The sequence below is a fragment of the Serratia bockelmannii genome, assembly GCF_008011855.1.
In the GTDB taxonomy this organism is placed as follows: Bacteria; Pseudomonadota; Gammaproteobacteria; order Enterobacterales; family Enterobacteriaceae; genus Serratia; species Serratia bockelmannii.
Map to the genome: position 1 here is coordinate 55386 of NZ_VOUX01000001.1, position 222150 is coordinate 277535.

A 222150-nucleotide genomic window follows, 5' to 3' on the forward strand; every position below is an offset into this window, starting at 1 on the left:
TCCGCGCATTGCGCTGCCGGGCTACGAGCCGGATCCGACCATCAAGGCCGAGCCGATCATCAACGGCCGCCAGGGCGGCGGACGCGGCGCGCCGCGCGGCAACGGCGGTGGCCAGCGTTCCGGTAACGGCGGCGGTCAGCGCAGCGGTAACGCGAACGGCGGCCAGCGTGAAAACCGTGGCAACGGTAACGGTAACGCTCGCCCGCAGGGGGACGGTCAACGCCGTTCCGGCGCGCCGGCCTCGCGTCGTCCACGTAGTCGCAAACCGGCCGAATAAGCCTGATTGCTCAAAGAGTAAGCCGCCGATACGGGCGGCTTTTTTTTTGCCTGGCGGAACGGCATTTTCGTACTAGGCTGGACGGTGGCTAACCCTACATTCCAGGAGACGGAGATGAAATTGAAGTGCGCAATTCTCGATGATTACCAGCAGGTGGCGCTCAAGATGGCGGACTGGTCGGCGCTGGCCGATCGGGTGGAGGTGTCCGCCATCAGCGCGCACTTTACCGATGAGACGGAGCTGGCGGTGCATCTGCAGGAGTGCGACATTCTGGTCATCATGCGCGAACGCACGCCGATGACTGCCTCGCTGCTGGCGCGGCTACCGAAGCTGAAGCTGCTGATCACCTCCGGCATGCGCAACGCTTCTATCGATTTGGCCGCCGCCGCCGAGCGCGGCGTGGTGGTATGCGGCACCAGCAGCGGATCGGCGGCGCCGATGGAGCTGACCTGGGCGCTGCTGCTCGGGTTGGCGAAGCATATCGTGCCGGAAAGCGTCGGGCTGCAAAACAACGGTCCGTGGCAACGGGATCTCGGCGTCACCCTGCAGGGCAAGACGCTGGGGTTGCTGGGGTTGGGCAAGATCGGCGGCCAAATGGCCAAGGTGGCACAGGCGTTCGGCATGCGGGTGCTGGCCTGGAGCCAGAACCTGACGGCGGAACGGGCGGCGCAGGAGGGCGCTTTGCTGGCGCCGTCCAAGCGGGCGCTGTTTGAGCAGAGCGATTTTGTCTCCATTCACTTGGTGCTGAGCGATCGCAGCCGCGGGTTGGTGGGGCGCGACGAATTGATGGCGATGAAGCCCACTGCTTACCTGATCAACACCGCGCGCGCGGGGATCGTCGATCGGGTGGCGCTGGTGGACGTGCTGCAACAGCGGAAGATTGCCGGCGCCGGGCTGGACGTGTTCGAGACGGAGCCGCTGCCGGCCGACGATGCATTCCGTCAATTGCCCAACGTGCTGGCGACGCCGCATGTGGGTTACGTGGCGGACGACAACTATCGCGCCTACTTCACCGAGGCGGTCGAGGACATAGCGGCGTTTCTCGCCGGTCAACCGATCCGTCGGCTGGGCTGATGGCGTTTTTAATGCCCGCAGAGGCTTGTCTGGCGCGGGCATTCACCCGTATCATTGCGGGTCTTTTTTTAGCTGGGATTGGTCATGCGCGTATTATTGGCTCCGATGGAGGGCGTTCTCGACTCTTTGGTGCGTGAGTTGCTCACCGAAGTGAACGACTACGATCTGTGCATCACCGAATTTTTGCGCGTGGTCGATCAGCTGCTGCCGGCCAAGTCGTTCTACCGGCTGTGCCCGGAGCTGCGTCACGCCAGCCGCACGCCGTCGGGCACGCAGGTGCGGGTACAGCTGCTGGGGCAGTACCCACAGTGGCTGGCGGAGAACGCCGCGCGTGCGGTAGAGCTGGGCTCTTACGGCGTCGATCTCAACTGCGGCTGCCCGTCCAAGCTGGTGAACGGCAGCGGCGGCGGGGCGACGCTGCTCAAAGATCCGGAATTGATCTACCAGGGCGCCAAGGCGATGCGCGCGGCGGTGCCGGCCCATCTGCCGGTCACGGTGAAGGTGCGTCTGGGCTGGGATTCCTCCAGTCGCAGCTTTGAAATCGCCGATGCGGTGCAGCAGGCGGGCGCCAGCGAACTGACGGTGCACGGCCGCACCAAAGAGGACGGTTACAAGGCGGATCGCATCAACTGGGCGGCGATCGGTGAGATCCGTCAGCGGCTGAGCATCCCGGTTGTCGCCAACGGCGAGATCTGGGATTACCAGAGCGCGCAGGATTGCCTGCAGGCGACCGGCTGCGACGCCATCATGCTGGGGCGCGGCGCGCTCAACGTGCCGAACCTGAGCCGGGTGGTGAAGTATAACGAACCGCGTATGCCCTGGCCGCAGGTGGTTGAGCTGCTGCAAAAATACGTCCATCTGGAAAAGCAGGGCGACACCGGCCTGTATCACGTGGCGCGCATCAAACAGTGGCTGGGCTATTTGCGTAAAGAATATGACGAAGCTACCGAACTGTTCAGCGAAATACGCGCGCTGACGACGTCAGGGGATATTGCGCGTGTCATCTGCCGCAGCTAAAAATAAACCCGCGCTCGGCGGGTTTATTTAAATATGTATTATCAGGCGGCTTTATCAAGACGATTTAATTCTATCTCGATATCCTGAATGGTTTTTTCCAGCCCTTCCAGGCAGGCGCCCTGTTTATTCAACAGGTCGTTAATGGCTTCGGCGAACGCCTTATTTTTGCATTCCCCCTGATCGAAGGCCAGCCAGTGTGCGGAGAGCGTCTCGGTATTCGCCTGCGCATAGTGGCGCATTTCCTTCAGCTGGGAAGCGACGTTGCGTAAATTATCCAGCTGCGCCTGTGCGTTTGCATTGTTGCTCATGAATTTCTCCTTGAGTTGGCCGTTAAATAATTTCGACTGCGGGATTAAGCTTACCCTATCCAAATAAAAATATCACCCTCGGTGGCCTTGTTGGTTATTTTTTAATGAATGCGGATGTATTTATTTCTCGGCTGAACAAGGACTTGGGCGGAATTGTAAAAATAGATAAATACGGTTTTTTTTGGCAGTTATTTTCGGTCATTCCATACGGAATGACCGTTATTCTAACGCTTAAGGGTGATGCTTATTATGCCGCGTCCGCCAGCATAAACATGCCGTAGGGATGAATTTCCAGATAATAGTGCTCGCCGACGTTCGGCTGCAGGCGGGTGGCGTTAACCTGCAGCAAAATCTGCTGCCCGTGCCATGCCACCGTCACCTCATACTGCGGCCCCATGTAGGCGACATGTTGGATCACGCAGCGCTGGCTTTCATCGCCATGCTCACTCAACGTGATCGCCTCCGGTCGCACGCCCACCGTGCCGGCGCCTTCGGCGGCAAAGTGCGCGGGGCGCGGCAGGCGGTAGCCGCTGATATCGACATGATCGGCACTGAAGCCGGCCGGGAACAGGTTGGCGTCCCCCATAAAGCTCGCCATAAAGCGCGACGCCGGCTGCCGATAGAGATCCTGCGGCGAGCCCATCTGCATGATATGGCCCTTGTTCATCACCAGCACGGTGTCGGAGACCGCGAAAGCCTCGCTCTGATCGTGGGTAACGTACAGCGAAGTGATATCAAACTGCTTTTGCAGCTCGCGGATCTTTTCGCGCATGCTGCGGCGCAGGTTGGCGTCGAGATTGCTCAACGGCTCGTCGAACAGCAGCACTTTCGGCTTGAGGATCAGCGCGCGCGCCAGCGCCACGCGCTGCTGTTGGCCGCCGGAGATCTGATCGACATAGCGATCGTCGAACCCCGCCAGATCCACCATCGCCAGAGCTTCCTGCACGCGCGCTTTCACTTCGGCGCGCGGAATGCCGAGCATCTTCAGCCCATAGCCGACGTTCTCCCCCAGCGACATATGCGGGAACAGGGCATAAGACTGAAACACCATGCAGATGTCACGCTGCTGGATGGAACGATGGGTAACGTCTTCACCATCAATGAATATCTGCCCGTCGCTCGGTTTCTCCAGCCCGGCCACCAGGCGCAAAATGGTGGTCTTGCCGCAGCCGGAAGGGCCGAGCAGCGTCACCATTTGCCCCCGTGGGATGGTGAGCGTGATGTTATCGATTACCGTGTTGCTGCCGAACCGTTTGGAGACGTTACGCAGTTCAACGAAATTTTTCTGGCTCATCATGGGCTCCATTACGCCTGGTTTTTGGCTTTTGAACGGGAGATGCGTGCCTCACCGATCAGCCAGTCAAAGAGGAAAATAATCGCCAGCATCACCACGATCAGAATTGAACCGTAGGCGATCGCCACCCCGTATTCGCCGTCTTCCACGCGGTTGAGGATGTAGGCGGTGGCCACGCGGGTATCGGGGGTGACCAGGAAGACGATGGCGCTGACGGTAGTGATGGCGCGCACGAAGCTGTAGATCAGCGCCGACAGGATCGCCGGGCGCAGCAGCGGCAGCAGGATGTGCGTGATGGTGCGCAGCGAGCCGGCGCGCAGGCTGAGCGAGGCTTCGTCCAGCGATTTGTCTATCTGGCCCAGCCCGGCGATCCCGGCGCGAATGCCTACCGGCACGTTGCGCATCACCATCGAGATAATCACGATGGCGGCCGTCCCGGTGAGGTACACCGGCGCGCTGTTGAAGGCGAGAATGTAAGAGACGCCCGCCACGGTGCCCGGCACCGCAAAGCACAGCATGGTGGTGAATTCGATGGTCTTTTTGCCCTTGAACTGCTGACGCACCACGATCCAGGCGATCAGCAGACCGAACGCGGCGGTGATCGGCGCGGCGATCCCGGCGTACAGCAGCGTGTCGAGCAGCGAAGGCCACGCGCCGTCGCTCATGCCCTGGCCGAACAGCTTGATGAAGTTATCCAGCGTCAGCGTGTAATCCACCCCCCAGTTGACGGTGAAGCTGCCGTAGAAAATGCTGCCGTAGAGCAGGGCGTTAAAGGCTACCCACACCGCCAGCAACGCGATCACGCCCCACACCAGCGTGACCGGCAGCGGCTGTACGTCGCCGCGGTAGGATTTGCCTGACACGGTGACGTAGGAACGCTTGCCGATCCACAGGTACTGGATGCAGAACACCAGCAGCGAGAACAGCAGCAGGAAGGCGCCGAGAGTGCTGGCGGCCTGATAGTCGAGCTGCGAGCCGGTGATGTAGAAATAGATTTGCGTTGCCAGCACGTCGAAGTTGCCGCCGAGCACCAGCGGGTTGCTGAAGTCGGCCAGCGATTGCACCACCACGATCAGAAACGCGTTGGCCAGCGCCGGTTTCAGCAGCGGCACGAACACGCCGTTAAAGGTTTGCCAACGGCTGGCGCGCAGGGTGTAGGAGGCCTCTTCCAGCGAAGGATGAATGGTCTTGATCGCGCCGTCGAGGATCATGAACGCCATCGGCGTGAACGCCAGCACCTGCGCCAGCCAGATGCCGGTAAAACCGTACAGCCAGTTGGTGTTGGTCAGGCCGAACCAGGCCACCATCCACTCGGTGACGTAGCCGGAACGCCCCATCATCAGCGTGACGCCCAGGCCGACGACGAACGGCGGCGTGACGATGGGCAGGATGGAGAAGATGCGGCCGATAATGGCGCTGCGCTTGGCGATGCGGGTGGTGTAAATCGCCAGCACCAGGCCGAAGAAGGTGCAGCCGGCGCCCACCGCGATCGACAGGGCGATGGAGTTGAGGATCACCTGAACGATATGCGCCTGCGACAGCACGTTCATAAACGCCAGCGGTGCGAATGCACCCGTCTGGTCGGTGAACATCGGAATGAAAATCGCGATGCTCGGCCAGACGATGAAGACGCCGATCAGCGCTACGATGGTGACCAGCGCACCGATAACGAAACGGTCGCCGCCCAGCCAGTCGAGGCGGGTCAGCGCTAGCGTCATGATGGCGCCCAGCGCGGTCAATTGCACCAGGGTGGCGTAGCCTAAGCCGCGTCCCGCCACCGTGGCGCTGACGACGATAAAGGCCATGCACAGCAGCGCCCAGCCGGCATCGAACGCGTGGCGGCGCCGCTGCTCACGGCCCGCCGCAGCGTAAGGACGCAGCAGCAGCAGGCTCGGCAGCAGGCACCAAAGCCAGCTGATATTGCGGTGTGACCAGCCGTAGGCCGCGAGGATTTCATCGCTGGTGGATTCCAGCAGGCCGTAATCCAGGCTCCAGCTCGGCAGCAGGGCGAACGCCAGCCAGCCAAGCAAAACCCAAAGGAATATCGCATCTCGTTTTTTCACGAGATGGAGTGCATGTGTATGTGACATAAGTTTCCCGGATGTTCAGGCCGGGTAAGGCGTGAAGCTTACCCGGCAACAGGCGCAGAATGTGGGTTTATTTACCCATCTTGACTTCGCTGACCCATTTATTGATCAGCGCCTTGCGGACCTCGGTCGAGCCGTACTTGTCCATGTCGTAGTTGATCAGTTTCAGATCGTCGAGCTTCAGCGAGTTCGGCGAGGTATCGGCGGTGGTGTTGGTCAGGATCTGATAGGATTTGCCTTTCTTCCACGCCAGCTCCTGCGCCTCTTTCGACAGCACCCAGTCCACGAACAGTTTGGCGTTATCGAGGTTGCGCGCGCCTTTGAGGATGCTGACGCCGCCGATTTCGTAGCCGGTGCCTTCACACGGCGAGATCAGCTCAAGCGGCGCGCCCTGTTCTTTTTCGAGCGAGTAGTCATGCAGGAAACCGATGCCGATCGCCGTTTCACCGCGGGCGGCGTTGCGCGCCGGGGCAATGCCGGACTTGGTGTACTGCGAAACGTTGGCGTTCAGCTGCTTGAGGTAATCGAACGCCTGATCGTCTCCCCACAGTTGGGCAAAGGTCGCCAGCGCGGTGTAGGCGGTGCCGGAACTTTGCGGATCGGCGATTTGAATCTCGCCTTTGTATTCCGGTTTGGTCAGGTCTTTCCAGCACTTGGGCACCGGCAGGTTTTTCTCTTTCAGGCGCTGGGTATTGACGCCAAAGCCGAGAATGCCGACGTAGACCGCCGAGGAGTAGTTGCCTTTCAGCTTGGCTGGATCGCGGAATTGCGTCATGACTTGTTCGAGGTTGGGCGATTTGTACGGTTGCAGCAGCCCCATTTCACCGGCCTGGGATTGCGGATCGAGCGTGCCGCCGTACCAGACGTCCGCCTGCGGGTTCTTCTTCTCGGCGTCCACTTTCGCCAGCGTGCTGCCGGAACCGTTGCGGATAAACGCGGTTTTCACGTCATATTTCTCGCCGAAGGCTTTGGTTTCCGCTTCGCACATTTCATTGGTGGCGCTGCAGTAAACCACCAGGCGGCCCTTGGCGTGCGCGGCGCCGCTCAGCGTGGCCAACGCGATGCCGGATGCTATCAGGGTAGTGACCCACGTTTTTTTCATTGTTTTATCCTTCTCTCGGTAGAGGTGGTAACGCTCGCCATCAGCAGCGGCATCAGCAATAAACCCATAAGAACGGCGGCGATCGACAGCAAACTGAACATGCCTGACCAGCCATAGCCTTCGATAACCCGCGACAGCGGCCAGCCCGCCAGCGCCGCCCCCAGATAGGCGAACAGGCCGAGAAAGCCGGTGATGGAGCCCGCGGCGCCTTTGTGCCCGCATTCCACGGCGGCGAGGCCAATCAGCATCTGTGGGCCGAAGACAAAGAAGCCCACCGCGAAAAAACAGCCCGCCAGCAGCGCGTAGTGATGCACCGGCGCCAGCCACAGCGCGGCGACGGAAACCATCAGCCCGAGCGTGAACAGCAAAATCATCGGCGCGCGCTGCCCGCCGAACAGCACATCCGAACCCCAGCCGGCGAACAGCGCACCGAGCAGGCCGCCTATTTCGAACAGCATCACCGTGGCGTTGGCGCTGAGCAGGTTGACGCCGTGGCTTTCCGTCAGCCAGAGATTGCCCCAGTCGTTCAACGCGATGCGGATCAGGTAGACCAGCACGTAAGAGACGCCGAGCAGCCAGATCATCGGGTTCTTCAGCATCGTGGTGCGCAACATCTGCCACAGCCCCATCGGCGGGCTTTGCTGTTCCTGGCGCAGCTCCAGCGGATCGTAGCGCCACTGGCCGACCGACGGCAGGCCTTCTTCCTGCGGCGTGCCTGTCAGCTGCCGCGTGAGCCAGATGCCCAGCACCATGCTGACGGCCCCCGGGATCAACATCGCCGCCTGCCAGCCCCAGCGCTGGGCGGCGAAGGCGCTGATCAACGGCACGATCGCGCCGCCGAGGTTGATCGACATATTCCAGCAGCCCCACCAGAAGCCGCGCTCATTGCGCGAATACCAGTGGGTCAGCAGCCGCGCGCAGGGCGGCCAGCCCCAGCCCTGAAAGAAGCCGTTCAGCGCCCAGACCGCCAGCAGCAGCGTCAGCGATTCGCCGAAGGCGAACGCCACGTTCAGCAAACCGGTGGCGAACAGGCCGATCCCCATAAACCCGCGCTGCCCATGGCCGTCGTGCCACAATCCGGCGGCGAATTTCGACAGGCCGTAGCTCAGATAAAACAGCGAGCCGAGCAGGCCGATGTCCCCTTTATCCAGCCCCAAATCCGTTTGCAGCGCCGGCAGCACGTAATTCACGCTTTTGCGCGTCAGGTAAAAGGCGGCGTACCCGATGACCATATACAGCAGCAGTCGCGGACGCAGCGCGCGGTAACGATGATCGATTTCAGATGCCGAGCGTGCTTGCATAGCCGCCTCCCTGGTGCTGACTATAAGAAGGTGAAAGGGAAAGGGGATGAGAGAAAGTCCGGAGTGGCTAAGACTTTTTCCTAGTTAGTCGGCGGTTTGTTGCAAATTTGTGGGCAGGTTAACAATTACCCGGGTGCCGCGCTGCGTTTCCAGCGTCAGTTCGCCGCCGAGTGCGCTGACCCGTTCGCGCATCCCCTGAATGCCGAAGCCAGGCACCTTGTCCGCACGGATGCCGATGCCGTTGTCCCGCACCTCGAGGTGCAAAAGCTCACCCTGTTGATACAAGACGATGGCGACTTCGCTGGCTTCGGCGTGTTTGCACACGTTGTTGAGTAGCTCTTGCAGCAGCCGGTAGAGGGTGAAGCGCACCGTCTCGCCGGCGGGCGTGTCGATGAGTCGGTAGTCGAAACGGCAGCGGATGCCCCGTTCGCTAAAGGCGAATTCGCTCAGCAGGTGGTGAAGCGCGTCTTTGAACGTCAGCTCGTCCAGCGCGGGCGGGCGAAGCTGGCGCAGCAGCTGGCGCGTGGAGTGATGAATGCGCCGGGCGAGATCGGCTATCTGGTTCGCGGCGGCCTGGGTTTGCGCCGGATCGCGCGCCCGTTTGACCAGCTGCGACTGGATTTGAATCGCGGTGATGTTCTGGCCGATTTCATCGTGCAGCTCGCGCGCCAGGTTTTTCCGCGTGTCTTCTTCGGTGTGGATCAGTTTTTCGGTCAGCGCCCGCCGCGCCGCCAGCTCTTCTTCCAGGCGTCGGCGATAATGGTGCAGGTTTTGCGCCAGGTGTTGCTGGCGGCTGATGGCGATGCCCAGGCCGATGCCGAGCAGCGCCTGCGTCGCCAGAAAGATTTCCAGCTCGACCAGATTGCCGAACCCCACGCCGACCTGCCGGGCGAGGGTGATCATCATGCTGCCGAGCAGGCCGGACAACACGCCGCCTTGCCAACCGAATTTCCACGCCATCACCACGTTCGGCAAAAACACCACGATCAGCAGCAGGCGTTCGATTTCCGGCGACAGCACCATCTGGGTGCCGATGCCGATAACGAAAAACAGGCTGCACCAGATGATTAAGGAGGCGCGCAGCGGCGGGTTGGTGGTGTCCAGCCCCAGCAGGTGGTAACGGTGCTGCTGGCGCAGAAATTCAAAGATCAGGTAGACGAACGGGGTCAGCAAGACGCCGCCGGTAAACGACGCCAGGCCGAGCAACATCGCCGGGCTGTGCGCGAAAGGCGAAAGCAGAGCGGTATTGAGCAGCGAGGCGGCGGTCACGGTAGCCAGCAGCAGCGTCAGCCGCTGCCAGTAGAGCGGAAAACGGCGCCAGAATCGCTGCGCGAGCGCGGCCGGGAGCAGGGTGATGAACGGCGCGGCCAGCAGGCTGTAGCCGCTCAGCAGGCGTTCGCCGTGCAGCCAGAACAGCAGCAGCACCGGCGGTATTATCAGAGCGGGCCAATAGCGGCGCGCCAGCAAGATCAGCAGCGCGAGATAGACGCCGTGAGACAGAAACAGCGCTGCCTGATTGCCGTTGTGGGTCAGATAGAAGCCGAGCGTCCACAGCATCAGCCAGCCACTGCCCCAGGCCAACAGGATAAACAGCGAGATAACCCAAGGGCGGAAGCAGGGTGACATCAATGCCCCGCCAGCAGCTGATGATCGAGGGCGAAATGCACCAGCTCAATGGTGCTGTTGCACTGCAGCTTGCCCAGGACGTTGGCGCGATGTACGTGTACCGTTTTATGGCTGAGATCGAGCTTGAAAGCGATCTCCTTTACGCTGTCGCCTCTGACCAGCAGATCGAATATTTCACGCTCGCGCGGGGTCAGCACTTCCAGCGCCGTGGCCGGCTGCTCGCCGCCGCGCAGCGCCCGCAGCGCGTCGGCGCACAGGTAATGGCCGCCCATCTCGACGGAGCGCACCGCCTGCACCAGTTCTTCCGGCCCGCAGCGTTTGGTCAGATAGCCGCTGGCGCCGGCGTCCAGCGCGCTCTGCACGAAGGTGGGGGAGTCATAGATGCTGAGGATGATTGCGCGGAACTGCGGCTTCTGCGCCCGCAGGCGTTTCAACAGGCTCAGGCCGTTTTCATCCGGCATGGCGATGTCCATCACCGCGACGCTGACGTCGTCGCGCAGCAATGCCGGCCAGGCCGCCGCCGCGCTGCTGTATTGCCCCACCACGTCGATATCGTCCTCGAGGCTGAGCAATTGCGCAAAGCCGGAGCGCACCACTACATGGTCATCCACCAGTATCACACGGATCATTTTCGCACTCTGTTGCCGAATCATGACCCTATGATGCCTGCCGCCGCGGTGCTGGCAATCAGCCAAGCGCGGTTATGCAATCGATGTAACAGAATCGTAATAAAAGGGTGCCACCGGCGTCGTCAACGATCCAAATCGATGGCGAAATGCTGCCACAGCGCGGCGCGGCGTTCCTCTTCCGAATGCAGCGTCGTTTCGTGGCGCTGGTGATCTTCGGTCACGATCAGCTTCATGTCGCTGAGGGTCACCCGGCCGTGCTCCGTCGGCCGTGAGCACACCAGGCGTTGGGTGAAATGCGACTGCGGCGAAGTGCTGTGGAAGTGGCACATCTCGTCGAACTCAGGCAATTCACGCGGCTGAACGGTAAAGCGATACAGGGTTTTGGCATGCGAGCGTTGGTCGCCGTTGCGGCGCTCCAGCAGGTAATACTCACCTTCCTGCTCCAGGTGGAAGGTGCCGCTGGCCTGCGGTTGCGGCTCGGCGGCGACGATTTTGAGCGGCGTCAGGAAGGAATCGCCGAAACCGACATCCACCAGCCAGGCCTGGCCCGCCAGATCCACCCGCAGCGCCAGATGGTCGTAGGGCGGGCCGAAATGGCCGTCGCGCGCGCGGATCTCGCCGGAGATGAAGCTCACCTTGAAACCGATCTCCCGCAGCAGCAGGGCAAACAGCGTGTTCAGCTCATAACAGAAACCGCCGCGGTTACGCTCGACCACCTTGCTGAACAGTGCCTCCGGCGTCAGCTGAATACCCTGATGATAAATAATGCTCAGGTTCTCGAACGGTACGCTCAGCATGTGGCGATGGTGCAGCTGTTGCAACGTGGGGAGGTCAGGGCGGGCGCCGCCGGTAAAGCCGATATGCTGCAGGTAGCGTTGGGTATCCACAGGGTGTCTCGCATGAGAAAAAGTAGGCATAAAATAGCGGGCTTTGCGGCGTTTGTGAGCGCATTACGTGCTGCGTTGTCACTGCTGCCGCAAACTGTCACTTGCCGGCGCTAGCCTGTTCCCCTGAGTTCAACGTTGCAGGAGAACCGCTATGCAAGATTTCAAACATCGGGTGGCGCTGGTGACCGGCGCGTCCACCGGCATTGGCGAAGCGATCGCCGGCGAGCTGTTTCGGCGCGGCGCCACGGTGGTGATGACCGGCCGCCACGCAGTGCCTCTCGCCGCCGCCGCCGCGCGGCTCGATCCCGACGGCCGACGGGTGATGACGTTGCGGATGGACGTGCGCGATGCGCCGTCGGTGCGGCAGGGTATTGAAGAGATCGTGCGGCGCTGCGGCGCGCTGCATCTACTGGTCAACAACGCCGGGATCACCGGCCCGCACGAGGTGGATATCGATCGGTACGCGGTCGACGATTGGCACGAGGTGATCGCCACCTGCCTGAGCGGCACGTTTTTCGGCATGAAGTACGGCCTGCCGGCGATCGTCGCCGGCGGCGGCGGGGCGGTGGTGAACCTCTCTTCCGCCAACGGCGTGGTGGGCATTGCCGGGATCGCACCTTATACCGCCGCCAAGCATGGCGTGCTGGGCCTGACACGCTCGGCGGCGCTGGAATTCGCCACGCGCGGCGTGCGCGTTAATGCCGTCGGGCCGGGCTATGTGGATACGCCAGCGATGGGGAAACTGCCAGCGTCGGCGCGGGCGCAGATGGCCGCTTCGCACCCGATGGGGAGGATGGCGACGCGGGAAGAGGTGGCGAAAACGGTGGCTTTCCTGCTTTCGGACGACAGCAGTTTCACCACCGGCGCGTTTTACAGCATCGACGGCGGTTATACCGCGCGCTGAGCCAGCGCCTGCAGCCAACGGAGAAACGCCGCTGCGCCGGGTTTTTCCAGCGTGCGCGGCGGGTAAACTACGTAGTAGGGTTTGCTGAGCCGCAGCGCCGGTTCGGCCAGGGTGACCAGCTGGCCTTCCGCCAGTTCACGGGCGATCAGCCGCCGCTGGCCGAGCAGCACCCCGCGCCCTTGCACGGCGGCGTCGATGGCCAGCGAGGTCAGGTTATAGGTTAGCCCGCGCCGCGGCGGCGGCGGCCGATCGGCGGCGGTGAACCACTCGTGCCAGCCCGGCAAAAACTGGCTCTCCTTGCCCCAGTCGACGTGGATCAGCGGCAGCTGCGTCCAGTCGCCGCACTCGCGCAGCGCCGGGCTGCACACCGGCTGCACCCAATCCTGAAACAGCTGCACCTTTTCCAGCAGCGGGTAATCCTGATCGCCGAAGCACAGGGCGAAATCCGCCGCCGAATGGGCGAAATCGACCGCCGCATGGGTGGCGTGCAGCCGCAAATCGCCGTCGGGGCACTGCGCCAGCCAGTCGCCCAGCGCCGGATTCAGCCATTTAGACGCCAGCGCCGGCAGGGCGAACACCGTCAGCGCCTGTTTGCCGCGCTGGCGTTCGACGTGCTGCTGCGCCACGCGCAGCGTTTCGAACGCCTCCTGCACGTAGGCCAGGTAGTCCGCGCCCTGTTCGGTCAGCGTGACGCCGCTTTTGGCGCGAATGAACAGCGTGATGCCCAGATGCTGTTCGAGCTGGCGGATTTGCTGGCTGACGGCGGCGGCGGTCAGCGCCAGCACATCCGCCGCAAGGGCCAGGCTGCCGGTGCGAGCGGCGGTTTCGAACGCCAGAATGGCGCTCAGCTTGGGCAGGCGAGCACGGGACGGTGGCGGCATGGGCAGGACTATCGCTAAGAATTCGTTAGCTTATCCATAACGTATTTTTGTTATGGCGGCAATGCGCCATTCGCTACAGTGAGAAGCATCCGGCTATCGCACACGAGGGGAACGTCATGCCGCAACTTGCCGATATTATCGATCTGTCCGTCCATCCCATCGACGACGCCGCATTCCGCGCCCGTTGCAGGCAAACGCTGGCGCGCGCCGGCGCGCTGGTGCTGCCGGGATTTCTGCGCCCCGCCGCGCTGGCGACGGTAAGGCTGGAAGGTGCCGAACAGCACCACGCGGCGTTTTACGCCAGCAGCAAACACAACGTGTATCTACGGCCGCAGGACGACGCGCTGCCGGCCGACCATGCGCGCAACCGGCTGGTGGTGTCATCCAAGGGCTGCATTACCGACGAGGATATCCCATCGCAGTCGCCGCTGCGTGCGCTGTACGATGCTCCGGCGTTTCGCGAGTTTCTCTGCGCGGTGTTGGATGAGGCGCAGCTGTATCCCTACGCCGATCGGCTGTCGTCGATCAACCTGCATTACGCCCACACCGGTCAGGAGCTGGGCTGGCATTTTGACAACTCCTCGTTCGCCATCACGCTGCTGATCCAGAAACCGCAGGGGGGCGGCCGTTTCGAATACGTGGAGAACCTGCGCGACGCCGACCGCGGCGAGATGAACTATGCCGGGGTCACGCAGGTGCTGGACGGTGAGCGGGCGGTCAAACAGCTGGCGATGGAGGAGGGGGATTTAGTGCTGTTTCGCGGGCGCAACGCCATGCACCGGGTGACGCCGACCGAAGGCGACACCACGCGCATGCTGGTGGTGCTGGCCTACAATGCGCAGCCGGATGTCATGCTGTCGGAAAGCGCCAGAATGACGTTTTACGGCCGGTTATAGCGGATAAAAAAACCGCCCCGGAGGGCGGTTTGTCGATTCAGTGCGGGTTCTGCTCTTCGTGAGCCTGCTGCTCCCGCTTCACTTCCTGCGCGCGCTTGCGCAGGCCGAACCAGCCCAGCGTCAGCAGCACCGCCAGCACCGGAATGGTGGCGATGGTCCAGGTGCCGTTCGGATAATCGAACGCCATCATCACCACGACGACCAGCAGGAACGCCAGCGTCAGCCAGGAGGTGAACGGCGCGCCCGGCATTCTGAACGATACCGGCTGCGCACGGCCTTCGCGCACGGCTTTGCGCAGGCGCATCTGGCAAACGATGATAAACGCCCAGGAGGCGATGATGCCCAGCGAAGCGATGTTTAGCACGATCTCGAAAACCCGCGACGGCACCAGGTAGTTGAGCACCACGCCGATCACGTAGATGCCGCAGGTAACCAGGATGCCGGCGTAAGGCACCTGCTGGCTGCTCATTTTAGCCATCAGCTTCGGCGCGGAGCCGCCCATCGCCAGTGAACGTAGGATGCGGCCGGTGGAATAGAGGCCGGAGTTGAGGCTGGACAGCGCGGCGGTCAACACCACGATGTTCATGATGGTGCCGATGTAAGGCACGCCCAGCTTGCTGAAGAAGGTCACGAACGGGCTTTGGCCGGCCTGATAGGCGTTCCACGGCAGCAGCAGCACTAGCAGCACCACGGAGCCGACGTAGAACAGACCGATACGCCAGATCACGCTGTTGATCGCTTTGGGCATCATTTTAGCCGGATCTTTACACTCGCCGGCGGCGGTGCCGATAAGCTCGATGCCGGCGAAGGCGAAGATCACCCCTTGCACCAGCACCAGCGCCGGCAGCAGGCCGTGCGGGAACATGCCGCCGTTTTCGGTGATCAGGTGCATGCCGGTGGTGTGGCCGGCGACCGGGGTGCCGGTGCCGAGGAAGACGACGCCAACAATCAGGAACAGCGCGATAGCGACGACCTTGATCAGCGCGAACCAGAACTCCATCTCGGCGAACCACTTCACGCCGATCATGTTCATGGTGGCGACGATGCCGAGCGCGCCGAGGGCAAACAGCCACTGCGGCACGTCGGCAAAGGTGCCCCAGTAGTGCATATATAGCGCCACCGCGGTGATGTCGACGATGCCGGTCATCGCCCAGTTGAGGAAATACATCCAGCCGGCGACGTAAGAGGCTTTCTCACCGAGAAACTCGCGGGCGTAAGAAACGAAGCTGCCGCTGGAAGGGCGATGCAGCACCAGTTCGCCCAGCGCGCGCAGGATGAAGAAAGAGAAAATCCCGCACACCAGGTAGACCAGCGCCAGCGCAGGCCCGGCCAACTCGAGACGGCCGCCGGTACCGAGGAACAAGCCGGTACCGATGGAGCCACCGATGGCGATCATTTGGATTTGCCGGTTGCCCATGCTTTTGTGATAACCGGATTCATGAGAGTCTAGCCAGCGTCTTCTGGCGGCGTGTTTGTCATCCGCCGACTTTTTTTGTGAGTGCATTATCCGTCCTGTTTACCTGTCTATGATGAACTCCGCTCTGAGCTGCAGAGCAAACGATTGCCATTAACAATCGTAATGAGAATGAGGTCGTGGCATCATTCCGCTGTTTATTGTGTATACAGCCGCCATTAAATAACGGCGTGGCATGCTACCGTTTCCCGATAAATGTGGCAAAAAAACCTGCGTACAAAGTGTGAACAATGGTGTGTATTTTTTAAACTGAAAACAAAAGCGCATATTATTCAGTAAGATGAGTCTCATTATCAACACGGAAATATCGAACGATAAAAGTGATTGAAATCACAGAATAATAATTACCGTGCAAATTAAAGGGATTTGGAGGTTATTTTGCGTGAGGGGAGAAGGCGGGCGGAAAATAAAGCGATGGCGCCTGCGCGGCAATGAGCGTGCGCAGGCGAATCGGACGAGGAGCAGGCTTAGGCGGATTCACCGGCCGGCAGAGCCGAAGCCGGCAGGCCGAACAGCTTGTCGAACGCCCAGTTAAACAGGAAGGTGTAGCAAGGAATGATGACGATCAGCGCCATATCCAGCAGCAGCGCCTGCCACAGCGTGATGCCCATCCACCAGGCGATCAGCGGGATCAGATACACCACCAGCGTCAGCTGAAAGCCGACGGCGTGCAAAATGCGGCGTTTGAGCGTGCGGGTGCGCGACACCTGGCGGCTTTCCCACCACTCGAATAAATAGTTGTAAATAAAGTTCCAGCTTACCGCGATGGTGGTGATCACCACCGCCAGCGGCCCGGTGCTGCTTGGCGCATGGCCCGACAGCAGCGCCAGCCCCAGCGCCGAGATCGCCATGCCGATGATTTCATAAGCGGTGACATACACCAGTTTGCGTTTGACGCCTTGCATCGTTTTCTCCCGATCTGTTTTTAGTTGCCTCTGTGGCGACGGCGGCTAAGATAACGTCAATCACATTGATAGAAAAAGTCAGGAGCTGTCAGTTTTTCTGACAGGTTGAGCGATGAATTTTTCCAGCGACAACATCGAACTGTTTTTGGCGGTGCTCGACCGCGGCTCATTTTCCGCCGCCGCCCGCGCGTTGCGGCGCGTACCGTCTGCGGTCAGCATGGGCATCGCCAACATGGAGGCGGAGCTCGGTTTCGCCTTGTTCGACCGTTCTCACCGTGAACCGACGCCGACCGCGCTGGCGTTGGCCCTGGCGCCGCACGCCCGCCTGATCGCCGGGCAGCTCAAGCAGCTGCAGGTGCACGCCATCGAGCTATCCCAGGGGCTGGAGAGCCGGCTTTCGATCGGCGTGGCGTCGGATATTAACGGCGCCGGCCTGCTGGCGGCGGTGAAAACGCTGTCGCAGCGTTATCCGCTGCTGAACATTGAAGTGCTCAGCGCGCCGCAGGACGACGTGCTGCACATGCTGCATCAGGAGCGCATCGGCGTTTGTCTGGCGTTCGGCGGGCTGAACGTCAACAGCGCGGAACAGTTTCACTTCGTCGGCGCGGAATCGCTGGTGGCGATGCTGTCGCCGCAGCATCCGGCGCTGGACGGCGCGGCGGGTGAGCTGTTTCTCGAAGATCTGGTCAACGTGCGGCAGATCATGGTGGCCAGCCGCGATCTGCCGATCGGCGATCTGCGTCCGCAGGTGGCGGAGGCGTATTGGCGCACCGACAGCCTACCGATGGCGCTGAACATGGTGGAGGCGGGGCTGGGGTGGGGAAATTTCCCGCTGTCGCTGGCCAAGCCGCTGCTGGCGCAGGGGCGGCTGGTGCGGCTGAAATTCAAAAATACCAAGAACGAACTGCGCTTGCCGATGCATTTGATCTGGCTGAAGAACCGCCCGTTGGACAAGGCGGCGCGCGAGCTGGTCGAGCTGATGCGCACGGCGCCGCAGGAAAGCTGACGCCCGCTGCGTTTGCTTACTCCGGGTGGCGTTTACGCCACCAGAAACGCACCAGCAGGATGGCGGCGATCGCCAGCGCGACAAACAGCAGGCCGGAGAGTTTTTTGTCGAAGCCGGTAACGAAGCGTTCGATCGCCTGGCCACCAAAATAACCGAGCATGACGAAGATCGTCGCCCATAAAATAGCGCCGAGGATATTGAGCGGTACGAAGCGCGACGGCGGCAGGCGGCTGGCGCCGATCAGCACCGGGCCGATGATGCGGAAACCGTACATAAAGCGCACCCCGATAACGAACAGCATCGGGTGGCGAGCGATCAGCCTTCTGGCGCGCGCGATGCGCTTTTCCTGTCCCTTGAGCCGCGAGATGACGCGGCCTTCAAACCGGCGGCCGGCGAAGTACAGCAACTGGTCTCCCGTCATGCCGCCCAGCGCCACCACCGCGATCACCCACGGCCAGTGCAGCAGCCCTTCGTGGGCGGCGATGCCGCCCAGCAGCGTGATGGTCTCCCCTTCCGCCAGGCAGCCGATAAACAACGCCCAGTAACCGTAGTCCGTAATGTAGTGGGCCAAATCGGTCATTCCTTACTCCTTATGTGGCTGACGCATAAGGGCAAGTATACGCCCGATCGCTAGCCTTGGGCGATTTGGGCCACCAACGCTCTGCGCCGCGCCAGGCTTTCCGCCATTTGTGCCTGTACCTTGGCGTAAATGTGCGGCGGGGCCAGTTTCGGCGTGCCGCCCTCGAACGGCGGGGCCGGGGCGTATTCCAGATAAAGTTGGATCGTCTGAGCGGTGTCTTCGCCGTGCAGTTCGGCGATCAGCGCCAGCGCGAAATCGATGCCGGCGGTGACGCCGCCGCCGCTGATTACGTTGCCGTCGCGTTCTACGCGAGCAGCGCTGGGTATGGCGCCGAACAGCTTCAGGCTATCGCGCATAGACCAGTGGCAGGCGGCGCGTTTACCCAGCAATAGCCCGGCGGCGGCTAGGATCAGCGAACCGGTACACACCGAGGTCAGGTAGCGAGCATCGGTGCCCAGCCGACGGATTTGCCGCATGAATGCTTCATCCTGTAATGCCTGGGTGCAGCCGCTGCCGCCCGGCACGCACAGCACGTCGCAGCGCGCGATCTCCGGCAGCGGGCGCAGCTGAGTGAAGTGCAAGCCTTCCGATTCGACATCCGCGCCGTCTACCGAAGCGACGATGATTTCCGCGCCCGGCATGCGGCGCAGAAACTGCAGCGGGCCGGTGAAGTCGAGTTGGGTGACGCCTTGATAGATGGGAAATACAATCACGAGTGGTTCAGACATGACATTCGCCTCATTTTTATCGTTGGACCTGGGCCATAATAGCCGCCCTGTTTTTGGCTGATATGACAGATAACCCTCAAAAAGCGCCATCATGAAAACGATCGGTTTTGTGGTTTTTCCCGGTTTTAACCTGCTGGACTTTGCCGGCCCGCTGGCGGCGTTCGATAACGTCAGCCAGTTTACCGATCCGCCGGCTTACCGCTGCGTGGCGATTTCGCCGCAGGGCGGGATGGTCGCCAGCTCGGCCGGGGTGGAGATCGCCACGCAGCCGTGCGGCGACGAGCGTTTCGATACGCTGGTGGTGGCCGGCGGCAGCGGCAACGTGATGGCGGTGCAGTCGCCGGCGCTGGTGGCGTTCCTGACGACCCACAGCCGGCGCGCGCGGCGCATCGCCAGCGTGTGCACCGGCGCGTTTATTCTGGCAGCCTGCGGTTTACTGGACGGCAGGCGCGCTACCACCCACTGGTATCACGCGGCGCGATTGCAGCAGAGCTATCCGCGTATCCGCGTCGACAGCAACCGCATTTTCATTCGTGACGGCGATATCTGGACGTCAGCCGGCATCAGCGCCGGTATCGATCTGGCGTTGGCGCTGATCGAGGACGATCTGGGCGCCACGATGGCGGCGGGCGTGGCACGGCAGCTGGTGGTCTACCACCGGCGCCCCGGTGGGCAGTCGCAATACTCGCTGCTGCTGGCGTTGAATCCGTCGTCGGATCGCATGCGCGCCGCGCTGTCGTACGCGCGCGAACACTTACATCTGCCGCTGTCGGTGGCGGATCTGGCCGACGCCGCCTGCCTGAGCGAGCGGCAGTTCGGTCGGCTGTTCCGTGCCGAAACCGGGCAGACGCCGGCCAAGGTCATCGAGCAGCTGCGGGTGGAGGCGGCCAGGGTGCGCATCGAAGAGAGCGCCGAGCCGCTGGAGGCGATCGCCCGCTTGGTGGGGTTCAGCGATCCGGAGCGCATGAGGCGGGCGTTTATCCGCGTATTTGGCCTGTCGCCGCAGGCGATCCGCCGGCTCGGCCGCGCGGGATAATTTTTTTGCCACGCCTGGCGGCGGGGCACACCAGAGGAGCAACGGATGTATCAGGATTTTGAGAGCGAATTGAGCTGGGCGACGCGCCATATGCCGCGCACCCGGGCGGCGGTGGCAGCGTTGCCGGACCTGCACGGGGTGCGGCTGGCGTGCAATATGCACCTGGATCTGAAAATGGCGCCGCTGGTGGCCGGCCTGCTGGACAAGGGCGCGGCGATCTTCCTGACCACCTGTAATCCCACCACGGTACAGAACGACGTAGTGGCCTGGCTGGAACGGCGCGGCGCGCAGGCTTACGCCTGGCGTGACATGAGCGTCGGCGAATGGTCGGAATCTTTCGACCGCGCGCTGGCCTGGCAGCCGACCCATCTGTGCGAAATGGGGGCGGATCTGACCACCCGTCTGCACCAGTCGCCGAGCGGCCCACAGATCGTCGCCGGGTTGGAGGCCACCGGATCGGGCATCAGCCGGTTAAACGGCGTGGCGCCGCGCTACCCGATCTTCAACTGGGACGATCTGCCGGTGAAAGAGGGGTTGCACAATCGGCATATGGTTGGGCTGACCGCCTGGCATACCTTCTTCCAGACCACCCATTTGACGCTGCACGAGAAGCGCGTGCTGGTGATCGGTTACGGCCTGGTCGGGCAGGGGACGGCAGCGGCGGCCAGGGCCTACGGCGGCCAGGTGATGGTGGCGGAAATCGATCCGGCGCGCGCGCTGCAGGCGCGTTATGACGGCTGGCAGGTGGTGGATCTGGCGAGCGCGATCGCGCAGGCGGACGTGATCGCCACCGCGACCGGCGCGAAAAACGTGCTCTCGGCGCAGCATCTGCAACAGGCGCAGGACGGCGTGTTTATCCTCAACGTCGGCCACGTGGCGGAAGAGATCGACGTCGGCTTCCTCAAGGGCTTGCCGCACCACGAGCCGATGCCTTATGTGAACGCTTACCAACTGAATGAAAAGACGGTCTATTTGCTGGCCAATGGCTCGATGTTCAACCTGACCGCCGGCTATGGCGACAGCCTCAACGCCTTCGACGTGACGCTGGCGGTGATGGCGGCCGGCATCGGCCATATCGTCGGCGCCGGGGCGCGGCAAACGCCGGGGCTGTACCTGCTGCCTCAGTCGGCCTGGCAGCCGGCGCTGTAACTTTTTCTACGCGGGCGTTCATCCCAGAGCGCCCGCGGGCTGCGTCGTTTTTCGGCCGACAGAATTTGTCACAAATCCGCCATACAATCCCAGTGCCAAGCGCTGAACCCTCACATATAATTCGCTGAGTTCAAGCCCCCATTTCAGAGTAATGCCTGTGAAAATACGTGTTTTGGTTCTGACCCTGCTCGCTTTGCAGGCGGGCGCAGGCTTTGCGCCGCGCGCGCTGGCCAGCGACAACGCCGCCGCCGTACACGCCACCCAGCCGGAGCTGGCCTCCGGCAGCGCGATGGTTGTCGATATGCAAACCCATAAGGTGATGTACGCGCGCAACCCGGATGAAGTGGTGCCGATCGCCTCGATCACCAAGCTGATGACCGCCATGGTCACGCTGGACGCGCACCTGCCGCTCGACGAGATGCTGTCAGTGGACATCCACCAGACGCCGGAGATGAAAGGGGTGTATTCGCGGGTACGGCTGAACAGCGAAATCAGCCGCAAGGACATGCTGCTGCTCGCGCTGATGTCGTCGGAAAACCGCGCGGCCGCCAGCCTGGCGCACCACTATCCAGGGGGCTACAACGCCTTCATCAAAGCGATGAACGCCAAGGCCAGGGCGCTCGGCATGACCAATACCCATTATGTGGAACCGACCGGGCTCTCTATTCATAACGTGTCGACGGCGCGCGATCTGACCAAGCTGCTGATCGCCACCAAACAATACCCGTTGATCGGCCAGCTCAGCACCACCACCGAGCGCATGGCCAGCTTCAAAGACCCGAACTACACGCTGCCGTTCCGCAACACCAACCACCTGGTGTACAACCCGAAATGGAACATCCAGCTGACCAAGACCGGCTTCACCAACCAGGCGGGCCACTGCCTGGCGATGCGCACCATGATCGGTAACCGCTCGGTGTCGCTGGTGGTGCTGGACGCCTTCGGCAAATATACCCACTTCGCCGACGCCAACCGGCTGCGCAGCTGGATCGAAACCGGCAAGGTGACGCCGATCCCGGCCGCCGCCCGCGACTATCGTCGCCAAAAAGACGCCAGCTTGGCGAAAAACGCCACCGAATGACCCGCCTGGCGGCCTGCTCATTTGCAGCAGGCCGCTATCGGCCCTCGGGCCGCCTGATGACAAATCCCCGCTCGCGATCGCCGTCGAAACCTGCTTTGAGATAAAGCTGGTGCGCGCCGGTGCGTTGCTGCCCCGACAGCAGCATCACCTTGTAACAGCCCTTGCGCCAGGCCAGCTGCAGCGCGTATTCGATCATCGCGAGCGCCACGCCGTGGCCGCGATAGGGCTCCGCCGTCACCACATGCTCAATAACACCGAACGGCTGCGCCTGGTGTGCCAGCCCCGGGATCAGCGCCAGCATGCAGGTGGCGATCGGTTGTTCCTCGTCCGCTGCCACCACCAGACGGATCGCCGGATCGTCCAGCAGACGTTGCAGGGTGCGGCGCGCATCGTCGGCGCGCAGCGGCGCGTCCTGCGGGCGCAGCTCGCGATATAAGGCTAACAGGCCGTTGAGATCGTCCGGCTGCGCCAGGCGATGAATGATGCTCATGGTTGCTCCTTTCCGCCGCTTCAACGGTAATCCGCTATCCTCCATTAATACCACAACGATTGCCGGAGGGGATGTTATGAGTCAGGTTTCGACCTTTGTCATGTTCCAGGGAGAGGCGCAGCGGGCGATCGATCTCTACAGCCAGGTGTTCGAGCGTTTTCGGCTCATGCAGGTACAGCATTACGACCCGACGCCGGACGGCCGGCGATTGATCAAGCATGCTGCCATCGATTTCGATCGGCAGAACCTGGTGTTTATCGATAGCCCGATCAGCCATGACTTTAGCTTTACCCCGGCGGTGTCGCTGTTCATCAACCTGCCTAACGAAGAAGCGTTGGAGCGGGCGTTCCACCGGCTGGCGGAGGGCGGCAAGGTGCTGATGCCGCTCGATGACTACGGCTTCAGCGCCCGTTTCGGCTGGCTCAACGATCGTTTCGGCCTTTCCTGGCAGCTCAATGTGCCGGCGGGCGATCTGCCCTGACGCTAAGGGAGAATGTGCAAAAGAATGGTAATTACTGCTGTTATTTCATATTGTTATCACCATTTTGGCGAGGAGCTTTGCCGTAGGAAATACCGACAACATCATGGAAAGGTGCGCTTTGATTGATTTTGACCGCTATGTTGAGCAAGCGAAGTCTTACGGCGAGTGGCCGGGCGGGCATGTGGAGATGTCGTCCGGTCGCGTTGAGGGATTGAGCTATCGCCTGTATCGGCAAACTGCCGCGAGTGCAGACGTGATGGTGGTGTATCACGGCGGCGGGGTTAACAGCGCTGCCGGGTATGACGTCCTTGCGCGCCAGCTGGCCGCCGAGCCGACGCTCGCGGTGTGTCTGGTCGATATTCGCGGACATGGCGATTCCAGGGGAGAGCGGGGGACGGTTGAGCGGCCTGAGCGTATTTGGCGCGATGTCGATATCATCCTGGCAGAAATGCGCTGCCGGTTTCCGCTGGCGCGCAGACACCTGCTTGGCCATTCGAGCGGCGCCGGCATGTTGCTCAACTACTTGACCCGTTACCCTGGCGAACAGCAGGCGGACAGCCTGATCATGCTGGCGCCCGAGCTGGGTCCATTTTCCGGGATGGCCCGCGATCTGGCGGCGGAGGCCCGTTTTGCTCAGGTGCGACAATGGCCGTTTGTCGCCAATGCGCTCAGCGGCGGGCGCTGGTTTGGGCAATCCCGGGCGGTCAGCCTGAATTTTCCCCCGGCTGTGCTGGCCGCCGCCCCCGATTTTGTCTGCCAATACAGCGTCAATATGGCTAACGCGTTGACGCCACGCATCCCGGCAAAGCAACTGGCGGCGCTGCGATTGCCGACCTTGCTGCTGGCGGCAGCGCAGGATGAGCTGTTCAATGCGCAAGCGATGCAGCGCTTCGTCGAACAGCATGGCAGTGCGCATGTTGCCTTTGGCTTGCTTGAGGGCAGTACGCATTTATCGTGCGTTTTTGAGGCCCACGGTCATGTCCTGCGCTATCTCGCGGGCGTATTCGCTATCGCATCCGATTGAGACGTATGCGCGTAGCTGTTTGTTTATTAATCACTTCTTCTCCACCGCTAACTGGACGGAGGAGTGGTGATTAAGATCACGAAATTAGTTAATAAATCTTTATGGATTTGATTGCATAATGTTAACATCCTGCCGCTTTCATTAGGCTTGCTAATGATATTCTTATTGTCAAGGAATGCTCAGGATGGATTACCAAAACGTCTTTCAATTGACGGATCAGGAAAGAAACGAGTTATTTTCGGCATTAGATAAAATTGCTTACGATCCCGCCGGCGGTGATGCGTATATTCACGCTATACGTTCGGCCATGATCACCCACTTACCCCACAGATTAAGCGCTGCATTAAGCCAGCAAAAGGCGTCAATCAAACCACGGCCTTATCTTATTTTAAAAAATGTGCCGGTGGATAAAGAAGTGTTCTTTTCCCCTTGTCCGAACCAATATACGCCTTCGGCCAAATCAGGGAATATCAGTGAAAACCTGTTGGTCGGCATCTCTTCGCTAATTGGTGAACCCTATTCGATGTATTTCGAAGGGAAAGAACTGATTAATAATCTGATCCCCAAACGCGAAGCCAAAAAAGAATATACCGGTCTGGGGTTCGATGTTGAATTGGATTTCCATATTGAAAATGCGGCCCTGAAACACCTGGAGCAGTTCAACGTCTCGCCGATGGGGTTGCTGTTAGCCGGCGTGCGCCGCGATCCGCACAGCCCGATGACGCGTATCTCCGATTCGCGTTTGGCTATCGCTCAACTGAGCCACGAGGACGTCGAAACGCTGGCCAGCCCGCTGTACAGCATCAAGCTGCCATACCGTTGGCGCCAGTCCACGCAGGCCGGGCGCGAAGAAACCGCGCTGGTGCCGCTTATTTCGCAAAACCATGTTCTGCCGGATGTGAGCGCCGTTTTCTATCCCGGCATGATTGCCGCCAGCACGCCGCGAGCGGAAGCCGCGCTGGAGCGTTTCTACGGGCTGGTGAAAGAAAATGCCATCGGCATCGATATTTGCCCGGGCGATTTGGTGTATATCGATAACCGTTTTGCGCTGCATTCACGCGATAAATTCACGCCATCTTTCGATGAAAGAGATACGCCGTTGCGCTGGGTGCAACGCGTCTTCATTTCGGCAAGCTTGTGGAATCACCGCAACCTCAATCAGGTTGAAGAGCGCATTTTCTCGATTTAAGGTTATTATTCATGCTGAACGTTTTTCTTTCTATATTGCCGATTTTTTTGTTAATCGTTCTGGGCTATTTGTCAAAGCTCTATGTTAAAGACGTTGCCGTATTTTGGGGCTTTTCAGACAAATTCGTTTATTACCTGTTTTTTCCGGCGCTGTTGATATTGGATATCAGCGAGGCGGATTTTAGCGGCGCGGACAGCTTTTATCCCGTTGTGGCGACCATAGTTTCCACGCTGGCCATCGCGTTGATTATTTTCGTTGGCAAATTGTTTTTCAATACGTCGGCCGATCTGTTTACCTCCATTTTTCAGGGCGGAGTCAGATATAACTCTTATGTATTCATCGCGCTGTCGCAATCGCTGTTCGGCAGCGAGGGGGTGGCGCTGTCCGGTTTCTTCGTGGCCTATATGATCATTCTGACCAACATCATGAGCGTGTTGGTGATGAACCATTACGGCACCGGCAGCAAGAAAAGCCTGAGCGGCGCGCTGCTGGCGCTGACGAAAAACCCGCTGATCATCGGCGCGTTGTTCGGGGTGCTGATGAACCTGTGCAACCTGCACATCACCGGCGCGCTTAAACAGCTGTTCGTATATCTCTCCAACGCCGCCACGCCGCTGAGCCTGATGTCGGTCGGCGCAGGGTTGATCGTCAGCATGCATATTCGCAAGCTGGTTTCCATCTCTTATGCGACCGTGCTGAAACTGGTGGCCATGCCGCTGATTACCATTGCGCTGGTGCACTATTTCGGCGCCACCGGCGTGCCGGCCAGCATCGCCATTCTCTACTCCGCCGTGCCTTGTGCCGGCAACGCCTATATCCTGGCGCGGCAAATGGGGGGCGATCATGAAGCGATGGCCTCCATCATCACCTGGACGACGCTGCTGTCGGTGATTACCGTCACCTTCATCCTGGGCAGCGTAGCGCTTTAACGCCGGCGCCGGGCGGCAATCGCCCGCCCGGCATTTTCCGAGATCCTCCCATATCCTTTCATGATGCTTTACCGCTATGCTAAACATAGAATGGCCCGTGAATATGAAAAGGATGAATCATTTTGGCAGGAAGTAGCTTACTTACCCTCATCGACGACATTGCCTCGTTGCTGGACGATGTCTCGTTAATGAGCAAGATGGCGGCGAAAAAAACCGCCGGGGTGCTGGGGGACGATCTGGCGCTCAACGCGCAGCAGGTCACCGGCGTTAAAGCCGACCGCGAGCTGCCGGTGGTGTGGAGCGTCGCCAAAGGCTCGCTGATCAACAAGGCGATCCTGGTGCCGCTGGCGCTGCTGATCAGCGCCTTCGCGCCCTGGGCGATTACGCCGCTGCTGATGGTGGGCGGCGCCTATCTGTGTTACGAAGGGTTCGAAAAGGTGTTTCACAGCCTGAGCCACGGCAAGGCGGCGCAGGAGGAAAAATCGGACGGGCCCGGCGCCAATGAGGACGCCGCGGCTTATGAGAAGCGCAAGGTGAAGGGGGCAATACGCACCGACTTCGTGCTGTCCGCCGAGATTATCGCCATTACCTTGGGCACCGTCGCCGGCGCCACCTTTAGCCAGCAGGTGATCGTCTTGTGCGGCATCGCCGTTGTGATGACGCTCGGCGTGTACGGCATCGTCGCCGGCATCGTTCGGCTGGACGATCTGGGGCTGTATCTGAGCCGCAAACGCAGCGCAGTGGCGCGCTCCCTCGGCGGCGGCATCGTGCGCGCCGCGCCTTATCTGATGAAAACGCTGTCGATCGTCGGCACTGTTGCCATGTTTATGGTCGGCGGCGGCATCCTGACCCACGGCCTGCCGCCGGTGCATCACCTGTTCGAAGACTGGGCCTCGTACACCACCGTGGTGCCGACGTTTGGCCATCTTTTGCAGGGTGTGGTTCCGGCACTGCTGAACGTGGCATTCGGGCTGGTGGCCGGCGGCGTGGTGCTGGCGGTGGTGTCGGCGCTGGGCGCGGTACGCACGCGTTTCAAGGCATGATGAAAAGTCTCGCCCCGGAAGGGGCGGGACGTATGAGACGGATTAAAAGATCAGTTTGAGAACGCCGGTAATCGTCAACAAACCCACGATGAAGATGATGGCGACAATCCACAGAATAATTTTCATTCACTTCTCCCTTACCGGTTAGATGGCGTGCGCGATTGGCGCTAACTCAATGAAATCCCTCTTCACTATAGACGCTAACTTCCTATCGTGCGTCGCCATGCATTCAAGGATGCCGATTGTCGCCGTCACCCAGCGCGCGCTGCATAATCTGCGTGTCACGCCATTCCCCCAGTTTGAACCCCACGGCCTTTAACGTTCCGGCGCTGGTAAAGCCGAGCGACTGGTGTAGCGCCAGCGAGCCGTGGTTGGCGGCGGAATCGCCGACGATCGCCAGCATCTGGCGCCAGGGGCCTTGCTCGCAGCGGGCGATCAGCGCGCTCAGCAGCGCCTTGCCGACGCCTTTCCCCTGTTGCCCTTCGGCGATATACACCGAGTCTTCTACGGTAAAGCGATAGGCCGGCCGGGGGCGATATGCCGTGGCATAGCAGTAGCCCATAACACGGCCTTCGCTTTTCGCCACCAGCCAGGGCAACCCGGCTTCCCGCACCTTGCCTAGCCGCAGCTGCATTTCCGCCAAGGTCGGCGGCTGTTCTTCAAACGAGGCGGCACCGTACAGCACGTGGTGAGTGTAAATTTGCAGCACGGCGGCCATATCGTCCGGCGTGGCATCGAGGAGGCTGAGTACGGGAGCGGAGAGCGTCATGGTAATGCCTGTTTACCTTGGAAATCAGCGGATAAACGCCATTATGCGCGCCGCTCGCCGCCGGGATAAATCGGGTTTTCTTATGGTGAGATAAGAAAATCCTATGAGCTATTCAGCCGCGCATCAGCCGGGCCACGGCCTGGCGCAGATAGGCCAGCAACGGCGGAGTCAGCCAGGTGCCCTCGGTCAGCGAGGGTTCCCGTTCCATCGCTTCACGGATCTTCATCTGCGTCGCCGGGTTGGTGCCGGCATAGGATTGGAACAGCGCCAGCCAATCGGCCGCCAATCGCACCGCCTCCGGCGAATCGGCAGGTATGCCGTCGTTCATTGCTTGATGGAATTGAGCGATCAGAGCCGGCCACTCCTGCAGGCGGGTGAAATAGTGTTGACGCACATAGGCGTACTCTTCCACCGACAGGTATTTTTGATAGACAGCCAGCTTGGTTTCGGCAAAGGCGCGGGTGATGTAGTCCGTCATCGTCGGTGTAATGCCGGTCTGTTCGCGCATCGACGGTTCGTCGGCGTGCATGGCGTTCAGCCGGGTGAGAAAGGCCGGGTTGCCGGCGGTGTCGCGTTCCAGCATCAGCATCCAGCGGCGTGCCATCGCCTGAGCCTGTGGCGCCTGAGGTTCGATGCCTTCCGCCATCAGTTGTCCCACGCTGCTCACCAATGCAGCCCATTCCTGATTGCGGGTGGGATCAGCTTGGTAGAATGGTAGTTGCATCAGCTCATCGGCGGTAAAGTATTTATCGTACATGGTCATTAACTCCAACGTAGTCAGCCAGTCGTTCAGTTCCGGTTCGTGCCCGGCGGAAAGTTGGGCATGCATGTGCTGCAGCCGGCCGCGCAATGCGGCGATCTGTGCCAACTGCTGCTCCAACATGGCGATCTGCTGCTCAATCACCGCCGGAAGCGCTGGCCCTGAACGCGCGAGAATTGCCCCGACTTCCGCCAGCGAAACGCCCATCCGGCGCAGCGCCTGGATGTGGTGCAAGCGGGTGATGTCAGCCCGGTTGTATAAACGATAACCGGCGTCGGAACGCGCAGAAGGGACCAGCAAACCAATGCTGTCATAGTGATGCAGTGTGCGAACGGTAATGCCGGAACGGCGCGCCAGTTCGCCGACTTTCAATAACATATGTAGCTCCTCCCTTGTGCGTGCCGGGATACTAAAGCCTGACGCCACGTAAGGGTCAAGAGCGGGAAGAAAAGATGACGTTTTAAAAATCGGTAGGCGCCAGAGAGGCAAAAGCCCAGCTGGATGGCTGGGCTTCGCAGGTCCCTGAAAGGGAGGGTATAGCATAAGGGCCTTTATCGGCTACGGCGACAATTTCACCTGATTTGTCTGTTTTGTCAACAACAGCGTACTGGTCAGAACAGCATATTTTTGGCATTGATCGACTTAATGACGGCGCGTTGTATGTCAGCAACAAGCTCGCGCGACAGACACTGGGTAAGAAAGTCTCTCTCTTTACGGGCTCTGTTCAGCCGTTGGCGGCTGACTTGCTGCACCAGATCGCCCTTTGCCCAGCGCGTTTGCGGATGAAAGAATCTCATATCTTCGATGAGTTCACGTGTGATTTCGATGTGCAATCCCAGTTCGATCTTGTTCGAATCTCTGGTGGTCGACAGCGGTACGATAATGCAGGCGTTGCCGTTAATTTTGCCGTTTAACACAACAACTAAACGGTTCTTCACCATTTCCGGTGGAATGTGGCCATCATAAAAGCCGGCTTCATGCGGTTGGCAGACTGATAGGGGATAGTTGCCATAGTTGCACTCGAGAATTTCCCCGACCTTGGGGGCAAATTTGATCGGCATCGATACACTGCTTTGTTGTGAACAATCCGTGTTATGGAGGAATGAGCATGCGGGCGTTTTGCTTTTAGAGAAAGGTGTGGCGTAAGGAAACGGGGAATGAAAGTGAAATATTGCGGATTCGTGCGCAGAATCCGCCTTGATGGTGGCCGAATTTACCAGCCTTTCACCGCGCCGCCGTTGAAGATTTTCTCGGCGGCTTTGGCGACTTCGTCCGACTCATAGGCCTTGATGAAGTTCTGTACGTTTGGCGCGTCCTTGTTGTCTTCGCGGGTGACGATGATGTTGGTGTACGGCGAGTCCTTATCCTCGATGAAGATGCCGTTTTTGGTCGGCGACAGGCCGGTCTGGTTGATGTAGGTGGTGCTGATGACGGCGACGGTGACTTTCGGATCGTCTAACACGTGCGGCAGCTGCGCACCTTCCAGCTCCATGATCTGGTAATGATGCGGGTTGGCGCTGATATCCAGCGCGGTGGGCAGCAACCCTTTGCCAGGCTTCAGGCTAATCAGCCCGGTTTTTTCCAGCAGCAGCAGGGCGCGCCCCAGGTTGGTCGGATCGAGCGGGATGGCGATCACCGCGCCGTCCGGCAGCTCTTTCAGCGATTTTATCTTTTTGGAGTAGCCGGCCATCGGGAACACGAAGGTATTGCCGACCGCCACCAGCTTATAGCCGTGATCTTTGTTTTGCTGTTCGAGGAACGGGCGGTGCTGAAACACGTTGGCGTCCAGTTCGCCTTTGTCGGTGGCGTCGTTCGGCAGCAGCGAACCGCTGAAGCCGACCAGCTCGACCTCCAGCCCGTATTTCTCTTTCGCCACCTGCCTGGCGACTTCCGCCACGTCCTGTTCCGCGCCGTTGATGACGCCGACTTTGATATGGTTTTGGTCGGTTTTTTGATCGCAGCCCTGAAGCGCCAATACAGCGGCGAAGGCCGCCGCCAGAGGGGTGATACGCCAGCGTAAGGTCATCGAAGTCTCCCTGAAAAGAACAATAAAATCAGTTGGTTTTTGTCCTTACAGCTAAGCCTGAACCGCCGGTGAAGTCAAACGCTCGTTCAGCATAAACGGCTATAGCTTATAGCCGTTATGCGGCGGTGATTATCGGCTGAGCGAACGCAGCACCACGATGCCCGGCGTAGCCATCACGTAATCCATAAAGGGTGAGTCGACGACCTGCATGTTGGCCTTGCGCGAGGAGGCGTTGCGCAGCACCGGGCCATGGTCGGTCATCACGAAGATGCCGGTGTGGGTCACGTCCAGCCCGGCGAGGTTGGTGTAAATACCGATGTAGTCGCCGGTGCGCAGCTGGGCCAGCACCTTGTCGTCGACGTTGTCGCTGGGAATGTAGGTGACGCTGCGCTGCACGTTGGGCAAGCCGGGCAGGTAGCTGCTGCCGTCCGCCTTTTGATTGAGGTTTTTCACGAGGGTGACGGCGTGCGGGCTGAGCTGGGCGGTGATGTCTTCGGCCACTTTTTTCGGCCGCTGCGCCCAGTCGGTGAAGAAGTGTTTGCGCTGCGGGAAGGCTATGTTGCCGTCGACGTAGCGAATGTCTACCAGGCGCTGAACGAACTCGGCTTCGCTGCGGGCGGTGCTGAGCGCTTCCACATAATCGATGTAGGTGAAGCAATCCAGTCCGCGGAAGTCGATCACCAGCTGCTCGGGCGTGTTCTGCGAACCGATCAGACGGTTGGCGAGATACGGCGTGCCGAGAAACTCGCGCGAAATCAAATCGACGGTGCGACCATGCGGCTGCGCGGCGGGCCAACCGGCGTGCAGCGCGAGGATCTCACGTAGCTTGCTGCGGGTGCTGGCGTCCATCTCCGGCTGCACGCCCGGCGGCGAAACGGTGACGTCGGTCGGCGGCGTCGCGGGGGAGACGGCGGTGGAGCGTTCGGCGCATCCGCTCATAGCGATAGCTAACATCAGTAAAACAGCCTTGTTCTTGTTCATACGGCCCTCCATGGGTGTCGCTGGCTTATCAGAGTAAGTGATAACAGTTCTCATCCGATGGTAGGGGTTAAAAAGTAAACATCACCTCAATGGCAATCGATAAATCAGTAACCGATTTCGCTATTGAACGGCAAATACCAGAACAGCGCGATTTCGTGATCGGCGATCTCCGGTTCGGCGCGGTACAGCAAACGGTCGATGCCGCCGAGGATAAACCCGTAATGCTGGTAACAGCGGCAGGCCGCCAGATTGTTGTTCTGCGTTTCGAGCATCATACCTGAGGTTTCCTGCTGCCGCGCCCACCGTTTGGCGCAGTCCAGCAGTGCCCCGGCGATGCCCTGACGGCGCGCATGAGCGCTGACGGCGATCTCGTCGATCAGGGTGTAACCGTTCCAGTTTTTGCTCAGCGTGATATGGCCAACGGCGTCGTTCTGACGATACGCCAGGAAGGTCACGCTGTCTTCGTTGGCGAACGGCGCCAAGGGATAGCGTTTGCGAAATGGCGCCACCGGGCGGGTTGGCCAGCTGTCGACCGGGCTGTCGAACTGCGGCAGAGCGTAACAGGCGATGGTGAAGCTGAAATCGCCGCGCGTCAGATAATCGTCGGGCAGCGCCTCAATGGCCGCGATGCGGATGGCCGGGTTCATTACGGCAGCTCCCGCAGCAGACGCGCCGGGTTGCCGGCGTAGATCCCCTTGCGGGTGATGTCGCGGGTCACCACCGCCCCGGCGCCGATCACCGCGTCGTTGCAGATCTCTACCGCCAGGATCGTGGCGCCGGAGCCGATGGACACCCGATCGCCGATGCGCGTGCGCCCCCAACTGGCCGGATCGGCGTTGGGCGCGCCCTCTTTGAACAGATCGTTGGCGAAGGTGACGCCGTGGCCGACAAAGCACGCTTCGCCGAGGGTGACGTATTCGCAGATAAAGCTGTGCGACTGAATTTTACTGCGTGCGCCGATGCTGACGTGGCGCTGGATCTCGACGAACGGGCCGACGAAGACATCGTCGCCGAGCCGGCAGCCGTAAAGATTGCAGGGCTCGACAACGGTAACGTTGCGCCCGGCGTCGACGTCGACGATCCCCGCCTGACGGGTGGTGATTACGGATGACATGACCTTCCTCGCAGCCTGGTTTTTATGGTGGGAGTATAAGACAAAGCGCTGGGGCGTTGCGCTTTCCGCACGTTTTTTCGCCGAAAGACTATAATTAGTACAGGGGAGAGAGCCCCGTGGCCGCAATCCTCGCACGGGTAGCAGTCCGTCGGAGGTGTGAAATTCGTTCGCCGATCGCGGCCTACGGCGAGATAGGAGGTGTCTCATGGTCAGTCATGTTTGGGGACTTCTGGCGCATCCCAGCGCCGAGTTCGAACAGATCAAAAGCGAGAATGAAAGCGTCTCGCACCTATACACCCATCACGTGTTGCTCTTGGCAGCCATCCCGGTGGTCTGCGCCTTTATCGGCACCACCCAGTTGGGCTGGCTCTCCGGCGAGGGACATGCCATCAGGCTCGACATGTTTACCGCGTTTTATACCGCCGTGGCGTTCTACCTGCTGATGCTGGCGGGCGTAGCGGCCATGGGGAAAGTCATTCACTGGATGGCGCGGCGTTATGAATCGCGCCCCAGCCTGCACCGCTGCATGGTGTTCGCCGGCTACGTGGCGACCCCGATGTTCCTCAGCGGGGTAGTGGCGCTCTATCCGGTCGTCTGGCTGTGTCTGTTTGTCGGCATTATCGGCCTGTGCTATTCGGGCTATCTGCTGAATCTGGGGATCCCGCACTTCCTGAATATCGACAGTAAGGAAGGGTTCATCTTCTCCAGCTCGACCTTCGCCATCGGCATTCTGTTGCTCGAGCTGCTGCTTGGGGTGACGGTGCTGCTGTGGGGGTACGGTTCCTGGTTGTTCTGAGTTAACGGCTGTTGTTGCCCCCGCGCCGGTGGAACGGCGCGGGGGCTTTTGCTTTTATGCGCGGCGGAAAACCAGCATCACGCCGAGCACGATGCCCGCCATGCCCAGCAGGCTCAGCGCGGCTAGCGCGTGGCCGAGCAGCAGGTAATCCAGCAGGGCGGTCACCGCCGGGATCAGGTAGAACAGGCTGGTCACCTGCACCAGATTGCCGCGCTGGATAAGGCGATACAGCAAGAACGTCGCCAGCACCGAGATCACCACCGCCATCCACAGCAGCGGCAGCACGAACGCCGGCCGCCATTCGACCCGCAGCGGCTCAAACGGCAGTGCCAGCGTACACATCAATAATCCGACGGCATACTGCAGCGGCAAGACCGCCAGCGGCTGCTGCGTCATGCCTTTTTGCAGCAGGGTGCCGGCGGTCATGCAGCCCAGCGCGATAAAGGCGAACAGCATGCCGCTCAGCGAGAAGTGGGCCACCATCAGGCTTTGGTACACCACCAGCGTCAGCCCGACCATCGCCAGCGCCAGGCCGAGTGCCCGCAGCCCGGTGCAACGCCGCTCGGTGATGAACTGGGTGAGGATCGGCTGTACGCCGAGCAGCGTCGCCAGCACGCCGGGCGTAATACCTTGTTCCAGCGCCAGCAGATAGCAGATTTGATAGCTGCCGATCATCAGCACGCCGATCAGCACGACGCGCCAGCGGGTGCCGGGGGCGGGGAGACACTGGCGCTGCCACAGGCCGATGACCAACAGCACCGCCAGCGCGATGGCGCAGCGGAAGAACAGAAAAGCGAAGGCGGAGGCGTGCTCCAACCCCCAACGGGAGAAGATCGCGCCGCTGCTCCAAAGCAGGACGAACAGCGTAGCCAGGCCGGCATTGGCCCAGAGAGAAGGTAATCGCATATCAATTTCACCTGTCGTGAAAATTACAGGCTCCGGCGCGCGCGGCGGTCTACGCCTGAACGCAACAGATCAATAAGCCGGAGGTAAAAGTCGGTGTGGCTTAGCGCACAACCACAATGCGTGGCGGGTAAGCGGCAACCGCTGAAACGACAGAGGAAACGGCGGGTGGGGCAGAGGAAGCACACAGCAAAACGACGGCCGGAGCGGTCGTAAGAGTCGGATCTGTGCTGTGCGCCAACGGAGTCATAGGGGTTCCTGCAAACCGGGAATAAAACTTATCTCTTCAAACATAACCAAGTTCAGAGGGGCGTGCAATCGGAAATCACAATGGTTTAAATGATAATGTAAATCATTATCATTAATTAAAAGGTATGCTATGTTGCTTTTGCCGCGCAGTGTTGAAGCAGGGGGGCGCGGCTTGCTCCCAGTCTCGCGGCACGCAGCGCGTGCGGCAAAAGAGGTTGCGATTCGCTTTTGCAGAAGGCGCGGAATCGTGGTAAAAATATTGATATGTTATAATATAACAATTAATGCATAATGAATTCAGTTCACGACATCCTCCGCGTTGATGGAGTTAGCCTGACCGGCCACGGCGGGGCATTGATACTCGACAACATCCATTTCGCGCTCCGTTCCAGTGAAAAGCTGGCGGTGATCGGCCCTAACGGCAGCGGCAAGTCCAGCCTGTTGCGCGCCCTGATCGGCGAAACGCGGCCGGACAGCGGCGGCATTTACTGGCGAGGGCGCGCCTTGTCCGAGTGGCCGGCGGCGGAACGTGCCAGAAGCATCGCCTTTCTGGCACAAAACGATCTGCCGGATTTGCGGCTGTCGGTTGAGGACTACGTGGCGTTGGGCCGTTTACCGCATGGCGAACGCTCTGCGACGGGAAAGCGCATTGTTGACGAGGCCATCGGGGAAACCGGGCTGGCGCCGCTCAGGCACCGCCCGTTGGGGCGGCTCTCGGGCGGTCAGCGTCAGCGTGCTGCACTGGCCCGGGCGTTGGCGCAGTCTCCCGATCTGTTGTTGCTGGATGAACCGACCAATCACCTCGATCCGCCCGGGCGCTCGGCGCTGCTGTCGTTAGTGAAAAATAAAGACATTGCCGTGATTGCAGTGCTGCACGATTTGCCCGTGGCAGAGGCGTTTGCCGATCGGATCCTGGTGCTCAACGAAAGCCGCCAGGTAGCCTGTGGTACGCCCGAGGCGGTGTTGCAGACCCCGGTGATTTTGCCGGTGTTCGGCATGAACAGTTTCAAGGTGGCGCACCCCGTCAGCGGGAAAACGCTGCGTATTTTTGACGTTCCCCATTGCGCTTGATAAACCAGAGAGAAACATGAACACACGCGTATTCCCCCTGCTCCTGCTGCTGGCCGGCGGGGCGGCGGCGGCCGAAAAATTTCCCGTCACCGTAGAAAGCTGCGGTACGCCGGTCACCTTCAACCAGGCGCCGCAACGCGCCGTCATCAACGACATCAATATGGCCGAGATGGCCTTTGCGCTCCATTTGCAGGATCGCATTGTCGGGCTGACCGGCATCACCGGCTGGTACAAACTGACGCCCGACTTCAAGGCCGCGATGGGCGCCATTCCCGAACTGGCGCCGAAATACCCTGCTCTGGAAACGCTGCTGGCAGCGCAGCCGGACTTTTTCTTCGCCGGCTGGAATTACGGCATGAAGATAGGCGGCGACGTCACGCCGGAGAAGCTCGCCCCGTTCGGCATCAAAACGCTGGTGCTGAGCGAGAGCTGCGTACAGGCTGGCGGGCGGCCGCAGAAGGCCGATATGAACCTGCTGTATGACGATGAGCTGAAGCTCGGCAAGATTTTCGGCAAGCAGCAAGAGGCCACCGCGTTGGTTGCGGGCTGGCAGCGCCGGTTGGCTGCGCTTCCCGCCAGGCCGGCGGGCCAGCCGCCGCTCAAGGTGTTCGTCTATGACTCGGGGGAGGAGAAGCCTTTCACCAGCGGCAGATACGCTATGCCGACGGCGATCGTCGAAGCGGCGGGCGGCCACAACGTGATGGACGGTTTGCCGGCGAGCTGGACGACGGCGTCCTGGGAGGCGGTGGCGGCGGCCGAGCCTGACTTCATTATTCTGCTGGATTACCAGACCGGGTCAGGCGCCGATGCGCTGCGGCGCTTCCTCGAGTCTCACCCGTTGATGAAATTGACGCCTGCCGTACGGCACCACCGCTATCTGAAACTGCAGTATGCGGAGCTGACGCCGGGGCCGGCCAACATCGGCGCGGTGGAAAAGCTGGCGCGGGCGCTGTACGCGCCGGAGGCTGAATGAACTCGCCGACCCGGCGATTTATGCTGCTCGCGCCGTTGGCGCTGTCGGTATTGTGCGGGTTAATGATCTGGAGCCTGCAGCTGGGCAGCGTCGCGCTGTCATGGCGGCAGACGATGGCGGCATTGGGGCTTTCATCGGCGACCCTCTCCGGCATGCTGGATACCATCGTCGTGCAACTGCGGGTGCCTAGAGCCTTACTGGCGGCGTTGACCGGCGCCGGGCTGGCGATGACCGGTGCGCTGCTGCAGACCACCACCCGCAATGAGCTGGCCGATCCTTTTTTGTTTGGGCTCTCCTCCGGCGCCTCCGCCGGCGCGGTGCTGGTCATCACGCGCTTTGGCGATGCGCTGGGCGCGCTGACGTTGCCGCTGTCCGCTTTCGCCGGCGGCGTTTTGTCCGCGATGGCGGTGATGATCCTGTTTCGCGTCAGCCGGGTCAGGCGCGCCGAGCAGCTGATCGTCTGCGGTCTGGCGGTCTCGTTTTTGTTCAGCGCGCTCACCAGCTACCTGGTGTTTTCCGGCGATCAGCGGGCGGCCGGTTCGGTGTTGTTCTGGTCGCTGGGCGGGCTGGGGTTGGCGCGTTGGGATAATCTGTTCATTCCGCTGGCGAGTTTTGTGCTGCTGGCCGGGTTTACGGCGCTGCGTTGGCGGGCGCTGGACGCGCTGCTGGCGGGCGAGCAAACCGCCCATTCGATGGGGGTCAATGTGGCGCGCCTGCGCACCGAGACCTTTCTGTGCTGCGCATTGTCTACGGCGTTTCTCGTTTCGCTGACGGGCGTGATTGGGTTTGTCGGGCTGATGGTGCCTTATCTGGCCCGGCGCCTGGTGGGCGTGCGCCATCGCTTGTCCGTGCCGATGTGCGGCCTGCTGGGGGCGATGCTGCTGACCGGCGGCGACATGCTCAGCCGCAGCCTGATCCCCCATCAGGAGCTGCCCATCGGCATCATTACGGCGGGGCTGGGGGGCGCGTTCATCGTCTCCTTGCTGCTGCGCGCGGAGCGGTGAACGCCGCCCTGTCTCAATAGAGTTCCAGGTGCAGGCGCTGCTGCTCAATCAGCGTCTGCCACAGGTTTTCCGCCCCGCAGGCTTGCTCCAGCGCCGTCGCCACGGCATGTTCCAGATACTGACGATTGCCGCACAGGTAGACATGCGCGCCCCGCTGCAGCAGGCCGCTGACGACATCGGCGCGATCGTCGATGGCGTGTTGCACGTAATACTTGTCGGCGGCGTCGCGCGAGAATGCCGTGATGAGCCGTGTGAGTACGCCCGTCGCGTTCAGCGTGACCAACTCCTCGCCATACAGGAAGTCTTCATCGCGCCTTTTCTCACCGAAGATCAGGACGGTTTCACGCCGTTCGCCCTGGGCGGCCATTTCGCGCAGTAAGCCAATCAACGGTGCGATGCCGGTACCGGTACCGATAAGCAGCACCGGTAAGGCGGTGTCGCGCGGCAGGTAAAAGCCGGGGTTGGCGCGGCAGAAAAGGCGGAAAGGACCGGGATGCTTGAGCAGCCAGCCGGTTGCCGTGCCGCGCCGCGTGCGGCCGCCGCGTTCATAACGCACGTCGCGAACGCACAGATCGAGGCTCTCTTCCCGCGTTGCCGAAGCGATGGAGTAGGCGCGCGGTAGGCAAACGGGCAGTAGCGCCAACAGGTTCTCCAGCGTGATCGCGTGCGGCGGGCAAAAATCGTGCAGCACGTCCAGCAGATCGGCGCCGTACAGATAACTCTCCAGGGCTTTGCGCTGACGGATCTTCAGCAGGCCTTTGAGCTCTTCGCTGTCGGCCAACTGCGCCAGTTCGCGCAGCGTCGTTTTGCTGAGCTGGCGCAGCTCCCGGCGCCGTAGCGCGTCGACGGCCTCCGGCCTGCCGAGCCAGTCTGCCAGCCGGGACAATAATCCTTCGTCGTTCTCCGGCAACAGATAGACGGTATCTCCCGCCCGGTAAACGATGCCGCTGCCGGCGATATTCAGCCTCAGATGCCAGGCTTGCGGCGTGCGAGCGCTGAGCGGCCGTCGTTCGAGGAGGGCGGCGCTGAACGCATGGTCTTCACCGTAGGCGGTCACGCGCAGATGCAAGTCGCGACCCGCCTGGGCATCGCCGGCCAGCACCTTACCCAGCGTCGTCAGCCAGGTGGTGAAGAACGGTTCGAAGTTAACGTCGGCGTCGACGCGATTGACGATGGCGCGGGCGCCGTATTGCGTCAGGCGCGCATCCAGCGCCTGCGTGAAGCCGCAGAAATGCGGGTACGCGGTGTCGCCGAGACCAAAGATGGCGTAGCGCAACCGGAGGGGATCCGGCCATTGCGCCAGCGCGTCGGAAAAACGCTCGGCGTTGGCGGGCGGTTCGCCGTCGCCAAATGAGCTCGAGACGATCAACAGGATGTCACGCTCGCCCACATCGGCGGGCTGGATGGCGTTGAGTTCTTTAACCATGGGGCGGTAGGGTTGCAGGCTGCTTTGCTCGCCCAGGCGCATCGCCAGCGCCCGGGCGTTGCCCGACTCCGAACCGTAACCAATCAGGATGCGTTCGATGAGGTCGGCCATAGCGGTTACTTGTCGTAGTGGTTGTCGAACTGTTCTTTGGCGAATTCCACCGATTCGAAGTCGGTCATCAGATCGTTGATCACGCGGCGGATGCTGATATAGGCCTCGATATTGCCCTGGGCGTCATACAGCGGCTGCACCGTGGTGTCGACCACGTACAGCACGCCGCCCTTGCCGACGTTCGGAATGATGCCGGTCCAGATACCGCCCGCCTTGATGGTGTCCCACATCGCTTTGTAAACGGCTTTCGGCACGGAAGGGTGGCGCACGATGCTGTGGGGCTGGCCCACCAGCTCTTCCCGGGAAAAGCCGGTCAGCTGACAGAACAGGTCATTGACGTAGGTGATGGTGCCCTGCAGATCGGTGGTGGAGATCACCATCACTTTATCGAGCGCGGCCAGCAGCTGGGCTGAATCGAGGGTTTGACTCATGGTAGGTTCCTTCTCATTAACTTCGCGGTGAATGCCACGGCGGATGTCATGTATCCGTCATGACAGCTTTGTAATTGATTCTCATTTGCGATGATAGGGTGAATGGTAATCGGGAATTTTATAAGTTGCAATAAAAATACATCTTTAAAGGCGCAGAAAGATCGCGATGAGGCAGGTAGGGCAGAGGAGGCCCGCGCCGGGTGCGGCGGCGGGCCGATCGTGCGGCGTTTAGCGGGGGTCTTCGGCCCAGCCTTTGCGTTTGCTGGTTTTGCCGATGCCGGGGTTGAAGCTGTTGGTTGGATCGGCGGTGCGGTAGAACGTTTGCAGATCCGGTTTGGCGTGGTACAGGTGGCCAACGTTATGCTCCGCCGGGTACTCGGCGCCGCGCCGGTTGAGGATCTCGAGCATCTTTTCTTTCAGCGCATGGCTGTCCACGCCTTTTTTCACCACGTAGTCCTGATGGAAGACGTGGCACATAAAGTGGCCGTAATACAGCTTATGCACCAGCTGGCTGTCGATTTCCGGCGGCAGCGTTTCAAACCAGTCGGTGTCGTTGCGGCGCAGGGCGATATCCAGCGCCAGAATATCCTCCACCTTGTCGGCGTGCACCGCGTGGTAGCGCACGGCGGCACCGGCGGCGGCGAAGCGGTGCAGGAAGGCCTTTTTGCCTTCGTCAGGCGTGCAGGCGAAGAAGGCGCCTTCGGCCTGGGCGAAATAGTCGGTCAGATAGCGCTGAGCTTCGTCTACGCCGGGGCCGGCCATCTTCAGCAGCAGGTGGTGTTCGAAACGTTCGCGGTATTCCTTCATGCGCTTCGGCAGGTGGCTCGGTGCCAGATGGCTCAGGCCCTGCATCAGCCGATCGGTCAGGTTGTGCGGCAGCAGCGGCAGCTTGTTGAGGCTGGCATCCATGCGGCCTTTCAGGGTGAAGAAGCGCGGCATCTGATCGGTGCCGAGCTTGTCGATCATCATGAAGGTGTCTTTGCCGTACACCTCGGCGATGTCGAAGATATCGCGGTGCATGTATTCACCGGCCACCGGCAGGTTTTCGAATTTGCTCAGCATGTGGCGGCGCAGTTCGGTCAGCACCGCGGTGTCGTTGGTGCCGATATAGAACACCTGCTCTTTGCCTTCTTTCTCGAAGGTGTCGAGCCGCACCGCGAACACCGCCAGCTTGCCGGCGCAGCCGGAAGCTTCGTACAGGCGGCGTTTGTCGGCGTTGAAGCGGGAAGGGGTGTCGGCATCGACGTCGCGCACCCGGCTGGCGTATTCGTTATCCGAGGCGCGCAACTCGCCGTACTCGACGTCTGTCGGGCGATAGTCGCCTTTTTCTAACCGGGTGAGGATCTCTTCCGGCGTGTCGCCAAGCCGGATGCCCAGATGGTTCACCAGGCGCAGCTGGCCGTCTTCCCCTAACTGGGCGTACAGCGCCATTTCGGTATAGGCCGGGCCGCGTTTCACCAGCGAGCCGCCGGAGTTGTTGCATACGCCGCCGATCACCGAGGCGCCGATGCAGGAGGAGCCGATCACCGAATGCGGTTCGCGGCCGTAGGGTTTGAGCAATTTCTCGAGGTGGTGCAGAGTGCTGCCGGGGAAGCCGACCACCTGCTTGCCGTTGTCCAGCACCTGAATATGATCGAGGCGCAGAGTGCTGACGATGACGATGTCGCGGTCATAGTCGTTGCCGCTGGGGGTTGACCCTTCGGTCAGGCCGGTATTGGCGGCCTGCATAATGACGATTTTGTCGGCAGCCACGCAGGCCTGCAAAATGCGCCACAGCTGCAGCAGGCTAGTGGGAAACACCACCGCCAGCGCCTGGCCTTCGCCGGAGCGGAACCCCTTGCGATACCGCTCGGTGTTGCGATCGCCGGTCAACAGCTGCGGGCCGCCGACGATGTCTTTGAGCTGATTGATAAACGTCTGATTGCCTGACTGCATGCTGCCTGTCTCCCTGTCATCTCCGTCGCTTTAACCGCGGCGCCGGAGTGCCGCACATAAGCTAAGAGGTTATCAAGTGAATAACTTATTAAGCCATTAGCTTATTTGGCTAATGGCTTGCGGGTTTAGTAGCGCTCGGCGTAGCCGGCGCGGCGCTCTTCGTCGCGCAGCGTCAGAATCTCCACGCCGTCGGCGGTGACCGCCACGGTATGTTCCCACTGCGCCGACAGTTTTTTGTCGCGCGTCACCACCGTCCAGCCGTCCTTCTTCTGCTTGATGCGGCGGTCGCCCTGGTTGATCATCGGCTCGATGGTGAACACCATGCCCTCTTGCAGCACCAGACCGCTGCCGGGTTGACCGTAGTGCAATACCGCCGGCTCTTCGTGCATGTCGCGGCCGATGCCGTGGCCGCAATACTCCCGCACGATGCTGTAGCCGGCCTGCTCGGCATGCCGCTGGATGGCGTGGCCGATATCACCCAGGGTGGCGCCCGGTTTCACCGCGCGAATGCCCTGCCACATCGATTCATAGACGTTGTTCACCAGCCGTTTGGCCAGCGGCGTCACCTGGCCGATGCAGTACATCTTGCTGGAGTCGGCGATGTAGCCGCCGTTTTCCAGCGTGATATCTACGTTGACAATCATACCGGAACGCAGGATTTTGCTGGCCGACGGCACCCCGTGGCACACCACATCGTCGATTGAGGTGTTGAGCACATAGGGGAAATCATACTGCCCCTTGCTGGCCGGGCGCGATTTCAGTTCTTCGACGATAAACGCCTCGGCGCGGTCGTTGATCTCCATGGTGGAGATGCCTTCGACGATGACCTCATCGAGCATAGCAAACACTTTGGCCAGCAGGGCGCCGGAATGGCGCATTTTGGCAATCTCTTCCGGCGTTTTAATCACAATCTCTTTCACCCGACAATCTCCTTCAGCGTCAGCGCGTTATCTTTCATCATTTTTTTTACCAGTTGCGGGTAAGTCAGTTCCGGATGGAACTCCGCCAGCATGCCAATCTTGATCCAGTACTCGGCCTGCGCGTTGATCGAACGCGTCATGGTCAGGCTGGCGAGGCGCAGATCGTCATGCAGCGCGTCCGAAATTTTTACGATGCCCATCGGCGTCTCCATAAGTAAACAATATATGAAGTGTATACGTTTAGGATGGTCGCGATGTGGCATTCCGTGGCGTAAGAAGATTCTGGCAACAACGATTGCCGCCGCCAGGCAATGCGTTTATTGTGATGAACGACTTTTTTGCCATGATTTTTTCAGAAGGATTTAAGGCGTGACTAAACTACGTGTTGGGGTGATTTTTGGCGGTAAATCGGCGGAGCATGAGGTGTCGCTGCAGTCGGCCAAAAACATTGTGGATGCAATCGACAAAGAGAAGTTTGACGTCACGCTGCTGGGGATCGACAAACAGGGGCAGTGGCACATCAACGACGCCTCCAACTACCTGCTCAACGCCGAGAACCCGGCGCTGATCGCGCTGAACCGCTCGAACAAGAACGTGGCGCTGATCCCGGGCCAGGAAAAACAGCAGCTGATCGAAGCGGGCAGCGCCGGTGCGCTGGGCCAGCTCGACGTCATTTTCCCGATCGTACACGGCACGCTGGGGGAAGACGGCTCGCTGCAGGGGCTGCTGCGCATGGCCAATATGCCGTTCGTCGGCGCCGGCGTGCTCGGCTCGGCGGTCAGCATGGATAAAGACGTGACCAAGCGCCTGCTGCGCGACGCCGGGCTGGCGGTGGCGCCTTTCGTCACCCTGACCCGCGCCAACCGCGCCGGGTTCACGTTTGAGCAACTGAGCGAGCGCCTAGGCCTGCCGCTGTTCGTCAAGCCGGCCAACCAGGGCTCGTCGGTCGGGGTCAGCAAGGTGGAAAACCGCGCCGAGTTTGACGCGGCGGTGGCACTGGCCTTCAGCTTCGATCACAAAGTGCTGGTGGAGTCGGCGATCGTCGGCCGCGAGATCGAGTGCGCGGTGCTGGGGAACGACGATCCGCAGGCCAGCGTGTGTGGCGAGATCGTGCTGAGCGACGCTTTCTACTCCTACGACACCAAATACATCAATGAGCAGGGTGCTCAGGTGGTGGTGCCGGCGGCGATCGCGCCGGAAGTGAGCGACCACATCCGTGAGGTGGCGCTGAAGGCGTTCCGCGCGCTGGAGTGCTTCGGGCTGGCGCGGGTGGATGTGTTCCTGACGCCGGATAACCAGGTGGTAATCAACGAGATCAACACGCTGCCGGGCTTCACCAACATCAGCATGTATCCCAAGCTGTGGGCCGCGAGTGGCGTCAGCTACCAGGCGCTGATCACGCGCCTGATCGAATTGGCGCTGGAGCGCCACCAGCAGGATCGCGCGCTGAACAGTTCGGTGTTCGATCGCTAAACGCGGCAGGGGGCGGCGGTACCGCCCCCGTCCATCACTTCACCGTCACGTCGATATCGCCGAAATACTTCTTCGACAGCGCCGTCACCGTGCCTTGCTGTTTCACTTTGGCGATGGCGGCATCCAGTTTCTTCTTCAGCGCCTCATCCCCTTTACGCAGGCCGAAGGCAATGCCTTCACCGAGGATCTTGTCGTCGCGCACCGCCTCGCCGACGAAGGCGAAGCCCTTGCCGTCCGGCTGCGACAGGAAGCCGCTTTGCCCCGACGGTGCCATCACCAGCGTAGCGTCGAGCCGACCGGCCGCCAGGTCAAGGTAAACCTGATTCTGATCCTGATAAGACACCACGTCCACGCCCGCCGGCGCCCAATGGGTTTTGGCGTAAATCTCCTGAATCGAGCCTTGCAGCACGCCCACGTGTTTGCCCGCCAGCGCTTTGGCGTCCGGCAGCAGGCCGCTGTCGGCCTTGGCGATCAGGCGGTTCGGCACCTGATAGATGGCGTCGGTAAAGGCGATCGCCTGGCGCCGCTGTTCGGTCACGTTCATCGCCGAGTTGATGGCGTCGAACTTGCGCGCCTGCAGCGCCGGGATCAGGCTGTCGAACGAGGTTTCCACCCAGCTGCATTGCAACTGCGCGGCGGCGCACACCGCGTCGCCCAGCTCGATGTCGAACCCTTCCAGTTTGCCGCTGGCGGATTTGGATTCGAACGGCGGATACAGCGCTTCCAGGCCGAAACGCAGGCTGTTTTCCGCCGCCAGAGAAGAGCCGGCGGCCAGCAGGCATCCGGCGGCGAACAGCGTTTTCAAAGCTTTCATAGGCAGTGCCCCTTTCCCATGGTCGGACAAAAAATTACACCTGGCTCAGGCGGCGCGCGCCTTCCAGCAGGGTCTCGTTATCTTTGGAAAAACTCAGCCGAATAAGGCCGGTATCGGTGCCGTCGCTGTAGAACGCCGACAGCGGGATCGTCGCCACCTTCGCTTCGCGGATCAAGCGCACGGCGAAATCATTGTCGCTTTCGTGGCTGAAGCCGCTAAAGCGGGCCAGCATGAAGAAGCTGCCGCTGCTGGGCAGCAGCTCAAAGCGCGAATCCTGCAGGGCGCTGGCCAGCAGATCGCGCTTTTGTTGGTAAAACGCCGCCAGCCCCAGGTAGCTCTGCGGATTGGCGAGCGCGGCGGCGAAGGCGTGCTGCATCGGCGTATCGGCGGAGAACACCATGAACTGGTGCACCTTGCGGATCTCGTCCATCAACGCCGCCGGCGCCAGGCAATAGCCAACGCGCCAGCCGGTGACGTGGTAGGTTTTGCCGAACGACGAGACGATCACGCTGCGTTCGGCCAGCTGCGGATAGCGCGCCATGCTGTGGTGAATATCGCCGTCGAACACCACATGCTCGTAGACCTCGTCGGACAAGATCACGATATCGGTGTCGCGGGTCAGGGCGGTCAGGCGGTCGATATCCTGCGCGTCGAACACCGCGCCGGTCGGGTTGTGCGGCGTGTTGACGATGATCATGCGCGTTTTGCCGTTGATGGCGGCGGCCACTTCGTCCCAGTCGACGCGAAAGTCCTGCAGCGACAGTTTGATCGCCACCGGCGTGGCGCCCTGCAGGCGCACGATCGGCGCATAGCTGTCGAACGCCGGTTCGAAATAGATCACCTCGTCGCCGGGATGCACCAGCGCGCTGATCGCCGAGTACAGCCCTTCGCTGGCGCTGGCGATCACCGTGATTTCTTCGTCGGCGTCATAGCGCGCGCCATACAATCGTTCAGCTTTTTCCGCCAGAGCAGCACGTAATGCCGCCACGCCGCTCATCGGCGCGTATTGGTTATGACCTGCGCGCATGGCTTGTGCCGTTGCCTCGATCAGCTGCGGGTCTCCGGCGAAATTGGGCGCGCCCTGCGACAGGTTGAGGGCCTGATGTTCGGCGCTGAGTTGGCCAATGACGGTGAAGATGGTGGTGCCGACGTCCGGCAGCTTCGAGCGGGGTGAGCAGGCGCTCTGCATGATGGGCTCCAGGCAAACAGGGAAGTGTTGAACGATTAAGCATCAGCCGGCGTAGGCGGACAAGGGAAAGTTTGTCATACTTGCCATGCACTACGATCATACCTAATCGAGGCACGCTATGCCGATATCCCTGCCGTCGCTCGACGTGTTGAAAACCTTTGTGGTGGTGGCGCAACGCCTCAACTTTACCCATGCCGCCCGGCAGCTGCACCTGACGCAGGGGGCGGTCAGCCGGCAAATTCTCGGGCTGGAACAGCGTCTGGGCTATCCGCTGTTCAGCCGTCAGGCGCGCGGTTTGGCGCTGACGCCGCAGGGCGCGCAGCTGCTGGCGCCGGTGCAGCAAGCGCTGGGGCAGTTGGATGAAGCCCTGACGCGGGCCGCCGCCCCGCCAGGGGCGCTGCGCATCAAATGCCCGACCTGCGCCATGCGTTGGGTGCTGCCGCGCATTATTCGCCTGCAAAATGAACGGCCGGACATGCATATCGAGCTGACCGCTTCGGTGTCGCACGGCCTGGATTTCAGTACCGAGCAGTTTGACGCCGCGGTGGTATTCGGCCGGCCGCCGGGTAAAAAGCTGACCGCGCACCTGCTGTTCGATGAAATCCTCACGCCGGTCTGCACGCCGACATTTTTGCCGCCGACGCCTCGGCTGACGGACTTGACGGACAAAACCCTGCTGCACCCGACGCGCGATCGGCGCGACTGGCTGCGCTGGCTGAAGGCAGCGGGCGCCGATGCGTTGCCGTCCGGCAAGGCCCAGCATTTTGATACCCTCGATCTGGCGATGAGCGCCGCGCTGCAGGGGTTTGGCATCGCCATCGGCGATCTGTGCCTGCTGGAGGAGGATATTCAGGCGCAGCGTATCGTGACGCCGTTCCCGCTCTGCGTCAGCAGCGGCGCGGCCTATTATTTGGTCTATCCTGAACGCACGGTGGCGCCGCCGACGTTAACCGCGCTGGTCGATTTTCTGGCGGCGGAGGCCGCCGACAGCCGCGCCCGGCTACAGAATTACCTGCCGATGACCTGTAATGCTTTGTAAACATTAGCGATGCGAATTCCCTTGGCGATGAAACAGAGTGTGGCAAACTGTTTCTTCACTCCGATTAAACCCCGCGGCTTTAGCGGCGGAAACACGCCTGAGATAAAACAAGATGAAATGGCTTTGTGTGGTGAGTATGTTGTCCGGTCTGGCCCTCAGTCCGGCTTTTGCGCAGGAAACGCCGATAACGCAGGGCATTCACGCCCAGCAGCGCGACGCCTTCGTGTCCAATTTGATGAAGCAGATGACGCTGGAAGAGAAGATTGGCCAGCTGCGGCTGATCAGCGTCGGGCCGGATAACCCGAAAGAAGCGATCCGCGAGGGGATCCGCAAAGGGCAGATCGGCGCCATCTTCAATACCGTCACCCGGCCGGATATCCGGGTGATGCAAGATCAGGCGATGCAGCTCAGCCGCCTGAAAATCCCGTTGTTCTTTGCCTATGACGTGGTGCACGGCCAGCGCACCGTGTTCCCGATCAGCCTGGGACTGGCGGCCAGCTTCGATCTGGAAGCCATCGCGCTCAGCGCCAGGGTCGCGGCGCAAGAGGCCAGCGATGACGGCCTGAACATGACCTTCGCGCCGATGGTCGATATCACCCGCGATCCGCGCTGGGGCCGGGTCTCCGAAGGCTTCGGCGAAGACACCTGGCTGGTCTCGAAAATCGCCAAGGTGATGGTTGACGGTTTCCAGAACGGCGATCCGGCCAAACCCGGTTCGGTGATGGCCAGCGTCAAGCACTTTGCATTGTACGGCGCCGTCGAAGGCGGACGCGATTACAACACCGTCGACATGAGCCCGCTGCGCATGCATCAGGACTATCTGCCGCCTTACAAAGCGGCGGTGGACGCCGGCAGCGGCGGGGTGATGGTGTCGCTCAACGCGATCAACGGCGTGCCGGCCACCGCCAACCCGTGGCTGCTGAAAGATCTGCTGCGCGAGCAGTGGGGCTTTAAAGGCATCACCATCAGCGACCACGGCGCGATTAAGGAACTGATTAAGCACGGCGTGGCCGCCGACGCGCGCGACGCGGTGCGCCTGGCGATCACCTCCGGCGTCGACATGAGCATGAGCGACGAGTTCTACGACAAATACCTGCCGGGCTTGGTGAAAGACGGACTGGTGTCTGAAAGCGATATCGACCGCGCCTGCCGCGACGTGCTGAACACCAAATACGACATGGGGCTGTTCACCAATCCTTACGTGCATCTGGGCCCGGCGGGTTCCGATCCGCAGGACACCAACGCCGAAAGCCGCCTGCACCGCGCCGAAGCGCGGGTGGTGGCGCGCAAGACGATGGTGCTGCTGAAGAACGATAAGCAGACGCTGCCGCTGAGCAAGCAGGCGACCATCGCGCTGGTCGGGCCGATGGCCGACAGCCAGCGTGACGTGATGGGCAGTTGGTCGGCCGCCGGGGTGGTCAAGCAGTCGGTCACCCTGCGTGAGGGGCTGGAGCGGGCGGTGGGCGACAAGGCGCGCATTCTGTACGCCAAGGGCGCCAACGTCACGCAGGATAAAGGCATCATCGACTATTTGAACGAGTATGAGCCGGCGGTGGCGTTCGATACCCGTTCGCCGCAGCAAATGATCGACGAAGCGGTACAGGCGGCGAACAAGGCCGACGTGGTGGTGGCGGTGGTGGGGGAATCGCAGGGTATGGCGCACGAGGCCTCCAGCCGCGCCGACATCACGATCCCGCAGAGCCAGCGCGATCTGATTGCCGCGCTGAAAGCCTCCGGCAAGCCGCTGGTGCTGGTGCTGATGAACGGCCGGCCGCTGGCGCTGAGCTGGGAGAGCGAGCAGGCGGACGCGATGCTGGAAACCTGGTACAGCGGCACCGAGGGCGGCAACGCGGTGGCGGACGTGCTGTTCGGCGATTACAACCCGTCGGGCAAGCTGCCGATGACCTTCCCGCGCTCGGTCGGCCAGATCCCAATGTACTACAACCACCTGAACACCGGCCGGCCGTTCGGCAAGGAGAATCCGGGCAAGTACACCTCGCGCTACTTCGATTCGCCGAACGGCCCGCTGTATCCGTTCGGCTACGGCCTGAGCTACACCACCTTCAGCCTGTCGGACCTGAAATTGTCCAGCCCGACGATGGCGCGCAACGGCAAGTTAACCGCCAGCGTCACGCTGAAGAATACCGGCAAGTACGACGGCGCCACGGTGGTGCAGCTGTATCTGCAGGACGTGACCGCCTCGGTCAGCCGCCCGGTGAAAGAGCTGCGCAACTTCAAGAAAGTGACGCTGAAGGCCGGTCAGTCGCAGCAGGTTGAGCTGCCGATTAGCGAAGACGATCTGAAGTTCTACAACGCCAGCCTGAAATGGGGGGCGGAGCCGGGCAAATTCAACGTGTTCGTCGGCCTGGATTCCGACAACGTGCAGGCGCAAAGTTTTACGCTGAAGTAACCTTTTCCCCCTCTTTCACTGCGGTGGGAGAGGGGGCATCCATCCCTTTCCGCTAACGTCACCGGAGCTTGCCTCATGAAACGCTATCTGGACTGCAGCGCCAGCGATCTGGCCGATATCGGCAAAGCCGATCTGCTCTATGCCATCCGCGCCAGCGAAGGGCGCATCTTGGTCAGCGAAACCATCGCGGTCACTCAGCCGCTGCTCAATAACGTCACCAACGCCGAGCTGGCGGCCAGCCAGGGCGCCGACCTGCTGCTGTTGAACCTGTTCGACGTCGATCGTCCGCATATCGCGGGCCTGCCCGCCGACGTGCCGCCGCAGGAGGCGCTGCGCACGCTGCAGCGCCTGACCGGGCGGGTGATCGGGGTGAACCTGGAGGCCGTCGATCCGGCTTTCGCCACCGAACATAACGACTTCTGGCAGATGACGGCGGGCCGCGCCGCCACCGCCGAGAATGCCCGCAAGCTGTATCAGCTCGGCGCGCGCCTGCTGGTGCTGACCGGCAACCCGAACAACGGCGTCAGCAATCAGGCGATCGCCGCCGCGCTGAAAGCGATTCGCGATGAAGTGGGCGACGAGATGGTGCTGGTGACCGGCAAGATGCACGGCGCCGGCATTGTGCGCGAAAGCGGCAGCCAGCTGATCGGCGAGCAGGACATCGCGCTGTTTGTGGAAAACGGTGCCGACATCGTGCTGTTGCCGGCGCCGGGCACCATTCCCGGCATGTCGCAGGAAAAAGTGGCGGCGCTGATCGCCTATGCCCAGCGGCAGGGAGCGCTGGCGATGACGGCGATCGGCACCTCGCAAGAGGGGGCCGACGTGCAGACCGTGCGGCAGATTGCGCTGATGAGCAAAATGGCCGGCGCGGACCTGCACCATATCGGCGATACCGGCTATCTGGGGCTGGCGCTGCCGGAAAACATCTTCGCCTACAGCGTGGCGATTCGCGGCGTGCGCCATACCTACAGCCGCATGGCGCGTTCGGTGAACCGCTAAGCCTGGGTTTTTTGCGCCGTCACGATGCTGTAGTAGCCGAGCGACGGCAGTAATTGAGCAGGCCCGACGCCGACGTCGAGCAGTTGGTCGGCGATATCCAGCGCCGAGCGAGGGGGGGGCAGCGCGGCCAAACGCTGGCCGATCCCACGCTCAGGCTGGGTATGGCGTGGGTAAAACGCCGCATTCTGTCGGCGTCGAGCGTATGCGCTTCGAACAGCTCCTCCTCGTCGTAGGTCGGCGAGGTATTTTTTCTGATGGCGTTTTCCAGGTTTTTCAGCGAGAAAATCTCCCTGTTTTCAATCATCAAATCCCAAAAATAACCGAAGTAATGTGGGTTGTTTTTTAACAAAAAGGTTTCCGCTTCCGGCTAGAGAGAGAATGTATCGCCGTCTCTGGCGATCAATTTCAATGCCAATAGCGCCATGGCCAACGTTTCCGCTGGGCGTCTTTCCAGATTGGCCTGAGTGCATATATTGGCCAGGCTGCGGGGGGCTGAGCAATAAACTCAAAGATGCCCAAGCGGTGCGCAATAAGCACCGCCGGATAAAGATATAAATTCATCGTGATATCGAGAAGGGTTTTATCGTCGCATTGCGGCGGCCGGACGGAAGGGTTCATGCGAATCCCCTTTCACTATGGCATGGCGCGTCTTAACAGGCTATGCCACGCCGGGGGGGATTGGCAAAGTGCGGAACGTGATTGACCGCGGGCCAACGATTTCGTTACGAATAATTCCATAATGAGACTATTTTAAATTTGAATTGAGCGCGGTCAATGTCGAACGTAAAAAACTGACGCTGGGAGGAGGTAATAACCCCACCATGCGTTTTTATTTTATTAGGCGCTAACTTAACCACAGTTATTAACGCGTTAGTGTTGTGTTAATCTAGGGCGCCGTTATATCTTACCGGCATTCACATTTTTTTTGTGAATAATTAAAAATTAACTACTTCATTATTAAAACGAGATAACAATGAAAAAGAGCATTCTGACCGGCATGATTGCCGCGACTCTGGGCCTGTTTAACACCGCCAATGCCGAAGGGATGGATCCTGCCGCGTTGAAGAACGTCTATGACATCACGCGTAATACCGCCGGGCTGATGTCCTACTGCGTCGATAAAGGTTTCCTGAAAGCGGAGAGTATCGACAACGCCAAGAAAATGGTGGCCTACGTGGCGGCTATTCCGGGCGGCGTTGATACCCGCGATGGCGACAAGCGTGAAGCGATGGGCCGTGAAGGCAATGTGCTGAACGACGACGGCAAAGTGGTCGCGTTGGAGAAGGAAGCGCCGCAGGGGCTGCAGGCGTGGTGTCAGCAGGCTGACGAAGGGATCCGCCAGGGCCTGACGTCTATCGGCCAATAAGCGCTTTTCACGCGCTCGTTCTGGTTTTCAGGATCTGCCGGCGTTCCGGCGGATCCGCTTCTTTCCCATCGTTATCTCCTCGTTTTTCTTCCTGCATACATGGCATAGGGTTTGATCTCGCTGATTGTTTCGCCATGCCCATCGCTATATTATTAGATATATAACGATAATCAACCGGTCACTGCCATGTTTAACTTTCTCCCGCGCCTGATGCTGGCGCTCGCGTTGTTCTCTACCGCCGCCCTGGCGGATCGCCAGGTCACCGATCAGCTCAACCGTCAGGTCACGCTGCCCGATCACATTACCCGTGCCGTGGTGCTGCAACACCAGACGCTGAACCTATTGGTGCAGCTTGATGCGATGCCGCAGGTGGTCGGCGTGCTTAGCAGTTGGAAAAAGCAGCTGGGGCCAAACTACCTGCGGCTGGCACCGACGCTGGCAACCCTGCCGATGCCGGGCGATCTGACTTCGGTGAATATTGAAAGCCTGCTCGGCCTGCATCCACAGGTGGTGTTTGTGGCCAACTATGCGCCGCCGGAAATGATTGCACAGATCGAACGGGTGGGCATTCCGGTGGTGGCTATCTCGCTGCGCCGCGAGGCGGCCGATCAGGCGGGCAAAATGAACCCTCAACTGAGCGATGAAGATCGGGCCTATACGCTGGGGCTGCAGGACGGTATTCGGCTGATTGGCGAGGTGATGGAGCGTCAGCCTCAGGCCGAAGCGCTGATTAAGGACGTCACTCAGCAGCGTGCCCTGGTCGCCGAACGGCTGGGCACGCTGCCGGACGATCGGCGGGTGCGGGTGTATATGGCCAACCCCGATCTCACCACCTACGGTGCCGGCAAATATACCGGGTTGATGATGCGGCACGCGGGTGCGCTCAACGTGGCGGCGAAAGAGATCCAGGGGTTTAAACAGGTCTCTATCGAGGATGTCCTGAAGTGGGATCCGGCGGTGATTTTCGTGCAAGAACGCTACCCGGACGTGGTGAAACAGATCCTGACGTCACCGCAGTGGCAGCCGATTGACGCGGTGAAGAATAAGCGGGTCTACCTGATGCCGGAGTACGCCAAGGCCTGGGGATATCCGATGCCGGAGGCGATGGCGTTGGGTGAGTTGTGGATGGCGAAAAAACTTTACCCGCAGCGTTTTGCCGATATCCATCTGCAGCAGCGGGTCGATACTTACTATCAACGCTATTACCGCGCCACCTGTTGCCAGAGCGGGCAATGAAGCTGGGTTGGCTGGCGCTGCTGACGCTGTGCTGCGCGCTGTTTTCGCTCGGCGTTGGCCGCTTTCAGGTGCCGATTACGCACAGCCTGATGATTTTGCTGGAGCCATTCACCGGGCAGCATTATGCCGGCATCGATGCTGTCCAACGCCAGGTGATCCTGGGGGTGCGCTTGCCGCGGGTGCTGTTGGCGATGGGCGCCGGCGCGGCGCTGGCCATGTGTGGCGCGGCTTTGCAAGGCGTCTTTCGCAATCCGCTGGTCGATCCGCATATTATCGGCGTGTCTTCCGGCGCGGCCTTTGGCGGTACGCTGGCTATCCTGCTCAGCCTGCCGTTGGCGGCGCTGCTGCTGTCGGCTTTTGTTTTCGGCATGGCGGCACTGCTGTTGATTTTCACCCTCACCAGCGTCATTGCACGGCGCAATATTCTCTCGTTGGTACTGGCGGGGGTGATCCTCAGCGGTTTTTTCTCCGCCTGCGTTAGCCTGATGCAATATCTGGCGGATACCGAAGAGAAGCTGCCGAGCATCGTGTTTTGGCTGCTCGGCAGCTTTGCCACCGCCGATCGGCAAAAGCTGCTGATGCTGTTTTTACCTTTACTGTTGGCCGGCGGTCTGCTGCTGGCGCTGCGCTGGCGCATCAATCTGCTGTCGTTAGGCGATGAAGATGCCGGTGCGCTCGGCATCAACGTTGAGCGTACCCGCTGGCTGATACTGACGCTGTGTACCGCCATCGTGGCCGCTCAGGTGGCGGTCAGCGGCAGCATCGGGTGGGTCGGCTTGGTGATCCCGCACGTCGCAAGACGACTGGTGGGGCCGGATCACCGGCGCCTGTTGCCGGCTTCGCTTTGCCTGGGCGCCCTGTACATGCTGTTGATCGACGATTTGGCGCGCACGTTGAGCAGCAGCGAAATCCCGCTGGGCATTTTGACTGCGCTGATTGGCGCGCCATTGTTCGCACTGCTGCTGCGCCGCGCGCAAGTGAGAGGCTGGCATGACTGACACGTTATTGGCCGCCAAGGGCGTGAGTTTTGCCTGGCCTGGCGGGCCCCCGCTGTTCCAACACCTGGAGATTCAGCTGCGGCGCGGTGAAGTGCTGGCGGTATTGGGCCCGAATGGGCGCGGTAAAAGCACGCTGCTGCAGCTGCTGTTAGGCAGCCTGACGCCGCAATCCGGCGAGATTGAGCGCCGCGGCGAGATAGGCTTTGTCCCGCAGCACTTTTCGCCGCCGTTTGCCTATCGGGTGCTGGATATCGTGTTGATGGGGCGAGCACGCCATGTTGGCCTGTTCCGTTCCCCGTCAGCCAAGGATCATCGGCTGGCCAGAGAAGCGTTGCAGTCGTTGGATTTACAGCACCTGGCAGAGCGTGAGTTTGGCAGCCTATCCGGCGGCCAACGCCAGTTGGTGATGATCGCCCGCGCATTGGCGATGCGCTGCGAGGTGTTGATTCTGGATGAACCGACTTCGGCGCTGGATCTGCATTACCAGGATCGGGTATTGAGCCTGATGGCGCGCCTGGCGCGGGAACAGCAGTTGGCGGTGGTGTTCTCCACGCATCAGCCCAACCATGCACATGCGGTGGCGGATCGGGCTTTGCTGCTGGGCAAGGAAGGGCGCAGCCAGCTCGGTGCCTGCCGCGAGGTGTTAACGGCACATTCCCTGTCACCCTTATTCGGCCTGGCGATCGAACGGGTGCCGCTGACGGTGGCGGGCCGCCGCTACGCGACGCTGGTGCCGCTGTATCGCAGCCAATTGGAGCGACATGATGAGTGATATCCTGCTGTTTGCCGCCGGCAGCCTGCGGCTGGCGTTTACGCCGCTGCTGTCGGCATTTCAGCGCGACACCGGGCAAAAGGTTTCGGCGGAATTCGGCCCGGCGGGGTTGTTGCGCCAACGGATAGAGAACGGCGAGCGGCCACAGCTGTTCGCCTCGGCCAACATGGCGCACCCGCAAAGGTTGGCGGATCTCGGGATGGCGGGGGCGGTGCAGGTTTTTGCGCGCAATCGGCTCTGCGTGACGGTTCGCAACGTGCCGGCATTAACTGAGCGTCCGCTTCCTGAGGTATTGTGCGATCCGCGCTGGCGGCTGGCCACTTCGACACCGGGAGCGGATCCTTCCGGCGATTATGCGCTGCAGCTTTTTGAACGCTGCGAGCAATACTGGCCGGGGCAGGGGGAAGCGCTACGACGGCGGGCGTTACCGTTAGTCGGCGGGATAGATTCTGCCCCGGTGCCGGCAGGCCGACTGGCGGCGGAATATCTGATAGCCGGCGGGCAGGCAGATATTTTTCTCGGCTACGGCAGCTATGCGCCGGCGTTGGCGGCCTACCCGGCGTTGGCGGTGCGGCCGCTGGCGCCACCGTTGGATATCGAGGCGGATTATGGTTTATGCCTGTTGGATGACGGTGCGCAGCGGTTGGCCGCATTTATCTTGAGCGAACAAGGGCAGGGCATACTGAGCCGACACGGATTTATGCGGCGTACGGAATGACTCGCCGGGCCTGGCGGCCCGGAGAATCTTACCAGAACAGCGGCGTGGTGTTTTCAGCCAGAAATGCCAGCAGCGTTTCGTTGACCGCCGCCGGGTTTTCCTTGTTGCTGATATGCCCGGCGTTGGGGATCAGCACATGTTGGCAGCCGAGAAGATCCGCCATGCGCTGGCCCTCTGCCGGTGGGCGCGGCTTATCCTGTGCGCCGGTAATGACGATGCTGGCGGCGGAGATGTGTTCCAGCAGCGCCAGCTTGTCGGGGCGGCCAAAGATCATCCGGCCCAGCGGTACGATGCTCTCGCGCAGGCGATCGGCAGGCAGGTTCTGGAGCTGACACAACAGCGATTGCAATAAGGCATCGGGGACATCATCGGAATAAAACAGCGACGCGACATGTTCCAGCAGGGGCGACGTGATGGCGCCGGCCTGTTCAACGGCCGCCAGCATGCCCATATAACGCTGCCGCGCTTCTGGGGTTTCGTCGCCCAGGTAGCTGTCCAGCAACGCCAGCACTTTCACCCGCTCCGGCGCCAACGCCGCCAGTTCGGCGCCCCACATGCCGCCGACGGACAGGCCGACGATGCCGAACTCTTCAATATCCAAATGATCCATCAGCGCCAAATGATCGGCGGCGATATCCGACAGGCTGTTTCGCCCGGGCGGCAGCGCCGGTGAATCGCCGTGGCCCCAGAGATCCGGCACGATCAGGCGGTAGCGTTTAGCCAGCGCTTCGAACTGCGGCGCCCACATATTCAGATCGAACAGATAGCTGTGGCCCAACAGCAATGGAAAGCCTGAACCTACGTCGAGATAATGCAGGGATTTGCCCATTGTTGGCATCTTATCGGTTCCTTATATAAAAAGAGTCCCGGCTGCTTATATCACACTCATATTCAACCCACGGTATTAATTTACCTTAAATTACTCAGGTGGAAGCTTATTTTTAATTATCCATTGCTAACAAGACGTCAATGAAAGGTGACATTAAGGATAATATTCTGGTCGACGCCAGAGCCTTGGTTTATGCTGGCGCCCCTTTCGAGATGGAATAGATAAACAGGGTGTTGCGATGAAAAGACTTTTCAGACTATTAATTATTTTGCTTGTCATTTTGCTGCTGGCGGCGGTGCTGTGGTGGTTCTTCGGGCGTGGTAATCCGAATGCGCTGTGGCAAATCGTCAGCCAACAGTGCGTGCCCAATCAGCAGCAGAACAACGATCCGGCGCCCTGCTTAAAGGTAGATTTAACCGAAGGTTATGTGTTGTTTAAGGACAGCAAAGGCCCCTATCACGACCTGGTGATGCCAACCGAAAAGGTCAGCGGCATCGAGAGCCCGGCATTGCAGACGGAGCACGCGCCGCCTTATTTCGCCCAGGCGTGGAATAACCGGGAACATATATCCAGCGAGTTGGGTAAACCGCTAAAAGATGCGTGGCTTTCTCTGGCGGTCAATTCGGAATATGGTCGCTCTCAGAATCAGCTGCATATTCACGTTGCCTGCCTGCGTCAGGATGTCTATAACGCGCTGGGGCAGCAGGCGGAGCAATTAGATCAACAGTGGCGCCCGCTGGCGGTGAAATTGGTCGGCCACCACTATCTGGCCAGAAAATTGGCGGGCACCGATTTAACTCAGGAAGATCCTTTCCGTTTACTGCACAACTATGTGGTCGAGCAGGGCGACAGCATCGGCAATTATGGCCTGGCGCTGGCGGTCAGCCCACAGGGCGAGATGCTGCTGTTGGCGAACCGTTTGAAGCTGACCGATCTCAACCTGGGCTCGGCCGGTGAAATTCAGGACTACCGGTGCGAGGTGGCGGGGAACTGAATTTTTCTTATCGCTCCCCGTCGTGGGGGAGTGTATGCCGTGCGATACGAACTAACCAAATGTATTAACTCGTTTTTACTTTATTTTCCCTCATCTGCTTGATCCTGTTCTCATGTTCGATCTACTATTTGTTTGCACAAGCAAATAAATAATCGAGAGCAATCCGATATGCCACAACCACGTAAACTCCCTGCTGCGCTGGGCATCCATCTGGATGTGACCAATCGCCTGTGGCGCACGGCGATGGACCAGTCGGTGAAAATGACCAATCTGACGCGTCCGCACTGGCTGGCGTTAAGTGCGATTGCCGACTTGGGGGAGGGCTGCACATTGAAAGACGTTTCGCAGCATTTGAACGCCGAAGTCTCGACGATGTCGCGCGCGCTGCTGTTTCTGGAAAAAAATCGGCTTATCGCTCGCGATGCTCTGTCCGAAGATAAGCGCGCCAAAGGCGTGAGAATGACCGAGGCCGGGCAGGAGATGCTGGCGCAGTTGGATCATTCCAGCCAACAGGCGCGGCAAAAGCTGCTTAGCGGTATTTCGGCCGACGATCTGGAGGCTTTTTACCGCGTATTGTTTGGCATCAAACATAACGCGATAGCGATGCTCGAACAGGACAATCTGTTGCCGGACGAGTTTGCGCTGTTGGCGGAGGAGCGAGCGGGGGCGATGAAGCCGGAAGGTGAAGCGTGAACGGCCGCTGGCGGAGAGCACAACAGCGGTGCGTTATCGCGTTGGGGATCTTCTCCTGCTCGGTCTTCGCCAGCCAGAATGACCAACAGGTCATCGCACGGGGAAAATATCTGGCTACCGCCGCAGATTGCGCGGCTTGTCACCGCGGCAGCGCCCAACAGGACGCCCCCTATGTCGGCGGTTATGCCATCGCTTCGCCGATGGGCGACATCATCGCCAGTAATATCACGCCCGCCAAAGGAACCGGCATTGGCGACTACAGTGAACCGGAGTTTCGCCGCGCCTTAACGCAGGGCATTCGGCGGGACGGTCAACCCTTGTATCCCGCCATGCCCTATACCGCTTATCAGGGGTTGAGCGATGACGATCTGCACGCGTTGTATCGCTATTTTATGGCCGGGGTCGCACCGGTCGATCGTGCGGTGCCTGAGACCCAACTGAGGTTCCCTTTTTCCTGGCGTTATGCGATCCACGGCTGGAACTGGCTGTTTCTGAAAAAAACGCCCGTCGATGCAGACGAGAAGAAGGCGCGTGGTCGCTATCTGGTGGATGTGTTGGGGCATTGCTCGGCGTGTCACAGCCCACGTAATGGGATGATGGCTGAACGCGACGATCGCTACCTAGCGGGCGGGGAGGCAGGCGGTTGGATCGCGCCGAATATCACCTCGGATCCCGTGAGCGGCATCGGCGGCTGGAGCCGGGAAGAATTGGTGCAGTATCTGCGAACCGGGCGCAATGACAAAGCCCAGGCGGCCGGCGGCATGGCGGAGGCGGTGGAGCATAGCCTGCGTTTCCTGAGTGACGATGATCTCGACGCTATCGCCGATTGGCTTAAACAAACGCCGCCGATCGTCACCGTACAAGGAACGAAAGCGGCCTATCACTATCAGGGAGGCGGCCAAGGCGACCCTGCTGGGCAGGCGCTGTATGCCGCTGCCTGCGCCAGCTGCCATCGCCTGGGCGGCGAGGGGGCTTACGACGGCCATTTCCCTTCTTTGACGCACAACTCCACCGTAGGCAGCGAGCAGGCCAATAACCTGATCATGGTGATGCTGCATGGCGTGCAGCGCCAGGGGGAGACGCTGCAGACCTGGATGCCGGGGTTCGCCGATAGCCTGGATGACCGGCAACTGGCCGAGTTGGGCAATTACGTATTGCAGCAATTCGGCAATCCGGCGGTCAGGATAACGCCGGAGCAAGTGGCTCTGCAGCGGGCGGGCGGTGAAAAACCGTTGTTGATTGCGTCATTGCCTTATGTGTTCTGGGGCGGCGTATTGCTGGTATTGATCGTCATTGGGGCGTGGGTGAAACGTCGGGTGAAGCATTGATCCAAGAGAGGATGGCATGAAGTTCAATTTGAACGGCCAGGCGGTCGAATTTAACGGCGAGCCGGATACGCCGCTGCTGTGGGTGATCCGAGAACATTTTAAGTTAACCGGCACCAAGTTCGGCTGCGGTATTGGCGCCTGTGGCGCCTGTACGGTACATGTCGACGGTAAGGCAGTGCGTTCATGTTGCTATCCGCTGCAATTGGTGCGCGATCGGCAGGTGACCACCATCGAAGGACTGTCCCTCGATCGCCGTCATCCGGTGCAGCAGGCCTGGATTGCGGAGGATGTGCCGCAGTGCGGCTACTGCCAATCAGGCATGATCATGGCGGTCAGCGCGCTGCTGGCGGAACACCCGAGGCCGGACGATCGGCAGATAGATACGGGCCTGACCAATCTGTGCCGCTGCGCCACCTACCACCGGATCCGTGCGGCGGTGCACCGCGCCGCGGACAAGGGAGGATCTTGAGTATGGCGATCACCCGCAGAACCTTGATAAAAGGCAGCGCGTTGGCAGTGGCCGCCATGCTGCTGCCGATATCGACGCGCAGCCTGGCGGCCGTGGTTTCACAGGACATGGCGCCACCGGACGGTCAGCATGAATTGAACGATTGGATCTGGATCGATCGCGATGGGCGCATCGTTATCGGCGTGTCGCAATGTGAGGTCGGGCAGGGGATTTACACCGGCCTGGCCGAAGTGGTGGCGGCGGAGATGGATGCCGATTGGGCGCAGGTGACGGTGAAATTCGTCACCGGCCGTGACGCTTACCGTCAGGTTGCCGGGGGTGAGGCTTTCGCACAGTTTGTCGCCGCCTCAACCTCCATGACCAAATTTTATCAGCGTGCCCGGCTGGCCGGCGCACAGGCGAGAGATTTTTTTCTGCGGGCCGGCGCAAAACATTTCGCGCTTTCACCGGCGCAGTGCCGCACGGAGAAAGGCTGGGTGCTTGAGAAAGGCGGACAGCGCAAGGTCGCCTACTGCGATCTGGTGCGCTATGCCGCCGAGCTGCCGTTGGATCCGCAGCCTGGTTTAAAGAGTGAGGCGCAAGAGCGAGAGAGTGTCATTGGCAAGCCGCTGTTGCGGGTCGATACGCCGGAGAAAGTGGACGGCAGTGCGATTTACGGTATCGATATCGACTTGCCGGAGATGCTGATCGGCGTCCCCTGGATGGTGCCCGATCTCAGCGGAAAGCTGGTCGCCGTGCGCAATGAACGGCAGATTCGGGCCATGCCGGGCGTGGTGGATCTGGTGCTGACCCGGCAGTGGTCGATGAACAACATGGTCGGATTGGATCACGATATGTCGCTCAATACGGTGATCGTGGTGGCGGCGAGCTACTGGCAGGCCAAAAAGGCGGCGGATTTGCTGGAGGTCGACTGGCTGCCGGGCACAGGAAAAGCGCTGACCGATAGCGCGATTGCGGCGGAGAATCTGGCGATGCTGGATGGCGATACACTGGTGCCGGCGGTCGATCGCGGCGAGGCGTCGGCGTTGATTCGTGGCGCTGAACAAGGTTCACGCTTGCATGAGGCGCGTTACAGCGCACCTTATGTGGCGCACGCCACCCTGGAGCCTTGCAATGCCACCAGCCATTACGGCGAGGGCCGTATCAAAACCTGGGGCCCTTTCCAGGGCCAGGACATGGTACGCAACGTTCTGGCGAAAATGTTCGGGCTGAAGCCGACGGATGTGGTGGTGAATACGACCTATCTGGGGGGCAGCTTTGGGCGCAAATATCTGCCGGATGCCGTGATGCATGCTACCGCCGCCTCCCGGGTGGTGGGGAAACCGGTCAAAGTGATCTATCCGCGCGAGATCGACATGCGGCATGAATACTATCGTCCGGCCTGTATCAGCCATTATCGGGCGCTGTTGGATGAAAACGACTATCCGCAGGCGCTGTGGGCGCGCTATGCCGGGCAGTCTCTCTTCTGGCAAATGCGGCGCGAAACGGTCAACGAGGCCGGGGGATGGGATGAAAGTATGGTGGAGTGCGTTTACAGCACGCCGTATCGCATCCCACACCTGAAGGTGGAGGCCGGCATCGTCGATCAGCCGATCTCCCTGAGCTATCTGCGCGGTGTCGGCAGCGTCGCCAGCCTGTTCTTTTTGGAAAGCTTTATCAGCGAACTCAGCCATAAGGCCAACCGGGACGAATATTCGTATCGGCGGCATCTGTTGCAGGACAGCCCGGAAGCGTTGCGCGTCCTGGACGCCACCGCGGCGGCGGCCGGTTGGCAGCATGAACCGCCGTCGGGCGTTTATCGCGGTATGGCGTGCAATATTTGGGTCGGCCGCAATAACGCTTTCACCACCTACGTCGGTTTGGTGGTTGAAATCGCCATCCAGGGGGGGCGACTACGGGTGCTGCGCGCGGTATGTGCGATTGACTGTGGCAAGGTGATAAACCCGAACCTGGTGCGTGCCAACGTAGAGGGCGGCATCGGCTTTGCGCTGACCACCTGTCTGCACAGCGAGCTGCATTTTGAACGGGGCGGCGTGGTGGAAGGGAATTTCGATCGCTATCCGCTGCTCGCGATCGCCGAAATGCCCAAGGTGGAGGTCGTGGTGCTCGATAGCGCGCGTGCACCGCAGGGATGCGGGGAAGTATCGACTGCGGTGGTCGCCCCGGCGATAGCCAGCGCGCTGCATAAGGCCACCGGCAAAACCTATCGTACTATGCCGTTCCCACGCGAGTTCTCGTCGGTGTAACGGCAGCCGCCGGTTTGGCCAGCCGGCGGGCCGTGCGGTCAGAGCTTTTTCAGCAGTTCCAGCAGTTGCGCTTCGCTTTTCTCCGCCAATCCGTCGATCGCCAGTTTGATGATGTCGGAACGGGTGATGCGCACGATGCCGTTGCGCGCCGCCTGCACGATCACTTCATCGATAGCCTCAATGTGGTTGTCCGTCAGGCTGACGGAGATCGCCTTATAGGTGCGCTTGCGGCCGGCCGGTTTGGCTTCTGGCGCGGGCGCCGCGACCGGCAGCGTGTGCGAGGTGGCGCTGTTGATGAATTCGTCTTCCGACATGCGGTGGGTGGGGGTGCGTTTTTTCACAGGATCACCTCTTTCACCAGGCATTCAATTTCGCTCTGCGCCTTTTCGTTGTTCGCCTCGTGCACGGTGATGGCTTCACCCCAGGCGTCACGGTAAATCTTGCGGTCGCACAGGCGGTTGCTCACCAGGGTGAACTCCGGGTATTCGCTCAGCACCTGCGCCGCTTCGTTGGCTTCATTAATGAAGATATTGGTCGGGCACATGTTCAATACGATGTAGCCTTTGACCTTCTCGTTGTATTCCTGCGCGGTGGAGAACATCTCCGACAGATAGCCAATGGTGTCGAGATCCATCTGCGAAGGGCGCAGCGGCGAGAGGAACAGATCGGCGGCCAGCAGGCCGGAGCGCAGTTCGGCGCTGTCGCGGCCGGCGGTGTCGACGATCACGTAGTCGTAATGGCGATCGAGCTCCAGCAGCGTTTCCTTGATTTTACCCGACGCGGCCACCACCGGAATGTGCGGCAGCCCCTCGACGTTCTGACGGTCGTTGTACCAGGTCATGATCGATTTCTGGTCGTCGGCATCGACGATGATCGCCGTCTTGCCTTGCTTAAGAATCAGATACCCGGCGATGTTCACCGCTTTCGTCGACTTGCCGACGCCGCCTTTTTGCGAGCCAATCAGGACAATCATGCTGCCATCTCTCAAGTTATTAAGCTGATAACTTATTAAGTTAATGTGCTTATTAGGTTGATAATCAAACAGGTTAACAAGAACAACTCGCGAACAATATGCACCAACTGCGGCGGCTTGCCAAGCCAGTATGTTGTTAACTGCGCAGCTTATTTTGCGGTGAATCGGCCGGGTGGGTAAGTAGGAATTCTCTGGGAAGTGGCGGAACGGAAGAGAGTTTTTGTTAATTTAACAGCTTAATAAGTTAGTGACCCATTAAGCTGTTGCCGACATTATTTCTTCATCATCGCCTTCAGGTTGGCGAACGGGTTGTGGGTGGCGACGCCGATATCTTTCTGAGCGTCTTCACCGGCCACCACCGTTGAACCGTATTGATCGGCCTCGGTGTATTTCGAGTGCTCGTGGTCGTGACAATACAGGCACAGCATTTCCCAGTTGCTGCCGTCTTCGGGGTTGTTGCTGTGATCGTGATCGATATGGTGCACCGTCAGTTCGCGCAGGTTGGAATAGACGAATTCGCGTGAGCAGCGCCCGCACACCCAGGGGAACAGTTTCAGCGCTTTTTCGCGGTAGCCGGTTTCCAGCTTCGCATAGTTTTTGGGGATATAGGCCATGGTGGTTGTCCGTCGTGAATCACTATGCGGCAAATAATACCACACTGCGTGCGGCTACAACGTGCGGCTCATCTTGCCGTTGTCAAACGTCTCCACCGCCCAGTCGATAAACGCCCGCAGCTTGCCGCTGAGGTGGCGATTGGACGGGTAGACCACGTACATTTGCTCCGGCGGCGGCTGCCAATCGTGCAGCAGACTGACCAGCTCGCCGCTGTCGAGGTGCGGCTGCGCCATAAACCGATAGATCTGGATGATGCCCAATCCGGCCAGGCTCGCCGCCAGCAGCGCGTTGCCTTCATTGATGCTGACCGGGGAGCGCTGTTGAATGGCGATCTCTTTGCCGTGTTCGGCATAGCGCTGCGGGTGGATGCGGTCGTTAAGCGGGTGGCGATAGTGCACCATCGGAAAACCCTGTTCCAGATCGCACGGGTGGCGCGGCTTACCGTGAAGCGCCAGGTAGGCTGGGGTGGCGCAGCTGACCCAGTCCAAATCGAACAGGCGCCGGGCGATCAGGCTGGAGTCGGCCAACGGACCGCTGCGGATCACGCAGTCGGTGCTGTCGCTGATCAGATCGATCACGCGGTCGCCGACGCTCAGATCGATCTGTATCTGCGGATAGCGTGCCAGAAAGTCGGGCAGTGCCGGCAGCAGTAAGCGACGTGCGGTGCCACCGCCGGTGTCGATACGCAGCACGCCCTGCGGAGAGCTTTGCGATTCGGTCAGGCAGCCTTCCATCTGCTCCAAATCCGCCAGCCATTTCACCGTATTCTGGTAATAGCATTCACCTTCGCGGGTGACCGACACGCTGCGGGTGGTGCGCTGGAACAGCTTGGTCTGCAGGTGATCCTCCAGATTCTGGATCAGCTTGGTGACCGTCGCTTTCGGCATGCCCAGCGACTCGGCGGCGCGGGTAAAGCCGCCGGTTTCCACCACGCGGTTAAATACCCGGATAGCGAGCAAATGATGGTCCATAGGTTCTCAACGCCATGCCCCGGCGACGGCCGGGGCATGTTTCTGCAGATAGATAATGATTAACACTGTTTAGCGCCAATCGCGCCGGAGCGCAAGCTGAGGCCGAATACCAGCGTGGCGGAAAGGATCAGCGCACCGCCAAACAGCATGGCGCTGCTGACGCCCTGCCAGTCCACCACCTCGCCGCCCAGCAGGGCGCCGGAAGCCAGCGCGATCTGGATGACGCACACCAACAGCGCCTGGCCGGCTTCCGGCGCCTGCGGCACGGCGGCGAACATCCAGTTGGTGGCGCAGACCGGCACGGCGCCAAAGGCCAGCCCCCATACCAGCACCATCAGCGTGGCGCCGGCGAGGCCGCTGAGCAGCGGCGAAACGATTAAAATGCCCGCCAGCATGGCGGCGATCAGTATGAAGGTGGCGCGCAGGCTGTATTCCCCCAGACGCTCGCCGAGGAAGGTGCCCAGCAGGCCGATGGCGCCATAGGCCAACAGCTGCAGTGAGATAGCCGATGGGCTGAGGACGAACACCTGCTGCAGCAGGGGCCGCAGGTAGGTGTAGGCGGCGAAGTGGCCGATGAACAACAGCACGATGGCGATCAGGCCGATGCGCGCCATCGGCAGGCGCAGCGGCAGTACCAGATCGCGCGGTGTGACCGGCCGGGACGGTGGTACCGAGGTCAGCAAACGCAGCTGCGCCAACAGCACGCCGACCGCCAATGCCGCACCGCCGAAGAAGGCGGCGCGCCAGCCGAACAGATCGCCGATCAGCGCCCCGGCCGGCACGCCGCACACCGCGCCGACCGAGATGCCGCTGAGGATCAGCGCGGTGGCGCGGCCCTGGCTGGCTTCCGGCACCAGATGGCGGCCGTAGTTGGCGGCGAACGACCAGAAACCGCCGACGCAGATGCCCAGCAGCACGCGGCCCAGCAGCATCATCGGGAAGTTGACGGCCAGCGCCGCCACCAGGTTGGACACCATCAGCAGCAGCGACAGCCCCAGCATCAGTAAACGCCGATCCAGACGGCCGGAAATCAGGCTCAATGCGGGAGCGGCCACCGCCGCCACGATGCCGGGCATGGTGACCATCAGCCCGGCGGTGCCGGTGCTGACGCCAAGTGAAGGGGCGATGTTGGTCAGCAGGCCGATCGGCAAGAACTCGGTGGTGACCATGACAAAACAGGCGACCGTCAGCGAAAAGATCGCCGGCCACGGGGATAATGCAGAGTTATCTTTATTATTCAGCATAATGCCGCTCGTCTCAGGTGAATGCGCAGGCCGCGCTCGGGGCGCGGCGTGATCAAAGTCACAATCTACGGCAGGCCGAAGGCGCAGATAAATCCATCTGCGGTGGTTACACTGTTTCTGAAGGGAAACAATCGCGGCGGCGAGTGAAAACGCGGCTCGCGCCGCGCCTAAGAGAAAGGAATAAAACGGCATAAGGTTATGACCGAATGCCGCGTGGCGCTTATAGCCCCGGCGCTTTCCACAGCGAGGTGGTCAGGCCGTTGTCCACCAGCGTCAGCTGATCGGCGTAGACCCGCCGCCAGGTTTCTTTCTGTTCCTGATACAGCGCGTGGTGGGTCATGTCCGGCTGATGCTCGCGCTCCCAGCGCACCAATCGCTCGCCGGTTTCGGCCAGCGACTCGTATAACCCGGCGCCGACGCCGGCGGCGATCGCGCAGCCCAGCGCGGTGGCCTCTTTCACCACCGGTACCCGCACCGTCAGCCCGGTGACGTCGCTGAGGATCTGACTCCACAGTTTGCCCTTGGCACCGCCGCCGGCGAACACCAGCGAGCGTGCCTGCACGCCGGAGAAGGCGGCGATCTGCTCCAGATTGCAGGCGGAGACGATGGCGGCATTCTCCTCCAGCGCGCGGAACAGCGTCTGTTTGTTGCAGCGCTCCGGATCGATAGACATGTTGATGAACGACGGCGCCGCGTGATACCAGGTTTTGAAATGCATGGCGTCGGAAAAGATGGGCATCACGCCGTAGGCGCCCGGCGGCACTCTGGCCGCCATCTCTTCCAGCAGGCTATAGGCATCGACGCCCAGCCGCTCCGCCAGCAGTTTCTCTTCGGCGCAGAACGCGTCGCGGAACCAGCGCATGGTCAGGCCGGTAAAGAAGCTGATGGATTCTGCCTGCGCCATGCCGGGAATGACGTGAGGGTTGATGCGGATGTTCATCTCCGGATCGATGGCCGGCTCCGGCAGGTTGACGATTTGCTGCCAGAAGGTGCCGCCGAGCACCGCCGTCTGCCCGGCGCGCACGATGCCAAGCCCCAGGCTGCCGAGCTGCACGTCGCCGCCGCCCATCACCACCGGGGTGCCGCGCAGCAGCCCGCTTTCCTGCGCCGCCTGTTCGGTGACGCACCCCAGCACGCTGCCGGTCTCTTTCACCGGCGACAGAATATCGGCGCGCAGCCCGGCCATATCGAGCAGCGCCGGCCGCCAGTCACGGCTGCTCAGATCCAGCATGCCGGTGGTGCCGGCGTTGGAAGGATCGACCGCCAGCTCGCCGCTCAGCATGTTGGCCAGCCAGTCGCTGATCATGGTCAGCGTCGCCGCCTGGCGATAGATGTCCGGGCGGTGGTGCGCCAGCCATAGCAGGCGCGGCATGGCGCTCAGCGCCAGCGTCTGGCCGGAGTATTGATACACCTCGCGTTCGAAGCCGTGGTTGTGCAGCTCTTTCAGTTCACTGACCTCATGGCTGGCGCGCGCATCGACGTTGGCACAGGCCCAGATCGGCACGCCGTTGCGATCGTACAGAACGATGCCTTCGCGCATCGAGCAGCAGGCCACCGCGCGGATCGCCTGAGCGCTCAATCCAGCGCGTTGCATTGCCTGGCGGATGCACTGGCAGGCCAGCTGCCAGTTGCGGGTGAGGTCAAACTCCATTGAGCCGGGTACGCCCGGCACCGCCAGGTGTTGCCACTCCGCCTGGCCGTGCGCGATCTGGTTACCCGCCAAATCGAAGATCACGGCGCGAATGCTGCCTGTTCCTGCATCCAGCGCCATCAAGTAGTTATCCATAGCCTATGCTCTCAGGGGGAGGAGTGTTAACTATAGATGCCGCCGTCTTCCCTCGCCGGGGGTGGGGTGGGCATCGCCGGTGCGATTTGTGAGCCAGGCGGCAAAATTGCCGTTGCGGCAGGGCAATCGACGGGAATGAACCTATGGTTGGAAAGCGCCATGCTACGGCGCGCCGTTCAAACAAGGAGCTGTCATGCACGTCACATTGGTAGAGATCAACGTTAAACAGGACAAAATCGACGAATTTATCGACGTTTTCCGCGCCAATCATCTGGGGGCGATCGAAGAGCCGGGCAACCTGCGCTTCGACGTGCTGCAGGATGAGCATATTCCGACGCGGTTTTACATCTACGAAGCCTATCGCGACGAGCAGGCGGTGGCGGCGCACAAGCAGACCCCGCACTACCTGCAGTGCGTAGAGAAGCTGGAGGCGCTGATGACCGGCCCGCGCAAGAAAACCACCTTTATCGGTCTGATGCCGGAATAAGCGCCGGCGTTTGCCGGTGTCCATGTCCCCGGTTTGGTTGTAATCTGCAAGGTAAAGCGAATTTTCAATGGGATAAGCGGGGCGAGGATGACATTGCGCGATCGGCTGTTGGCGCTGTTGGTGGTGGTGATCTGGGGTGTGAATTTCGTCGTCATCAAGTTCGGTTTACAGGGCATGCCCCCGTTTCTGCTGGCTGGGATGCGCTTTTTGCTGGTGGCGTTGCCGGCGATCTTCTTTATTCCGCGCCCGACGATCCCGTGGAAATGGCTGTTGCTGTACGGCATGACCATGAGCTTCGCGCAGTTCGCGTTTTTGTTCGTCGCCATCAAGGTGGGCATGCCGGCGGGGCTGGCCTCGCTGGTGCTGCAGGCGCAGGTGTTCTTCACCCTGCTGTTGGGTGTCGTCCTGATGGGCGAAAAGCTGCGCGTCAACCATTTCGTCGGCATTGCTATCGCCAGCGGCGGCATGCTGGTGCTGGCGCAGGCCAGCCTGCATAAGCCGGGCAGCGGCGCGGTCCCCCTGGCGGGCCTGCTGCTGACCCTGGCGGCGGCGTTTTCCTGGGCGCTGGGCAACCTGACCAACAAGAAGATCCTGGCCGGTTTCCCGCAGCGCAACATTTTGTCGCTGGTGGTGTGGAGCGCGCCGATCCCGGTCGTGCCGTTCCTGGTCTGCAGCTGGCTGTTCGACGGCCCGCAGGTGGTGCTCGCCAGCCTGAGCCATGTGCAGGTCGGCACCTGGCTGGCGATTGCCTATCTGGCGTTCGCCGCCACGCTGTTCGGTTATTCTGTGTGGGGTAGCCTGCTGGGGCGCTACGAAACCTGGCGCGTCGCGCCGTTGACGCTGCTGGTACCGTTGGTCGGGCTGTTCGCCGCCTGGCTGCTGCTGGACGAAGCGCTGTCGCCGGCGCAGTTCGGCGGCGCATTGCTGGTGCTGGCCGGCATGGCGGTCAACACCTTTGGGCTGCCGCGCCGCCGGGCCGTCGCCGTGCGCTAAATTGAACAGGGCAATTCTGTTCAATACGTTGTCGGCGCGGCCCGGCACTCTGGCACCTGTGAATATTTTCTCAGGTGCCCATCATGAATATCTACATTTCCATGGCCGCGTTTGCGCTGGCGGCCTCCATCACCCCCGGCCCGGTCAACATCGTCGCATTGAGCGCCGGGGCGCAATTCGGCTTTGGCGCGACCCAGCGTCACGTATTCGGCGCCACGCTGGGGTTTACCCTGTTGCTGTTACTGCTGGGATTGGGCATGCATCAGCTGCTGATCCTGTGGCCTGCGCTGACCCGCTTGATTCAATGGGCCGGCGTGGCCTTCCTGCTGTTTATGGCCTATCGGCTGGCGTTTGACGACGGCAGATTGGGCAACGGCGCGACGCAGGCGCCTTCCTGTTGGTACGGCGCACTGATGCAATGGCTGAATCCCAAGGCATGGTTGGCGTCGGTGGCCAGCCTCGGCGCTTTTGTCGGCGACGGCGACATCCGGCTGCTGTGGCAGTTCGCCGGGCTCTACTTCGTGATTTGCTATGTCTCGGTGGCCTGCTGGGCCTATGTCGGCGCGATGCTGCGCGGCCTCCTCAGGCAGGCGCGCAACGTGCGGCGTTTCAACCGCGCGATGGCGCTGCTGTTGGCGGTCAGCGCCTGCTATCTGCTGGCGGAAGGTTTTTGATATTGGCCGGGCGTGGCGGCCAGCAGCTGTTTGAAGGTGCGTTGAAAGTGCGCCTGATCGGCAAAGCCGCTTTCGCTGGCGGCCGCGGCGATCGGCAGGCCGCTTTTCAATAGCCGATGGCCGTGCTGCACGCGGCGATTGACCAGATAAGCGTGCGGCGTCATGCCGTAACGCTGGCGGAAGGCGCGGATCAGGTAAGAGGGCGAGAGCGCGGCGGCGCGGCAAATATCGTCCAGCGTCAGCGGCCGGGTGCAGTGCGCGTCGATAAACGCCGCCGCCGCTTCCAGCCGGGCATGCGGCGGTGTCTCCGGCTGGCGGCCGCTGCCCAGCCCGAGCTGCAGGGCGCTGAAATACTCCACCATGGCGATCTGTTTTTCCAGCGCGCTGCACAGCGGATCCGTCAGCAGCGCATAAAGCCGATTCAGGCCGTGGAACAGCACCGGATCGCGGCTGTGCGGCTGGCTGAAGGGAACAAAACGCTCGCCTTCGCCCCCGAGCAGCTCCTGCTGCAGCGCGCCGATCCAGGCGAGATCGAGATAGAACATGATGTATGACCAACGGCGGTCGGCGATCGGATTACAGGCATGCGCCTGCTGCGGGTTGATGACAACCAGATCGCCGGCGCTAACCTGCATGCGCCGCTCGCCGTTGACATAGGTGCTGACGCCGCCGGTGATGGCACCGATGGAAAAGAATTCGTGGCTGTGCAGGCTGTAACACGCCTGGCGGCCATCCGCGATGGCGCGGGCTTCGACGAACGGCAACTGCGGATCGCGCCAGAACTGCGGCGTTTTTTCACTCATACGCTTTCCTTTTCACTGCGGTGGCATCACAGTGTTATAGCCTGAAAGCGACGAGAGGGGGAATGGCGGATGATGATTTTTAACGTGTTCGGCCGTCTGCTGGGCGTGAAGCGCATCGGGGATGAGTGGCGGCTGTTCCGCGTGACGCTGCCGGAGCGCAAGTATGCCCCCAGCCACGATATCGTGCTGCCGGCCGATCTGCGCGAAGAGGAGATCGCCGGCTATCTGGGGGATATTTATCACGAGGCCGCGACGCCGCAGCGGCCGGACGTGTTTCGCGTCGAATAGCGCGGCGCGTTACTCTTCCGCGTTGCGCGCCATGATGCGGCGCTGGTGTTCCTCGCTGGCGGCCTGGATCTCTTCCAGCACCGAGCCGACATCGGCGCGCTTCTGGATTTCGCTGAACCGGCCGCTGAGGGCGCTGTCCGGCGTCAGATTGCCTTCCTGATACAGCGCCCAAATCTCTTTGGCGTATTGGCTGTCGCGCAGTTCCGGCGCGAATTGGCCATAATATTCCGCCAAATTGTTGATATCGCGCTCGAACATGCTTTTGGCGTGATTGTTGGCGGCGGCGTCCACCACCTGCGGCAGATCGATGATCACCGGCCCGTCTTTATCCATCAGCACGTTGAATTCCGACAGGTCGCCGTGCACCAGCCCGGCGCACAGCATGCGCACCGCGTAATTCATCATCAGGGCGTGATCGGCGCGCGCCTGTTCCGGCGTCAGGATGACATCGCTCAGGCGCGGCGCCACCAGACCTTCTTCGTCGGTAATCAGCTCCATCAGCAGCACGCCGTCCAGGCAGATATCCGGCTGCGGCACCCGCACCCCGGCCTTGGCCAGCAGATACAGCGCGTCCACTTCGGTGTTTTGCCAGGCTTCTTCCTGCTGCTGGCGGCCGAATTTGGAGCCTTTGCTCATGGCGCGCGCGTCGCGGCTGTTGCGCACCTTGCGCCCTTCCTGATAGTGAACCGCCTGCTTGAAGTTGCGCTTCTCGGCCTCTTTGTACACTTTGGCGCAGCGGATCTCATCGCCGCAGCGCACGATAAACACGTCGGCTTCTTTGCCGCTTTTCAACCGGCGGATGACGTCGTCGATTAACCCGTCATCCACCAGCGGCTGGAGTCGTTTTGGAATTTTCATGCAGCCTTGTACCCTATTTAGGCTCCGGTGTGAATGGCTTGCGCAGTTGATAGCGTAAGTTAGACCCGAAAGGCAAACATTAGTTTTGCCGCCGCGGCATCATTGCGCGGCGGCGGGCGTTCACAGGCTGCCTGCCGGCACCCAGACGCTGACGCTGCCGGCGTTAACCGGGAAATGGGCGCTGCCCTGGTCGTCGGTGGTGATTTCCTCCTGGCGATTACCGAGGAAATCGCGCCAGGCGGTGTGCGCCAAATCGGCGCCCAGCGCGATCGTCTTGCCGCTCTCGCCGCCGTTGGTCAGCACCACCACGCAGCCGGGGGCCTCGGCGGTGCCGGCGCGGCTGAAGGCCACGCAGTGGCTGTCGTCGAAGTAGTCGGTTTGCGGGCCGTTGGCGAAGCGCTGGCGGGCGGCGATCAGCTTCTCCAGCTCCGGGATCGCCGGCATGTCGATCTGGTATTCGCCGCCGTCGCGCCCCTTGTCGCGGTAGCTGGCGCCATACAGGTCGGGGTAAAACACGCAGGGCACGCCCTGTTCGCGCAGCAGGATCAGCGCATAGGCCAGCGGTTTGAACCAGGGTTCCACCGGCGCTTCCAGCGATTGCAGCGGCTGGGTATCGTGGTTGGCGACCAGCGTCACCGCGTGGGCCGGATCGGCGGCGGTCAGGGTATCGGTGAAGATCTGCGCCATGTCGAAGCCGTCGCCCTGTTTTGACGCCTGATGAAACTTCAGGTGCAGCGCCACGTCGAACAGCATCACCTTGCCGTCCACCAACTCGATATATTGTTGCAGCGCGCCGAGATCGTGCGACCAGTATTCGGCAACGATAAACAGGTCGCGCTGCGCGCTGCCGCGCACGTGATCCGCCCACTCTTTGAAGAACCAGGCGGGAATGTGTTTGGCGGCGTCGAGGCGGAAGCCGTCGCACGGCAGCGTGTCCAGCAGCCAGCGCGCCCAGTATTTGAGTTCCTCCGTCACCGCGGCGTTGCGGAACTCCACGTCGGCGCCCATCAGGTAGTCGTAGTTGCCTTTCTCGTCGTCGACCTGATCGTTCCAGCCGTCGTCGCCGTAGTCGTTGGCGATTTTAAACACCCCTTTGTCGTCCGGCTGCTCAACATAGTCGACGCCGCTGAAGCATTTGTAATCCCAGATAAACTCGGAATGCACGCCCTGGCGACCGGGAAAGGTGAAGCGGGTGTAGGCCAGCGCGTCGAAGCCCTGGTCGTCGATATCGTTGCGGTTGTTGGCGTCCACCTTGAATACGTGTACCCGTTCTTTTTCGTCCGCGCCGAGCTTGTGGTTGAACACCACGTCGTAGATCACCCCCACGCCGTGTTCGCGCAGCGTAGTGGCGGCATGTTCCAGCGCCGCCTTGTCGCCGTATTTGGTGGCCACGCTGCCTTTCTGGTCAAATTCGCCCAAATCGAACAGATCGTAGGTGTCGTAGCCGACGGAGTAGCCGCCGGAAGCGCCCTTGCAGGCGGGGGGTAGCCACAGATCGGTGATGCCCAGTTCGGCAAGGTGCGGGGCGCGCTCGGCGGCCTCCTGCCACAGTTTGCCGCCGTCGGGGTAGTACCAGTGGAAGAATTGCAGCAGGGTGGTTTTTTTCGTCATGAGCCAGCGTCCCGGTTAGCCAGAAGGAAAGGAGCAGTTAAAGCATGGGCTACTTTTGGCAAAAGGGACAATGGCGTAGGGGAGCGCGCGAAGGCAGGCGTAAATATGTAACCGATATTGACGGGATAGCGATTAAGTTGCTGCTATCAAGTTTTCACGTTTTAGTTTTTATTAACTATTTTTCAAATAGATATTTGCTTTATTTTTTGTTATGTCAAATTTTGATGTTTTTACTCTCATTTTCATTGGTTTTTTATTTTAATTTTAAATATTAATTTGTATTTAAGTTTTTAAAATAATCAATTAAATGGTTTTAAATTCTGGTTAATGAAATGTTTTGACATATTCAGATGCCCCGTTGGTTATTCATTCGCAATTGTTTATGCGTTATCGTTATGTTCTAAATTAGGTAACACTATCAACCAATAATCCATCCAACGCAGCGTGAAGGTGGAAGGACAGGGGAGCATAACGCCGTGAACATCAGGGATTTCAGAGCATTGGCGCGCAGTTTGGTCAGAGAATTCGGCATGTTGAACAAGCAGAGCAACGGCTCGCGCTTTTCGCCGCTGCAGATCCATCTGATGATCGAAGTCAGCGAGCAGCCGCTGGGCGTCACCGAGCTGGCGGCCCGGCTTTGCATCGACAAGGCCAGCGCCAGCCGGGCGCTGCGCAGCCTGGTGGCCGCCGGCGTGATAGAAACGGTGGATCATCCGGATGACAAGCGGCACAACCTGCATCGGCTGAGTAAACAGGGCGGCAAGGCGCTGGCCGGCATCGAGAGCGACGCCGACGGTTTTATGCAGGCGGCGCTGGCGCAGTTGGACGACGATGAGCTGGCGAGCACCACTGCGGCGATGAAAAAGATGACCGCGGCGCTGCGCAGCGCGCGCAAACAGCGCGACGCCAACCTGCGGGTGCGGCCGATCGCCGCGCGCGACGATGCGGCGATGGCGGCGATCATTCGCGACGTGTTTCGCGAGTACGGCATGGACAAGATGGAAGGGGTCAGCCTGCACGATCCGGATCTCGATCGGCTGACCGGCCTGTATCACGACAACGGCGGCCGCTACTGGGTGCTGGAGCGGGACGGGCAGGTGGTGGGGGGCGTCGGCATGGCGCCGCTGGCGGGCGAAGAGCCCGGCTATTGCGAGCTGCAGAAGCTATTTTTCAAGCCCGGCGCGCGCGGGCTGGGCATGGCGCGCTATATGGTGGTGCAGGCGATGAAGGCGGCGCGGGCGGCAGGGTATCGCTATTGCTATCTGGAAACCACCGAACAGTTGAAAGAGGCGATTGGGCTGTATTACGCGCTGGGTTTCACGCTGTTGACGGAACGGCGCGGCAATACCGGCCACCACGGCTGCAATGTGTGCATGCTGAAAAATCTGCAGAACGACGATATGTGAGCGGTTTCAAGGTTAACGCCCGCGCCTTGTGTCACCCTGTTAACCGTTTGATAACAATCACAACGTTTTATCAGGGAGGAAACTATGTTGGGGGATCCCATGGCGCTGTCCGCGCTGGTCACGCTGGTGGTCATCGCGCTATGGGCCAGCGCCCGCTTGCCGGAGTATTTGGTCGCGCTGCTGTTCTTTGCAGCGGTGATGGTATTGCAGCTGGCGCCCGCTGCGGTGACCTTTTCCGGTTTCGCGTCCTCCGCATTCTGGCTGGTGCTCAGCGGTTTCGTGTTGGGCAGCGCCATCCGCAGCACCGGCTTGGCGGATCGCCTGGCCAACCGCCTCTTGCCGCATCTGGCCGGTTCCTGGCCGCGCCTGGTGGGCGGCGTGGTGGCGATAAGCTACGCGTTGGCGTTTGTCATGCCCTCGAACATGGGGCGGATTACGCTGCTGATGCCGATCGTCATGGCGTTGGCCGATCGCGCCGGTCTGGCGGAAGGCTCGCGCGGCCGCATCGGTTTGGCGCTGGCGGTGGGGTTCGGCACCTTCCAGCTCTCCGCCAGCATTTTGCCGGCCAACGTGCCCAACCTGGTGATGAGCGGCGCGGCGGAAAGCGCCTACGGCAGCCACTTCGCCTATCTCTCTTATCTGCTGTTGCATGCCCCGGTGCTCGGGGTGGCCAAAGGCGCATTGTTGACGTTGTGCATCTGCGGCCTGTTCCGGGCGCGGCCGCAACCGGTGGTGGCCGAGGCGGGGCAAACGCCGCTCAGTGCCGCCGAGTGGCGACTGATCGCGCTGTTGGGCATGACGGTGTTGCTGTGGATGACCGACAGCTGGCACGGCATCGCCCCGGCCTGGATAGGGTTGGCAGCGGCCTGCGTCTGCCTGCTGCCGCGCATCGGTTTTCTCAACGGCGAACAGTTCGCCGCCGGCGTTAACGTGCGCACCTGCATTTACGTGGCGGGGATCCTGGGGCTGACCGCATTGGTCAGCCACTCGGGGCTCGGCGATCGGCTGGGCGGCGCGCTGCTGGCGATGATGCCGGATCTGCATGGCAAACCGTTCGCTGCGTTCGGTTCGCTGGTGGGGATCACCGCGTTGCTGAATTTCGTGGTGACCGCCAACGGCGTGCCGGCGCTGTTTACCCCGCTGGCGCAGGCGTTGTCCGCGGGCAGCGGCCTGCCGCTGCTGACGGTGCTGATGACCCAGGTGATCGGTTATGCCACCCCGCTGTTGCCGTATCAGGCCTCGCCGATCGTGGTGGCGATGGGGATGGGCAAAGTGCCGGCGCGCGAAGGGCTAAAGCTGTGCCTGCTGTTGGCCGTGCTCAGCTTCGCACTGCTGGTGCCGTTGGACTATCTGTGGTTCAGGCTGCTGGGGTGGATCCCGTAAACAGCCCCGCGCCGCCGGCAAAGCAGTCTTCGTCCAGCGTCAGGGTGGCGATTTTATGCACCGGCCCGCGCATGCTGACCTGAAAATCGCCGCTGAAGGCGATCTGCAGTTCGCCGCCCGGCATCCGCACGCTAACCCGATCGCCGACTCGTCCCAACTTGCGCATCACGCTGGCGGCGGCGCAGCTGCTGCTGCCGGAGGCAAGGGTAAAGCCGGCGCCGCGCTCCCAGATGCCGATGCGCAGCGTCTGGCGATCGACCACTTCCACCAGTTGTACATTGGTGCGTTTCGGGAACAGCGGATGGCGCTCAATCTGCGGTCCGAGCCGATGCACCTGCGCCAGATCCAGTTTTTCCACCGGCACCACGCAGTGCGGGTTGCCCATCGACACCAGCGAAACGCTTAACGTCTCCTCCCTCAGGGGCAGCGGATAGTTCAGCGCCTCCGGCAGATCGATCAAGGCCGGCAGCGCCGCCGGGCTGAAATTGGCGCGCCCCATCTCCACGGTTATCTGATGCGCGTCTTCCGCCACCTGGCAACGCACGTCGCCGCCGGCGGTGTGCACCAGAAACGGCTGATGCCCTACGCGCTCGCTGTCAAACAGATAGCGCGCGTAGATACGCAGGCCGTTGCCGCTTTTCTCCGCTTCGGAGCCGTCCGGGTTGATGATGCGCAGGGTGGGATTGACGGCGTCACCGCTGTCGATCAGCAGGCCGTCGGAACCGATGCCGTAATGCGGGTGGCACAACAGGCGGATCTGTTCCTGGCTCAGACGATCGGCGACCGAACGGTGACAGACCAGGTAGTCGTTGCCCAGGCCGTGATATTTGTGAAACAGCAGGGGAGTCATGGCGTTGCTCGGCTCAGCAAGAAAAGGTGGCTACAGCTTACAACAGAACGTTGGCGTCAAAACAAACAAAAGGCGGCCTGAGCCGCCCTTTTGCACGATTGCCTATCTGGCCATTAATTGTAGATGATCGCGGTGCCGTGCAGTTTGTTGTCACCGGTGGTGGCGATGATCTGGAAGGATTTGGCGCCCGCCGCGTCGGCTTTGGCCGCCAGTTTGTTTTCCAGGCTGCTCAGGTCGGACGCACCGCTGACGGTGACGACGCCGGCTTTTTGCAGGTCGGCGGGTTGTGCGTTAACCAGATCGGCGGCGAAGCTGCCGAAGGAGACGGAAGCCAGTGCGATGGCTGCGATGGTCATTTTCAGGTTTTTCATGGTCTTATTTCCTATCTTTGTTCTTTACGATGTTTGTTTTGTAAGGTCGTTAAATTGATTAACGATCGATAATTTAATGTTAGATGCCGGTTTGACGGATTGCAAGTATTTTTTTAATGCTCGTTAATTAATTTTTTTACGCCCTGGCGTTGTGAGCAAAAGGACAGGCAATCAGTTGGCTTAATGCTTTGTTATTGATAGATTTCTGCGGTACCATGCAGCTGGTTGTTACCGCCGGCGCCGATGATGCGGAAGGATTTTGCACCGGCCTGATCGGCTTTGGCGGCCAGGCTGTTTTCCAGCGAGGTCAGATCGGATGCGCCGCTGACGGTGATAACGCCCACTTTCTGCTGGTCTGCCGGTTGGTTCTGGACTAAATCGGCGGCGAAGCTGCCGAAGGAAACGCTGGCCAGAGTGAGAGCTGCTAAGGTTAATTTTAAGTTTTTCATGATGTTAATTCCTTTCCGATAACGGTCAATAGAGGGTTTTAATCTGCTTCGTTAAATTATCTTAACGATCGATAACTAAATGCTAATCGGTTCTCGACGAGCGCGCAATATTTTTTTATAATGATCGTTAAGTTATTTGTGCTAAGCCTGCCGTGGAGCGGGATAGGAGAGGAACGATGAGCATCAATGAAGCGGTCTGCGGCAAGAAAAGCCGTGGCAGACCAAAACAATTTGATCGCGACCGGGCGCTGGAAAGCGCGCTCGATCTGTTCTGGCGGCACGGTTATGAAGCCACCTCGCTGGCCGATCTGGTGGAAGTGACCGGCGCCAAGGCGCCGACGCTGTATGCGGAATTCGGCAACAAAGAGGGGATGTTCCGCGCGGCGGTGGAACGCTATCTGCAAAAATACACCACCTGCACCAACCAGCTGTTGGAACAGGATGTGCCGGTGGCCGAGATCGTCGAGGCCTACGTGCGCTCTTCCGTCGAAGTGTTTACCGACCCCGATACGCCGTCAGGCTGTTTTATGGTGTGCGCCTCCGCGGCACTGTCGTCCGCTTCCGACGACGTCGCCCAGATGCTGCGCAAAAAACATCATGCCCAGGAAGCGGCGCTGAAAGTCTGCTTCGATCGCAAGGTGCAGCAGGGCGAATTGTTGGCGAAAACCGATACCGCGCTGCTGGCGAAATACGTCATTTGCACCATTGAAGGCATGTCGGTGCAGGCGCGAGAAGGGGCAAGCCGGAGCGAGCTGTTGCGGTTGCTGGAGGCGCTGATGCTGGTGTGGCCGCGGCTCAGCCAGATTGGCAATAAGGTGTAACAACAGGCCCGGTTTTCACCGGGCCGTATAACCTACTACTGATTGACCGGGATCACCGCGCCCTGGTATTTCTCGCGGATAAAGTCCTGAATCGGCTTGGAGTGCAGCACCTTCACCAGCGCCACGATCTCCGGCTTGTTCACGTCGGCTTTGTGCACGGTGATGATGTTGGCGTACGGGTTGTTTTCGCCGCTTTCGACCGCGATCGGATCCTTGGTCGGATTCAGCCCGGCGTCGATGGCGTAGTTGGCGTTGATCACCACGGCGTCACCTTCGTTGTTGTTGTACATCTGCGGCAGCAGCGCGCCTTCAACGTTCGCCTGGAACTTCAGGTGTTTCGGGTTTTCCACCACGTCGGCGATGCGCGCGTCCACCTTGCTCACCCCTGGCTTCAGCTTGATCACGCCTTGCTGTTCAAAGATTGACAGAATGCGGCCTTCTTCCGCCACCGCGTCGCGCATGATGATTTTGCCGTTTTCCGGCAGATCTTTCAGGCTCTTGTACTTCTTCGAGTAGATGCCGATAGGCTCAATATGGATCGCGCCGGCGCTGACGAAGTCGTAGCTCTTGTCGTCGGCGTGGTCTTTCAGCACCGAGTTCAGGTAAGGCACGTGCTGGAAGTAGTTGGCGTCGATGTCGTGGCTGGCCAAGGCGGTGTTCGGCAGAATGTAATCCTGGAAGCGCTTGATCTGCAGATCGATGCCTTCCTTCGCCAGTATCGGTTTGGCCTGTTCGAGGATCTCGGCGTGCGGCACGTTGGAGGCGCCGACCACCAGCTTGGTCGCCGCGGCGGCGCCGTAAGAGGCGAGGGTGGCGACAGAGGCGAAAGCCAACATCAGTAAGTGCTTTTTCATCATCGTTTTCCTTGGTTAATTAACGTTTATCGAGCGTTCTTGTCAGGGTGTCGCCAATGAACTGAATGACGAAAACGATCAGCAGAATCGTCAGCGTCGCCACCAGCGTCACGTCACTGTGGTTGCGTTGGAAGCCTTCCAGATAGGCCAGGTTGCCCAGGCCACCGGCGCCGATCACCCCGGCCATCGCGGTGTAGCTCACCAGCGCGATCAGGGTGACGGTGATGCCGGAAACCAGCGCCGGGGAACTCTCCGGCAGCAATACGCGGAAAATCAGGGTGCGGTTTTTGGCGCCCATCGACCGCGCCGCTTCGATTACCCCTTTGTCGACCTCGCGCAGCGCGATCTCCACCAACCGGGCGTAGAACGGCGCCGCGCCAACGATCAGCGCCGGCAGGGCAGCGTCCGCGCCGAGAATGGTGCCGATCAGCGATTTGGTGAACGGGATCAGCAGCACGATCAGAATGATGAACGGAATGGAGCGGAAGACGTTGACCAGTACGGAGATCAGCGAGTAGACAGCCCGGTTCTGCAGCAGCTGGCCCTTCGAGGTTAAAAACAGCAGCACGCCGAGCACGATGCCCAGCACCAGCGTGGCCAAACCGGCGATGCCGGTCATGTACAGCGTTTCCCAGGTGGCGTCCCACAGTTGGTCCAGACGCAGGTGGGGGAACAGGGATTCAATCATGTTGGATAACCTCGACGGCGATATCTCTTTCGTGCAGCAGGCTGAGCATGTCGGCGACTTGTTGTTCGTTGCCTTCGGCGTGAATGTACAGTTCGCCGAACGAACCGTTGAGGGTGTGGCTGATCTTGCCGTGCAGAATGTTGACGGTCAGGGCGTAGCGCCGGATCACTTCGGAGATCACCGCCTGATGGGTTTGCACACCAACGAAGGTCAGCTTGAAAATCGCTCCCGGCAGATGAGCGGTGAGCCGCGGATTGAAGCTCTCTTCCGTGTCCGCATACTGCGACACCTGTTTGACGAACTGCCGGGTGATCGGCTGCTGTGGCCGGGTGAACACGTCAAGCACCGGGCCTTCTTCGACGATGCGGCCGTTTTCCATCACCGCCACGCGGTGGCAGATTTTGCGCACCACGTGCATCTCGTGGGTGATCAGCACGATGGTCAATTTCAGCTGGCGATTGATGTCCAGCAGCAGGTCGAGAATGGCGTCGGTGGTTTGCGGATCGAGCGCCGAGGTGGCCTCGTCGCACAGCAGCACGCTCGGGTTATTGGCCAGCGCGCGGGCGATGCCGACGCGCTGTTTCTGGCCGCCGCTGAGCTGCGACGGATAGGCGTTTTCGCGCCCCTGCAGGCCGACCAGCGCGATCAGTTCCGCCACGCGCGGCGCAATCTGCGCCTTGGGCACGCCGGCGATCTGCATGGAAAAAGCGATATTCTGGCTGACGGTGCGCGACCACAGCAGGTTGAAGTGCTGGAACACCATGCTGATTTTCAGGCGTGCCTGGCGCAGATGGCTCCCTTTGGCGCGGGCAATATCGAAACCGCCCACGTCAATGCGGCCGCTGGTGGGCGTTTCCAGGCCGTTGAGCAGGCGGATCAGCGTGCTTTTCCCGGCGCCGCTGTAGCCGATGATGCCGTAAATTTGCCCGGCCTCTATCGCCAGACTGACGTCGTCAACTGCCACGACGCGGCCCTGTGCGCTGTCAAAAGTTTTGCAAACGTTCGAAAGAACGATCATAACGAAGCGGATCCTTATCGATACATCACAGCATTCCGTCCGGAGCGCGTTGCGCCGGACAGGGATCGTTCGGCTTTTCAGCGGGGCACAACCCGGCGGGAAGTGGCGGACGGAACCTCTGTTGCGGGTGAATACCGGGCAATCCTACCGAGGGTTGATAGTGACAGGAAGAATGTAAAATCTATTACTTATTCTGATTTGATATATTAAACGGCGGGCGCCATGGGGGGAGAAAACCGGCCGCTGGGCGGCCGGTGGAGGGCTAGCGTTTTTCCAGCTTCATGTGCAGCAGCGGGAACGGGTTGCCCTGGCCGTCGAGCGGCGAGCGGCCGGTGATGACAAAACCGTAGTGGCGGTAGAAGCCGCTGGCCTGCGGATTTTGCTCGTTCACGTCCAGCTGCAGCTCATCGTGCAGCGTTTCCGCGTGGGTCAGCAGCGCTTTGCCCACCCCTTTGCCGCGCTGATCGGCGTCGATAAACAGCATCTCCACCTTGTTGCCGTTCAGACCGATAAAGCCGCAGGGATGCCCCGGCCGCTCTTCGGCCACCCAAACGTTGACCGCCGGCAGGTAGTCGTTCAGCACCAGCGGGAACAGCTGTGCGATGTTGTCTTCGGTTAAAAAGTGGTGAGTGGCGCGCACCGAACGCAGCCAGATATCTGCCAATTGCGCGTTGTCTTCCGCCGCGCGTGCTCTGATGGTAATCATCGAACTCTCTGCTATCTAAGTTGAAGGAAAAGAAACTAGATAGAGGTTTTGTGGGGTTAGTGCCGAATTAACGTGGGTTAACGCCCTGCAAAGCGCCTCTGCAGTGGATCGAATAGGCCCGCCTGGTTGCAAGCGGTATAACAACTGTAATTCAGTAAGTTAATGCTTTCAACCGCCGCAGGGCGCAATGAGGCGCTCGCCGCGTGATACACTGGCCGCTGAATGAGCAAGAGGGCGGCAGGATGGAAGCGGTACGCGCAGCGATAGAAAAACAGGTGCTCAGCCTGACCGGGTTGGCGCTCGGCGGCGTCGATTTTGAGAATCCGCCCGGCGATCCGGGGCTGTTCGGCCCGCAGTCGGTCATCTGGCAGGTACACCGCGATTTCACCCCAATGCTGTGCGGCGGCGTCAGCGCCTTGCTGTTGCAAATGCTGCACCCGTTGGCGCTGGCCGGCGTATGGGATCACTCCAACTTCCGCGACGATATGATTGGCCGCCTGCGCCGCACCAGCCAGTTCGTGTCGGTTACCACCTTCGGCCCGACCGCCGAGGCGGAGCGGCTGATCGCCAAAGTCAAAGCCATCCACCTGCGGGTGACCGGCGTCGGCAGCGACGGCACGCCCTATGCCGCCAGCGATCCGGCGCTGCTGACCTGGGTGCACGTGGCGGAGAGCAGCCGTTTTCTGGCCAGCCACCTGCGCTACCGCAACCCGCATCTTTCCCGCGATTTGCAGGATCAATACTACCGCGAAGCGGCGCGCGTGGCCGCCGCGCTGGGGGCGACAGCTATCCCTCAGTCCTGCGCGGAGGTAGACGACTATCTGCAGGCGATGCGGCCGCAGCTGGTCTGTGACGAACGCACCCAAGAGGTGGCGCGCATTCTGCTGAAGGCGCCGGCGCCGAGCGCGTTGGCGCGCCCGCTCGGCGGGGTGGTGATGCAGGCGGGCATCGATCTGTTGCCCGATTGGGCGCAGCGGCAGTTCGGCTTTCATCCGGGCGCGTTGCGGCGGCGGTTGGTGCGAACGGGGGCTGCAGGCCTCGGCAAAGTGCTGGGCGCGTCGATGCGCAACGGTTCCTATCAGCGCGCGGTGCGGCGCATCACTCAGCCGTCATGAGCCGCAGCCGCTATAATTAACCTTTGTTTATCTTCGTTTACGGCCGTTTTTGAGACTTTTACGGGTGATCCGGCCAGTAATGCGTTTTACACTTGAGGGCAAAGCCACATTCCATTTTTTGCGCGCAGCCGATTCTGCCGCGCCCTGACCCTATTGAGGTGATATGAACGAGTCATACGTACTTGCTGAAGTCAGCAATGAGAACCAGACGCTGGTCGCGGTGGTTCAGCAAGATCACCGGGCAGCCTATTTTTACATCTATCCCGCCGAAGCCTACAGCGATCGCTATCAGGTGCGCGCCTGCTGGCTGCGCAATCTGGCCGCCGCGCCGCTGCAGGAAGACCGCGCCGCGCTGGAGCAGGGGCAACCGCCGATGCTGGCGGCGGAATTTTGCCGCAACCTGGAAGGGGAAGCGCCGCTGAACCCGGAAGGGCTGATGGTGGTGTGGAGCGAAAGCGACGACGGCGCGGCCCTGTGGTATTACGGCCAACTGCTGGCGGTGATCCCCGGCTGGAGCCTGTATATCGACCATTCGGTGTGCTATTCGGCCAGCTGCATCAAGGAGAGCCCGTTGGCCTATCCACTCGGTTCGGCCTCGACCAACACGCAATATGCGCAGGCGGAAAGCACCCGCCAGTTTTGGCGCAGCTGGCAGCGTGAAGAGGGCAATCCGTGGCCGAAGATGCAGCGCGATTTTCAGGCGCGCTATGAGCAGCATTTCGGCCCTTCGGTAAAATACTACGCCATCGATCAGGGCAAGTGGCCGCCGATGGCCATCACTCAGCACGAGCGCGACGGCATCTATTACTTCCTCACCATGGGCGTCAGCATTCGGCCGATGCCGTGGGTGGAGATCCTGTTCAACGATGAGGCTTCGCGCTATCGCCGCATGGAGATGGCGATCGCCATCGACAGCCAATACATGACCGAAGACAACGCGGTGCAGATGGCCAGCGCGCTGGCCGGTTTCGCGCACGCGCCTTGGGCGCGGCTGACCTGGATCGGCGAAGGGCATACGCTGGAGTCGGACGTGGCGCCGCTGGGCTACGAGGGCTATATTTTATCGTCGTCCTTCTACCCGCATAGCGCGCACCTGGCTCTGCCGCAGCAGTACGGCGATCCGGTGAACCTGTTTTGGGCCAGCCCGGTGTTTACCGCCGAGCGCCAGCTGGCGCACGCCACGCCGAACGGCGGGCACGATCTGGTGAACCGGTTGCGTGAGCAGGGCGTCGATCATATTTTCCGCCCGCGCCAGCCGGTGTGCTGACGCGGCTTAATCTTCGGGAGCCGCCATGACCACCGCGCTGTTGATTATCGATGTGCAGGAAGGATTGTTTACGCCGCCGCCGGCGGATGCCGCGGGCACCGTTGCGCGCATCAACCAACTGAGCGAGCGCGCCCGCCGGGCGGGCGTGCCGGTTGTCGTCATTCAGCACCATACGCCGGACGACGAACTGCCGCACGGCAGCGCCGCCTGGCAAGTGCTTGCGGCGCTGAAGGTGGCGCCAGGCGACCATCGGGTGGATAAAACCACGCCGGACTCGTTCCTGCGCACTTCGCTTGGCGCGTTGCTGATCGCCAACGGCGTATCGCAGTTGGTGGTTTGCGGTTACTCCACGCCGTTTTGCATCGATACCACGGTGCGCAGCGCCGCGGCGCACGGCTATCCGGTGACGCTGGCGGCGGATGCCCACACCTGCCACGACAAATCCTATGCCGACGGCCTGCTGATCCGTACCCACCATAACGAGACGCTGTCGAATATCGACAGCTTCGGCGTGCCGATCCGCGCCGTGCCCGCAGCGGACATCGTGTTCTGAGAACGGAAAACGGGGGCCAGCGCCCCCGTTCGTTATTTCAGGCCCGCCCGCCGCGCCGCCACCTTGGCCAGCGCCGCCCAGTCCAGATCCGCATCCCCTTGCGCCATCGCGTCGAGGAAGTTGTCCTTCAGCACTCCGGCGAACGGCATCGGCGTATGGCTGTCGGCGCCGGCGGCCAGCGCCAGCCCGACGTCCTTCAGCCCCAGCGCCAGCCGGAATCCGGCGGGTGAATATTTCTCGGCGGCGATCAGCGCACCATAGCCCTGGTAAGCCGGGGCGGCGAAGACGGTGCTGCTCAGCATCTGCAGGTAGTCGGCGCCGGAAACGCCGTAGTTGCGCACCAGCGCGCTGCCTTCCGCCATCGCTTCAATGGCGCTGGCCAGCGTAAAGTTGGTGGCGATTTTGACCACGTTGGCCTGCGCCGGGTCGGCGCCGAAGTGCCAGGTTTTCTGGCCGAGGGCATCGAACAGCGGTTGCGCTTGCTTCAGCCGTTCGCTATCGCCGGCTGCCAGAATATTCAGCTTGCCGGCGGCGGCCACGTCGATCCGCCCCAGCACCGGTGCGGCGAGATAGCCGATGCCGTGTTCCGCATGCAGCGTCGTCAGGCGTTTGGCTAGCTCGACCGAGATGGTCGCCATATTGATATGCAGCGCGCCCGGTTTCATCCGCTGCAGCAATCCGCTGTCCACCACCACCTGTTGCGTGGCGGCATCGTCGGCCAGCATGGTGATCAGCACGTCGGCATCGGCCAACTGCTCCGGCCGTTCGGCCTGCCGTGCGCCGGCGCTCACCAGCGGCTGCGCCGCCTGCGGCGAGCGGTTCCATACCGTCAACGCGAAGCCCGCCTGCACCAGGTTAGTTGCCATGGCGCTGCCCATCCCACCCAGTCCGGCAAATCCGATCTTCATCATGCGCTCCTTTTTCAGGTTGAAGGTTTTACCCTAGCGCGCCGGGCCAGGAACGCAAATGCCGGAGTGTAACGCCGTCTTACGCGCCGGCGGCGGGCTATTGACGCATTGCCGCTGCGGGTATACCTTGATGGCATGAATATATCGATGCACTCCACCCACAATCAGTCATGGTGGCGCCTCTTCTGAGGCGGCACGAGTATTCACATCTCTTTTTAATGCCGCCGGTTTGGCGGCATTATCTTTTGTGGCGTTGATCCGGCGGTCTACAGACCTTCAGGAGCACTGTCATGAGCTACACCATTCTTACCGGCGATCGCGCTACCGGCCCACTGCATTTAGGTCACTTTGTCGGCTCGCTGCGCCAACGCGTCGAACTGCAGCACCAGCATAACCAAACGGTGATGGTGGCGGATCTGCAGGGCCTGACCGACAACGGCAACAACCCGCAAAAAATCAGCGCCAACGTGCTCAATGTCGTGGCCGACTATCTGGCGGTCGGCATCGATCCGCACAAGACCACGATCTGCCTGCAGTCGGCGCTGCCGGCGTTGGCCGAGCTGACGATGTACTACCTCAATCTGGTCAGCGTGGCGCGGCTGGAACGCAACCCGACGGTGAAAAACGAAATCGCCGAGAAGGATTTCGCCCGCAGCCTGCCGGCCGGTTTTCTGATCTATCCGGTCAGCCAGGCGGCGGACATCACCGCCTTCGGCGCCACCCACGTGCCGGTCGGCGAGGATCAGCTGCCGATGCTGGAGCAAACCAACGAGATCGTGCGGCGCTTCAACCACATCGTTGGCCAACCGATATTAACGGAGTGTCAGCCGCTGTTGAGCAACGTCGGGCGTCTGCCGGGGCTGGACGGGCAGGGCAAGATGTCGAAATCGCGCGGCAACGCCATCCCGCTTGGCGCCGGCGCCGACGAGGTTCACAAGGCGGTGATGAGCATGTTCACCGATCCTGGCCATCTCAACGTCAGCGATCCCGGCCGGGTGGAGGGCAACATGGTGTTCACCTATCTGGACGCCTTCTGCGAAGACGCCGCACTGGTGGCGGAGCTGAAGGCGCACTATCGGCGCGGCGGGTTGGGGGACGTGAAAATCAAACGGCTGCTGGAGGATTGCCTGCAGAGCCTGCTCGAGCCGATCCGCACCCGCCGCGCCGAATTCATTGCCGATAAAGGCGAGCTAACGCGTATCCTGCAGCACGGCACCCGCCGCGCGCATCAGGTCAGCCAGCAGACGCTGCAGCAGGTCAAGATGGCGCTGGGGCTGGACTTCTTTAGCCTGGAATGATGCGCACGCCGGGGCGGCACGCGTCACGCCCCGGCCATAAAACGATCATCCCACTGTCATAAACTTATCCGTTAATAGGTGCCCATAATGATTAGCCACTGAAACCAGAGAAATCATATGGCTCAGGCACTGTTAAAATTGGCACAGCACGACTTTCCAGGGCAGCACGCCGCCGCATCTCGCAAAGTATTATCGGTAAAGGGACTCGGCAAGGCCTATAAAGCGCAGCAGCGCGTGCTGGATGACATCAATTTCGATCTGCACGCCGGCGAGTTCGTGGCGGTGATCGGCCGCTCCGGCGCAGGCAAGTCCACGCTGCTGCATACCCTCAACGGCACCATTCCTTCCAGCTGCGGCGAGATGCTGCACTTCGAAGACGATGGCGTGGCGCAGGATATCGCCCAGCTTGCCGGCCGCCAGATGCGCCAATGGCGCGCGCGCTGCGGCATGATCTTCCAGGACTTCTGCCTGGTGCCGCGGCTGGACGTGATGACCAACGTGTTGCTGGGGCGCCTGAGCCACACCTCCACCCTGAAATCCTTCTTCAAACTGTTCGATGACGCCGACCGCGCTCGCGCCATCGAGCTGTTGCAGTGGCTCAACATGCTGCCGCACGCGCTGCAGCGCGCCGAGCACCTCTCCGGCGGCCAGATGCAGCGCGTCGCCATCTGCCGCGCGCTGATGCAAAACCCGCAAATCCTGCTGGCTGATGAGCCGGTCGCGTCGCTCGATCCGAAAAACACCCGCCGCATCATGGACGCGCTGCAGAAAATCAGCGAAGACGGCATCGCGGTGATGGTGAACCTGCACTCGGTCGAACTGGTGAAAGAGTATTGCTCGCGGGTGATCGGTATCGCCCACGGGAAGATCGTGTTTGACGGGCATCCTTCGCAACTGAACGAACGGATCCTGCACCAGCTGTATGGCGAAGAAGCCAATCAGATCCATTGAAGCACTTTTGACCTTTACCCTTTACCTTTACACACAAGGCACACCTAATGAAAAAAGTATTGAGTCTGACCACCCTGATGGCCGGCGCGATGATGGTATTTAATGCTGCCGCAGCGGATGCGCCGAAAGAGCTGAACCTGGGCATTCTCGGCGGCCAGAACGCCACCCAGCAGATCGGCGATAACCAGTGCGTGAAGCAGTTCCTGGACAAGGAACTGAATGTCGATACCAAGCTGCGCAACTCGTCCGACTATTCCGGTGTGATCCAGGGCCTGCTGGGCGGCAAGATTGACCTGGTGCTGAGCATGTCGCCGTCATCGTTCGCTTCGGTCTACATCAAGGATCCGAAAGCGGTGGACATCGTCGGCATCGCGGTCGACGACGTCGACCAGTCGCGCGGCTACCACTCGGTGGTGGTGGTGAAGGCCGGCAGCCCGTACCAGAAACTGGAAGATCTGAAGGGCAAGGCCATCGGCTTCGCCGATCCGGATTCCACCTCCGGCTTCCTGATCCCGAATCAGGCGTTTAAAAAGCTGTTCGGCGGCACGGTCGACAACAAATACAACAACACCTTCTCCAGCGTCACCTTCTCCGGCGGCCACGAGCAGGATATCCTTGGCGTGCTGAACGGCCAGTTCGAAGGCGCGGTGACCTGGGCGTCGATGATCGGCGACTACAACACCGGCTACACCAGCGGCGCGTTCACCCGCATGATCCGCATGGATCACCCGGACCTGATGAAACAGATCCGCATCATCTGGCAGTCGCCGCTGATCCCGAACGGCCCGATCCTGGTGAGCAACTCGCTGCCGGCCGACTTCAAAGCCAAAGTGGTCACCGCCATCAAGAAGCTGGATAAAGACGATCACCAGTGCTTTATCAAAGCGATGGGCGGCAAACAGCACATCGGCGACACCACCCTGGCGGAATACCAGACCATCATCGATATGAAGCGCGAGCTGACCAAAGGCGACCGTTAATTCCCGGCTGCCTCGGCCGTCCGAATGAAGGGGGTCAGCGTGCTGAACCCCTTGTTCCATCAAGATGGAAGACCTGCTTTGAATACCGATTTCGCACACTATTACCAACGGATCCGCAGCAAGCAAAAACGCGAAGCGCTGCTGTGGTCGCTCGGGCTGGTGGTGCTGTACCTGGGCGCCGGCAACCTCGCCGAGTTCAACCTGCACACCGTCTGGGTGTCTATTCCGCACTTCTTCGACTACCTGGCCGAAACCGTGCCGACGCTGCACTGGCACCTGCTGTTCGCCGATGGGCGCACCGAAGGTTCGCTGGCCTATTGGGGTTACCGCCTGAACATCCAGCTGCCGCTGATCTGGGAGACCCTGCAGCTGGCGCTGGCGGCGACCATTTTTTCGGTGCTGGTGGCGACCGTGCTGGCGTTTCTGGCGGCCGGCAATACCTATACCCCGGCCTCGGTGCGGCTGGCAATCCGCACGCTGGTGGCGTTCTTGCGCACCATGCCGGAGCTGGCGTGGGCGGTGATGTTCGTGATGGCGTTCGGCATCGGCGCCATTCCCGGCTTCCTGGCGCTGGCGCTGCACACCATCGGCAGCCTGACCAAGCTGTTCTACGAATCGATCGAAACCGCCTCCAACAAGCCGGTGCGCGGGCTGGCGGCCTGCGGCGCCACGCCGCTGCAGCGCATGCGCTTTGGCCTGTGGCCGCAGGTGAAGCCGGTGTTTCTCTCCTACAGCTTCATGCGGCTGGAGATCAACTTTCGTCAGTCGACCATTTTGGGGCTGGTGGGCGCGGGCGGCATCGGCCAGGAGCTGATGACCAACATTAAACTCGACCGTTACGATCAGGTCAGCATGACGCTGCTGCTGATCATCGTGGTGGTTTCCGTGCTCGACTACGTGTCGGGCGAGCTGCGCAAGCGCGTGGTGGAGGGGGCAAAATGATAGCGGGCACTCCGGCATCGGCGGAAACGCTGCGCCAGTTGAAACAGCAGCATCCGGCGATCTTCGCGCAGCAGGGGCGCTACCTGCGCACCGTCGGCCTGATCGCGCTGGCGATCGTGCTGTACTATGTGTTCTTCTTCCTGGTCTTCGGCATTAGCTGGCCGCAGTTTATCAACGGCTGCCAGCAGCTGGGGCGCTATTTCCTGCGCATGTTCGTCTGGCACGACTTCGCCAATTGGCCGTTCATGTACTACTTCCAGCAGATCGGCATCACCATCGCCATTGTGTTCGCCGGCACCATCACCGCGTCGTTGATCGCGCTGCCGCTGTCGTTCTTCGCCGCGCGCAACGTGATGTCGACGCCGCTGCTGCGGCCGATCTCCGTGCTGGTGCGCCGCTTGCTGGACGTGCTGCGCGGCATCGACATGGCGATCTGGGGGCTGATCTTCGTGCGCGCCGTCGGCATGGGGCCGCTGGCCGGGGTGTTGGCTATCGTGATGCAGGACGTCGGGCTGCTGGGCAAACTGTACGCCGAAGGCCATGAGGCGGTGGACAAGTCCCCCAGCCGCGGCCTGACGGCGGTGGGCGCCAACGGGTTGCAGAAGCACCGCTACGGCATCTTCACCCAGTCGTTCCCCACCTTCCTGGCGCTCAGCCTGTACCAGATCGAGTCCAACACCCGCTCAGCGGCGGTGCTGGGCTTCGTCGGCGCCGGCGGCATCGGCCTGGTGTATGCGGAGAATATGCGGCTGTGGAACTGGGACGTGGTGATGTTCATCACCCTGATCCTGGTGGTGGTGGTGATGATCATGGACAAGGTCTCGTCGATGCTGCGCAACAAGTACATCATCGGCGAAGACATCCCGCTGTATCAGCAAAAAAGCCAAATCGATTGAGAAACCCCTTGCCGATCCCTATACTGCCGCACATTCAAGGTGTGCGGCCATACCCGTCATACTTGGAGCTGCCTCTTTGTTGGCTGCATTTGCGCGCCCCGGTCACATAGTTAACTATGCGCCGGTGGCTTACAAATTTGCCGCCGCGATGCAACTCCAATTATTTTGGGTATGGGGCATTTTTTTACAATGCGCACGTCCCCGTTAGACAAGTAAAGGCAATGCAATCCCATGATGAACAACGACGTGCTGCGCAGCGTGCGCTATATGCTGAGCATTAACAACGCCAAAATGGTCGAGATTATCAAACTGGACGATTTCGAGGTGGCGGTGTCGGCGATGGACGCTTACGTGATCAAAGAAGGCGAGCCGGGCTACGAAAAGTGCCCGGACGAAGTGATGGCGCACTTCCTCAACGGCCTGGTGTTCTTCAAGCGCGGTAAGGACGACAAGTTCCCGGCGCCGGCGGTTGAGCTGCCGATCACCAATAACCTGGTGCTGAAAAAGCTGCGCGTGGCGTTCGAGCTGAAAGACACCGACATGCACCAGATCTTCACCGCGGTGGACTTCCGCATCTCCAAGCCGGAGCTGAGTGCGCTGTTCCGCAAAGAGGGTACCAAGAACTACCGCCCGTGCGGCGATCAGATGCTGCGCTACTTCCTCAAAGGGCTGGCGCAGCGCGTTCGCGGCGAGTAACGCGCAGCGTTCACCGAACATCAGGCGCAATCGCAAGGTTGCGCCTTTTTTATTGCCGCTCTCCCGCCCGCCGTTGTTGTACTGGCCCTCAGCCACCCGTCATCGATGGAGGGCGTGCCGCCCGTCCGTTTACTTTTCTAGGGTTCGTTCAATGTCGATTGAAACGTAAAATCCAGAGGAGTAATTCAATGGCTCAAATGTCAAAAGAAGATCCACAGTTCAACACAAAAAATGCCGCCGCTCAGGTCAATGACGGCGGCGAATTCGCTGAATATACCCCTGAACAGTTCGGCGCCGTAGGCGATGGCCTGGCTGACGATCGAGATGCCGTCAGCGCCATGTTCGCTAAAGTGGCGATTGACGCCGCTAACTCGATGAAAAAACGCCAGGTCAGAATGGCGAATGTCTATCGGTTGACGTTGGGTTCGGCTTGGCAGCCTCTACAGATCCCCAGCAACTGCCATATTTATGGCGGTGGTGAAATTCACCTGGATGACGATACGCCTCAAATCAATATTTTTAATACCGTGGAACAGTCGAATTTCATCGTGGAAGATCTGAGGATCACGAGAAAGGTGACTCAGAAAGATGCAGATCCTATTTGGTGGTATGCCACTCGCGCGTGTACCGGCATGGCTTTCACCCGTTGTGAAAACTTCACCGTGAGAAATTGCGTCATCAGCATGCATACCGATGCTTTGGGCCTTTCTGACTGTACGTCAGTTACCCTTGAGAACAATTTACTTAAAGATCTGGGTGAAGAACCTATCGCCGTTCGTGGCGGACGCCATATTACAATCCAGAATAACGAACTGACGAATCATCAGGGTGACGGGATCTTGCTGAAAACGGGCGTGAACCGAGATGCTTATGACATCTTGATTGTGAACAATCATATTCATGATGGACATAAACCCGCTAAACCCGCTGGGGCCGGGCATACGCAAAGAGGGGGCGGGGTGACATTGAATAATGAAGTGACCGGCACGCCTCATTCATTCACTAACCTGACCGTTGCCAATAACCATATTGTTAATACCAGCTATGGCATCTCGCTGGGTGGAATCAGTGACATTAATATCTCTAATAACTACATCAAAACGATCGAAAGGTTCGGCATTCAGATCGACTATTCCTTAGTGAATAACCCCACCAAAATCCCTACGAATAATTCACGAATTATCGGGAATCACGTTGAAGATACCGTTGAGAATGGCATCGATTATCACGGCAATAACGATATTTCTGTCGCGGAGTCTGTTATCGCAGATAACTTTTTAAATTACTGTGGTACCTCCACGACGTCGGCCTTCAATGGCATTGCCGCAACGGAGGCGACCCTTTCAGGCAATATTATCAATAACTGTAAGGTCGCTCTGTTCGCCAATAGCTGCGTGATGACCGGTAACAAGATAACCAACTCCGGGTGGGCCAGCAGCCAGGTATGGATCAAGCTCTATGGCGACCGTACGGTGTTTTCCGGCAACCGGGTAACGGACTCTGATTTTGGCTATATCCGCTTTTTGAATGGGAAAAACGCCATTATTGAAGGGAATGTGATTAAGCTTGCTTCTCCCGCTCGGGCGCTGGAGTTAGGCGGGGCATTTGACGAAACGACTCTCATTGGCAAGAACGTCTGGGATTGCGCTTTTAAACCGATTCTCTCTACGATTGCAGGGGTAACGGGCAATCAACTCATTCAGTATTCCTTCCCGAATGAAGGCGTGCCCCACATTACCCCTCAGATGTTCGGCGCGAAGGGCGATTGGAATGATACAGCTGGCGTTGGTACGGATGATACGCAGGCGTTTAAACAGGCTATCGCTTATGCGATTAGCCAAGGCTGCAAGAAGCTCTATGTTCCTGCCGGTAACTATTACATTACAGATACCTTAAATTTAGGAGGAGAAAACTACACCGGAGATAAAGGCATTGCGATAGAGGGCGAAAATTGGATTAGTACGAAATTCTTCTTTAAGCCGACGTCTAATGATCATGCGTGTTTTGAGTCGAAAGGCGGTTCCGGGATCCATACCAACAGATATATCAGCGATGTGACGATTACGCCGGCCAAGGGCGCGTTATATACGGGCACCGGCTATCGGATCAATGGTTCCTGTTTCATGCGGCATGAAAGATTGCTGATTATGAAGTTTTTTGTGAACTTACATCTGTTGAACGGCTATGCCGGTGCGTTTACCGAGTTCGTCAGTTTTCACTCTTGCCGGTTCCACCGTGGCTTGTCGAACATCTTGATGGAAAGCAATGGCGGGGATAGCTCCTTCCACGGCGTGGGGTTCCATGAAATTCAATGTCAGATCAAGGTCTCCGGCAATCCGGGCGATGGTGGCACAAATACGGATGCCGGCGTGGGGCTGGAGTTGAGAGGAAACGCCAACAGCGTAACGTGGTACAACGGTTTCTGCTATATCCACCTGTTCGGCGGCGTCGGCGCTACGGCGATCAAACTCACCCGAACCAACACCGATAACATCCTGGGGCAGTTTACTTGCGAAGGTGAAACCATTCTTCAGAGTGATGGAAGCACCTTTGAATGTCGGGGCGGTTTCTATAACGTGGGTAATACCACTTACAATGTGGCTGCAGAACCGGTAAACGGCATCGCGGCGGCATTTGTGTTTGATAACATGCTGAGCAATACGACAAGATTCGCCAACGCGGCAATCGCCGATATGGCTCCTAGGCAACTTCCGTGGTCCTTGGCGGACAGGGCCAGCCATGGCGCTTATCCGGCCATTTTCCATGGTATCAAGGACGGCTCCGATAACCTGTTCTATGCCGCCAAAGGAGGGAGTACCAGCTACCATTACTTTGGCGGCATTTCTCCAGGCAATAACCTTCAGGGGTTTGAACCGGGCGTCAGGTTGGCTCAGGACGGGGCTTCTTTAATTAGTTTTTCACCTAAGTTTACGCTTGGCGCTAATAACAATACGACCAGCAGCGGCGTATCCATCTCCCCGGCGGATTTTTCGCCGCAGAAGGATATCGCGACCGCCTTAGGACAACCCTCATTTAAATGGAGCGGGTTGTACACCAAGCAGTTAACGGTTGCGGATAATGGCATCTATCCGGCCGGTAACGGCGCTTATCCTATTGGTGGGCCGAATAACCAATTCTCCTCCGGCCACATAAAAGTGTTGAATATTTATGATTCAGCGAACGTGAACGGAGATCCTGTAGGTGTCAGAGTTGCTGTCCCCGCTTCGGCCGTTGCGCCCGGTAAAATAGGCCAATGGTCGGCAGACTCCACGTTCTTTTATATTTGCACGGCGGCCAATACCTGGAGAAGGGTAGCGCTCACCACATGGTAGGTACTGAGCTTGCGGCTGGCGGTTGACCTATCCCCATCGGCCTGCGGGGCGGCGAGTGTCGTCGCCCCGGTTTTTCCTCTGCGTCATCCCGCCATTGCACTCTTTTTGTTCTCCCGCTGCGCGCCGCTGGTGCAGCCCGTTTGCCGCCGCCGTCATAAGTTTTAATTATAATTCATTGAAATCATGAGATTAAAAATTGGCACGCCGGTTGCTCTGTTGAATCCCATCTTGTGTACCAGATGGAATTCAGTCGATGAGCGAACCTGTTGTAGCGTGTGGTTTTACCCTCAGTGAATGGCAACACCATTACCAAACCCGTCCGGCGGGCGAGCGCCTTACCTGCGTCAGTGCGACGATCGAAACGCTGGTCGCTGGGCTGAACCCAGACGATAACGCCTGGCTGTATCTCGCTACGCCGGCGCAGCGCGAGCAGCAGTATCGGCAGCTGGCACAGAGGCTCGAGGCGGTCGCCGGCGATCTCAGCCGCCTGCCGCTGTTCGGCGTGCCCTTCGCCATCAAAGACAATATCGACGTCGGCGGCTGGCCAACCAGCGCCGCCTGCCCGGCGTTCACCTATCAGGCCGCGGCGGACGCCACCGTGGTCGCCCACCTGCGCGCCGCCGGGGCGATCGCCCTCGGTAAAACCAACCTCGACCAGTTCGCTACCGGGTTGGTGGGCACTCGCTCACCTTATGGCGCGGTGGTCAACAGCTTCGACAGCCGCTACGTCAGCGGCGGTTCCAGCTCCGGCTCCGCCTCGGTGGTGGCGCGCGGCCTGGTGCCGTTCGCGCTCGGCACCGACACCGCCGGTTCGGGGCGCGTGCCCGCCGGGTTCAACAACATCGTCGGGCTGAAGCCGACCAAGGGGCGGTTGTCCAACCGGGGCGTGGTGCCGGCCTGCCGGTTGAACGATACGGTGTCGGTCTTCGCGCTGACGGTGGCCGATGCCGCGCTGGTGGCGGAACTGGCGAGCGGCTTTGACGCGGCAGACCCGTATTCCCGCCCCGATCCGCATACCGCGCCGGCGGATATCCCCGCCGCGCCGCGTTTCGCCGTTCCCGCCCAGCTGGAGTTTTTCGGCGACGTTCAGGCCGAGCGGGCGTTTCACCGAGCGCTGGCGCAGCTGCAGGCGGGCGGCGCCACGCTGGAATCCCTCGATTTCGCGCCGTTTCGCACTCTGGCGGAACAGCTGTATTACGGCCCCTGGGTGGCGGAGCGCACGGTAGCCATTGAGCAGGTGCTGGAAGCGAGCCCGCAGGCCATCGATCCGGTGGTGCGCGGTATCGTCGGCAACGGCCTCGGCTACAGCGCCTGCGACGCCTACAAGGCGGAATACCTGCGCGCCGAGCTGGCGCGGCAAATCGCCCAGCGGCTGGCGCCGTTCGACGCGCTGGTGGTGCCGACCGCGCCCACTATCCGCACCCTGGCGGAGATGGCGCAGGAGCCAGTGCTCTTCAATTCGCAATTCGGCACTTACACCAATTTCACCAACCTGGCCGATCTGAGCGCGCTGGCGCTGCCGGGGCCGCTGCGCGAAGACGGCCTGCCGGCGGGCATCACCCTGATCGCGCCCGCCTGGCATGACCGGGCGTTGGCGGCGTTTGGCGTGCGCTGGCAACGGCAAAGCGCCTTGCCGCTCGGCGCTATCGGCCGGGCATTGCCGCCGCAGCCTGTGCCTGCGCCGTCCACAGGGCACGTGCGTCTGGCGGTAGTGGGCGCTCACCTTAGCGGCATGCCGCTCAACGTCCAGCTGACACAGCGCGACGCGGTGCAGGTGGAGCAAACCGCTACCGCCCCCTGCTATCGCCTGTATGCGCTGGCCGATACCGAGCCGCCGAAGCCGGGGCTGGCGCGCGCGGCGCAGGGGGCGGCGATCCGCGTTGAGCTGTGGGACATCCCGCTGGCCCGTTTCGGCGAGTTTGTGGCGGAAATTCCGGCGCCATTGGGCATCGGCACGCTGCTGCTGGCGGACGGCCGGCGGGTGAAGGGGTTTATCTGCGAAGCCTGGGCGCTGGAAGACGCGACGGATATCACTGAGTTTGGCGGCTGGCGCGACTATCTCGCCAGCGTTAAGGGGGCATGAACATGTTTACTACCGTACTGATCGCTAACCGCGGCGAAATCGCCTGCCGCGCCATTCGCACCCTGAAACGCCTGGGCGTAACCAGCGTGGCGGTCTATTCCGACGCCGACCGCAATGCGCCGCACGTCGCCGAGGCCGACAGGGCGGTGGCGCTTGGCGGCGACAAGGCCGCCGACAGTTACCTGCGCATCGACAAGATCCTCGCGGCGGCCGCGGCCACCGGAGCGCAGGCGATCTACCCCGGCTACGGCTTTTTGTCCGAGAGCGCCGAGTTTGCCGACGCCTGCGAGGCGGCGGGCATCGCCTTTATCGGCCCGACGGCGGCGCAGATGCGCGAGTTCGGCCTCAAGCACCGGGCGCGCGAGCTGGCGGCGTTGGCCGGGGTGCCGATGACGCCGGGAACCGGCTTGCTGGAGAGCGTTGAGCAGGCGGTCGCCGCCGCTGCGCGCATCGGCTACCCGGTGATGCTGAAAAGCACCGCCGGCGGTGGCGGCATCGGTCTGACGCGCTGTGACGACGAGGCGGCGCTGCGCGACGCGTACGACAGCGTCAAACGGCTGGGAGAGCAGTTCTTCCGCGACGCCGGCACCTTTATCGAACGCTTCGTCGATCGGGCGCGCCACGTCGAGGTGCAGATTTTCGGCGACGGCCAGGGGCGGGTGGCGGCGCTCGGCGAGCGCGACTGTTCGCTGCAGCGGCGCAACCAAAAGGTGGTGGAGGAAACCCCGGCGCCGCATCTGCCGGCGGCGACCCGCCAGGCGCTGCACCGGGCGGCGGTGGCGCTGGGCGAGTCGGTGAATTACCGCAGCGCCGGCACCGTAGAATTTATCTATGACGCCGCGCGCGACGAGTTTTATTTCCTGGAAGTGAACACCCGCTTACAGGTCGAGCACCCGGTCACCGAAATGGTCACTGGCCTGGATCTGATCGCATGCATGCTGCAGGTGGCGGCGGGCGACGCGCTGGATTGGGCGGCGTTGCAGCGCGCGCCGCAGGGCGCGGCGATCGAGGTGCGCCTCTACGCCGAAGATCCGCTGAAAAACTTCCAGCCCAGCCCCGGCGTGCTGACCGAGGTGCATTTCCCTGACGACGTGCGCCTCGACGGGTGGGTGGCGACCGGCAGCGAAGTGTCGGCGTTTTACGACCCGATGATCGCCAAGCTGATCGTGCACGGCGCCGATCGGGCGCAGGCGCTGGAAAAATTGCGCGTGGCGCTGGCGGCGACCCGTTTGCACGGCATCGCCACCAACCTCGATTATCTGCGGCAGGTGATCGCCACGCCGCAATTTCAGCGCGGCGACGTCTGGACGCGCCTGCTGGACGATGTGCGTTTCCAGCCGCACTGCCTCGAAGTGCTGCAACCCGGCACCTACAGCAGCGTGCAGGATTATCCCGGCCGCCTCGGCTATTGGGACATCGGCGTGCCGCCGTCCGGCCCGATGGACGACTTCGCGTTTCGGCTGGCCAACCGCATCGTCGGCAACCACCCGGCGGCCGCCGGGTTGGAGTTTACCCTGCAGGGGCCGACGCTGCGCTTTCACTGCGACGCCACCATCGCGCTGACGGGCGCGAGCTGCCCGGCCGATCTGAACGGTGAAGCGGTTGCGTATTGGCGGCCGATCGCGGTGCGGGCCGGGCAGGTATTGACGCTGGGGCGCGCCACGCAAGGCTGCCGCACCTATCTGGCGGTACGTAACGGCTTTGACGTGCCGGTGTATCTCGGCAGCCGCTCCACCTTCGCGCTGGGCCAGTTCGGCGGCCACGCCGGGCGCACCTTGCGGGTGGCGGACATGTTGGCGATCGCCCAACCGGCGCTGGCGGCCAGCACTACGCCGGCACCGATCGCCGCGCCGCAGGCGATGGACGACAGCCTGATCCCGCACTACGGCGACCAGTGGCACATCGGCGTGCTGTACGGGCCGCACGGCGCGCCGGACTTTTTCACCGCTGAATCGATAGAGGCCTTTTTCGCCACCGACTGGCAGGTGCATTACAACTCCAACCGCCTCGGGGTGCGCCTGGCGGGGCCGAAGCCCGAGTGGGCGCGGGAGGACGGCGGCGAGGCCGGTTTGCATCCTTCCAACGTGCACGATTGCGAGTACGCCATCGGCGCCATCAACTTCACCGGCGACTTCCCGGTGATCCTAACCCGCGACGGGCCGAGCCTTGGCGGCTTCGTCTGCCCGGTGACCATCGCCAAGGCCGAACTGTGGAAAGTGGGGCAGGTGAAGCCGGGCGACCGCATCCGTTTCCATCCGATCGGCTTCCGGCAGGCGCAGTCGCTGGAGCAGGCGCAGCTCGGCAGCATCGAAGCGCTGGCGGCGGTGAAGGCCATCACCCTGCCGCCGCCGGATCTGGCCCCGGCGGAGACCGTTTCCGCCGCGGTGCTGGCGGCGCTGCCGGCGGCGGAAGGGCGCCCGGCGGTGGCGTATCGCCAGGCGGGGGACGGCTACATCCTGATGGAGTACGGCGACAACGTGCTCGATCTGGCGCTGCGGCTGCGCATACATCTGCTGATGCAGTCGCTGCGGCAGGAGGCGATCCCGGGTGTGGCTGAGCTGGCGCCGGGCGTGCGTTCGCTGCAGATCCGCTACGACAGCCGGCTGATAAGCCAGGCCGACCTGTTGCAGCGTCTGCTGGCGCGCGAACGGGCGCTGGGGGACGTCAGCCGCCTGAAGGTGCCGACGCGCACCGTCTGGCTGCCGATGGCGTTCGAGGATTCGGCCACTCTGGGGGCGGTGGATCGTTATCAGCAGACGGTGCGCGCCTCGGCGCCCTGGCTGCCGAACAACGTCGATTTCATTCAGCGCATCAACGGTTTGAGCCAACGCGAGCAGGTGCGCGACATTCTGTTCGACGCCAGCTACCTGATCCTCGGGCTGGGAGACGTCTACCTCGGCGCGCCCTGCGCGGTGCCGCTCGATCCGCGCCATCGCCTGCTGAGCTCCAAATATAACCCGGCGCGCACCCACACCGCCGAAGGGACGGTCGGCATCGGCGGCATGTACATGTGCATCTACGGCATGGATTCGCCGGGCGGTTACCAGCTGGTGGGGCGCACGCTGCCGATCTGGGACAAGTTTCTCAAAAACCCGCAGTTCACCGCCGGTGAGCCCTGGCTGCTGCGCTTCTTCGATCAGGTGCGCTTCTACCCGGTCAGCGAGCAAGAGCTGGACGAGCAGCGCGAAGCGTTCCGTGAAGGGCGCATGCAGGTGCGCATCGAAGAGAGCGAGTTCGACTTCGCCGCCTACACCCGTTTCCTGGCCGACAACGCCGAGGCGATCGCCGACTTCCAGCATCGCCAGCAGCAGGCGTTCAGCGCCGAAGTGGCGCGCTGGCGCAGCGATGACGACGAGGCCGAGGCGCAGCTGTTGCCGCCGGAGGAAGAAGACGCCATCGACGGCGATTTGGTCAGCGCCGATCTGAACGGCAGCGTGTGGAAGATCCTGGTGGAACCGGGGCAGGCGGTGGCGGCCGGGCAGCCGCTGATCGTGGTCGAGGCGATGAAAATGGAGCTGGCGGTCACCGCGCCGCGCGCCGGGGTCGTTAAACGCATCAGCTGCCGGCAGGGGCGGCCGGTCGGGCCGGGCGACGCCCTGCTGTGGCTGGAAAAAGCGGTCTGAACGGAGGAGCGATGATGCAAATCACCAACGGAGAGCACAAGGCGCGCCCGGAGGGGCTGGCGGAGCGCATTTATCTGCAGCTCAAGGCCGACATCTTCGAGTTTCGCCTGCTACCGGGCGATCGCTTCAGCGAAAGCGACGTGGCGCAGCGCATGGCGGCCAGCCGCACGCCGGTGCGCCAGGCGCTGTTTCGACTCGAGCGTGAAGGCTATGTCGAGGTGCTGTTTCGCAGCGGCTGGCAGGTGCGGTCGTTCGACTTCGCCTACTTCGAAGAGCTGTACGACCTGCGCATCGTGCTGGAGCAAGAGGCGGTGAAACGGCTGTGCGAACGCCCGGCCGGGGAAACGCCGGACGCGCTGGCGGCACTGAGCCGTTTTTGGACCGAAGCGCCGCGCCTGGCGGACGGCAAGGCGGTGTCGCAGCACGATGAGCAGTTTCATCAGGCGTTGGTGGCCGCGGCGGGCAACGGCGAAATGGCGCGCATCCACCGCGAGCTGACCGAAAAGATCCGCATCATTCGCCGGCTGGATTTCACCCAGCAGGCGCGGGTGGACGCCACCTACCGCGAGCACGCCGCCATTTTGCAGGCGATCCTGCAGCGGCAAAGCGAGGAGGCGCAAACGCTGCTCGGCGAGCACATCGCCGTCAGCAAGGCAGAAGTGCGAAAAATAACGCTGCACATGTTGCACCAGGCGCGGGCTCAGCCGCCCGCGCGCTCGGCGTAACGATTTTGATTTCACACACATCAGGAGTTTGAACTATGCAACGTCGTCGTTTTATCAAAGCTTTTGCGCTGTCCGCCGCCGCTGTCGGCCTGGGCCTGGCCTGGAGCGCGCAGGCCGCCGATACCATCAAGGTCGGCATTCTGAGTTCGCTCTCCGGCACCATGGCGATTTCCGAGACGCCGCTGAAGGATGTGGCGCTGATGACCATCGACGAGATCAACGCCAAAGGTGGGGTGCTCGGCAAAAAGCTGGAGCCGGTGGTGGTAGATCCGGCCTCCAACTGGCCGCTGTTCGCCGAAAAGGCGCGCCAGCTGCTGAGCCAGGACAAGGTGGCGGCGGTGTTCGGCTGCTGGACTTCGGTGTCGCGCAAGTCGGTGCTGCCGGTGTTTGAGGAGCTGAACGGACTGTTGTTCTATCCGGTGCAATACGAAGGCGAAGAGATGTCGCCGAACGTGTTCTACACCGGCGCGGCGCCGAACCAGCAGGCGATCCCGGCGGTGGAATACCTGCTGAGCGAGGACGGCGGCGGCGCCAAGCGCTTCTTCCTGTTGGGCACCGATTACGTCTATCCGCGCACCACCAACAAGATCCTGCGTGCCTTCCTGCACAGCAAAGGCGTGCAGGACAAGGATATCGAAGAGGTCTATACGCCGTTCGGCTACAGCGATTACCAGACCATCGTCGCCAACATCAAGAAATTCGCCGCCGGCGGCAATACCGCGGTGATCTCCACCATCAACGGCGATTCCAACGTGCCGTTCTACAAAGAACTCGCCAACCAGGGCGTCAAGGCCACGGACGTGCCGGTGATCGCCTTCTCGGTCGGCGAGGAGGAGCTGCGCGGCATCGACACCAAACCGCTGGTGGGCAACCTGGCGGCCTGGAACTACTTCGAATCGCTGGATAACCCGACCAACAAACAGTTTGTCAGCCAGTGGAAAGCTTACGCCAAGGCGCACAATCTGCCGAATTACGCCACCGCGGTGACCAACGATCCGATGGAAGCCACCTACGTCGGCCTCCACATGTGGGCGCAGGCGGTGGAAAAGGCCGGCACCACCGACGTCGATAAGGTGCGCGCGGCGATGGCCGGGCAAACCTTCGCCGCGCCGTCGGGCTTCACGCTGACCATGGACAAGACCAATCACCACCTGCACAAGCCGGTGATGATCGGCGAGATCGAGGGCAACGGCCAGTTCAACGTGGTGTGGCAGACCGAGGCACCGGTGCGCGCGCAGCCGTGGAGTCCGTATATCGCCGGCAACGACAAAAAGCCGGATTACCCGGTGAAAGGCGGCAAGTAACGTCACTCAGCGCCGGCGCGGCTCGACGCGCGCCGGCCCAACAGAAGAGGCAGCTGATGCAATCTCCGTTTTTATCCTCTCTGCGCGCCGGGCTGTGGCTGTTGTGCGCCTGGCCCCTGCTGGCGCAGGCCGGGCCTGCCGATGAGTTCGCGGCGGCCAATCGCGCGCAGCAGGCCAAACTGCTGCAGGCGTGGGCGGCCGAGCCGGACGCCGCGCGCCTGCCGCTGCTGCAGGGGCTGCAGCAGGAAAACGTGGCGATCGACGAGGCGAAGCGCGCCTTTATACGCCAGGGCGACCGCTATCTGCCGCTTGAAGGTGAGGCGGCCCCGGTTGGCGAGCCGAAGAAGGTGTGGCTGAACAACCGGCTGCGCATTCTGATCGCCAACGCGCTGTCGGCGCAGCGGTTGGTCAGCGCGGACGCGGCGGTGCGGCTGCAGGCGGCGACCGCGCTGCAGCGTGAGGCGCAGGGCGAGCAGTTGCCGCTGTTGACCCGGCGGCTGGCGCAGGAGAAAGACCCGCAGGTACGCGACGCGCTGAGCATTGCGCTGGCGAACCTGCAATTGGCCGACGCCAGCCCGCAGGTGCGCTTCAATGCGGTGCGGCTGCTGGGGGAATCGGGCGAGCCGGAAACCCGCGCGCGGCTGCAGGCGTTGACCGACGCGGCCAATGAGCCGGACGCCGCGGTGCGCGCCGAGGCGCAGCGCAGCCTGCAGCGCGTGCAGCACCGCCTGATGATCGGCGATCTGCTCGGCCAGGCGTTCAGCGGCCTGTCGCTCGGCTCGATCCTGCTGTTGGCGGCGCTCGGCCTGGCGATCACCTACGGCCTGCTCGGCGTCATCAATATGGCGCACGGCGAAATGCTGATGCTCGGCGCCTATTCCGCCTATCTGGTGCAGGGGCTGTTTCAGCAATTTGCGCCGCAGTGGCTGGCGCTCTACCCGCTGGCGGCGCTGCCGGTGGCGTTCGCCATTACCGCCGGGATCGGCATGGCGCTTGAGCGCACGGTGATCCGCCACCTGTACGGCCGGCCGCTGGAAACCCTGCTGGCCACCTGGGGCATCAGCCTGGTGCTGATCCAACTGGTGCGGGTGCTGTTCGGCGCGCAGAACGTCGAGGTTGCCAACCCGGCGTGGCTGTCGGGCGGCGTGCAGCTGTTGCCGAACCTGGTGTTGCCGTGGAACCGCATCGCGGTGATCGCGTTCGTGCTGCTGGTGCTGGCGTTGACCTGGCTGCTGCTGAACAAGACGCGGCTCGGCATGAACGTGCGCGCGGTGACGCAAAACCGCGCGATGGCGGCCTGCTGCGGCGTGCCCACCGGGCGGGTGGACATGCTGGCCTTCGGGTTGGGATCCGGCATCGCCGGGCTTGGCGGGGTGGCGCTGTCGCAGTTGGGCAACGTCGGGCCGGAGCTGGGGCAAGGTTACATTATCGACTCGTTCCTGGTGGTGGTGCTCGGCGGCGTCGGCCAGCTGGCGGGGACGGTGGCGGCGGCCTTCGGCCTCGGCATCGTCAACAAGATCCTCGAGCCGCAGATCGGCGCCGTGTTGGGCAAGATCCTGATCCTGGTGCTGATCGTTCTGTTTATTCAAAAGCGTCCGCAGGGGCTGTTCGCCCTCAAGGGCAGGGTGATTGACTGATGAGCCAACCATTGACCGTAACCGGCGTGCAGAAAGCGCCCCGGCTGGCGTTGAGCATCGGCGGGCTGGCGTTGCTGGCGCTGCTGGTCATGCCGTTCATGACGTTGTTGCCGGCGGATCATCCGCTGGCGGTGTCCACCTATACCCTGACGCTGGCGGGCAAGATCCTGTGCTACGCGGTGGTGGCGGTGGCGCTCGATCTGGTGTGGGGCTATGCCGGGCTGCTGTCGCTCGGCCACGGGCTGTTCTTCGCGCTCGGCGGCTACGCCATGGGCATGTACCTGATGCGGCAGGCGGCGGGCGACGGGCTGCCGGCGTTTATGGCGTTCCTCTCCTGGAACGAGCTGCCGTGGTTCTGGAGCGGCACCCAGCATTTCGCCTGGGCGCTGTGCCTGATCGTGCTGGTGCCGGGCCTGTTGGCTTTCCTGTTCGGCTACTTCGCCTTTCGCTCGAAAATCAAAGGGGTGTATTTCTCGATCATGACCCAGGCGCTGACCTATGCCGGCATGCTGCTGTTCTTTCGCAACGAAACCGGCTTCGGCGGCAATAACGGCTTTACCGGTTTCACCACGCTGCTCGGCTTTCCCATCACCGCCGCCGGCACGCGGGTGGCGCTGTTCCTGGCGACGGTGCTGCTGCTGGCCGCCAGCCTGGCCATCGGCTTTGCGCTGGCGCGCAGCAAGTTCGGCCGGGTGCTGACCGCGGTGCGCGATGCGGAAAACCGCCTGACCTTCTGCGGCTACGATCCGAAGGGCTTCAAGCTGTTCGTCTGGACGCTGTCGGCGGTGCTGTGCGGGCTGGCCGGCGCGCTCTATGTGCCGCAGGTCGGCATCATCAACCCCGGCGAAATGTCGCCGACCAACTCGATCGAGGCCGCCATTTGGGTCGCCCTCGGCGGGCGCGGCACCCTGGTGGGGCCGTTGCTCGGCGCCGGCATCGTCAACGGCGCCAAGAGCTGGTTCACCATGGCCATTCCCGAATACTGGCAGTTTTTCCTCGGCCTGATGTTTATCGTCGTCACGTTGTTTCTGCCCAAAGGGGTGATTGGCCTGCTGCGTCGGAGGAAATCCTCATGAAGGTGATGCAAGTGACCGACGAACTGTTTACCCATCCGCTGCCGGCGGACAAATACCGGCAGCAAACCGATCCGGTGCTGCAGCTCGATAACGTCAACGTCAGCTTCGACGGTTTTCGCGCGCTGACCGATCTGTCGCTGCGCATTGGCGTCGGCGAACTGCGCTGCGTGATCGGCCCCAACGGCGCCGGCAAGACCACGCTGATGGATGTGATCACCGGCAAAACCCGGCCGGACAGCGGCAGGGTGTTTTACGACCAGACCGTCGATCTGACCCGGCTGGCGCCGATGCAGATCGCCCACGCCGGCATCGGCCGCAAGTTTCAAAAACCGACGGTGTTCGAGGCGCTGACGGTGTTCGAAAATCTGGAGATCGCCCAGAAAACCCGCAAGTCGGTATGGGCCTGCCTGCGCGCCCGTTTAAGCAGCGAACAGCGCGACCGCATCGACGAGATGCTGAAGACCCTGCGGCTGGGGCATGAGCGCCACCGGCCCGCCGGGTTGCTGTCCCACGGGCAGAAACAGTTTCTCGAGATCGGCATGCTGCTGGTGCAGGAACCGCACCTGCTGTTGCTCGACGAGCCGGCGGCCGGCATGACCGACGCTGAAACCGACTACACCGCTGAACTGTTCCGCGAGCTGGCGGGCAAGCATTCGCTGATGGTGGTGGAGCACGACATGGGGTTTGTGGAAACCATTGCCGATCGCGTGACGGTGCTGCATCAGGGACAGGTGCTGGCGGAAGGATCGCTGGCGCAGGTGCAGGCCGATGAACGGGTGATTGAGGTATATCTGGGGCGCTGAGGAGGCGTAATCATGCTGCAGGTAGAGGAATTGAATCAGTATTACGGCGGCAGCCATATTCTGCGCGGCCTGTCGTTCGAGGCGCGCATCGGCGAGGTGACCTGCCTGCTGGGGCGCAATGGCGTGGGCAAGACCACGCTGCTGAAATGCCTGATGGGGCTGATCCCGGCGCGCAGCGGCAGCGTCCGTTGGCGGGGCGAAACCATCACCGGTAAAAAGCCGCATCAGCGGGTGCAGGCGGGCATCGCCTATGTGCCGCAGGGGCGGGAGATTTTTCCGCGCCTGACGGTGGAGGAAAATCTGCTGATGGGGCTGGCGCGTTTTTCCGGCGCCGACGCGCGCGCGGTGCCGGATCCGATCTATGAACTGTTTCCGGTGCTGCGGCAAATGAAGGATCGGCGCGGCGGCGATCTTTCCGGCGGGCAGCAACAGCAGCTGGCGATCGGCCGGGCGCTGGCCTGCCGACCGCAGCTGTTGATCCTCGACGAACCGACGGAAGGGATCCAACCTTCGGTGATCAAGGAGATCGGCGCGGTGATCAAACAGCTGGCGGCGCGGGGCGATATGGCGATCCTGCTGGTGGAGCAGTTCTATGACTTCGCCGCCGACCTGGCGGACAGCTATCTGGTGATGTCGCGCGGCAGCATCGTGCAGCGCGGCGCCGGCAGCGCTATGGAACAGGACGGCGTCCGCGCGCTGGTGGCTATTTAACGTTGGGTCAGCTGAAAAAGGATTGGCTGAGCGGACCGCGGGAATGATGCAGCGCTCTGATGATATTCACCTCCCGCCTGTGCTGTCGAAAATAAATCAGGTGGTTGGCGACGGGCAATACCCATAGGCCGGGGCCGATTGCATCGATGTTTTTGCCGAGTTGGTGGTGGCTAAGGTTATCGAAAGCCTGATGCAGGCGGCGCAGATAATCTTCGGCCACCTGCAAGCCAAAGTGCGCCAACCCGTAAAAATAGATCTCTTCCATATCGTCCAACGCTTTTGGACGAACGGTTACTCTCCTGCGCATCCTTTTGCTTTGCTCCGTATTCTTTCCATGAACACATCACGATCCCATTCGACGGCTTCGCCGCTGTTCTCTCCTTCGGCGATCAAGCGCCTAAGCTCTTCCAGTTTTGAGGCGGCGGTACGTTCGCGCAAAGTGCGCACGGATTCGCGGATGACTTCGCTGGGCGTGCGGTAATCGCCGCTGGCCACCAGGTCTTCGACGAAGCTACGCAGTTCGTCACCCAGATCTACCGTTAGTGTTCTGCCCATTGTTCCTCCTCACTTTCGGCTATGCTGCGTCATTGTAAGATTAGTTCTTACATTGTGCACGTCAAACTATCAGGATCTCAATAGCGGTCCCGTCATGAGGACGGGAGCCACCCGTTTATTCATTAAGGATAACCATGAACGAAATCACTGTGTCACGCCTCGGTTGCATCGTCCTGTCTCTGTTTCCGGCTCTGTGGGGGCTGTTCAGCCTGTTGAACAATACGGCGGATTTCGCCGGCACCGCGCGCAATGCGGTGGGGCCGCTGCTTGCCATGCAGGATACTTATCAAACGCCGGGGCTGATGTGGCGCGCGATCCGCGCCGACTGGGCCTGCATGTTGGGGTTGGCGGTCATCACCACGCTGGAAACGCTGGCCGGCCTATTCGCGGCCGCGGGCGTGGTGCTGATGATCGGGCGATTGAAAGGCCCTTACGCCGCCTTCGCCAAGGGCAAAGCCTGGGCGATGCTGGGGGCGCTTTGCGCAATTGCGGTGTGGGGCGTCGGTTTTATGGTGGTCGCCGGCGACTGGTTTATGGCCTGGCAGGCCAAGAAGGATCCGCTGGCGGTGCAGCTGGGGGCGCTGATCTACCTGGCGCCCAATGCGTTTGCCTTGCTGTTCCTGATGCTGCAGCGGGAGCCGCGCTAAACGACGGCGGAGCGGGGCGCGGTTACAGCGCCTTGCTCATATACCAGATGCCTATCGAGCCCTGGGCGCTGGTGTAGCAGGTCTCGCCACAAATGCTCAATCCCTGGCGCTGATAAAAGCGTTGGGCGCCGGTGTTGCGTTGCAGCACCTCCAGCCACAGCGTCTTTTGCCGGCGCTCGATGGCCCGCTGTTGCACCTGTTCGAACAGGCGCTGGCCATAGCCATTGCCGGCATGGCCCGGCAGGAAATAGATTTTCTGCAGCTCTGCGCCACGGGTTTGCGTTGGCGCCAGCAGGCTGTCGACGTTGAGCCGCGCATAGCCGACGAGGGCGTCATTCTCATAGGCCAACAGCCAGCACACGTCGGGATCGCGCAGCGTCTGTTCCAGCGCGGAGACGGAAAAATCCTCGGCCAAAAAGGCCTCCAGCTCGTGCGGGTAGTGCCACAGCTCACCGAAGTGGGCGCGGTAGGTGCGGATGCCGATATCGCGCACTTGCGTTAAATCTTCCAGCAATGCCTGACGAACGGTGAACATCAGTGCCCCTTTGAGTAAGAAAAATTACAGCCGTTGTTCCAGATGCCGGTGAGGCACCATCGCCTGATGCAGAATGGCGAGAACGGTGATGCCGGCAGGGCGGTTGCGGTAGTAGATCCTATGGCTGGCGTAAGGAAAACTGCGTATCTCTTCGCCCAGATCGTGGAAGTGAGCTTTACCCGCTTCCGGCATATCTGCCAAATGATGCATGACCTCTCTCAACTGCTCAAGATAGCGGCGAGATTGCGCTTGGCCCCAGTGCTCGATGGTGAAATGACGAATAGCCAGCAGATCTTGTTGGGCCTGCGGGGTGAGGCGAAACGCGGGCATCTCAGTCTGTTTCATCGGTGAGCAGACGGTTGAAGAAGGCATCGCCGTCTACCGCCTTACCGGCGTCTTCCTCGGCGGTAGCCTGCGCGATTTTTTGCTGCAGTGCGCTTAATTTGAGATCTTCCAGCGCCTGGTAATCTTCTACAGACATGACGACGGCGACCGGTTTGCCGTTGCGATTGATTTGCACCGGTTCACGCTGCGCCTTGAGCAGCAAATCGCCGAATTGGGTTTTGGCCTCGTTCGCGGTGAGTGCGTACATTCAATCGCTCCAGTTAATTAAATCGTTCGATTTAACCATTATACGGCGCGATGAAAAAATCACCAATGCTATTCCGGCGGGCAGGTTTCGTTGGACAGATGCCGCGGCGTTTCACGGCGAAAACCCAGGCCGATGATGCGGCCGAACAGGCGCGGCAGCCAGCGGCTGTTGCCGACGCGGGCGATCAAGCGCGAGCCGCCCGCCGCGCGGCGTTCGCCCGGCTTGCGCTGGCTCATTTTGATCTGCAAAAACTGGATGGCGCGAGTGGGGAATTCGCGCCGGCGCTGCACGCTCAGCAGATGCTTCAGCTGCAGCCGATGCTGGCGCAGCGGCGGGATCAGGGCGTTGGCGGCGGCCACCGCGTCCTGAATCGCCAGGTTGACGCCCACACCGCCGATCGGCGACATGGCGTGCGCGGCGTCGCCGATGCACAGCACCCCCGGTTTGGCCCAGCGATCCAGACGATCGATGCGAATGCTCAGCAGTTTGACCTGATCCCACTCGACGATCTCCTGCAGGCGATCGTCCTGGAATGGCGCCACCTCGGCGAGGTGCAGCAAAAATTTCTCCAGGCCGCTGCGGCGGATCGCGTCGAAGCTGCCTTTGTCGATCGAGTAGCCGCACTGCCAGTAGTCGCCGCGATCGATCATGATGAAGTTTTGCTTCGGCCCGGTGTGGCCCATCGACCAGGCCGGATCGCCCGGCTGCTTGCTGAGCTTCATCCACACTACGTCGCGCGGCGCGCCGAAGGATCGGCTGCTGAGCGCCGCCTGTTCGCGCACCACCGAGTTGCGGCCGTCGGTGCCGACCACCAACTGGCTGCGCACGCGGATCGGGCCTTCCGGCGTGTCGGCCAGCACGCCGCACACCTGGCCGCTGTCGTACAGCAACTGGTGAACCTGCGTTGAGGTCAGCAGCCTGAAGTTGGGGAAGGCTGCGGCCTGCTGGGCCAAAAAGTTGAGGAACTCCCACTGCGGCATAAAGGCGATAAATTTGCAGCGCGTCGGCAGGCGGGTGAAATCCGCCAGCTTGATGTCGCGCCCGGCGACTTCGGCGTGCAGAGACTCCGCACGCTGGTGCGGCAACGTCAGCAGTTCGTCGAGCAGGCCCAGTTGGTGCATGACTTCCAGCGTCGATGGGTGAATGGTGTCACCGCGAAAATCGCGCAGGAAATCGGCGTGCTTCTCCAGCACCGTCACGTCGATCCCCGCCCGCGCCAGCAGATAGCCGAGCATCAGCCCGGCGGGGCCGCCCCCCACGATGCAGCAGGTGGTGGCGTAAGGTGTGATCGGTGATGACGACATGGCGGTTGACCCCGGAGAGCGGCCCGCATCCCGCGAGCCGCAAGTGAATGTTTAATGTTGATAATGATTATCAATATCAAGTTTGACTGTCAACCCGCGGCGCAGTGTGGTCAAAGGGGGCGGACAGATGGCCGACGCGGAACAGTTGGCCGTTTTGCGGCCCTGCCTGCGGGGGTTCACGCCAGACATCCAGCCGCACTAACCGCCACTCGGCGGGATCGAACGCCACGATGGAGGCCAGCGCACCGGGCGCCACCTGCTGTTGGCGCCGCAGCGCAGGCAGATCGCTGTAGGGGGCGATAACCTGCTCCTGACAGGTCGCCCAGGCGGCCTCGGCCAAATGAGGGCGATCGAAATGCGTCAGCCACGGCAGCCAGTGATTGACGCGCGGCCAGCCGAACGCCTGACTGAGGCCCCTGAAACCTTCGCCGGTCAGGAAGTCGCTCATGCCGGCGCTGCTGTTCCACAGGTAGAAGGGGGCGTAGAGATTCTCGGCGCTGCCTTCGCTGCGCTGTGCGTACAAATAGGCTTTGACGATCAGCTGCGGGCAGGCGTCGAGCCGATGGCCGACATCGGCGATGCGGCGGCGGACGATCGCCATGTCGTAATCGGCGGGCAGGGTGAAACGGTATTGCATCGCGAGCATAAGGATTCTCCGGAAAGACATTGACCCGGAGAGCGTGACACGCCATCTTTATCAGTAAAATCGGTATTATTTTGATTGATGGTTCAAAAAATCAGGACGGTCAGCATGGGGCGAATAACGTTCGATCTCGAGGATTTGCGCAGCTTCGTCACCGGCGTCGAGCTGGGCAGCTTCGCCAAGGCGGCTGAACGGCTGGGGCGTTCGACGTCGGCGGTCAGCGCCCACCTGAAAAAGCTGGAACAGCAGGTCGGCGCGCCGATCCTGCGCAAGGCTGGGCGCGGCATGGTGATGACCGAGGCGGGGGAAACCCTGCTCGGCTACGCGCGCCGTCTGCTGGAGCTCAATGACGAAGCCGCCGCCGCGGTGCGCGGGTTGGATCTGCAGGGCACGGTGCGGCTGGGGTTGCAGGAGGATTTCGGCGAGACGTTTCTGCCGCAGGTGTTGGGCAGCTTCGCGCGCGCCAATCCGAAGGTGCGCATCGAGGCGCGCATCGCCCGCAATGCCGAGCTGATCGACTGGGTGCTGAAAGGCCAGCTGGACCTGTCGCTGGCGTGGGATGGCGGTTTGAGCACGCCGTTTCATCAGGCGCTGGGGCAGCGGCAGCTGCACTGGATCGCCTCGCCCGGCTTCGCGCTGGCGCCGTGGCGAGAAGGGGATGAGCCCTTGCCGTTGGTGATGTTCGACGCGCCCTGTCTGATGCGCAGCGCGGCGACGCAGGCGCTGGATCGCGCCGGTATTCCCTGGCGCATCGCCTTTACCAGCCGCAGCCTGAATGGCGTTTGGGCGGCGGTGAGCGCCGGGTTGGGCGTCACGGTGCGCACGGCGGCGGGCTTACCGCCCGGCCTGTCACCGCTGGCCCCCGATCTGCTGCCCGCTCTTGGCCAACTCGGCGTGGTGCTGCACCGCGCCGAGGATCAGCCTTCGGCCGCCGTGCAGCGGCTGGCGCAGATCGTGGTCGAGCGGATCGAAACCTAATCTTGGGCGATTGGCTGCTTGCCGCTCAGCTGGCCCCATTCGCTCCAGGCACCGTCGTACAGCTTGACCTGCGGCGCGCCGAGCGACAACAAGCCAAACGCCAGCACCGCCGCCGTCACGCCGGAGCCGCAGCTGGTGATGATCGGGCCGTTGATGTCCACCCCCTTGTCGCTGAAGGTTTGGCGCAGTGCCTCCAGCGATTTGAAACGGCCGTTCTCCAGCAGCTCGCCGTACGGAATGTTGATGCTGCCCGGAATGTGGCCGCGGTGCAGGCCGGGACGCGGCTCCGGCGCTTCGGCATGGAAACGCGGCGCGGCGCGCGCGTCGAGAATTTGCACCGGCGTGCCTAGCGCCTGTTCCACTTGCCGCATATCCACCACCGCGTCGGCGTTGAACCGGGCGTTGAACGTCTGCGGGGCAGGCTGCGCCGGGCCGGTTGCCAGCGCTTGCCCCAGCGCGGTCCAGCCGTTCAGCCCTTCGTCCAGTACGTAAACATGCTCGGCGCCGAAATTGCGGAAGGTCCACCAGCCGCGCGGTGCGGAGAACTGGTTGCCCTCGTCGTAAATCACCAGGGTATCGCGCTCGCTGATGCCCAGTTTGCCCACCGCCGCGCCAAACTCCGCCGCCGTCGGCAGCATGTGCGGCAGCGCGGTGTTTTTGTCCGCCACGTCGTCGATGTCGAAATAGACCGCGCCGGGGATATGGCCGCGTTCGAACTCGGCAAGCATGTCCTTTTTCGGCGTTAGCCCCACCGGCGACATCCGAACGTCGATCACCACCAGATTTTCATCGTTGATATGTTGCGCAAGCCATTGGGGAGTCACCAGAAACGGAGAGTTCATCGTTGTTGTTCACCTGTTGTGAAAACGGATTTTCACTATACACCAGGCCGCGCGGGGATGAAGTATGATGTTCGGTCAAAGGCGATGGGCCGGGAGCGGAGAAATCATGACGGACGAGGCGTTTGGCGGGGCCAAGATCGCGCTGCTGTGCGACGATCGCTTGCTGGTTTACCAACGGGACGACAAGCCGGGCATTCCATGGCCCGGTCAATGGGATCTGCCTGGCGGCGGGCGGGAAAACGGCGAAACGCCGCTGCAGTGCGTGCAGCGGGAAACGCAGGAAGAGTTCGGCGTGACGATCGCGGAATGTCAGGTTGTCTGGCGGCGGCGCTACGATGGCGTTCTGCCCGGCTCCCCGCCGACCTGGTTTATGGCCGGCGAGATCGCCCCGGCGCAGATCGCCGCCATTCGCTTTGGCGACGAAGGCCAGCGCTGGCGGATGATGCCGGTGGCGCAGTTTATTGAGCATCCGCAGGGCATCGAGCATCTGCGCCGCCGGGTGGCGGCGTATTGGCGGCGGCGCGGTTGATGACGGTATTTCAGCGCGTCGCCAGTTGATTGATCTGCGGCGGCTCCAGGATGCGCAAGGCGGTTTCCCGGCGCGCCACTGCCAGCATCGCCAGCCCGATTCGTTCGGTGCTGCTCACCTGCGAGGGAAACAGCCGCAATGCGCCGAGCCACAGCGGTTTGAACAGCCGATAAATCAGATCGTATGTACGGACTTTGGAGCGAATGCCGTGCAGCGGCACAATGGCGCCGGGGCGGAACATCACCGCGTGGAACGGCAGCGCCAGCAGCGCGTTTTCGGTGGCGCCCTTGACCCTGGCCCACATGCTGCGGCCGCGTTCGCTGCTGTCGGTGCCGACGCCGGAAACGTAGATGAAGACCATCGTCGGGTTCAGCGTCGCCAACGGGCGAGCCGCGGCCAGCGTCAGGTCGTAAGTTACCGAGCGATACTCGGCTTCGCTCAGGCCGGCGGACGAAATCCCCAGACAGAAGAAACAGGCGTCGTAGCCGGCGAGCTGCGGCTCCAGCGCCGACAGGTCACGCAGGTCACGCAGGTCGGGCAGGGAGAGCTGGCGCAGTTTGGCGTGGCTCTGCGCCAACGGGCGCCGGCCGATGCTGAGCACTTCGCTGACCCGCGGATCGCGCAGGCATTCTCGCAGCACGCCCTGGCCCACCATGCCGCTGGCGCCGAAGATAATCACTTTCATGCTCTGTCCTCCCGATGGTCGGCTGCACGCTGAGTGCGCCAGCGGCTGGGCGTCAGCGCTTCCCACTGAATAAAGGCGCGGCTGAACGAATTCAGCTCTTCGAATCCCAGCACAAAGGCAATTTCCCCAGGCTCAAGATCGGTATCCGCCAACAAGCGGCAGGCGGTGCGGTGGCGGGTTTTGTCCAGCAACTGCTGGTAGCTGTAGCCGTGCCGTTGCAGACGGCGCTGCAGCGTGCGCGGGCTGAGATAGAGCTCCGCGGCCACGCTGTTGACGCTGGGGCGCTGGCCGCGCATGCTGCGGCCGAGGATCGTCATCACCTGTGTGGGCAAGTCTTGCTCGGCGCGCGCTTCGGCCAACTCGGCCTCCAGCTCCGGCAGCAGCAGCGCCAACATGTCCTGGTCGTGGGTGATGAGCGGCTGCTGCATCAGCGCACGGTCAAATACCAGCACGTCCAGCGGCGCGTCGAATCGCACCGGGCAGCCGAAGTGGCGCAGCAGCGGTGAGTGGGGATCGCGACGGCGGGTCACCTCAAGCGCCTTGGGCTGCAGCGGTAAACCGGTGCCACGGCGGCACAGGGTGGTGATAGAGGCGAACATGGTGTCTATCAGCAATTCCGGCGTATGGTCCTCGATCATCGTCCAACGCGTATGCAGCCGAACGCTGTCGCCATCTTCCTCCAGCATCAGTTCTTCCGGGCACACCAACCGTTTGTAGCGCGCGACTTTACGCAGGGCCTCGCCCATCGTGGCGGAGTGCAGTGCGGCGACTGACGCGATATCGTAATGCTCCGGCGCGACGTCGCCGCCCAGCCGCAGACCAAAGGCGGGATCGTCGCTCAGTTGGGCGAGGGCGCGCCAGACGGCGAAGAACTGGTGGGTGGTCAACCGCACTTTTACGCGCCGCTCGCTGAGCAGCCCGGCGGGCAAGCCGGCTAACTGACCGACCCGTTCGAGATCGACGCCTTGCGCCGCGAGGCGCACCGCCAACGCGTTGGAAACCGGAATTTGATCGCTGCTCATGGTTGTTGCCTGCCAGTGGTAAGAGAAGGCCTTACTCTAAAACAGCCCGTCCGTGCGCCGATAATCCGATCGCGTCAAGATTTAATCCGATTGCGCCAAACTGTCGGTTGGCATCAGCGCCTGGATGGTGGCGCCGACCCGTTGTACCGCCTGTTCGATCTCCGTCGTCAGCGTCGGCGCATAGTTGATGCGCAGACAGTTGCGGTACTTGCCGGCGGCGGAAAAAATGCTGCCGACGGCGATTTGTACGCCTTGCTGCTCGAGATGGCGGTTTAGCCGCAGGGTATCGAACGCTTCGTCCAATTCGATCCACAGCATAAAACCGCCGCGCGGCCGGCTGACGCGGGTGCCGACCGGGAAGTGTTTCAGGATAAGATCGGTCATGCGATCGCGGTTCTGCTGGTAGCGGGCGCGCATGCGCCGCAGGTGCTGCAGATAGTGCCCGCTGCGGATAAATTCGGCGATCGCCAGCTGCGGCTGGGTGGCGGTGGCGCCGGAGCCGATGAACTTCATGTGTAGCACCCGCTCCAGATAGCGGCCGGGCGCGATCCAGCCCACGCGCAGCCCCGGCGCCAGCGTTTTGGAAAACGAGCTACACAGCAGCACGCGGCCGTCGTCGTCGAACGACTTGATGGTGCGCGGCCGCGGGTAGTGATAGGCGATGTCGCCGTAAACGTCATCCTCGATGATCGCCGCATCGTGGCGTTGCGCCAGCGTCAGCAGCCGCTGTTTATGGGCGTCGGGCATGATGTAGCCCAGCGGGTTGTTGCAGTTGGGCGTCAGCAGAATGGCCTTGATCGGCCACTGTTCAAGGGCCATCTCCAGCGCCGCCAGGCTGACGCCGGTCAGCGGATCGGTGGGGATTTCCAGCGCTTTGATGCCCAATCCCTTCAGCGTTTGCATGGTGCCGTGGAAGCAGGGGGAATCGACCGCCACGATGTCGCCGGGTTGGCAAACGGCGCGCAGCCCGGCGGAGATCGCTTCCTGGCAACCGGTGGTGATCAGCAACTGATCGGCACCGATATGGCAGCCGGAATCCAGCAGCAGACGAGCGACCTGTTCACGCAGCGCGGTCACGCCCTGAATGCTGTCGTAATAAAGGCTGCGCAGGTCGCCGTGGCGGGCGGCGTTGCGCAGGGCGACAATCAGCGGTTTCATCGTCGGCTCGGCGACGTCCGGCATGCCGCGCCCCAGTTGGATCAGGCCTTCGCGCGGCCGGCTGCGCACCAGCTCCAGCACCTGCTCCCATTGCGAAATGTCCACCGGCCGCTGCACCGGCGCCGTCATAGCGGGCAGCTCGGCCTGAGCGCGCCGCGTATGCACGAAGTAGCCCGACTTCGGCCGCGCTTCCACCAGGCGCTGTTCCTCGAGCAGCCGGTAGGCTTGCTGCACCGTGCTGATGCTGACGCCGTGCTCCTGGCTCAATGCGCGCACCGAAGGCAGGCGATGGCCGGCCGGATACAACCCTTGCTGAATGCGTTGGCTGAGAATGGCGGCCAGCGTGGCGTAGCGTGTCATACAGAGGCCTCTCATCGGCGGTAAGAATTAAAAAACCGGTACAGATGCTTTCAAAGTAAACCATTCAGTGGGTTTTTTGGTGCAGCTGTATGAAAAAAATAGCGCCAGCGTGAATCTGTATTGTTTTTCTCTCGGCGAGCATGATGACTGCAACGCGAAAACATCAGGGAGAATAACAAGATGGCTCTGTTTACTGGCGCGCCGCGGCGGCGCTCATTCGGTGGGTCACGCTGGCGTCTGTATCTGCAACGCTACAGGACGCGAAAAGAATTATTATTGCTGGACGATGCGCGGCTGATCGATATTGGTTTGTCGCGTGCAGAAGCGCTGCGTGAAGGATGTAAACCTTTCTGGAAAGAATAGATAAGAGGAAAACCGATGCTGAGAGTCTTGGGCAAGGCTTCATCAATCAACGTGCGCAAAGTGTTATGGACCTGTCAGGAGCTGGGGCTGACGCTGGAACGGGAAGACTGGGGCAGCGGCTTTCGCTCCACGCAGGAGCCGGCGTTTCTGGCGCTGAATCCCAACGGCCTGGTGCCGGTGCTGATTGACGGCGAGCGGGTGCTGTGGGAGTCGAACACCATTTGCCGCTATCTGGTGGGGCGGGAAGGGCGCCGCGATCTGCTGCCGCAGGAACCCGGCGCGCGCGCGGCGGTGGAGATGTGGATGGACTGGCAGGCCACCGATCTGAACGGCGCCTGGCGCTATGTGTTCATGTCGCGCGTGCGCGGGCATGCGGATTACCAAGATGCCGCCAGCCTGGCCGCCGCCGAACGCGAGTGGAATCGGCTGATGGGGCTGCTGGACAGGCATTTGGCGCAGCACGGCCCTTATGCCGCCGGCGCTACCTTCACGCTGGCGGACGTGGTGCTGGGGCTGTCGCTGAACCGCTGGCTGATGACGCCGTTCGAGCGGCCGAATTATGCGGCGCTGGCGGCCTATCAGCAGCGCCTGATGCAACGCCCTGGCTACGTGCAACACGGTGCCAACGGTTTGCCGTAATATGAAATAAATGGTTCATTTTATCCCGTCCGGATACGACCAGCCGCGTCCGGGCTTTCCTCATTGCATCATCCCGTCAACGTTTCATGAACGGCATCACGAATATGAACTTTATTTTCCCGCGTGCTTGTTATTGAAATTTATATTCCATATAAACCCGTTATCAATCGGCGCGTTTCATTGAGCCGCGCCTGGTTCTACACAGAATTTCGGTCACGGGAGAAAATGATGAAACAGGTACGCGTTGGGTTAATTGGCACCGGCTATATCGGGCGTTGTCACGCTATCGCTTATGCGCAGGCCCCCACGGTATTTCCCCTTAAAGGGGATCTGGTGCTGGAGATGCTGGCGGAGGTGACGCCCGAGCTGGCGGCGCAGCGCGCGGCCGAGTTCGGCTTTGCGCGTTCGACCGGCGACTGGCGGCAGCTGGTGGCCGATCCGGCGATCGACGTGGTAGACATCTGCGCCCCTAATTTCTTGCACAAAGAGATGGCGCTGGAGGCGATCCGCCACGGCAAGCACGTATATTCGGAAAAACCGCTGGCGCTGGACGCCGCCGACGCGGCGGAGATGGTGCAGGCCGCCCGCGCCAAGGGCGTGAAAACGCTGGTCGGTTTCAACTACATGAAGAACCCGACCAGCCAGCTGGCGCGCGAGATCATCGCCAACGGCGAAATCGGCGAGGTGGTGCATTTTTACGGCACCCACAATGAGGATTACCTGGCCGACCCGCGCACGCCGATCGACTGGCACTGCCGCCGCGCCAGCGCCGGGCTGGGCGCGTTGGGGGATCTGGCGGCGCACATCGTCAATATGGCGCACTACCTGGTGGGCGATATCGTGGCGGTCTCTGGCGATATGCAGACCGTGATCAAGCAGCGCCCGGACCCGCAAGACCCGGCGCGCCTGCTGCCGGTGGAAAACGAAGATCAGGCCAGTGCACTGCTGCGTTTCGCCGGCGGGGCGATGGGCACGATCGAAACGTCGCGCATCGCCTGCGGGCGCAAGATGGGGCTGACCTATGTGGTCACCGGCACTAAAGGCACGCTGAGCTATACCCAGGAACGGATGGCGGAGCTGAAGCTGTATCGGCATGATGAACCGGCGGAGCGGCAGGGGTTCAAGACGTTGCTGGTGGGGCCGAAGCACCCGGACTATGCGGCGTTTTGCATCAGCGCCGGGCACGGCATTGGTTTTAACGATCAGAAAACGGTGGAGATCCGCGATCTGGTCAACGGCATCGCCGCGGGCGATCGCATGTGGCCGGACTTTGAAGAAGGCTGGAAGGTGTCTTGCGTGCTGGATGCGATAGCCACCTCCGCCGAGCAGCGGCGCTGGCTGGAGATCAACCGCGATTGACAATAAAATGGCGCTCTCCGTGGACAGCGCCATTAATTTGCTACTTTACTAACTTAGTATCTTATTAAGCTAGTTGCGTAATAAGTTGCTGGGCTGGCAACTTAGAACGAGAAGCACGAACAGCCGAACGCGCCCCAGAAGGCATTCTCGTCCGACACCGGGATGCTGGAGCGGCGCGCAATGTCATGCTGATGCGCGTGTACGCCGCACGGGCCGCAGCATTGGTGCGCCTGGCTCACTACCCCGACGCGGGCCGCCGCCGACGGCGGCGCGGAGCGGTAGTGGCCCGGCACTTGAGTGACCGGTGACCACTCCGGCAGCACCGGCAGCGGCGGTGGCGCCAGCGGCGAGAAGCTGCCAGCGGCGTAGACCACTTTGCCATCCACCACCGTCATCACCGACTCGATGCCTTTGATCTGCTCTTCCGGCACGCTGAAATAGTCCTGCGACAGCACCGCCATATCCGCCAACTGACCGACCTTGATCTGGCCTTTCTTGCCCTGTTCGGTGGAGAACCAGGCGCTCCCTTGCGTCCACAGCATCAGCGCCGTTTCGCGATCCAGACGGGCGCTGTCGTCGTACATCGCCATGCCGCCGACGGTGCGGCCGGAGACCAGCCAGTACAGCGCCGTCCACGGGTTGTAGCTGGCGACGCGGGTGGCGTCGGTGCCCAGCCCGACCGGCAGCTCAGCCGCCAGCATTTTCGCTACCGGCGGCGTATGTTTGGTGGCTTCGATGCCGTAGCGATCGGCGAAATATTCGCCCTGGAACGCCATGCGATGCTGCACCGCAATGCCGCCGCCCAGCGCCTTGACGCGCTCAATATTGCGTTCGGTAATGGTTTCGGCGTGGTCGAACAGCCAGTGCAGGCCGTTGAATGGAATATCGCGGTTCACCTTCTCGAACACGTCCAGCATGCGGCTGATGGATTCGTCATAGGTGGCGTGCAGGCGGAACGGCCAGCGGTGCTCGACCAAATGGCGCACCACTCGCTCCAGCTCGTCTTCGGTGCCCGGCGGCAGATCCGGGCGCGGCTGCAGGAAGTCTTCGAAGTCGGCGGCGGAAAACACCAGCATCTCGCCGGCGCCGTTGTGGCGATAGAAATCGGTGCCCTGGCCTGGCTTGAGCATATCAGTCCACAGCTCGAAGTCTTCCAGTTCCTGCTTCGGCCGTTGGGTGAACAGGTTATAGGCGATACGGATGGTCAGCTGCTTTTTCTCGTGCAGCTCGGCGATCACCTGATAATCCTCCGGGTAGTTCTGGAAACCGCCGCCGGCGTCGATGGCGCTGGTGAGGCCGAGGCGGTTCAGCTCACGCATGAACTGTCGGGTGGAGTTGACCTGCTGTTCCAGCGGCAGCTTCGGCCCTTTCGCCAGCGTGGCGTACAGGATCATGGCGTTGGGTTTGGCGATCAGCATGCCGGTCGGGTTGCCGTTGGCGTCGCGCTGGATCTCGCCGCCCGGTGGGTTCGGCGTGTCTTTGGTGTAGCCGACCACCTTCAGCGCCGCGCGGTTGAGCAGCGCGCGATCGTAGAGATGCAGAATAAATACCGGCGTGTCCGGCGCCGCCTGGTTGATTTCGTCCAGCGTTGGCATGCGGCGTTCGGCAAACTGGAATTCGGTCCAGCCGCCGACCACCCGTACCCATTGCGGGCTCGGCGTGCGCAGCGCCTGCTCTTTTAACATGCGCAGCGCGTCGGCCAGCGAAGGCACGCCTTCCCAGCGCAGCTCCAGGTTGTAGTTCAGGCCGCCGCGGATCAGGTGCAGGTGCGAGTCGTTCAGGCCCGGAATGGCGGTGTGGCCATGCAGGTCGATCACCTGGGTTTCCGGCCCGGCGTGCTGCATGACTTCGCCTTCGCTGCCGACCGCCAGAAACTTGCCGTCGCGGATGGCGACCGCCTGTGCGGTAGGATTTTGGCGATCGACGGTGTGAAACTTGCCGTTGGTGATGATCAATGAAGCGTGGTGGTTCATAACATTCTCCCGGCGAACCGCCTAGCGGCGGGTCAGCCATTGATGAAAAACGCGAGTCACGATGGGCATCCACAGGTACACCACCAGGGCGACCACGGTGGCGTCATTGAGAAAATGGCCGAGCAGCGTGCCGTCCAGCTGCGGCAGCGCCAGCCCCCAAAACCAGGGCACCAGATTGGTGGAAGGGAAGATCACCAGCAGGGTGATGATGAACTGCTTCCACTGGGGCGGCTGGCGCACGTTGGGGTTGGGTGGGGTAAACCAGAACTCCGCGCCGGGGCGGATCTCGATATGGTCGTTCTCCAGCAACAGCGGAGTGACTTCTTCGATGTATTGCTTGCGCAGCGGCGAGTTGAGCCAGCGGTAGAGATTGTCGACATTGTCGAAGCGGACCAGCACCGTATAGGCCTGTTCGCTGTCGGATGGGCGGATGACGTTGACGCCCAGATGGCCGGTGAAGCCCGCGGCGTCCGGCATGATGCGGTTCAGCCAGGCCTCATAGGCCTGCTCGTTCCCCGGCGCCAAACGGTGGGTGATCACCAGCGTGACATGCTGCGGATGGGCCATAAAACCGACTCCTGAAAATACCCCGGCGCGGGGCCGGGGCAGGGGGAATTATTTCACCGTGCGGGCCGGTGCGTGGTGCACCATGGTGTAAGCGTAGTCGACGCCCATGCCGTACGCGCCGCTGTGTTCGCGCACCAGCGCCATCACCGCGTCGTAGGTGTCTTTGCGTGCCCAGTCGCGTTGGTACTCCAGCAGCACCTGTTGCCAGGTCACCGGTACGGCGCCGGCCTGCACCATGCGATCGATCGAGCGTTCGTGCGCATCGACGGAGGTGCCGCCGGAGGTGTCGGTCACCACGTACACTTCATAGCCGGCTTCCAGCGCCATCAGCGCCGGGAAGGTCAAACAAACTTCGGTCCATAGCGCGGAGATCACCAGCTTTTTGCGGCCGGTGGCTTCCACGGCTTTAACGAAGGCCGCGTCTTCCCAGGAGTTCATCGAGGTACGTTCAATCGGGGTGATTTCAGGGTGTACCGCCAGCAGTTCCGGCCAGATATAGCCGCTGAAGCTTTCGGTTTCGACCGAGGTGAAAAGGGTGGGGACGTTGAAAATCTTGCCTGCCTTCGCCAAACCAACAACGTTGTTTTTCAGTTGCTGACGATCAATATTAGCCACGCCGAAGGCCATTTGTGGTTGATGATCGATAAAAATCAGTGCGGAATTGTCTTTATCAAGCAGTTGAAACTTGGACATAATTTACCTTCCCAGTGATATTTCGGTTGAACATCTGATGAGTGTAACGCCGATAAAACCCATGGTAGGCAGAGGGCGATTTCAAAGATACCGCAGAATTTTTGCCGACTTGTTGAGTTTTTTTATACACGGGAGAAAGCATGAGATTAAACCTGGAAGCGCTGCTGATTTTGGACGCGCTGGACCGGCACGGATCTTTCGCCGCCGCGGCCGCCGCACTGTTTAAAACCCCTTCGGCACTGAGCTATATGGTGCAAAAGCTCGAGAACGATCTCGACATCACCCTGCTGGACCGCTCCGGCCATCGGGCGAAGTTTACCGATACCGGCAAGCTGATGCTGGAAAAAGGGCGGGTGCTGCTGCGCGCGGCGCAGGATCTGGAACAGCAGGCGCGCTACGTGGAGAACGGCTGGGAAAGCGAGATCACGCTTGGGATCGACGCCTCCTTCCCGTTTGCCCGCCTGTTGCCGCTGATCGACGAGTTCTATCGGCAGCATCACCATACCCGGCTGCGTTTCAGCCACGAGGTGCTGGCCGGTTCCTGGGAGTCGCTGGTTTACGGCTGCGCCGACATTATCATCGGCGCCATTTGCGAGCCGCCGTCGCGGGTGGGCTATGCGTTCAGCCGCCTGGGGCAGCTGGATTACGTGTTCGCCGTCGCGCCGCAGCATCCGCTGGCGGCGCTGCCGGAACCGTTGCCGAAGGATGAGATCCGTCAGCACCGGGCGGTGGTGGTGCGCGATACCTCGCGCGTCAACGCGCCGCAGAGCCTGAACCTGCTGGAAGAACAGGATACGCTGACGGTCTTCGGCTTTGACGCCAAACTGCAGGCGCAGTTGGCCGGGCTGGGCTGTGGCTATCTGCCGCGCTCTCTGGCGGAACCTTACCTGAACAGCGGCGAACTGGTGGCGAAACGCGTTGAATCTGAGCGCTGCAGCGACGCTGCCTATTTCGGCTGGCGTGAAAGCGCCAGCGGCCTGGCGGCCAAGTGGTGGCGCGAGCGCCTGCAGCGTTACGCGGATGACGGTGAGGCTTACCCAGCGGCGCAGTAAGGGCGCTCGATAAAGATTAATCCCCAATAAGGACATCGGGAATGAAAAAGACACTAGGCCTGTTGGCGCTGTTGTTGTTGAGCGGCTGCGGCGCGGGTGCCGGCCATCAGGCCGGCACCCCGTTGCCGGGGCCGCAGGCCGAGGCGCAGACTGCGACGCCGCTCAGCTATCCGGTGCGGGTGCATAACGCGGTGAGCCGCGAGCTGCGTTTGCCGGAACACGCGCGCGGCCAACGCTGCACCATCAGCATACGGCTGCGGCCGGACGGCAAGCTGGTGAGCAGCAAGATCGTGAGGGGCGATGCGCCCCTGTGTGCGGCGGCCAGCGCGGCGGTGCAGCACGCGCAGTTTCCGCCGATGGCCAACGCCACCGAGTACGCGCTGTTCAACGCCGTGGTGCTCGATTTCGTTCCCTGAAGGGATGTGACCGATGGGCCGCCTGCGCGGCCCGCTTTTTCTCGTTTCGCCGTTTGCGTATTCACGCTTTTCCGCCAATAGTGTTCTCCGGGCATGCACCCAGACAATTTTTCATTGGCCGGCCAACGGGAGCAAAAGACATGAAAGGCGAGCATCATTATCAGGTCTCGGTGACCTGGCAGGGGAATCTGGGCGCAGGCACGGAAGATTATCGCGCTTATGGACGCGATCACCTGATCGGCGCCGTGGGCAAGGCAGATATCGCCGGCTCAGCCGATCCGGCCTTCCGCGGTGACGCGACGCGCTGGAATCCGGAGGATTTGCTGGTAGCATCGCTCAGCGCTTGCCACAAATTATGGTACCTGCATCTGTGCGCCACCTCGGGGATTTCGGTGCTGGCCTATCAGGACGATGCCGTGGGCGTGATGCGCGAAGACGCCGCGCGCGGCGGCTTTTTCACCTCGGTGACGCTGCGGCCGCAGGTCACGGTGCGCGATGGCGACGATCTGCAACTGGCGCAACAGCTGCATGAGAAGGCGCATCACCTGTGCTTTATCGCCAATTCGGTGAATTTCCCGGTGGCGTGCGAACCGCAGGCCGCGTACGCAACCCGCTGAATTTTCACTTAGCTTTGCCATTTTCGTTATTTTGAACGCCGCAACGGCTCACGGATACTGAGAGAAAATCTCTTACCGCGAGCCGCAGCATGTCCCACGCCCACTATTTGCACCCCGAACAGCGCGAACGAATCAGGCAGCTTTATCGGCGCCGGCATTGGCGGCTGGAGCTGCCCACCTGGGGGATCATGGCGGCGGTGTACGGCGGCTGGTTCGGCGTGGCGTATTCTTGGCAGGCGCTGGGCCCGTGGCTTGGCGCACCGCTGCTGATCCTCCTGACCACCTGGTACCTGTCGTTGCAACACGAGCTGATCCACGGCCACCCGACGCGCTGGCCGCGCGTCAATCAGCTGTTCGGCCTGTTGCCGCTGGCGGTGTGGTATCCCTATGGGCTGTATCGCGATTCGCATCTGCGCCACCACCGCAACGACCACCTGACCGATCCGCACGAAGATCCCGAAAGCTATTACTTCAGCGCCGCGCAGTGGCGGCGTTATCCCCGCCTGTTGCCGCTGTTGGCCGCCGTGCGCAATACGCTGATCGGCCGGGTGCTCCTCGGCCCGGCGCTGGATATTGCCGCGACCCTGGCCGGGGCGGTGAAAGCGCTCGCCGGAGGGGAGTGGCGCGCCTGGGCGAGGTGGTTAGCGCACCTGTCGCTGTTGGCGGTACTGCTGCACTGGTTGCAGATGCAGGGTATCGGCACGGCGTTTTACCTGTTGGCCATCAGCTATCCGGCGTTGGCGCTGACCAAGGTGAGATCGTTTTTTGAGCATCGCGCCGTGGACGCACCGCAGGCACGTTCTATTATTAATGAGGCGGGCTGGCCGTGGCGGCTGTTGTTTCTCAATTTGAACTACCATTTAGTGCATCACGATCTGCCCGGCCTGCCCTGGTATGGTTTGCGCGAAGTCTATCTGGCGGAGCGCGAGGCGTATCAGCGGCGCAGTCAGGGATTTGTCGCGCAAGGCTACGGCGAGTGGCTGCGCGATTACGCCCTGACGCCGATCGACGTCGGCGTGCATCCGTTGCGCGCCGGTGAACCGCAGGGGGGAGGCGATGCCCTGCCGACGGAAAAATTTATTGCGCGCTGGAAGCGCGTTTCTCAGGATTTTCCAACCTAACTGGCCCATGAGCCGGAAAACGTATAACCAGAGGAAAAGTATGGCAATCACCTTATCACGCGGACGTTCCTTTGCCGTCGCGCTGGCTCTGCTGGCCACCGGCGGCCTGGCGCAGGCGGCCGACTCGGTGCGCGTCGGCTCCAAGATCGATACCGAAGGTTCGCTGCTCGGCAACATCATCGTGCAGGTGCTGGAAGCCAACGGCATCAAGACCACCAACAAGCTGCAGCTCGGCACCACCAAGGTGCTGCGCGGCGCCATCACCTCCGGTGAGATCGACATCTACCCGGAGTACACCGGCAACGGCGCGTTTTTCTTCTCCGATGAGAAAGATCCGGCGTGGAAGAACGCCCAGGCCGGCTTCGAGAAAGTGAAACAGCTCGACTACGACAAAAACAAAATCGTCTGGCTGGACGCGGCGCCGGCCAACAACACCTGGACCATCGCTATTCGCCAGGACGTGGCGGAGGCCAATCATCTGAAAACGCTGTCGGATCTCGGCAAGTGGATCAACGGTGGCGGCAAGTTCAAGCTGGCGGCCTCGGCGGAATTTATCGAACGGCCGGATGCGCTGCCGGCGTTCCAGAGTGCCTACGGTTTCAAACTGAATCAGGATCAGCTGCTGTCCCTGGCCGGCGGTGATACGGCGGTGACCATCAAGGCGGCGGCGGAGCAGACCTCCGGCGTCAACGCGGCGATGGCCTACGGCACCGATGGCCCGGTAGCGGCGCTGGGGTTGCAGACCTTGGCGGACCCGAAAGGCGTACAGCCGATCTACGCGCCGGCGCCGATCGTGCGCGAAGCGGCGCTGAAAGCGCACGCCAATCTACCTGAGCTGCTGAAGCCGGTGTTCGCCTCGCTGGACGGGCCCACGCTGCAAAAACTCAACGCGCAGATCGCCGTGGAAGGCCAGGACGCCAAACAGGTGGCGGCCGCTTACCTGAAAGAGAAAGGGTTTGTTAAGGGATAATGCCGAGGTGCCCCCTCTGCCGTCGGGAGAGGGGGTTAACCGAGGGAGCCGGAGCGTTTCTTTGACTATCGCCGTAAAACATCGCGTCTTGTTGACGCTGTTCATGCTGTTGCTGCTGGCCGCGTTCGGCCTGCCGTTCCTCAGTTATGCCCCCAATCGCCTGTTGTCGGGCAAAAGCCTCTCCTTGTTCTCCCTGCTGCACGGCCCGGCGCTGTGGCTGCTGTTGCCGCTGGCGGCATTGGCGAGCCTCAGCCTGTTGCCGCCGACGCGGGGGCGGGCGCTGCTGGCGGCGCTGGCCGCCTGCGGGGTGTTGACGCTGGCCTTCTGGATCAGTGGGCAGGCCGCCGAACGCCTGGCGCAGGAGGGGTCGCGCCTGGCGCGCACCTCTTGGGGCAGCGGCTGCTGGCTGACGATGGCGCTGAGCCTGCTGATCGCGGCCGACGCCATGGCGCGCCTCACCGCGTCGCACCTGTGGCGCATGCTGGGCAACGCGCTGGTGCTGGTGCCGCCGGCGCTGCTGCTGTTCGGGCATCAGCTCGATCAGCTGTCGCTGCTGAAGGAGTACCACAATCGTCAGGAGGTGTTTGACGCCGCGCTGTTGCAGCACCTGACCATTCTGCTGGCGACGATGGCCCCGGCGCTGGCGATCGGCGTGCCGCTCGGGGTGCTGTGTTTTCGCTCCGAGCGCTGGCAGAGGCCGATTTTTTCCGCGCTGAACATTATCCAGACCGTGCCTTCCATCGCGCTGTTCGGCCTGCTGATCGCGCCGCTGGCGGGGCTGGCGGCGGCGGTGCCCTGGCTGGCGGAGCACGGCGTCAGCGGCATCGGCATGGCGCCGGCGATCGTGGCGCTGGTGCTGTACGCGCTGTTGCCGCTGGTGCGCAGCGTGGTGGCGGGGCTGCAGAGCGTGCCGGCCGGGGTGATTGAGTCCGCCACCGGCATGGGGTTGACGCGCGGGCAGATTTTCCTGCGCGTGCAGCTGCCGTTGGCGTTGCCGCTGTTCCTGACCGGCGTGCGCATCCTGGCGGTGCAAACCGTCGGCATGGCGGTGGTGGCGGCGCTGATCGGCGCCGGCGGTTTTGGCGCCATCGTGTTCCAGGGGCTGCTCAGCAGCGCGCTGGATCTGGTTCTGCTGGGGGTGATCCCGGTGGTCATGATGGCGGTCATCGTCGATTCGCTGTTTAAATTTTGGGTTTCAATCCTGGACGTATCGCGCCGATGATTCACTTTGAGCAAGTCAGCAAAATTTTTCAGGGCAAGCCGGCGGTCGACGATCTCACGCTGCACATCGCCGAGGGCGAATTCACCGTGTTGATCGGCACCTCGGGTTCTGGCAAGTCCACGACGTTAAAAATGATCAATCGCCTGATAGAACACGATCGGGGCAAGATCCTCTTTGCCGGCGAAGAGATCCAGTCGTTCAAACCGCAGGATCTGCGGCGGCGCATGGGCTATGCGATCCAGTCGATCGGCCTGTTCCCGCACTGGACGGTGGAGGAGAACATCGCCACCGTGCCGCAACTGCTGAAATGGCCGCGTGCGCGCATCCGCGATCGGGTTACCGAGTTGCTGGAGCTGCTGCACCTGGAGCCGGATCTGTTTCGCCGTCGCTACCCGCACCAGCTGTCCGGCGGGCAACAGCAGCGGGTGGGGGTGGCGCGTGCGCTGGCCGCCGATCCCGAGGTGTTGCTGATGGACGAACCGTTCGGCGCGCTGGATCCGGTCACCCGCACGGCGCTGCAGGCGGAGATCGCCCGCATTCATCAGATCTCGGGCCGCACCATCGTGCTGGTGACGCACGACATTGACGAGGCGCTGGGCCTGGCGGATCGCCTGGTGCTGCTCGATCAGGGGCGCGTGGTGCAACAGGGCACGCCGCTGGCGCTGCTGACCGCGCCGGCCAACGATTTCGTGCGCGATTTCTTCGGGCGCAGCGATCGCGGCATCAAGCTGCTGTCGCTGGGTACGGTGGCGGAGCGGGTGCGGCCCGGCGTCGCTGGGGGCGAGCCGATCGCCGCCGCCATGAGCCTGCGCGAGGCGCTGTCGGTGTTCGTGGCGCGCGGCAGCGACTGCCTGCCGGTGGTGGATGAACGGGGCGAAGCGTTGGGGGTTCTGCACTTCCACGATCTGATCGCCGGGCAGGCGCTGTCATGAGCGGGCGCATCGGGCGCCTGCTGCGCGATCCGCTGCCCTGGACGTTGGCGCTGCTGTTGGCGCTGGTGTTCGGCATGGATCATCTGCGCGGCCTGTTCGCCGCCTGGTTCCCTGATTTGGAGCGGCCCATTTATCAGCAGGACAGCTTTATCGCGCTGGTGGGGGCGCACCTGTCGCTGGTGGCGATCTCCAGCCTGATCGCGGTGGTAATCGGCGTGGCGGCGGGCGTCGCTGTGACCCGACGCAGCGGCCGGGAGTTTCGTTCGCTGGTGGAAACGGTAGTGGCGGTGGGGCAGACCTTCCCGCCGGTGGCGGTGCTGGCGGTAGCGGTGCCGGTGATGGGCTTCAGCGAGCAGCCGGCGATCATTGCGTTGGTGCTGTACGGCCTGCTGCCGATCCTGCAGGGCACGCTGGCGGGCATCGAATCGGTACCGCCCGCCACGCGCGAGATCGCCCGCGGCGTGGGGATGAGCGCCTGGCAAATTCTGTGGCGGGTTGAACTGCCGCTGGCGGCGCCGGTGATTGTCGCCGGGATCCGCACGTCGGTGATCATTAACATCGGCACGGCGGCCATCGCTTCCACCGTCGGTACCAAAACGCTCGGTTCGCCGATCATCATCGGCCTGAGCGGGTTTAACACCGCCTATGTGATCCAGGGCGCGGCGGTCGTGGCGTTGTTGGCTATTATCACCGATATGCTGTTCGAACGTTGGGTGCGTTATCTCACCGCCTGGCGCCAGCAGACGCTGGCGACCACTCCGGCGGGGTAAGGGGGAAATGATGCAGGTGTCTCTACCGATGTACGGCGTTGGCCGGGAGCAGGCCGAATCCTTCTGGCAGGTCTTGCGCGGCAAGCTGCTGCGGCTGGGGTTGCCGGCGGCGCCGGAACGGCTTAGCTGGCCGGACGATCTGGCGCAGCACTGGCGGCGCGAGGATCTGCTGCTCAGCCAAACCTGCGGTTATCCGTTGGTCAGCACCTTGCCGCAGGTGCAGCTAATCGGCACCTACCACTACCGGGTGGAAGGGTGCGACGGGCCGAATTACCGCAGCTGGCTGGTGGTGCGCGCGGACGATCCCGGCGAGCGGCTGGCGGATTTTCGCGGCCGGACGGTGGCGTATAACAGCACCGATTCCCAGTCCGGCTACAACGGCTTGCGCGCGCTGATCGCGCCGCTGGCGCAGGACGGGAAATTCTTCGGTGCGGCTATCGCCTCCGGGGCGCATTACCAGTCGCTGAAGCTGATCCGCAGCGGGCAGGCGGATATCGCCGCCATCGATTCCATCAGCATGGAACTGCTGCGCCGCGCGCAGCCACAGGCGCTGGAGGGGCTGAAAATCATCGGCCGCACGGCGGCGGTGCCCGGTTTGCCGCTGATCACCGCAGCCGGCACGCCACCGGAACAGGTGGACATCCTGCGCGCCGGCGCCCGAGCGATGCTGGATGAGGCGGTCAGCGACCGCCTGCTGATCGGCGATTTCAGCCTGGTGCCGCGCTCGGCTTACCAGATTATCACCGTGCTGGAGCAGCAGGCCGCCGCACAGGGCGTGACGGCGCTCTAGCCGCCGTTACAGCAGGCCGCCGCCGTCGATGTCGATCACGCTGCCGGTGACGAAACCGTTCTCCATCGCCAGCAGGTAACCCGCCGCGACGTCGGCCGCCTGGCCGATCCGGCCGACCGGCAGGCTGCCGCTTACGCGCTCGAACAGCGCCTGACGCTGCGCGGCGCTCATGCCGTCGTAGGCTTCGGTGGCGGTGATGCCGGGGCTGACCACGTTCACCCGCCGCGGCGCCAGCTCCTTCGCCAACTGTTTGCCGACCGCTTCCAGCGCGGCGTTGATGCCGGTTTTGATCAACTGACCGCCAAGGTATTTACGCGACAGTTGGCCGGAGGTCAGGGTGATGGAGCCCTGCGGCGCCAGCGTCGGCAGCGCCGCCTGCACCGCGCGCAAACTGCCCCAGAATTTGACGTTGAAGTCGGCCTGCGCCTGCTCAAAGGCAGTTTCCGCCAGCGGTTTCGCGTCCACCAACGGCCCGGCGGTGATCACCAGATGGTCGAAAGCGCCGACGGCGGCAAACAGCGCATGCAGTGATGCTTCATCGGTCAGGTCGGCCTGCATCAGATGCAGCGCGTCGTTTTTCTCCCCGGCGTGGGGAAGGCGACGTGAAGCCAGCACCACTTCAGCGCCGCGCGCCGCCGCCGCGTAGGCCACCGCGGCGCCAATGCCGCTGGTGCCGCCCAGGATCACCAGCTTTTGTCGTTTCAGGGGGGAGTCGGGAATCGTCATGTTAAGGCCTCTTTTTAGGTAAGTTTCAACGGGATCTATCTTTCCTGATTGAAAATGAGGAAAAAAGCCCGCCTAATAGCAAACACTTGTAAATTAATATTAATAATTGATTGGGCTAAAAAGAGGGGAAATACATGACCTCATTTGTCGATCTCGAGGTGTTTGTCCGCACGGTGGACGGCGGCAGTTTTTCCGCCGCGGCGCGCTCGCTGGACATGACGCCGGCGGCGGCCAGCATCGCGGTGAAAAGGCTGGAGCAGCAGCTGGGCGCGCGGCTGCTGGTGCGTTCCACCCGCAGCCTGAGGTTGACGGAGGAGGGCGCCCGCTATCTCGACAGCGCGCGCCTGGCGCTGGGCGCGTTGGCCGAAGGAGAGCAGGCGATCCGCGAGAAGCATCAGGGGCTGTCCGGGGTACTGCAGATTTCCGCGCCGTCGGATTTTGGCCGCAATTTGCTGCTCTGCTGGCTGGATGAGTTCCGCCTGCAGCACCCGCATATTCAGCTGCAGCTCCTGATCAACGATCGGCAGGCCGATCTGTTTCGCGAACCGGTGGATGTGGCGCTCCGTTTCGGGCCGTTGGCCGACTCTTCGCTGGTGGCGCTGCCCATTTTGCCGCAGCACCGGCGGCTGATCTGCGCCAGCCCCGATTACCTGCGGCGGCATGGCGCGCCGCAAACGCCGGCCGATCTGGTTCGGCACAGCATTCTGGTGTATCAGCCCAGCGGCAAACGACAGGTGGAATGGCGGCTATGGCGCGGTGAGGAACTGATCGAAGTGCCGTTGAACGGCAGCTATTTTACCGATGATGGCGAGGTGGCGCGGCGCTGGGCGCTGGCTGGCCACGGGGTGGTGCGCAAGTCGGCGATCGACGTGGTGGCCGACATTCGCGCCGGGCGGCTGGTGCAGCTGTTGCCGGAATGGCGCAGCGACGCGGTGCCGATCAATCTGGTCTGCCCGCATCGCTCGCAGGTATCGGAACGCGTCCGGCAGCTGCAGCGCTTTTTACAGCAGCGCTGTCAGCGTTGGATGGACGATCACTTGGCCTGAAGGGTTTCGGTTTGCGCCGGCGTGGCGGCGGTATCCCCGGCAGGCGCGCTTTCTTCATGCGGGGTGGTGGAACGGGTGTAGATGTTCAGCCCGGCGAGGAATACGCCGCCCAGAGAACCGAAGGCGCACAGGGCGATGACGATGAGGAACGCTTTTTTCAGCATAGGAATAATTTCGCAGGTTGCTTGGAACAGCGGGAATTATAGCCCCTTCGCCGGGTGAAACAAGAATCGTTTTTAACGGCGGCCCGCAGACCGCCCTTTGTGATCACCGCCGTTCGCAGTCGATGGCCTGTACGTTGGCCGGGCGGGCGAACAGGTATTTTCCCAGCGTCACCAGCACCACCGCCGCCACGATGATCACCAGCGCCAGCCACTCGCGCGGCGCCAGCGATTCGCCGGCAAAGCCGATGCCGAGCAGCACCGCCACCACCGGGTTGACGTAGGCATAGCTGGTGGCGACCGCCGGGCGCACATTCTTCAACAAGAACATATAGGCGCTGATCGCCAGCATCGAGCCGAAGACAATCAAGTACCCGAGCGCCAGAAAGCCGCCGGTGCTCGGCATCTGAGCCAGGTGCTCGCCGCTCAGCCGGCTGGCGACCAATAACACCACGCCGGCGACCAGCATCTCCGCCGCGCCGGCCATCGGCCCGGCCGGCAGCGAGATGCGCGATCCCAATACCGAGCCAAAGGCCCAACTGGCCGACGCCAGCAAGATCAACAGCGCGCCGGTCGGGTTGCCCGCCAGGTTGTTGCCGGTGTTGAGCAGCACGATGCCCACTAACCCGAGCGCAATACCGGCCCATTCCAGTTTGGTGTTACGCATGCCCCACAGCAGGCTGAAGCAGAGGGTGAACAGCGGCACCGTCGCCACCATCACCGCGGCGATGCCGGACGGCACATGTTGGTGTTCCGCCACCGTCACCAGGCCGTTGCCTACCGCCAGCAACAGAATGCCAATGGCGCCGGCGGCCAGCCACTGCTTCGGCGTCGGCAGCGCGTGGCCGCGCCAGGCCAGGAAACTGAACAGCACGATGCCGGCAATCAGAAAGCGAATCCCGGCCATCATCAGCGGCGGCCACTGCGCGACGCCGAGGCGAATGACGAAATAGGTGGAACCCCAAACGATATATAACGTGAACAACGCCCCGATCAACGGCAGGACGCTACGGCTTTGTTGGCTAAGCATAGGGATGTGTTTTTGCAGGGATGATTATTATTAGAACGCTCAGTAAACCCGATTGGGCAACCGATAAGCAATGGCTTTCGGCATTATTTTTCCCGACTGCCGCAAGCCGTTCAGCTGTTCCGCCGCTTCCACTGCAGCCAACTGACGGCCGGCAGGTAAATCGACCAGCCGACGGCCAGCAACAGCAGCATGAACTCCGGCGGCACGCCGGGCAGTAACACGCCCAGCTTCCAGGAGACGGCGTAGGCGAAAGGACCGACGGCGGCGCCCAGCACCGCCAGCGGCCAGGGCGCCGCTCTGACCACGTCCAGCAGCCAATACCACCAGCAGCCGAAGCCGATCCACAGCGCGAGGGTCCAGAGCGGCAGGCCGTGTTGCCCGCTGTAGTGCAGCACGCCGCTGTAGCTCCATAGCCCATCCATGCCGATACCGCCCAGGGCAGCCAGAGCCGCGCCCTTACGGCGGGTGGCAGGGGTAAAGATCAGCGCCAGCGCCGCGCCGGCCAGCAGTAGGCCGTTGAGCCGATCGCGAGTCAGCAGCGCCAGCAGCCAGCAAACGCCCAGTCCCAGCGTCGCCAGCCAGAATCCGGCATGCGGCTTCTTCATCGTTCAACTCCCGTGGGGTTACTCTGCCGCTGCGCGCTTAGCGCCGACGGATTTGCCAAGCGGGCGCGAGGCCCGCTGTTTGCCTGAATGTTCGTTAATTCAACCTTAGAAGGGAAGGTGTGGGGTGCACAAGCAGAATAATCTGTACCGGTTGAAAACGTGGGCAAAAACCGGTGTTACAGGAGCGAAATCCGGTAGGCGCAGCGGCGCGAGCCGGCCAGAATGTGTTCGGCGCGCTCCACCTGCGCCTGCAGCACTTCGGTGAAGATACTCAGCTCCGCCCGGCAGAAGCCCTGGCAGACGGTGGCAGCGGCGCAGATCGGGCAGTGGTTTTCCACCAGCAGATAGGCACCGTCCTCCTCCTGGCGCCATTCGGCCATATACCCTTCGCGACAGCGGATCTCGGTCAGGCGCGCCACGCGCTCCTGCAGATCGGCGGCGCCAATCATCGCCTGCTTGTAGTTGATGCGGTTTTCCTGCTCGCGGGTTTCGATCAGCACGTCGAGCGCCTGTTCGCCCAGCTTGTCGCGCACGGTGCGCAGCAGCTGAACCGTCAGGTCCGCATGGGTATCGGGAAAGCGCGCATTGCCGGCCGAGGTCAAATGCCACAGCTGTACCGGGCGGCCTACGCCGCGCGTTTCCGCCACCGCTTCGACCAGCCCCTCTTTCGCCAGCTTGACGAACTGCTGGCGGGCCGCCTCACCGGTGGTGCCGAGCACCTTTCCTGCGTCAGAAGCTTGCTGCGGGCCGCGGGTTTTCAATAGCGTCAGCAAGCGGTCACTGACCGATTGTGCGGTCTTTCCGCTATTTTCCAAGTTTATTCTTGACATATTTCTCCGCCTCGCCCTAACTTATTCCAAGATAACTCTTGTTAAATTTAACGCAATCTTATGATCAACTCAATGCCATTCCTCTGAAAACAGGACGACAACCGTGATAACCCATGACGATAGCCGCTGGAGCGACCTTTTCTCTGGCAAAAATGCGGCCAGTGCGATCGCGCTCTCGCTCGGCGTGGCGCTGCATGCCATCAATATTCTGGTCGCCACCACCATCTTGCCCTCGGTGGTGCAGGATATCGGCGGGCTGGATCTCTATGCCTGGAACACCACGCTGTTCGTGGTGGCGTCTATCCTCGGCTCCGCGCTGTCGGCCCGCTTGCTCAGCGGCTACGGTGCGCGCAGCGCCTATCTGGTGGCTTCGCTGTTCTTCATCGCCGGGGCGGCGCTGTGCGCGCTGGCGCCGAGCATGCCGGTGATGCTGATCGGCCGCACGGTGCAGGGCTTTGGTGGCGGGCTGATCTTTGCGCTCTCCTACGCGATGATCAATCTGGTATTCGAGCAGCGGCTGTGGCCGCGCGCCATGGCGCTCATCTCGGCGATGTGGGGCATCGCCACCCTGGTGGGGCCGGCGGTAGGCGGTATTTTCGCCGAACTGAACGCCTGGCGCTGGGCCTTCGGCATTCTGCTGCCGATCATGGCGTTGTACGCCGCGTTTACCTTCCTGATCCTGCCCAAGGGCAAAGCGCAGCAGGCGGCCGCACCGTTGCCGACCGCACAGCTGCTGTTGCTGACCGTGGCGGTGCTGGTGGTGTCCGCCGGCAGCCTGGCGCACAGTGCCTGGATCAACCTGGCGGGCATCGCGCTCTCGCTGGTGCTGATGGCCTGGTTGCTGAAGCGCGAAGCGCACTCGCGCGCCCGCCTGTTGCCGCACGGCGCACTGCGGCGCGGCTCATCGCTGGCGGCGTTGTACATCACGACCGCGTTGCTGGTGATCGGCATGACCAGCGAAATCTTCGTGCCTTATTTCCTGCAGCTGCTGCACGGCCAGTCGCCGCTGATCTCCGGCTATATCGCCGCCGCTATGGCCGCCGGTTGGACGTTGTCCGAGATCCTCAGCTCCGGCTGGCGCGGAGCGGGCATTCGCCGGGCGATCGTCAGCGGGCCGCTGTTCGTGCTGGTGGGCTTGCTGGCGCTGGCGATCCTGATGCCGATGCCGTCCGGCGGCCACTGGCAGGCGTTGGCGCCGATCGTCATTGCGCTGTTGCTGGTGGGATTCGGCATCGGCTTCGGTTGGCCGCACCTGCTGACGCGCATTTTGCAGGTGGCACCTGAAGCGGACAAAGATATCGCCGGCGCTTCAATTACCACGGTGCAGCTGTTCGCCACCGCATTCGGTGCGGCGCTGGCCGGGATGATCGCCAACCTGGCGGGGCTGAACGATCCGGGTGGCGCGACGGGCGCGGCATCGGCGGCGCGTTGGCTGTTCCTGGCGTTCGCGCTGGCGCCGCTGCTGGCGGTATTCAGCGCCTGGCGCTGCGCGGCGATCGCGCCGCCGGGGGCCGAGACGGGCAATTTTGTACAAAACCCGCCCTCGCGCGAGTGCTAGAATGCCTCTCATTCAGCGGAGGTAGGCAAGATGAAGGCGGAAGGCATAGCGCGCAAAGCATCCCGGGAGCAGGCTCATTTTATGCACGTCGACGATCTTGGCGGGCTGGAAGTGCTGCAGGCCACCTACCGCCGCCAAACCTTCTCGCGCCACAGCCATGAAGGCTTCTGCGTGGGCGTCATCGACGATGGCGCCCAGCGCTTCTACCGCACCGGCGGCGAACACGTGGCGCCGCTGGGCAGCATCATTCTGGTCAACGCCGACGATATTCATACTGGCAGTTCCGCCACCGAAGAGGGCTGGTCGTATCAGGCGATGTACCCGACGCCGGAGCTACTGGCCTTTTTATCGCGCGATCTGAAAACCGGCGCCGGCGCGACGCCTTATTTTCCCAACCCGGTGGTGCACGACGTCGGCCTGGCTGGCCAGTTGCGCATGGCGTTCAGCCTGCTGCGCAGCGATGAGAACCGGCTGATGAAGGAGACCATGGTGTTCTCGGCGCTGACCTGGCTGATGCTGCGGCACGGCAAAAGCCGTATCGATCCTGCGCCGCAGAGCCGGGCGCAAAGCCAAGTGGCGCGGGTGAAAGCCTTTCTCGACGATTTCCCCGAGGCGGACATTTCGCTGCTGGAGCTGGCGGATCGCGTGGCGCTCAGTCCTTATTACCTGCTGCGGCAGTTTCAGCAGGCCACCGGCCTGCCGCCGCACGCCTATCAAATTCAGGCGCGGCTGCGCAAGGCGCGCGGCATGCTGAAGGCCGGCAACAGCGTGCTGGACAGTGCGTTGAGCTGCGGCTTTCACGATCAAAGCCATTTCCACCGCCATTTTCGCAAGTCGATGGGCGTCACGCCGGGCGACTACGTCAAATCGCTGAAATAGCCGGGCAATCGGGTGCAATACCCGTGTACGCCTGCGCCGTAAGCTGGCTTCTTCAACTCAAGGAGAAGCCCATGACTGATTCAATCCCCCTCATCACGCCGCCCTCCGCCCGCCTGCGCCCCGCGCTGCAGGGCGGGGTGGCTATCTTGCCGCTGTGCCTGGCGGTGGTGCCGTGGGGAGTACTGGCGGGCTCAATGGCCCTGCAAAGTGGCCTGACGCCGGCGCAGGGGCTGGGCATGTCGGCCATCGTGTTCGCCGGGGCGTCGCAGCTGGTGGCGATGGGCATGATCAAGGGCAGCGCCGGGCTGCTGGCGATCCTGCTGTCGACCTTTTTCGTCACCGCCCAGCATTTTCTTTACGCGCTGCGGCTGCGGGAGCGTATCGCGCCGCTGCCGTTGCGCTGGCGGCTGGCGCTGGGATTCTTGCTCACCGATGAACTGTTCGCGCTGACCGGCGAACAGACGCCGGCGCGTTTCAACCGCTGGTATGCGCTGGGCGCCGGGCTGACCTTTTACCTGTGCTGGTTTCTCTCCACGCTGCTTGGCATCGTGGCCGCCGGCAGCGCCGGCGATCTGGACGGTTACGGGTTGGATTTCTCCATCGCCGCCACCTTTATCGCCATCGTGGTGCCGCTGGTGCGCAGCCTGCCGGTGTTGGCCTGCGTGCTGACCGCGCTGCTGCTTTCCATCGTGTTGCACCATTTCCAGACGCCGGGCGCATTGGTGATCGCCACCGTGGCGGCGATGCTGGTCGGGCTGCTGTGCAGCGGGGGGCGCCGATGATCTGGCTGACGATCGTTTTGATGGGGCTGGTGGTGTTTTTCAACCGCTACTGTTTTCTGGCGCCCGGGTTGCCGCTGCGTCTGTCGCCGCGCGTTAAAACCCTGCTGAGCTTTTCCGTGCCGGCGGTGCTGACGGCGATCTGCGGGCCGATTGTCGCCTTCAGCGGCGACCAGCTGCGCGCCGCGCCGGATAACCCTTACCTGTGGGGGGCGGTGTTTGCGGTGATACTGGCGTTCTTTCTACGCAATATGCTGGCGGTGGTGTTGCTGAGCATGCTGATTTTCATCGCGCTGCGCGGCATTTTTTAAAATTCGCTTGCCATATCTCTAATTTGAGATTATTTCTCTTTTATGAGATTTTTTAGGCGAGGTATGAGCGGTGGATAACGGTTTGGAGACGGCCGACCTGAGGTTGGCGCAGCGGCTGGCGGATTTGCGCCAGCAGCGGGCGTGGTCGCTGGAGGAGTTGGCGCAGCGCACCGGCCTTAGCCGGGCGACGCTCTCGCGGGTGGAGCGCGCCGAAACCAGCCCGACGGCGTCGCTGCTGAACCGGCTGTGCGCCGCCTACGGGTTGACCATGTCGCGCCTGCTGAGCGAAATCGAAGACGAACCGCCGGAGCTGCTGCGGCCGCCGCAACAGCCGGTGTGGGTCGATCGGGCCAGCGGTTTTCACCGTCGCTCCGTTTCCCCGCCCGGCGCATTGTATAAGGCCGAGTTTATCGAAGCCCGGCTGGATGCCGGCGCGCAGATCGATTACGACCTGCCGTCGATTCCAGCGCTGGAGCATCACCTCTGGCTGTTGTCCGGGCAGCTGGAATTGACCCTGGAAGGGCGCGTTTTCCGGCTGTCGCCCGGCGACTGCCTGCGCTACCGCCTGTTCGGCGCCTCCCGTTTCCATGTCCCCGGCGATGAGCCGGCCCATTACACGCTCGTTATCTGCAGGCCATAGCCATGATTGAATTGCAACAGTGGGACGCCGATGCGGCGCAAAGTGCCATGGCCGAGTTGGCCGAGATGCTGCACGCCAGCGTGGCGCACGGCGCCAGCATCGGTTTTGTCATGCCCTTTACGTTGGAACAGGCGCAGGCGTTTTGGCTGGGGCTGCTGCCGGCCCTGGTGCGGGGAGAGCGTGCGATGCTGGTGGCGCTCGAGAACGGTCGGCCGGTCGGCACCGTGCAACTGCTGTTGGCGATGCCGGACAACGGCCGTCACCGGGCGGAAGTGGTCAAGCTGATGGTGCATCCGCAGGCGCGGCGGCAGGGCATCGCCCGGCTGTTGATGCAGGAAGTGCAGGCGCTGGCGGCGCGTCATCGGCGCAGCCTGTTGGTGCTGGACACCCTGAGCGGCAGCGCGGCGCAGGGATTGTACCGTCAATTGGGGTTCGAGGCGGCGGGCGATATCCCGCAATACGCCCGCGCCAGCGATGGCGGGGCGTTGGAGGCCACCTGCTATATGTACAAACTGCTGTGAGGCTTCGGATACTATTAAGTGAAGTCGATAGCCCAGACGCATTGGCACTGATGGCGGAATTGTCGGTGCAACTGGCTGAGATCACCGGCGATAGCGGTACATCCTCGTTTGATCCTGCTTCTATAGAAGCGGATGGAGGTTGTTTTATGTTGGTACGCAATGCTGCCGATGAAGCCGTAGCTTGTGGAGCGCTGCGTCGATTAACGTCGGGCGTTGCAGAGTTAAAACGAATGTATGTACGTGAGCCTGGCAATGGTATTGGTCGTAAATTATTGCATGCTCTGGAACAGCAGGCTCGATGGTTGGGGTATCGACAACTGTGGCTGGAAACCCGAAGAGTCAACCTGCGTGCCATCAAATTTTATCTGGCTCAGGGGTATCGGGTACGCGAGAACTATGGCCGTTATCGAGGTAACGCGCAGGCGGTCTGTTTCGAAAAAGTTCTGTAATGATGTTGCAAATCCCTATAGCCATTTGACATTGAAGAGCCGTGCTTTGCTGCTTAGGTTACGGCCAGATTAAATCAAAGAGCGGATGCCGCTACGGTTTTCGGGCGGTTAAAATCGAGAGAGTTAAGGGACGAACTTCTCTGATATTGCTGAAAGGAGAGTGAAAGAACTCGTTTCACCGGGAAGCGTTGTTGGATTGGCTCACAGGGCGGTGCCGATACCGATTTCTCACATTTCTGATACCCACAACCCAAAATTTGAGCATACGCATTTCTTCATGTTCATGCCGCCGAACTAACGTCCCCATTGGTTCGGCGGCATGCGCCGTTAATCCTTTTTTGACAAAATATTAGGTTATATGGAGCATTCCTCCCTATTCCTGAATCAGCGTCCGTGCCAGGCTTTGATCGCCTGTTGGCGCACCTGCAGCTTCTGCTGTGGCGTCAGCTTGTTGTAGTCGCGGGCCAGGCCGCTTTCCCAATCGCCGTACAGCGGGTTGGGCAGCACGATGAATTCGGTGCCGAACTTGTTCTGGTTCTCGCTGACGAACGCCCGGCGCTGCGCATTATCCTGGTGGTAAGTCGCGGCGCCGAAGTCGTTCAGGTTGTCGCCCGCGTACACCACGATGTCATAGCCGGCTTGTTTGATGGCGTCGAAGCGCGCCTGCTTATTGGAAGTGTCGGTACTGAGCAAGACGGTCTTTTCCGACATGCCGGTGAAGCCGAGCTTCTGCATGTTGGCCACCGTGGCAGCGTATTCGCTCTGCTTGCGGTTCGAGACGTAGAACATTGTTCCCTGATGAGCGTTAACGTAGCGGGCGAACGACACGGCACCCGGCACCGCGCCGGCCTGTTCGGCCTGCGTCCACTGGGCCCAGGTGGTGCCGTCGTACGGCTGGCCCTGCTGCGCCTGCCAGCCGGAGTAGGCGCTGTTGTCCAGCAGGGTTTCATCCAGATCGACCACCACCGCCTTTTTGCGGCCCGGTGCGGCCTTGGCCTGATCGAAGGCGCGCTGCGCGCTGTTGAACGCCTGATGCGCCAGCGCCTGGTATTCACCGGACTGTTGGAACCAGTTCACCGCCAGCACCGACTGATCCGCCAGCCGCTGCTGGGCCTGAGCGTCGGTATGCGGCGGCTGCGCGCAACCGGCCAGCGTCAGCAGCGCGACGCCAACTGCCGCGCCAAGGGTGAGTTTCCTTGCCTGTTTTCCTGCCATCGTTCTCTCTCTCGGTTTTAGTCTTGTGGGCTGTCCAGCAGCATATCCATCTCGAACTGGCGCAGGGGCTCCTGACGCCAACCAAGATGCGTAAAGAAGGGGGCGGCCACCTCGGGCACAAAGACGTTGGCGGTCAGCGGCAAAGGGGCGAACTGCGCTTGCAGGGCGGCTAGCAAGGCGCGGGCATGCCCCTGACCGCGGTGCTGCGGGGGCACGTAGATCAGGCGCAGCCAGCAGTGCTCGGCGCCGGGCATCACCACGGCGTAGGCCTGACGATTGAGCGTATAGGCTCGCGGTGTGCCCGGCAGCTTGAACAGCGATTCGGGGGCAATCAGCCAGGGCAGGTCGGTGGCGCCTTCCGCCGTCAGGCGATGGCTGACGGTCAACGGATCGACCGCCTGCAGCACCGCCGTGCCTGGCGGCACTTCCGCCGGCGCCTGGTGGCCGGTCAGGGTGCGCACGATGCGCAGCCCGGCGCGATGGTACAGCGCCAGCGCGGCTTCGTTGCCTTCGATCACTTCCAGCGACAGCCGATGGTCGCCGCGCTGACGGGCATCCGCCACCACCCGCTGCATCAGCGCCTTACCCAGCCCCTGACCGCGCATCTCGGGGCGTATGGAAAAGGCCGCGACCCGGCTGTGTCGGCCGCGACGGGCGATCAGCGCCACCGCCACCGGTTCCTGGCGATGGGTGACGATCAGGCTGTCGTTCAGGCTGAGGTCTTCGGCGCCGAAGCGGGCGGCGAAGGCCGGCCCGTCGAGCACGAAGCGTACAATGTAGTTTTCAAAACAGTGGGTGAGGATATTGGCCAGCTCGTCGCTGCTGTAGCGCACGGCGTTGTGGAAGTCGAAGCGTCCGTCGTTGTGCATGGCTGATTCCGCTCGGGGGAAAGCTATACATGTAGACCCGTTTGTTTTGCAAGGCAAGCGGGGGGATTCGTTGGCGGGGAAAATAAAAACAAAAAAGCCGGACGCAGCCGCCCGGCGAAATAAAACTCTGGGTATCAAGTGACGCTAAAGTTTGCAGTGGTGGTTATTCATTCATCACATCAGAACTGGTAGGTCAGGGCGAGAACAACGACGTCGTCGTTTTTCAGGCCCAGCTTGTTGTCGTCATCGAGCTGGTTGATTTTATATTCGACATAAGTGGACATGTTTTTGTTGAAGTAATAGGTCGCCGCCACGTCGAAATATTTAACCAGATCGACATCGCCGATGCCTTCAATATCTTTGCCTTTCTGCTGAACGTAACCCAGCGATGGGCGCAGACCGAAGTCGAACTGATATTGCGCGACCAATTCAATCCCTTCCGCTTTATTGGCGAAGCCGCTAACGGAAGTCGAATTGTTATTGATGGTGGCGGTGCCGGAAATAGGCGCAATATTGCGGCTCTGCGAATAAGTCGCGGCCAGGTAGACGTTGTTGTTGTCGTATTTCAGACCACCGGCCCAGATATCGGCCTTGTCGCCTTTACCGAAGGTGCCCGCTTTTTGCGTGGCGGTGCGGTTGGAAGAGGCATAGGCGGCACCCACGCTCAGGCCGTCGATGATTTCGTAGCTGGAGGAGAGGCCCCAACCGTCGCCGTTCGCCTTGCTGGCGGAGCGGCCGTCGTTTTCGTTCTTGCCCTGGTACTGCACGGCAAATTTCAGGCCGTCAACCAGACCGAAGAAGTTGTTATTACGGTAGGTGGCGACGCCGTTGGTGCGGCCGTTCATGAAGTTGTCGGTCTTGATATAAGCATCGTCGCCGAATTCAGGGATCATATCCGTCCAGGCGCCGACGTCGTAAATGATGCCGTAGTTGCGGCCGTAGTCGAAGGAGCCGAGATCCTTATATTTCAGACCGGCGAAGCCCAGACGCGTTTTGGTGTCTTTAGTGCCGTCGGATTCAGTATGGTTGGCGGCGATCTGATATTCCCACTGGCCGTAGCCGGTCAGCATATCGTTAATCTGAGTCGCGCCTTTAAAGCCGATACGGACGTAAGTTTTATCACCGTCGTTGCCGGCATCATCGGAGAAATAATGCAGGGCTTTTACACGGCCGTAAAAATCGAGCTTGTTGCCGTCTTTATTGTAGATTTCTGCTGCCTGTGCCGCTTGCGCAAGTAAAAGTGCCGGAATAATAACGGCCAGAAGATTACGTTTCATGGGTTACCCTGCTTTATTCGATTGAAAGACGCTTATCATCAGTTGCATTGCTGTTTCACTGTGCCGCCTGATTGTTGGCGGCGGAGAATTTTTACCGTAGTAATGTGATCTATTTATGACAAAAAATTCATTTTCATGTCGAACGATTAAAAAAGTCGCGCAAAGGGTGAATTTTTTCTTCAGCCGACGGTCGGCGGCTGGTCTACAGTTATCGATACCTTGTTCCGCTGCGGGAGGAATCATGCACGATACTTATACTTTGTTCGGCACGCAGGGTTGTGGTTCGACGATCGTGGCCGCCGCGTTGGCGTTGACCGCGTTCCCCTGGGGCTATGAGGAGGTGGACTACACGCAGGACGGCCCGGAGCGCGATCGCCTGCTGGCGCTAAACCCGCTGGGCCAGGTGCCTACCTTGGTGTTGCCCAATGACGAAGTGATGACGGAGAGCGCGGCGATTATCCTGCTGCTGCACGATCGCGCACCGCATGCTGAACTGGCGCCGCCCGGCGGCTCACCGCTGTTGCCGCGTTTTCTGCGCTGGCTGCTATTCATTAACGCGGAGATTTACCCCACCTTCACCTATGCCGACCATCCGCAGCGCTGGCAGCCGCAGGCGACGGGGGCGGAGCAGCTGAAAAATGCGGTGATGGATTATCGCGAGCGTTTATTGCAGCAGCTGAACGCCGCCGCCGGCGCAGCGGGCCCGTGGTTTCTCGGCAAGAGCTTCAGCGCGTTGGATCTGTACGTGGCGGTGATGTGCAACTGGCGGCCGGGCCGCGCGTGGTTCCGGCAGCACTGCCCGCGGCTGTACGCCATCGCCGAACGGGTGGAGCAGCGGCCGGAGCTGAATGCGCTGCTGAGCGCCCATTTCGACGGCGTTGCCCCACTGGAATCGTGAAACCTCCCCGCTGCCCGGCGGGGAACCCTCCCGTTTTTCTGAACCGAGACTGTCGAAAATCCCGATTTTCACTCGCTGCGGCGGCGGGTAGCGTAAGGCTATCCGTAACTGACAGGAGAGTGTGATGCCATCAGAATCCCAGGCCGGGCAACAGGCGTTCGGCGATATTGCCCCCAAGCTGGCGCAGCTCAGCGACAACATATTGTTTGACGATGTCTGGCAGCGGCCAGAGCTGAGCCCGCGCGAGCGCAGCCTGATCACCGTCGCCGCGCTGGTGGCGCTCAACCGCGTGGAACAGCTGCCGTTTCACCTGCAGCTGGCGCAGCGCAACGGCGTGGCGCGTCAGCAACTGGCCGAGCTCATCACCCATCTGGCGTTCTACGCCGGTTGGCCTGCAGCGGCATCGGCCGTGGCGCGCCTGCGCGAGCTGGAACCGGAGGCGCCCCATGCCGTTTAGCCGCATCGCCCTGCATCAGGGCAAATCCGCCGACTACCTGCAAACCTTGTCCGACAGCCTGCATCAGGCGCTGGTGGAGGCGTTCGAGGTGCCGCCGGCGGACAAATTTCAGGTGTTCGATCAATACCGCCCCGGTGAGCTTATCTACGATCGCGACTATCTCGGCGGGCCGCGCAGCGCGGATTTCGTGCTGTTTTACATCACCGCCGGGCGGCCGCGCGACAGCGACACCAAGCGGCGTTTCTACCGACGGCTGGCGGCGTTGCTGATGGAAAAGCTGCGGCTGAACCCCGAGGATGTGATGGTGGTGATCGCCACCACCCAGTTGGACGAGTGGTCGTTCGGCGGTGGTCGCGCCTCGATGATCGATCCGCAGGCGTAACTCGGGCTGACGTCGCCGGCGGTCTGTGGGACAATAGCGCCATCATTTCGTTTAGATAAGAGTTGAATGGCGCTCTCCTCCGCAGTTAAAGATCAGATTGGCCAGTGGTACAAAGCCCTGCAGCAGCAAATACCGGATTTCATTTCCCGCGCGCCCCAGCGTCAGATGATCGCCGAGGTGGCGAAGACGTTGGCCGGTGACTACCCGCGCCATCTGGCGATCGAGGCGCCGACCGGCGTCGGTAAAACGCTGTCTTATCTGATCCCGGGCATCGCCGTCGGGCGGGCGGAGAGCAAGCCGCTGGTGGTGAGCACCGCCAACGTGGCGCTACAGGACCAGATCTACAGCAAAGATTTGCCGCTGCTGAAGAAGATTATCCCCGATCTGAAATTTACCGGTGCCTTTGGCCGCGGGCGTTACGTCTGCCCGCGTAACCTGGCGGCGATGAGCACCGACGTCAGTCAACAGGGCGATCTGACGCTGTTCCTCGACGACGAACTGGCGCCGTCCAGCGGCGAAGAGCAGGCGCTGTGCCAGAAACTGACCAAGGCGTTGGCTCGCTTCGAGTGGGACGGGCTGCGCGATCACTATCAGCAGAGCATCGACGATCCGCTGTGGGCCAAGCTGAGCACCGACAAGGCCAACTGCCTGGGGCGCAACTGCCACTACATTCGCGAATGCCCGTTCTATATTGCCCGCAAAGAGATCGAGAGCGCCGACGTGGTGGTGGCCAACCACGCGCTGGTGATGGCGGCGCTGGAGACGGAATCGGTGCTGCCGAACCCGAAAGAATTGCTGCTGGTGCTGGACGAAGGCCATCATTTGCCTGAGGTGGCGCGCGACGCGCTGGAGATCGACGGGGAAATCACCGCGCTGTCGACCAACCTGCAGTTGGACATGATCGTGCGCCAGGTCGAGCAGTGCATGACGCAGTACCGGCCGAAGAATCCGCCGGGGCTGGCCAACAGCGAACGGCTGAAAAATCATTGCGAAGAGCTGCGCGAGCTGGTGCAGATCTTCGAGCATCAGGTCAGCGCCTACCTGCCCGGCGATAGCGTGGCGGCCGAGCACCGTTTTGAAATGGGCGAGCTGCCCGCGGAGATGGTGGAGAGCTGCGCGCGGCTGTTTAAACTGACCGATGCATTACGGGGGCTGGCGGAGTTCGTGCTTAACGATCTTACCGAGCAGACCGGCAAGCACGACATCGTGCGTCTGCATCGCGCGATCATTCAGATGAGCCGCACGCTGGGCTATCTGGAGGCGATGAGCAAGCTGTGGCGGCTGGCGGCGCTCGACAAGTCGTCCAACGCGCCGATCTCCAAATGGGTCACGCGCGAGCTGCGCGATAACGTTACCCATCTGTATTTGCACTGCGTCGGCATCCGCGTCAGCGACCAGCTGGAGAAGCTGCTGTGGCGCAAGGTGCCGCACGTGGTGGTCACCTCGGCCACGCTGCGTTCACTGAACAGCTTCGCGCGTTTGCAGGAGATGAGCGGGCTGAGCGAGAAGGCCGGCGATCGCTTCGAAACGCTCTCTTCGCCGTTCAATCACGTCGAACAGGGCAAAATTGTCATTCCGCAGATGCGCTATGAACCGGCGCTCGCCAACGAGGCGGAGCACCTCGAGGAGATGGCGCGGTTTTTCCGCGCCGAGCAGGCGAGCGGCAAACACAAAGGCATGCTGATCCTGTTCAGCAGCCACCGGGCGATGCAGACTTTCCTCAGCTACGTGACCGATCTGCGGCTGATGCTGCTGGTGCAGGGCGACCAGCCGCGCTACCGGCTGGTGGAAGAGCACCGCAAGCGGGTGGAGAAGGGCGTCGCCAGCGTGCTGGTGGGGCTGCAATCGTTCGCCGAAGGGCTGGATCTGAAAGGCGAACTGCTGACCCAGGTGCATATTCACAAAATCGCGTTCCCGCCGATCGACAGCCCGGTGATCATCACCGAAGGCGAGTGGCTGAAATCACTGAAGCGCTATCCGTTCGAAGTGCAGAGCCTGCCGAGCGCCTCGTTCAACCTGATCCAGCAGGTCGGCCGACTGATCCGCAGTAACCAATGCTACGGCGAGATCGTGATCTACGATCGCCGGCTGTTGACCAAAAACTACGGTTCGCGGCTGTTGGCGTCGCTGCCGGTGTTCCCGATTGAGCAGCGCGCGGTGCCGGAGGCCGACAAGGCGCATCTGGCGGCGCTGAAATCCGCCGCCGACGCGGCCAAAAAAGAGAAGAAGCGCGGCAACCCGTTCGCCCGCAAACGGCGGCGTTGATCAGAGCAGCGGCGGCAGGCGGCGCTTGACCGGCGTGGTTTTCACGATCGAGGTGTTGCTCTGCGCATGCTCGGCCAGCCGATCGAGGGTATGGTCGAGCTGTTCCATCGAGTGCGCCACCAGCCGCACGATAAAGCAGTCTTCGCCGGTCACCTTATCGCATTCGACCACTTCCGGGATCGCCTGAATCAGCTGCTCGACCTTCTTCAGCATGCCCGGCAGCGGCTTGATGCGCACCAGCGACTCGAAGGCATAGCCTACCGCCTGCAGATTGACGTTCAGGGTATAACCCTGGATCACGCCGCTTTCTTCCAGCCGCCGCAGTCTTTCCGACGTGCTCGGCGACGACAGCCCCACCTGCGCGCTCAGCGTCTTCAACGATGCACGCGCATCTTCCGCCAGAATGGTCAGGATTTGGCGATCGATATCATCCATAACGCCTCCGTTAGGTGTTTTCTTTATTATAGCTGCGAGAAAAAGGCAGTTAAGCATATCTGCCTTTTTTATGCTATGGAAAGCCGCCCCGCGAAGCCGCAAGCTATGTCTCTGGGCAAGCTTCGAGGAACGCAGAATGAATGCAGAGATAAAACGCGGATCGCTGGAGATGGCGGCGGCGATGTTGATTTCCGGCTCTATCGGCTGGTTTGTGTTGATGTCAGGCCAGCCGGTTATCAACGTGGTGTTTTGGCGCTGCGCGGTAGGCGCGCTGGTGCTGCTGGCGGTGTGCGGCGTATTGGGGCAGCTGCGACGCGATGCGCTGACGCGCGCCACGCTGCTGCTGGCGATCGCCGGCGGCGTCGCGCTGGTGATCAACTGGCTGCTGCTGTTTGCCGCCTATTCCTATGCCTCTATTTCCATCGCCACCGCGGTGTATAACACCCAGCCGTTTATGCTGGTGGGGCTGGGGGCGCTGTTTTTGGGGGAACGGCTGACCGCCCGCAAGCTGCTGTGGCTGGGGCTGGCGTTCGGCGGCATGATGCTGGTGGTGCTGGCGCAGCCGCGGCAGGCGGGGGAGCAGAGCCATTATCTGGCGGGCATCGCGCTGGCGCTCGGCGCGGCGTTTTTCTACGCCCTGATGGCGCTGGCGGCCAAGCGGCTGAAGGGCACGCCGCCGCATCTCATTGCGCTGATCCAGGTGACGGTAGGGGCGATGATGCTGTTGCCGCTGGTGGATTTCCATGTTTCGGCCAGCGTTGGGCAGTGGGGGATGCTGGCGACGCTCGGCGTGCTGCACACCGGCCTGATGTACGTGTTGATGTACGGTGCGCTGCAGAAGCTGCCCACCAACCTGATCGGCTCGCTGTCGTTTATCTACCCGATCGCCGCCATGTTGGTGGATCGCCTGGCGTTTGGCCACCGCCTGTCGGCGTGGCAGCTGCTGGGTGCGGCGATCATCCTGCTGGCGGCGGCGGGCATGAACCTGCTGGGCGATCGGCGAGCGCGACTGCTGCCGGCCTCGGACGGCCGGCGCGCCGGCTGATGCTCAGTTCGGTTTTTTCAGCCGGCGCCATAAAGTGGTGCGGCTGATCCCGAGCAACCGGGCGGCGGCGGCGTGGTCGCCTCCGCACCGCGCCAGGGCTTCGTGGGCGGAGATGGGCGCCGCCTGCGTCTCGGGCGGCGTGACCGCCGCCAGCTCCGGCAACAGCCACTGCAGCGTTTCACCGCTCGGCGCTGCGCCGGTGCTCAGCATCAGCGCTACCCGTTCCATCATGTTGCGCAGTTCGCGCAGGTTGCCGGGCCAGGCGTAATGGCTTAGCGCGGCGTAACAGCCGGCCAGGGCGGTGCGCAGCGGCTCCGTCAGCGGCACATCGAGCGCCGCCAGCGACTGTTTCAGAAAGTGTTCCGCCAGCATCGCAATATCGTCGCCGCGCGCCCGCAATGGCGGCAGCTGCAGCCGCAGGGCGCTCAGGCGATAAAACAGATCGGCGCGAAAACCGCCCCGTTGAATCGCCTGCTCCAGGCGGGTGTGGGTGGCGCTGATGACGCGAAAGTCGACCGTTACCGGCTGTTGCCCGCCCACCCGGGTGATAGTTTTCTCTTCCAGCGCGCGCAGCAGTCGCGTTTGCAGGTGCAGCGGCATTTCGCCGATCTCATCCAGAAACAGGGTGCCGCCGTTGGCGGTTTCCAGCAGCCCGCGCCGGCCGCCGCGCCGTGAACCGGTGAAGGCGCCTTCCTCATAGCCGAACAGCTCCGCCTCCAGCAGCGATTCGGCGATGGCGCCGCAGTTGATGGCGACGAACGGCGGCGTCGCCCCCCTGGACGGTGCGCCGCGCCGGGAAAAGTATTCGCGGTGGATTGCCTGCGCCGCCAGCTCTTTGCCAGTGCCGGTTTCTCCTTCAATTAATACCGCCGCCGGCGAGCGGGCGTACAACATGATGGTGCGCCGGGTCTGCTCCATCTGCGGGGAGTCGCCCTGCAAATCGCCCAGCCCATAGCGTGGCTGCAGGGTATCGCGTGCGGCGTAATCGCCGCCGCGTTTGCCGCCGCTCAGCATCAGGCGCGTTACGTCCAGCGCATCGCTGAAAGCGGCGCGCAGGGTGGCGGCGGAATAGAGAAAAATGGCGGTGAGCCCGGCCTCTTCCGCCAGATCGCTGATGAGGCCGGCGCCGACCACCGCCTGAATACCGGCGGCTTTCAGCTCGGCGATCTGGCCGCGGGCGTCCTCTTCGGTGACGTAACTGCGCTGCTCCAGCGGCAGATCGAAGGTTTGCTGGAACTCCATCAGTGCGGGCAAAGGCGTTTTATAGGTGATGACGCCGATCCGATCGGCGGTTCTGCGCGCCTTGCTCAGCGCCTGCAGCAGGTCGAAGCCGCCGGGCTTGACCAGGATGACCGGCACCGACAGGCGACTTTTCAGGTAGGCGCCGTTGGAGCCGGCGGCGATGATGGCGTCGCACGGTTCGGTCGCCAGGCGTGCGCGGATGTGCTGCACCGCCTCCTCGAAGCCGAGACGGATCGGGGTGATGGTCGCCAGATGGTCGAACTCGAGGCTGATGTCCCGGAACAGATCGAACAGGCGGGTGATGGAGACGGTCCAGATCACCGGTTTGTCCGGCGCGCGGGATGGCGTGATGTGATCGCTCATGGTGGGTTACCGAATGGAAGTGGCTGCATTAGGTGTAGCCCGGTTTCAGTTATGTTTCAAATTTACTGTGTGAAACAACGATTGAAACGTTAACTGAAACGTTTTTTATCCCTTTGCCAGGCCAATGGCGCTGAATATGTTGTAACTCACTTATTTTTATCGTTTTTAATTTTTCCCCTCACCGAAGTGAAACCTGGCCCGCTCCTTGCTCTGTCTGTTTCATCTGGCTAATCGGAGAAAACGTCATGACGCTGCGCTCACCCGGGCTCGCCTTTCGTCAGGCCCTGAATAAAGAGAAACCCCTGCAAATCGCCGGCGCGATCAACGCCAACCATGCGCTGCTGGCCCAGCGGGCCGGGTTCCAGGCCATCTATCTTTCCGGCGGCGGCGTGGCGGCGGGTTCGCTGGGGCTGCCGGACCTGGGCATTTCGACGCTGGACGATGTGTTGACCGATATTCGCCGCATCACCGACGTCTGCCCGCTGCCGCTGCTGGTGGATGTCGACAGCGGTTTCGGCGCATCGGCGTTTAACGTTGCCCGCACGGTGCGCTCGGTGAGCAAGGCCGGGGCGGCGGCGCTGCATATCGAAGATCAGGTCGGCGCCAAGCGCTGCGGCCATCGGCCCAATAAGGCCATCGTCTCCACCGAAGAGATGGTGGATCGCATCAAGGCGGCGGTAGATGCGCGCAGCGATCCGGACTTCGTGATCATGGCGCGCACCGACGCGCTGGCGGTGGAGGGGCTGGAGGCGGCCATCGAGCGCGCTCAGGCTTACGTGGCGGCCGGGGCCGACATGCTGTTCCCGGAAGCGATCACCGAACTGGGCATGTACCGCCGTTTCGCCGAAGCGACGCAGGTGCCGATCCTCGCCAACATCACCGAATTCGGCGCGACGCCGCTGTTCACCACCGACGAGCTGCGCAGCGCTCGGGTGGATATGGCGCTGTATCCGCTGTCGGCCTTTCGGGCGATGAACCGGGCGGCGGAGCGGGTGTACCGCGCCCTGCGCGAGGAGGGCACGCAGAAAAGCGTCATCGACACCATGCAGACCCGCAACGAGCTGTACGAAAGCATCAACTACTATTTGTTCGAAGAGAAACTCGACGCTCTGTTCGCTCGCCAACGCGACGAATAGGCGCCATTCACGCAGAAGCCAAATGAGGACAGTATGAGCCAAGCGATCCCCCCGCAAAGCCCGACTGGCGTTAAGCCGAAAAAATCCGTGGCGTTATCCGGCGTGCCCGCCGGAAATACTGCGCTGTGTTCCGTAGGGCGCAGCGGCAACGATCTGCACTACCGCGGTTACGACATCCTCGATCTCGCGCGCCACTGCGAGTTTGAAGAGGTCACCCATCTGCTGATCCACGGCAAGTTGCCCAACCGCGACGAGCTGCAGGCCTATAAACACCGTCTCAAAGCGCTGCGCGGCCTGCCCGCCAGCGTGCGCACGGTGCTGGAGGCGCTGCCGGCGGCTTCGCATCCGATGGACGTGATGCGCACCGGCGTTTCGGCCCTTGGCTGCACGCTGCCGGAAAAAGAGCAGCACGGCGCGGCCGGCGCGCGCGACATTGCCGATCGGCTGCTGGCGTCGTTGGGATCGATGCTGCTCTACTGGTATCACTACAGCCACAACGGCGAACGTATTCAGCCGGAGACCGACGACGATTCCATCGGCGGCCACTTCCTGCACCTGCTGCACGGCGAGGCGCCTTCCGCCAGCTGGGAACAGGCCATGCACGCGTCATTGATCCTGTACGCCGAGCATGAGTTCAACGCCTCGACCTTCGCCGGCCGGGTGATCGCCGGCACCGGATCCGACGTCTATTCGGCGATCGTCGGCGCCATTGGCGCGCTGCGCGGGCCGAAGCACGGCGGCGCCAACGAGGTGTCGCTGGAGATCCAGCAACGCTATGAAACGCCGGACGAAGCGGAAGCCGACATTCGCCGCCGCATCGACAACAAAGAGGTGGTGATTGGCTTTGGGCACCCGGTGTACACCGTCTCCGATCCGCGCCATCAGGTGATCAAAGAGATCGCACTGCGCCTGTCGCAGGAAGCGGGCGCGATGAAGCTGTATGACATCGCCGATCGGCTGGAAAGCGTGATGCACGACACCAAAAACATGTTCCCCAACCTCGACTGGTTCTCGGCGGTGTCTTACCACCAGCTGGGGGTGCCCACCGAAATGTTCACGCCGCTGTTCGTCATGGCGCGCGTCAGCGGCTGGTCGGCGCACATCATCGAGCAACGGCAGGACAACAAAATCATTCGCCCGTCCGCCAACTATACCGGGCCGGAAGCGCGAGCCTTCGTACCGCTGGATCAGCGCTGAGCGCCGGTCGTTATCGTGTCGTTTTCACTCTGGAGCCTTTGGGAATCATGATGCTTGAGTCTGCCAATACCCGCCGTCCGCCGTTCGATCGCGAAATGGTCGATATCGTCGATTATGTGATGAAAGAGGCCGTCGATACCCCGGCGGCGTACCGCACCGCTCACTATTGCCTGCTCGACACCCTCGGCTGCGGGCTGGAGGCGCTGAGCTACCCGGCCTGCAAGAAACTGATGGGGCCGGTGGTGCCGGGCGCCGAGGTGCTGAACGGCAGCCGGGTGCCGGGCACCCGTTTCCAGCTGGATCCGGTGCAGGCGGCGTTCAATATCGGCGCCATGATCCGCTGGCTCGACTTCAACGACACCTGGCTGGCGGCGGAGTGGGGCCACCCGTCGGATAACCTGGGCGGGATCCTGGCGGTGGCCGATTGGCTCTCTCGCCAGGCGGTGGCGGCAGGCAAAGCGCCGCTGACCATGCGGCAGGTGCTGATCGCCATGATCAAGGCGCATGAGATCCAGGGCTGCCTGGCGCTGGAAAACGCCTTCAACCGGGTAGGGTTGGATCACGTGCTGCTGGTGAAGGTGGCGTCCACCGCGGTGGTGGCGCAGCTGCTCGGCCTGAGCCGCGAGGCGATCCTGAACGCGGTGTCGCTGGCGTGGGTGGACGGGCAGTCGCTGCGTACCTATCGCCACGCGCCGAACGCCGGCACCCGCAAATCCTGGGCAGCGGGAGATGCGACCGCCCGCGCGGTGCGGTTGGCGCTGATGGCCGCCACCGGCGAAATGGGCTACCCCTCGGCGCTGACGGCACCGACCTGGGGATTCTACGACGTCTCGTTCAACGGCAAACCTTTCCGCTTCCAGCGGCCGTACGGCGCATATGTGATGGAGAACGTGCTGTTTAAAATTTCGTTCCCGGCGGAGTTCCATGCCCAGACCGCCGTGGAGGCGGCCATGACGCTGCACCGCCAGATGCAGGCCGCCGGCAAAACCGCCGCCGACATCGCCAGGGTGAGCATCCGCACCCACGAGGCTTGCCTGCGCATTATCGACAAGCAGGGGCCGCTGGATAACCCGGCGGATCGCGATCACTGCATTCAGTATATGGTGGCGATCCCATTGCTGTTCGGCCGGCTGACGGCGGCGGACTACGAAGACCGGGTGGCCGAAGATCCGCGTATCGACGCATTGCGTAGCAAGATCCACTGCCATGAAGATCCCGCTTTCACGCGCGATTATCACGATCCGGAAAAGCGCTCGATCGCCAATGCGCTGACGGTGGAGTTCGCCGACGGCAGCCGTCTGGATGAGGTGGCGGTGGAGTATCCTATCGGCCATGCGCGGCGGCGCGAAGAGGGCATCCCGCTGCTGATCGAGAAGTTCAAAACCAACCTGGCGCGCCAGTTCCCAGCCCTGCAGCAGCAGCGCATTCTCGAGGTGTCGCTGGACCGCCAGCGGCTGGCGCAGATGCCGGTCAACGAGTATCTCGATTTGTGGGTGATCTGAGGTGAGCGGCGCTGACAAGCCACGTCGGCGTCGCTATGATGGACGTTCCATCCCCGTCCGTCTTCTTATCAGGTGATTCATGATTGATGCCGCAACGTTGTTGTTGTTTTCCGGTGCCTGCGTGGCGCTGGCGCTGACCCCCGGCCCGGATATGCTGCTGATCGCTTCGCGCAGCGTCAGCCAGGGGCGGCGCGCCGGTTTCGCTTCGCTGGCGGGCATTCAGCTCGGCACATACTGCCACGCGCTGGCGGCGGCGCTGGGGTTGTCGCAACTGTTCGTCGCGGTGCCGCTGGCTTACGACGCGGTGAGAATGTTGGGCGCCGCCTATCTGCTCTACCTGGCGTGGAAAACGCTGCGATCCGGCAGCAGTCTGCAGGCTTCTGCCGGGTTGCAGGCCGTGCCGACGGCGCGAATTTTCCGGCAGGGACTGTTCACCAACATCCTCAACCCGAAAATGGCACTGTTCGTGCTGGCGCTGTTCCCCCAGTTTATCGATCCGCGTGCCGGCTCGGTGGTGGTACAGATGCTGGCGCTGGCGACGGTGCTGAATCTGGTGGGGTTGCTGATTAACGGCGGGGTGATCCTGGCGGTCAGCCGCATGAAAAGCCGCTTCGCCGGCCGCCGCTTCAGCGCCCGCTGGCCGAACTACCTGCTGAGCGGCGTATTTGCCGGGCTGGCCTGCAAGCTCATTTTCGACAGCCGCCGCTAACCCTCGCGCAGCAGCGCTTCAAACGCCGCGCTGGCCGGTTCGTCCGGCAGCGCGCTGTACATCACCAGCCGCAGGTGATTCTCTTCGTCGACGATAAAAGAGGCGTGGTCAAAGGTGACCGGGCCGATCTCCGGGACGATGAAGCTGCGTCGCCCCTGGCAGCGCCCGTGGATATCGTGCTGCCGCCAGAGCCGGCGGAACGGCGGCGACACCCGCTCCAGCGCCTGTACCCGTTGGCGCATCACCTCATCCTCCGGCGCACGGGCATAGTCGCGGCGGAAGCTGGCCAGGATCTGCGGCGCCTGCGCCTGCCACTCCAGCAGGCGTTCATTAAGCTGCGGATCGGCAAACAGCATCCACAGCATGTTGCGCTCTTCCGCCGGACGTTCGTCGATGGCGAACAGCCGCTGCGCCGCCGGATTCCAGGCGATGATGTCCCAACTCAGGTTCATGACGTAAGCCGGCCGCAGCGTCAGATCGTCCAGCAGGCGCCGCACCAGCGGCGAGACCTGGCACCACTGATGGCCGACCGGCACCGGCGGGCGCTGATGCGCCAATAAGAACAGGTGGTAGCGGCCGGCGGCGTCGAGCTGCAGCACCCGCGCCAGATTTTCCAAAAACGTCACCGACGCATTGATTTCCCTGCCTTGCTCCAGCCAGGTGTACCAGGTGAGGCCGACGCCGGCCAGCGCCGCCACCTCCTCGCGCCGCAATCCCGGCGTGCGGCGGCGGCTGCCGCTCGGCAAACCGACCGCCTCCGGCGACAGCTGTTCTCGTTTTTGCCGCAGAAAGTCCGCCAGTTCGTGGCGGGTGCGTTCGAGGGTGCGTGGGGGCATGGCGGCCGTCCTGTTGCTGTCAGTAATAGTATAAATGGCTATATAGTAACAGTTTAAACCCTGTTCCATACTGCGGCCATCATAATCTCTGGAGGTGGTATGGAACATTCATTATCTCGTGAGCGGCGAGGGCTGCCCGGCCTGCCGGTGCTGCTGTTGGGCGGGTTCGTCACGGTGTTCGATCTGTTTGTGGTCAACGTGGCGGCGCCGGTGATCCAGCGGCAGTTCGCCGCCGATTTCGCCGGTGTCGGTTTGATCGTCGCCGGTTATGAGTTGGCGTTTGGGGTGCTGCTGATCGCCGGTGGGCGTCTGGGCGATCGCTTCGGACGTCGGCGTCTGTTCAGCCTCGGCATGCTGGGATTCACGCTGAGTTCTCTGCTGTGCGGGTTGGCGGGATCGCTCAGCCTGTTGATCGCCGCGCGTATTCTGCAGGGGGCGACGGCGGCGCTGTTGTTCCCGCAAATTTACGCCTTGATGCGGGTGCTGTACGCGCCGCAACAGCGGCGGCGCGCCTTCGCTTGGCTGGGCATGACGCTGGGATTGGCGGCGATCTTCGGCCAGATCCTCGGCGGATTTATCATCGAGGCTAACCTGTTCGGCAGCGGCTGGCGCATGATCTTTTTGATCAATTTGCCGATCGGCGCACTGGCGCTGTGGGCGGCGCGGCGCATTCCCGAATCGCGCGTGGCGCAGGCGCAGCGGCTGGACGGCGTTGGCCTGTGGCTGGCGGCGACCGGCCTGTCGCTGTTGTTGCTGCCGTTGCTGGAGGGGCCGGCGCGCGGCTGGCCGTGGTGGATAGCGCCGATGTTGGCGTTAGCGATGCTGACGCTGTGGGGCTTTCTGCGTTGGGAGCGCCGTCTGGCGCAGCGCGGTGATGATGCGGTGCTCGATCCGGCGCTGTTCCGTCAGGCGGGCTTCGCGCCGGGCATGGCGGTGGTGCTGGCGATTTATGCCACCGCCTCCTCGTTTTTCTTGTGTTTCGCACTGCTGCTGCAGGCGGGGGCGGGGCTGACGCCTTTTCAGGCGGGCAGCCTGTTCGCCCCGGCCAGCGCGGCCTTTATGCTGGCGTCGATGCTGGCGCCCCGGCTGGCGCTGCGTTGGGGCAATGGCGTACTGAGCGTGGGCGTGGCGATTTACGCCGCCGGGTTGGCGCTATTGATGGCGCAGGCGCTGTGGGGTGAGGCGCTGGCGCACCCTCTGCGGCTGCTGCCGGGGTTAGTGGTGCTGGGATTCGGTCAGGCGCTGAGCATGACGCCGCTGCTGAATCTGGTGCTGGGTTTGGCGCCGGAGCGGCAGGCGGGCATGGCGGCGGGTCTGGTTGCCACCGTGCAGCAGGTGGGGGGCGCGCTGGGCATCGTGGTCAGCGGCGTCGCTTTTGTGCCGCTGTTGGCGAGCGGCGGCGCAGCGGAGCGCTATGCCCAGGCCTTTGCCGGCGCCATGGTATTTAATCTGTTGGCGATGGGCATCGCCCTGCTGTTGTTAAACCGGATCACTCGAAATACTCAGAAAGCGGATCTTAAGTAGGCCGCCGGCGGGTGCTTTACTGTTGTCATCATGAGAGAGCGATAAGGAGCCACACTGATGTTTCAACCCGCCACATTTCGCGAAGACAATCTGGATGCCCAACTGGCGCTGGTGCGCGCCCACCCGTTGGGGCTATTGGTCAGCCACGGCGAGCAGGGATTAACGGCCGATCCGCTGCCGTTTCTGGCCGATGTCGAACAGGGGCAGATCCGGCTGCGGGCGCACCTGTCGCGCGCCAACGCGCACTGGCAACGGCTGCAGCACGCGGCGGAATGCCTGGTGATTTTTCAGGGCGTGGAGGGCTATGTGTCGCCCGGCTGGTACCCGAGCAAGGGCCAGACCGGCAAAGTGGTGCCGACCTGGAACTACAGCATGGTGCAGCTGTATGGCGTGCCGACGGTGACGGACGATCCGGCCTGGCTGCGCCGCCAGCTGATCGACCTGACGGCACAACAGGAAGGGCGCCGCCCGGCGCCCTGGCGGCTCGACGACGCGCCGGCCAACTATATCGCCGCACAGCTTAAAGGCATCGTCGGTATCGAGATCGCCGTTACCCGGCGCGAAGGTAAATGGAAAATGAGCCAAAACCGCAGCGCCGACGATGCCGGCGGGGTGATCGCCGGGCTGCGCGAGGGCGATGACGCGCAGCGGCGACTGGCGGCGGAGGTTGAGCGGCGGCGCGGATAGGGTATGCTAACCGAAGAGTGAGCTGAGGGAACCTTCGGATGGATTACACCAAAATTATCAAAGAAATAGGCCGCGGCAAAAATCATGCGCGCGACCTGGACCGGCAGACCGCCTTTGAGCTGTATCAGGCGATGCTGGCCGGGGAGGTCCCCGAGCTGGAGCTGGGCGGCATTCTGATCGCGCTGCGCATCAAGGGCGAAGCCGAAGAGGAGATGCTGGGCTTCTATCAGGCGATGCAGCAGCAGGTCTTGCCGCTGCAGGCGCCGCAGGGGCGGCCACTGCCGGTGGTGCTGCCGAGCTACAACGGCGCGCGCAAGCAGGCCAACCTGACGCCGCTGCTGGCGCTGCTGCTCGCGAAAGTGGGCCTGCCGGTGGTGGTGCACGGCATCCTGGACGACAGCACCCGTGTGACCAGCGCCGAGATTTTCCGTGCCCTGGGGCTGCCGTGGTCGGAACAGGCCGCTCATGCCCAGCAGCGCCTCGATAACGGCGAGGCGGTATTCATGCCGGTTTCCGCGCTGTCGGCGCCGTTGGCGCAGCAGCTTGGGCTGCGTTGGCGCATGGGGGTGCGCAACAGCGCCCATACGCTGGCCAAGCTGGCGACGCCGTTCGGCGAACAGGATGCGCTGCGCCTCGCCAGCGTCTCTCACCCGGAGTATGTTGGCCGGGTGGCGTCGTTTTTCCGCCAGATCGGCGCCCGCGGGCTGTTGATGCACGGCACCGAAGGCGAAGCCTACGCCAACCCGCTGCGCTGCCCGCAAATTCACCACATCGTCGGCGGCGAACAGCACGTATTGCTGGAGCGCACCTTGCCGGATGAAACGCCGGCATTGCCGGCGGCGAAAGACGCGGAAACCACCGCACGCTGGACCGAGCGCTGCCTGGCGGGCGAGGTGGCGATCCCGCAGGCCATCCAGCGGCAGGTCGCCTGTTGCCTGGTGGCCGCCGGCGAGAGCGAGACGCTCGAGCAGGGGCTGCAGCGCCTGCGTCAGGCCTAAGCGCGACTATACTGGGATATTTCCTCATCGGCTGAGAAGGACGGTTATGCAACAGGCTCTCGATTACTTCAATCAATTGAACCAGGATTACCTCGACGTTCACCGCGCCAAAGAAGAGCTGTTCTGGCAAAACTACATGGGCACCGGCGATGAAGGCGTGTCGGCGCGCTTTTCCGCCGCGGAAAGCGCCTATAAGCGCTTTATCGCCGAACCGCGCCGGCTGGCCGAGATCCGCAATCTGCTGGCCGGATTGGAAACGCTGCCGCAGGAGGCGCAGCGCGATGCGCTGATCCACGGCCTGCAAGGTTGGCTGCGTTTCTTCGACTGTAACGCCATTGAAGATCCGCAGGCGCAGGCGTTGTTGGATCAGATCATCCACGCCGAATCCGATCTCTACTCGCGCCGCAAGGGCTATCAGGTCACGCACCTGAACGCCGACGGCCAGCGGGTGGCGGCCTCGCTCGGCGAGCTGCTGACCAACCAGGCGACCAACCCGAATGAAGACTACCGCCGCAGCTCGCAGCAGGCGCTGCGCGACCTGGAGCAATGGCTGCTGCATAACGGCCTGCCGGAGCTGATTGGCCTGCGCAACCGCTTTGCGCGCCAGATGGGTTATCGCAACTATTTCGACTACAAGGTGAACAAAACCGAGCGCATGACGCCGGAGCAGCTGTTCGCCATTCTGGATCGCTTCGAGCGGGAAACCCGCGAGGCCAACGCGCGCAGCCTGCAACAGCTGGCGGCCGACAAGGGCAGCCAGGCGCTGGAGCCGTGGAACGTGCGCTTCGCCAGCGCCGGCGACGTCACCCGTCAACTGGATCCTTACTTCCCGTTTTCTCGTTCGCTGGAACGCTGGGTCGACAGCTTCAAACGCCTGCACATCGGCTTTGGCGGCGCCGAGATGAATCTCGATCTGCTGGTGCGCAAAGGCAAGTATGAGAACGGCTTTATGCACGGCCCGGTGCCGCCGTTTGTGCGCCAGGGGGAATGGGTGCCGGCGCGCATCAACTTCACCAGCCTGGCGCAGCCGGGGCAGGTGGGTAGCGGGGCTTACGGGCTCAACACGCTGTTCCACGAGGGCGGCCATGCGGCGCATTTCGCCAACATTCGCCAGAATGCGCCGTGCTTCTCGCAGGAGTTCCCACCGACCTCGATGGCCTATGCCGAAACCCAGTCGATGTTCTGCGACAGCCTGCTGGACGACGCCGACTGGCTGAAACGCTATGCGAAAAACGCCGCCGGCGAAGCGGTGCCCGATGCGCTGATCGAAGCCGGCATCGCGGCGCGCCAGCCGATGCGTGCGTTCAACGAACGCCACATCCTGCTGGTGCCGTACTTCGAGTGGGCGCTGTACCAGTGGGATGACGCGCAGCGAACGCCGGAAGCCATCACCGCGCTGGCGCGCGAGGTCGAGCAAAAGATCCTTGGCATCAGCGGCAGCCCGCGCCCGACGCTGGCGATCCCGCACCTGCTGTCGCTAGAATCCGCCTGTTCCTACCAGGGCTATCTGCTGGCGATGATGGCGGTAGAGCAAACCCGTCACTTCTTCCTGCAGCGCGACGGCTACCTGACGGACAACCCGGCCATCGGCCCGGATCTGGCGCAACACTACTGGTTGCCGGGCAACAGCGTCAGCCATGACGACACGCTGCACAGCCTGACCGGCGAAGGATTCAATCCGGACTATCTGGCGCAGGCGTGCAACCAGACGGTGGCGCAGGCGTGGCATGAGGCGCAGCAAACGATGGCGGCCGCGGCCAGGCGCCCGCAGCCGCCGGCAGATTTCGATTTGGAGGCGCACATCCGGGTGGTGGATGGCGAGACGGTATTGGCGGACAACGCCGACGGTGATGAACGGATGTGCCACGACTTCGCCGCGGCGATAGAGGCGCGCCAGGTTTAAGGCTGACAATAAAATCCACGCCGCGGCGTGGATTTTATTTAATGGCTAAAACCGGCGCTATTTTATTCGAAATAGACGTCGGGATTATCGGCCAGAGAAATGAAACTCTTGGTGTTTCTATCCAGCGTACGAATCTCCCCGCTTTCGATGTCGTACACCCAGCCGTGCAGGCGCAGCCCACTGTTGCGCAGACCCACCGCCACAGAAGGGTGGGTTTTGATATTATTTAGCTGAGCTATGACGTTCTCTTCAACCATAGCGTTAACTTTGTCTGTTTCGTTATCCCAGGTTTTCTTTTCGACCACCGCTTTGGCCGCATCCGCGTAGTGCAGCCAGTGGGCCACCGCAGGCATGGGGTCGAGGCACTGACAGGACGCGATAGCCTTCATGGCGCCACAGTTCGAGTGGCCACAAATCACGATATCAGTCACGCCCAGCGCCACCACCGCGTACTCGATGGTGGCAGAAACCCCACCCGGCTCCGGGCCAAAGGAAGGGACGATGTTACCGGCGTTACGGATAACGAAAAGCTGCCCAGGTTCTTGCTGCGTCACCAGCTCGGGCACCAGACGGCTGTCAGAACAGGAGATGAAAAGCGCTTTAGGATTTTGGCTGGAGGCCAGGCTGCGAAAGAGTTCCTTACGCTGCGGGAAAATCTCTTTCTGGAAACTGAGGAAACCTTCAATGATATGTTGCATACAACGCTCTCTGCATCTGTAGTCTGCGTAACATGATAATCATCCTCTCCCGTTAGTCCAGCAATGGGGTGGTAAAAAAATGTGTGCTTAACTGCCTGCAAACCCCATTAAATAAAGGGTTTCTGCCTGTTGGCGACGGTATTTTCCGGGTCGTTGACGCGTGGGTTGCTGACAAAGCGGACGATAGGAAAATTGCTGTCGTACCCATTCAGCGCTGACGTACGCGAACATAAAAAAAGCCCGCCGGGATGATATCCGGCGGGCTTTTGGACGTCTGGGGCGGCGATTATTTGTAGATAACCGCGGTGGCGTGCATCAGGTTATTGCCGCTGGTAGAGGTGATGGTGAAAGCCTTGGCGCCTACGGCATCGGCTTTGGCGGCCAGCTGAGAGGTCAGGCTGCTCAGGTCGGTTGCGCCGCTGGCGACGATCACGCCGGCTTTTTCGAATTGGGCGGCATCCTGGGCGCTGACGTGTTCAGCGGCAAAAGTGGTGAAAGAAACGGTGGCCAGAGCAATAGCAGCAGCAAAAGTTTTGATGGTTTTCATGTTCGTCATTCCTGTCAAAGTGAATTAGGGAGAAAGGGTTTGCCTTTCGATGGGCAGATTATTGCGCAGTGACAGGCGGGATGAAATCGGAGAGTGTTGATAGTTTTATTCAGATTTTTTGATTATTAATTCCCCCGTTTATCTTCTGCATAAACGGGGGAAACGATCAGCGTGACGGGCGCGTCAGATCGAAACGGTGCTGTTCGGAAATGCCGTAGTAGGCGGTCGGGCCGCCGGCGCGCAGGATAGGTTCGGCGGCGGCCGTCTGGTAGACGCCGTGTTCATCCAGCAGCGCCGGATCGAGATGCACCGCCACCACCTCGCCCAACACCAGCCAGGTCTCCACCTGTTCCCCGGCGGCGGTTTGCAGTTGGATGCATTGGGTCAGCCGGCATTCGAAGTTCACCGGGCTTTCGGCCACGCGCTCGGCTTTGACCCGGCGCCCGGGCAGCGGCGTGACGCCGGCGAAGGCGAATTCGTCCTCACCGCGCGGCAGGGTGATGGAACTGTTGTTCATCGCTTCCGCCAACGGGCGCGTCGCCAGGTTCCAAACGAACTCGCCGGTTTCTACGATATTCGCCACGCTGTCTTTCCAGCCGGTGCTGGCGAAACCGATGATCGGTGGGCGGTAGTTGAAGCAGTTGAAAAAGCTGTAGGGCGCCAGATTACGCAAGCCAGCGGCGCTGCGGGAAGAGATCCAGCCGATGGGGCGCGGGCCGACGATGGCGTTCAGCGGATCGTGCGGCAGGCCGTGGCCGGCGGCGGGTTCATAATAATAGCGAGATTCACGGCTCATGGGGGCCCCTGTGGCAATCGATGAAGCTTTCATTGTGCCGGGTTTCCCGCCGCTGCGCCATTGCGGGCCGGATGTGTTATCTTACGCGCCGGAAATCCCTTCAAGAGAGCCCGTCACGGTGGAAAAAAAGAAAACCTTCCCGCAGCAGAAAAGCGGCCTGCACCCGCGCAACCGTCATCGTTCGCGCTACGACTTCCCGGCGCTGATCGCCAGCTGCCCGGCGCTGGCGCCGTTCGTGAAACCGAACGCCTGGGGCGATGTCTCGGTGGATTTCGCCGATCCGGCGGCGGTGAAAATGCTCAACCGTGCGTTGCTGCAACACTTTTACGGCATCGAACACTGGGATATTCCGGCGGACTACCTGTGCCCGCCGATCCCCGGCCGCGCCGACTATCTGCACCACCTGGCGGATCTGCTGGCGACCAGCAACGGCGGCGAGATCCCGCGCGGCAAGGGCGTGGCGATCCTCGACGTCGGCGTCGGCGCCAACTGCATCTACCCGATCGTCGGCCTGCGCGAATACGGCTGGCGTTTCACCGGGTCTGAAATCGATCCGGTGTCGCTCAACGCGGCCAAGATGATCGTCGAGATGAACCCGACACTGCGCAATAGCGTGCGTCTGCGGCTGCAAAAACAGCCTGAGCTGATTTTTAGCGGCATCATCGGCGCGGCCGAGAAATTCGACGCCACCCTGTGCAACCCGCCGTTCCACGCGTCCGAGCAGGAAGCGCGCGCCAGCACCCGCCGCAAGCTGCATAAATTGGGCAAAGGGGAAGTGGCCGACAAGCCGGTGCAAAACTTCGGCGGCAAGAACAACGAGCTGTGGTGCGAAGGCGGCGAAGAAGCCTTTGTGCGCAAGATGGTGGAAGAGAGCGTCAGCAAGGCCAACAACTGCCTGTGGTTCACTTCGCTCATCTCGAAAAACACCACGCTGCCGGCCATTTATCATGCGCTGAAGGTGGCGGGCGCGGCCGAGGTGCGCACCATCGAGATGGCGCAAGGGCAGAAGATCAGCCGCTTCGTCGCCTGGACCTTCCACGACGCCGAGCAACAGGCCACCTGGGCAGCCGAACGCTGGCGTTAATCCTTCCGGCGCCGGTTATCCTGCCGGCGCCGACAAAAAACCGCATTTTACCTTTCAATTTTCATCACTTACGTTATTCTCAATACAGTTTTCATAATAAAAATCTTAGGTTGTTGGTTTATTTAAATTCGAATAATTACTTTACTGAATAAATAAATTTAATCCGGTTGAGAGCAATAACCAGAAGGAGCGGCGCTGCCCGTTCCTTCCGCGATGGCACGTCTGCGTGTGGGCGCGGCATGTGGCCAGGAAAAATAAGAAAAGCGCCATCATCTGCCACAAGGACTACACCTTATGCTGTTACGATTCAGTCAGTTAACTACCCACAAAGGCGCCGAGCTGAGCGCGATAGAACACGCCGTTCCGATGATCGTATTTTCGCTCGACGGCACGGTCTTGCGCGCCAACGATCTTTTCCTCAGCACGCTGGGATTTCAACGTGATGACGTGATAGGTCAGCATCACCGTATTTTCTGCGATCCGAACTATGTCGCCAGCCCGTTATATCGCAAACATTGGGAGACGCTGAATAAAGGCCAACCCATCACGGACACCATAAAGCGCATCGCGAAAAACGGCGAGGCGGTGTGGCTGCAGGGCACCTATGCGCCGGTGCTGAATAAACAGGGTAAGGTGGTGGAAATCGTCAAGATCGCCAGCGAAGTGACCGAGCGAGTGACGCAGGCGCAGGAGCACCGCAGCCTGCTGGCGGCGTTGAATCGCTCGATGGCGATGATTTCTTTCACGCCGCAGGGCACCATTGTCAGCGCCAACGACAATATGTTGGCGCTGATGGGCTATCGGCTGGAAGAGGCGTGTGGGCAGTCGCATGCGGTGCTGTGCCCGCCGGAGTTCGCCGCTTCCGACGATTATCGGCGGCATTGGCAGCGCCTGGCGCGCGGCGAGTTCATCACCGGGCGTTTTGAGCGCGTCAACCGGCGCGGTGAACGGGTATGGCTGGAGGCCAGCTATAACCCGATCCTCGACAACGACGGCCAGGTGGTGAAAGTGGTGAAGATCGCCCAGGACATCACCCGGCTGATGCAACAGCAGCAGCACGAAGAAGAGATGGTGCGTAACGCGCATCATCTGTCGCTTGACACCGATCGGCAGGCGGCGCAGGGTGCGGTCATCGTACAGCAGGCGGTGAAGGGCATGCAGCAGGTCGAAGCGGCGGCGCGCGAAACGTCGGACGTGGTCACCGAGCTCGGTAAGTGCTCTCAGCAGATCGGCACCATCGTCGAAGCCATTCGTAAAATCGCCTCCCAAACCAACCTGCTGGCGATTAACGCCTCCATCGAAGCCGCCCACGCCGGTGAGCACGGGCGCGGTTTTGCCGTGGTGGCCAACGAAGTGCGCACGCTGGCGGAGCAGTCGCGCAAGGCGGCGACCGAGATCGAACGCATGACCAAGTCTATCCAGCAGGGCGTAGCGGCGGCGATCGCCGGCATGGCGACCTGTGTGGAACAGGCTGGCGGCGGCGTGGCATTGACCCATGACGCCGGAGAAGTGATCAACCAGGTCAACATCGGCATGCACGACGTCGTGAAGCTGATGCAAGCATTTACGTCAGTGAAGCAGGGCGACGCGCTGCACTGAGTGTGCCGGGCGCCGCCCCTAAAAGCGGGGCGGCGTTTGCCTCTTCCTACCGATTCCTGCGCCGTTGAGCTGCGGTTCAATTTTATCGGTCTATGCTAGACTTGAAAATGAACGAACGTTCGTTCATTTGTTGATGTCAATTTGTGGCGCCAGGCGCCCCTTCACCGTTTCGGGAGCTGACGATGGGAAATCGAGAAAAGATTGTCGAGGCCGCGCTGCACAGCTTTACCCATAAGGGATTTCACCAGACCAGCATGCGAGATATCGCGCAGGCAGCGGGCGTCAGCGTCGGCAACCTCTATAACCATTTTTCCGGCAAGGAGGCGTTGATCGGCGAAATTGCGCTGCTGGAAAACGGCATATTCGCCGAGTTCGCCGCCGGATTGCGGGCCGACAGAACGCGGCCGAAACAGGCGCTGTCGGCCTTTTTCACCGCCTATCACGCCTTTGTCGCCGAGCCGGCCAATGTGCAACTGTCGGCGGAGATCGTGGCGGAGGTGGCACGCAACCCGGCGTTGGCCGAGCCGTTCAGCGCCAACCAGCGGCAACTGATTGAGGCGCTGGCGACGACGATCGCCGAGGCTCAGCAAACCGGTGAGATCGCGGCGGCGATAGCGCCGTTACCGCTCGCGCAGCTGGTGCTGGACGTGATCGAAAGCCAGGCCTGGCGGCAGGCGATCTTTGCGTCGCCTGCGCCGGAGGAGACCGCGCCGGTGCGGCTGTTGGAGCAGCTGCTCTACCGCCAACCCTAGACGAGGTTGATATGTTGCATATTGATCCTTATCGCGACGCTGATCGCCTGCAAACGGCGGCGCTGATCTACGCCGCGTTCAGCGACAAGTTTCAGCGTGCGCGCCGTCTCAGCGCCCGCCTTCAGTGGCGTCTGTTCTATCGGCTGTGGAGTTGGCAGCAAAGCGGCAGCCGGGAGCGCAGCTTCGTGGTGAAGCAAGATGAACAGGTGGTGGCGGCCTTTGCGCTCAATGCGGCCGCTGGCGAGAACAACGTCAGGCTGCGTCCGCGCACCTTGCCGATTTGGCGGCTGTGCCGCCGCTATGGCTGGCTGAACGTTTGGCGCATGTATCTGCAAATTGCGGTGCTGCAGCACACTCCGGCGGCCGGTGAGCTGTATCTCTCTTACCTGGCGGTGGCCGAGAACCAGCGCGGTAAAGGGGTGGGCAGGCGGCTGCTGCAGTGGATGAACGACTACGCCGCCGAACAAGGCACAGGCCGGCGTCTGAGCCTGCACGTCAGCCGGCGCAACGTGGATGCGCAGCGTCTGTACCGGCGCTGCGGCTTTCAGGTGCGGCGCGAAGAGCATTACGCCTCGCTGGGCTTACTGTTCGGCCAGGCCGATTGGATATTGATGGAGAAACGCAACGGGGAGGCGACGTGCGCAAAATAGGGCTGTGCCTCGTGGCGCTGGTTTTGGCGGCGCTTGGCTGGGTGATTTACGTCAACGACTTTCGCTTTGTCACCGAACCGGTCGTGGTGACCGCCGGCGGCAACCGGTTGACCGGCACGCTGGTGTTGCCGCAGCATGCGCCGATCAAGCCCGGCGTCGTGGTGTTCGTGCACGGCGATGGGCCGGCTAACGCCAGCCGCGACGAAGGCTATTACGGCATTTGGGAGGCGATGGCGCAGCAGGGCTATGCGGTTTTATCCTTCGATAAGCCGGGCGTTGGCGGCTCCGGCGGCAACTGGCTGCATCAGACCATGGCGGATCGCGCGCGGGAAACCGCCGATATCATCGACTGGGCCCGGCGGGACGGGCGCTTCGATGCGCGCTGCGTGGGGCTCTGGGGCACCAGCCAGGCGGGGTGGGTGATGCCGGAGGTGGCGCGTTTGCGCCCCGACATCGCCTTCACGCTGGCGTTGGCGCCGGCGATCAACTGGCTGCGGCAAGGGCGTTATAACACCCGGGCAGCGATGGTGGCGGCAGGGGACAATGAAGCGTCGATCGCCGCGCGCGAGGCGCACTGGCGCCACATTCAAACGCTGCTCGAACAACCGGACGGCTACGCGCAGTACCGCCGTGAGTATGGCGCCACCGCCGCATTGAGCGCCGACCGCTGGCGCTTTATTCGCGCCAACATGGCCAACGACGCGACGGCGGGATTACGAAATTTCCACACGCCGGTACACCTGATACTGGGCGGGCGCGACGTCAACGTGGACGCGGACGAAACCGAGCGCGTTTATCGGCAAACGATCCCCGCCTCGCTGTTGACCGTGACGCGCATCGACGAAGCCGACCACGTGATGATCAAACTGCTGTTCGCGCGCCATCCGTGGCTGATCAACGTGGTGGGCCTGTTTGCCCCGCGCTCGGTGCAATACGATGCCTACCGGCAGGACGTGGTGGCCTTCCTGGCCGCTCAGCCCTGCGGGCGCGGGCGCTAACCTCAGATCGCCGCGGGCGGCGCCTGTTCTTCGTGCGGCTGCGGCGCGCGGGAGATCTGCATCGCCTGCTGCGGCATGCCGATGCCGGCCCGATCGAAATGGATTTTCACCAGCCGGTCGAGGGCGTATTGCACCACCCACTGTTTCAGCGCCTGCGTGCGCACCGTCACGCGGGTGGTGAACGAGCGGTCTCCCAGCGCCACCACGCCGTTGAAGACCGGCTCGCCAATCAGGAAATGCTTCACCTGTTCATCCTGCTTCAGCGCCGCGATGGCCTGATGCAGCACCTCATTGACCCGATCGATGTCCTCGTCGCGGCTGACGGTGTAGTTGGCGCGATACACCCCGAACTCACGCGCATAGTTGGCCAGCGTGGTGATCGAAGAGTACGGCACGATGTGATAGACGCCGTAGTCGTCGCGCAGGCCGATCGAGCGGATGGTCATGCGCTCCACGGTGCCGGTGATGCCGCTGACGGTGACGTATTCGCCGGTGTTCATGCCGTTTTCGAACTGGATGAACACGCCGGTGATCACGTCTTTCACCAGCGTCTGGGCGCCGAAGCTGATGGCCAGGCCCAGCGCCCCGGCGCCCGCCAGCAGCGGCGCAATGTTTAGCCCCACCTGCGACAGTACGATCATCACGGTAATGGTGCTGATAACGATAGCCAACACGTTGCGAAACAGCGTCAGCAGCGTGCGTTCGCGCGCGCTCGGCCGCACGCCGTTGCTGAGTTCTAGCGCCAGGCGGTGCTCGATGATGCTGGCCATCAGCGTCCAGCTGAACACGGCGATCAGCAGGATCAGCAGGATATGCACCAGCCCGCCGAGGGTGCGCTGGCCATTTTCGCTGCCCGCCCACTGGTACAGGTTGATCAGGTGCCAGGCATCGAGCAGGAACAGCGTCACCGCCAGCACCACCATCACCCGCAGTATCTTCAACCCGTTGGGGATGTAAGAGTTGATGCGCCGCTCGAGCATCGGATAGCGCAGATTGACGTCGGTCGGCAGCGAAATGCGGCGGAAAATCCAGCGGGTCAGCATGCCGGACAGCAGGGCGCCGACGCCGACCACCAGCAGGCTTTTCACCGTGGCGCTCATCATAAAGCGCAGGCTGTTGCCGATGTCGAACTGAGACAGCACGAACAACACCAGAAAATAAGCGATCGCCAGCAGGTGCCAGATATGCCCCAGGCCGCGCAGGATCACGCTGAAAAACGCCATCGACCGTTCGGCCAGCAGGTTGATCTGTTGCTGTATCGGTTTGCGGTTGTGCAGGATCAGCCAAATGGCGTACAGCGTCAGCGCCAGCATCACCACCAGGTTGACGGCGGCGGCGGCCGGGTAGCTTATTTGTACCGCCACCACCGGCACCACCACCATCAGACCGTAGCCGATCAGCCCGCTGAGCCAGGCGAGGCGCGTGTTCCAGTAGCGTGCGCTCCGGTCGCTGAAGGGGAAGGGACGCAGGTAGTCGAAGTTAGGGGCGAAAATCAGCCGCAGCACCGCCTTGAAAAATTCAATCACCGCGAAGGCGCTGAGAAACAGGGTCTGCAGCCGCAGAATGGTGGCGCTGTCGGCGTGGACGTGGCGGGCGAACAGATTGCCCGCCGCCAGCGCCAGCAGCAGCACCAGCAGATCGACGGCGAAAGCGCCGAGAATGGCGGCGGGGCGCTTATACCACGGGCCGCGCTGCAGCCGCGCATTGTGCCCCCAACTGCCCATGCGTTTGTACAGCGGCGCGATCAACCGCCGGATCAGGTGGAACAGCGCAAAGGTGACCGCCACCGTCAGCAGAAAGTAGCCCAGCGCGCGGAAAAAGCCGGCGGGATTGAAAACGCGCTTCGGGCCGGAGTCGATCAGCTTTTGCAGCGCGCCGAGCTTCTGGTTAAAGGTGCCGATGCCTTCCTGCGCCAGCGAGTTCAGGCTGTCGCTCAGCGTGGCTGGCGTCGATTCCTCCGACGTTGCCGGCGCTGCGGCGGGGGCGTCGCCGGCGGTCTGTTTCAGGTGATTGATGAGTTCCGCGCGCGCTTTGTCGTCTTGCAGCAGATCGGCCAGCGCGGCGTAGGCGGCCTTCTGCTGCTCGCTCTTGTCGGCGGGCGCAGGCGGCGCGTTTTGCGCCAGCGCCGGTGGTGCGAAGACGCTCAAGGTCAGCAACAGCAGCAGGAAAAGCAGGTGTTCTCGCAGATGAGAACCTCGTCGGGAGTATGCGTTTGGCGGCATTGTTCCTCTCTTTGGCGTTCTGTGATCGGCGGATGTCAGAGCAATACGATGAAAACAATGAATATAGTAGGAAAGGAAACGCGATGGGGCGTGGGAACGCGTGCGGAATGAAAGCGGCGGGCGCGTGGCGCGCCCGCCGTTAAACCGCCAGGATCAGGAAACGTGCTGCAGGAACTCCTGCAGACGCGGGCTTGGCGGATGGTTGATCAGGTCGTGCGGGTTGCCGTCTTCGGCAATCCGGCCCTTATCGATAAAGATCAGACGCGACGCCACTTTTTCGGCAAAGCCGACTTCGTGGGTGACGATGACCATCGTCATGCCTTCCTCGGCCAGATCCTGCATCACCTTCAGCACTTCGTGGCGCAGCTCCGGATCGAGCGCAGAGGTCGGCTCGTCGAACAGCATCATTTTCGGCTTCACCGCCAGCGCGCGCGCAATGGCCACGCGCTGCTGCTGGCCGCCCGACAGTTCGGACGGGTAGTGGTGGGCGCGCTCCGCCAAACCGACCTTAGCCAGCAGCTCGCGCGCCAGCTTTTCCGCATCGGACTTCTTCGCGCCGCGCACGCGGATCGGGCCAAAGGCGACGTTTTCCAGCGCCGTCAGGTGCGGGAACAGGTAGAACTGCTGGAATACCATGCCGGCTTCCTGGCGGATCAACCGATCGTCCACTTTCGGATCGTTGGCTTTTAGGCCATCGACGATCAGATCGCCGCTGGTCACCTCTTCCAGCTTGTTGATGCAGCGCAGCAGGGTGGATTTGCCAGAGCCGGATGGCCCGATGATCACCACCACTTCGCCTTTGTCGATCTTCAAATCGATGTTGTGCAGCACCTGGGTTTGGCCAAAATGCTTGGAGACGTTTTTAAATTCAATCACAGGATTTTCATCCTTCTTTCCAGACGACGCAGCACGAAGCTCAGCACCAGGGTAATAATCAGGTAGATAACCGCCACGGCGCTCCAGATTTCCAGCGCGCGGAAGTTACCGGCAATAATTTCCTGACCCTGACGGGTCAGCTCCGCCACGCCGATCACGATGAACAGCGAGGTATCTTTGATGCTGATGATCCACTGGTTGCCCAGCGGCGGCAGCATGCGGCGCAGCGCCAGCGGCATAATGACGTAGCGGATGGTTTCGCGGCGCGACAGGCCGAGCGCCAGCCCGGCTTCGCGGAAACCGTTATGGATAGACAGCACCGCGCCGCGGGTGATTTCCGCGATGTAGGCGCCGGAGTTGATCATGATGGTCACCACCGCCGCGGTGAACGGATCGATGCGCATATCGGTGAACGCCATCGGCAGGGCGAAGTAGATGAACATCACCTGTACCACGATCGGCGTGCCGCGGATCACTTCGATAAACACCAACGCGATGTGGTTGGCGATCCATCCGCCGTAGGTGCGGGCAAAGCCGGCGACGAGGCCGATGATCAGGCCGCCAATCAGACCGAGGACCGAAATCCACAGGGTCATTTTGGCGCCCTCTAACAAGATAGGAATGGCGGGCCAGATGGCGCTCCAGTCGAACTGCATGATATTTCTCCCGGTGATCCCAAACGTGGGTATCAGATACAACGAAGCGCAGGGGGTTAAGCGACCCCCTGTGCTTAAGTTAATAGCTTGCCAAATTCACAGCTTACTTAGGTTCGGTACCGAACCACTTCTTGTAGATTTCGTTATAGGTGCCGTTCTCGCGCAGGGTTTTCAGCGCGCCGTTCACCTTCTCGCGCAGCTCGTCGCTGCCTTTAGGGAAGGCGATGCCATACTGCTGCGCTTCCAGCGAATCGCCGACGGTTTTGAACTTGCCGGCGCCGGCCGTCTTGATGAAGTATAGGATGTTTGGCGTGTCGTGCAGCACCGCATCGGCGCGCTTGGTGCCCAGCTCCATGTAGGCGTTGTCGATGTTAGGGAACTGACGCAGATCCTTGGTTTTGATGTGCTGCTTGGCGTAATCCACCGAACCGGTGCCGCTCTTCACCGCCACCACTTTACCATTTAGATCGTCGATGCTTTTCACGCTGTTGTTGTCGGCGTTGACCATTACCAGCAGGCCGCTCTTGTAGTAGCCGTCGGAGAAGTCGATAGCTTTCTTGCGCTCATCGGTGATGGTGATGCCGGCCAGCGCCAGATCGACGTTTTTGGTCTGCAGCGCCGGAATGATGCCGCCGAAGTCCATCGGTTTCAGGGTGTAGTCCAGCTTCAGCTCTTTGGCGACAGCCGCCCACAGATCGATGTCGAAGCCGACGTATTTGTCGCCTTGTTTGAACTCAAAAGGAACGAAAGCGGTGTCGGTGGCAACCACCAGTTTGTCTGCTGCGTGGGAACTTACGGCAAAGGCCAGAGAGAGTGCGGCCAGGGAGACTTTAAAAATCGACTTCATGAGAGGAATTCCTGTACAGGTTGCGGATTACCCATTTTTTATATTGCAGTTGGTGCCATGAAAAAATCGTGCCATGTTTTCAACTACTATAAAAACAAAGAGTTACTTCGTGATGTTGTGCCGAAAAGGCGAATTGTTATGGTTGTGCACCACAATGAGGCACCGAAATGGTGCGTAAGAATTATCTTGGTGCACGGGGCTATCATTAACCAAATTTTGGCTGTGAAACAACCGTTCTTTAACGTTTTTGCTTCAATATTGATAACTAACTCTAACTTTCATGATGCACCGACGGTGCAAGCGGGGGCCGCGAGAGGAGAAAAAGGGGAGCAGATAATGCTAACGCAACTGGCTGTCTTTGCTGCCGCGCCGGTTGTACAGGCTATTGGCCGCGTGTTTTTTGTCTTGTTCTGCCTGGCAGGCGAGACAAAAACGCACGCCTGTTAACGCCTTGCGGCGCGCCTCGGGGATCGGTTCTCCGCATTCCTGGCAATAGCGTTCGCTCTCGCCATGCCCGAGCGCATCACGCGCACGCTGCACCGCATCGTCGACGGTGGAGTCAATCTGATCTTGTACGGCGCCGTCTGCCGCCCAGCCGCTGGCCATCATCACCTCCTAACAAGGGAACCCTACCGTTTAATATGGGCCGTTTTTTGCACAATTCAACGACCGCGCAAAAGAAAACAGGCCGGGCGAAGCCCAGCCTGTTCTGCCCGGCACGACGGGCGGTCTGCAACGCGTTGCGGCGTTATTCGATATTGGATTCGATGAACCACAGGAACTTGTCCAGATCGCGCGATGCGGCGGTGAACATGTCGGCGGTGTCTTCATCTTCCACTTCGGTAATGGCCTTACGGATGTCATTCGCCACCGCGCCGTAGCGATCGGCCAGCGCTTTCAGGTGTTCTTGCACGCTGTGGATATTGGTCGGATAGCTTTTCAGCGGCGTCTGATCGTTAACGACCTGTACGGTGCCCAGCGCCACGCCGCCCAGTTGCACTACGCGCTCGGCGAAGGTGTCCTGATGCTCGATGATGGCGGTACGGAAGCCGTCCAGCATTTCATGAACCGCGATGAAGTTCGCACCGCGCATGTTCCAGTGCGCCTGTTTGGTGATCAACGAAAGATCGATAAATTGCACGACCTGATGGTTCAGCGCCTTGATGGCGGCCAGTTTGACTTTTTCGTCCAGATCGTTACGGGTATACAGCAGATCAGAAGATTTCGTTTTCACCAGTTTAGCGGTACTCATATCAGATATCCTCTTGATTAGTCGTTGTCCTATTTCGTTACGGGATCAATTATAGCAGGGGTATTTATTTTTGCCGTACGAAAATGGCTATTGCACAAATAGGCTTGGTCTAATGTCAATATTTTAATTTGGTTTGTGTTTCTATGTAATGCAATGAATTTAATTGCTATTTTTATTTTTTTGTTATTGTTTTGGTTAGTGACGATTTATCCCTGTTATCTTATTTTCTGCGGATAGGCTGATTCGACTAAATATCCATATTGTTATCGTGCTGTTAATTGTAAGCCTATTCAGATTGATAGCCGTAATTGATGCGGTTAAAGTAAGGGAATTATCCCAGTTTTTATTGGCGAGTGATGAAAATTAACGTCGTCGGCACCAGCGGCAGCGGTAAAAGCACCCTGGCGCGTCAATTGGCGGAACGGCTTGACGTTCCCTATATCGAGATGGACAGCCTGTATTGGCGGCCCGAGTGGCAGGGTACGCCCGATGACGCGTTCCTGGCGCGGTTAGAGCAGACGCTGGCCGAAGCGGGAGGAGGCTGGGTGCTGGACGGCAACTACAGCCGCACGCAACCGATTAAGTGGCGCGAAGTCGATTATATCCTGTGGTTGGACTACGGCTTCTGCCGCACGCTGTGGCAGGCCGTGCGCCGGGCGTGCCGACGCGCGGCCAGCAAACGTGAGCTGTGGCCGGGCACCGGCAATCGTGAAAGTTTCCGCCGTTCTTTCTTCAGCCGTGAGTCGATCGTGTTGTGGACGATCCGCACTTACTCGAAGAACCGGCGAAAATACCTGGCGGAGATGGCCCGTACCGATGTAGGGCGCCATTTCAAGCGCTTGCGCTCTCCCCGCCAGGCCGCCGATTTTCTACGGGCGCTGCCGCAGGGTCACAGCAGTAGGCGGTGATGGATCCTCACCACCGCTTTCTTGATGTGCTGCGGGCGCTGCCACAGGCAGCCGGTCTTGTGCGGTTCCATCTGGAAAAAGATCGCGAACATACCGTGCGTCATGTGCAGCGTTTGCGGGTGGCGTTTGATGTCCAGCAGCAGCAGATCGCTATTTTCCGCGTGGGGGTGTTCACGATGCCCGTTGCCCGCCAGGCCGTATTCGATTCGCTCTTCACCGCTGATCAGCAGATGCAGCGCGATGTATTCCTGATGCATTTCGGCGCGCTTTTCCGCCGCCGGCGCGGTGGTCAGCGTCATCACGTCCATAAAGATGTTGTCGCCGTCTATCGGGTGATGCCCCAGCGCCAGTTCGGGCAGGTCGCATCGGCGCAACTCGGTCAGGGTTGAAACCAGCGCCGGCGCGAGTCCGCGGCCGAAGCGTGGGTTGAACAGGCTGTTGTGAATCACTGTTATTCTCCATGTGAGCGAAAGTCCAAAGAGCCTGCGATACAGGCTAAGGGGAAGTATGCCGACTTGTCACGAGGAAAACAGTTAACCCGCCTGCATTCCGACGTTGCGGTCTGCAGGCGGGTCGGGCGATCAGGAAAGGCTTTCGAGGCGAGGTTTGGGGCGAATGGTGAGGGCGGAGCCCATGGAGGCGGCGATGATCGCCGCCAGCGCCAGCCATTGCACGCCGCTCAGGTGTTCGCCGAGGAACAGCATGCCGGATAACGCCGCCATCGCCGGTTCCAGGCTCATCAAGGTGCCGAAGGTGCGCGCCGGAATTTTGGGCAGCGCGATGATCTCCAGCGAATAAGGCAGCGCGGTGGAGAGGATGGCTACCGCCAGGGCTATCGGCAGAATCTCAACGTTGAACAGCACGCTGCCGGTTTGCCAGGCGCCGATCGGGCAGAACACCAACGCGGCGATCAGCGAGCCGAGCGCTACCGTGCCGGGGCCGTGATCGCCGCCGGCCTTCTGGCCGAAGATGATATAGACCGCCCAGCAGGCGCCGGCGCCGAGCGCGCAGGCGGCACCGAAGGGGTCTATCCCGCCCACGCCGTGGCCGAGCGGCAGCAGGAACCATAATCCGGCGATCGCCAATGCCACCCAGAGGAAGTCGATCGGCCGCCGCGAGGAGAACATGGCCACCGCGAGCGGGCCAGTAAACTCCAGCGCCACGGCGATGCCGAGCGGCACGGTGCGCAGCGACAGGTAGAACAGGTAATTCATCGCGCCGAGCGACAGGCCGTAAATCAGCAGCGGCAAGCGGCTGCCGGCGGCGATGCGCATACGCCATGGGCGGAAGATAATGAACAGAATCAGGGTGCCGATGAAAAGACGCAGCGTCGTAATGCCTTCCGCACCCACGATCGGGAACAGGCTTTTGGCCAACGAGGCACCGCTCTGGATAGACACCATGGCGATGATTAACAGACAGATAGGCAGCAGCGCGGAGGGCGCTCTGCCGGAAGTAGATAACGACATCCTTAACGGGCCTTTTATGCGCCGTTCCTCAGCCTTGAGAAAACGGTCGAAACGGGGATGCGAGCAGTGTAAATGAAATGGCGAAAATCTGTCTGAGAAAAGCGCGCATCGCGGTGAAATCCACCGATCCTCGGATGAGATGGGGTGGATTTGGTCAAAAAGTGCGCTTTTTCTTAAGAATTATCTGGATATTAAATTGGTGATTTTTGTCACAGAAAGCCGTAGAATATGGCCGAAAATAGAGCGAAAATAAGCAGATACACTGTTCTTGAAATCTTCTGTTACACGATATAAAGCATTAGACACTCATTTCAAGGCAGAGTTTCACGCTAATTTTTGTTATATTTTCAAAGCATGAACAAATGGATGTACTTAATAATAAAACGCGTTTGAGGTGGTTATGAAAAAAATTGCATGTCTTTCCGCAGTAGCAGCTTGCGTATTAGCAGTTAGCGCAGGTACCGCATTCGCTGGTCAGAGCACCGTATCCGCTGGCTATGCGCAGGGTGATTTCCAAGGCGTTGCTAACAAGGCCGACGGTTTCAACCTGAAATACCGTTACGAGTTCGACAACAACCCACTGGGCGTAATCGGTTCCTTTACCCACCTGGAAAAGGACGGTTCTCAGGACGGTTTCTACAACAAAGCTCAGTACAACTCTATCTCTGCCGGTCCAGCATACCGCATCAATGACTGGGCGAGCATCTACGGTCTGGTTGGCCTGGGTTACGGTAAATTCACTACCAACGCTCAGAACGGTACTTCTCGTCACGATACCGCTGACTACGGCTTCACCTACGGTGCCGGTCTGCAGTTCAACCCAATCGAGAACGTTGCCCTGGATGTCGGTTACGAGCAGAACCGCATTCGTAGCGTTGACGTTGGCACCTGGAACGTTGGCGTAGGCTACCGCTTCTAAGTGTGTTCGTGCCTGAGGGCATGAACCTGCGGCAGCTTTTGTCGCACCGATAAAAAATCCGCCTCCGGGCGGATTTTTTTTATCTGTTATCGGCTGCCGCGCCCCGTCGGCTGTGTCGAAAAGCGCGCGCTGCGGGCATCGCGTTCATAGCCTTGCGGTTCGGTCAACAACCCGTACAGCTCGGGGCGGCGTCCGTAAATCCAGCGGCGGCCGGTGCTGAGCGGGATCAGCGTCAGATCGAGATCGGCGCTGACCAGCCGGTCTTCCGCCGCCCAGGTCTCCGCTACGATGCGGCCGTAAGGATCGAGGATCATCGCGTTGCCGGTGCGTATTTCATCGTCATCTCGGCCCACGCCGTTGCTGAACAGCAAGAACAGCCCGTTGTCGTGAGCGCGCGACGGCAGCCAGCGCATCAGCCAGCCGCGGCCGTGTTCGCCGCGAAAGGCGGCTTCTATCGCCTGCGGATCTTCCACCCGCCGCTGCCACAGCGCCTGCGGGATTGGCTTCATGCCGTGCGGGCTGCGCGAATGGGTGCCGCCGGTCTGGTGCGGGGCCATCAGCACGTCCGCGCCCAGCAGCGCCGTTGCGCGCACATTCTCCACCAGATTGTTGTCCCAGCAGATCAATACGCCCACGCGTACGCCCCAGGGGGTATCGAACACCGTATAGCGGTCGCCGCTGGCGATAGCCGGGTGCTCGAAGGCGTGCAGTTTGCGGTGCACATGCAGTTCGCCGTCCGGCAGACAAACGGCATAGGCGTTGTAACACCGGCCATCATCGCCCAGCTCGATCAGCCCGACGCCAATCGCCATGTTGTAACGCTCAGCCAGCGGGCGAATGCGCGCCAGCGAGGGGCTGCTCACGATCGGCTCCGCCAGCGCCCACACTTCGGCGTCGGACAGATGGCGCACGTGCCAATAGCCGGTGACGCACATTTCCGGGAAGGCCAGCAGCTGTACCTGCTGCTCGGCCGCCTGAGCGATAAAGCGCTCCATGGTCGACAGGTTGTAATTTTTATCGTTGGCGCGATGCTGGAATTGCACCGTGGCGGCGCGTAATGAGATGGTCATGGTGTCTCTCCGGTTAGGGTCTGCGTTGATTACAGCAGGCGAATTGATTACTGTATAATCAATTAAATTCCCTATTCGATAACTTAATGGAATGGATATAAAACAACTGCGCGCCCTGGTGGCGCTGGCCGAACAGGGCAACTATCGTCAGGCGGCGAGCCGGCTATGCATCAGCCAACCGGCGCTGAGCAAGCAAATTCAGGCGCTGGAAACCCAGCTCGGCGTTCGATTGTTCGAGCGTGGCCGACAGGGGGCGGTGCTCACCGCCGGCGGGCAGCGGCTCTACCCGGAGGCGCAGGTGCTGGTGGCGCAGTACCAGCAGTTTCAGCAGCGCGCTCGGCGGGTGGCGCTCGGGGAAGCGGGGCGGCTGTCGCTGGGATTTGGCCTTTCCAGTTTTCATCTGGCGCCGCAGCTGGTGGCCGCCTTTCGCCAACGGTTTCCCGAGGTGGCGATTGGCCTCGAAGATCTGCCGTCCGAACGGCAGTATCAGCTGTTGCTGCAGGGAGAGTTGCAGGCGGGGTTCGTGCGCTTGCCGGTCAATACGCCGCTGTGCGGCGTCGCGTTGTTGAGCGATCGGTTGGTGCTGGCTGCGCCGGGCGCGCTGGCGCTGCGCACCGACGATCTGATGGCGCGTTTCAATCTGCTGCCGCTGTTGCAGTTGACGCCGAAACGCGGGCGCGGGCTGAGCGATCAGTCGCTGCGGTTTATCGCCGCTCACCGGTTGACGCCGAACGTGGTGCAGCAGGCCGGTGATATCCAAACGTTGTTGGCGCTGGTCGCCGCCGGCGTCGGCGTCGCGCTGCTGCCGCACAGCATCACGCATATCGCGCCGGCCGGCATCGACATTTTACCGCTGAGCGGCGAGGAGACGGAGTGGCAGGTCGGTATCGCCTGGGATCCGCAGCGCACCGACGCGCTGCGGGACAACTTCATTCAGACGGCGTTGGCGGTGCAACACGCTTAGGCATTCAAAGCGGGCAATGCATCACCACGATCGGGCTCTGGTGATACTCGCTGCGGTGGCTTTCGCTGAAGCCGACCTTTTTCGCCAACGCCAGCGAAGCCTGGTTTTCCGGCGAGATGATGCAGACGGTTTGCTCGCCCGGCAGGTGCGTCTTACCCCAGGCCAGCGCCGCTCGCAGCGCCTCGGTGGCATAGCCTTTGCCGTGCGCCGAACTCACCAGCGTCCAGCCCATCTCCGGCGCATCGAGCGCCGGGGTGATGTCGCGCAGGAAGTTGGAGAAGCCGATGCTGCCGAGATACTCGCCGCTCTGTTTGTCACGCACCGCCCAATACCCGTACCCCAACAGCGCCCAGTGGCCGACGTAGCGCATCAGGCGCCCCCAGGAGTCTTCCCGGTCGCGCGGGGTACCGCCGATATAGCGTACCACCAGCGGATCGGCCCACAGAGCGGCCAGCGAGTCGAAGTCGTCCAGCGTGTGTGCGTCCAGCCGCAGGCGTTCGGTGACAAGCGTTGGCGCGGTGTTGATTACGGTCATGTTGCTGCTCCTGCACAGGGTGAAAGGCGATGAAAAACAACGGCGTTCAGTATGCCAGAGAAATCACACCGCCAGCCACAATAGCCAGGTGAACAGAAAGCCGCTCAGACCGAGCAGGGTGGTCAGCACCGTCCAGGTCTTCAGGCCATCGGCCACCGACAGCCCCAAATAGCGCGTGACGATCCAAAAACCGGAGTCGTTGACGTGGGAAAGCCCCAGCCCGCCAAAACAGGTCGCCAACGTCACCAGCACCAGCTGCAGCTGATTCAGCCCGCTGACCGCTTCCGACAACAGACCACCGGTGGTCAGGATCGCCACGGTGGCGGAACCCTGTGAAGCGCGCAGCGCCAGCGAAATGATAAAGGCGGCGGGTACCAGCGGCAGGCCGATGGCCGTCAGTACTTCGGCCAGCGCCTTGCCGACGCCGGATTCCACCAGCACCTTGCCGAACACGCCGCCCGCGCCAGTCACCAGGATCACCACCGCGGCGGTCGGCAGCGCGGCGCCCATCACGTCGCTGGCGTGTTGCAGGCTCCAGCCGCGGCGCAGCGCCAGGAAATAGAAGGCCAGCAGCAGGGCTATCATCAGCGCCACCGCCGGCGAGCCCAGCAGAGACAGCGCATCGCGCAGCGCCGAACCTGCCGGCAACAGCGTGGCGGAGACGGTGCCGAGCATGATGATGGCGATCGGGATGACGATCAGCGCCGCCACCAGGCCGGCGCCAGGCGGGTTGATGCGATCGCTGAGGGGCGCTTGCCCTTCCGGACGCGGCTCCGGCGCCGCCAGCTGCAGCTGTTCCAGCACCTCTATCGATAATGGATAGGTTTTGCGGTTGAGGTAGTTGGCGGCGAAATAGCCGATCACGCCGACCGGGATACAGATCGCGAGGCCGATGATGGTCAGCCAACCGATGTCGGCGTTGAGCAAGCCGGCGGCGGCGACCGGGCCGGGGTGTGGCGGTAGCGCGACGTGTACCGTCAACATCACGCCGGCCATCGGCAGGCCGAACTTCAGCGGTGACACTTTGGCGACCTTGGCGAAGCCGTAAATAATCGGCGCCAGAATGATAAAGCCGACGTCGAAGAACACCGGAATGCCGAGGATAAATGCAGCGAGGGTCAGCGCGGCGACGGTATGTTTCGGCCCCAGCCCCTGGCTGAAGCGCTGCGCCAGCGACTCGGCGCCGCCTGAGTGTTCGATCATGCGCCCGAGCATCGCCCCCAGACCGATGATGATGGTCACCGAGCCGAGCACGCCGCCCATCCCGGCGGTCATTACTTTCATCACTTCACCGGTCGGAATGCCGCTGGCCAACGCCACCAGCAGACTGACCACCAACAGCGCGACAAAGGGCTGCACCTTCGCCTTAATCACCATCAATAACAGCAGCACCACGCCGAGTACGGCAATCAGCAACAGCAGAGAGGTAGACATGAAAAAAGCCTTTCGTTAGGTAAGCGTTGGGCACCGCGATCGCCGCGTGGCGATACGGGTGCGTTTCATTGTTATAAAATCGATTTCCTGGTGTCGGCGTGCGGCTTTAGCGGTAAGGCTTCAGCCAGCCGAGCCCGGCGGCGGTGTCGCCACGCGGGCGGTATTCGCAACCGATCCAGCCCTGATAGCCGAGCGCATCCAGCTTGTCGAACAGCCACGGGTAATTCAGTTCGCCCTCGTCAGGCTCATGGCGATCCGGCACCGAGGCTATCTGGATATGCGCGTAGCGCCCGGCCAGCGTCTCCAGCAGCCCGCTGATATTGCCGTCCACCAACTGCGCGTGGAAAAAGTCGAACTGAATGAACACGTTCGGTCTTTCGATCGCCGCCACCGCTTCCGCCGCCTGATGTTGACTGGCGAACAGGTAGTCGGGCTTGACCGGCGGGCTGAGCGCTTCGATCAGCACCTTGACGCCGTGCGGGGCGAAGGCGTCGGCGGCATAGCGCGCATTGGCGATAAAGGTGTCGAGATAACGCTGTCGATCAGCGCCCGCGGGCACTACGCCGGCCATCAGGTGCACGCAGGGGCAGGAAAGGGCGATGGCGTAGGCCAGCGCGCGATCGATATCGGCGCGCGCATCCCGCTCGCGGCCCGGCAGCGCCGCCAGCCCCCACTCACCGGTGGCGGCATCACCGGGCGCGGTGTTGAACAGCACCTGTTGCAGGCCGTGTTCGCGCAGCTTCTCGGCCAACAGCTCCGCGGGATGCTCGTAAGGGAACAGGAATTCCACCGCGTTGAAGCCCTGCGCGGCAGCGGCGGCGAAGCGATCGAGGAATGGCACCTCGGTAAACATCATCGACAAATTGGCGGCAAATTTAGGCATGGTTCAGCTCCGTAATTCGGCAATTTCATCATCGGTCAAATAGCGGATCGGACGATCGCCGAGGGTGAAGATCAGTCGCGCCGCATCTTCCATCTCTTCGGCATTGTCCGCCGCCGCTCGCAGGTCTTTACCGGTCACCACCGGCCCGTGGTTGGCCAGCAAAAAGGCACGGTGGGTCGGCGCCAGGCGGGCCAGATCCTGTGCCAGCCTTTCGTCGCCGGGCCGGTAGTAAGGCACCACCGGCACCTTGCCGACGCGCATCACCACATAGGGGGTGAACGGTTTGATGGCGTTGTCGGCGTCCAGCCCCTGCAGGCAAGAGAGTGCCGTGAGGTAGGTGCAATGCAAGTGCACGACCGCTTTGCATTCCGGGTTGTTCAGATAGAGCGCCCGATGAAAGCTGATCTCTTTCGACGGCTTGTCGCCGGAGAGCCAGTCGCCGTTCAGGCTCACTTTAGACAGGCGGTCGGCCTGCAACTCGCCGAGACAGGAGCCGGTCGGCGTCGCCAGCAGCGCGCCGTCCGGCAGCAACAGCGAGAGGTTGCCGGCAGAGCCGGTGGCGTAGCCGCGTTGGAAAAACGAGGCGCCCAGGCGCACCATCTCTTCACGCGCCTGCTGTTCGGTGGTCATGCTCATACTGAAAACTCCGTTTGCGCGCGTGAGAAGAAGGCTTCATCGCCAAAATTGCCTGATTTCAACGCCAGGGAAATGGCCCGATCGCTGGCGCGCACCCAGGGAACGCCGGGGGAAATGCTGGGGCCGATATGGAAGCCGCGAATGCCCAGCGCCTGCGTGACCACGCCGGAGGTTTCGCCGCCGGCGACGATAAAGCGGTTGAACCCCAACTGATGCAGTTGCATCACCAGTTCGGCGAACAAGGCTTCTACCGCTTCGCTGGCGGCGGCGCCATGCCGTTTTTGCGTTTGCTGCAGCGACTCCGGCGATGCAGTGGCGTAGATCAGCGGGGCAAGCGCTTCCCCGGCATGGCGCTGCGCCCAATGCGCCAACTCGGCGGCGTAGGCCGCTCGCGCCTGCGGATCGAGACAGCGGCCGATATCGATGGCCTGCGCCGCCGCGCGTTCACGGTAGTGCGCCACCTGCCGGTTGGTCATCACAGAACACGAGCCCGACAGCACCGCCGCTTTTTCCCCCTGCGGCGCACCGGCCGCCTCTGCCGAACGTTCGCCATTCTGCGCCCATTGACGCGCCAGGCCGATCGCCAGGCCCGAACCGCCGGTCACCAGCTTCATCGTTTTCAACGCTTCACCCTGGGTGAGCAGATGCCGTTCGTTGAGCGTATCCAGCACTGCGTAGCGCACGCCGTCCTGCGCCAATTGCTGCAGCTTCTCGCTGACCGCCTCGGCGCCGCGATCCATTTCTGCCGCCGTCACCAGCCCACAGAGTCCGGTGGCCTGGGATTCCATCAGGCGAAGCAGGTTGCTGTCGGTCATTGGCGTGACCGGGTGATGACGCATGCCGGATTCAGACAACAGCTGTTCCCCGACAAACAGGTGGCCCTGATAGACCGTGCGGCCGTTTACCGGCAACGCCGGTGAGACAACCGTGAAATTTTCTCCCAGCGCGGCGAGCAGAGCATCGGTCACCGGGCCGATATTGCCCTGTGCGGTGCTGTCGAAGGTGGAGCAGTACTTGAAGTAGAACTGACGGCAGCCCTGTTCTTGCAGCCAGGCCAGCGCCTGCAACGACTGTTCGACCGCCTGCTCTGCCGGGCAGGAACGCGATTTCAGGCTAATGACCGCCGCCTGTGCGTTTATTTGCGTTTCGTCTTGCGGCACGCCATTCAGCTGCACCGTCGGCAGGCCATTTTGCACCAGAAAACTGGCGATGTCGGTCGCGCCGGTAAAGTCATCCGCGATTACGCCAAGCAGCATCAGAGCGCCTCCTTTTTTTGCGGCAAATCAATGCCGGCAAAGATTTTGATTACCGCACTGTCGTCTTCTTTACCGTAGCCGGCGTTGCTGGCGGCGGTAAACATGGTGAAGGCGGTGGAGGCCAGCGGCAGCGGGAAATGCAGCGCCTTGGCGGTATCCGCCACCAGCCCCAGATCCTTGACGAAGATATCCACCGCCGATTTGGGCGTATAGTCGCCGTCGACCACGTGGCGCATGCGATTTTCGAACATCCAGGAGTTGCCGGCGGCGTGGGTGACCACGTCGTACATCACGTCCAGCGGGATGCCGGCGCGGGCGGCCAGCGCCATGGCTTCCGCGCCGGCGGCGATGTGTACGCCAGCCAACAGCTGGTGGATGATTTTTACCGTCGCGCCAAGGCCGATCGTTTCGCCGATGCGGTAAACCTTGCCGGCGATGGCGTCCAGCACGGGTTGCAGGCGCTCGAAGGTGGCGTCTGCGCCGGCGGCCATCACCGTCATCTGGCCTTCCTCCGCCTTGGCCGCTCCGCCGGAAACCGGCGCATCCAGCATCGGCAGCCCGTAGTCCAGCAGCCGTTGCTCGATCTGTTTGGCGTCATCGGCGGAAATGGTCGAACAGACCATCACCGCGGTGCCTGGCTTGAGCTTTGGCGCCAGGCCTTGTTCGCCGAACAGGATCTGCTTCACCTGGGCGGCGTTCACCACCAGCAGCAGCACGGCGTCCAACTCGGCGGCGAAGTCGCACGCGCTGGAGGACGTTTGCTTAGCGCCGGCCTGTTGCAGCGCCGCCAGTGCCTGCGGATTCAGGTCCGCCCCGTAGGTGGTCAATCCGGCGCGGAGGCACGAGCGCGCCGCGCCCATGCCCATCGCCCCCAGTCCGATGACGCAAACGGCATAATTCCCTGGGTGTGTCATACTGCACTCCTGTTAATTTTAGTGATAATTTGTTTTGTTGTGTTAAATGTAAGCGCTTAGTGGCCGTTTATCCGCGATCGATATCACAATAATTAACAATGTGTGAAACGAATTTTTCGGGTGATTTCTGGTCTGTATCAACATTACTATTATGTTTTTAAATAAGATTATGTTTACCTGACCTAACTGCGCTCGCCGTCACGCCGCGAAAAATTAGGGCTATCGGCGAACGAAAATTGACGTAAAATCACAATTATTATCACCGCAGCAACGAGAGGGAACCGTGATACCTGTAGAACGCCATCAACAAATTCTTGCGCTGGTATCCGAACGCGGCGTCGTCAGCATTGCCGAGCTGACCGAACGGCTGGGGGTGTCGCACATGACGATCCGCCGCGATTTGCAAAAGCTGGAGGAACAGGGCGCGGTGCAGTCGGTCTCGGGCGGCGTGCAGGCGCCTGAGCGGGTGGCAAGCGAACCTTCGCACCAGGCCAAAGAAGGGATGTTCAGCCGGCAGAAAATCGCCATTGGCCGGCTGGCGGCGCGGCAAATTCCCGCCAACAGCTGTATTTATCTGGATGCCGGTACCACCACGCTGGCGCTGGCGAAACAGATCGGTGAACGTGAAGATTTGACGGTGGTGACCAACGACTTTGTCATCGCCGGGTTCCTGATAGAGCATAGCCAGTGCCGAATCATCCACACCGGCGGCACCGTGTGCCGGGAAAACCGTTCCTGCGTTGGCGAAGCGGCGGCGCAGGCGCTGCGCGGTCTGTTTATCGATCTGGCGTTTATCTCCGCCTCTTCGTGGAGCATGCGCGGCCTGTCGACGCCGAACGAAGACAAGGTGATGGTGAAGAAGGCCATCGTCGAGGCCAGCCGCCGCCGCATTCTGCTCAGCGATACGTCCAAATACGGCAAGGTCGCGACCTACCTGGCGCTGCCGATTGCTGCCTTTGACGCTGTCATTACCGACGAGGGGTTGCCCGCCGCCGCGCGGGAGGCCATTGAGCAAGCGGGGATTGCATTGCTGACGGCGGGAGAAGAAGAATAAGGACGAACCGGAATCAGGATGAAAGTTCGGTATCGATGCTACGTGCGGGCGGTTCACTGGCTTCAACGCCGCCGCGTTCACGCCATTCGCGGCGCCTTTGTTCAGCCCATTCTTCGTGGAAGGCTTGCATCTCTTTTTGGTGCCGTTCCTTCATGCTCATAGGGATTGGGTGGGATTCTGCCGTTAACAGGCGGGATTTCGATGACATATAATCCGTCCTCAATAAGCGCTTGGTTGTACAAATAATGTACGCGATGCGCGTGTTTTTTCAAGAGCGAGTCGTAAATTCTGGCTAATGCTGGCCTGAGCGGTACGCTGAAAACCAATCCTCCGTGACAGGTGGCGCATTGATCTCCCTCACATCAATATCCATGATAAAATCCTTTTTACTATTATTTTTCCTATAGTTATCCCCTTTGTGACGAACAGATTATTAACTGCGTCGGAGACGATCCTCCAGCCGCCGATGAAAGTTGTGCGCAGCGCCGCGCAAAACTAAATGCCGCTGAACCAGTTGTAGCCCTGATCTTCCCAATACCCGCCTGGATTGACGTCGCTGACGAAGATCGCGGCGATATGTTTGGCGTTTTTGAACCCCAGTTTGGTCGGCACGCGCAGCCGCAACGGGTAGCCATAGTCAGCCGGCAGCGCCTTGCCGCCGAAATCCAGCGCCAAGATGGTCTGCGGGTGCAGCGCGGTGGCCATGTCGAGGCTGGCGTAGTAACGATCGGCGCATTTGAAGCCGACGTAACCGGCATTCAGATCCGCGCCGACGTGCTGCAGAAAGGTGCGCAGCGGCACGCCTCCCCATTGACCAATGGCGCTCCAGCCCTCAATGCAGATCAGACGCGTGATCTGGCTTTGCTGCGGCAGCCGCTGCAGCTGTTCCAGCGTCCAGGGGGCTTTTTTCTCCACCTTCCCCGCGACCTCAAGCCGGTAGCCGGCGAGATCGATCTCGGGGACGTTGTATTCCGGGTAAAACGCGTTGAAGGGGAAAGGGTGGGTGATCTGGTCCGGCCGGTAAGTTTGCGCCAGCCGCTGGCCGCTGAACAGCCAGGCCTGCACCCGGTCGTTCCAGCGTGACATGGCCCACAGCACCTTATCCACCCGATCGCCGTCTTGCAGGTTGCAACCGGTGAGCATGGCGATGCCGCCCAGTGTCAGCCCGGAGCGCAACATCAGGCGGCGCTGTAGATTGACCAACTGCTTTTTTTGGTCCGGTTCCAGTTTTGGCGCGGTTGCCCGCGGTTTTTTCTCATTCATGTTTGCCACCCGTTATCATCGCCCACAGGGTTTTGGGCACGACAGCCACCATAAAGACGTGGATCGCCACAAACAGGCCAATGCCGGCCATGGCGAAGAAATGCACGTAGCGCGCGAAATCGAAGCCGCCAAACAGGGCGACCAATCCCTGCAGCTGAACCGGCTTCCAAATCGCCAGGCCGGACAGCACCAGTAATAGCCCCAGCGCCAGTACGCCGAGGTACATCAGTTTCTGAATGGCGTTATAGCGGCCATGCCGGTGGCGCAGGCGCAGCGTCAACGCCAGCCAGATATCCTGCCGCAGCGCGCCGAGGCGAAGCGGCAACAGATCGCGGCGAAAATGACCGCTGAACAGGCTCCACAGCAAATAGCAGACGGCGTTGAGCGCCAATAGCCACATCACCGCCAAATGCCAACCAATCGCGCCGCCCAGCCAACCGCCCAGCGTCATCTGCGGCGGAAAGCGGAAATCGAACAGCGGCGAGGCGTTGTAGATTTCCCAACCGCTCATGAACATGCACACCATGGCGAACAGGTTGATCCAATGAGTGATTCGAACCGGCCAGCGATGCACCGGCGGCGACGCGTTGGTCTTCATGGCTTTCCTCCGGTTACATCGGCGGCACAGTGCCGTCTTTGCCGGCGGAAATGCGGGTGGCGATGCGTTCGCCCTTATCGTCGGCGGCGGAGAACAGCACGATGTGCACGCCCGGTTTCAGCAGGCTCAGATCGCCCGGATCCAGCGTCACGATCGGCACGTCTTCCGGCACGACGACGGTTTTCTGCTGGTTGCCGTAGGTGACGGTCAGGGTGCGGCCGTTGGATTTCACCAGTTTACCGACGGTGCCGTTGGTCATGGTGTCCACTTTGCCGTCGGCGGATTCCCAGGCCGAGTGCCCTTCGCCGGTGCCGCGCAGGCTGGCGGCGAACACGTGCACTTCCAGCGCTTTGAGCGTGCCGTCCGGCTGCGGCACGGCGGCGGTGCCGATAAAGCTGTCCGGTTTGATATCGTCCAGCGTGGCTTTGGAAACGCTGAGCACTTTGGTCTGATCGTTCAGCTTGACGCTGAGTGTCTCGCCCTTGCGGTCGGTCAGCTGCAGATTGCCGTCGGCAACCTGCGTGATGGTGCCGCGCAGCGGCGCAATCACCTTGCCCGGCGGTTGGGCGGCGGCGGCCAATCCGCTGGAAAGCAGTAACGTGGACAACAGTAAACCGGCTATACGATGACGGGTAATCATAACGTTCTCCTGAAATGAGTTTGCCGGTTAAGCATGGTTGACCTACTGGGTCAGCGCCATGGCCGTTTGATGACATTAATGTCATCAAGTTTGTCCGCCGAAGCTGCTAGTATTTTTGCAGACGTAACGAGGTGGTGAGCATGCGAATACTGGTAGTTGAAGACGATATCGGCACAGGGGATTACCTGAAGAAAGGGCTGGGGGAAGCGGGCTACGGCGTCGATTTGGCGCGCACCGGCACCGACGGGCTGTTTCGCGCGTTGGAGCAGGACTACGATGCGATCGTGCTCGATGTGATGCTGCCGGGGCTGGACGGTTGGCAGATCATCGAGGTATTGCGCAAGAAAAGCGACGTGCCGATCCTGTTTCTCACCGCCCGTGATGGCGTGCAGGATCGCATCCACGGCCTGGAGCTGGGCGCGGACGACTATCTTATCAAGCCGTTTTCCTTTACCGAGCTGGTGCTGCGTTTACGCACCTTGCTGCGCCGCGGGCCGGCGCGCGAAGCCGATCATTACGCTATCGCCGATCTGCAGCTGGACGTGCTGCGCCGTCGGGCGGTGCGCCAGGATCAGGTGATCCCGTTGACCAACAAGGAATTCATGCTGCTGCACCTGCTGGTGCGGCGCGAGGGCGAAGTGCTGTCGCGTACGCAGATCGCCTCTCAGGTGTGGGACATGAATTTTGACAGCGACACCAATGTGGTTGACGTGGCGATCAAACGCCTGCGCGCCAAAATCGACCGGCCGTTCGACGTCAAGCTGATCCACAGCGTGCGCGGCATCGGCTATGTCTGCGAGCCACGCTCGTGAGCGGGCGCACGTCACGTCGGCCGGTGTCGCTGACGCTGCGCACCGCTACGCTGTTCGCGCTGGTGGCCGCGTTGGTGGTGAGCGGGACAGGCGGGTATCTGTTTAGCGCCATGCGCCAGGAAATGACGCTGCGCAGCGATCTGCAGGTGACCGGGCGCGTAGAGTATTTCCGCCATTTACTGGGGCAGCGCTTTCCTTTGGCGCGCCTGACCGCCAATAACGGCCTGTTTGAAAACATGCTGGGCAATGAACAGGACGTGCTGATTTTCCAAATCCCGGGGCAAAAACCGCTCATCAACGTGAACCCCGCCAGGGTGGCCCTGCCGCCGATCGCGCCGACGCCGCCTGAACAGGCGCAGACGCTGGCCGCCGTGCGTGGCGGAGAAACGGCGCAGGGGGTGCCGCTGCGCGCCGCTTCGGCGATGGTGCGTCTGGAAGACGGCAGCCTGTTGCAGATCTCCGCCGCGCATGTGATGGCCAACGAGCAGAAGATGCTGGCGCGTTACCTGTGGCGCATCGTCGCGGCGGTCGCGGTGGCTTTCCTGCTGATTGCGCTGCTGGGCTATGGGGTCATGCGGCGGGGATTGAAGCCGTTATGGCGCATGGCGGCGCAGGCGTCGCAGATTGCGCCCAATACGCTGTCGACACGCCTCAGCGAGCAGGGGGCGCCGAAGGAGTTGCAGCAGCTGACCCGTTCGTTCAATGCGATGCTCGATCGGTTGAATGAAGGCTATCAACGGCTGACGCAGTTTTCCGCCGATCTGGCCCATGAGATCCGCACCCCGGTAGGGGCGTTGATGGGCCAGTGCCAGGTGGCGCTTTACCAGCCCCGCAGCGTGGAAGAGTACGAAACCCTGCTGTCGAACAATATGGATGAGCTGGAGCGCATTTCCCGCATGGTGGAAAACATTCTGTTTCTGGCGCGCGCCGGCGAGGCGCAGTCTGCGCTGAATTACAGCCGCCTGGATGTGGCGCTGGAGCTGTGGCGGGTGGCGGATTATTTCGAAGGGCTGGCGGAAGAACGCGGCATTGCGTTGAGCTGCGAAGGGGAAGGCGCGCTGGAGGCGGACGCGATGTTGTTCCAGCGGGCGCTGAGCAACCTGGTGGCCAACGCGGTGCGTTATGCCGACGAAAACAGCCTGATCGTCCTGCGGGCTGAACGGCGCGCCGATGCCTGGTGGGTGCAGGTCATCAATCAGGGGAAGCCGATCGCGCCGGCACAGTTGGAAAAATTGTTCGATCGTTTCTATCGCGCCGATCCCGCACGCAGCGCCGGCAATCATGCCAGTGGGCTGGGGCTGTCTATCGTGCGCGCCATCATGACGCTGCACGGCGGTGAGGTGCGCGCCGAATGTATCGGGCGCGCGCCTGTCGCCAACATCCTCTTCAGCCTGCGGTTCCCGATCGCACAATAACCGTTGTGCCGTGTTAACGCGGCGGAATGGCGAAGCGGAAGCAGGCGCCGCTTTGCGCTTGTTCGATCAGCTGAATATCGCTGTCGTGCAGCTGCAGAATACGCCGCACGATCATCAACCCCAGTCCGCCGGAAGGGCGCCGGGCGCCGCTCAGGACAGACGGGCGCACGAACAGATCGGCGCGCAGCGTCTGCGGAATGCCGGGGCCGCTGTCGCTGACCTGGACCATGACCCGATCGTCCTGCCGCCACAGCCGCACGCCGATGTCGCCGCCGGGCGGCGTATGGCGAATGGCGTTGTCCAACAGGTTGGTCAGCACCCGCTCAATCATGCTGAGATCGGCGAACACCGGCGGAATGCCGGGAGCGATGTCGGCGTGCAGCCGCTGGTTGCGCGCCTCTGCCGCCAGCTCGAACTTCTGGAACACGTCCTGCAACAGCTCGCTGAGGGAGAAGGGCTCTTTCTGCGGCTTCACCACGCCATACTCTAATCGAGCCAGCTCGAACAGCTCCTGCGCCAGCTTGCCCACCTTGCGGCTTTGCGCCAGCGCGATCTCCAGATAGCGCCGCCGATCGGCTTCGCTCAGGGTGGCGGCCTTAACCGACAGCGTCTCCAGATAGCCATGCAGCGAAGTGAGCGGGGTGCGCAGATCGTGCGAGACGTTGGCGATGAATTCACGCCGCAGCCGATCCTGCTGCGCCAGCGTTTGCCACTGTTCGGCCAGGCGCTGCGCCATGCGGTGGAAGGCCTGTTGCAGCTGGCTGACTTCGTCGCGCCCGGCCCGTACCGCCGGCAGCGCCGCGTAGGCCTGCACCGCTTCGATGCCGCCGCTGTCCAGCGCGCTGACCTGCCGGGTCAGGCGACGGATCGGGCGCGTTACCCAATAAAACGCGAAACCGCCGGCCAGCAGGCTGAACAGCACCATCAACCCAGAAGTCCACAGCGCCATCCTGACCGCCGAGTTGAACTGGGCGTTGCTGGCCAGCGCCGTGTACTCTTCGCCGAGCAAGACCACGTACAGATAGCCTTCGACCCGGCCGTCGACCTTCAGCGGCGCGACGCTGAACACCTTGCGCCCGTCCGCGCTGCGCGGATCGTCGCCATACACCGGCATCTGCGCGCCATCGAGCAGCGCCTGCAGCGGCGCCAGCGCGACCCGCTGCCGCTTCAGATGCCCGGCCGGCGCGGCGTTGCCGATAATCGCGCCCTGTTTGTCGAGCAGGTAAACCTCCACGCTGGGGTTCACCGCCATCAGCTGGTCGAACAGGGTATGCACCGCCTGAGGATCCGGCCCGTTCACCCCCAGCAGCGGATTGCTGTCGGCGATATGCTGCGCCAGGTTGCCGGACAGGCGCTGGATCACCGCCTGGCTGTACTGGGTGCTGCTGCGTACCTGCATCCAGCCGGAAAAGGCGCAGCCGATGACGATCAGCAGCGTGAAGATCAGCGTGAGGCGTTGCGCTAACGTCAGGTTTTTCATGGCTCACTCATGCGGCGCGGCCGCGAATTTATAGCCCATGCCCCACACCGTGAGGATGCGCTCGGGTTCTGCCGGGTTGCGCTCGATCTTGATGCGCAGCCGGTTGATATGGGTGTTGACGGTGTGCTCATACCCTTCGTGCTGATAGCCCCAAACCTGATTCAACAGGCTGAGGCGCGAGAACACCTGGCCCGGATGGCGGGCGAAAAAATACAGCAGGTCGAATTCGCGCGGCGTCAGCTCGACCGGTTGTTGGTGCAGGTGCACCTCGCGGGCGATCGGATCGATGGTCAAATCGCCGAAGCTGAGCACGCCGGCGTCCATGCGCAGGTTGCGGCTCATCGCCTCCTGGCGGCGAAACAGCGCCTTGACCCGCGCCACCAGCTCCAGCATGGAGAAGGGTTTGGCCAGATAGTCGTCGGCGCCCAGTTCCAGCCCCAGCACGCGGTGCACCTCGCTGGAGCGCGCGCTGGTGATGATAATCGGCGTGTAGCGCGTCATGGTGCGCGCCCGGCGGCAAATCTCCAATCCGTCCACGCCCGGCAGCATCAGATCGAGGATGAGGGCGTCCCAGCCGCCCTGTTCCAGCATCGCCATGCCCCGGTTACCGTCGGCGGCGTGGCTGATGGCGTAACCCTCGTCACGCAGATGCAGCTGCAACAGCTCGGCGATGTCACCGTCGTCCTCGACGATCAAAATTCGTTTTGGCTTTTCCATTCTCATTACCGCTGATTGCCCATCCTCTCTGAAGTCTACACAACCCCCACCGGTGGAGTTATCACATTTTATTTAACTTTGCGTGAGGTCTTGGGGAACAAATCCGGGGAATACTTGGCTCATCGCATCGCTAGCTGGCAGGAATCTTTATGAGCCTCACTCTCACTCCGGAACAACGACAGACCGTACATCCGCTGTGGCTGCGGTTGACGCACTGGCTGAATGCGCTGGCGATGCTGATCATGGTGACCAGCGGCTGGCGTATCTACAACGCCTCGCCGCTGTTCAACTTCAGCTTTTTCAACGAGCTGACGCTCGGCGGCTGGCTGGGCGGCGCGCTGCAGTGGCACTTCGCCGGCATGTGGCTGTTTGGCGTCAACGGGCTGTGCTACCTGCTGATCAACCTGGCCAGCGGGCGTTTCAAACGCAAGTATTGGCCGCTCAGCCCACGGCAGTTTCTCGCCGATATAGGTACCGCGCTGCGCGGCAGGCTGCAACACGCCGACCTGCGCCACTACAACATGGTGCAACGCGTGGCCTATCTGTCGGTGATGATCCTCGGCGTGATGAGTGCGCTGTCCGGGCTGGTGCTGTGGAAATCGGTGCAGTTTCCGCTGCTGCGCACGCTGCTCGGCGGTTATGAGGCGGCGCGCTATATCCACTTTTTCGCCATGTCGGCGCTGGTGGCCTTTGTCGCGATTCACCTGGTGATGGTGGCGCTGGTGCCACGGACGCTGCTGGCCATGCTGCGCGGACGCTAAGGAGTGAATGATGGAAAAGGATAAACCGATCATGACGGTCATTGAAGGGCAGGCGATCGTCAAAGAAGCGCAGCGGCTGTTGAGCGCGCCTTCGCGCCGCCGCTTTCTGCGCAACGGCCTGACGCTGGGCGGCATCGCCATGCTCACCGGCTGCGATCTCAGCGATAACGCCAACGTCGAACAGGCGCTGAGCCGCATCTCGCGCTTCAACGATCGGGTGCAGGGCTGGCTGTTCAATGGCGACCGCCTGGCGCCGGTCTACCCGGAATCGATGATCACCCGGCCGTTCCCGTTCAACGCTTTCTACGCCGAGGAGGACGCGCCGGACATCAACGGCGACGACTACCGTCTGGAGGTTGCGGGACTGGTGCAGGACAAACGCGCCTGGAGCCTGCCGCAGCTGCACCGGATGGCGCAGGTCAGCCAGGTGACGCGCCATATTTGCGTCGAGGGCTGGAGCGCCATTGGCAAGTGGGGCGGCGTGCCGTTCGCGACCTTTCTCAAGGCGATCGGCGCGGATCTGAGCGCCCGCTACGTCAGCTTCAAATGTGCCGATGACTACTACACCAGCATCGACATGGCCACCGCGCTGCACCCGCAGACGATTATCGCGCTGACCTATGACGGCCAGATCTTGCCGCGCAAGTATGGCTACCCGATGAAGCTGCGCATGCCGACCAAGCTGGGCTACAAGAATCCGAAACACATTCAGGTGATCGAGGTCACCAACCGTTTCCCGGGCGGTTACTGGGAAGACCAGGGTTACAACTGGTTTGGCGGCAGCTGAGGCGGCCGCCGGCCATTCTCCGGCACCCCGGTGCCTTTGACATGACGGAAGGAAATACCATGAAAAAGTTATTCGCAATGATGATGTGCAGCGCGTTGATGCTGGGCGTGGCCGGCGCCAACGCCGCGGACGGCATGAGCAAAGACGCGATGAAAAAGGACGGCATGAGCCAGATGTCGCACGACGGCATGGCCAAAGACGGCATGAAGAAAGAGTGTATGGGCAAGGAGTGCATGAAGAAAGACAAGATGGGCAAAGACGCGATGAAAAAGGATGGCATGGCGAAAGACGGTATGGCCAAAGACGGCATGAAGAAAGACGAAATGAAGAAGGACGCGATGGGGCACTAAGCCGCCGCACCCCGCGGCCGCAAGCGGGCGAGCCGCGGCGGCCGCGGACAATTAAGGAGAGAGGATGATGCAGGCGACATGGCTGCGGCGCTTTCAGCGCTCGAACGGGGACGTTATCTTTATGCGCGCGGCGCTGGTGGTGATCTTCGCCGCCTTCGGTTACGCCAAGTGGTTTGATTACGAGGCGCAGGGGCTGGTGCCGCTGATCGGCAACAGCCCGCTGCTGAGCTGGATGCATCAGGCGTTCGGCATCCGCGGCGCCAGCTATGCGCTGGGCGTTGCCGAGTGGAGCTTCGGTTTGCTGCTGCTGGCGGGATTCTGGTCGCGGCGGCTGGGATTGCTGGGGGCGATCGGTTCGACGGTGACCTACCTGACCACGCTGACGCTGATCTTTTCCACGCCGGGCGCCTGGGAGCCTTCCGCCGGCGGTTTTCCTGCCATGGCCGGGGCCACCAGTTTTTTAATCAAGGATCTGGTGTTGCTGGCCGGTTCCCTGGTGCTGCTGAAAGCCGACTTGCCGGCCGAGCAGGCATAAAAAAGGGCGTAGCCTGGCTACGCCCTTTCGCTGATTGACCGGTTATCACATATCCGGGAAGGTCAGGGTGCCCCCCGGCGCTTCGCGATGAATGTGCAGGAAGTTCAGGTGCTTCTCGTACTGGTCGAGGATATCGCCAATCACCTGTTCCTTGCTGTAGTCCATCAGGTCGTTGCCCTGGGTGCCTTCCATCAGGAAGGTTTCCAGCCGGTAGTAGTGCGACTTGCCGGAGCGCGCGCGGTAGGTGAAGCCCGGCACCGAGTAGCGCATCGGCCAGATCTGATAGATAAAGTTCTGTTCCTCACCCAGGTGCACCAGCAGCTCCAGGTGGTTCAGGCGTTCGTCTTCGGTCGGCGGCACTTCGCTGAACTCCACTTTCGCGCCGCGCAACTCCAGCTCGCGCGCCACGTCCTGCATCGCCGGGCGGCACACCTTATCCAGCATTTTCTGCGTGTACTGGGTGCCCGGGTAGTTCATCACCCGCGACAGGCGCTGCTTCCAGTTGAGCACGTCGTGGCTGGAGACCGGCACTGGCGCCAGGGTGCTGAGCGCGCTGGCCTTGCGGTAGTCTTCCACCCGCAGCGATTTATACAGCCCGGCCATCACGAAGAAGATCACGAAGCTGAACGGCAGGCCCATGATCACCGTGGTTTTCTGCAGCGCCGGCACGCCGTCGGTCATCAGCATGCCGATGGTCAGCAGGCCGATAGCCACCGACCAGAAAATCCGCAGCCAGTTCGGCGCATCATTATTAATGTCGGCCAGGCGCGAGGTGAAGTTGCCCAGCACCAGCGAGCCGGAGTCCGCCGAGGTGACGTAGAACAGCAGGCCGGTGATGGTGGCCACCGAGGCGCTGAAGGTGAAGCCGGGGTATTGCGCCAGCAGGCTGTAGAAGCCGCGTTCCGGGAACTGCATCACTTCCTGAGCAAACTCGGCGTTGCCGTGGATGATCTGGTACAGCGCGCTGTTGCCGAAGATAGACAGCCACAGCAGGGTAAACACGAACGGTATGATCAGCGTGCCGACCACGAACTGACGAATGGTGCGCCCGCGCGAGATGCGCGCCAGGAACAGGCCGACGAACGGCGACCACGCCACCCACCAGGCCCAGAAGAACAGCGTCCAGTTGTTCATCCACTCCACCGGCCGATCGAAGGCGAAGCTGTTGAGCGTCATGCCCATAAAGCGGTTGACGTAATCGCCGACGTTGAGCACCAGCGCGTTGAGCAGGAACTCGGTGTCGCCGAAGAACAGCACGAACAGGATCAGGCCCAGCGCCAGCAGCACGTTCAGCTCGGACAGGATGCGGATGCCCTTGTTGACCCCCGAGGTGACCGAGATGGTGGCCATGATCACCGACAGCAGGATCAGCGAGCCCTGCACCGTCAGGTTTTCCGGGATCTCGAACAGCACCTTGAGGCCGTAGTTGAGCTGCACCACGCCAATGCCCAGCGTGGTGGCGATGCCGAAGATGGTGCCAAGCACCGCGGCGATGTCCACGCTGTGGCCGATCGGGCCGTTGATGCGCTTACCGAAGATCGGGTACAGCGCCGAGCGGATGGTCAGCGGCAGATTGTAGCGATAGCTGAAGTAGCCGAGGGCGATGCCCATCAGCGCATACATCGACCAGCCGGTCAGGCCGTAGTGGAACAGCGTCCAGACCATCGCCTGGCGGGCGGCCTCCAGCGTTTGCGCGTCGCCTTCCGGCGGCATCATGTACTGGGTCACCGGCTCGGCGACCGAGAAGAACATTAGATCGATGCCGATGCCGGCGGCGAACAGCATCGCCGCCCAACTCATCAGGCTGAACTCCGGTTTGGACTGTTCCGGCCCGAGCTTGATGGAACCGAAGCGCGAGGCGGCGATAAACACCACGAACACGATGTACAGCGTCGCCGCCAGCAGGTAGTACCAACCGAAGGTGGTCGACACCCAATTCAGCGTGCGGGTGATCCACTGCCCTGAGAAGTCGGTGAAAAAGATGGTCATCAGCGAGAAGGCCAGGATCAGCCCCGCCGAGGTGAAGAAAACCACAGGGTTGAGGCGGTCCTGCTGCGGTTTGGAGGAGGTTTCGCGTGTTGTCATCGTCATCCTCTGAACTGAGTAAAATCGTGCCGCTCCGCATTTCGGGGCGCGTTGGCGCCGCCGGAAAACGGGCGAATGAAGGCGGCGACCATCCCCATGGGAATGGCCTGAAAAACGCCGCTTTCGCCTGTTGCTGAAGCACCGGAGCGCTTCGTGGCGGGAACCGCTTACAGCCACTGATTTTGGTCAGATTCGTTAATTACCTCACAAAAATCAGCCAGTTCTACAACCAGATAGTACAAATTTTTAACCAGGCGGCAATAAAATATATGCAATTTTTATTGAACGTTCAATCAAAAAAAAGTTTAATAGTCCTCATGATGACCTGAATCACGGGCGAAACGGCAGTGAAATTTGCCCGCTGAGATAAGGCCGAAGTCGGTTTTGTGAGAGTCGAAATATGCCAAAGGTAGGAATGCAGCCAATCAGAAGGCAGCAGTTGATTGATGCCACGCTCGCCGCGGTAAACGAAGTGGGAATGCATGACGCCACCATCGCGCAGATCGCGCGGCGGGCCGGCGTTTCCAACGGCATCATCAGCCATTATTTCAAGGACAAGAACGGCCTGCTGGAAGCCACGATGCGCTATCTGATCAGCCATCTGGGCGAGGCGGTGAAGCTGCGGTTGCAGGCGCTGACCGATAACAGCCCGGCGGCGCGGCTGCAGGCGATCGTCGCCGGCAACTTCGACGACAGCCAGATCAACAGCGCGGCGATGAAGACCTGGCTGGCCTTTTGGGCCAGCAGCCTGCACCAGCCGCAGCTCAACCGGCTGCAACAGGTGAACGGCCGCCGGCTTTATTCCAACCTGTGCGCCGAGTTTCGCCGCGTTATGCCGCAGCCGCAGGCGCGGTTGGCGGCCAAGGGGCTGGCGGCACTGATCGATGGGCTGTGGCTGCGCAGCGCGCTGCGCGGCTCGGCGTTCAATCAGTCGCAGGCGTTGACGCTCACGACCGAATACATCACGTTCCAACTCCGGGGGCAAACGCCGCCCGGAGGCTAACTCAAGGAGATCCTATGTCCCGTTTTGGCTTGCAGAAGCTCTATATTCATGGCGCCTATGTAGACAGCACCGCTGGAAAAACCTTCAACGCCATTAACCCGGCGAACGGCGAAGTTCTGGCTGAAGTCCAGTCCGCCGGCGCTGAAGACGTCGATCGTGCGGTGGCCAGCGCGGCCAGCGGGCAGAAGGTGTGGGCGGCGATGACGGCGATGGCGCGTTCGCGCATCCTGCGTCGCGCGGTGGATATTCTGCGCGAGCGCAACGATGAACTGGCGGCGCTGGAAACGCTGGATACCGGCAAAGCGATGTCGGAAACCACCGCGGTGGACATCGTCACCGGCGCCGACGTGCTGGAGTATTATGCCGGCCTGATCCCGGCCATTGAAGGCGAGCAGATCCCGCTGCGCGACACTTCGTTCGTTTACACCCGCCGCGAACCGCTGGGCGTGGTGGCCGGCATCGGCGCCTGGAACTACCCGATTCAAATCGCGCTGTGGAAGTCCGCGCCGGCGCTGGCGGCGGGCAACGCGATGATCTTCAAGCCGAGTGAAGTTACGTCGTTGACGGCGTTGAAGCTGGCGGAAATCTACACCGAAGCCGGCCTGCCGGACGGCGTATTCAACGTGGTGACCGGCAGCGGTGCGGAGGTGGGGCAGTACCTGACCGACCATCCGGGCATCGCCAAAGTCTCTTTCACCGGCGGGGTGAAAACCGGCAAGAAGGTGATGGCCAACGCGTCGGGTTCGACGCTGAAGGAAGTCACCATGGAGCTGGGCGGCAAGTCGCCGCTGATTATCTTCGACGACGCCGATCTGGATCGTGCCGCCGATATCGCCATGATGGCCAACTTCTACAGCTCCGGCCAGGTGTGCACCAACGGCACCCGCGTCTTTGTGCCGGCGGCGCTGCAGGCGCAGTTTGAGGCGAAGATCCTCGAACGCGTGAAGCGCATTCGCCTCGGCGATCCGACCGATCCGCAGACCAACTTCGGGCCGCTGGTCAGCTTCGCGCACATGGAGTCGGTGCTGCGCTTTATCGAAAGCGGTAAGAACAGCGGCGCGCGCCTGCTGTGCGGCGGCGAACGCGTCACCCATGGCGAATTCGGCAAGGGCGCTTATGTGGCGCCGACGGTATTCAGCGACTGCCGCGACGAGATGGAAATCGTGCGCGAGGAGATCTTCGGGCCGGTGATGAGCATTCTCAGCTACCAGAGTGAAGAGGAAGTGGTGCGCCGCGCCAACGACACCACCTTCGGCCTGGCCGCGGGCGTGGTGACCCACGATCTGGCCCGCGCACACCGCGTGATTCATCAGTTGGAAGCCGGCATTTGCTGGATCAACACCTGGGGCGAGTCGGCGGCGGAAATGCCGGTCGGCGGCTATAAGCAGTCCGGCGTCGGCCGCGAAAACGGCCTGACCACGCTGGAGCACTACACCCAGATCAAATCGGTGCAGGTCGAGCTGGGCGAATACGCCTCGGTATTCTGATCTTCCCGTCGCCTTTCGAGCCGCAGCCGCGTTGGCTGCGGCCGACACTCCTCGAGAGCCAAATACACCGCCTGCTGCGGATCAGCGCTTCGCGTTTTCGCATCGTGCAGGCCTATAAAGTAAGGAGATAATGAATGGAATTTGACTACATCATTATCGGTGCCGGTTCCGCCGGCAACGTGTTAGCCACCCGATTGACCGAGGACGCCGACGTCAGCGTGCTGCTGCTGGAAGCCGGCGGCCCGGATTACCGGATGGATTTCCGTACTCAGATGCCGGCTGCGCTGGCGTTTCCGCTGCAGGGCCGCCGCTATAACTGGGCGTATGAAACCGATCCTGAGCCGCACATGAACAACCGCCGGATGGAATGCGGCCGCGGCAAAGGGCTGGGCGGTTCGTCCCTGATCAACGGCATGTGTTATATTCGCGGCAACGCAATGGATTTCGACAACTGGGCCAAGGCGCCGGGTCTGGAAGACTGGACCTATCTGGACTGCCTGCCGTATTTCCGCAAGGCGGAAACGCGCGATATCGGCCCGAACGATTACCACGGCGGCGATGGCCCGGTGAGCGTCACCACGCCGAAGGCCGGTAACAACGAACTGTTCCACGCCATGGTGGAAGCCGGCGTGCAGGCGGGCTATCCGCGCACCGACGATCTGAACGGTTACCAGCAGGAAGGCTTCGGCCCGATGGATCGCACCGTGACCCCGAAAGGGCGCCGCGCTAGCACCGCCCGCGGTTATCTGGATCAGGCGCGTTCGCGGCCGAACCTGAAAATCGTCACCCATGCGCTTACCGACCATATCGTGTTCGACGGCAAGCGTGCGGTGGGCGTCAAGTATTTGCAGGGCGACAGCAATCAGCTGACTCACGCCACAGCGCGCCGCGAAGTGCTGCTGTGCGCCGGCGCCATCGCCTCGCCGCAAATTCTGCAGCGTTCGGGCGTCGGCCCGGCGGCGCTGCTGAAAAGCCTGGACATTAACGTGGTGCACGATCTGCCGGGCGTCGGAGAAAACCTGCAGGACCACCTGGAGATGTACCTGCAATACGCCTGCAAGAAACCGGTGTCGCTGTACCCGGCGTTGCAATGGTTTAACCAGCCGAAGATCGGTGCGGAGTGGCTGTTCAACGGCACAGGCGTCGGCGCCAGCAACCAGTTCGAGGCCGGCGGCTTCATCCGCAGCCGCGCAGAGTTCGCCTGGCCGAACATTCAGTATCACTTCCTGCCGGTGGCGATTAACTACAACGGCAGCAACGCGGTGAAAGAGCACGGCTTCCAGGCGCACGTCGGCTCGATGCGTTCGCCGAGCCGCGGCCGGGTACAGGTGAAATCGAAAGATCCTCGTCAGCACCCGAGCATTCTGTTCAACTACATGGCGACCGAACAGGATTGGCAGGAGTTCCGCGACGCTATTCGCATCACGCGCGAGATCATGGCGCAGCCGGCCCTGGACGAATACCGTGGCCGCGAGATAAGCCCAGGGCCGGACGTGCAGACCGATGAGCAGTTGGATGCCTTCGTGCGCGAGCATGCCGAAACCGCGTTCCACCCGTCCTGCTCGTGCAAGATGGGCGAGGATGAGATGGCAGTGGTCGACGGCCAGGGCCGGGTGCACGGCATGGAAGGATTGCGGGTGGTGGATGCGTCGATTATGCCGCTGATCATCACCGGCAACCTGAACGCCACCACCATCATGATCGCCGAGAAGATCGCCGATCGCATTCGCCAGCGTGCGCCGCTGCCGCGTAGCACCGCCGACTACTACGTCGCCGGCGATGCGCCGGTGCGCAAGCAGTAACCGACACGCCCTCTCGCCGTTGAGGGGGAGGGCCGCCGTAGCAAGCAACCCCTCTCCATATGCTCTTCCCCAAGGCGAGGGGGCAACTCTCTTTTTATCCCTTATCCCATCATGCCGCCGGCAGCGAGATCGCCTGATCGAAACTGTTGGGCGTCGCCATGCGCCACATGCGGGCGTAGAACTCGCTTTTGATCTCCGGCTGCAGCAGCGCGCCCGGCTCCAGGTAGTAATAGATATCGGCATACACCTTGATCTCGGTCGGCGTGATGCGGCGCAGCATATGGTGCGAGGTCAGCTGCTCCGGGCGGCTGACGCCGGCCGCCGCCAGCATGTCCGCCAGCGCTTTCACCGTATTTTGATGGAAGTGATAGACGCGCTCCGCCTTGTTCGGCACCACCAACGCCTTCTGACGCAGCGGATCTTGCGTCGCGACGCCGGTCGGGCAGTGGTTGGTGTGGCAGCTTTGCGACTGGATGCAGCCGACGGCGAACATAAAGCCGCGCGCCGAGTTCACCCAGTCGGCGCCGAGCACCAGCACGCTGGCGATGTCAAAGGCGCTGATGATCTTGCCGCTGGCGCCAATCTTGATTTGGTCGCGCAGGCCGCAGCCCACCAGCGTGTTATGCACGAACAGCAGCCCTTCGCGCAGCGGCATGCCCATATAGTTGGAGAGTTCGAGCGGCGCGGCGCCGGTGCCGCCTTCCTTGCCGTCCACCACGATAAAGTCCGGCAGAATGCGGGTGTGCAGCATCGCCTTGACGATGGCGACGAACTCCCACGGGTGGCCGATGCACAGCTTGAAACCGACCGGTTTGCCACCTGACAGCTCGCGCAGCTGTTGGATGAACTGCATCATTTCCAGCGGGGTGGTGAAGGCGCTGTGCGAGGCCGGCGAGATGCAATCCATGCCTTCCGGCACGCCGCGGGTGGCGGCGATTTCCGCATCCACCTTCTTCGCCGGCAGAATGCCGCCGTGGCCGGGTTTAGCGCCCTGGCTGAGCTTGATTTCAATCATTTTCACCTGCGGGCTTTGCGCCTGTTCGGCAAAGCGGCGCGGATCGAAATGGCCGTCGGCGGTGCGGCAGCCGAAATAGCCGCTGCCCAGCTCCCACACCAGATCGCCGTTGTTTTCGCGGTGATAGCGGCTGATGCTGCCCTCGCCGGTGTCGTGGTAGAAGTTGCCTTTGGCCGCGCCGAGGTTGAGCGCGCGGATGGCGTTGGCGGAGAGCGCGCCGAAGCTCATCGCCGAAATGTTGAAGATTGACGCGGAGTAGGGCTGGCGGCAGTCGGCGCCGCCGATGGTGACGCGAAAACTGGTCGGATCGACGGCTTCCACCGGCCGCATGGAATGGCCGATGCACTCATAGCCGGTTTGGTACACATCTAGCAGGGTGCCGAACGGCTTGTCGCCCATCTCGTTTTTCGCCCGGCGATACACCAGCGTGCGCTGGGTGCGCGAAAACGGGATTTCTTCATTGTCCTGCTCGAGGAAATACTGGCGCAGTTCCGGGCGGATGAACTCGAAGAAGAAGCGCAAGCGGCCGATGATCGGGTAGTTGCGGCAAATGGCGTGGCGTTGCTGCGTGAGATCGTAGATACCCAGCACCATCAGGCAACCGCAGGCCAGGGCCGGCAGCCAGAACCACGGATGATTGTGCATCATGATCAAGAAAACCAGGGTGAGCAAGATGCTCAGCACAAAGCAGGTATAGCGGCTGAATAAGGACGACTTCATAACATCTCCTGATGTTTATTTTAATCCACACGACATGACTCACGGATAATCCGTGTGCAAATCGTAACCAACAGGAGGGGATGTTGTGTGTCTGTTGCTGCTTTGTCGCCAGTTGTTACATTAATTTAACGTGACGGAAGGGGGAGCGGGTTGCCGCGCGGCGAACCGCGCAACAAGCCTGGGTATTTATTTGCCGGCGACGAAGATGGTGCTCATGCTGCGCAGCCGCAGTTTTTTCATCGCGCTGTATTTCTGCGAGAAGATGGTTTTCGGGTGCGTGCCGCGCTTTTCCGCAATGTGCAGCAGGCTGTCGCCACGCAGCAGGTTGAAGATCACGTCGCTTTCCGCCGGACTGAGCTCGCGGGTTTTCTGCACCCGGATACCGCCCGGTTCCTTGCTTTCCAGCAGCCGCTGGATTTTTTCCTGCAGCGAATAAAGCGGAATGCGGGTGGAGACCAACTCGACGGAAATCCCCAGGATCGACAACAGTTTCACTACCCGCTCGTCGTCATAAAACACCAGCAGGCGCGTCTTGCTGTTGTACTGCTGATGCAGGGACACCAGGCTTTCGATCACGTTGACGCTCTGTTCCAGGTTTTGCGAGGTGAAAATCAGCGCAATATCGTGCTTGGTGATCTTCTCTGCTTTGGCGCCGCCGTGCATGAAATCGGAAAACAGGCGGATATCGTACGCGCCGTAGTGTTTCTTTAGCAGCACCGACAGGCCAACATAGCTGTACTTACACTCACTAATCACAAGAACGTTGTTTTTAGACATAGGGCAAACACCAATACCGAGTTAAAAGTATTCAGCTGTAAGAAGCGAGTTCAAATCCTTGATGCTGGATTCCTTCCACAGCTTTCCCTGCAGTGCGTAATATGGCATTTCATCCAGCCATTTCTTGTGTTCGGGAGTTTCAACTCCTTCGATAATTACCTTGTAATGATTAAGGTAAAAAAAGCGCAGTAACGCGCGCATCAAGCCCTCGCCGCCGGACTTTTTCATGAAGTCCCAAAGCAGAAAACGGTCGAGCTTAACGAAGCGGAACTGGCTGTTGTACAACGCGGAAAAACCCGCATAGCCAGAACCAAAATCATCGAGCCAAAATGAATAACTATTCAATGACGGATCGCCGTGCACGCGATCTTTCACCAGCCGGGTTGAATTCTCGCTGATCTCAAAATGAATACAGCGCAGGGCATTAATTCTTTCGGCAAAGTGAGTATTCGCCAGCGATTGCAGGGAATAATCGTCAACATTCAAAGTGGCTATCACTTGGTTTTCATGAAACCAGTGTTTGTATTTATCGATCAGATTGATCTGATCCATCAAAATCTCAATCCGGGTTGCGCTGTCGGCGTGACGAAAGAACTGTTCAGGAGAAAAATGGGCGTATTCGCTATTAAACGTAAAGCGAGACAGACATTCAACGGCCAGCAATTGTCCCGATTTCGCGAACATTGGCTGAAAAACATAATTAATGCCGTTATTTTTCTCTCTGAAAGAACCGCTCATTTCCCAATCCTTGGATTGATATTTAACTTGTTGATTTTAAATGCTTAAAAAGAAAGTTACTCCAGGTTTATTGGTAAATTTCTTATTTAAAACGTCAGAATGGCCGAAGCGTGTCGACAGACCATTTAACGCGTAATTCGTGCCAAATTCCAAACGTCGCAATCTGTTACTAAATGTAAATATTTGGGATAATATTCTGATTTTCAGGCCTTAATGCAAAATCTTGAACTCTGCAGCTTTCCCAAACACAGATTATTCCTATTCATATGAATCGTCAACATCGATCGATAGGTATCCGCCGATAGTTTATTCCTATCAAGAGGGGCCTTATGAATGTTTTAAACGATTTAACATTAAGAATATGCTTAGTCTATATTTCGTCCGGCAATGGATTCATCGGGCTTCATTCCTGACAAGGAGTAGCATCGCTGAATGTACTTTATAAGCGTATTAATTCATCGAGAGTCTAAATATGAAAATCTCTAAACTGTCTGCTGTATTGGCATTGGCTGTAAGCACTGCTGCTATTTCTTCTTTCTCTGCTCAAGCTGCTGACGGGACTATTACTTTCAACGGTAAAGTGACTGACCAAACTTGTACTATCAGCACCCCAGGTGGTAAAGATTTCACCGTAACTCTGCCAACTGTTTCTGCTTCTACTCTGGCAACTCAGAGCGCAACTGCTGGCCGTACTCCGTTCGCGATCAACCTGACCAAATGCTCTAAAGGCCAGGTAGCTACTTATTTCGAACCGGGCGCTACTGTTGATTTCAATACTGGCCGTCTGAACAACCAGGCGCAGACTGATGCTGCAACTAACGTGCAGATCCAGCTTCTGGGCAGCAACAACCAATTCCTGCCTATCCTGGCTGCTGGTGCTAATGGTGCGCAGAATAACTCCCAGTGGGTTACCGTTGCTAACGAAGGCGACTCTGCTGACCTGAACTACTACGCTGAATATTACGCTACCAACGCTGCCGGCGCTGGTGATGTGACTTCTAGCGTTCAGTACACCATCATTTACCAGTAAGTAATATTTCTTTAAGTAATATTCTTATTCGGGTGGGGGAGTTATGCCCCCACCGTTTTCCCTTACCGTAGCGATAAGATAATGAAGAACTCATTTAAAAAATACAGCATATTGCTGAGCGCCATGCTTTTCAGTAGCAGCGTTTTTTCCAGTGTCATTATTAACGGTACTCGTATTATTTATCCGGGAAAGCAACGGGAAGTTACCGTCCAATTATCAAATAATGGTGCTTCACCGGCACTTATTCAGTCTTGGATTGATGAAGGCGACGCAAAAACCACACCAGAAAACAGCAAAGCGCCATTTATCGTTTCACCGCCAATCAGCCGTGTTGAACCGGCTACCGGCCAAGCGCTGCGCGTTTCATTGACCACGGCGAGTTTGCCGCAAGACAAAGAATCCTTGTTTTGGTTGAACGTACTGGAGATCCCGCCAGCACCAACCGGGGCAAACAATGGCGCACCTGAAAACTTTTTACAGGTGGCATTCCGTACCCGCGTAAAACTGCTGTATCGGCCGACCGGTCTGGCGGGAGAAGCGAATGATGCGCCGGAAAAACTGCAGTGGCGCTTCAGCGCTGGGGGCGTCAGCGTGAAAAACCCAACGCCGTACTATGTGTCATTTACCGAGATTAATGCTGTCGTGAACCAAAAACGTGTGCCGTTGGCCCCGCACGGCGACATGCTGGCACCCGGACAGGAAAAGACATTGTCGTTCTCCGGCGACAGCGCGCGCATTGCTGACATTGCCTACACCACTATTAATGATTTTGGCGGACGCGTGTCCCGTACTAAGAATAAGCAAAAGTAACTCTTGGAACAGAGCCTCAGGCCCAGAGCAATTTATTTCAGAGGGCGAGCTTAATTTGGTAAAGGAATGCTTTATATGAAAGAGTTACCTATCTCTGCAGCTGTTAAAATGGCGCTGTCCAATTATAAATCGATTCTGCTGTTAACCGGTAGCGCGCTCTGTCTGGCGGCCCCTGCGACGTCTTGGGCGGAGGGGGTTGCCGATAGCAAAAAGCCGGCAGCACCGGTTGAAGCGACTTTTAACAGCAGCTTCCTGATTGGGGAAGCGCAGGGCGTGGATCTTTCACGCTTCCGTGATGGTAACCCGATCTTGGCGGGAAAATATTCGCTCGACGTGTATGTGAACGGCGAGTGGAAAGGCAAAAAAAGTATCGACTTTAAAAACGTGCCGGGGAAAAACAGCGCCGATACCTGTTTTAGCTTACTGTCGTTGGATGAGTTCGGTGTGGATACCGCCACAATGAGCGGGGATCCTGCCGTTAATACCGAGACGTGCAAAACGCTGACTCAATGGGTACCGGAAGCCTATTACCGCTTGGACACCAGTACGCTGCGCATGGATATCAGCATCCCTCAGGCGGCACTGCGCCGCAGCGCTCGCGGTTATGTCGATCCGCGCTTCTGGGATCGCGGTATTACCGCCGGCAGCCTGTCGTATAATTTCAATGCGTTCAATACCCACAGCTCTGCCAACGGCAGCAACTCCGATTCAACTAATGCATATTTAACGTTGAATGCCGGGTTAAACGTGGCGGGTTGGCAGCTGCGTCACGATTCCAACGTGAACTGGCGTTCTAACGACAGCACCCATTGGCAAAACACCGCGACTTACGCGCAGCGGGCAATGCCGTCTATCCGCGGCATGCTGACGTTGGGCGACAGTTACACCAGCGGTGATTTCTTCAACTCCATCGGTTTTCGCGGCGTGCAGATCGCCACGGACGATCGCATGCTGCCTGATTCATTGAACGGGTATGCGCCGGTTGTGCGTGGGGTCGCGCAAAGCAACGCCCTGGTGGAAGTACGTCAGAATAACCAGCTGATCTACCAAACTACCGTCGCTCCGGGCGAGTTCATCATCAACGATCTCTACCCTACGGGTTACGGCGGCGATCTGAATGTCACCATTAACGAGGCCGACGGCAGCAAACGCCAGTTCAGCGTTCCCTATGCTTCGGTAGCGCAGATGCTTCGTCCAGGTATTCAGCGTTATGCCATCACTGCGGGTCGAGTACGCGATGATAATTTAAGCAAGGAACCCGACATGTTCCAGGCGACTTATCAGCGCGGTTTTACCAACATTCTTACGGGATACACAGGCGGGATCGTCAGCGATGGCTATGGTGCAGTGCTGGTGGGCAGCGCGGTCGCGACACCGGTTGGCGCATTTGCGCTGGACGTCACGCAGTCCAATACCCGCTTGAAGCAGGGCGACCAATCAGGCCAGAGCTATAAGCTCAGCTATAGCAAGTTGATGACCGAAACCAACACCAACTTCACGATCGCTGCTTATCGCTATTCGACTTCCGGCTACCTCTCTTTGCAGGATGCCGTTTACTCCCGTGACAATGAGCGCAAGGGTTTAAGCGCAGATGCGGTTAACCGCCAGCGTAGCGAATACCAGCTGACGCTGAACCAAGGGCTGGGCGACAATTACGGTTCCTTGTACATCACCGGTTCGGTACGCGACTACTGGAACCGTGGCGGGAGCACCAAGCAGTACCAGGTGGGCTATAACAACTATTATGGTCGCGTGACCTATGGCCTTTCCGCCATGCGCACCTCGGATATGTATAACCGAGATGAGACTCGTTATTACCTGACACTGTCGATTCCATTCAGCGTCGGTTCGCAAACCCTGAGCCTGAACAGTTCACTGGGCTACACCGACAACGGTTACGACAGCAGCCGTGTGGGCATGAATGGTTCAACCGGCGAAGACAACAACATCAGCTATAGCGCTACCTTAGCCAACGATCGTTCAGGCGGCACCAACAGCAGCGTGAGCGGTGAATACCGTAGCCGTTTCGCCACGATGAACGGGTCCTACAGCTATGGTAAAGATTACCGTCAGTCGTCGATCGGTGCATCGGGCAGCGTGGTTGCCCATAGCGGCGGCGTCACGCTGACACCGCAACGCGGACAGACCATGGTGCTGGTGGAAGCGCCAGACGCCGCTGGCGCGATTGTGACCAACTCGCCAGGCGTTCGTATCGATGACAACGGTTATGCTGTGGTTCCTTATGTTGCACCATATCGCATGACGAGCGTAACGCTCGATCCGAGCGGCATGTCACGCGATGTTGAATTGGAAAGCAGCAGCCAACAGGTTGCGCCATATGCCGGCGCGGTTGCCCGGTTGGAATTCAAAACAACGAAAGGCCAGGCATTGATCATTCATGCGCTCGGCCCTGATGGCAACGCGCTGCCGTTTGGCGCTGAAGTGCTGGATACCCGTAATCAGGTGGTCGGCATTGTTGGGCAGGGCAGTCGCATCTACTTGCGTACCGAAGCTAAGAAAGGTTTGTTGCAGATTAAGTGGGGCACACAGCCAACGCAGCAGTGCTCTGTCAGCTATAGCGCCAAGGCGCAAAGCAATAATCCTGACTACGAAATTATTGAAGCGAGTTGCAAATGATAAAGTTTACGCGTGTTCCACCGCTGAATAAAGCGCCAGCGAAATGCCTGATGCTGCTCGGACTGCTGATGGCGGGCGGCCAGAGCGCTTACGCCGCCTGTTACGTTAATAATGGTTACAAGGCGCAGGTGATCAACATGAAGCTTGGGCGCGTGCTGGTTACGCCAAGCAGCCAGGTTGGAGACACCTTGGTCACCGGTCAGTTCGCGATTAACCCGGTCTCCGGTTATGGTCGTTGTTATAACGGCGGTAGCGCGATTGGGCAGATCCTCCAGGGCAGCCGGACGAGCTTCAGCAATGTATGGAGCACCAATATTCCAGGTATCGGGATTCGTTTATACCGTGAAGCGGGGACAATAAGTACTTATTATCCCCACACGTTGGCATTACGGGGTAATACAACCGTCAACCTGAATGGCGGTTACTTTAAGATCGACATTGTGAAAACCGCCGCGCAAACCGGCACCGGCCAACTGGTCCCAGGCAAGTACACGACTTACTATATGGATGGTTCCGGTCAGGGGTTGCCGATGCTGGAATCGATCGTCGATGCCAACAGCCTGACGATCGTGACGTCGACTTGCAACGTGGACAGCGGTTCCAAGAACAAGGTGGTTAATCTGGATACTGTCACTGCAGCCTCGTTTGGCGGCGTAGGTTCAACGCAGGGTGAAAAAGCATTTGATATCAATATCAATTGCGTTGGCGGCGTTGGTGAGGATCTGTTGCCAGGCAGTGCGGGACAAGGGATCGTCAATGTGCGTTTTGACTATACGCAGGATGCTTCCAATGCACCTGGGGTGATCAAATCCGAGCCTGGCGCCAACACAGCATCCGGTGTTGCCGTCCAGCTGTTGACCGGCAATACGACCCAGCCGATCAAAAATGGCGATGCGGTCAATGCCGGACGTACCATTCCCAACCAGGCCAATACCTTAACGCTGCCGCTGAAGGCACGCTACTATCGCACCGGTTCGACGATTAAAGGCGGCAATATCAAGTCGACCGCCACCTTTACCATCGAGTACAACTAAGTCGCGTTCCGACGAAAAAGCCAATGGGTTTTATCCATTGGCTTTTTTGCGTTATCGATTAACGCAGCCCCATCCAGCTGGTGCAAACGCCTTCCGGCGGTTTGCCGGCGTACCAGCGTGGCAGCGTGGGGGCATCATGGTGCGATTCAGCCTGCGCCTCTATCGGCTGTGCCGGCCACTCCGCAACATCCCAGCGGGTGGTACGGCGATACACCGCCGGGGTTTTACCGAACTGTTTCTTGAAGGCGCGTGAGAACGAAGGCTGAGAATCGAAATGGTATTGCAGGGCGATATCCAGGATCGGACGCGGGGTGGAGCGCAGCGCCTGCGCCGCCTGCGACAGGCGCCGCTCGCGGATATAGCTGCCGAGTGCGTGGCCGGTGGTGCTGCGGAACATGCGCTGCAGGTGCCATTTGGAGTAGCCCGACTTGGCGGCGACGTTATCCAGCAGCAGCGGTTGGTCCAGATGAGTTTCAATCCAGTCTAGTAAATCGTGAATGATATTGACGCGATCCATGGTTTTAGTTCTCCCGCAAAAACGACATTCAGGTCACAGTGACTTAGCTTAATTATCCAAGAATATACTTTGATAATAGGCGTGAGTGCGCCGTTACGCAAGGGTAAACCGGGGGTAAAAAGGTGGCCAAAAATGCTCTTTGAACGGCAGGGGGATAAAAGAAAGGCCGCATAAAGCGGCCTTATCAGTAGGAAGCGATGGAAAATCAGTTAGTTTCCGGTTTCACTTCAATGTAGTTCAGACCCAGCACGCTGCTGGTGTAACCGCGGATCTTGTTGGTCATCTCGATATCGCCGTTCAGCTTGTGGCCGTAAGACGGGATGATCTCTTTCAGCTTGCTCTGCCATTCCGGCGTCGCCACTTTGTCTTTGAACACGGTTTCCATCAGATGCAGCATGATCGGCGCAGCGGTAGAAGCGCCCGGCGAAGCACCCAGCAGAGCGGCGATGCTGCCGTCTTCAGAGCTGACGACTTCGGTGCCGAACTGCAGCACGCCGCCTTTATCCGCGTCTTTCTTGATGATCTGTACGCGCTGGCCTGCGGTCCACAGCTTCCAGTCTGCCTGCTTGGCGTCCGGGAAGTACTCTTTCAACGCGGCGAAGCGATCGTCGTCGTTCATCATCAGCTGGCCGACCAGGTATTTCACCAGATCGAAGTTATCCAGACCGACGTGGGTCATCGGCATCAGGTTCGAGGTGCTCAGCGAGTGCATCAGATCGAACAGCGAACCGTTCTTCAGGAACTTGCTGGAGAAGGTGGCGAACGGCCCGAACAGCAGCACGCGCTTGCCGTCCAGCATGCGGGTATCCAGGTGCGGCACGGACATCGGCGGCGAACCTACGCTGGCCAGGCCATACACTTTGGCCAGGTGCTGGTTGGCGATCGCCGGGTTGGTAGTGACCAGGAACTGGCCGCCGACCGGGAAGCCGCCGTAGCCGTCGGCTTCTGGGATGCCGGATTTCTGCAGCAGGGTCAGGGACGCGCCGCCTGCGCCGATGAACACGAACTTGGCGTTAACGGTGGTTTCTTTACCGTCGCGGTTCAGATCGGCAACGGTCACGCTCCAGGTTTGGTCGGCGTTGCGCTTAATGTCGCGCACTTCGTGGCTCAGGTTCAGCTTGAACTTGTCGCTGGCGCTCAGCGCGTCAACCAACTGGTGGGTGATCACGCCGAAGTTGACGTCGGTACCCAGCGGCATGCGGGTCGCGGCGATTTTCTGCGCCGGATCGCGGCCGTTCATCACCAGCGGCGCCCACTGCTTGATTTGCGCAGGGTCTTCGGAATATTCCATGCCGCGGAACAGGGTGCTGTGCTGCAGCGCCGCGTAGCGTTTACGCAGGAAGTTGACGTTGTCGTCACCCCACACGAAGCTCATGTGCGGCACGCTGTTAATGAAGGATTTCGGATCTTTCAGGACAGCGTTTTTCACCTGATAAGACCAGAATTGGCGAGAGATTTCGAAAGACTCGTTGACCTTCACCGCCTTGCTGATGTCGATGGTGCCATCGGCTTTTTCCGGCGTGTAGTTCATTTCGCTAAAGGCGGAGTGGCCGGTACCGGCGTTGTTCCAGCCGTTGGAGCTCTCTTCCGCCACGCCGTTCATGCGCTCGTACATGTCGATGGTCCAGGTCGGCTCCAGCTCATGCAGATAGGTACCCAAAGTGGCGCTCATGATGCCGCCGCCGATCAACACCACGTCGACGGTTTTATTCTTCTCTTCAGCCGCCGCCTGCTGCGTAACGCTAAACAGGCTGAGACTGAAAATCAGGACGAGTAATTTTCTCATTGAATTAAATCTCTTGTGTGTAAATTCTACTCATTGCAGGTGAAAGAATTTAGCGGGAGTTACCCTGGAAAATAATGAAGCCGACCGCCCGGCGTGAGCCGATAGGCAGCGATAATGCCTTTTTGTTAATAGGGTATTTAACGAAAAGTGAACTATTGCAGGCCGTCCGGATGCAAATTGATCGGTTCACGTTACTGGCGGGGTATTATTGTTTGCGAGAATGTTAAAAACTACTTTTGTAACTAAAAAAAATGAATATAAGCAAAAATAGGGCGGTTGCTGTCGCAGGAATAAACAGAGAGGGAAGAAAGGCCGTATAACCGCGTTATTTTAAGGGGTTAATTGTCACGCAATTAAACGTTATTTCGTTATCACACAATAATTGCGGTTAAATTGCAAATACCTATCGGTAACCAATCATAAATGGCCGCCGTTGCGAGCGGCCATCGTTCAGCTGGCGGTTACTTGATGCCCATCGCATCGCGCATGGTGAAGAACAGATCGGTCTGATCGGTCAATCCCACCACGTTGGCGGCGTGCGGGCCGTAGGCCGCGACGCGCAACTGAGTGCCGGTATGCCCCTGCGACTCTTCTTCCGAGTTGCCGTAGCTGAGGGTCATCGGTGCGCCGTCTTTGGTGGTCAGTATCTGGGTCAGGCCCGGCGCTTTGGCGTTGGCGGCGACGATCTGGCTGGAGTGCGCGTGGTCGGCGGTGACGATCACCAGCGTGTTGCCGTCGGCGCGGGCGAAGGCCAGCGCTTTTTGCACCGCTTCGTCCAGATCGACGGTTTCACCAATCTGCCCGCACGGATTGGCGGCGTGATCCTGCTTATCGATCGACGCCCCCTCGACCTGCAGGAAGAAGCCGTTCGGGTTGTCTTTCAGCAGCGCGATCGCTTTGTCGGTCATCGCCGCCAGCGTTGGCGTGGCCGCGGTGCGCGCCGGGTTGTTTTCGCAGGTTACCGCCGGCTTGTCGAGGTTGCCGTGATAGCTGGCTTTCGGCCCCAGCCAGCGCACCGGCATGTTGCCGTCGGCGAACAGGCCCAGCAGCGGTTTTTGCTGATTGGCCAGGGTAACGGCCTGCAGTTCATCTGCGTTGCTCACCCACTGATAACCCTGTGCCGCCGCCTGGTCCTTCAGCGATTTTCCTTGCCATTCGCCGCTTTTCGCCAGCTGGTTGAAGGACTTCGCACCGCCTCCCAGCGTGACGTCGGCACGGGTTTTCAGCAGTTGCTCGGTGATCGAGCCGCGGCCGCCGTTTTCCAGCGCGTTAGCGGCACATTTCTCGCTGGTTTCTTCCGGGCCGTAGCATTTGCGCGAGGTGACGTGCGACACCAGCGCCGCCGGCGTGGCGTCCTGCAGTTCGGCGGTGGAGACGTTGCCGGTGGCCTTGCCGGCCGCCTTGGCGATCTCCAGCAGCGTTGGCTGGTCTTTGCCGTTCACGTCCACGCCGAGCGCACCGTTATAGGTTTTCACCCCGGTGGCCCAGGCGGTGGCCGAGGCGGCGGAGTCGGTCACGTAATCCGGCTTGTGGGTTTTCTTGTCCAGCGAGTAGTGGGTGTATTGCCCGGTCAGCGGCAGGGCGTCGATGCCCTTGAAGTAACCGCCTGCGCCTTCAGCGTAGTTGCGCGCGGCGGTGATCTCGGAATCCCCCATGCCGTCGCCGATCAGCAGGATCACGTTTTTCACCGTTTTGTCCGACAGCGACGCTTTCAGCGCGGCGGTCTGATCGCCGGCCAGGCGACGGGCGCCGCCCGGCTCGGTGAGGGTGCCGCGCGCGGCGCGCTCGGTCAGGCCATCGGCATTGGCCGAGGTTTCCGCCGCGATGGCGGAGGAACAGAGCAGGGCGGACAGCACGGCGCCGGCGATCAGGGATACAGCAGGTTGCATGGGTAAGCTCCTTGTCGTAATACAACAATGTAAATAACATCAAATTGTTACGAAAGGAGAGTAGAGCAGGGGGATGACAATTTTATGACAATGAAAGACGGGACGGTCCGATGGCCATCCCGTGTGACGATCAGGCCGCGCGCGCCGGGATAGCGAGCCCACGCTGCACCGCCGGCCGCGCTAAACCGCGCTCCAGCCACTGCGCGACGCGCGGGAAGCTGTCGAACTCCACCAGATCGCGCGCCTCATAGAAGCCGATCAGGTTGCGCACCCAGCCCAGCAGCGAGATATCGGCGATGGTGTAGTCTGCGCCCATGATCCAGTCACGGCCCTCCAGGCGCGTTTCCAACACACCAAGCAGGCGTTTCGATTCGTTTTTGTAACGCTCCAGCGGCCGCTTGTCTTCATATTCGCGCCCGGCGAATTTATGGAAGAAACCGAGCTGGCCGAACATCGGGCCGACGGCGGCCATCTGGAAGAACACCCACTGAATGGTTTCATAACGCTGGGCTGGATCCTGCGGCAGGAAGCGGCCGCTCTTTTCCGCCAGGTAGAGCAGAATGGCGCCGGATTCGAACAGCGGCAGCGGCCGGCCGCCGGGGCCGTCGGGATCGATGATCGCCGGGATCTTGCCGTTCGGATTCAGCGCCAGGAATTCCGGCGTCCAGGTTTCGTTGTTGCCGATGTCGATTAGGTGCGCTTCATAAGGCAGGCCGATCTCTTCCAGCATGATGGAGACTTTGACGCCGTTCGGCGTCGGCAGAGAGTAGAGCTGCAGCCATTCCGGATGCTGAGCCGGCCAGCGTTTGACGATCGGGAATTGGGTGGAATCGAGCATGGGAACTCCTCGGGTTGGCGGGGTCGCTTAAGCGTACCCCTAGAGTATTGCAGTAAAACTACCCTGTCGCCGGGTTACACCGTGAGGTCAAAATGTGCGGCCAGCGCTTTTTTACCGGCGGGGGTCAGCTGCAGCTCGCGGCTGTCGAGCCGGCGAAGGATCCAGCCGCGTTGGATAAAGGCGGCCAACAGCGCGGCGCCCAGCGCGCCGCCGAGGTGAGATCGGCGCTCGCTCCAGTCCAGACAGCCGCAGGCGAAACGGCGGCGAGTGGGCGCGGGGGAGCAATCGACGCCCAGCCGCGTCAGCGCGGTCTGACCGGCGTCGCTTAATCGGTAGTCTTCTTCACCGGTCAGCCAGTTCAGCGCATGCAGCCGATCGTGCAGCTTCACCGCCACCTCGCCCGCCATATGGTCGTAGCAGGTGCGGGCATATTGCAGCGTGGTGGGCGTGCTGCTTTTCACCGACGGGCGCGGTACGCCCGCCAGCGCCATCAAGCCTTCCAGCGCGTCGGCCACCGGCTGACCGGCCAGCCGGAAATAGCGGTAGCGCCCCTGTTTGACGCAGGCGATCAGCCGCTGCTCCAGCAGTTTCGCCAGATGCGCGCTGGCGGTGGACGGGGCGACCTCGACCGCCGCGCTGAGCTCGGTGGCGGTGTAGGCGCGCCCGTCCATCAACAGGCACAGCATGCGCGCCCGGGTGCGGTCGGCGATGGCGGCGCTCAGCGCCGCTAAACGATCTTCAATGTCGATGTTATGCATACTTCGAGGTTAGACGAAGTATGGCTGCGCGTCCATCGTTAGTCTGTGGTTATCGCACTCTGGTGCTGTGCGTCCGTGTCCGCTTGATATTGATGAGCGGGCGTTGGAATCGGTGCGGTGGCGCCATTCTTACCATGCGTGCGTACCGGAATTTTACCGTGAGAGGAGACGATAATGATCGCCGTGATTTTTGAACTGCAGGCTGCCGACGGGCAGCGCGATACCTATCTGGCGCTGGCGGCGGAGCTGAAGCCGCTGTTGGCGCAGATCGACGGATTCATTTCCATCGAGCGCTTTCAAAGCCTGGCCGATCCCGCGCGCCTGCTGTCGCTCTCTTTCTGGCGCGACGAGGCGGCGGTGCAGCAGTGGCGCAATCTCGAGCAGCATCGCGCGGCACAGGCGCGCGGCCGTGGCGAGGTGCTGGCGCAGTATCGGCTGCGGGTGGCGGAGGTGGTGCGGGATTACGGGCTGGAGAGACGCGACCAGGCGCCGCAGGATAGCCGTTGCTATCACCGCACCTGAAAAAAGCCCGCTGACGGCGGGCTTTCGTCCGCTATTTCGCTTCGCTGCCCACCTTCATCGCTCCGGCGTAGCTGGCGCCCATTCCCCAGGCGGCGCCGTGGTCGCGGGCGATCTGCAATACGCCCCCCGCCGTGGCCTTGCGGCTCCAGTCCTGCTGCCATTCCAGCATCAACGCCACCCAGTTGATAGGGGTGGCGCCCGCCTGTATCAGGCGCTGCATGGCGTTGTTTTGGCTATCTGGCGTAATGTCGCCGGTGACGTCCGACAGAATATAAACCTCATACCCCTCGCCCAGGGCTGACAGCGCCGGCAGCATCACGCAGCTGGCGGTCCACAGCCCGCCGATGATGATTTTCTTGCGGCCGGATTGTTTAATCAGATCCACCACGCGCCGATCCTGCCAGACGTTGATGGCGGTGCGATCGTACACCTGCAGGTCCGGGCGTGCCTGCGTCACTTGCTGGAATACCGGCCCGGCGAAGCTTTTGGCGTTGGCCGAGGCCAGAATGGTCGGCACGTTGAACACCTTGGCGGCCTTGGCGATGCCGGCGGCGTTATTCACCAGATTGGTTTGATCGATAGAGGAAATGGTCATGCCGAACATGTCCTGCAGATCGACCAGCAGCAACAGGCTGTTGTCGGCGGTCAGCGGTTGCACATAACCCGCCTGGCGGCTATCGGCGGCGGGGGATTGCGCCAGCGCGGCGACGGGGGCGGCGGCGGCGCTCAGGCCGAGCATCAGGGCGATTAGGGTCTTTTTCATTATTAACTCCATGATTATCAGTAGATTAAATTCACTTCCCACTCAGGGAAGCGGTTGAATGAAGTCTACTGAGGTTGTTGAGGTTAATAATCTGTGTTTTATTGAATTTATAATTAACCAATAGGACATAATATGGACGTGCTACTGACGATGCGCGCCTTTCGCCGCGTGGTTGAGCGCAACAGTTTCTATAAGGCGGCGGAGGATCTGGCGATCACGCCGGCGGCGTTGAGCAAGCAGATTAAGCAGTTGGAGAGCCGATTGGGTACGTTGTTGCTGGTGCGCACCACCCGCAGCATGAGCCTGACCGAAGCCGGGCAGCTCTATTACCAGGAAGCCTGCCGGTTGCTTGGCGAGTTCGACGCGCTGGAGCAGACGGTTGCCGCCAGCGCGCAGCAGGTCTCCGGCACGCTGCGGGTCAATGCGCCGCTCTCGTTCGGCCTGACGGTGCTGTCGCCGCTGCTGCCGCCGTTTATGCAACGCTACCCGCAGCTGCAGGTGGAACTGACGCTGGACGACAGGGTATTGGACGTAGTGGCGGCCGGTTTCGATATTTCCTTGCGCATTCGCCGACGGCTGCCGGATTCTTCCCTCAGCGCCCGGGCGCTGGGTGACGTGCACCAGCGAATTTGCGCCGCGCCCGGCTATTTGGCGCAGCACGGCGTGCCGCAAACGCCTAATGAATTGCCGCGGCACAGCTGTCTGGCCTATTCCCTGGCAGAAAAGCCGGGGCAGTGGCAGTTCACCGCCGGCGAGGAGAGCCTGAGCGTGACGTTCACTCCCCGGCTGATCGCCAACAACAGCCTGATGCTGCGGGATATGCTGGTGGCGGGACTGGGCATCGGTTCGCTGCCGTCGTTTGTGGCGGATCCCGAGATCGCCGCCGGCAGACTGGTGCGGCTGTTCCCTGAACAGATTGCCGACGTGCATCAGGTCTTCGCGGTTTACCCGACGCGCCGGCATGTGCAGCAGAAAGTGAGTTTATTCACCGAGTTTGTGCGAGAACAGGGATTGATGACGGCGAATTGACAACGGTGCACGGTTGTCATATTCATTAGCTATGAAAAAATCCTACCGCTCATTCGCGCTAATTATTATCACCCGTCTCCAAAGGGTGGGATAGCGCGTGTGTCGCCAATAAAAACCCGCCGGCAGGCGGGTTTTTATTATCCCCTTCCGGCAACGACCGGAGAACGTCATGCAAACCTACCCTGCAGTTTTACACCTGATGTGCGGCAAGGCCGGCGCAGGCAAATCGACGCTGGCGCAGCGTTTGGCGCAGCGGCCGCAAACGCTGTTGCTGGTCGAAGATGCATGGCTGGCGACGCTGTATGAACAGGAAATGGCCAGCCTGCAAGACTATGCGCGCTGTTCCGAACGGTTACGGCGGGCGCTGGGCGGGCACCTTTTTCAGCTGCTGCGCGGCGGTTGGTCCGTGGCGCTCGATTTTCCGATGAATACGCCGGACAGGCGGCGCTGGGCCAAAGCGTTGGCGGAGGAGGCCGGCGTCGCACACTGCCTGCACTTTCTCGATGTCAGCCATGCGCAGTGCCTGAGCAGGATAACGCTGAGAAATGCGCGCGGCGAGCACCCGTTTACACTGAGCGAAGCGGAGTTTGAGCGCCTGGCGCAGTACTTTGTTCCCCCGGCGGAAGAGGAAGGGATGACTATCTTGCGTTATGGCGAACAGGACTGAAAACCGGCGCCATGACGGCGCCGGCAACAGGGTTAGGCTTCGGCGTTAAACGCGTTGTGGAAGGTGACCTCCGCGCACGGCAGCGCGCCCTGGAAGGCGATGGCGCGGAAGTAGTCTTGCGGCACGCCCGGCAGGGCCAGCGCGCACTGCGCCTGGAAGCCGAAACGGCCGTAATAGTTCGGATCGCCCAGCACTACGCAGCCTGCGGCGCCGCGTTCCTGCAGCTCGGCCAGCAGCCGGCGGATCAGCCGGCTACCGATCCCCTGGCTCTGATAGGCCGGCAGCACCGACACCGGCGCCAGCCCGTACCACCCGGCGGCGCCGTTGCTGAGCACGATCGGCGAGACGGACGCGTGCCCGATCGGTGTGCCATTGTGCTCGGCGACCAGCGACAGGGTGAGAGCGCCTGCCGCGCGCAGCGCGCTGACGATAAACTGCTCGGTGTGGCTGCTGTGCTCGGCATGCAGGAACGCGGCGGCGGTCAGGGTGGCGATGGCGCCGACGTCGGCCGGCGTTTCGTGGCGTAACGTGATGTTCATGGTTGTATCCTGATTAAATAAGGCTGTGCCGACCGGGCTGCCTGCCCGGCCGGTATCGATGATTAACGGTTATCCAGCTGCGCCCGCACGGCCTTGAGCCCGGCGAAGGTGACGCGATAAGGGCGCCCCTGGCGAGAGAGGATCAGGCGTTTGGTTTTGAGCTTGGTGAAGACGGCCAGCGAGCAGTCGGCCAGGCCGAGCCCTTCGCGGGTGTAGCATTCGACGTGGGTGACGCGACCGGCGTCGTTGCGGGTGAAGGCGATATAGCCGCCTTTGGCCAACACGTGCAGCACGCGTTGTTCCGCTTTGGAAATGTTCATGTTGGGAGATCCTGTAATAACCCCAGATACGCGCATCCCCGCGCAAACGCGCGTCGGATACGTCAGAGTCCCTCGCCATACGGCAAGGAAGCGACTATCGGGTGGTTACAATCTCCAACATACAGGCCTCGGGCAGTGAAAAACGCCAGGGCGGCGTTTAAGCGCAGTTAATGTAGCCAATGGCAGGTTGGCTGTCAATTTGCCGGCAGCGCGGGCCGCCGGCGAAAGGCCAATTAGAAAGGCTTGGTTGGCAGGTATTTGCCGTCCAGGGTGATCACCGCGCGTTCACCACCTTCGGGATCGGCGACCTTCTTGATATCCAGCTTGAAGTTGATGGCGCTGATGATGCCGTCGCCAAACTGCTCGTGCACCAGCGCTTTCAGCGTGGAACCGTAAACCTGCAGCATTTCATAGAAGCGATAAATGGTCGGATCGGTTGGCACGCCGCCGGGAATGCTGCCGCGCAGCGGGATGGTTTGCAGCAGCAGCACCGCTTCTTCGTCCAGCCCCAGCTTGGCCGCTACCGTGCGCGCCGCCGGTTCCGGCAGCGCATGCTGCCCCAGCAGGGCGGCGGTGACAAACGCCAGGCTGAGACCGGTGCCCTCGGCCAGCGCTTCGAACGTCAGATTATGGCGGATCTTGGCGGCCATGATGGTGTCGGTGAGCGCTTCGCGCGGGGCGGTGTTGTGCAGAGAGTGTGTCATGTTGACTCCTTTTGTGGGCTTAAAAACGGGCGATCGCCGGGGTGGCGGTCACCTCGGGATGGGTGGCGAGCGGCACGAAGCGGCGGGTTTCGCCGTCCAGCGCCTCGATAGCGCCGCTGGCGATGTCATAGACCCAGCCGTGCAGCGCCAGGCGGCCCTGATCCAGCGCCAGGGCGACGGAAGGGTGCGTTTTGATGTTGTTGAGCTGGGCGATGACGTTTTCGCGCACCATCGATGCGACCCGGGCTGCGTCGGAGGTGTGCGGATAAGCCTGGTTGACCGCCTTGGCGGAATCGGCGTAACGCAGCCAGCCGGCGACCGTCGGCAGGTGATCCAGACACTGGCAGGTGGCGATGGCGGTCATCGCGCCGCAGTCGGAATGGCCGCAGATCACGATGTCTTCTACGCCCAGCGCAGCGACGGCGTACTCGACCGAGGCGGTCACCCCGCCGGGTTCGGGGCCAAAAGAAGGCACGATGTTACCGGCGTTGCGGATCACGAACAGATCGCCCGGCTCGCGCTGGGTGACCAGCTCCGGCACCAGGCGGCTGTCGGAACATGAGATAAACAGGGTGCGCGGGTTTTGGCGGGTCGCCAACTGCTGAAACAGCGCCGTGCGTTCAACAAAGGCTTCGCGCTGGAACTTCAGGAAGCCTTCAATCACCTCTTTCATCCGTTTCTCCATTGGGTGTCGTTATGCGATGGCGGCATGATGAACGCTTCTGGCTATAGGGTCTAAGACCCATTTATAATGCTGGCTATAGGTTTTACTAATAGCTGGGGCGCTATGCTGCTGCGACACATCCGTTATTTTCTGGCCGTTGCCGAACAGGGCAACTTCACCCGCGCCGCCGAAGCGTTGCACGTCTCGCAACCGACGTTGTCCCAGCAGATCAAGCAGTTGGAAGACGCACTGGGAGCGCCGTTGTTCGATCGCAGTGGCAGAGCCGTGCGCCTGACCGACGCCGGTGAGGCGTGGATGCGCTATGCGCGGCTGGCGCTGCAGGATTTGGACGCCGGCGCGCGGGCGATCCATGACGTGGCGACGCTGGCGCGCGGCCATTTGCGGCTGGCGATGACGCCAACCTTCACCGCCTATCTGGTGGGGCCGACGATCGATGCGTTCTACCGCCGCTACCCGGGGATTACCCTGAGCATTGAGGAGATGGCGCAAGAGCGGATCGAGGCGCTGCTGGCGCAGGATCGGCTGGACCTGGGGATCGCCTTCGAGATGGCGCAGTCGGCGGAGGTAGAAGCCACGCCGTTGTTCAGCGAGACGCTGGAGCTGATGGTCGGCGCCGATCA

At 61.2% G+C, this 222150-nt stretch carries 232 protein-coding genes (2 of these 232 running past the window's edge); 119 read left to right on the forward strand and 113 right to left on the reverse strand.

What is annotated here, in order from left to right; all coding sequences use genetic code 11:
- The 3 genes from rhlE to dusC all read left to right on the forward strand — a co-directional run.
- Positions 1-277: the 3' end of an ATP-dependent RNA helicase RhlE gene (gene rhlE, locus FOT55_RS00300; protein ID WP_025301932.1), read on the forward strand. The gene continues 1103 nt to the left of window position 1, outside the view; only the last 277 of its 1380 coding nucleotides appear in the window; its start codon lies beyond the left edge, outside the window; the stop codon is at positions 275-277.
- 114 nt (positions 278-391) lie between these two features.
- The gene (locus FOT55_RS00305; RefSeq protein WP_060432621.1) at positions 392-1351 is read left to right on the forward strand and encodes a D-2-hydroxyacid dehydrogenase family protein; all 960 of its coding nucleotides are present in this window, start codon (positions 392-394) and stop codon (positions 1349-1351) included.
- Between the two features lie 84 nt (positions 1352-1435).
- Positions 1436-2368 (forward strand): tRNA dihydrouridine(16) synthase DusC, encoded by a 933-nt coding sequence (gene dusC / locus FOT55_RS00310; RefSeq protein WP_025301934.1) that lies wholly within the window; start codon positions 1436-1438, stop codon positions 2366-2368.
- Between the two features lie 41 nt (positions 2369-2409).
- On the opposite strand, the gene FOT55_RS00315 is transcribed toward dusC, so the two are convergent.
- The 8 genes from FOT55_RS00315 to FOT55_RS00350 form a co-directional block, all read right to left on the reverse strand.
- A complete protein-coding gene (locus FOT55_RS00315; RefSeq protein WP_004939738.1) occupies positions 2410-2676 on the reverse strand; it encodes a hypothetical protein in 267 nt (88 codons plus the stop codon).
- Positions 2677-2923: 247 nt separating this feature from the next.
- The gene (gene fbpC, locus FOT55_RS00320) at positions 2924-3970 is read right to left on the reverse strand and encodes a ferric ABC transporter ATP-binding protein (RefSeq protein ID WP_147822924.1); all 1047 of its coding nucleotides are present in this window, start codon (positions 3968-3970) and stop codon (positions 2924-2926) included.
- An 11-nt stretch (positions 3971-3981) separates the two neighbouring features.
- Positions 3982-6060: an ABC transporter permease gene (locus FOT55_RS00325; protein WP_147822925.1), complete on the reverse strand. Its 2079-nt coding sequence runs from the start codon at positions 6058-6060 to the stop codon at positions 3982-3984.
- 67 nt (positions 6061-6127) lie between these two features.
- The gene (locus tag FOT55_RS00330; protein WP_043136733.1) at positions 6128-7159 is read right to left on the reverse strand and encodes an ABC transporter substrate-binding protein; all 1032 of its coding nucleotides are present in this window, start codon (positions 7157-7159) and stop codon (positions 6128-6130) included.
- Positions 7156-8484, reverse strand: coding sequence for an MFS transporter family glucose-6-phosphate receptor UhpC (uhpC, locus tag FOT55_RS00335; protein WP_269149642.1), 1329 nt, complete (start codon positions 8482-8484; stop codon positions 7156-7158). Before uhpC ends, FOT55_RS00330 begins: the two co-directional genes overlap by 4 nt.
- Before the next feature lie 60 nt (positions 8485-8544).
- Positions 8545-10086: an MASE1 domain-containing sensor histidine kinase gene (locus tag FOT55_RS00340; RefSeq protein ID WP_147822927.1), complete on the reverse strand. Its 1542-nt coding sequence runs from the start codon at positions 10084-10086 to the stop codon at positions 8545-8547.
- Positions 10086-10715 carry a response regulator transcription factor gene (locus tag FOT55_RS00345; protein WP_025301940.1) on the reverse strand — a complete coding sequence of 210 codons (630 nt, stop codon included), beginning with the start codon at positions 10713-10715 and terminating at the stop codon, positions 10086-10088. Before FOT55_RS00345 ends, FOT55_RS00340 begins: the two co-directional genes overlap by 1 nt.
- 122 nt (positions 10716-10837) lie before the next feature.
- Positions 10838-11602 carry an arylamine N-acetyltransferase family protein gene (locus tag FOT55_RS00350; protein ID WP_049295199.1) on the reverse strand — a complete coding sequence of 255 codons (765 nt, stop codon included), beginning with the start codon at positions 11600-11602 and terminating at the stop codon, positions 10838-10840.
- Positions 11603-11753: 151 nt separating this feature from the next.
- Between FOT55_RS00350 and FOT55_RS00355 the strand changes: the two genes are divergently transcribed.
- The gene (locus FOT55_RS00355; protein WP_060447604.1) at positions 11754-12506 is read left to right on the forward strand and encodes an SDR family NAD(P)-dependent oxidoreductase; all 753 of its coding nucleotides are present in this window, start codon (positions 11754-11756) and stop codon (positions 12504-12506) included.
- On the opposite strand, the gene FOT55_RS00360 is transcribed toward FOT55_RS00355, so the two are convergent.
- Positions 12491-13387, reverse strand: coding sequence for a LysR substrate-binding domain-containing protein (locus FOT55_RS00360; protein WP_147822928.1), 897 nt, complete (start codon positions 13385-13387; stop codon positions 12491-12493). The two genes, FOT55_RS00355 and FOT55_RS00360, sit on opposite strands and share 16 nt — an antisense overlap.
- A 116-nt stretch (positions 13388-13503) precedes the next feature.
- Between FOT55_RS00360 and FOT55_RS00365 the strand changes: the two genes are divergently transcribed.
- Positions 13504-14283, forward strand: a complete 780-nt coding sequence (locus FOT55_RS00365) for a HalD/BesD family halogenase (protein ID WP_060432627.1) — start codon at positions 13504-13506, stop codon at positions 14281-14283.
- Positions 14284-14320: 37 nt separating this feature from the next.
- Here the strand turns inward: FOT55_RS00365 and ansP are convergent, their stop codons facing one another.
- Together ansP and FOT55_RS00375 are read right to left on the reverse strand one after the other, a co-directional pair.
- Positions 14321-15787: an L-asparagine permease gene (gene ansP, locus FOT55_RS00370; RefSeq protein ID WP_025301945.1), complete on the reverse strand. Its 1467-nt coding sequence runs from the start codon at positions 15785-15787 to the stop codon at positions 14321-14323.
- 437 nt (positions 15788-16224) lie between these two features.
- Positions 16225-16662, reverse strand: a complete 438-nt coding sequence (locus tag FOT55_RS00375) for a PACE efflux transporter (RefSeq protein ID WP_004939694.1) — start codon at positions 16660-16662, stop codon at positions 16225-16227.
- A gap of 112 nt (positions 16663-16774) precedes the next feature.
- Between FOT55_RS00375 and FOT55_RS00380 the strand changes: the two genes are divergently transcribed.
- The gene (locus tag FOT55_RS00380) at positions 16775-17668 is read left to right on the forward strand and encodes a LysR family transcriptional regulator (RefSeq protein WP_147822929.1); all 894 of its coding nucleotides are present in this window, start codon (positions 16775-16777) and stop codon (positions 17666-17668) included.
- A gap of 16 nt (positions 17669-17684) precedes the next feature.
- Here FOT55_RS00380 and FOT55_RS00385 read toward each other — a convergent pair whose 3' ends face one another.
- Both FOT55_RS00385 and FOT55_RS00390 read right to left on the reverse strand, forming a co-directional pair.
- A complete protein-coding gene (locus tag FOT55_RS00385) occupies positions 17685-18248 on the reverse strand; it encodes a DedA family protein (RefSeq protein WP_141997501.1) in 564 nt (187 codons plus the stop codon).
- 50 nt (positions 18249-18298) lie between these two features.
- On the reverse strand, positions 18299-18976 hold the full coding sequence (locus FOT55_RS00390) for a DJ-1/PfpI family protein (protein ID WP_147822930.1): 678 nt from the start codon (positions 18974-18976) through the stop codon (positions 18299-18301).
- 91 nt (positions 18977-19067) lie between these two features.
- Between FOT55_RS00390 and FOT55_RS00395 the strand changes: the two genes are divergently transcribed.
- The 3 genes from FOT55_RS00395 (at position 19068) to pbpG (ending at position 22242) form a co-directional block, all read left to right on the forward strand.
- Positions 19068-20012, forward strand: coding sequence for a GlxA family transcriptional regulator (locus FOT55_RS00395; protein WP_147822931.1), 945 nt, complete (start codon positions 19068-19070; stop codon positions 20010-20012).
- A 45-nt stretch (positions 20013-20057) separates the two neighbouring features.
- Complete coding sequence (locus FOT55_RS00400; protein ID WP_147822932.1) at positions 20058-21161, forward strand: adenosylhomocysteinase; 1104 nt, start codon at positions 20058-20060, stop codon at positions 21159-21161.
- A gap of 151 nt (positions 21162-21312) precedes the next feature.
- Entirely contained in the window at positions 21313-22242 is a 930-nt protein-coding gene (pbpG, locus tag FOT55_RS00405; protein WP_025301951.1) for a D-alanyl-D-alanine endopeptidase, read from the forward strand.
- A 34-nt stretch (positions 22243-22276) separates the two neighbouring features.
- On the opposite strand, the gene FOT55_RS00410 is transcribed toward pbpG, so the two are convergent.
- On the reverse strand, positions 22277-22732 hold the full coding sequence (locus tag FOT55_RS00410; protein ID WP_016928647.1) for a GNAT family N-acetyltransferase: 456 nt from the start codon (positions 22730-22732) through the stop codon (positions 22277-22279).
- Positions 22733-22808: 76 nt separating this feature from the next.
- On the opposite strand from FOT55_RS00410, the gene FOT55_RS00415 reads away from it, so the two are divergent.
- The 5 genes from FOT55_RS00415 to FOT55_RS00435 all read left to right on the forward strand — a co-directional run bounded on the left by FOT55_RS00415 (position 22809) and on the right by FOT55_RS00435 (position 27398).
- The gene (locus FOT55_RS00415) at positions 22809-23213 is read left to right on the forward strand and encodes a VOC family protein (protein ID WP_049203833.1); all 405 of its coding nucleotides are present in this window, start codon (positions 22809-22811) and stop codon (positions 23211-23213) included.
- Positions 23214-23331: 118 nt separating this feature from the next.
- Positions 23332-24237 carry an alpha/beta fold hydrolase gene (locus tag FOT55_RS00420; RefSeq protein ID WP_238476078.1) on the forward strand — a complete coding sequence of 302 codons (906 nt, stop codon included), beginning with the start codon at positions 23332-23334 and terminating at the stop codon, positions 24235-24237.
- A gap of 184 nt (positions 24238-24421) precedes the next feature.
- On the forward strand, positions 24422-25426 hold the full coding sequence (locus FOT55_RS00425) for a TauD/TfdA family dioxygenase (protein WP_147822934.1): 1005 nt from the start codon (positions 24422-24424) through the stop codon (positions 25424-25426).
- 11 nt (positions 25427-25437) lie between these two features.
- On the forward strand, positions 25438-26355 hold the full coding sequence (locus FOT55_RS00430; protein ID WP_025301959.1) for an AEC family transporter: 918 nt from the start codon (positions 25438-25440) through the stop codon (positions 26353-26355).
- Between the two features lie 122 nt (positions 26356-26477).
- A complete protein-coding gene (locus tag FOT55_RS00435; protein WP_147822935.1) occupies positions 26478-27398 on the forward strand; it encodes a DUF808 domain-containing protein in 921 nt (306 codons plus the stop codon).
- A gap of 42 nt (positions 27399-27440) precedes the next feature.
- On the opposite strand, the gene FOT55_RS25750 is transcribed toward FOT55_RS00435, so the two are convergent.
- The 8 genes from FOT55_RS25750 to FOT55_RS00470 form a co-directional block, all read right to left on the reverse strand.
- Entirely contained in the window at positions 27441-27524 is an 84-nt protein-coding gene (locus FOT55_RS25750; RefSeq protein ID WP_016928643.1) for a small membrane protein YohP, read from the reverse strand.
- Between the two features lie 103 nt (positions 27525-27627).
- Complete coding sequence (locus FOT55_RS00440) at positions 27628-28167, reverse strand: GNAT family N-acetyltransferase (protein ID WP_147822936.1); 540 nt, start codon at positions 28165-28167, stop codon at positions 27628-27630.
- Positions 28168-28279: 112 nt separating this feature from the next.
- Positions 28280-29305, reverse strand: a complete 1026-nt coding sequence (locus tag FOT55_RS00445) for a MerR family transcriptional regulator (RefSeq protein WP_025301962.1) — start codon at positions 29303-29305, stop codon at positions 28280-28282.
- 233 nt (positions 29306-29538) lie between these two features.
- Positions 29539-29988 carry a type II toxin-antitoxin system PemK/MazF family toxin gene (locus tag FOT55_RS00450; RefSeq protein WP_147822937.1) on the reverse strand — a complete coding sequence of 150 codons (450 nt, stop codon included), beginning with the start codon at positions 29986-29988 and terminating at the stop codon, positions 29539-29541.
- 152 nt (positions 29989-30140) lie between these two features.
- A complete protein-coding gene (locus tag FOT55_RS00455; protein ID WP_049295209.1) occupies positions 30141-30953 on the reverse strand; it encodes a MetQ/NlpA family lipoprotein in 813 nt (270 codons plus the stop codon).
- 129 nt (positions 30954-31082) lie between these two features.
- On the reverse strand, positions 31083-31934 hold the full coding sequence (locus tag FOT55_RS00460; protein ID WP_147822938.1) for a DUF1460 domain-containing protein: 852 nt from the start codon (positions 31932-31934) through the stop codon (positions 31083-31085).
- Between the two features lie 104 nt (positions 31935-32038).
- Positions 32039-32581: a GNAT family N-acetyltransferase gene (locus FOT55_RS00465; RefSeq protein ID WP_025301965.1), complete on the reverse strand. Its 543-nt coding sequence runs from the start codon at positions 32579-32581 to the stop codon at positions 32039-32041.
- Positions 32581-33048: an acyltransferase gene (locus tag FOT55_RS00470; protein WP_025301966.1), complete on the reverse strand. Its 468-nt coding sequence runs from the start codon at positions 33046-33048 to the stop codon at positions 32581-32583. The genes FOT55_RS00465 and FOT55_RS00470 overlap by 1 nt, the downstream gene beginning before the upstream one ends.
- Before the next feature lie 205 nt (positions 33049-33253).
- Between FOT55_RS00470 and FOT55_RS00475 the strand changes: the two genes are divergently transcribed.
- The gene (locus FOT55_RS00475; RefSeq protein WP_019453944.1) at positions 33254-33844 is read left to right on the forward strand and encodes a Yip1 family protein; all 591 of its coding nucleotides are present in this window, start codon (positions 33254-33256) and stop codon (positions 33842-33844) included.
- A 54-nt stretch (positions 33845-33898) separates the two neighbouring features.
- On the opposite strand, the gene FOT55_RS00480 is transcribed toward FOT55_RS00475, so the two are convergent.
- Positions 33899-34750: a DMT family transporter gene (locus FOT55_RS00480; protein ID WP_147822939.1), complete on the reverse strand. Its 852-nt coding sequence runs from the start codon at positions 34748-34750 to the stop codon at positions 33899-33901.
- 600 nt (positions 34751-35350) lie between these two features.
- Here FOT55_RS00480 and FOT55_RS00485 point away from each other — a divergent pair.
- From FOT55_RS00485 to FOT55_RS00495, 3 genes are read left to right on the forward strand one after another with little or no spacing between them, the layout of a single operon-like run.
- Complete coding sequence (locus FOT55_RS00485) at positions 35351-36067, forward strand: ABC transporter ATP-binding protein (protein ID WP_049203840.1); 717 nt, start codon at positions 35351-35353, stop codon at positions 36065-36067.
- A gap of 16 nt (positions 36068-36083) precedes the next feature.
- Complete coding sequence (locus tag FOT55_RS00490) at positions 36084-37040, forward strand: ABC transporter substrate-binding protein (protein WP_147822940.1); 957 nt, start codon at positions 36084-36086, stop codon at positions 37038-37040.
- Complete coding sequence (locus tag FOT55_RS00495; protein WP_147822941.1) at positions 37037-38044, forward strand: FecCD family ABC transporter permease; 1008 nt, start codon at positions 37037-37039, stop codon at positions 38042-38044. The genes FOT55_RS00490 and FOT55_RS00495 overlap by 4 nt, the downstream gene beginning before the upstream one ends.
- Before the next feature lie 13 nt (positions 38045-38057).
- Here FOT55_RS00495 and FOT55_RS00500 read toward each other — a convergent pair whose 3' ends face one another.
- The 5 genes from FOT55_RS00500 to FOT55_RS00520 form a co-directional block, all read right to left on the reverse strand.
- Positions 38058-39581, reverse strand: a complete 1524-nt coding sequence (locus FOT55_RS00500; RefSeq protein ID WP_141997511.1) for a flavodoxin domain-containing protein — start codon at positions 39579-39581, stop codon at positions 38058-38060.
- A gap of 5 nt (positions 39582-39586) precedes the next feature.
- Entirely contained in the window at positions 39587-40012 is a 426-nt protein-coding gene (locus tag FOT55_RS00505) for a PAS domain-containing protein (protein ID WP_023447580.1), read from the reverse strand.
- A 228-nt stretch (positions 40013-40240) separates the two neighbouring features.
- The gene (gene dld, locus FOT55_RS00510; protein WP_043136819.1) at positions 40241-41947 is read right to left on the reverse strand and encodes a D-lactate dehydrogenase; all 1707 of its coding nucleotides are present in this window, start codon (positions 41945-41947) and stop codon (positions 40241-40243) included.
- A gap of 125 nt (positions 41948-42072) precedes the next feature.
- Positions 42073-42867: a type I methionyl aminopeptidase gene (gene map, locus FOT55_RS00515; RefSeq protein WP_043136821.1), complete on the reverse strand. Its 795-nt coding sequence runs from the start codon at positions 42865-42867 to the stop codon at positions 42073-42075.
- A complete protein-coding gene (locus tag FOT55_RS00520; protein ID WP_006324220.1) occupies positions 42864-43067 on the reverse strand; it encodes a ParD-like family protein in 204 nt (67 codons plus the stop codon). The genes map and FOT55_RS00520 overlap by 4 nt, the downstream gene beginning before the upstream one ends.
- A gap of 169 nt (positions 43068-43236) precedes the next feature.
- On the opposite strand from FOT55_RS00520, the gene ddlA reads away from it, so the two are divergent.
- Positions 43237-44340, forward strand: coding sequence for a D-alanine--D-alanine ligase (gene ddlA, locus FOT55_RS00525; protein WP_015377061.1), 1104 nt, complete (start codon positions 43237-43239; stop codon positions 44338-44340).
- A gap of 34 nt (positions 44341-44374) precedes the next feature.
- Here ddlA and FOT55_RS00530 read toward each other — a convergent pair whose 3' ends face one another.
- Together FOT55_RS00530 and FOT55_RS00535 are read right to left on the reverse strand one after the other, a co-directional pair.
- Entirely contained in the window at positions 44375-45154 is a 780-nt protein-coding gene (locus tag FOT55_RS00530; protein ID WP_033633826.1) for an ABC transporter substrate-binding protein, read from the reverse strand.
- A 34-nt stretch (positions 45155-45188) separates the two neighbouring features.
- Entirely contained in the window at positions 45189-46343 is a 1155-nt protein-coding gene (locus FOT55_RS00535; RefSeq protein WP_147822942.1) for a pyridoxal phosphate-dependent aminotransferase, read from the reverse strand.
- A 118-nt stretch (positions 46344-46461) separates the two neighbouring features.
- Here FOT55_RS00535 and FOT55_RS00540 point away from each other — a divergent pair, with 118 nt between their 5' ends.
- The 3 genes from FOT55_RS00540 (at position 46462) to FOT55_RS00550 (ending at position 50791) form a co-directional block, all read left to right on the forward strand.
- Positions 46462-47382 (forward strand): LysR substrate-binding domain-containing protein, encoded by a 921-nt coding sequence (locus FOT55_RS00540; RefSeq protein WP_060432645.1) that lies wholly within the window; start codon positions 46462-46464, stop codon positions 47380-47382.
- Positions 47383-47494: 112 nt separating this feature from the next.
- A complete protein-coding gene (gene bglX, locus FOT55_RS00545; RefSeq protein ID WP_147822943.1) occupies positions 47495-49792 on the forward strand; it encodes a beta-glucosidase BglX in 2298 nt (765 codons plus the stop codon).
- Between the two features lie 75 nt (positions 49793-49867).
- Positions 49868-50791 carry a DUF7916 family protein gene (locus FOT55_RS00550; protein WP_060432647.1) on the forward strand — a complete coding sequence of 308 codons (924 nt, stop codon included), beginning with the start codon at positions 49868-49870 and terminating at the stop codon, positions 50789-50791.
- A gap of 19 nt (positions 50792-50810) precedes the next feature.
- Here FOT55_RS00550 and FOT55_RS25545 read toward each other — a convergent pair whose 3' ends face one another.
- Complete coding sequence (locus FOT55_RS25545; protein ID WP_238476079.1) at positions 50811-51140, reverse strand: hypothetical protein; 330 nt, start codon at positions 51138-51140, stop codon at positions 50811-50813.
- Positions 51141-51196: 56 nt separating this feature from the next.
- The gene (locus FOT55_RS25550; RefSeq protein ID WP_238476080.1) at positions 51197-51409 is read right to left on the reverse strand and encodes a hypothetical protein; all 213 of its coding nucleotides are present in this window, start codon (positions 51407-51409) and stop codon (positions 51197-51199) included.
- A 355-nt stretch (positions 51410-51764) separates the two neighbouring features.
- Here FOT55_RS25550 and FOT55_RS00560 point away from each other — a divergent pair, with 355 nt between their 5' ends.
- The 5 genes from FOT55_RS00560 to FOT55_RS00580 all read left to right on the forward strand — a co-directional run bounded on the left by FOT55_RS00560 (position 51765) and on the right by FOT55_RS00580 (position 55881).
- Entirely contained in the window at positions 51765-52157 is a 393-nt protein-coding gene (locus tag FOT55_RS00560; RefSeq protein ID WP_025301979.1) for a hypothetical protein, read from the forward strand.
- Positions 52158-52343: 186 nt separating this feature from the next.
- On the forward strand, positions 52344-53393 hold the full coding sequence (locus tag FOT55_RS00565; RefSeq protein WP_025301980.1) for an ABC transporter substrate-binding protein: 1050 nt from the start codon (positions 52344-52346) through the stop codon (positions 53391-53393).
- Positions 53390-54391 (forward strand): FecCD family ABC transporter permease, encoded by a 1002-nt coding sequence (locus FOT55_RS00570; RefSeq protein ID WP_147822944.1) that lies wholly within the window; start codon positions 53390-53392, stop codon positions 54389-54391. The genes FOT55_RS00565 and FOT55_RS00570 overlap by 4 nt, the downstream gene beginning before the upstream one ends.
- Positions 54384-55163, forward strand: a complete 780-nt coding sequence (locus tag FOT55_RS00575) for an ABC transporter ATP-binding protein (protein ID WP_147822945.1) — start codon at positions 54384-54386, stop codon at positions 55161-55163. Before FOT55_RS00570 ends, FOT55_RS00575 begins: the two co-directional genes overlap by 8 nt.
- Positions 55156-55881 (forward strand): substrate-binding domain-containing protein, encoded by a 726-nt coding sequence (locus FOT55_RS00580; protein WP_147823028.1) that lies wholly within the window; start codon positions 55156-55158, stop codon positions 55879-55881. The genes FOT55_RS00575 and FOT55_RS00580 overlap by 8 nt, the downstream gene beginning before the upstream one ends.
- Positions 55882-55909: 28 nt before the next feature.
- Here FOT55_RS00580 and FOT55_RS00585 read toward each other — a convergent pair whose 3' ends face one another.
- Complete coding sequence (locus tag FOT55_RS00585; protein ID WP_147823029.1) at positions 55910-56710, reverse strand: alpha/beta fold hydrolase; 801 nt, start codon at positions 56708-56710, stop codon at positions 55910-55912.
- A gap of 238 nt (positions 56711-56948) precedes the next feature.
- Between FOT55_RS00585 and FOT55_RS00590 the strand changes: the two genes are divergently transcribed.
- The 5 genes from FOT55_RS00590 (at position 56949) to FOT55_RS00610 (ending at position 62440) form a co-directional block, all read left to right on the forward strand.
- A complete protein-coding gene (locus tag FOT55_RS00590; protein ID WP_187181924.1) occupies positions 56949-57704 on the forward strand; it encodes a CDP-diacylglycerol diphosphatase in 756 nt (251 codons plus the stop codon).
- Between the two features lie 168 nt (positions 57705-57872).
- A complete protein-coding gene (locus tag FOT55_RS00595; protein ID WP_049208938.1) occupies positions 57873-58397 on the forward strand; it encodes a MarR family winged helix-turn-helix transcriptional regulator in 525 nt (174 codons plus the stop codon).
- On the forward strand, positions 58394-59725 hold the full coding sequence (locus FOT55_RS00600; protein ID WP_233494384.1) for a c-type cytochrome: 1332 nt from the start codon (positions 58394-58396) through the stop codon (positions 59723-59725). Before FOT55_RS00595 ends, FOT55_RS00600 begins: the two co-directional genes overlap by 4 nt.
- 16 nt (positions 59726-59741) lie before the next feature.
- Entirely contained in the window at positions 59742-60194 is a 453-nt protein-coding gene (locus FOT55_RS00605) for a (2Fe-2S)-binding protein (protein ID WP_060432653.1), read from the forward strand.
- A 2-nt stretch (positions 60195-60196) separates the two neighbouring features.
- Positions 60197-62440, forward strand: coding sequence for a xanthine dehydrogenase family protein molybdopterin-binding subunit (locus FOT55_RS00610; protein ID WP_147822946.1), 2244 nt, complete (start codon positions 60197-60199; stop codon positions 62438-62440).
- Positions 62441-62478: 38 nt separating this feature from the next.
- Here the strand turns inward: FOT55_RS00610 and FOT55_RS00615 are convergent, their stop codons facing one another.
- From FOT55_RS00615 to lsrK, 6 genes are all read right to left on the reverse strand, one after another.
- Entirely contained in the window at positions 62479-62781 is a 303-nt protein-coding gene (locus FOT55_RS00615) for a hypothetical protein (RefSeq protein WP_025301990.1), read from the reverse strand.
- Complete coding sequence (locus FOT55_RS00620; protein WP_025301991.1) at positions 62778-63413, reverse strand: AAA family ATPase; 636 nt, start codon at positions 63411-63413, stop codon at positions 62778-62780. The genes FOT55_RS00615 and FOT55_RS00620 overlap by 4 nt, the downstream gene beginning before the upstream one ends.
- Positions 63414-63685: 272 nt before the next feature.
- Positions 63686-64027, reverse strand: a complete 342-nt coding sequence (gene yajD / locus FOT55_RS00625) for an HNH nuclease YajD (protein ID WP_004939576.1) — start codon at positions 64025-64027, stop codon at positions 63686-63688.
- A 54-nt stretch (positions 64028-64081) separates the two neighbouring features.
- Positions 64082-64999, reverse strand: coding sequence for a LysR family transcriptional regulator (locus FOT55_RS00630; RefSeq protein ID WP_147822947.1), 918 nt, complete (start codon positions 64997-64999; stop codon positions 64082-64084).
- A 59-nt stretch (positions 65000-65058) separates the two neighbouring features.
- Complete coding sequence (locus tag FOT55_RS00635) at positions 65059-66243, reverse strand: MFS transporter (RefSeq protein WP_049295219.1); 1185 nt, start codon at positions 66241-66243, stop codon at positions 65059-65061.
- 220 nt (positions 66244-66463) lie between these two features.
- Positions 66464-68029, reverse strand: coding sequence for an autoinducer-2 kinase (lsrK, locus tag FOT55_RS00640; RefSeq protein ID WP_169540391.1), 1566 nt, complete (start codon positions 68027-68029; stop codon positions 66464-66466).
- A gap of 193 nt (positions 68030-68222) precedes the next feature.
- Here lsrK and lsrG point away from each other — a divergent pair, with 193 nt between their 5' ends.
- The 3 genes from lsrG to FOT55_RS00655 all read left to right on the forward strand — a co-directional run bounded on the left by lsrG (position 68223) and on the right by FOT55_RS00655 (position 70183).
- Positions 68223-68516, forward strand: coding sequence for a (4S)-4-hydroxy-5-phosphonooxypentane-2,3-dione isomerase (gene lsrG, locus FOT55_RS00645; protein ID WP_033642299.1), 294 nt, complete (start codon positions 68223-68225; stop codon positions 68514-68516).
- An 87-nt stretch (positions 68517-68603) separates the two neighbouring features.
- On the forward strand, positions 68604-69509 hold the full coding sequence (locus FOT55_RS00650; RefSeq protein WP_025301996.1) for an EamA family transporter: 906 nt from the start codon (positions 68604-68606) through the stop codon (positions 69507-69509).
- Between the two features lie 83 nt (positions 69510-69592).
- The gene (locus FOT55_RS00655; RefSeq protein WP_060432658.1) at positions 69593-70183 is read left to right on the forward strand and encodes a LysE family translocator; all 591 of its coding nucleotides are present in this window, start codon (positions 69593-69595) and stop codon (positions 70181-70183) included.
- Here FOT55_RS00655 and FOT55_RS00660 read toward each other — a convergent pair.
- Positions 70159-70986, reverse strand: a complete 828-nt coding sequence (locus FOT55_RS00660) for an AraC family transcriptional regulator (protein ID WP_060432659.1) — start codon at positions 70984-70986, stop codon at positions 70159-70161. The genes FOT55_RS00655 and FOT55_RS00660 overlap by 25 nt on opposite strands.
- Before the next feature lie 69 nt (positions 70987-71055).
- Here FOT55_RS00660 and FOT55_RS00665 point away from each other — a divergent pair, with 69 nt between their 5' ends.
- Positions 71056-71274: a DUF7661 family protein gene (locus FOT55_RS00665; protein WP_025301999.1), complete on the forward strand. Its 219-nt coding sequence runs from the start codon at positions 71056-71058 to the stop codon at positions 71272-71274.
- A 9-nt stretch (positions 71275-71283) separates the two neighbouring features.
- Here FOT55_RS00665 and FOT55_RS00670 read toward each other — a convergent pair whose 3' ends face one another.
- Complete coding sequence (locus tag FOT55_RS00670) at positions 71284-72132, reverse strand: PA4780 family RIO1-like protein kinase (RefSeq protein ID WP_025302000.1); 849 nt, start codon at positions 72130-72132, stop codon at positions 71284-71286.
- 120 nt (positions 72133-72252) lie between these two features.
- Positions 72253-73743 (reverse strand): alpha-amylase, encoded by a 1491-nt coding sequence (gene amyA / locus FOT55_RS00675; RefSeq protein WP_089184355.1) that lies wholly within the window; start codon positions 73741-73743, stop codon positions 72253-72255.
- A 500-nt stretch (positions 73744-74243) separates the two neighbouring features.
- On the opposite strand from amyA, the gene FOT55_RS00680 reads away from it, so the two are divergent.
- Positions 74244-75149 carry a bifunctional helix-turn-helix transcriptional regulator/GNAT family N-acetyltransferase gene (locus tag FOT55_RS00680; RefSeq protein WP_147823032.1) on the forward strand — a complete coding sequence of 302 codons (906 nt, stop codon included), beginning with the start codon at positions 74244-74246 and terminating at the stop codon, positions 75147-75149.
- A gap of 84 nt (positions 75150-75233) precedes the next feature.
- Positions 75234-76532 carry an SLC13 family permease gene (locus tag FOT55_RS00685; RefSeq protein WP_147822948.1) on the forward strand — a complete coding sequence of 433 codons (1299 nt, stop codon included), beginning with the start codon at positions 75234-75236 and terminating at the stop codon, positions 76530-76532.
- Here FOT55_RS00685 and dapF read toward each other — a convergent pair.
- From dapF to bhsA (FOT55_RS00700), 3 genes are all read right to left on the reverse strand, one after another.
- Positions 76507-77382, reverse strand: coding sequence for a diaminopimelate epimerase (gene dapF, locus FOT55_RS00690; RefSeq protein WP_033647009.1), 876 nt, complete (start codon positions 77380-77382; stop codon positions 76507-76509). The genes FOT55_RS00685 and dapF overlap by 26 nt on opposite strands.
- 113 nt (positions 77383-77495) lie before the next feature.
- The gene (gene bhsA / locus FOT55_RS00695) at positions 77496-77753 is read right to left on the reverse strand and encodes a multiple stress resistance protein BhsA (protein ID WP_016928601.1); all 258 of its coding nucleotides are present in this window, start codon (positions 77751-77753) and stop codon (positions 77496-77498) included.
- 191 nt (positions 77754-77944) lie between these two features.
- Positions 77945-78202: a multiple stress resistance protein BhsA gene (bhsA, locus tag FOT55_RS00700; RefSeq protein ID WP_016928600.1), complete on the reverse strand. Its 258-nt coding sequence runs from the start codon at positions 78200-78202 to the stop codon at positions 77945-77947.
- Positions 78203-78378: 176 nt separating this feature from the next.
- Here bhsA (FOT55_RS00700) and FOT55_RS00705 point away from each other — a divergent pair, with 176 nt between their 5' ends.
- Positions 78379-79023 carry a TetR/AcrR family transcriptional regulator gene (locus FOT55_RS00705; protein WP_049203879.1) on the forward strand — a complete coding sequence of 215 codons (645 nt, stop codon included), beginning with the start codon at positions 78379-78381 and terminating at the stop codon, positions 79021-79023.
- A gap of 35 nt (positions 79024-79058) precedes the next feature.
- On the opposite strand, the gene FOT55_RS00710 is transcribed toward FOT55_RS00705, so the two are convergent.
- From FOT55_RS00710 to FOT55_RS00725, 4 genes are all read right to left on the reverse strand, one after another.
- Entirely contained in the window at positions 79059-79877 is an 819-nt protein-coding gene (locus FOT55_RS00710) for a MetQ/NlpA family ABC transporter substrate-binding protein (protein ID WP_049208930.1), read from the reverse strand.
- Between the two features lie 19 nt (positions 79878-79896).
- Entirely contained in the window at positions 79897-80565 is a 669-nt protein-coding gene (locus FOT55_RS00715) for a methionine ABC transporter permease (RefSeq protein ID WP_004939505.1), read from the reverse strand.
- Positions 80558-81583, reverse strand: coding sequence for a methionine ABC transporter ATP-binding protein (locus FOT55_RS00720; protein ID WP_147822949.1), 1026 nt, complete (start codon positions 81581-81583; stop codon positions 80558-80560). The genes FOT55_RS00715 and FOT55_RS00720 overlap by 8 nt, the downstream gene beginning before the upstream one ends.
- A 262-nt stretch (positions 81584-81845) precedes the next feature.
- Entirely contained in the window at positions 81846-82289 is a 444-nt protein-coding gene (locus FOT55_RS00725; RefSeq protein ID WP_016928596.1) for an acetyltransferase, read from the reverse strand.
- Positions 82290-82531: 242 nt separating this feature from the next.
- On the opposite strand from FOT55_RS00725, the gene FOT55_RS00730 reads away from it, so the two are divergent.
- The 3 genes from FOT55_RS00730 to FOT55_RS00740 all read left to right on the forward strand — a co-directional run bounded on the left by FOT55_RS00730 (position 82532) and on the right by FOT55_RS00740 (position 85224).
- Entirely contained in the window at positions 82532-83404 is an 873-nt protein-coding gene (locus FOT55_RS00730; RefSeq protein WP_033652666.1) for an oxygenase MpaB family protein, read from the forward strand.
- Positions 83405-83567: 163 nt separating this feature from the next.
- Positions 83568-84671 (forward strand): suppressor of fused domain protein, encoded by a 1104-nt coding sequence (locus FOT55_RS00735; protein WP_141997535.1) that lies wholly within the window; start codon positions 83568-83570, stop codon positions 84669-84671.
- A 25-nt stretch (positions 84672-84696) separates the two neighbouring features.
- Entirely contained in the window at positions 84697-85224 is a 528-nt protein-coding gene (locus FOT55_RS00740) for a cysteine hydrolase family protein (RefSeq protein ID WP_060432667.1), read from the forward strand.
- Between the two features lie 32 nt (positions 85225-85256).
- Here the strand turns inward: FOT55_RS00740 and FOT55_RS00745 are convergent, their stop codons facing one another.
- Positions 85257-86132: an NAD(P)-dependent oxidoreductase gene (locus tag FOT55_RS00745; RefSeq protein ID WP_060447583.1), complete on the reverse strand. Its 876-nt coding sequence runs from the start codon at positions 86130-86132 to the stop codon at positions 85257-85259.
- Between the two features lie 290 nt (positions 86133-86422).
- On the opposite strand from FOT55_RS00745, the gene trpS reads away from it, so the two are divergent.
- The 15 genes from trpS to urtE all read left to right on the forward strand — a co-directional run bounded on the left by trpS (position 86423) and on the right by urtE (position 107189).
- Positions 86423-87430, forward strand: a complete 1008-nt coding sequence (trpS, locus tag FOT55_RS00750) for a tryptophan--tRNA ligase (RefSeq protein WP_043136919.1) — start codon at positions 86423-86425, stop codon at positions 87428-87430.
- Positions 87431-87547: 117 nt separating this feature from the next.
- Positions 87548-88381, forward strand: a complete 834-nt coding sequence (gene phnC / locus FOT55_RS00755) for a phosphonate ABC transporter ATP-binding protein (protein WP_019454697.1) — start codon at positions 87548-87550, stop codon at positions 88379-88381.
- Positions 88382-88428: 47 nt separating this feature from the next.
- A complete protein-coding gene (gene phnD, locus FOT55_RS00760; protein ID WP_025302014.1) occupies positions 88429-89361 on the forward strand; it encodes a phosphonate ABC transporter substrate-binding protein in 933 nt (310 codons plus the stop codon).
- 78 nt (positions 89362-89439) lie between these two features.
- On the forward strand, positions 89440-90303 hold the full coding sequence (gene phnE / locus FOT55_RS00765; protein ID WP_021503954.1) for a phosphonate ABC transporter, permease protein PhnE: 864 nt from the start codon (positions 89440-89442) through the stop codon (positions 90301-90303).
- Positions 90300-91199: a phosphonate ABC transporter, permease protein PhnE gene (gene phnE / locus FOT55_RS00770; RefSeq protein WP_025302015.1), complete on the forward strand. Its 900-nt coding sequence runs from the start codon at positions 90300-90302 to the stop codon at positions 91197-91199. The genes phnE (FOT55_RS00765) and phnE (FOT55_RS00770) overlap by 4 nt, the downstream gene beginning before the upstream one ends.
- A 231-nt stretch (positions 91200-91430) precedes the next feature.
- Positions 91431-91895, forward strand: a complete 465-nt coding sequence (locus FOT55_RS00775; protein ID WP_004939471.1) for a YehS family protein — start codon at positions 91431-91433, stop codon at positions 91893-91895.
- Positions 91896-92083: 188 nt separating this feature from the next.
- Positions 92084-95227, forward strand: coding sequence for a right-handed parallel beta-helix repeat-containing protein (locus FOT55_RS00780; RefSeq protein ID WP_147822950.1), 3144 nt, complete (start codon positions 92084-92086; stop codon positions 95225-95227).
- 253 nt (positions 95228-95480) lie between these two features.
- Complete coding sequence (gene atzF, locus FOT55_RS00785; protein WP_147822951.1) at positions 95481-97310, forward strand: allophanate hydrolase; 1830 nt, start codon at positions 95481-95483, stop codon at positions 97308-97310.
- Positions 97311-97312: 2 nt separating this feature from the next.
- Entirely contained in the window at positions 97313-100933 is a 3621-nt protein-coding gene (gene uca / locus FOT55_RS00790; protein ID WP_147822952.1) for an urea carboxylase, read from the forward strand.
- A gap of 14 nt (positions 100934-100947) precedes the next feature.
- Positions 100948-101658 carry a GntR family transcriptional regulator gene (locus FOT55_RS00795; RefSeq protein ID WP_147823033.1) on the forward strand — a complete coding sequence of 237 codons (711 nt, stop codon included), beginning with the start codon at positions 100948-100950 and terminating at the stop codon, positions 101656-101658.
- Between the two features lie 35 nt (positions 101659-101693).
- Positions 101694-102962 (forward strand): urea ABC transporter substrate-binding protein, encoded by a 1269-nt coding sequence (gene urtA / locus FOT55_RS00800; RefSeq protein ID WP_025302020.1) that lies wholly within the window; start codon positions 101694-101696, stop codon positions 102960-102962.
- A gap of 56 nt (positions 102963-103018) precedes the next feature.
- Entirely contained in the window at positions 103019-104599 is a 1581-nt protein-coding gene (gene urtB / locus FOT55_RS00805) for an urea ABC transporter permease subunit UrtB (protein ID WP_142590647.1), read from the forward strand.
- Positions 104599-105675 carry an urea ABC transporter permease subunit UrtC gene (gene urtC, locus FOT55_RS00810; RefSeq protein ID WP_025302022.1) on the forward strand — a complete coding sequence of 359 codons (1077 nt, stop codon included), beginning with the start codon at positions 104599-104601 and terminating at the stop codon, positions 105673-105675. The genes urtB and urtC overlap by 1 nt, the downstream gene beginning before the upstream one ends.
- Positions 105672-106478 (forward strand): urea ABC transporter ATP-binding protein UrtD, encoded by an 807-nt coding sequence (gene urtD / locus FOT55_RS00815; RefSeq protein ID WP_147822953.1) that lies wholly within the window; start codon positions 105672-105674, stop codon positions 106476-106478. Before urtC ends, urtD begins: the two co-directional genes overlap by 4 nt.
- Before the next feature lie 12 nt (positions 106479-106490).
- A complete protein-coding gene (urtE, locus tag FOT55_RS00820) occupies positions 106491-107189 on the forward strand; it encodes an urea ABC transporter ATP-binding subunit UrtE (protein WP_046686646.1) in 699 nt (232 codons plus the stop codon).
- Positions 107190-107196: 7 nt separating this feature from the next.
- Here the strand turns inward: urtE and FOT55_RS00825 are convergent, their stop codons facing one another.
- The gene (locus FOT55_RS00825) at positions 107197-107496 is read right to left on the reverse strand and encodes a type II toxin-antitoxin system RelE/ParE family toxin (RefSeq protein WP_147822954.1); all 300 of its coding nucleotides are present in this window, start codon (positions 107494-107496) and stop codon (positions 107197-107199) included.
- Positions 107481-107744 (reverse strand): type II toxin-antitoxin system ParD family antitoxin, encoded by a 264-nt coding sequence (locus FOT55_RS00830; RefSeq protein WP_004939442.1) that lies wholly within the window; start codon positions 107742-107744, stop codon positions 107481-107483. Before FOT55_RS00830 ends, FOT55_RS00825 begins: the two co-directional genes overlap by 16 nt.
- A 134-nt stretch (positions 107745-107878) precedes the next feature.
- Here FOT55_RS00830 and FOT55_RS00835 point away from each other — a divergent pair, with 134 nt between their 5' ends.
- Positions 107879-108391: a DUF2165 family protein gene (locus tag FOT55_RS00835; protein WP_004939438.1), complete on the forward strand. Its 513-nt coding sequence runs from the start codon at positions 107879-107881 to the stop codon at positions 108389-108391.
- Positions 108392-108413: 22 nt separating this feature from the next.
- Here FOT55_RS00835 and FOT55_RS00840 read toward each other — a convergent pair whose 3' ends face one another.
- The 5 genes from FOT55_RS00840 to FOT55_RS00860 all read right to left on the reverse strand — a co-directional run bounded on the left by FOT55_RS00840 (position 108414) and on the right by FOT55_RS00860 (position 111468).
- On the reverse strand, positions 108414-108926 hold the full coding sequence (locus FOT55_RS00840; RefSeq protein ID WP_049208922.1) for a GNAT family N-acetyltransferase: 513 nt from the start codon (positions 108924-108926) through the stop codon (positions 108414-108416).
- A gap of 24 nt (positions 108927-108950) precedes the next feature.
- Complete coding sequence (locus tag FOT55_RS00845) at positions 108951-109298, reverse strand: type II toxin-antitoxin system RelE/ParE family toxin (protein WP_049203897.1); 348 nt, start codon at positions 109296-109298, stop codon at positions 108951-108953.
- The gene (locus FOT55_RS00850) at positions 109258-109518 is read right to left on the reverse strand and encodes a type II toxin-antitoxin system Phd/YefM family antitoxin (RefSeq protein WP_016928576.1); all 261 of its coding nucleotides are present in this window, start codon (positions 109516-109518) and stop codon (positions 109258-109260) included. Before FOT55_RS00850 ends, FOT55_RS00845 begins: the two co-directional genes overlap by 41 nt.
- 68 nt (positions 109519-109586) lie before the next feature.
- Positions 109587-110822 carry an FAD-dependent oxidoreductase gene (locus tag FOT55_RS00855; RefSeq protein ID WP_147822955.1) on the reverse strand — a complete coding sequence of 412 codons (1236 nt, stop codon included), beginning with the start codon at positions 110820-110822 and terminating at the stop codon, positions 109587-109589.
- Positions 110823-110898: 76 nt separating this feature from the next.
- Positions 110899-111468 carry a DUF4865 family protein gene (locus tag FOT55_RS00860; protein ID WP_147822956.1) on the reverse strand — a complete coding sequence of 190 codons (570 nt, stop codon included), beginning with the start codon at positions 111466-111468 and terminating at the stop codon, positions 110899-110901.
- A 105-nt stretch (positions 111469-111573) separates the two neighbouring features.
- Between FOT55_RS00860 and FOT55_RS00865 the strand changes: the two genes are divergently transcribed.
- On the forward strand, positions 111574-112443 hold the full coding sequence (locus FOT55_RS00865) for a LysR substrate-binding domain-containing protein (protein WP_025302028.1): 870 nt from the start codon (positions 111574-111576) through the stop codon (positions 112441-112443).
- On the opposite strand, the gene sseA is transcribed toward FOT55_RS00865, so the two are convergent.
- Positions 112440-113285, reverse strand: coding sequence for a 3-mercaptopyruvate sulfurtransferase (gene sseA, locus FOT55_RS00870; RefSeq protein WP_043136964.1), 846 nt, complete (start codon positions 113283-113285; stop codon positions 112440-112442). The genes FOT55_RS00865 and sseA overlap by 4 nt on opposite strands.
- A gap of 106 nt (positions 113286-113391) precedes the next feature.
- On the opposite strand from sseA, the gene FOT55_RS00875 reads away from it, so the two are divergent.
- Entirely contained in the window at positions 113392-113814 is a 423-nt protein-coding gene (locus FOT55_RS00875; protein WP_049203903.1) for an NUDIX hydrolase, read from the forward strand.
- Between the two features lie 10 nt (positions 113815-113824).
- On the opposite strand, the gene FOT55_RS00880 is transcribed toward FOT55_RS00875, so the two are convergent.
- The 3 genes from FOT55_RS00880 to FOT55_RS00890 form a co-directional block, all read right to left on the reverse strand.
- Positions 113825-114499, reverse strand: a complete 675-nt coding sequence (locus tag FOT55_RS00880) for a Rossmann-fold NAD(P)-binding domain-containing protein (RefSeq protein WP_147822957.1) — start codon at positions 114497-114499, stop codon at positions 113825-113827.
- A complete protein-coding gene (locus FOT55_RS00885; protein WP_025302032.1) occupies positions 114496-115521 on the reverse strand; it encodes an AraC family transcriptional regulator in 1026 nt (341 codons plus the stop codon). Before FOT55_RS00885 ends, FOT55_RS00880 begins: the two co-directional genes overlap by 4 nt.
- Before the next feature lie 81 nt (positions 115522-115602).
- Positions 115603-117039 (reverse strand): aminotransferase-like domain-containing protein, encoded by a 1437-nt coding sequence (locus tag FOT55_RS00890; RefSeq protein ID WP_049203904.1) that lies wholly within the window; start codon positions 117037-117039, stop codon positions 115603-115605.
- A gap of 180 nt (positions 117040-117219) precedes the next feature.
- On the opposite strand from FOT55_RS00890, the gene FOT55_RS00895 reads away from it, so the two are divergent.
- From FOT55_RS00895 to FOT55_RS00905, 3 genes are all read left to right on the forward strand, one after another.
- A complete protein-coding gene (locus FOT55_RS00895) occupies positions 117220-117402 on the forward strand; it encodes a DUF1127 domain-containing protein (protein ID WP_016928567.1) in 183 nt (60 codons plus the stop codon).
- Between the two features lie 15 nt (positions 117403-117417).
- Positions 117418-118041 (forward strand): glutathione S-transferase family protein, encoded by a 624-nt coding sequence (locus FOT55_RS00900; protein ID WP_089195651.1) that lies wholly within the window; start codon positions 117418-117420, stop codon positions 118039-118041.
- Between the two features lie 228 nt (positions 118042-118269).
- Positions 118270-119400, forward strand: coding sequence for a Gfo/Idh/MocA family protein (locus tag FOT55_RS00905; protein ID WP_089195652.1), 1131 nt, complete (start codon positions 118270-118272; stop codon positions 119398-119400).
- 101 nt (positions 119401-119501) lie between these two features.
- On the opposite strand, the gene FOT55_RS00910 is transcribed toward FOT55_RS00905, so the two are convergent.
- The 3 genes from FOT55_RS00910 to FOT55_RS00920 are packed head-to-tail and all read right to left on the reverse strand — an operon-like array spanning position 119502 to position 122633.
- A complete protein-coding gene (locus FOT55_RS00910) occupies positions 119502-121373 on the reverse strand; it encodes an amidohydrolase (RefSeq protein WP_049203907.1) in 1872 nt (623 codons plus the stop codon).
- Between the two features lie 21 nt (positions 121374-121394).
- Positions 121395-121940 (reverse strand): antibiotic biosynthesis monooxygenase, encoded by a 546-nt coding sequence (locus FOT55_RS00915; RefSeq protein ID WP_049203908.1) that lies wholly within the window; start codon positions 121938-121940, stop codon positions 121395-121397.
- 48 nt (positions 121941-121988) lie between these two features.
- The gene (locus FOT55_RS00920) at positions 121989-122633 is read right to left on the reverse strand and encodes a hydrolase (RefSeq protein ID WP_004939390.1); all 645 of its coding nucleotides are present in this window, start codon (positions 122631-122633) and stop codon (positions 121989-121991) included.
- Between the two features lie 140 nt (positions 122634-122773).
- On the opposite strand from FOT55_RS00920, the gene FOT55_RS00925 reads away from it, so the two are divergent.
- From FOT55_RS00925 to FOT55_RS00965, 9 genes are all read left to right on the forward strand, one after another.
- A complete protein-coding gene (locus FOT55_RS00925) occupies positions 122774-123685 on the forward strand; it encodes a LysR substrate-binding domain-containing protein (protein ID WP_025302038.1) in 912 nt (303 codons plus the stop codon).
- Between the two features lie 41 nt (positions 123686-123726).
- On the forward strand, positions 123727-124101 hold the full coding sequence (locus FOT55_RS00930; protein WP_147822958.1) for a cell envelope integrity TolA family protein: 375 nt from the start codon (positions 123727-123729) through the stop codon (positions 124099-124101).
- A gap of 140 nt (positions 124102-124241) precedes the next feature.
- Entirely contained in the window at positions 124242-124718 is a 477-nt protein-coding gene (locus FOT55_RS00935) for an OsmC family protein (RefSeq protein WP_033642352.1), read from the forward strand.
- Between the two features lie 89 nt (positions 124719-124807).
- Positions 124808-125839, forward strand: coding sequence for a fatty acid desaturase (locus FOT55_RS00940; RefSeq protein ID WP_038629055.1), 1032 nt, complete (start codon positions 124808-124810; stop codon positions 125837-125839).
- Between the two features lie 40 nt (positions 125840-125879).
- Positions 125880-126809 carry a glycine betaine ABC transporter substrate-binding protein OsmF gene (osmF, locus tag FOT55_RS00945; protein WP_025302041.1) on the forward strand — a complete coding sequence of 310 codons (930 nt, stop codon included), beginning with the start codon at positions 125880-125882 and terminating at the stop codon, positions 126807-126809.
- Positions 126810-126870: 61 nt separating this feature from the next.
- A complete protein-coding gene (locus tag FOT55_RS00950; protein ID WP_099816760.1) occupies positions 126871-128031 on the forward strand; it encodes an ABC transporter permease in 1161 nt (386 codons plus the stop codon).
- Positions 128028-128963: an ABC transporter ATP-binding protein gene (locus FOT55_RS00955; protein ID WP_060432688.1), complete on the forward strand. Its 936-nt coding sequence runs from the start codon at positions 128028-128030 to the stop codon at positions 128961-128963. Before FOT55_RS00950 ends, FOT55_RS00955 begins: the two co-directional genes overlap by 4 nt.
- Positions 128960-129733 (forward strand): ABC transporter permease, encoded by a 774-nt coding sequence (locus FOT55_RS00960; protein WP_025302044.1) that lies wholly within the window; start codon positions 128960-128962, stop codon positions 129731-129733. The genes FOT55_RS00955 and FOT55_RS00960 overlap by 4 nt, the downstream gene beginning before the upstream one ends.
- 28 nt (positions 129734-129761) lie before the next feature.
- Complete coding sequence (locus FOT55_RS00965; RefSeq protein WP_147823034.1) at positions 129762-130523, forward strand: phosphate/phosphite/phosphonate ABC transporter substrate-binding protein; 762 nt, start codon at positions 129762-129764, stop codon at positions 130521-130523.
- 6 nt (positions 130524-130529) lie between these two features.
- Here FOT55_RS00965 and FOT55_RS00970 read toward each other — a convergent pair whose 3' ends face one another.
- Positions 130530-131249: an SDR family oxidoreductase gene (locus tag FOT55_RS00970; protein ID WP_025302046.1), complete on the reverse strand. Its 720-nt coding sequence runs from the start codon at positions 131247-131249 to the stop codon at positions 130530-130532.
- Between the two features lie 134 nt (positions 131250-131383).
- Here FOT55_RS00970 and FOT55_RS00975 point away from each other — a divergent pair, with 134 nt between their 5' ends.
- Entirely contained in the window at positions 131384-132295 is a 912-nt protein-coding gene (locus FOT55_RS00975) for a LysR family transcriptional regulator (protein ID WP_043137014.1), read from the forward strand.
- Here the strand turns inward: FOT55_RS00975 and FOT55_RS25370 are convergent.
- From FOT55_RS25370 to FOT55_RS00990, 4 genes are all read right to left on the reverse strand, one after another.
- On the reverse strand, positions 132283-132459 hold the full coding sequence (locus FOT55_RS25370) for a hypothetical protein (RefSeq protein WP_162837922.1): 177 nt from the start codon (positions 132457-132459) through the stop codon (positions 132283-132285). The two genes, FOT55_RS00975 and FOT55_RS25370, sit on opposite strands and share 13 nt — an antisense overlap.
- Before the next feature lie 103 nt (positions 132460-132562).
- Entirely contained in the window at positions 132563-133486 is a 924-nt protein-coding gene (gene yedA, locus FOT55_RS00980) for a drug/metabolite exporter YedA (protein WP_147822959.1), read from the reverse strand.
- A gap of 110 nt (positions 133487-133596) precedes the next feature.
- On the reverse strand, positions 133597-134091 hold the full coding sequence (locus FOT55_RS00985) for a DUF2878 domain-containing protein (RefSeq protein ID WP_025302049.1): 495 nt from the start codon (positions 134089-134091) through the stop codon (positions 133597-133599).
- A gap of 176 nt (positions 134092-134267) precedes the next feature.
- Positions 134268-134921 (reverse strand): helix-turn-helix transcriptional regulator, encoded by a 654-nt coding sequence (locus tag FOT55_RS00990; RefSeq protein WP_025302050.1) that lies wholly within the window; start codon positions 134919-134921, stop codon positions 134268-134270.
- A gap of 103 nt (positions 134922-135024) precedes the next feature.
- On the opposite strand from FOT55_RS00990, the gene FOT55_RS00995 reads away from it, so the two are divergent.
- From FOT55_RS00995 to FOT55_RS01025, 7 genes are all read left to right on the forward strand, one after another.
- Positions 135025-136479 carry an MFS transporter gene (locus FOT55_RS00995; protein ID WP_025302051.1) on the forward strand — a complete coding sequence of 485 codons (1455 nt, stop codon included), beginning with the start codon at positions 135025-135027 and terminating at the stop codon, positions 136477-136479.
- Positions 136480-136509: 30 nt separating this feature from the next.
- Entirely contained in the window at positions 136510-137358 is an 849-nt protein-coding gene (locus FOT55_RS01000) for a helix-turn-helix transcriptional regulator (protein WP_089180675.1), read from the forward strand.
- A gap of 71 nt (positions 137359-137429) precedes the next feature.
- Positions 137430-138140 (forward strand): AzlC family ABC transporter permease, encoded by a 711-nt coding sequence (locus FOT55_RS01005; RefSeq protein ID WP_043137025.1) that lies wholly within the window; start codon positions 137430-137432, stop codon positions 138138-138140.
- Positions 138137-138448, forward strand: coding sequence for an AzlD domain-containing protein (locus FOT55_RS01010; RefSeq protein ID WP_043137027.1), 312 nt, complete (start codon positions 138137-138139; stop codon positions 138446-138448). The genes FOT55_RS01005 and FOT55_RS01010 overlap by 4 nt, the downstream gene beginning before the upstream one ends.
- 70 nt (positions 138449-138518) lie before the next feature.
- Positions 138519-139088, forward strand: a complete 570-nt coding sequence (locus tag FOT55_RS01015) for a helix-turn-helix domain-containing protein (protein ID WP_060432694.1) — start codon at positions 138519-138521, stop codon at positions 139086-139088.
- Positions 139089-139090: 2 nt separating this feature from the next.
- Positions 139091-139609: a GNAT family N-acetyltransferase gene (locus FOT55_RS01020; RefSeq protein ID WP_043137032.1), complete on the forward strand. Its 519-nt coding sequence runs from the start codon at positions 139091-139093 to the stop codon at positions 139607-139609.
- Positions 139610-139674: 65 nt separating this feature from the next.
- A complete protein-coding gene (locus FOT55_RS01025) occupies positions 139675-140058 on the forward strand; it encodes a GNAT family N-acetyltransferase (RefSeq protein ID WP_314727669.1) in 384 nt (127 codons plus the stop codon).
- Positions 140059-140442: 384 nt separating this feature from the next.
- Here the strand turns inward: FOT55_RS01025 and FOT55_RS01030 are convergent, their stop codons facing one another.
- From FOT55_RS01030 to ompC, 3 genes are all read right to left on the reverse strand, one after another.
- Complete coding sequence (locus tag FOT55_RS01030) at positions 140443-141273, reverse strand: 5'-nucleotidase, lipoprotein e(P4) family (RefSeq protein WP_043137035.1); 831 nt, start codon at positions 141271-141273, stop codon at positions 140443-140445.
- Positions 141274-141290: 17 nt separating this feature from the next.
- Complete coding sequence (locus FOT55_RS01035) at positions 141291-142142, reverse strand: GNAT family N-acetyltransferase (protein ID WP_043137039.1); 852 nt, start codon at positions 142140-142142, stop codon at positions 141291-141293.
- A gap of 179 nt (positions 142143-142321) precedes the next feature.
- Positions 142322-143419 carry a porin OmpC gene (ompC, locus tag FOT55_RS01040; RefSeq protein ID WP_025302059.1) on the reverse strand — a complete coding sequence of 366 codons (1098 nt, stop codon included), beginning with the start codon at positions 143417-143419 and terminating at the stop codon, positions 142322-142324.
- Positions 143420-143660: 241 nt separating this feature from the next.
- On the opposite strand from ompC, the gene FOT55_RS01045 reads away from it, so the two are divergent.
- The 4 genes from FOT55_RS01045 (at position 143661) to dinG (ending at position 147421) form a co-directional block, all read left to right on the forward strand.
- On the forward strand, positions 143661-144317 hold the full coding sequence (locus FOT55_RS01045) for a glutathione S-transferase family protein (protein WP_147822960.1): 657 nt from the start codon (positions 143661-143663) through the stop codon (positions 144315-144317).
- 124 nt (positions 144318-144441) lie between these two features.
- A complete protein-coding gene (locus tag FOT55_RS01050) occupies positions 144442-144774 on the forward strand; it encodes a carboxymuconolactone decarboxylase family protein (protein ID WP_025302061.1) in 333 nt (110 codons plus the stop codon).
- The gene (locus FOT55_RS01055) at positions 144764-145156 is read left to right on the forward strand and encodes a tautomerase family protein (RefSeq protein ID WP_089180676.1); all 393 of its coding nucleotides are present in this window, start codon (positions 144764-144766) and stop codon (positions 145154-145156) included. The genes FOT55_RS01050 and FOT55_RS01055 overlap by 11 nt, the downstream gene beginning before the upstream one ends.
- Before the next feature lie 66 nt (positions 145157-145222).
- Positions 145223-147421, forward strand: coding sequence for an ATP-dependent DNA helicase DinG (gene dinG, locus FOT55_RS01060; RefSeq protein WP_025302063.1), 2199 nt, complete (start codon positions 145223-145225; stop codon positions 147419-147421).
- Here dinG and FOT55_RS01065 read toward each other — a convergent pair whose 3' ends face one another.
- A complete protein-coding gene (locus FOT55_RS01065) occupies positions 147422-147856 on the reverse strand; it encodes an Lrp/AsnC family transcriptional regulator (protein WP_025302064.1) in 435 nt (144 codons plus the stop codon).
- A gap of 136 nt (positions 147857-147992) precedes the next feature.
- Here FOT55_RS01065 and FOT55_RS01070 point away from each other — a divergent pair, with 136 nt between their 5' ends.
- A complete protein-coding gene (locus tag FOT55_RS01070; protein WP_147822961.1) occupies positions 147993-148901 on the forward strand; it encodes a DMT family transporter in 909 nt (302 codons plus the stop codon).
- Positions 148902-148904: 3 nt separating this feature from the next.
- On the opposite strand, the gene prpR is transcribed toward FOT55_RS01070, so the two are convergent.
- Positions 148905-150506 (reverse strand): propionate catabolism operon regulatory protein PrpR, encoded by a 1602-nt coding sequence (gene prpR, locus FOT55_RS01075; RefSeq protein ID WP_025302066.1) that lies wholly within the window; start codon positions 150504-150506, stop codon positions 148905-148907.
- Positions 150507-150751: 245 nt separating this feature from the next.
- Here prpR and prpB point away from each other — a divergent pair, with 245 nt between their 5' ends.
- From prpB to FOT55_RS01095, 4 genes are all read left to right on the forward strand, one after another.
- Entirely contained in the window at positions 150752-151642 is an 891-nt protein-coding gene (gene prpB / locus FOT55_RS01080) for a methylisocitrate lyase (protein WP_049203922.1), read from the forward strand.
- Between the two features lie 33 nt (positions 151643-151675).
- Positions 151676-152839, forward strand: coding sequence for a bifunctional 2-methylcitrate synthase/citrate synthase (prpC, locus tag FOT55_RS01085; protein WP_147822962.1), 1164 nt, complete (start codon positions 151676-151678; stop codon positions 152837-152839).
- 50 nt (positions 152840-152889) lie between these two features.
- Positions 152890-154341 (forward strand): bifunctional 2-methylcitrate dehydratase/aconitate hydratase, encoded by a 1452-nt coding sequence (locus FOT55_RS01090; protein ID WP_147823035.1) that lies wholly within the window; start codon positions 152890-152892, stop codon positions 154339-154341.
- Between the two features lie 79 nt (positions 154342-154420).
- Positions 154421-155050 (forward strand): LysE family translocator, encoded by a 630-nt coding sequence (locus FOT55_RS01095; RefSeq protein WP_147822963.1) that lies wholly within the window; start codon positions 154421-154423, stop codon positions 155048-155050.
- Here the strand turns inward: FOT55_RS01095 and FOT55_RS01100 are convergent.
- Complete coding sequence (locus FOT55_RS01100; RefSeq protein WP_147822964.1) at positions 155047-155886, reverse strand: helix-turn-helix transcriptional regulator; 840 nt, start codon at positions 155884-155886, stop codon at positions 155047-155049. The genes FOT55_RS01095 and FOT55_RS01100 overlap by 4 nt on opposite strands.
- A 99-nt stretch (positions 155887-155985) precedes the next feature.
- Between FOT55_RS01100 and FOT55_RS01105 the strand changes: the two genes are divergently transcribed.
- The 4 genes from FOT55_RS01105 to FOT55_RS01120 are packed head-to-tail and all read left to right on the forward strand — an operon-like array spanning position 155986 to position 160998.
- Positions 155986-157410: an MFS transporter gene (locus FOT55_RS01105; RefSeq protein ID WP_147822965.1), complete on the forward strand. Its 1425-nt coding sequence runs from the start codon at positions 155986-155988 to the stop codon at positions 157408-157410.
- A 57-nt stretch (positions 157411-157467) separates the two neighbouring features.
- A complete protein-coding gene (locus FOT55_RS01110) occupies positions 157468-158097 on the forward strand; it encodes an FMN-binding negative transcriptional regulator (RefSeq protein ID WP_147822966.1) in 630 nt (209 codons plus the stop codon).
- Positions 158098-158135: 38 nt separating this feature from the next.
- The gene (ybiB, locus tag FOT55_RS01115; protein ID WP_147822967.1) at positions 158136-159095 is read left to right on the forward strand and encodes a DNA-binding protein YbiB; all 960 of its coding nucleotides are present in this window, start codon (positions 158136-158138) and stop codon (positions 159093-159095) included.
- Between the two features lie 46 nt (positions 159096-159141).
- Positions 159142-160998 (forward strand): M3 family metallopeptidase, encoded by a 1857-nt coding sequence (locus FOT55_RS01120; RefSeq protein ID WP_147822968.1) that lies wholly within the window; start codon positions 159142-159144, stop codon positions 160996-160998.
- A 62-nt stretch (positions 160999-161060) separates the two neighbouring features.
- Here the strand turns inward: FOT55_RS01120 and FOT55_RS01125 are convergent, their stop codons facing one another.
- From FOT55_RS01125 to FOT55_RS01135, 3 genes are all read right to left on the reverse strand, one after another.
- Positions 161061-161696, reverse strand: a complete 636-nt coding sequence (locus FOT55_RS01125; RefSeq protein WP_101453365.1) for a carbonic anhydrase — start codon at positions 161694-161696, stop codon at positions 161061-161063.
- A 286-nt stretch (positions 161697-161982) separates the two neighbouring features.
- Entirely contained in the window at positions 161983-162243 is a 261-nt protein-coding gene (gene bhsA / locus FOT55_RS01130) for a multiple stress resistance protein BhsA (protein ID WP_025302077.1), read from the reverse strand.
- Positions 162244-162409: 166 nt separating this feature from the next.
- Positions 162410-163039, reverse strand: coding sequence for a flavin reductase family protein (locus tag FOT55_RS01135; protein WP_025302078.1), 630 nt, complete (start codon positions 163037-163039; stop codon positions 162410-162412).
- A gap of 118 nt (positions 163040-163157) precedes the next feature.
- Between FOT55_RS01135 and rlmF the strand changes: the two genes are divergently transcribed.
- From rlmF to FOT55_RS01160, 5 genes are all read left to right on the forward strand, one after another.
- Entirely contained in the window at positions 163158-164123 is a 966-nt protein-coding gene (gene rlmF / locus FOT55_RS01140; protein WP_173889061.1) for a 23S rRNA (adenine(1618)-N(6))-methyltransferase RlmF, read from the forward strand.
- 294 nt (positions 164124-164417) lie between these two features.
- The gene (locus FOT55_RS01145) at positions 164418-165722 is read left to right on the forward strand and encodes a methyl-accepting chemotaxis protein (RefSeq protein WP_060432706.1); all 1305 of its coding nucleotides are present in this window, start codon (positions 164418-164420) and stop codon (positions 165720-165722) included.
- A gap of 182 nt (positions 165723-165904) precedes the next feature.
- Positions 165905-166474, forward strand: a complete 570-nt coding sequence (locus tag FOT55_RS01150; RefSeq protein WP_025302081.1) for a TetR/AcrR family transcriptional regulator — start codon at positions 165905-165907, stop codon at positions 166472-166474.
- An 11-nt stretch (positions 166475-166485) separates the two neighbouring features.
- Positions 166486-167124: a GNAT family N-acetyltransferase gene (locus FOT55_RS01155; protein ID WP_147822969.1), complete on the forward strand. Its 639-nt coding sequence runs from the start codon at positions 166486-166488 to the stop codon at positions 167122-167124.
- Positions 167112-168122: an alpha/beta hydrolase family protein gene (locus FOT55_RS01160; protein WP_147822970.1), complete on the forward strand. Its 1011-nt coding sequence runs from the start codon at positions 167112-167114 to the stop codon at positions 168120-168122. The genes FOT55_RS01155 and FOT55_RS01160 overlap by 13 nt, the downstream gene beginning before the upstream one ends.
- A 2-nt stretch (positions 168123-168124) precedes the next feature.
- Here FOT55_RS01160 and ybiO read toward each other — a convergent pair whose 3' ends face one another.
- The 6 genes from ybiO to dps all read right to left on the reverse strand — a co-directional run bounded on the left by ybiO (position 168125) and on the right by dps (position 173975).
- The gene (gene ybiO / locus FOT55_RS01165; RefSeq protein ID WP_060432709.1) at positions 168125-170344 is read right to left on the reverse strand and encodes a mechanosensitive channel protein; all 2220 of its coding nucleotides are present in this window, start codon (positions 170342-170344) and stop codon (positions 168125-168127) included.
- A gap of 153 nt (positions 170345-170497) precedes the next feature.
- Complete coding sequence (gene glnQ, locus FOT55_RS01170) at positions 170498-171220, reverse strand: glutamine ABC transporter ATP-binding protein GlnQ (protein ID WP_004939230.1); 723 nt, start codon at positions 171218-171220, stop codon at positions 170498-170500.
- Positions 171217-171876: a glutamine ABC transporter permease GlnP gene (gene glnP, locus FOT55_RS01175; protein ID WP_147822971.1), complete on the reverse strand. Its 660-nt coding sequence runs from the start codon at positions 171874-171876 to the stop codon at positions 171217-171219. The genes glnQ and glnP overlap by 4 nt, the downstream gene beginning before the upstream one ends.
- A gap of 103 nt (positions 171877-171979) precedes the next feature.
- The gene (gene glnH / locus FOT55_RS01180; RefSeq protein WP_004939223.1) at positions 171980-172723 is read right to left on the reverse strand and encodes a glutamine ABC transporter substrate-binding protein GlnH; all 744 of its coding nucleotides are present in this window, start codon (positions 172721-172723) and stop codon (positions 171980-171982) included.
- A 339-nt stretch (positions 172724-173062) separates the two neighbouring features.
- Entirely contained in the window at positions 173063-173329 is a 267-nt protein-coding gene (locus FOT55_RS01185; protein WP_049208895.1) for a DksA/TraR family C4-type zinc finger protein, read from the reverse strand.
- Between the two features lie 142 nt (positions 173330-173471).
- Positions 173472-173975: a DNA starvation/stationary phase protection protein Dps gene (gene dps, locus FOT55_RS01190; protein WP_025302086.1), complete on the reverse strand. Its 504-nt coding sequence runs from the start codon at positions 173973-173975 to the stop codon at positions 173472-173474.
- 356 nt (positions 173976-174331) lie between these two features.
- Here dps and FOT55_RS01195 point away from each other — a divergent pair, with 356 nt between their 5' ends.
- The gene (locus FOT55_RS01195; protein ID WP_025302087.1) at positions 174332-174883 is read left to right on the forward strand and encodes an AAA family ATPase; all 552 of its coding nucleotides are present in this window, start codon (positions 174332-174334) and stop codon (positions 174881-174883) included.
- Here the strand turns inward: FOT55_RS01195 and nanQ are convergent.
- Together nanQ and rhtA are read right to left on the reverse strand one after the other, a co-directional pair.
- Positions 174865-175332, reverse strand: coding sequence for an N-acetylneuraminate anomerase (nanQ, locus tag FOT55_RS01200; RefSeq protein WP_060432710.1), 468 nt, complete (start codon positions 175330-175332; stop codon positions 174865-174867). The genes FOT55_RS01195 and nanQ overlap by 19 nt on opposite strands.
- 132 nt (positions 175333-175464) lie before the next feature.
- On the reverse strand, positions 175465-176352 hold the full coding sequence (gene rhtA, locus FOT55_RS01205; RefSeq protein ID WP_025302089.1) for a threonine/homoserine exporter RhtA: 888 nt from the start codon (positions 176350-176352) through the stop codon (positions 175465-175467).
- Positions 176353-176752: 400 nt separating this feature from the next.
- On the opposite strand from rhtA, the gene ompX reads away from it, so the two are divergent.
- On the forward strand, positions 176753-177271 hold the full coding sequence (gene ompX, locus FOT55_RS01210) for an outer membrane protein OmpX (protein ID WP_019454480.1): 519 nt from the start codon (positions 176753-176755) through the stop codon (positions 177269-177271).
- An 86-nt stretch (positions 177272-177357) separates the two neighbouring features.
- Here ompX and FOT55_RS01215 read toward each other — a convergent pair whose 3' ends face one another.
- On the reverse strand, positions 177358-178341 hold the full coding sequence (locus tag FOT55_RS01215; protein ID WP_147822972.1) for a nitrilase family protein: 984 nt from the start codon (positions 178339-178341) through the stop codon (positions 177358-177360).
- A 91-nt stretch (positions 178342-178432) separates the two neighbouring features.
- Between FOT55_RS01215 and FOT55_RS01220 the strand changes: the two genes are divergently transcribed.
- Complete coding sequence (locus FOT55_RS01220) at positions 178433-179305, forward strand: LysR family transcriptional regulator (RefSeq protein ID WP_147822973.1); 873 nt, start codon at positions 178433-178435, stop codon at positions 179303-179305.
- A gap of 4 nt (positions 179306-179309) precedes the next feature.
- Here the strand turns inward: FOT55_RS01220 and FOT55_RS01225 are convergent, their stop codons facing one another.
- The 6 genes from FOT55_RS01225 to ltnD all read right to left on the reverse strand — a co-directional run bounded on the left by FOT55_RS01225 (position 179310) and on the right by ltnD (position 184963).
- Positions 179310-179840 carry a GNAT family N-acetyltransferase gene (locus FOT55_RS01225; RefSeq protein ID WP_147822974.1) on the reverse strand — a complete coding sequence of 177 codons (531 nt, stop codon included), beginning with the start codon at positions 179838-179840 and terminating at the stop codon, positions 179310-179312.
- 63 nt (positions 179841-179903) lie between these two features.
- Positions 179904-181274: a GntP family transporter gene (locus FOT55_RS01230; protein ID WP_048795956.1), complete on the reverse strand. Its 1371-nt coding sequence runs from the start codon at positions 181272-181274 to the stop codon at positions 179904-179906.
- A 106-nt stretch (positions 181275-181380) separates the two neighbouring features.
- The gene (gene otnI / locus FOT55_RS01235; protein ID WP_025302094.1) at positions 181381-182157 is read right to left on the reverse strand and encodes a 2-oxo-tetronate isomerase; all 777 of its coding nucleotides are present in this window, start codon (positions 182155-182157) and stop codon (positions 181381-181383) included.
- Positions 182158-182160: 3 nt separating this feature from the next.
- Positions 182161-182793 carry a 3-oxo-tetronate 4-phosphate decarboxylase gene (gene otnC, locus FOT55_RS01240; protein ID WP_038629064.1) on the reverse strand — a complete coding sequence of 211 codons (633 nt, stop codon included), beginning with the start codon at positions 182791-182793 and terminating at the stop codon, positions 182161-182163.
- On the reverse strand, positions 182790-184049 hold the full coding sequence (otnK, locus tag FOT55_RS01245; protein ID WP_147822975.1) for a 3-oxo-tetronate kinase: 1260 nt from the start codon (positions 184047-184049) through the stop codon (positions 182790-182792). Before otnK ends, otnC begins: the two co-directional genes overlap by 4 nt.
- On the reverse strand, positions 184049-184963 hold the full coding sequence (ltnD, locus tag FOT55_RS01250; RefSeq protein ID WP_089180685.1) for an L-threonate dehydrogenase: 915 nt from the start codon (positions 184961-184963) through the stop codon (positions 184049-184051). Before ltnD ends, otnK begins: the two co-directional genes overlap by 1 nt.
- Before the next feature lie 283 nt (positions 184964-185246).
- Here ltnD and ygbI point away from each other — a divergent pair, with 283 nt between their 5' ends.
- Positions 185247-186017 (forward strand): DNA-binding transcriptional repressor YgbI, encoded by a 771-nt coding sequence (gene ygbI / locus FOT55_RS01255; RefSeq protein WP_025302098.1) that lies wholly within the window; start codon positions 185247-185249, stop codon positions 186015-186017.
- Between the two features lie 13 nt (positions 186018-186030).
- Here ygbI and FOT55_RS25375 read toward each other — a convergent pair whose 3' ends face one another.
- From FOT55_RS25375 to FOT55_RS01275, 4 genes are all read right to left on the reverse strand, one after another.
- Positions 186031-186225 (reverse strand): hypothetical protein, encoded by a 195-nt coding sequence (locus FOT55_RS25375; RefSeq protein ID WP_154219752.1) that lies wholly within the window; start codon positions 186223-186225, stop codon positions 186031-186033.
- 287 nt (positions 186226-186512) lie between these two features.
- Positions 186513-187280: a molybdopterin-dependent oxidoreductase gene (locus tag FOT55_RS01265; protein WP_025302099.1), complete on the reverse strand. Its 768-nt coding sequence runs from the start codon at positions 187278-187280 to the stop codon at positions 186513-186515.
- Entirely contained in the window at positions 187273-187878 is a 606-nt protein-coding gene (locus tag FOT55_RS01270) for a cytochrome b/b6 domain-containing protein (RefSeq protein ID WP_049203409.1), read from the reverse strand. The genes FOT55_RS01265 and FOT55_RS01270 overlap by 8 nt, the downstream gene beginning before the upstream one ends.
- A gap of 13 nt (positions 187879-187891) precedes the next feature.
- Complete coding sequence (locus FOT55_RS01275; protein WP_025302101.1) at positions 187892-188518, reverse strand: hypothetical protein; 627 nt, start codon at positions 188516-188518, stop codon at positions 187892-187894.
- Between the two features lie 140 nt (positions 188519-188658).
- Between FOT55_RS01275 and FOT55_RS01280 the strand changes: the two genes are divergently transcribed.
- Both FOT55_RS01280 and FOT55_RS01285 read left to right on the forward strand, forming a co-directional pair.
- Positions 188659-189330 (forward strand): heavy metal response regulator transcription factor, encoded by a 672-nt coding sequence (locus FOT55_RS01280; protein ID WP_021504273.1) that lies wholly within the window; start codon positions 188659-188661, stop codon positions 189328-189330.
- Positions 189327-190745 carry a heavy metal sensor histidine kinase gene (locus tag FOT55_RS01285; protein ID WP_147822976.1) on the forward strand — a complete coding sequence of 473 codons (1419 nt, stop codon included), beginning with the start codon at positions 189327-189329 and terminating at the stop codon, positions 190743-190745. Before FOT55_RS01280 ends, FOT55_RS01285 begins: the two co-directional genes overlap by 4 nt.
- Before the next feature lie 13 nt (positions 190746-190758).
- On the opposite strand, the gene FOT55_RS01290 is transcribed toward FOT55_RS01285, so the two are convergent.
- On the reverse strand, positions 190759-192225 hold the full coding sequence (locus FOT55_RS01290) for a sensor histidine kinase (protein ID WP_049208889.1): 1467 nt from the start codon (positions 192223-192225) through the stop codon (positions 190759-190761).
- A 3-nt stretch (positions 192226-192228) separates the two neighbouring features.
- A complete protein-coding gene (locus tag FOT55_RS01295; protein ID WP_147822977.1) occupies positions 192229-192942 on the reverse strand; it encodes a response regulator transcription factor in 714 nt (237 codons plus the stop codon).
- Between the two features lie 149 nt (positions 192943-193091).
- Here FOT55_RS01295 and FOT55_RS01300 point away from each other — a divergent pair, with 149 nt between their 5' ends.
- From FOT55_RS01300 to FOT55_RS01315, 4 genes are all read left to right on the forward strand, one after another.
- Positions 193092-193703, forward strand: a complete 612-nt coding sequence (locus FOT55_RS01300; protein WP_141970010.1) for a cytochrome b/b6 domain-containing protein — start codon at positions 193092-193094, stop codon at positions 193701-193703.
- 10 nt (positions 193704-193713) lie between these two features.
- Positions 193714-194490: a molybdopterin-dependent oxidoreductase gene (locus FOT55_RS01305; protein ID WP_141970008.1), complete on the forward strand. Its 777-nt coding sequence runs from the start codon at positions 193714-193716 to the stop codon at positions 194488-194490.
- 59 nt (positions 194491-194549) lie between these two features.
- Positions 194550-194840, forward strand: a complete 291-nt coding sequence (locus FOT55_RS01310; RefSeq protein WP_060436890.1) for a pentapeptide MXKDX repeat protein — start codon at positions 194550-194552, stop codon at positions 194838-194840.
- Positions 194841-194904: 64 nt separating this feature from the next.
- Entirely contained in the window at positions 194905-195375 is a 471-nt protein-coding gene (locus FOT55_RS01315) for a YkgB family protein (protein WP_019454465.1), read from the forward strand.
- A 45-nt stretch (positions 195376-195420) separates the two neighbouring features.
- On the opposite strand, the gene FOT55_RS01320 is transcribed toward FOT55_RS01315, so the two are convergent.
- A complete protein-coding gene (locus tag FOT55_RS01320) occupies positions 195421-197460 on the reverse strand; it encodes a choline transporter (RefSeq protein WP_004939112.1) in 2040 nt (679 codons plus the stop codon).
- A 400-nt stretch (positions 197461-197860) separates the two neighbouring features.
- Between FOT55_RS01320 and betI the strand changes: the two genes are divergently transcribed.
- From betI to betA, 3 genes are all read left to right on the forward strand, one after another.
- Entirely contained in the window at positions 197861-198463 is a 603-nt protein-coding gene (gene betI, locus FOT55_RS01325) for a transcriptional regulator BetI (protein WP_025302109.1), read from the forward strand.
- Positions 198464-198477: 14 nt separating this feature from the next.
- Positions 198478-199950 (forward strand): betaine-aldehyde dehydrogenase, encoded by a 1473-nt coding sequence (gene betB, locus FOT55_RS01330; RefSeq protein WP_025302110.1) that lies wholly within the window; start codon positions 198478-198480, stop codon positions 199948-199950.
- Between the two features lie 134 nt (positions 199951-200084).
- On the forward strand, positions 200085-201752 hold the full coding sequence (gene betA / locus FOT55_RS01335; RefSeq protein ID WP_049295261.1) for a choline dehydrogenase: 1668 nt from the start codon (positions 200085-200087) through the stop codon (positions 201750-201752).
- 109 nt (positions 201753-201861) lie between these two features.
- Here the strand turns inward: betA and FOT55_RS01340 are convergent, their stop codons facing one another.
- The 3 genes from FOT55_RS01340 to FOT55_RS01350 form a co-directional block, all read right to left on the reverse strand.
- Positions 201862-203487, reverse strand: coding sequence for an FMN-binding glutamate synthase family protein (locus FOT55_RS01340; protein WP_147822978.1), 1626 nt, complete (start codon positions 203485-203487; stop codon positions 201862-201864).
- Positions 203488-203673: 186 nt separating this feature from the next.
- Positions 203674-204264 carry a LuxR family transcriptional regulator gene (locus FOT55_RS01345; RefSeq protein WP_004939094.1) on the reverse strand — a complete coding sequence of 197 codons (591 nt, stop codon included), beginning with the start codon at positions 204262-204264 and terminating at the stop codon, positions 203674-203676.
- A 21-nt stretch (positions 204265-204285) separates the two neighbouring features.
- Positions 204286-205002 (reverse strand): EAL domain-containing protein, encoded by a 717-nt coding sequence (locus FOT55_RS01350; protein WP_016928483.1) that lies wholly within the window; start codon positions 205000-205002, stop codon positions 204286-204288.
- A 472-nt stretch (positions 205003-205474) separates the two neighbouring features.
- Between FOT55_RS01350 and FOT55_RS01355 the strand changes: the two genes are divergently transcribed.
- The 4 genes from FOT55_RS01355 to FOT55_RS01370 all read left to right on the forward strand — a co-directional run bounded on the left by FOT55_RS01355 (position 205475) and on the right by FOT55_RS01370 (position 210513).
- Positions 205475-206032 (forward strand): fimbrial protein, encoded by a 558-nt coding sequence (locus tag FOT55_RS01355; protein WP_041034152.1) that lies wholly within the window; start codon positions 205475-205477, stop codon positions 206030-206032.
- A gap of 81 nt (positions 206033-206113) precedes the next feature.
- Positions 206114-206842, forward strand: coding sequence for a fimbrial biogenesis chaperone (locus tag FOT55_RS01360; protein ID WP_147822979.1), 729 nt, complete (start codon positions 206114-206116; stop codon positions 206840-206842).
- Positions 206843-206917: 75 nt separating this feature from the next.
- A complete protein-coding gene (locus FOT55_RS01365; protein WP_025302115.1) occupies positions 206918-209479 on the forward strand; it encodes a fimbria/pilus outer membrane usher protein in 2562 nt (853 codons plus the stop codon).
- Positions 209476-210513, forward strand: a complete 1038-nt coding sequence (locus FOT55_RS01370) for a fimbrial protein (RefSeq protein ID WP_025302116.1) — start codon at positions 209476-209478, stop codon at positions 210511-210513. Before FOT55_RS01365 ends, FOT55_RS01370 begins: the two co-directional genes overlap by 4 nt.
- Positions 210514-210571: 58 nt before the next feature.
- Here the strand turns inward: FOT55_RS01370 and FOT55_RS01375 are convergent, their stop codons facing one another.
- The 5 genes from FOT55_RS01375 to FOT55_RS01395 all read right to left on the reverse strand — a co-directional run bounded on the left by FOT55_RS01375 (position 210572) and on the right by FOT55_RS01395 (position 216301).
- On the reverse strand, positions 210572-211030 hold the full coding sequence (locus FOT55_RS01375) for a helix-turn-helix domain-containing protein (protein ID WP_025302117.1): 459 nt from the start codon (positions 211028-211030) through the stop codon (positions 210572-210574).
- A gap of 205 nt (positions 211031-211235) precedes the next feature.
- Positions 211236-212816: a malate dehydrogenase (quinone) gene (mqo, locus tag FOT55_RS01380; RefSeq protein WP_025302118.1), complete on the reverse strand. Its 1581-nt coding sequence runs from the start codon at positions 212814-212816 to the stop codon at positions 211236-211238.
- Between the two features lie 461 nt (positions 212817-213277).
- Positions 213278-214705 carry an alkaline phosphatase gene (gene phoA / locus FOT55_RS01385; RefSeq protein ID WP_060432724.1) on the reverse strand — a complete coding sequence of 476 codons (1428 nt, stop codon included), beginning with the start codon at positions 214703-214705 and terminating at the stop codon, positions 213278-213280.
- 130 nt (positions 214706-214835) lie between these two features.
- Positions 214836-215543, reverse strand: coding sequence for a glutathione S-transferase N-terminal domain-containing protein (locus FOT55_RS01390; RefSeq protein ID WP_025302120.1), 708 nt, complete (start codon positions 215541-215543; stop codon positions 214836-214838).
- 74 nt (positions 215544-215617) lie between these two features.
- Entirely contained in the window at positions 215618-216301 is a 684-nt protein-coding gene (locus FOT55_RS01395) for an ArsR/SmtB family transcription factor (RefSeq protein WP_089195679.1), read from the reverse strand.
- Between the two features lie 174 nt (positions 216302-216475).
- Here FOT55_RS01395 and FOT55_RS01400 point away from each other — a divergent pair, with 174 nt between their 5' ends.
- On the forward strand, positions 216476-216823 hold the full coding sequence (locus FOT55_RS01400) for an antibiotic biosynthesis monooxygenase family protein (protein WP_025302122.1): 348 nt from the start codon (positions 216476-216478) through the stop codon (positions 216821-216823).
- 31 nt (positions 216824-216854) lie between these two features.
- Here the strand turns inward: FOT55_RS01400 and FOT55_RS01405 are convergent, their stop codons facing one another.
- Complete coding sequence (locus FOT55_RS01405) at positions 216855-217586, reverse strand: isochorismatase family protein (protein WP_089195680.1); 732 nt, start codon at positions 217584-217586, stop codon at positions 216855-216857.
- A gap of 132 nt (positions 217587-217718) precedes the next feature.
- On the opposite strand from FOT55_RS01405, the gene FOT55_RS01410 reads away from it, so the two are divergent.
- Both FOT55_RS01410 and FOT55_RS01415 read left to right on the forward strand, forming a co-directional pair.
- A complete protein-coding gene (locus FOT55_RS01410; protein WP_049295265.1) occupies positions 217719-218615 on the forward strand; it encodes a LysR family transcriptional regulator in 897 nt (298 codons plus the stop codon).
- Between the two features lie 169 nt (positions 218616-218784).
- Entirely contained in the window at positions 218785-219282 is a 498-nt protein-coding gene (locus tag FOT55_RS01415; protein ID WP_147822980.1) for a P-loop nucleotide/nucleoside kinase family protein, read from the forward strand.
- Positions 219283-219314: 32 nt separating this feature from the next.
- Here FOT55_RS01415 and FOT55_RS01420 read toward each other — a convergent pair whose 3' ends face one another.
- The 4 genes from FOT55_RS01420 to FOT55_RS01435 all read right to left on the reverse strand — a co-directional run bounded on the left by FOT55_RS01420 (position 219315) and on the right by FOT55_RS01435 (position 221518).
- On the reverse strand, positions 219315-219821 hold the full coding sequence (locus tag FOT55_RS01420; protein ID WP_049203428.1) for a GNAT family N-acetyltransferase: 507 nt from the start codon (positions 219819-219821) through the stop codon (positions 219315-219317).
- A 62-nt stretch (positions 219822-219883) separates the two neighbouring features.
- Positions 219884-220141 carry a YjhX family toxin gene (locus FOT55_RS01425; protein ID WP_004939031.1) on the reverse strand — a complete coding sequence of 86 codons (258 nt, stop codon included), beginning with the start codon at positions 220139-220141 and terminating at the stop codon, positions 219884-219886.
- Positions 220142-220374: 233 nt separating this feature from the next.
- Positions 220375-220845 (reverse strand): cyanase, encoded by a 471-nt coding sequence (gene cynS, locus FOT55_RS01430; RefSeq protein WP_049203430.1) that lies wholly within the window; start codon positions 220843-220845, stop codon positions 220375-220377.
- A gap of 19 nt (positions 220846-220864) precedes the next feature.
- Entirely contained in the window at positions 220865-221518 is a 654-nt protein-coding gene (locus tag FOT55_RS01435; RefSeq protein ID WP_147822981.1) for a carbonic anhydrase, read from the reverse strand.
- Positions 221519-221632: 114 nt separating this feature from the next.
- Between FOT55_RS01435 and cynR the strand changes: the two genes are divergently transcribed.
- Positions 221633-222150: the 5' portion of a transcriptional regulator CynR gene (gene cynR / locus FOT55_RS01440; protein WP_043143408.1), read on the forward strand. The gene runs 433 nt beyond the window's last position; the window shows 518 of its 951 coding nt (coding positions 1-518); it begins with the start codon at positions 221633-221635; its stop codon lies off the right edge, out of view.

Coding starts and splice junctions, on each gene's coding strand:
- FOT55_RS00550 (WP_060432647.1), top strand. CDS start 49,868: ATGAAACGCTATCTGGACTGCAGCGCCAGCGATCTGGCCGATATCGGC.
- lsrG (WP_033642299.1), top strand. CDS start 68,223: ATGCACGTCACATTGGTAGAGATCAACGTTAAACAGGACAAAATCGAC.
- FOT55_RS00585 (WP_147823029.1), bottom strand. CDS start 56,710: ATGGGCAAATCCCTGCATTATCTCGACGTAGGTTCAGGCTTTCCATTG.
- FOT55_RS01375 (WP_025302117.1), bottom strand. CDS start 211,030: ATGGATCGCGTCAATATCATTCACGATTTACTAGACTGGATTGAAACT.
- rhtA (WP_025302089.1), bottom strand. CDS start 176,352: ATGTCGTTATCTACTTCCGGCAGAGCGCCCTCCGCGCTGCTGCCTATC.
- FOT55_RS00705 (WP_049203879.1), top strand. CDS start 78,379: ATGAGCATCAATGAAGCGGTCTGCGGCAAGAAAAGCCGTGGCAGACCA.
- FOT55_RS01045 (WP_147822960.1), top strand. CDS start 143,661: ATGCACGATACTTATACTTTGTTCGGCACGCAGGGTTGTGGTTCGACG.
- FOT55_RS00560 (WP_025301979.1), top strand. CDS start 51,765: ATGAAAAAGAGCATTCTGACCGGCATGATTGCCGCGACTCTGGGCCTG.
- dld (WP_043136819.1), bottom strand. CDS start 41,947: ATGCAGTCAGGCAATCAGACGTTTATCAATCAGCTCAAAGACATCGTC.
- FOT55_RS01010 (WP_043137027.1), top strand. CDS start 138,137: ATGATCTGGCTGACGATCGTTTTGATGGGGCTGGTGGTGTTTTTCAAC.
- prpC (WP_147822962.1), top strand. CDS start 151,676: ATGAGCCAAGCGATCCCCCCGCAAAGCCCGACTGGCGTTAAGCCGAAA.
- FOT55_RS00955 (WP_060432688.1), top strand. CDS start 128,028: ATGATTCACTTTGAGCAAGTCAGCAAAATTTTTCAGGGCAAGCCGGCG.
- FOT55_RS01435 (WP_147822981.1), bottom strand. CDS start 221,518: ATGAAAGAGGTGATTGAAGGCTTCCTGAAGTTCCAGCGCGAAGCCTTT.
- FOT55_RS00725 (WP_016928596.1), bottom strand. CDS start 82,289: ATGATTACCATCAGAGCACGCGCGGCGGAAGACAACGCGCAATTGGCA.
- FOT55_RS00480 (WP_147822939.1), bottom strand. CDS start 34,750: ATGCGATTACCTTCTCTCTGGGCCAATGCCGGCCTGGCTACGCTGTTC.
- FOT55_RS00670 (WP_025302000.1), bottom strand. CDS start 72,132: ATGAAAATTCCAAAACGACTCCAGCCGCTGGTGGATGACGGGTTAATC.
- FOT55_RS00540 (WP_060432645.1), top strand. CDS start 46,462: ATGCCGATATCCCTGCCGTCGCTCGACGTGTTGAAAACCTTTGTGGTG.
- FOT55_RS00930 (WP_147822958.1), top strand. CDS start 123,727: ATGAAAAAGACACTAGGCCTGTTGGCGCTGTTGTTGTTGAGCGGCTGC.
- FOT55_RS00490 (WP_147822940.1), top strand. CDS start 36,084: ATGAACACACGCGTATTCCCCCTGCTCCTGCTGCTGGCCGGCGGGGCG.
- bhsA (WP_016928600.1), bottom strand. CDS start 78,202: ATGAAAAACTTAAAATTAACCTTAGCAGCTCTCACTCTGGCCAGCGTT.
- FOT55_RS00720 (WP_147822949.1), bottom strand. CDS start 81,583: ATGATCGTTCTTTCGAACGTTTGCAAAACTTTTGACAGCGCACAGGGC.
- FOT55_RS00315 (WP_004939738.1), bottom strand. CDS start 2,676: ATGAGCAACAATGCAAACGCACAGGCGCAGCTGGATAATTTACGCAAC.
- FOT55_RS00570 (WP_147822944.1), top strand. CDS start 53,390: ATGAAGCTGGGTTGGCTGGCGCTGCTGACGCTGTGCTGCGCGCTGTTT.
- dps (WP_025302086.1), bottom strand. CDS start 173,975: ATGAGTACCGCTAAACTGGTGAAAACGAAATCTTCTGATCTGCTGTAT.
- ybiB (WP_147822967.1), top strand. CDS start 158,136: ATGGATTACACCAAAATTATCAAAGAAATAGGCCGCGGCAAAAATCAT.
- lsrK (WP_169540391.1), bottom strand. CDS start 68,029: ATGGATAACTACTTGATGGCGCTGGATGCAGGAACAGGCAGCATTCGC.
- FOT55_RS00620 (WP_025301991.1), bottom strand. CDS start 63,413: ATGATTGTCCTGATTGGCTCGCAAAAAGGCGGCGTCGGCAAGTCGACG.
- amyA (WP_089184355.1), bottom strand. CDS start 73,743: ATGACGAAAAAAACCACCCTGCTGCAATTCTTCCACTGGTACTACCCC.
- FOT55_RS00630 (WP_147822947.1), bottom strand. CDS start 64,999: ATGGACCATCATTTGCTCGCTATCCGGGTATTTAACCGCGTGGTGGAA.
- FOT55_RS00605 (WP_060432653.1), top strand. CDS start 59,742: ATGAAGTTCAATTTGAACGGCCAGGCGGTCGAATTTAACGGCGAGCCG.
- FOT55_RS01070 (WP_147822961.1), top strand. CDS start 147,993: ATGAATGCAGAGATAAAACGCGGATCGCTGGAGATGGCGGCGGCGATG.
- FOT55_RS00900 (WP_089195651.1), top strand. CDS start 117,418: ATGCTGAGAGTCTTGGGCAAGGCTTCATCAATCAACGTGCGCAAAGTG.
- FOT55_RS00830 (WP_004939442.1), bottom strand. CDS start 107,744: ATGGGCAGAACACTAACGGTAGATCTGGGTGACGAACTGCGTAGCTTC.
- FOT55_RS00940 (WP_038629055.1), top strand. CDS start 124,808: ATGTCCCACGCCCACTATTTGCACCCCGAACAGCGCGAACGAATCAGG.
- FOT55_RS01420 (WP_049203428.1), bottom strand. CDS start 219,821: ATGAACATCACGTTACGCCACGAAACGCCGGCCGACGTCGGCGCCATC.
- FOT55_RS00875 (WP_049203903.1), top strand. CDS start 113,392: ATGACGGACGAGGCGTTTGGCGGGGCCAAGATCGCGCTGCTGTGCGAC.
- FOT55_RS00850 (WP_016928576.1), bottom strand. CDS start 109,518: ATGTACGCACTCACCGCGAACGAGGCCAAAACCCAATTCGGCGATTTG.
- FOT55_RS00740 (WP_060432667.1), top strand. CDS start 84,697: ATGACCACCGCGCTGTTGATTATCGATGTGCAGGAAGGATTGTTTACG.
- cynS (WP_049203430.1), bottom strand. CDS start 220,845: ATGACACACTCTCTGCACAACACCGCCCCGCGCGAAGCGCTCACCGAC.
- FOT55_RS01310 (WP_060436890.1), top strand. CDS start 194,550: ATGAAAAAGTTATTCGCAATGATGATGTGCAGCGCGTTGATGCTGGGC.
- fbpC (WP_147822924.1), bottom strand. CDS start 3,970: ATGAGCCAGAAAAATTTCGTTGAACTGCGTAACGTCTCCAAACGGTTC.
- FOT55_RS00970 (WP_025302046.1), bottom strand. CDS start 131,249: ATGACGATTCCCGACTCCCCCCTGAAACGACAAAAGCTGGTGATCCTG.
- FOT55_RS00500 (WP_141997511.1), bottom strand. CDS start 39,581: ATGGCCGACCTCATCGAACGCATCCTGATTGGTTACGGTTCGGAGTCG.
- FOT55_RS01005 (WP_043137025.1), top strand. CDS start 137,430: ATGACTGATTCAATCCCCCTCATCACGCCGCCCTCCGCCCGCCTGCGC.
- FOT55_RS01345 (WP_004939094.1), bottom strand. CDS start 204,264: ATGTCTAAAAACAACGTTCTTGTGATTAGTGAGTGTAAGTACAGCTAT.
- atzF (WP_147822951.1), top strand. CDS start 95,481: ATGAGCGAACCTGTTGTAGCGTGTGGTTTTACCCTCAGTGAATGGCAA.
- dusC (WP_025301934.1), top strand. CDS start 1,436: ATGCGCGTATTATTGGCTCCGATGGAGGGCGTTCTCGACTCTTTGGTG.
- FOT55_RS00745 (WP_060447583.1), bottom strand. CDS start 86,132: ATGAAGATCGGATTTGCCGGACTGGGTGGGATGGGCAGCGCCATGGCA.
- FOT55_RS01020 (WP_043137032.1), top strand. CDS start 139,091: ATGATTGAATTGCAACAGTGGGACGCCGATGCGGCGCAAAGTGCCATG.
- FOT55_RS00925 (WP_025302038.1), top strand. CDS start 122,774: ATGAGATTAAACCTGGAAGCGCTGCTGATTTTGGACGCGCTGGACCGG.
- FOT55_RS01065 (WP_025302064.1), bottom strand. CDS start 147,856: ATGGATGATATCGATCGCCAAATCCTGACCATTCTGGCGGAAGATGCG.
- ansP (WP_025301945.1), bottom strand. CDS start 15,787: ATGCACTCACAAAAAAAGTCGGCGGATGACAAACACGCCGCCAGAAGA.
- trpS (WP_043136919.1), top strand. CDS start 86,423: ATGAGCTACACCATTCTTACCGGCGATCGCGCTACCGGCCCACTGCAT.
- FOT55_RS00935 (WP_033642352.1), top strand. CDS start 124,242: ATGAAAGGCGAGCATCATTATCAGGTCTCGGTGACCTGGCAGGGGAAT.
- FOT55_RS01340 (WP_147822978.1), bottom strand. CDS start 203,487: ATGAAGTCGTCCTTATTCAGCCGCTATACCTGCTTTGTGCTGAGCATC.
- FOT55_RS00890 (WP_049203904.1), bottom strand. CDS start 117,039: ATGACACGCTACGCCACGCTGGCCGCCATTCTCAGCCAACGCATTCAG.
- FOT55_RS00410 (WP_016928647.1), bottom strand. CDS start 22,732: ATGAGCATCATTCATCGCCTGGCGCAGCCGGACGATCTCAACGGCCTG.
- FOT55_RS00835 (WP_004939438.1), top strand. CDS start 107,879: ATGAACGAAATCACTGTGTCACGCCTCGGTTGCATCGTCCTGTCTCTG.
- FOT55_RS00365 (WP_060432627.1), top strand. CDS start 13,504: ATGCCGCAACTTGCCGATATTATCGATCTGTCCGTCCATCCCATCGAC.
- FOT55_RS00360 (WP_147822928.1), bottom strand. CDS start 13,387: ATGCCGCCACCGTCCCGTGCTCGCCTGCCCAAGCTGAGCGCCATTCTG.
- FOT55_RS00440 (WP_147822936.1), bottom strand. CDS start 28,167: ATGACGCTCTCCGCTCCCGTACTCAGCCTCCTCGATGCCACGCCGGAC.
- urtD (WP_147822953.1), top strand. CDS start 105,672: ATGAAGGTGATGCAAGTGACCGACGAACTGTTTACCCATCCGCTGCCG.
- FOT55_RS01100 (WP_147822964.1), bottom strand. CDS start 155,886: ATGCCCCCACGCACCCTCGAACGCACCCGCCACGAACTGGCGGACTTT.
- FOT55_RS01415 (WP_147822980.1), top strand. CDS start 218,785: ATGCAAACCTACCCTGCAGTTTTACACCTGATGTGCGGCAAGGCCGGC.
- FOT55_RS25750 (WP_016928643.1), bottom strand. CDS start 27,524: ATGAAAATTATTCTGTGGATTGTCGCCATCATCTTCATCGTGGGTTTG.
- FOT55_RS00470 (WP_025301966.1), bottom strand. CDS start 33,048: ATGTCATCCGTAATCACCACCCGTCAGGCGGGGATCGTCGACGTCGAC.
- FOT55_RS01365 (WP_025302115.1), top strand. CDS start 206,918: ATGAAAGAGTTACCTATCTCTGCAGCTGTTAAAATGGCGCTGTCCAAT.
- betA (WP_049295261.1), top strand. CDS start 200,085: ATGGAATTTGACTACATCATTATCGGTGCCGGTTCCGCCGGCAACGTG.
- FOT55_RS01195 (WP_025302087.1), top strand. CDS start 174,332: ATGAAAATTAACGTCGTCGGCACCAGCGGCAGCGGTAAAAGCACCCTG.
- prpB (WP_049203922.1), top strand. CDS start 150,752: ATGACGCTGCGCTCACCCGGGCTCGCCTTTCGTCAGGCCCTGAATAAA.
- FOT55_RS25375 (WP_154219752.1), bottom strand. CDS start 186,225: ATGTCATCGAAATCCCGCCTGTTAACGGCAGAATCCCACCCAATCCCT.
- FOT55_RS00655 (WP_060432658.1), top strand. CDS start 69,593: ATGAATATCTACATTTCCATGGCCGCGTTTGCGCTGGCGGCCTCCATC.
- FOT55_RS00710 (WP_049208930.1), bottom strand. CDS start 79,877: ATGAAAAAGCACTTACTGATGTTGGCTTTCGCCTCTGTCGCCACCCTC.
- FOT55_RS01400 (WP_025302122.1), top strand. CDS start 216,476: ATGATCGCCGTGATTTTTGAACTGCAGGCTGCCGACGGGCAGCGCGAT.
- FOT55_RS00910 (WP_049203907.1), bottom strand. CDS start 121,373: ATGAACCACCACGCTTCATTGATCATCACCAACGGCAAGTTTCACACC.
- phnD (WP_025302014.1), top strand. CDS start 88,429: ATGAAAAAAGTATTGAGTCTGACCACCCTGATGGCCGGCGCGATGATG.
- FOT55_RS01405 (WP_089195680.1), bottom strand. CDS start 217,586: ATGAAAAAGACCCTAATCGCCCTGATGCTCGGCCTGAGCGCCGCCGCC.
- FOT55_RS01425 (WP_004939031.1), bottom strand. CDS start 220,141: ATGAACATTTCCAAAGCGGAACAACGCGTGCTGCACGTGTTGGCCAAA.
- FOT55_RS00345 (WP_025301940.1), bottom strand. CDS start 10,715: ATGATCCGTGTGATACTGGTGGATGACCATGTAGTGGTGCGCTCCGGC.
- FOT55_RS00425 (WP_147822934.1), top strand. CDS start 24,422: ATGGATTACCAAAACGTCTTTCAATTGACGGATCAGGAAAGAAACGAG.
- FOT55_RS00905 (WP_089195652.1), top strand. CDS start 118,270: ATGAAACAGGTACGCGTTGGGTTAATTGGCACCGGCTATATCGGGCGT.
- FOT55_RS25370 (WP_162837922.1), bottom strand. CDS start 132,459: ATGCTGAAAAAAGCGTTCCTCATCGTCATCGCCCTGTGCGCCTTCGGT.
- FOT55_RS01035 (WP_043137039.1), bottom strand. CDS start 142,142: ATGCACAACGACGGACGCTTCGACTTCCACAACGCCGTGCGCTACAGC.
- FOT55_RS01050 (WP_025302061.1), top strand. CDS start 144,442: ATGCCATCAGAATCCCAGGCCGGGCAACAGGCGTTCGGCGATATTGCC.
- FOT55_RS01155 (WP_147822969.1), top strand. CDS start 166,486: ATGTTGCATATTGATCCTTATCGCGACGCTGATCGCCTGCAAACGGCG.
- otnI (WP_025302094.1), bottom strand. CDS start 182,157: ATGCCTAAATTTGCCGCCAATTTGTCGATGATGTTTACCGAGGTGCCA.
- FOT55_RS00730 (WP_033652666.1), top strand. CDS start 82,532: ATGGAAGCGGTACGCGCAGCGATAGAAAAACAGGTGCTCAGCCTGACC.
- FOT55_RS00430 (WP_025301959.1), top strand. CDS start 25,438: ATGCTGAACGTTTTTCTTTCTATATTGCCGATTTTTTTGTTAATCGTT.
- FOT55_RS01265 (WP_025302099.1), bottom strand. CDS start 187,280: ATGAATGAGAAAAAACCGCGGGCAACCGCGCCAAAACTGGAACCGGAC.
- FOT55_RS00825 (WP_147822954.1), bottom strand. CDS start 107,496: ATGCGCAGGAGAGTAACCGTTCGTCCAAAAGCGTTGGACGATATGGAA.
- FOT55_RS01305 (WP_141970008.1), top strand. CDS start 193,714: ATGGAAAAGGATAAACCGATCATGACGGTCATTGAAGGGCAGGCGATC.
- urtE (WP_046686646.1), top strand. CDS start 106,491: ATGCTGCAGGTAGAGGAATTGAATCAGTATTACGGCGGCAGCCATATT.
- FOT55_RS00340 (WP_147822927.1), bottom strand. CDS start 10,086: ATGTCACCCTGCTTCCGCCCTTGGGTTATCTCGCTGTTTATCCTGTTG.
- FOT55_RS01390 (WP_025302120.1), bottom strand. CDS start 215,543: ATGCTCGATTCCACCCAATTCCCGATCGTCAAACGCTGGCCGGCTCAG.
- FOT55_RS01300 (WP_141970010.1), top strand. CDS start 193,092: ATGAGCCTCACTCTCACTCCGGAACAACGACAGACCGTACATCCGCTG.
- ybiO (WP_060432709.1), bottom strand. CDS start 170,344: ATGCCGCCAAACGCATACTCCCGACGAGGTTCTCATCTGCGAGAACAC.
- FOT55_RS01280 (WP_021504273.1), top strand. CDS start 188,659: ATGCGAATACTGGTAGTTGAAGACGATATCGGCACAGGGGATTACCTG.
- pbpG (WP_025301951.1), top strand. CDS start 21,313: ATGCCTGTGAAAATACGTGTTTTGGTTCTGACCCTGCTCGCTTTGCAG.
- FOT55_RS00685 (WP_147822948.1), top strand. CDS start 75,234: ATGTTGGGGGATCCCATGGCGCTGTCCGCGCTGGTCACGCTGGTGGTC.
- FOT55_RS00520 (WP_006324220.1), bottom strand. CDS start 43,067: ATGGGCATCGTAAAAATTTCGGACGCGCTGCATGACGATCTGCGCCTC.
- FOT55_RS01090 (WP_147823035.1), top strand. CDS start 152,890: ATGCTTGAGTCTGCCAATACCCGCCGTCCGCCGTTCGATCGCGAAATG.
- FOT55_RS01225 (WP_147822974.1), bottom strand. CDS start 179,840: ATGACCGTAATCAACACCGCGCCAACGCTTGTCACCGAACGCCTGCGG.
- FOT55_RS00915 (WP_049203908.1), bottom strand. CDS start 121,940: ATGGCCCATCCGCAGCATGTCACGCTGGTGATCACCCACCGTTTGGCG.
- FOT55_RS00965 (WP_147823034.1), top strand. CDS start 129,762: ATGTACGGCGTTGGCCGGGAGCAGGCCGAATCCTTCTGGCAGGTCTTG.
- yedA (WP_147822959.1), bottom strand. CDS start 133,486: ATGCTTAGCCAACAAAGCCGTAGCGTCCTGCCGTTGATCGGGGCGTTG.
- betB (WP_025302110.1), top strand. CDS start 198,478: ATGTCCCGTTTTGGCTTGCAGAAGCTCTATATTCATGGCGCCTATGTA.
- FOT55_RS01355 (WP_041034152.1), top strand. CDS start 205,475: ATGAAAATCTCTAAACTGTCTGCTGTATTGGCATTGGCTGTAAGCACT.
- FOT55_RS00795 (WP_147823033.1), top strand. CDS start 100,948: ATGCAAATCACCAACGGAGAGCACAAGGCGCGCCCGGAGGGGCTGGCG.
- FOT55_RS00355 (WP_060447604.1), top strand. CDS start 11,754: ATGCAAGATTTCAAACATCGGGTGGCGCTGGTGACCGGCGCGTCCACC.
- FOT55_RS01120 (WP_147822968.1), top strand. CDS start 159,142: ATGCAACAGGCTCTCGATTACTTCAATCAATTGAACCAGGATTACCTC.
- FOT55_RS00495 (WP_147822941.1), top strand. CDS start 37,037: ATGAACTCGCCGACCCGGCGATTTATGCTGCTCGCGCCGTTGGCGCTG.
- FOT55_RS00635 (WP_049295219.1), bottom strand. CDS start 66,243: ATGCTGAATAATAAAGATAACTCTGCATTATCCCCGTGGCCGGCGATC.
- phnC (WP_019454697.1), top strand. CDS start 87,548: ATGGCTCAGGCACTGTTAAAATTGGCACAGCACGACTTTCCAGGGCAG.
- FOT55_RS00380 (WP_147822929.1), top strand. CDS start 16,775: ATGAATTTTTCCAGCGACAACATCGAACTGTTTTTGGCGGTGCTCGAC.
- FOT55_RS00390 (WP_147822930.1), bottom strand. CDS start 18,976: ATGTCTGAACCACTCGTGATTGTATTTCCCATCTATCAAGGCGTCACC.
- FOT55_RS00960 (WP_025302044.1), top strand. CDS start 128,960: ATGAGCGGGCGCATCGGGCGCCTGCTGCGCGATCCGCTGCCCTGGACG.
- FOT55_RS00665 (WP_025301999.1), top strand. CDS start 71,056: ATGATGATTTTTAACGTGTTCGGCCGTCTGCTGGGCGTGAAGCGCATC.
- FOT55_RS01220 (WP_147822973.1), top strand. CDS start 178,433: ATGGATATAAAACAACTGCGCGCCCTGGTGGCGCTGGCCGAACAGGGC.
- FOT55_RS00325 (WP_147822925.1), bottom strand. CDS start 6,060: ATGTCACATACACATGCACTCCATCTCGTGAAAAAACGAGATGCGATA.
- FOT55_RS25550 (WP_238476080.1), bottom strand. CDS start 51,409: ATGAACCCTTCCGTCCGGCCGCCGCAATGCGACGATAAAACCCTTCTC.
- dapF (WP_033647009.1), bottom strand. CDS start 77,382: ATGACTCCCCTGCTGTTTCACAAATATCACGGCCTGGGCAACGACTAC.
- FOT55_RS00575 (WP_147822945.1), top strand. CDS start 54,384: ATGACTGACACGTTATTGGCCGCCAAGGGCGTGAGTTTTGCCTGGCCT.
- urtB (WP_142590647.1), top strand. CDS start 103,019: ATGCAATCTCCGTTTTTATCCTCTCTGCGCGCCGGGCTGTGGCTGTTG.
- ompC (WP_025302059.1), bottom strand. CDS start 143,419: ATGAAACGTAATCTTCTGGCCGTTATTATTCCGGCACTTTTACTTGCG.
- FOT55_RS00595 (WP_049208938.1), top strand. CDS start 57,873: ATGCCACAACCACGTAAACTCCCTGCTGCGCTGGGCATCCATCTGGAT.
- FOT55_RS01150 (WP_025302081.1), top strand. CDS start 165,905: ATGGGAAATCGAGAAAAGATTGTCGAGGCCGCGCTGCACAGCTTTACC.
- dinG (WP_025302063.1), top strand. CDS start 145,223: ATGGCGCTCTCCTCCGCAGTTAAAGATCAGATTGGCCAGTGGTACAAA.
- FOT55_RS01395 (WP_089195679.1), bottom strand. CDS start 216,301: ATGCATAACATCGACATTGAAGATCGTTTAGCGGCGCTGAGCGCCGCC.
- FOT55_RS01275 (WP_025302101.1), bottom strand. CDS start 188,518: ATGATTACCCGTCATCGTATAGCCGGTTTACTGTTGTCCACGTTACTG.
- mqo (WP_025302118.1), bottom strand. CDS start 212,816: ATGAGAAAATTACTCGTCCTGATTTTCAGTCTCAGCCTGTTTAGCGTT.
- FOT55_RS00610 (WP_147822946.1), top strand. CDS start 60,197: ATGGCGATCACCCGCAGAACCTTGATAAAAGGCAGCGCGTTGGCAGTG.
- FOT55_RS01315 (WP_019454465.1), top strand. CDS start 194,905: ATGATGCAGGCGACATGGCTGCGGCGCTTTCAGCGCTCGAACGGGGAC.
- FOT55_RS00375 (WP_004939694.1), bottom strand. CDS start 16,662: ATGCAAGGCGTCAAACGCAAACTGGTGTATGTCACCGCTTATGAAATC.
- otnK (WP_147822975.1), bottom strand. CDS start 184,049: ATGCTGCTTGGCGTAATCGCGGATGACTTTACCGGCGCGACCGACATC.
- FOT55_RS00885 (WP_025302032.1), bottom strand. CDS start 115,521: ATGAGCAGCGATCAAATTCCGGTTTCCAACGCGTTGGCGGTGCGCCTC.
- FOT55_RS00535 (WP_147822942.1), bottom strand. CDS start 46,343: ATGCAGAGCGCCTGCTCACCCCGCTCGAAGCTGCCGGACGTCGGCACC.
- FOT55_RS00985 (WP_025302049.1), bottom strand. CDS start 134,091: ATGAAGAAGCCGCATGCCGGATTCTGGCTGGCGACGCTGGGACTGGGC.
- bglX (WP_147822943.1), top strand. CDS start 47,495: ATGAAATGGCTTTGTGTGGTGAGTATGTTGTCCGGTCTGGCCCTCAGT.
- yajD (WP_004939576.1), bottom strand. CDS start 64,027: ATGGCCTATATCCCCAAAAACTATGCGAAGCTGGAAACCGGCTACCGC.
- FOT55_RS00445 (WP_025301962.1), bottom strand. CDS start 29,305: ATGTTATTGAAAGTCGGCGAACTGGCGCGCCGTTCCGGCATTACCGTT.
- FOT55_RS01295 (WP_147822977.1), bottom strand. CDS start 192,942: ATGGAAAAGCCAAAACGAATTTTGATCGTCGAGGACGACGGTGACATC.
- FOT55_RS00415 (WP_049203833.1), top strand. CDS start 22,809: ATGAGTCAGGTTTCGACCTTTGTCATGTTCCAGGGAGAGGCGCAGCGG.
- FOT55_RS00400 (WP_147822932.1), top strand. CDS start 20,058: ATGTATCAGGATTTTGAGAGCGAATTGAGCTGGGCGACGCGCCATATG.
- sseA (WP_043136964.1), bottom strand. CDS start 113,285: ATGAACTCTCCGTTTCTGGTGACTCCCCAATGGCTTGCGCAACATATC.
- bhsA (WP_025302077.1), bottom strand. CDS start 162,243: ATGAAAACCATCAAAACTTTTGCTGCTGCTATTGCTCTGGCCACCGTT.
- FOT55_RS01105 (WP_147822965.1), top strand. CDS start 155,986: ATGGAACATTCATTATCTCGTGAGCGGCGAGGGCTGCCCGGCCTGCCG.
- FOT55_RS01290 (WP_049208889.1), bottom strand. CDS start 192,225: ATGAAAAACCTGACGTTAGCGCAACGCCTCACGCTGATCTTCACGCTG.
- FOT55_RS01135 (WP_025302078.1), bottom strand. CDS start 163,039: ATGAGCCGTGAATCTCGCTATTATTATGAACCCGCCGCCGGCCACGGC.
- FOT55_RS01110 (WP_147822966.1), top strand. CDS start 157,468: ATGTTTCAACCCGCCACATTTCGCGAAGACAATCTGGATGCCCAACTG.
- FOT55_RS00855 (WP_147822955.1), bottom strand. CDS start 110,822: ATGTCGTCATCACCGATCACACCTTACGCCACCACCTGCTGCATCGTG.
- ompX (WP_019454480.1), top strand. CDS start 176,753: ATGAAAAAAATTGCATGTCTTTCCGCAGTAGCAGCTTGCGTATTAGCA.
- FOT55_RS01185 (WP_049208895.1), bottom strand. CDS start 173,329: ATGGCCAGCGGCTGGGCGGCAGACGGCGCCGTACAAGATCAGATTGAC.
- bhsA (WP_016928601.1), bottom strand. CDS start 77,753: ATGAAAAACCTGAAAATGACCATCGCAGCCATCGCACTGGCTTCCGTC.
- urtC (WP_025302022.1), top strand. CDS start 104,599: ATGAGCCAACCATTGACCGTAACCGGCGTGCAGAAAGCGCCCCGGCTG.
- FOT55_RS00650 (WP_025301996.1), top strand. CDS start 68,604: ATGACATTGCGCGATCGGCTGTTGGCGCTGTTGGTGGTGGTGATCTGG.
- betI (WP_025302109.1), top strand. CDS start 197,861: ATGCCAAAGGTAGGAATGCAGCCAATCAGAAGGCAGCAGTTGATTGAT.
- urtA (WP_025302020.1), top strand. CDS start 101,694: ATGCAACGTCGTCGTTTTATCAAAGCTTTTGCGCTGTCCGCCGCCGCT.
- FOT55_RS01370 (WP_025302116.1), top strand. CDS start 209,476: ATGATAAAGTTTACGCGTGTTCCACCGCTGAATAAAGCGCCAGCGAAA.
- FOT55_RS00780 (WP_147822950.1), top strand. CDS start 92,084: ATGGCTCAAATGTCAAAAGAAGATCCACAGTTCAACACAAAAAATGCC.
- FOT55_RS01350 (WP_016928483.1), bottom strand. CDS start 205,002: ATGAGCGGTTCTTTCAGAGAGAAAAATAACGGCATTAATTATGTTTTT.
- FOT55_RS01055 (WP_089180676.1), top strand. CDS start 144,764: ATGCCGTTTAGCCGCATCGCCCTGCATCAGGGCAAATCCGCCGACTAC.
- glnH (WP_004939223.1), bottom strand. CDS start 172,723: ATGAAGTCGATTTTTAAAGTCTCCCTGGCCGCACTCTCTCTGGCCTTT.
- FOT55_RS01230 (WP_048795956.1), bottom strand. CDS start 181,274: ATGTCTACCTCTCTGCTGTTGCTGATTGCCGTACTCGGCGTGGTGCTG.
- FOT55_RS01125 (WP_101453365.1), bottom strand. CDS start 161,696: ATGCAACATATCATTGAAGGTTTCCTCAGTTTCCAGAAAGAGATTTTC.
- FOT55_RS01145 (WP_060432706.1), top strand. CDS start 164,418: ATGCTGTTACGATTCAGTCAGTTAACTACCCACAAAGGCGCCGAGCTG.
- prpR (WP_025302066.1), bottom strand. CDS start 150,506: ATGAGCGATCACATCACGCCATCCCGCGCGCCGGACAAACCGGTGATC.
- FOT55_RS00990 (WP_025302050.1), bottom strand. CDS start 134,921: ATGTCAAGAATAAACTTGGAAAATAGCGGAAAGACCGCACAATCGGTC.
- FOT55_RS00880 (WP_147822957.1), bottom strand. CDS start 114,499: ATGAAAGTGATTATCTTCGGCGCCAGCGGCATGGTGGGCCAGGGCGTG.
- FOT55_RS01410 (WP_049295265.1), top strand. CDS start 217,719: ATGGACGTGCTACTGACGATGCGCGCCTTTCGCCGCGTGGTTGAGCGC.
- phoA (WP_060432724.1), bottom strand. CDS start 214,705: ATGCAACCTGCTGTATCCCTGATCGCCGGCGCCGTGCTGTCCGCCCTG.
- FOT55_RS00975 (WP_043137014.1), top strand. CDS start 131,384: ATGACCTCATTTGTCGATCTCGAGGTGTTTGTCCGCACGGTGGACGGC.
- FOT55_RS00455 (WP_049295209.1), bottom strand. CDS start 30,953: ATGACCTTACGCTGGCGTATCACCCCTCTGGCGGCGGCCTTCGCCGCT.
- FOT55_RS00840 (WP_049208922.1), bottom strand. CDS start 108,926: ATGTTCACCGTTCGTCAGGCATTGCTGGAAGATTTAACGCAAGTGCGC.
- FOT55_RS01215 (WP_147822972.1), bottom strand. CDS start 178,341: ATGACCATCTCATTACGCGCCGCCACGGTGCAATTCCAGCATCGCGCC.
- FOT55_RS00845 (WP_049203897.1), bottom strand. CDS start 109,298: ATGCCTTCTTCAACCGTCTGCTCACCGATGAAACAGACTGAGATGCCC.
- FOT55_RS00735 (WP_141997535.1), top strand. CDS start 83,568: ATGAACGAGTCATACGTACTTGCTGAAGTCAGCAATGAGAACCAGACG.
- FOT55_RS00305 (WP_060432621.1), top strand. CDS start 392: ATGAAATTGAAGTGCGCAATTCTCGATGATTACCAGCAGGTGGCGCTC.
- phnE (WP_025302015.1), top strand. CDS start 90,300: ATGATAGCGGGCACTCCGGCATCGGCGGAAACGCTGCGCCAGTTGAAA.
- FOT55_RS00395 (WP_147822931.1), top strand. CDS start 19,068: ATGAAAACGATCGGTTTTGTGGTTTTTCCCGGTTTTAACCTGCTGGAC.
- glnP (WP_147822971.1), bottom strand. CDS start 171,876: ATGCAGTTCGACTGGAGCGCCATCTGGCCCGCCATTCCTATCTTGTTA.
- FOT55_RS00865 (WP_025302028.1), top strand. CDS start 111,574: ATGGGGCGAATAACGTTCGATCTCGAGGATTTGCGCAGCTTCGTCACC.
- FOT55_RS00580 (WP_147823028.1), top strand. CDS start 55,156: ATGAGTGATATCCTGCTGTTTGCCGCCGGCAGCCTGCGGCTGGCGTTT.
- FOT55_RS01030 (WP_043137035.1), bottom strand. CDS start 141,273: ATGGCAGGAAAACAGGCAAGGAAACTCACCCTTGGCGCGGCAGTTGGC.
- FOT55_RS00775 (WP_004939471.1), top strand. CDS start 91,431: ATGATGAACAACGACGTGCTGCGCAGCGTGCGCTATATGCTGAGCATT.
- FOT55_RS00715 (WP_004939505.1), bottom strand. CDS start 80,565: ATGATTGAATCCCTGTTCCCCCACCTGCGTCTGGACCAACTGTGGGAC.
- FOT55_RS00330 (WP_043136733.1), bottom strand. CDS start 7,159: ATGAAAAAAACGTGGGTCACTACCCTGATAGCATCCGGCATCGCGTTG.
- FOT55_RS00565 (WP_025301980.1), top strand. CDS start 52,344: ATGTTTAACTTTCTCCCGCGCCTGATGCTGGCGCTCGCGTTGTTCTCT.
- FOT55_RS01000 (WP_089180675.1), top strand. CDS start 136,510: ATGAAGGCGGAAGGCATAGCGCGCAAAGCATCCCGGGAGCAGGCTCAT.
- FOT55_RS01320 (WP_004939112.1), bottom strand. CDS start 197,460: ATGACAACACGCGAAACCTCCTCCAAACCGCAGCAGGACCGCCTCAAC.
- FOT55_RS01095 (WP_147822963.1), top strand. CDS start 154,421: ATGATTGATGCCGCAACGTTGTTGTTGTTTTCCGGTGCCTGCGTGGCG.
- FOT55_RS00530 (WP_033633826.1), bottom strand. CDS start 45,154: ATGAAAGCTTTGAAAACGCTGTTCGCCGCCGGATGCCTGCTGGCCGCC.
- ltnD (WP_089180685.1), bottom strand. CDS start 184,963: ATGACACACCCAGGGAATTATGCCGTTTGCGTCATCGGACTGGGGGCG.
- FOT55_RS00475 (WP_019453944.1), top strand. CDS start 33,254: ATGGTCAGTCATGTTTGGGGACTTCTGGCGCATCCCAGCGCCGAGTTC.
- FOT55_RS01360 (WP_147822979.1), top strand. CDS start 206,114: ATGAAGAACTCATTTAAAAAATACAGCATATTGCTGAGCGCCATGCTT.
- uca (WP_147822952.1), top strand. CDS start 97,313: ATGTTTACTACCGTACTGATCGCTAACCGCGGCGAAATCGCCTGCCGC.
- FOT55_RS00920 (WP_004939390.1), bottom strand. CDS start 122,633: ATGTCCAAGTTTCAACTGCTTGATAAAGACAATTCCGCACTGATTTTT.
- FOT55_RS00895 (WP_016928567.1), top strand. CDS start 117,220: ATGGCTCTGTTTACTGGCGCGCCGCGGCGGCGCTCATTCGGTGGGTCA.
- FOT55_RS00460 (WP_147822938.1), bottom strand. CDS start 31,934: ATGAACAAGAACAAGGCTGTTTTACTGATGTTAGCTATCGCTATGAGC.
- FOT55_RS00660 (WP_060432659.1), bottom strand. CDS start 70,986: ATGAGTGAAAAAACGCCGCAGTTCTGGCGCGATCCGCAGTTGCCGTTC.
- FOT55_RS00385 (WP_141997501.1), bottom strand. CDS start 18,248: ATGACCGATTTGGCCCACTACATTACGGACTACGGTTACTGGGCGTTG.
- FOT55_RS01270 (WP_049203409.1), bottom strand. CDS start 187,878: ATGAAGACCAACGCGTCGCCGCCGGTGCATCGCTGGCCGGTTCGAATC.
- FOT55_RS00505 (WP_023447580.1), bottom strand. CDS start 40,012: ATGAGTCAAACCCTCGATTCAGCCCAGCTGCTGGCCGCGCTCGATAAA.
- osmF (WP_025302041.1), top strand. CDS start 125,880: ATGGCAATCACCTTATCACGCGGACGTTCCTTTGCCGTCGCGCTGGCT.
- FOT55_RS00590 (WP_187181924.1), top strand. CDS start 56,949: ATGAAAAGACTTTTCAGACTATTAATTATTTTGCTTGTCATTTTGCTG.
- FOT55_RS00450 (WP_147822937.1), bottom strand. CDS start 29,988: ATGCCGATCAAATTTGCCCCCAAGGTCGGGGAAATTCTCGAGTGCAAC.
- FOT55_RS00860 (WP_147822956.1), bottom strand. CDS start 111,468: ATGCTCGCGATGCAATACCGTTTCACCCTGCCCGCCGATTACGACATG.
- otnC (WP_038629064.1), bottom strand. CDS start 182,793: ATGAGCATGACCACCGAACAGCAGGCGCGTGAAGAGATGGTGCGCCTG.
- FOT55_RS00465 (WP_025301965.1), bottom strand. CDS start 32,581: ATGAACCCGGCCATCCGCATCGCGGCCATTGAGGCGCTGCCCGACGAT.